General features: G+C 35.7%; 214 protein-coding genes, 7 tRNA genes, 9 rRNA genes and 1 pseudogene (2 of these 231 running past the window's edge). 77 read left to right on the top strand and 154 right to left on the bottom strand.

Going from position 1 to position 230686, the window contains the following annotated elements; translation table 11 throughout:
- The 4 genes from hemW to EG359_RS18175 all read right to left on the bottom strand — a co-directional run.
- On the bottom strand, nt 1-804 hold the 5' portion of the coding sequence (gene hemW, locus EG359_RS18190; RefSeq protein ID WP_076356145.1) for a radical SAM family heme chaperone HemW. 321 nt of this gene lie to the left of the window's left edge; 804 of the gene's 1125 nt are visible here — the first part of the coding sequence; its start codon is at nt 802-804; the stop codon falls past the left edge of the window.
- A gap of 49 nt (nt 805-853) precedes the next feature.
- Entirely contained in the window at nt 854-1804 is a 951-nt protein-coding gene (locus tag EG359_RS18185; protein ID WP_076356143.1) for a PorP/SprF family type IX secretion system membrane protein, read from the bottom strand.
- 51 nt (nt 1805-1855) lie between these two features.
- Complete coding sequence (locus EG359_RS18180; protein ID WP_174567033.1) at nt 1856-2929, bottom strand: RluA family pseudouridine synthase; 1074 nt, start codon at nt 2927-2929, stop codon at nt 1856-1858.
- Nucleotides 2930-3002: 73 nt separating this feature from the next.
- Nucleotides 3003-4097 (bottom strand): PASTA domain-containing protein, encoded by a 1095-nt coding sequence (locus EG359_RS18175; protein WP_076356141.1) that lies wholly within the window; start codon nt 4095-4097, stop codon nt 3003-3005.
- Nucleotides 4098-4253: 156 nt separating this feature from the next.
- Here EG359_RS18175 and EG359_RS18170 point away from each other — a divergent pair, with 156 nt between their 5' ends.
- The 3 genes from EG359_RS18170 (at nt 4254) to EG359_RS18160 (ending at nt 6535) form a co-directional block, all read left to right on the top strand.
- Complete coding sequence (locus tag EG359_RS18170; protein ID WP_076356139.1) at nt 4254-5243, top strand: D-alanine--D-alanine ligase; 990 nt, start codon at nt 4254-4256, stop codon at nt 5241-5243.
- Between the two features lie 98 nt (nt 5244-5341).
- Nucleotides 5342-5806, top strand: a complete 465-nt coding sequence (coaD, locus tag EG359_RS18165) for a pantetheine-phosphate adenylyltransferase (protein WP_076356137.1) — start codon at nt 5342-5344, stop codon at nt 5804-5806.
- Between the two features lie 96 nt (nt 5807-5902).
- Nucleotides 5903-6535: a trimeric intracellular cation channel family protein gene (locus EG359_RS18160; protein WP_076356135.1), complete on the top strand. Its 633-nt coding sequence runs from the start codon at nt 5903-5905 to the stop codon at nt 6533-6535.
- Between the two features lie 93 nt (nt 6536-6628).
- Here EG359_RS18160 and EG359_RS18155 read toward each other — a convergent pair whose 3' ends face one another.
- Nucleotides 6629-7195 carry a hypothetical protein gene (locus tag EG359_RS18155; RefSeq protein ID WP_076356133.1) on the bottom strand — a complete coding sequence of 189 codons (567 nt, stop codon included), beginning with the start codon at nt 7193-7195 and terminating at the stop codon, nt 6629-6631.
- 75 nt (nt 7196-7270) lie between these two features.
- Nucleotides 7271-7765, bottom strand: a complete 495-nt coding sequence (locus EG359_RS18150) for a dihydrofolate reductase (RefSeq protein ID WP_076356131.1) — start codon at nt 7763-7765, stop codon at nt 7271-7273.
- Between the two features lie 76 nt (nt 7766-7841).
- Here EG359_RS18150 and EG359_RS18145 point away from each other — a divergent pair, with 76 nt between their 5' ends.
- The 5 genes from EG359_RS18145 to EG359_RS18125 all read left to right on the top strand — a co-directional run bounded on the left by EG359_RS18145 (nt 7842) and on the right by EG359_RS18125 (nt 12284).
- Nucleotides 7842-8447, top strand: a complete 606-nt coding sequence (locus EG359_RS18145; RefSeq protein ID WP_076356129.1) for a LemA family protein — start codon at nt 7842-7844, stop codon at nt 8445-8447.
- Nucleotides 8447-8875, top strand: coding sequence for a TPM domain-containing protein (locus EG359_RS18140; protein WP_174567032.1), 429 nt, complete (start codon nt 8447-8449; stop codon nt 8873-8875). Before EG359_RS18145 ends, EG359_RS18140 begins: the two co-directional genes overlap by 1 nt.
- Complete coding sequence (locus EG359_RS18135) at nt 8856-9674, top strand: TPM domain-containing protein (protein WP_076356125.1); 819 nt, start codon at nt 8856-8858, stop codon at nt 9672-9674. Before EG359_RS18140 ends, EG359_RS18135 begins: the two co-directional genes overlap by 20 nt.
- Before the next feature lie 198 nt (nt 9675-9872).
- Nucleotides 9873-10394 carry an NAD(P)H-dependent oxidoreductase gene (locus tag EG359_RS18130; RefSeq protein ID WP_076356123.1) on the top strand — a complete coding sequence of 174 codons (522 nt, stop codon included), beginning with the start codon at nt 9873-9875 and terminating at the stop codon, nt 10392-10394.
- 3 nt (nt 10395-10397) lie between these two features.
- Nucleotides 10398-12284: a monovalent cation:proton antiporter-2 (CPA2) family protein gene (locus EG359_RS18125; protein ID WP_076356121.1), complete on the top strand. Its 1887-nt coding sequence runs from the start codon at nt 10398-10400 to the stop codon at nt 12282-12284.
- Between the two features lies 1 nt (nt 12285).
- On the opposite strand, the gene EG359_RS18120 is transcribed toward EG359_RS18125, so the two are convergent.
- On the bottom strand, nt 12286-13101 hold the full coding sequence (locus tag EG359_RS18120) for a GIN domain-containing protein (protein ID WP_076356119.1): 816 nt from the start codon (nt 13099-13101) through the stop codon (nt 12286-12288).
- Nucleotides 13102-13312: 211 nt separating this feature from the next.
- On the opposite strand from EG359_RS18120, the gene EG359_RS18115 reads away from it, so the two are divergent.
- The 3 genes from EG359_RS18115 (at nt 13313) to EG359_RS18105 (ending at nt 16638) form a co-directional block, all read left to right on the top strand.
- Nucleotides 13313-15454 (top strand): M3 family metallopeptidase, encoded by a 2142-nt coding sequence (locus EG359_RS18115; protein ID WP_076356117.1) that lies wholly within the window; start codon nt 13313-13315, stop codon nt 15452-15454.
- A gap of 208 nt (nt 15455-15662) precedes the next feature.
- Complete coding sequence (locus EG359_RS18110; protein WP_076356116.1) at nt 15663-16040, top strand: YchJ family protein; 378 nt, start codon at nt 15663-15665, stop codon at nt 16038-16040.
- 1 nt (nt 16041) lies between these two features.
- Complete coding sequence (locus EG359_RS18105) at nt 16042-16638, top strand: hypothetical protein (RefSeq protein WP_076356114.1); 597 nt, start codon at nt 16042-16044, stop codon at nt 16636-16638.
- A 134-nt stretch (nt 16639-16772) separates the two neighbouring features.
- Here EG359_RS18105 and EG359_RS18100 read toward each other — a convergent pair whose 3' ends face one another.
- The 3 genes from EG359_RS18100 to EG359_RS18090 all read right to left on the bottom strand — a co-directional run bounded on the left by EG359_RS18100 (nt 16773) and on the right by EG359_RS18090 (nt 18501).
- Nucleotides 16773-17273: an FKBP-type peptidyl-prolyl cis-trans isomerase gene (locus tag EG359_RS18100; RefSeq protein ID WP_076356112.1), complete on the bottom strand. Its 501-nt coding sequence runs from the start codon at nt 17271-17273 to the stop codon at nt 16773-16775.
- Between the two features lie 106 nt (nt 17274-17379).
- On the bottom strand, nt 17380-17631 hold the full coding sequence (locus tag EG359_RS18095; protein WP_076356110.1) for a VF530 family protein: 252 nt from the start codon (nt 17629-17631) through the stop codon (nt 17380-17382).
- Between the two features lie 9 nt (nt 17632-17640).
- Nucleotides 17641-18501: a hypothetical protein gene (locus EG359_RS18090; protein WP_076356108.1), complete on the bottom strand. Its 861-nt coding sequence runs from the start codon at nt 18499-18501 to the stop codon at nt 17641-17643.
- Nucleotides 18502-18664: 163 nt separating this feature from the next.
- Between EG359_RS18090 and EG359_RS22540 the strand changes: the two genes are divergently transcribed.
- Genes EG359_RS22540 through EG359_RS18080 form a run of 3 tightly spaced genes read left to right on the top strand, consistent with a single transcriptional unit; the run spans nt 18665 to nt 23072 of the window.
- A complete protein-coding gene (locus tag EG359_RS22540) occupies nt 18665-18814 on the top strand; it encodes a hypothetical protein (RefSeq protein ID WP_164463082.1) in 150 nt (49 codons plus the stop codon).
- 13 nt (nt 18815-18827) lie between these two features.
- The gene (locus EG359_RS18085) at nt 18828-20033 is read left to right on the top strand and encodes a metallophosphoesterase family protein (protein WP_076356106.1); all 1206 of its coding nucleotides are present in this window, start codon (nt 18828-18830) and stop codon (nt 20031-20033) included.
- Between the two features lie 3 nt (nt 20034-20036).
- Nucleotides 20037-23072 carry an AAA family ATPase gene (locus tag EG359_RS18080; protein ID WP_076356104.1) on the top strand — a complete coding sequence of 1012 codons (3036 nt, stop codon included), beginning with the start codon at nt 20037-20039 and terminating at the stop codon, nt 23070-23072.
- A gap of 86 nt (nt 23073-23158) precedes the next feature.
- Here EG359_RS18080 and EG359_RS18075 read toward each other — a convergent pair whose 3' ends face one another.
- Both EG359_RS18075 and EG359_RS18070 read right to left on the bottom strand, forming a co-directional pair.
- Nucleotides 23159-24184 carry an LLM class flavin-dependent oxidoreductase gene (locus EG359_RS18075; protein ID WP_076356102.1) on the bottom strand — a complete coding sequence of 342 codons (1026 nt, stop codon included), beginning with the start codon at nt 24182-24184 and terminating at the stop codon, nt 23159-23161.
- 332 nt (nt 24185-24516) lie between these two features.
- Complete coding sequence (locus EG359_RS18070) at nt 24517-26655, bottom strand: S9 family peptidase (protein ID WP_076356100.1); 2139 nt, start codon at nt 26653-26655, stop codon at nt 24517-24519.
- A 447-nt stretch (nt 26656-27102) separates the two neighbouring features.
- On the opposite strand from EG359_RS18070, the gene EG359_RS18065 reads away from it, so the two are divergent.
- Together EG359_RS18065 and ygiD are read left to right on the top strand one after the other, a co-directional pair.
- A complete protein-coding gene (locus tag EG359_RS18065) occupies nt 27103-27615 on the top strand; it encodes a YceI family protein (RefSeq protein WP_076356098.1) in 513 nt (170 codons plus the stop codon).
- A gap of 82 nt (nt 27616-27697) precedes the next feature.
- Complete coding sequence (gene ygiD, locus EG359_RS18060) at nt 27698-28525, top strand: 4,5-DOPA-extradiol-dioxygenase (RefSeq protein WP_076356096.1); 828 nt, start codon at nt 27698-27700, stop codon at nt 28523-28525.
- Nucleotides 28526-28610: 85 nt separating this feature from the next.
- Here ygiD and EG359_RS18055 read toward each other — a convergent pair whose 3' ends face one another.
- From EG359_RS18055 to hutH, 3 genes are all read right to left on the bottom strand, one after another.
- Nucleotides 28611-30092: a S8 family peptidase gene (locus EG359_RS18055; RefSeq protein WP_076356094.1), complete on the bottom strand. Its 1482-nt coding sequence runs from the start codon at nt 30090-30092 to the stop codon at nt 28611-28613.
- Between the two features lie 263 nt (nt 30093-30355).
- Nucleotides 30356-30805 carry a GNAT family N-acetyltransferase gene (locus EG359_RS18050; RefSeq protein ID WP_076356092.1) on the bottom strand — a complete coding sequence of 150 codons (450 nt, stop codon included), beginning with the start codon at nt 30803-30805 and terminating at the stop codon, nt 30356-30358.
- Between the two features lie 73 nt (nt 30806-30878).
- Nucleotides 30879-32366 carry a histidine ammonia-lyase gene (gene hutH / locus EG359_RS18045; RefSeq protein WP_076356090.1) on the bottom strand — a complete coding sequence of 496 codons (1488 nt, stop codon included), beginning with the start codon at nt 32364-32366 and terminating at the stop codon, nt 30879-30881.
- Between the two features lie 130 nt (nt 32367-32496).
- Between hutH and EG359_RS18040 the strand changes: the two genes are divergently transcribed.
- Together EG359_RS18040 and uvrC are read left to right on the top strand one after the other, a co-directional pair.
- Nucleotides 32497-33258 carry a hypothetical protein gene (locus EG359_RS18040; protein ID WP_076356088.1) on the top strand — a complete coding sequence of 254 codons (762 nt, stop codon included), beginning with the start codon at nt 32497-32499 and terminating at the stop codon, nt 33256-33258.
- A gap of 87 nt (nt 33259-33345) precedes the next feature.
- Nucleotides 33346-35142 (top strand): excinuclease ABC subunit UvrC, encoded by a 1797-nt coding sequence (uvrC, locus tag EG359_RS18035; RefSeq protein ID WP_076356086.1) that lies wholly within the window; start codon nt 33346-33348, stop codon nt 35140-35142.
- A 450-nt stretch (nt 35143-35592) separates the two neighbouring features.
- Here the strand turns inward: uvrC and EG359_RS18030 are convergent, their stop codons facing one another.
- From EG359_RS18030 to EG359_RS18020, 3 genes are read right to left on the bottom strand one after another with little or no spacing between them, the layout of a single operon-like run.
- The gene (locus tag EG359_RS18030) at nt 35593-36354 is read right to left on the bottom strand and encodes a hypothetical protein (RefSeq protein WP_076356717.1); all 762 of its coding nucleotides are present in this window, start codon (nt 36352-36354) and stop codon (nt 35593-35595) included.
- A 10-nt stretch (nt 36355-36364) separates the two neighbouring features.
- Entirely contained in the window at nt 36365-37447 is a 1083-nt protein-coding gene (locus tag EG359_RS18025) for a putative type IX sorting system protein PorV2 (RefSeq protein ID WP_076356084.1), read from the bottom strand.
- 15 nt (nt 37448-37462) lie between these two features.
- Nucleotides 37463-38338, bottom strand: coding sequence for a DMT family transporter (locus EG359_RS18020; RefSeq protein WP_076356082.1), 876 nt, complete (start codon nt 38336-38338; stop codon nt 37463-37465).
- 201 nt (nt 38339-38539) lie between these two features.
- Between EG359_RS18020 and EG359_RS18015 the strand changes: the two genes are divergently transcribed.
- Both EG359_RS18015 and EG359_RS18010 read left to right on the top strand, forming a co-directional pair.
- Nucleotides 38540-39061 (top strand): GNAT family N-acetyltransferase, encoded by a 522-nt coding sequence (locus tag EG359_RS18015; protein ID WP_076356715.1) that lies wholly within the window; start codon nt 38540-38542, stop codon nt 39059-39061.
- Between the two features lie 281 nt (nt 39062-39342).
- Nucleotides 39343-40971, top strand: coding sequence for an acyl-CoA carboxylase subunit beta (locus tag EG359_RS18010; RefSeq protein WP_076356080.1), 1629 nt, complete (start codon nt 39343-39345; stop codon nt 40969-40971).
- Between the two features lie 148 nt (nt 40972-41119).
- Here EG359_RS18010 and EG359_RS22825 read toward each other — a convergent pair whose 3' ends face one another.
- The 11 genes from EG359_RS22825 to EG359_RS17960 form a co-directional block, all read right to left on the bottom strand.
- Nucleotides 41120-41254, bottom strand: a complete 135-nt coding sequence (locus tag EG359_RS22825; RefSeq protein WP_262488041.1) for a hypothetical protein — start codon at nt 41252-41254, stop codon at nt 41120-41122.
- 104 nt (nt 41255-41358) lie between these two features.
- Nucleotides 41359-41466 (bottom strand): 5S ribosomal RNA (gene rrf, locus EG359_RS18005).
- A 144-nt stretch (nt 41467-41610) separates the two neighbouring features.
- Nucleotides 41611-44373: ribosomal RNA gene (locus tag EG359_RS18000) — 23S ribosomal RNA — on the bottom strand.
- 204 nt (nt 44374-44577) lie between these two features.
- Nucleotides 44578-44651 (bottom strand) — tRNA-Ala (locus tag EG359_RS17995).
- An 87-nt stretch (nt 44652-44738) separates the two neighbouring features.
- A tRNA-Ile gene (locus tag EG359_RS17990) sits at nt 44739-44812 on the bottom strand.
- Between the two features lie 197 nt (nt 44813-45009).
- A 16S ribosomal RNA gene (locus tag EG359_RS17985) occupies nt 45010-46526 on the bottom strand.
- 1557 nt (nt 46527-48083) lie between these two features.
- Nucleotides 48084-48191, bottom strand: a 5S ribosomal RNA gene (gene rrf, locus EG359_RS17980).
- Nucleotides 48192-48335: 144 nt separating this feature from the next.
- Nucleotides 48336-51097, bottom strand: a 23S ribosomal RNA gene (locus EG359_RS17975).
- Nucleotides 51098-51301: 204 nt separating this feature from the next.
- Nucleotides 51302-51375 (bottom strand) — tRNA-Ala (locus EG359_RS17970).
- Nucleotides 51376-51462: 87 nt separating this feature from the next.
- Nucleotides 51463-51536 (bottom strand) — tRNA-Ile (locus EG359_RS17965).
- Nucleotides 51537-51733: 197 nt separating this feature from the next.
- Nucleotides 51734-53250, bottom strand: a 16S ribosomal RNA gene (locus EG359_RS17960).
- Together the 16S, 23S and 5S rRNA genes with 4 tRNA genes alongside form the textbook arrangement of a ribosomal RNA operon.
- A 526-nt stretch (nt 53251-53776) precedes the next feature.
- On the opposite strand from EG359_RS17960, the gene EG359_RS22820 reads away from it, so the two are divergent.
- Nucleotides 53777-53902 carry a hypothetical protein gene (locus EG359_RS22820; protein ID WP_262488043.1) on the top strand — a complete coding sequence of 42 codons (126 nt, stop codon included), beginning with the start codon at nt 53777-53779 and terminating at the stop codon, nt 53900-53902.
- Nucleotides 53903-54214: 312 nt separating this feature from the next.
- On the opposite strand, the gene EG359_RS17955 is transcribed toward EG359_RS22820, so the two are convergent.
- The 7 genes from EG359_RS17955 to EG359_RS17925 all read right to left on the bottom strand — a co-directional run bounded on the left by EG359_RS17955 (nt 54215) and on the right by EG359_RS17925 (nt 66450).
- Nucleotides 54215-54622: a VanZ family protein gene (locus EG359_RS17955; protein ID WP_394343622.1), complete on the bottom strand. Its 408-nt coding sequence runs from the start codon at nt 54620-54622 to the stop codon at nt 54215-54217.
- Nucleotides 54567-54944, bottom strand: coding sequence for a glycine cleavage system protein GcvH (gcvH, locus tag EG359_RS17950; protein WP_045492676.1), 378 nt, complete (start codon nt 54942-54944; stop codon nt 54567-54569). Before gcvH ends, EG359_RS17955 begins: the two co-directional genes overlap by 56 nt.
- A 107-nt stretch (nt 54945-55051) precedes the next feature.
- On the bottom strand, nt 55052-62095 hold the full coding sequence (sov, locus tag EG359_RS17945) for a T9SS outer membrane translocon Sov/SprA (protein ID WP_123867520.1): 7044 nt from the start codon (nt 62093-62095) through the stop codon (nt 55052-55054).
- Between the two features lie 57 nt (nt 62096-62152).
- Nucleotides 62153-62737 carry a Holliday junction branch migration protein RuvA gene (gene ruvA / locus EG359_RS17940; protein WP_076357210.1) on the bottom strand — a complete coding sequence of 195 codons (585 nt, stop codon included), beginning with the start codon at nt 62735-62737 and terminating at the stop codon, nt 62153-62155.
- A gap of 211 nt (nt 62738-62948) precedes the next feature.
- Complete coding sequence (locus EG359_RS17935) at nt 62949-65234, bottom strand: NADP-dependent malic enzyme (RefSeq protein ID WP_076357212.1); 2286 nt, start codon at nt 65232-65234, stop codon at nt 62949-62951.
- A gap of 15 nt (nt 65235-65249) precedes the next feature.
- The gene (locus EG359_RS17930) at nt 65250-66101 is read right to left on the bottom strand and encodes an ATPase (RefSeq protein ID WP_076357214.1); all 852 of its coding nucleotides are present in this window, start codon (nt 66099-66101) and stop codon (nt 65250-65252) included.
- A gap of 85 nt (nt 66102-66186) precedes the next feature.
- On the bottom strand, nt 66187-66450 hold the full coding sequence (locus EG359_RS17925; protein WP_076357216.1) for a hypothetical protein: 264 nt from the start codon (nt 66448-66450) through the stop codon (nt 66187-66189).
- A gap of 365 nt (nt 66451-66815) precedes the next feature.
- Here EG359_RS17925 and EG359_RS17920 point away from each other — a divergent pair, with 365 nt between their 5' ends.
- From EG359_RS17920 to EG359_RS17905, 4 genes are all read left to right on the top strand, one after another.
- The gene (locus EG359_RS17920) at nt 66816-67274 is read left to right on the top strand and encodes a GtrA family protein (protein ID WP_076357218.1); all 459 of its coding nucleotides are present in this window, start codon (nt 66816-66818) and stop codon (nt 67272-67274) included.
- Between the two features lie 3 nt (nt 67275-67277).
- A complete protein-coding gene (locus tag EG359_RS17915; protein ID WP_084180548.1) occupies nt 67278-68006 on the top strand; it encodes a lysophospholipid acyltransferase family protein in 729 nt (242 codons plus the stop codon).
- A 40-nt stretch (nt 68007-68046) separates the two neighbouring features.
- The gene (locus EG359_RS17910) at nt 68047-69816 is read left to right on the top strand and encodes an MFS transporter (protein ID WP_076357220.1); all 1770 of its coding nucleotides are present in this window, start codon (nt 68047-68049) and stop codon (nt 69814-69816) included.
- A 91-nt stretch (nt 69817-69907) separates the two neighbouring features.
- Nucleotides 69908-70867, top strand: a complete 960-nt coding sequence (locus EG359_RS17905) for a DUF3810 domain-containing protein (protein WP_084180549.1) — start codon at nt 69908-69910, stop codon at nt 70865-70867.
- A gap of 570 nt (nt 70868-71437) precedes the next feature.
- Here the strand turns inward: EG359_RS17905 and EG359_RS17900 are convergent.
- Genes EG359_RS17900 through EG359_RS22535 form a run of 4 tightly spaced genes read right to left on the bottom strand, consistent with a single transcriptional unit; the run spans nt 71438 to nt 76843 of the window.
- Nucleotides 71438-72286 carry a thiopeptide-type bacteriocin biosynthesis protein gene (locus EG359_RS17900; protein WP_228435132.1) on the bottom strand — a complete coding sequence of 283 codons (849 nt, stop codon included), beginning with the start codon at nt 72284-72286 and terminating at the stop codon, nt 71438-71440.
- On the bottom strand, nt 72287-74473 hold the full coding sequence (locus EG359_RS17895) for a lantibiotic dehydratase family protein (protein WP_076357407.1): 2187 nt from the start codon (nt 74471-74473) through the stop codon (nt 72287-72289).
- Between the two features lies 1 nt (nt 74474).
- Nucleotides 74475-76655 carry a prolyl oligopeptidase family serine peptidase gene (locus tag EG359_RS17890; protein WP_076357226.1) on the bottom strand — a complete coding sequence of 727 codons (2181 nt, stop codon included), beginning with the start codon at nt 76653-76655 and terminating at the stop codon, nt 74475-74477.
- 14 nt (nt 76656-76669) lie between these two features.
- Nucleotides 76670-76843, bottom strand: a complete 174-nt coding sequence (locus EG359_RS22535; RefSeq protein WP_164463081.1) for a hypothetical protein — start codon at nt 76841-76843, stop codon at nt 76670-76672.
- Nucleotides 76844-77024: 181 nt separating this feature from the next.
- Here EG359_RS22535 and EG359_RS17885 point away from each other — a divergent pair, with 181 nt between their 5' ends.
- The 9 genes from EG359_RS17885 to EG359_RS17850 all read left to right on the top strand — a co-directional run bounded on the left by EG359_RS17885 (nt 77025) and on the right by EG359_RS17850 (nt 88495).
- Nucleotides 77025-78845 (top strand): helix-turn-helix domain-containing protein, encoded by a 1821-nt coding sequence (locus EG359_RS17885; RefSeq protein ID WP_228450475.1) that lies wholly within the window; start codon nt 77025-77027, stop codon nt 78843-78845.
- A 230-nt stretch (nt 78846-79075) separates the two neighbouring features.
- Nucleotides 79076-79276 (top strand): TIGR04139 family peptide modification target, encoded by a 201-nt coding sequence (locus tag EG359_RS17880; RefSeq protein ID WP_076357230.1) that lies wholly within the window; start codon nt 79076-79078, stop codon nt 79274-79276.
- A 119-nt stretch (nt 79277-79395) separates the two neighbouring features.
- Nucleotides 79396-80292, top strand: coding sequence for a hypothetical protein (locus EG359_RS17875; RefSeq protein WP_076357232.1), 897 nt, complete (start codon nt 79396-79398; stop codon nt 80290-80292).
- Nucleotides 80289-81191, top strand: a complete 903-nt coding sequence (gene gwsG, locus EG359_RS17870; protein ID WP_076357234.1) for a grasp-with-spasm system ATP-grasp peptide maturase — start codon at nt 80289-80291, stop codon at nt 81189-81191. The genes EG359_RS17875 and gwsG overlap by 4 nt, the downstream gene beginning before the upstream one ends.
- Nucleotides 81192-81348: 157 nt before the next feature.
- Nucleotides 81349-82449 (top strand): grasp-with-spasm system SPASM domain peptide maturase, encoded by a 1101-nt coding sequence (gwsS, locus tag EG359_RS17865; protein ID WP_228435134.1) that lies wholly within the window; start codon nt 81349-81351, stop codon nt 82447-82449.
- A gap of 646 nt (nt 82450-83095) precedes the next feature.
- Nucleotides 83096-84604: a thioredoxin domain-containing protein gene (locus EG359_RS17860; protein WP_076357238.1), complete on the top strand. Its 1509-nt coding sequence runs from the start codon at nt 83096-83098 to the stop codon at nt 84602-84604.
- Nucleotides 84605-84705: 101 nt separating this feature from the next.
- A complete protein-coding gene (locus EG359_RS22530; RefSeq protein WP_164463080.1) occupies nt 84706-84870 on the top strand; it encodes a bacteriocin-like protein in 165 nt (54 codons plus the stop codon).
- A gap of 84 nt (nt 84871-84954) precedes the next feature.
- The gene (locus EG359_RS17855; protein WP_076357240.1) at nt 84955-87147 is read left to right on the top strand and encodes a peptidase domain-containing ABC transporter; all 2193 of its coding nucleotides are present in this window, start codon (nt 84955-84957) and stop codon (nt 87145-87147) included.
- Nucleotides 87148-87196: 49 nt separating this feature from the next.
- Complete coding sequence (locus EG359_RS17850; RefSeq protein ID WP_076357242.1) at nt 87197-88495, top strand: HlyD family secretion protein; 1299 nt, start codon at nt 87197-87199, stop codon at nt 88493-88495.
- Nucleotides 88496-88529: 34 nt separating this feature from the next.
- Here EG359_RS17850 and EG359_RS17845 read toward each other — a convergent pair whose 3' ends face one another.
- Nucleotides 88530-89306, bottom strand: coding sequence for a hypothetical protein (locus tag EG359_RS17845; protein ID WP_076357244.1), 777 nt, complete (start codon nt 89304-89306; stop codon nt 88530-88532).
- 72 nt (nt 89307-89378) lie between these two features.
- On the opposite strand from EG359_RS17845, the gene EG359_RS17840 reads away from it, so the two are divergent.
- Together EG359_RS17840 and EG359_RS17835 are read left to right on the top strand one after the other, a co-directional pair.
- A complete protein-coding gene (locus EG359_RS17840) occupies nt 89379-89636 on the top strand; it encodes a hexulose-6-phosphate isomerase (protein ID WP_076357246.1) in 258 nt (85 codons plus the stop codon).
- Between the two features lie 6 nt (nt 89637-89642).
- Nucleotides 89643-90188 (top strand): type II toxin-antitoxin system HicB family antitoxin, encoded by a 546-nt coding sequence (locus EG359_RS17835; protein ID WP_076357248.1) that lies wholly within the window; start codon nt 89643-89645, stop codon nt 90186-90188.
- A gap of 337 nt (nt 90189-90525) precedes the next feature.
- Here EG359_RS17835 and EG359_RS17830 read toward each other — a convergent pair.
- The 7 genes from EG359_RS17830 to greA all read right to left on the bottom strand — a co-directional run bounded on the left by EG359_RS17830 (nt 90526) and on the right by greA (nt 96457).
- Nucleotides 90526-90599 (bottom strand) — tRNA-Met (locus EG359_RS17830).
- A gap of 47 nt (nt 90600-90646) precedes the next feature.
- Complete coding sequence (locus EG359_RS17825; RefSeq protein WP_076357250.1) at nt 90647-91939, bottom strand: TlpA family protein disulfide reductase; 1293 nt, start codon at nt 91937-91939, stop codon at nt 90647-90649.
- Between the two features lie 61 nt (nt 91940-92000).
- Nucleotides 92001-92225 (bottom strand): signal peptidase, encoded by a 225-nt coding sequence (locus tag EG359_RS17820; RefSeq protein WP_076357252.1) that lies wholly within the window; start codon nt 92223-92225, stop codon nt 92001-92003.
- An 8-nt stretch (nt 92226-92233) separates the two neighbouring features.
- Nucleotides 92234-94207, bottom strand: a complete 1974-nt coding sequence (locus EG359_RS17815; protein WP_084180551.1) for a T9SS type A sorting domain-containing protein — start codon at nt 94205-94207, stop codon at nt 92234-92236.
- A gap of 75 nt (nt 94208-94282) precedes the next feature.
- Nucleotides 94283-95470: an ATP-dependent Clp protease ATP-binding subunit ClpX gene (gene clpX, locus EG359_RS17810; protein ID WP_076357254.1), complete on the bottom strand. Its 1188-nt coding sequence runs from the start codon at nt 95468-95470 to the stop codon at nt 94283-94285.
- A gap of 70 nt (nt 95471-95540) precedes the next feature.
- Nucleotides 95541-95930: an HIT family protein gene (locus EG359_RS17805; RefSeq protein ID WP_076357256.1), complete on the bottom strand. Its 390-nt coding sequence runs from the start codon at nt 95928-95930 to the stop codon at nt 95541-95543.
- A 56-nt stretch (nt 95931-95986) separates the two neighbouring features.
- Nucleotides 95987-96457 (bottom strand): transcription elongation factor GreA, encoded by a 471-nt coding sequence (gene greA / locus EG359_RS17800; RefSeq protein WP_076357258.1) that lies wholly within the window; start codon nt 96455-96457, stop codon nt 95987-95989.
- A gap of 110 nt (nt 96458-96567) precedes the next feature.
- On the opposite strand from greA, the gene EG359_RS17795 reads away from it, so the two are divergent.
- The 4 genes from EG359_RS17795 to EG359_RS17780 all read left to right on the top strand — a co-directional run bounded on the left by EG359_RS17795 (nt 96568) and on the right by EG359_RS17780 (nt 99975).
- Entirely contained in the window at nt 96568-97023 is a 456-nt protein-coding gene (locus EG359_RS17795) for a hypothetical protein (protein ID WP_076357260.1), read from the top strand.
- Nucleotide 97024: 1 nt separating this feature from the next.
- Nucleotides 97025-97474, top strand: a complete 450-nt coding sequence (dtd, locus tag EG359_RS17790) for a D-aminoacyl-tRNA deacylase (RefSeq protein ID WP_076357262.1) — start codon at nt 97025-97027, stop codon at nt 97472-97474.
- Nucleotides 97475-97483: 9 nt separating this feature from the next.
- The gene (locus EG359_RS17785; protein ID WP_076357264.1) at nt 97484-98083 is read left to right on the top strand and encodes a hypothetical protein; all 600 of its coding nucleotides are present in this window, start codon (nt 97484-97486) and stop codon (nt 98081-98083) included.
- A gap of 239 nt (nt 98084-98322) precedes the next feature.
- Nucleotides 98323-99975: a S8 family peptidase gene (locus tag EG359_RS17780; protein ID WP_076357266.1), complete on the top strand. Its 1653-nt coding sequence runs from the start codon at nt 98323-98325 to the stop codon at nt 99973-99975.
- A 62-nt stretch (nt 99976-100037) separates the two neighbouring features.
- Here EG359_RS17780 and EG359_RS17775 read toward each other — a convergent pair whose 3' ends face one another.
- The 10 genes from EG359_RS17775 to EG359_RS17730 form a co-directional block, all read right to left on the bottom strand.
- Nucleotides 100038-100550 (bottom strand): hypothetical protein, encoded by a 513-nt coding sequence (locus EG359_RS17775; RefSeq protein ID WP_076357268.1) that lies wholly within the window; start codon nt 100548-100550, stop codon nt 100038-100040.
- 57 nt (nt 100551-100607) lie between these two features.
- On the bottom strand, nt 100608-101147 hold the full coding sequence (locus tag EG359_RS17770; RefSeq protein ID WP_076357270.1) for a hypothetical protein: 540 nt from the start codon (nt 101145-101147) through the stop codon (nt 100608-100610).
- A 97-nt stretch (nt 101148-101244) separates the two neighbouring features.
- The gene (locus EG359_RS17765) at nt 101245-101910 is read right to left on the bottom strand and encodes a DUF1361 domain-containing protein (RefSeq protein WP_076357272.1); all 666 of its coding nucleotides are present in this window, start codon (nt 101908-101910) and stop codon (nt 101245-101247) included.
- 12 nt (nt 101911-101922) lie between these two features.
- Nucleotides 101923-103293, bottom strand: coding sequence for a DUF4153 domain-containing protein (locus EG359_RS17760; protein ID WP_076357274.1), 1371 nt, complete (start codon nt 103291-103293; stop codon nt 101923-101925).
- Between the two features lie 22 nt (nt 103294-103315).
- On the bottom strand, nt 103316-103606 hold the full coding sequence (locus EG359_RS17755; RefSeq protein ID WP_076357276.1) for a hypothetical protein: 291 nt from the start codon (nt 103604-103606) through the stop codon (nt 103316-103318).
- A gap of 9 nt (nt 103607-103615) precedes the next feature.
- Nucleotides 103616-104101: a Coq4 family protein gene (locus tag EG359_RS17750; RefSeq protein WP_076357278.1), complete on the bottom strand. Its 486-nt coding sequence runs from the start codon at nt 104099-104101 to the stop codon at nt 103616-103618.
- A gap of 11 nt (nt 104102-104112) precedes the next feature.
- On the bottom strand, nt 104113-104382 hold the full coding sequence (locus tag EG359_RS17745) for a hypothetical protein (RefSeq protein ID WP_228435136.1): 270 nt from the start codon (nt 104380-104382) through the stop codon (nt 104113-104115).
- Between the two features lie 96 nt (nt 104383-104478).
- On the bottom strand, nt 104479-104769 hold the full coding sequence (locus EG359_RS17740; protein ID WP_076357282.1) for a winged helix-turn-helix domain-containing protein: 291 nt from the start codon (nt 104767-104769) through the stop codon (nt 104479-104481).
- 72 nt (nt 104770-104841) lie between these two features.
- Entirely contained in the window at nt 104842-105459 is a 618-nt protein-coding gene (locus EG359_RS17735; RefSeq protein WP_076357284.1) for a hypothetical protein, read from the bottom strand.
- A gap of 197 nt (nt 105460-105656) precedes the next feature.
- Entirely contained in the window at nt 105657-106421 is a 765-nt protein-coding gene (locus tag EG359_RS17730; RefSeq protein WP_076357286.1) for an enoyl-CoA hydratase/isomerase family protein, read from the bottom strand.
- Between the two features lie 258 nt (nt 106422-106679).
- Between EG359_RS17730 and EG359_RS17725 the strand changes: the two genes are divergently transcribed.
- Nucleotides 106680-107228, top strand: coding sequence for a phage tail protein (locus EG359_RS17725; RefSeq protein ID WP_076357288.1), 549 nt, complete (start codon nt 106680-106682; stop codon nt 107226-107228).
- A 41-nt stretch (nt 107229-107269) separates the two neighbouring features.
- Complete coding sequence (locus tag EG359_RS17720; RefSeq protein ID WP_076357290.1) at nt 107270-108091, top strand: T9SS type A sorting domain-containing protein; 822 nt, start codon at nt 107270-107272, stop codon at nt 108089-108091.
- Nucleotides 108092-108156: 65 nt separating this feature from the next.
- On the opposite strand, the gene EG359_RS17715 is transcribed toward EG359_RS17720, so the two are convergent.
- The 18 genes from EG359_RS17715 to EG359_RS17625 form a co-directional block, all read right to left on the bottom strand.
- Entirely contained in the window at nt 108157-108861 is a 705-nt protein-coding gene (locus EG359_RS17715) for an SMUG2 DNA glycosylase family protein (RefSeq protein WP_076357292.1), read from the bottom strand.
- A gap of 10 nt (nt 108862-108871) precedes the next feature.
- Nucleotides 108872-109651 carry a DUF4241 domain-containing protein gene (locus EG359_RS17710; protein ID WP_076357294.1) on the bottom strand — a complete coding sequence of 260 codons (780 nt, stop codon included), beginning with the start codon at nt 109649-109651 and terminating at the stop codon, nt 108872-108874.
- Between the two features lie 159 nt (nt 109652-109810).
- Entirely contained in the window at nt 109811-109972 is a 162-nt protein-coding gene (locus EG359_RS22655; protein ID WP_174567040.1) for a bacteriocin-like protein, read from the bottom strand.
- 179 nt (nt 109973-110151) lie between these two features.
- Nucleotides 110152-112647: a phenylacetic acid degradation bifunctional protein PaaZ gene (paaZ, locus tag EG359_RS17700; RefSeq protein ID WP_076357296.1), complete on the bottom strand. Its 2496-nt coding sequence runs from the start codon at nt 112645-112647 to the stop codon at nt 110152-110154.
- A 125-nt stretch (nt 112648-112772) separates the two neighbouring features.
- Nucleotides 112773-113600 (bottom strand): alpha/beta hydrolase, encoded by an 828-nt coding sequence (locus EG359_RS17695; RefSeq protein WP_076357298.1) that lies wholly within the window; start codon nt 113598-113600, stop codon nt 112773-112775.
- Nucleotides 113601-113617: 17 nt separating this feature from the next.
- Nucleotides 113618-114211, bottom strand: a complete 594-nt coding sequence (locus EG359_RS17690; RefSeq protein ID WP_076357300.1) for an acyltransferase — start codon at nt 114209-114211, stop codon at nt 113618-113620.
- A gap of 102 nt (nt 114212-114313) precedes the next feature.
- Nucleotides 114314-115519, bottom strand: coding sequence for a 3-oxoadipyl-CoA thiolase (pcaF, locus tag EG359_RS17685; protein ID WP_076357302.1), 1206 nt, complete (start codon nt 115517-115519; stop codon nt 114314-114316).
- A gap of 259 nt (nt 115520-115778) precedes the next feature.
- Nucleotides 115779-116192 carry a PaaI family thioesterase gene (locus EG359_RS17675; protein ID WP_076357304.1) on the bottom strand — a complete coding sequence of 138 codons (414 nt, stop codon included), beginning with the start codon at nt 116190-116192 and terminating at the stop codon, nt 115779-115781.
- A gap of 2 nt (nt 116193-116194) precedes the next feature.
- Nucleotides 116195-116503: a hypothetical protein gene (locus EG359_RS17670; protein ID WP_076357306.1), complete on the bottom strand. Its 309-nt coding sequence runs from the start codon at nt 116501-116503 to the stop codon at nt 116195-116197.
- A 105-nt stretch (nt 116504-116608) separates the two neighbouring features.
- A complete protein-coding gene (locus tag EG359_RS17665; protein ID WP_076357308.1) occupies nt 116609-117742 on the bottom strand; it encodes a 3-hydroxyacyl-CoA dehydrogenase NAD-binding domain-containing protein in 1134 nt (377 codons plus the stop codon).
- A 74-nt stretch (nt 117743-117816) separates the two neighbouring features.
- On the bottom strand, nt 117817-118617 hold the full coding sequence (locus EG359_RS17660) for an enoyl-CoA hydratase/isomerase family protein (protein WP_076357310.1): 801 nt from the start codon (nt 118615-118617) through the stop codon (nt 117817-117819).
- A gap of 141 nt (nt 118618-118758) precedes the next feature.
- On the bottom strand, nt 118759-119223 hold the full coding sequence (gene paaD, locus EG359_RS17655; protein ID WP_076357312.1) for a 1,2-phenylacetyl-CoA epoxidase subunit PaaD: 465 nt from the start codon (nt 119221-119223) through the stop codon (nt 118759-118761).
- A gap of 27 nt (nt 119224-119250) precedes the next feature.
- A complete protein-coding gene (paaC, locus tag EG359_RS17650; protein WP_076357314.1) occupies nt 119251-120000 on the bottom strand; it encodes a 1,2-phenylacetyl-CoA epoxidase subunit PaaC in 750 nt (249 codons plus the stop codon).
- A gap of 111 nt (nt 120001-120111) precedes the next feature.
- Nucleotides 120112-120393: a 1,2-phenylacetyl-CoA epoxidase subunit PaaB gene (gene paaB / locus EG359_RS17645; RefSeq protein WP_039364405.1), complete on the bottom strand. Its 282-nt coding sequence runs from the start codon at nt 120391-120393 to the stop codon at nt 120112-120114.
- Between the two features lie 113 nt (nt 120394-120506).
- Nucleotides 120507-121445 (bottom strand): 1,2-phenylacetyl-CoA epoxidase subunit PaaA, encoded by a 939-nt coding sequence (paaA, locus tag EG359_RS17640; protein WP_076357316.1) that lies wholly within the window; start codon nt 121443-121445, stop codon nt 120507-120509.
- 86 nt (nt 121446-121531) lie between these two features.
- A complete protein-coding gene (locus EG359_RS17635) occupies nt 121532-122617 on the bottom strand; it encodes a 2Fe-2S iron-sulfur cluster-binding protein (protein WP_076357318.1) in 1086 nt (361 codons plus the stop codon).
- Complete coding sequence (locus EG359_RS17630; RefSeq protein ID WP_076357320.1) at nt 122617-123933, bottom strand: phenylacetate--CoA ligase family protein; 1317 nt, start codon at nt 123931-123933, stop codon at nt 122617-122619. The genes EG359_RS17635 and EG359_RS17630 overlap by 1 nt, the downstream gene beginning before the upstream one ends.
- A 174-nt stretch (nt 123934-124107) precedes the next feature.
- The gene (locus EG359_RS17625) at nt 124108-124686 is read right to left on the bottom strand and encodes a TetR/AcrR family transcriptional regulator (RefSeq protein WP_076357322.1); all 579 of its coding nucleotides are present in this window, start codon (nt 124684-124686) and stop codon (nt 124108-124110) included.
- Nucleotides 124687-125057: 371 nt separating this feature from the next.
- Between EG359_RS17625 and clpB the strand changes: the two genes are divergently transcribed.
- From clpB to EG359_RS17590, 8 genes are all read left to right on the top strand, one after another.
- Entirely contained in the window at nt 125058-127652 is a 2595-nt protein-coding gene (gene clpB, locus EG359_RS17620; protein WP_076357324.1) for an ATP-dependent chaperone ClpB, read from the top strand.
- Nucleotides 127653-127804: 152 nt separating this feature from the next.
- Nucleotides 127805-127957 (top strand): hypothetical protein, encoded by a 153-nt coding sequence (locus EG359_RS22525; protein ID WP_164463079.1) that lies wholly within the window; start codon nt 127805-127807, stop codon nt 127955-127957.
- 195 nt (nt 127958-128152) lie between these two features.
- Entirely contained in the window at nt 128153-128677 is a 525-nt protein-coding gene (locus tag EG359_RS17615) for a hypothetical protein (protein WP_076357326.1), read from the top strand.
- Between the two features lie 35 nt (nt 128678-128712).
- Nucleotides 128713-129360 carry a hypothetical protein gene (locus EG359_RS17610; protein ID WP_076357328.1) on the top strand — a complete coding sequence of 216 codons (648 nt, stop codon included), beginning with the start codon at nt 128713-128715 and terminating at the stop codon, nt 129358-129360.
- The gene (locus EG359_RS17605; protein ID WP_076357329.1) at nt 129339-130124 is read left to right on the top strand and encodes a sensor histidine kinase; all 786 of its coding nucleotides are present in this window, start codon (nt 129339-129341) and stop codon (nt 130122-130124) included. Before EG359_RS17610 ends, EG359_RS17605 begins: the two co-directional genes overlap by 22 nt.
- Nucleotides 130121-130762 carry a response regulator transcription factor gene (locus EG359_RS17600; RefSeq protein WP_076357331.1) on the top strand — a complete coding sequence of 214 codons (642 nt, stop codon included), beginning with the start codon at nt 130121-130123 and terminating at the stop codon, nt 130760-130762. The genes EG359_RS17605 and EG359_RS17600 overlap by 4 nt, the downstream gene beginning before the upstream one ends.
- 248 nt (nt 130763-131010) lie before the next feature.
- Nucleotides 131011-132027, top strand: coding sequence for a zinc metalloprotease (locus EG359_RS17595; protein ID WP_076357333.1), 1017 nt, complete (start codon nt 131011-131013; stop codon nt 132025-132027).
- A 96-nt stretch (nt 132028-132123) separates the two neighbouring features.
- Entirely contained in the window at nt 132124-133509 is a 1386-nt protein-coding gene (locus EG359_RS17590) for a phosphatase PAP2 family protein (protein WP_076357335.1), read from the top strand.
- A 35-nt stretch (nt 133510-133544) separates the two neighbouring features.
- On the opposite strand, the gene EG359_RS17585 is transcribed toward EG359_RS17590, so the two are convergent.
- Both EG359_RS17585 and EG359_RS17580 read right to left on the bottom strand, forming a co-directional pair.
- The gene (locus EG359_RS17585) at nt 133545-135410 is read right to left on the bottom strand and encodes a M1 family metallopeptidase (RefSeq protein WP_076357337.1); all 1866 of its coding nucleotides are present in this window, start codon (nt 135408-135410) and stop codon (nt 133545-133547) included.
- Nucleotides 135411-135518: 108 nt separating this feature from the next.
- On the bottom strand, nt 135519-137888 hold the full coding sequence (locus EG359_RS17580) for an outer membrane beta-barrel family protein (protein WP_076357339.1): 2370 nt from the start codon (nt 137886-137888) through the stop codon (nt 135519-135521).
- A 195-nt stretch (nt 137889-138083) separates the two neighbouring features.
- Here EG359_RS17580 and EG359_RS17575 point away from each other — a divergent pair, with 195 nt between their 5' ends.
- Both EG359_RS17575 and EG359_RS17570 read left to right on the top strand, forming a co-directional pair.
- Nucleotides 138084-139427, top strand: coding sequence for a sensor histidine kinase (locus EG359_RS17575; RefSeq protein ID WP_084180553.1), 1344 nt, complete (start codon nt 138084-138086; stop codon nt 139425-139427).
- Nucleotides 139417-140103 (top strand): response regulator transcription factor, encoded by a 687-nt coding sequence (locus tag EG359_RS17570; RefSeq protein WP_076357343.1) that lies wholly within the window; start codon nt 139417-139419, stop codon nt 140101-140103. The genes EG359_RS17575 and EG359_RS17570 overlap by 11 nt, the downstream gene beginning before the upstream one ends.
- Before the next feature lie 2 nt (nt 140104-140105).
- On the opposite strand, the gene EG359_RS17565 is transcribed toward EG359_RS17570, so the two are convergent.
- The 3 genes from EG359_RS17565 to EG359_RS17555 form a co-directional block, all read right to left on the bottom strand.
- On the bottom strand, nt 140106-140933 hold the full coding sequence (locus EG359_RS17565; protein WP_076357345.1) for an endonuclease/exonuclease/phosphatase family protein: 828 nt from the start codon (nt 140931-140933) through the stop codon (nt 140106-140108).
- A 110-nt stretch (nt 140934-141043) separates the two neighbouring features.
- Nucleotides 141044-141925: an SDR family oxidoreductase gene (locus tag EG359_RS17560; protein WP_076357347.1), complete on the bottom strand. Its 882-nt coding sequence runs from the start codon at nt 141923-141925 to the stop codon at nt 141044-141046.
- A 199-nt stretch (nt 141926-142124) separates the two neighbouring features.
- Nucleotides 142125-142535 (bottom strand): DUF1573 domain-containing protein, encoded by a 411-nt coding sequence (locus EG359_RS17555; protein ID WP_076357349.1) that lies wholly within the window; start codon nt 142533-142535, stop codon nt 142125-142127.
- A 172-nt stretch (nt 142536-142707) separates the two neighbouring features.
- Here EG359_RS17555 and EG359_RS17550 point away from each other — a divergent pair, with 172 nt between their 5' ends.
- The 3 genes from EG359_RS17550 to EG359_RS17540 all read left to right on the top strand — a co-directional run bounded on the left by EG359_RS17550 (nt 142708) and on the right by EG359_RS17540 (nt 147025).
- Nucleotides 142708-143955, top strand: coding sequence for a sensor histidine kinase (locus EG359_RS17550; RefSeq protein ID WP_076357351.1), 1248 nt, complete (start codon nt 142708-142710; stop codon nt 143953-143955).
- 11 nt (nt 143956-143966) lie between these two features.
- Nucleotides 143967-144656 carry a response regulator transcription factor gene (locus EG359_RS17545; protein ID WP_076357353.1) on the top strand — a complete coding sequence of 230 codons (690 nt, stop codon included), beginning with the start codon at nt 143967-143969 and terminating at the stop codon, nt 144654-144656.
- A gap of 71 nt (nt 144657-144727) precedes the next feature.
- Entirely contained in the window at nt 144728-147025 is a 2298-nt protein-coding gene (locus EG359_RS17540; protein ID WP_076357355.1) for a GH92 family glycosyl hydrolase, read from the top strand.
- Nucleotides 147026-147213: 188 nt separating this feature from the next.
- On the opposite strand, the gene EG359_RS17535 is transcribed toward EG359_RS17540, so the two are convergent.
- Nucleotides 147214-148551, bottom strand: a complete 1338-nt coding sequence (locus tag EG359_RS17535) for a dihydroorotase (RefSeq protein WP_076357357.1) — start codon at nt 148549-148551, stop codon at nt 147214-147216.
- Nucleotides 148552-148742: 191 nt separating this feature from the next.
- On the opposite strand from EG359_RS17535, the gene EG359_RS17530 reads away from it, so the two are divergent.
- From EG359_RS17530 to ribA, 8 genes are all read left to right on the top strand, one after another.
- A complete protein-coding gene (locus EG359_RS17530) occupies nt 148743-150170 on the top strand; it encodes an oligosaccharide flippase family protein (RefSeq protein WP_076357359.1) in 1428 nt (475 codons plus the stop codon).
- 153 nt (nt 150171-150323) lie between these two features.
- The gene (locus tag EG359_RS17525; protein ID WP_076357361.1) at nt 150324-151340 is read left to right on the top strand and encodes a sugar phosphate nucleotidyltransferase; all 1017 of its coding nucleotides are present in this window, start codon (nt 150324-150326) and stop codon (nt 151338-151340) included.
- Nucleotides 151341-151451: 111 nt separating this feature from the next.
- A complete protein-coding gene (locus EG359_RS17520) occupies nt 151452-152297 on the top strand; it encodes a DUF4292 domain-containing protein (protein ID WP_076357363.1) in 846 nt (281 codons plus the stop codon).
- Nucleotides 152294-153856, top strand: coding sequence for a peptidoglycan DD-metalloendopeptidase family protein (locus EG359_RS17515; RefSeq protein WP_076357365.1), 1563 nt, complete (start codon nt 152294-152296; stop codon nt 153854-153856). Before EG359_RS17520 ends, EG359_RS17515 begins: the two co-directional genes overlap by 4 nt.
- Nucleotides 153857-153887: 31 nt before the next feature.
- On the top strand, nt 153888-154103 hold the full coding sequence (locus EG359_RS17510; RefSeq protein WP_065393432.1) for a twin-arginine translocase TatA/TatE family subunit: 216 nt from the start codon (nt 153888-153890) through the stop codon (nt 154101-154103).
- Nucleotides 154104-154118: 15 nt separating this feature from the next.
- On the top strand, nt 154119-154733 hold the full coding sequence (locus EG359_RS17505) for a DUF4254 domain-containing protein (protein WP_076357367.1): 615 nt from the start codon (nt 154119-154121) through the stop codon (nt 154731-154733).
- Nucleotides 154730-155188, top strand: a complete 459-nt coding sequence (locus EG359_RS17500; RefSeq protein ID WP_076357369.1) for a hypothetical protein — start codon at nt 154730-154732, stop codon at nt 155186-155188. The genes EG359_RS17505 and EG359_RS17500 overlap by 4 nt, the downstream gene beginning before the upstream one ends.
- Before the next feature lie 18 nt (nt 155189-155206).
- Nucleotides 155207-155803 carry a GTP cyclohydrolase II gene (ribA, locus tag EG359_RS17495; RefSeq protein WP_076357371.1) on the top strand — a complete coding sequence of 199 codons (597 nt, stop codon included), beginning with the start codon at nt 155207-155209 and terminating at the stop codon, nt 155801-155803.
- A 332-nt stretch (nt 155804-156135) separates the two neighbouring features.
- Here ribA and EG359_RS17490 read toward each other — a convergent pair whose 3' ends face one another.
- Nucleotides 156136-156687 carry a hypothetical protein gene (locus tag EG359_RS17490; RefSeq protein ID WP_076357373.1) on the bottom strand — a complete coding sequence of 184 codons (552 nt, stop codon included), beginning with the start codon at nt 156685-156687 and terminating at the stop codon, nt 156136-156138.
- A 116-nt stretch (nt 156688-156803) separates the two neighbouring features.
- Between EG359_RS17490 and EG359_RS17485 the strand changes: the two genes are divergently transcribed.
- Genes EG359_RS17485 through EG359_RS17465 form a run of 5 tightly spaced genes read left to right on the top strand, consistent with a single transcriptional unit; the run spans nt 156804 to nt 161707 of the window.
- Nucleotides 156804-158507 (top strand): glycoside hydrolase family 3 protein, encoded by a 1704-nt coding sequence (locus EG359_RS17485; protein WP_076357375.1) that lies wholly within the window; start codon nt 156804-156806, stop codon nt 158505-158507.
- A 26-nt stretch (nt 158508-158533) separates the two neighbouring features.
- A complete protein-coding gene (gene bshA / locus EG359_RS17480; RefSeq protein WP_076357377.1) occupies nt 158534-159682 on the top strand; it encodes an N-acetyl-alpha-D-glucosaminyl L-malate synthase BshA in 1149 nt (382 codons plus the stop codon).
- Nucleotides 159683-159709: 27 nt separating this feature from the next.
- Complete coding sequence (locus tag EG359_RS17475) at nt 159710-160969, top strand: DUF2851 family protein (protein WP_076357379.1); 1260 nt, start codon at nt 159710-159712, stop codon at nt 160967-160969.
- A gap of 1 nt (nt 160970) precedes the next feature.
- Nucleotides 160971-161192, top strand: coding sequence for a PspC family transcriptional regulator (locus EG359_RS17470; RefSeq protein WP_034695702.1), 222 nt, complete (start codon nt 160971-160973; stop codon nt 161190-161192).
- Nucleotides 161193-161194: 2 nt separating this feature from the next.
- On the top strand, nt 161195-161707 hold the full coding sequence (locus EG359_RS17465; RefSeq protein ID WP_076357381.1) for a GNAT family N-acetyltransferase: 513 nt from the start codon (nt 161195-161197) through the stop codon (nt 161705-161707).
- 64 nt (nt 161708-161771) lie between these two features.
- Here EG359_RS17465 and EG359_RS17460 read toward each other — a convergent pair whose 3' ends face one another.
- The 3 genes from EG359_RS17460 to EG359_RS17450 all read right to left on the bottom strand — a co-directional run bounded on the left by EG359_RS17460 (nt 161772) and on the right by EG359_RS17450 (nt 164238).
- On the bottom strand, nt 161772-162506 hold the full coding sequence (locus tag EG359_RS17460; RefSeq protein WP_076357383.1) for an SIMPL domain-containing protein: 735 nt from the start codon (nt 162504-162506) through the stop codon (nt 161772-161774).
- Nucleotides 162507-162624: 118 nt separating this feature from the next.
- A complete protein-coding gene (locus EG359_RS17455) occupies nt 162625-163437 on the bottom strand; it encodes a carboxypeptidase regulatory-like domain-containing protein (RefSeq protein ID WP_228435139.1) in 813 nt (270 codons plus the stop codon).
- Between the two features lie 54 nt (nt 163438-163491).
- Nucleotides 163492-164238: a hypothetical protein gene (locus EG359_RS17450; protein WP_076357385.1), complete on the bottom strand. Its 747-nt coding sequence runs from the start codon at nt 164236-164238 to the stop codon at nt 163492-163494.
- Between the two features lie 193 nt (nt 164239-164431).
- On the opposite strand from EG359_RS17450, the gene EG359_RS17445 reads away from it, so the two are divergent.
- A complete protein-coding gene (locus EG359_RS17445) occupies nt 164432-167572 on the top strand; it encodes a UvrD-helicase domain-containing protein (RefSeq protein WP_076357387.1) in 3141 nt (1046 codons plus the stop codon).
- An 852-nt stretch (nt 167573-168424) separates the two neighbouring features.
- Here the strand turns inward: EG359_RS17445 and EG359_RS17440 are convergent.
- From EG359_RS17440 to folE, 13 genes are all read right to left on the bottom strand, one after another.
- The gene (locus tag EG359_RS17440; protein ID WP_076357391.1) at nt 168425-168934 is read right to left on the bottom strand and encodes a ferritin; all 510 of its coding nucleotides are present in this window, start codon (nt 168932-168934) and stop codon (nt 168425-168427) included.
- 127 nt (nt 168935-169061) lie between these two features.
- Nucleotides 169062-169508, bottom strand: a complete 447-nt coding sequence (locus EG359_RS17435; RefSeq protein WP_076357393.1) for a hypothetical protein — start codon at nt 169506-169508, stop codon at nt 169062-169064.
- Between the two features lie 179 nt (nt 169509-169687).
- Nucleotides 169688-170686, bottom strand: a complete 999-nt coding sequence (locus tag EG359_RS17430; protein WP_076357395.1) for a hypothetical protein — start codon at nt 170684-170686, stop codon at nt 169688-169690.
- A gap of 139 nt (nt 170687-170825) precedes the next feature.
- A complete protein-coding gene (locus tag EG359_RS17425; protein WP_076357397.1) occupies nt 170826-173477 on the bottom strand; it encodes a 4-alpha-glucanotransferase in 2652 nt (883 codons plus the stop codon).
- A gap of 139 nt (nt 173478-173616) precedes the next feature.
- Nucleotides 173617-174783 (bottom strand): T9SS type A sorting domain-containing protein, encoded by a 1167-nt coding sequence (locus EG359_RS17420; protein ID WP_076357399.1) that lies wholly within the window; start codon nt 174781-174783, stop codon nt 173617-173619.
- Nucleotides 174784-175125: 342 nt separating this feature from the next.
- Nucleotides 175126-175233, bottom strand: a 5S ribosomal RNA gene (gene rrf, locus EG359_RS17415).
- A gap of 144 nt (nt 175234-175377) precedes the next feature.
- A 23S ribosomal RNA gene (locus EG359_RS17410) occupies nt 175378-178140 on the bottom strand.
- Between the two features lie 204 nt (nt 178141-178344).
- Nucleotides 178345-178418: transfer RNA gene (locus EG359_RS17405), tRNA-Ala, on the bottom strand.
- Nucleotides 178419-178505: 87 nt separating this feature from the next.
- Nucleotides 178506-178579: transfer RNA gene (locus EG359_RS17400), tRNA-Ile, on the bottom strand.
- Nucleotides 178580-178776: 197 nt separating this feature from the next.
- Nucleotides 178777-180293, bottom strand: a 16S ribosomal RNA gene (locus tag EG359_RS17395).
- A 1091-nt stretch (nt 180294-181384) separates the two neighbouring features.
- Complete coding sequence (cysS, locus tag EG359_RS17390) at nt 181385-182851, bottom strand: cysteine--tRNA ligase (RefSeq protein WP_076353383.1); 1467 nt, start codon at nt 182849-182851, stop codon at nt 181385-181387.
- Nucleotides 182852-182970: 119 nt separating this feature from the next.
- Nucleotides 182971-183402 carry a DinB family protein gene (locus tag EG359_RS17385; RefSeq protein ID WP_076353381.1) on the bottom strand — a complete coding sequence of 144 codons (432 nt, stop codon included), beginning with the start codon at nt 183400-183402 and terminating at the stop codon, nt 182971-182973.
- Nucleotides 183403-183404: 2 nt separating this feature from the next.
- On the bottom strand, nt 183405-184073 hold the full coding sequence (folE, locus tag EG359_RS17380; RefSeq protein ID WP_076353379.1) for a GTP cyclohydrolase I FolE: 669 nt from the start codon (nt 184071-184073) through the stop codon (nt 183405-183407).
- Nucleotides 184074-184173: 100 nt separating this feature from the next.
- Between folE and EG359_RS17375 the strand changes: the two genes are divergently transcribed.
- The 3 genes from EG359_RS17375 (at nt 184174) to EG359_RS17365 (ending at nt 188320) form a co-directional block, all read left to right on the top strand.
- Nucleotides 184174-185325, top strand: coding sequence for a hypothetical protein (locus tag EG359_RS17375; protein ID WP_076353377.1), 1152 nt, complete (start codon nt 184174-184176; stop codon nt 185323-185325).
- Nucleotides 185326-185418: 93 nt separating this feature from the next.
- A complete protein-coding gene (locus EG359_RS17370) occupies nt 185419-186126 on the top strand; it encodes a hypothetical protein (RefSeq protein WP_076353375.1) in 708 nt (235 codons plus the stop codon).
- 364 nt (nt 186127-186490) lie between these two features.
- On the top strand, nt 186491-188320 hold the full coding sequence (locus EG359_RS17365) for an acyltransferase family protein (protein WP_164463078.1): 1830 nt from the start codon (nt 186491-186493) through the stop codon (nt 188318-188320).
- A 33-nt stretch (nt 188321-188353) separates the two neighbouring features.
- On the opposite strand, the gene EG359_RS17360 is transcribed toward EG359_RS17365, so the two are convergent.
- The 26 genes from EG359_RS17360 to EG359_RS17240 all read right to left on the bottom strand — a co-directional run bounded on the left by EG359_RS17360 (nt 188354) and on the right by EG359_RS17240 (nt 211797).
- On the bottom strand, nt 188354-188980 hold the full coding sequence (locus EG359_RS17360; protein WP_076353373.1) for a glycoside hydrolase family 19 protein: 627 nt from the start codon (nt 188978-188980) through the stop codon (nt 188354-188356).
- Between the two features lie 6 nt (nt 188981-188986).
- Entirely contained in the window at nt 188987-189412 is a 426-nt protein-coding gene (locus EG359_RS17355; protein ID WP_076353372.1) for a hypothetical protein, read from the bottom strand.
- Nucleotides 189357-189776 (bottom strand): hypothetical protein, encoded by a 420-nt coding sequence (locus EG359_RS17350; RefSeq protein ID WP_076353371.1) that lies wholly within the window; start codon nt 189774-189776, stop codon nt 189357-189359. Before EG359_RS17350 ends, EG359_RS17355 begins: the two co-directional genes overlap by 56 nt.
- A complete protein-coding gene (locus EG359_RS17345; protein ID WP_076353370.1) occupies nt 189763-190131 on the bottom strand; it encodes a hypothetical protein in 369 nt (122 codons plus the stop codon). Before EG359_RS17345 ends, EG359_RS17350 begins: the two co-directional genes overlap by 14 nt.
- A gap of 49 nt (nt 190132-190180) precedes the next feature.
- Nucleotides 190181-192319: a hypothetical protein gene (locus EG359_RS17340; protein WP_076353369.1), complete on the bottom strand. Its 2139-nt coding sequence runs from the start codon at nt 192317-192319 to the stop codon at nt 190181-190183.
- 7 nt (nt 192320-192326) lie between these two features.
- Nucleotides 192327-193205 (bottom strand): hypothetical protein, encoded by an 879-nt coding sequence (locus EG359_RS17335; protein ID WP_123867436.1) that lies wholly within the window; start codon nt 193203-193205, stop codon nt 192327-192329.
- 67 nt (nt 193206-193272) lie between these two features.
- Nucleotides 193273-195732: a hypothetical protein gene (locus tag EG359_RS17330; protein ID WP_076353367.1), complete on the bottom strand. Its 2460-nt coding sequence runs from the start codon at nt 195730-195732 to the stop codon at nt 193273-193275.
- Entirely contained in the window at nt 195719-200557 is a 4839-nt protein-coding gene (locus tag EG359_RS17325) for a phage tail tape measure protein (protein ID WP_076353366.1), read from the bottom strand. Before EG359_RS17325 ends, EG359_RS17330 begins: the two co-directional genes overlap by 14 nt.
- Nucleotides 200547-201215 (bottom strand): hypothetical protein, encoded by a 669-nt coding sequence (locus tag EG359_RS17320; RefSeq protein ID WP_076353365.1) that lies wholly within the window; start codon nt 201213-201215, stop codon nt 200547-200549. Before EG359_RS17320 ends, EG359_RS17325 begins: the two co-directional genes overlap by 11 nt.
- A complete protein-coding gene (locus tag EG359_RS17315) occupies nt 201187-201447 on the bottom strand; it encodes a hypothetical protein (protein WP_076353364.1) in 261 nt (86 codons plus the stop codon). Before EG359_RS17315 ends, EG359_RS17320 begins: the two co-directional genes overlap by 29 nt.
- Nucleotides 201447-201731, bottom strand: coding sequence for a hypothetical protein (locus EG359_RS17310; protein ID WP_076353363.1), 285 nt, complete (start codon nt 201729-201731; stop codon nt 201447-201449). Before EG359_RS17310 ends, EG359_RS17315 begins: the two co-directional genes overlap by 1 nt.
- A gap of 91 nt (nt 201732-201822) precedes the next feature.
- Nucleotides 201823-202086: a hypothetical protein gene (locus EG359_RS17305; protein WP_076353362.1), complete on the bottom strand. Its 264-nt coding sequence runs from the start codon at nt 202084-202086 to the stop codon at nt 201823-201825.
- Nucleotides 202086-202982, bottom strand: a complete 897-nt coding sequence (locus EG359_RS17300; RefSeq protein WP_076353361.1) for a hypothetical protein — start codon at nt 202980-202982, stop codon at nt 202086-202088. Before EG359_RS17300 ends, EG359_RS17305 begins: the two co-directional genes overlap by 1 nt.
- Nucleotides 202983-202993: 11 nt before the next feature.
- Nucleotides 202994-203515 carry a hypothetical protein gene (locus EG359_RS17295; protein ID WP_076353360.1) on the bottom strand — a complete coding sequence of 174 codons (522 nt, stop codon included), beginning with the start codon at nt 203513-203515 and terminating at the stop codon, nt 202994-202996.
- Entirely contained in the window at nt 203512-204174 is a 663-nt protein-coding gene (locus tag EG359_RS17290) for a hypothetical protein (RefSeq protein ID WP_076353359.1), read from the bottom strand. The genes EG359_RS17295 and EG359_RS17290 overlap by 4 nt, the downstream gene beginning before the upstream one ends.
- A 2-nt stretch (nt 204175-204176) precedes the next feature.
- Nucleotides 204177-204416, bottom strand: coding sequence for a hypothetical protein (locus EG359_RS17285; protein ID WP_076353358.1), 240 nt, complete (start codon nt 204414-204416; stop codon nt 204177-204179).
- An 18-nt stretch (nt 204417-204434) separates the two neighbouring features.
- Complete coding sequence (locus EG359_RS17280) at nt 204435-205655, bottom strand: hypothetical protein (RefSeq protein WP_076353357.1); 1221 nt, start codon at nt 205653-205655, stop codon at nt 204435-204437.
- 1 nt (nt 205656) lies between these two features.
- Nucleotides 205657-206481, bottom strand: coding sequence for a hypothetical protein (locus tag EG359_RS17275; protein ID WP_076353356.1), 825 nt, complete (start codon nt 206479-206481; stop codon nt 205657-205659).
- On the bottom strand, nt 206478-206603 hold the full coding sequence (locus tag EG359_RS22815) for a hypothetical protein (RefSeq protein ID WP_262488032.1): 126 nt from the start codon (nt 206601-206603) through the stop codon (nt 206478-206480). The genes EG359_RS17275 and EG359_RS22815 overlap by 4 nt, the downstream gene beginning before the upstream one ends.
- 1 nt (nt 206604) lies before the next feature.
- Entirely contained in the window at nt 206605-207927 is a 1323-nt protein-coding gene (locus tag EG359_RS17270; RefSeq protein WP_076353355.1) for a phage portal protein, read from the bottom strand.
- Nucleotides 207928-208024: 97 nt separating this feature from the next.
- Nucleotides 208025-208312 carry a hypothetical protein gene (locus EG359_RS17265; RefSeq protein ID WP_076353354.1) on the bottom strand — a complete coding sequence of 96 codons (288 nt, stop codon included), beginning with the start codon at nt 208310-208312 and terminating at the stop codon, nt 208025-208027.
- 17 nt (nt 208313-208329) lie between these two features.
- Complete coding sequence (locus EG359_RS17260; RefSeq protein ID WP_076353353.1) at nt 208330-209829, bottom strand: phage terminase large subunit; 1500 nt, start codon at nt 209827-209829, stop codon at nt 208330-208332.
- Nucleotides 209816-210274: a terminase small subunit-like protein gene (locus tag EG359_RS17255; protein WP_076353352.1), complete on the bottom strand. Its 459-nt coding sequence runs from the start codon at nt 210272-210274 to the stop codon at nt 209816-209818. The genes EG359_RS17260 and EG359_RS17255 overlap by 14 nt, the downstream gene beginning before the upstream one ends.
- Nucleotides 210275-210280: 6 nt before the next feature.
- A complete protein-coding gene (locus EG359_RS17250; RefSeq protein ID WP_076353351.1) occupies nt 210281-210847 on the bottom strand; it encodes an NUMOD4 domain-containing protein in 567 nt (188 codons plus the stop codon).
- 11 nt (nt 210848-210858) lie between these two features.
- On the bottom strand, nt 210859-211083 hold the full coding sequence (locus tag EG359_RS17245) for a hypothetical protein (protein ID WP_123867432.1): 225 nt from the start codon (nt 211081-211083) through the stop codon (nt 210859-210861).
- Between the two features lie 474 nt (nt 211084-211557).
- A complete protein-coding gene (locus EG359_RS17240) occupies nt 211558-211797 on the bottom strand; it encodes a helix-turn-helix domain-containing protein (RefSeq protein ID WP_164463077.1) in 240 nt (79 codons plus the stop codon).
- Between the two features lie 166 nt (nt 211798-211963).
- Here EG359_RS17240 and EG359_RS17235 point away from each other — a divergent pair, with 166 nt between their 5' ends.
- From EG359_RS17235 to EG359_RS17220, 4 genes are all read left to right on the top strand, one after another.
- Complete coding sequence (locus tag EG359_RS17235) at nt 211964-212284, top strand: hypothetical protein (protein WP_076353348.1); 321 nt, start codon at nt 211964-211966, stop codon at nt 212282-212284.
- 171 nt (nt 212285-212455) lie between these two features.
- A complete protein-coding gene (locus tag EG359_RS17230; protein ID WP_076353347.1) occupies nt 212456-212767 on the top strand; it encodes a hypothetical protein in 312 nt (103 codons plus the stop codon).
- A 40-nt stretch (nt 212768-212807) separates the two neighbouring features.
- A complete protein-coding gene (locus tag EG359_RS17225) occupies nt 212808-213089 on the top strand; it encodes a hypothetical protein (protein ID WP_076353346.1) in 282 nt (93 codons plus the stop codon).
- Between the two features lie 86 nt (nt 213090-213175).
- Nucleotides 213176-213376: a hypothetical protein gene (locus tag EG359_RS17220; RefSeq protein ID WP_076353345.1), complete on the top strand. Its 201-nt coding sequence runs from the start codon at nt 213176-213178 to the stop codon at nt 213374-213376.
- A gap of 24 nt (nt 213377-213400) precedes the next feature.
- On the opposite strand, the gene EG359_RS17215 is transcribed toward EG359_RS17220, so the two are convergent.
- The 26 genes and pseudogenes from EG359_RS17215 to EG359_RS17095 form a co-directional block, all read right to left on the bottom strand.
- A complete protein-coding gene (locus EG359_RS17215) occupies nt 213401-213613 on the bottom strand; it encodes a hypothetical protein (RefSeq protein WP_076353344.1) in 213 nt (70 codons plus the stop codon).
- Nucleotides 213614-213778: 165 nt separating this feature from the next.
- Entirely contained in the window at nt 213779-214195 is a 417-nt protein-coding gene (locus EG359_RS17210) for a hypothetical protein (protein WP_076353343.1), read from the bottom strand.
- Nucleotides 214192-214488, bottom strand: a complete 297-nt coding sequence (locus EG359_RS17205; RefSeq protein WP_076353342.1) for a hypothetical protein — start codon at nt 214486-214488, stop codon at nt 214192-214194. Before EG359_RS17205 ends, EG359_RS17210 begins: the two co-directional genes overlap by 4 nt.
- 38 nt (nt 214489-214526) lie before the next feature.
- Nucleotides 214527-214811 (bottom strand): hypothetical protein, encoded by a 285-nt coding sequence (locus EG359_RS17200; RefSeq protein ID WP_076353341.1) that lies wholly within the window; start codon nt 214809-214811, stop codon nt 214527-214529.
- 20 nt (nt 214812-214831) lie between these two features.
- Nucleotides 214832-215380 (bottom strand): hypothetical protein, encoded by a 549-nt coding sequence (locus EG359_RS17195; protein ID WP_076353340.1) that lies wholly within the window; start codon nt 215378-215380, stop codon nt 214832-214834.
- Nucleotides 215377-215817 carry a hypothetical protein gene (locus EG359_RS17190; RefSeq protein ID WP_076353339.1) on the bottom strand — a complete coding sequence of 147 codons (441 nt, stop codon included), beginning with the start codon at nt 215815-215817 and terminating at the stop codon, nt 215377-215379. The genes EG359_RS17195 and EG359_RS17190 overlap by 4 nt, the downstream gene beginning before the upstream one ends.
- 2 nt (nt 215818-215819) lie before the next feature.
- Nucleotides 215820-216272, bottom strand: coding sequence for a hypothetical protein (locus tag EG359_RS17185; protein WP_076353338.1), 453 nt, complete (start codon nt 216270-216272; stop codon nt 215820-215822).
- Between the two features lie 11 nt (nt 216273-216283).
- Entirely contained in the window at nt 216284-216598 is a 315-nt protein-coding gene (locus EG359_RS17180; RefSeq protein WP_076353337.1) for an NUDIX hydrolase, read from the bottom strand.
- Nucleotides 216595-217347, bottom strand: coding sequence for a DNA-methyltransferase (locus tag EG359_RS17175; RefSeq protein ID WP_076353336.1), 753 nt, complete (start codon nt 217345-217347; stop codon nt 216595-216597). The genes EG359_RS17180 and EG359_RS17175 overlap by 4 nt, the downstream gene beginning before the upstream one ends.
- A complete protein-coding gene (locus EG359_RS17170; RefSeq protein ID WP_076353335.1) occupies nt 217344-217664 on the bottom strand; it encodes a hypothetical protein in 321 nt (106 codons plus the stop codon). The genes EG359_RS17175 and EG359_RS17170 overlap by 4 nt, the downstream gene beginning before the upstream one ends.
- Nucleotides 217661-218044 carry a YopX family protein gene (locus tag EG359_RS17165; RefSeq protein ID WP_076353334.1) on the bottom strand — a complete coding sequence of 128 codons (384 nt, stop codon included), beginning with the start codon at nt 218042-218044 and terminating at the stop codon, nt 217661-217663. Before EG359_RS17165 ends, EG359_RS17170 begins: the two co-directional genes overlap by 4 nt.
- The gene (locus EG359_RS17160) at nt 218041-218334 is read right to left on the bottom strand and encodes a hypothetical protein (RefSeq protein WP_076353333.1); all 294 of its coding nucleotides are present in this window, start codon (nt 218332-218334) and stop codon (nt 218041-218043) included. Before EG359_RS17160 ends, EG359_RS17165 begins: the two co-directional genes overlap by 4 nt.
- Nucleotides 218331-218555 carry a hypothetical protein gene (locus EG359_RS17155; protein ID WP_076353332.1) on the bottom strand — a complete coding sequence of 75 codons (225 nt, stop codon included), beginning with the start codon at nt 218553-218555 and terminating at the stop codon, nt 218331-218333. Before EG359_RS17155 ends, EG359_RS17160 begins: the two co-directional genes overlap by 4 nt.
- Nucleotides 218556-218654: 99 nt before the next feature.
- Nucleotides 218655-219680, bottom strand: a complete 1026-nt coding sequence (locus EG359_RS17150) for a hypothetical protein (protein ID WP_076353331.1) — start codon at nt 219678-219680, stop codon at nt 218655-218657.
- Entirely contained in the window at nt 219613-220437 is an 825-nt protein-coding gene (locus tag EG359_RS17145; protein WP_076353330.1) for a DUF6291 domain-containing protein, read from the bottom strand. The genes EG359_RS17150 and EG359_RS17145 overlap by 68 nt, the downstream gene beginning before the upstream one ends.
- 15 nt (nt 220438-220452) lie before the next feature.
- Nucleotides 220453-220857 (bottom strand): annotated as a pseudogene (locus EG359_RS17140) (nucleoid-associated protein); the annotation flags it as partial.
- A gap of 54 nt (nt 220858-220911) precedes the next feature.
- Nucleotides 220912-221205, bottom strand: coding sequence for a DUF3127 domain-containing protein (locus tag EG359_RS17135; protein ID WP_076353328.1), 294 nt, complete (start codon nt 221203-221205; stop codon nt 220912-220914).
- Nucleotides 221183-221437, bottom strand: a complete 255-nt coding sequence (locus tag EG359_RS17130) for a hypothetical protein (protein ID WP_076353327.1) — start codon at nt 221435-221437, stop codon at nt 221183-221185. The genes EG359_RS17135 and EG359_RS17130 overlap by 23 nt, the downstream gene beginning before the upstream one ends.
- On the bottom strand, nt 221434-221862 hold the full coding sequence (locus EG359_RS17125; RefSeq protein WP_076353326.1) for a hypothetical protein: 429 nt from the start codon (nt 221860-221862) through the stop codon (nt 221434-221436). Before EG359_RS17125 ends, EG359_RS17130 begins: the two co-directional genes overlap by 4 nt.
- Before the next feature lie 150 nt (nt 221863-222012).
- A complete protein-coding gene (locus EG359_RS17120; protein ID WP_228435007.1) occupies nt 222013-222474 on the bottom strand; it encodes a hypothetical protein in 462 nt (153 codons plus the stop codon).
- On the bottom strand, nt 222471-224600 hold the full coding sequence (locus EG359_RS17115) for a DNA translocase FtsK (RefSeq protein WP_076353325.1): 2130 nt from the start codon (nt 224598-224600) through the stop codon (nt 222471-222473). The genes EG359_RS17120 and EG359_RS17115 overlap by 4 nt, the downstream gene beginning before the upstream one ends.
- On the bottom strand, nt 224597-225163 hold the full coding sequence (locus EG359_RS17110) for a Rad52/Rad22 family DNA repair protein (RefSeq protein ID WP_076353324.1): 567 nt from the start codon (nt 225161-225163) through the stop codon (nt 224597-224599). The genes EG359_RS17115 and EG359_RS17110 overlap by 4 nt, the downstream gene beginning before the upstream one ends.
- A gap of 1 nt (nt 225164) precedes the next feature.
- On the bottom strand, nt 225165-225341 hold the full coding sequence (locus tag EG359_RS22520) for a hypothetical protein (RefSeq protein WP_164463076.1): 177 nt from the start codon (nt 225339-225341) through the stop codon (nt 225165-225167).
- A 170-nt stretch (nt 225342-225511) separates the two neighbouring features.
- Nucleotides 225512-225775, bottom strand: coding sequence for a hypothetical protein (locus EG359_RS17105; protein ID WP_076353322.1), 264 nt, complete (start codon nt 225773-225775; stop codon nt 225512-225514).
- A gap of 59 nt (nt 225776-225834) precedes the next feature.
- Nucleotides 225835-226113: a hypothetical protein gene (locus tag EG359_RS17100; protein WP_076353321.1), complete on the bottom strand. Its 279-nt coding sequence runs from the start codon at nt 226111-226113 to the stop codon at nt 225835-225837.
- Nucleotide 226114: 1 nt separating this feature from the next.
- Complete coding sequence (locus EG359_RS17095; protein ID WP_076353320.1) at nt 226115-226390, bottom strand: hypothetical protein; 276 nt, start codon at nt 226388-226390, stop codon at nt 226115-226117.
- A 293-nt stretch (nt 226391-226683) separates the two neighbouring features.
- On the opposite strand from EG359_RS17095, the gene EG359_RS17090 reads away from it, so the two are divergent.
- The gene (locus tag EG359_RS17090) at nt 226684-227259 is read left to right on the top strand and encodes a S24 family peptidase (RefSeq protein WP_164463075.1); all 576 of its coding nucleotides are present in this window, start codon (nt 226684-226686) and stop codon (nt 227257-227259) included.
- Between the two features lie 62 nt (nt 227260-227321).
- Here the strand turns inward: EG359_RS17090 and EG359_RS17085 are convergent, their stop codons facing one another.
- The 3 genes from EG359_RS17085 to EG359_RS17075 all read right to left on the bottom strand — a co-directional run.
- Complete coding sequence (locus EG359_RS17085; RefSeq protein ID WP_076353318.1) at nt 227322-228518, bottom strand: tyrosine-type recombinase/integrase; 1197 nt, start codon at nt 228516-228518, stop codon at nt 227322-227324.
- A gap of 125 nt (nt 228519-228643) precedes the next feature.
- Nucleotides 228644-229603: a methylenetetrahydrofolate reductase [NAD(P)H] gene (gene metF, locus EG359_RS17080; RefSeq protein ID WP_076353317.1), complete on the bottom strand. Its 960-nt coding sequence runs from the start codon at nt 229601-229603 to the stop codon at nt 228644-228646.
- 44 nt (nt 229604-229647) lie between these two features.
- A protein-coding gene (locus EG359_RS17075) for a hypothetical protein (protein WP_123867430.1) crosses the window boundary here: on the bottom strand, nt 229648-230686 show its 3' portion. Its footprint extends 128 nt past the window's final position; 1039 of the gene's 1167 nt are visible here — the last part of the coding sequence; its start codon lies beyond the right edge, outside the window; its stop codon occupies nt 229648-229650.

Genomic DNA, 230686 nt, shown 5'->3' with positions numbered 1-230686 from the left:
AAATCCGTTGTAGGAATGTGCTGAAGGACCTACTCCCAAGTATTCCTGATACTTCCAATATGCGGAGTTGTGCCTGGAGTAAAATCCTGGCTTTGCAAAGTTGGAAACTTCATAATGTTCAAAACCGTTATCTTTTAAAAAGTCTGACAGGTAATAAAACTCCCTGTTTTGCTCTTCTTCCCTTGGACTTTTAACTTTTCCCTTAGATATCCAGTTTTCCAAGGCTGTTTTAGGCTCAACGGTTAATGCGTAGGAAGAGATATGAGGAACTTCCAGTGCAATAGTTTTGTTTAAATTTTCTTTCCAGATTTCAAGGTTGGAGGTAGGTGAACCGTAAATTAAATCTATACTTAGATTTTCAAAACCGAAATCCTGCGCACGCTTAATAGAGCCCTCTGCCTCTGAAGCTGTATGAGCACGGTTCATCAGTTTCAGATCTTCTTCAAAAAAGCTTTGGGTTCCGATAGATAAACGGTTGACCGGAGTGCCTGACAATTGTTTTAAAAATGCCTTATCCAGATCATCGGGGTTGGCTTCCAGTGTAATTTCAATATCTTTTTCAAAACTAAAGTAACGTAAAACCTCATCAATTAAGGAATTGATCTCATCCACCGAAAGAATGGAAGGAGTTCCGCCTCCAAAATATAAGGATTTCAGACTCTTGTTCTGTAATTCATCTTTTCTAAGCTTTATTTCAGCTTTCATTGCATTGAGCATTTCGTCCTTAAAATTCAAGGAAGTGGAAAAGTGAAAATTACAATAGCTGCATTTTTGTTTACAGAACGGAATGTGAATATATATCATAAAAAAACCCTGAAAAATTCAGAGCTCAAATTTATTTAAATTAAATTGATTAATATCTATATCCTCTAACATTAATAAAGTTATCGAAGTTATAACCAAGACCAATCATGAAGCTGTTTCCTCCATATTTCTGAATATCAGACAATCCAAGGTTATAAGTAGCCCCAATCATAAATTTATTGAATCTTACTTTAACAATAGGAGCAATTTCTAATTGTTGGCTGTCAAATCTATTCTGAGCAGCTCTATAGCTTACCCCAAAAGAGAATGCATTGATCTCGTTTGAGAATGTAGCCATTAGGTTATAATCCATTACTCTTGTTGAGTTGGTATTCAGGTTGATCATTGCTGCAGGTGTCAGCATGATATTATCGGCAATGTGCCAGTTATATCCTAAGTTTAGGAAGAATTTAATTGGAGACGGCTCGTATCCATTTACAATTGGCTTATCATTACCTAGTGCAATATCATTTACAGATACCCCTCCAAAAAGGTTTTTATAAGTAGCAGCCAAACCGAAATTAGCATAAGCCATGAAGATATTACTTTCTTCACCTCTTACTAATGGGTCACCCTGCTCTTCAACATTAATTTTAGAATAATCAAAATTTCTATTATACAAACTTACACTTGTACCAAAGGAGAACTGATCTTTTCTATCTCCCTCACTACTTAGAGGAATAAAATATGAAGCACCAGCTGTAACACCTCCTGAAGACTCTGCTCCATTACTGTCTCTGAATACTGTTAGACCGGCACCTACTCTATCGAATATGTTTGCATTGATTCCCACTGATTGTACGTTTGGGGATTCGCTGAATTTTGAAAATTGCTTTTGATAAATGGCATTGAGCTGTACGTAGTCTGTTTTACCGTACTGAGCTGGGTTGAACAGGAAATCACCATCCAAAAGATACTGTTGATAATATGGTAGTGATTCTTGTGCTTTGTATGCATTTGACAAAAGAGCTAAACATACGATAGCATATAGTTTTCTCATAACAAATCTTGATTTCAATTCAACAAATATAAAAAAAATCTCAATATATTTTTAGTTTTCTAAATAATTTCTCCATTTTTTTACGGCATCCGTCATATCTTTGGGCATTGGGCTTTCAAAATATAATTCCTTTTTTGTTGTTGGGTGTATAAATCCTAGGGTATGTGCGTGCAAAGCATGTCTTGGTAAAATTTCAAAAACATTTTTTATAAACTGTTTATATTTTGGAATGTTCACTCCTCTTAGCGGAGTATGCCCCTCATATCTTTCGTCATTAAACAATGTATGCCCAATATGCTTGAAATGCGCCCTGATCTGATGCGTTCTTCCCGTTTCCAACTTACACTCTACCCATGTCATGTACTTGAACCTTTCTAGCACCTTGTAGTGGGTAACAGCATGCTTCCCTTGGCTTCCGTCTTCATAAACAGACATCTGCATTCTATTTTTGGGATGTCTTCCCACATGTCCTCTTATGGTTCCTTCATCCTCATTAAGGTTTCCCCACACAAAAGCCCAGTATAGCCTTTTCGTAGTTCTGTTGAAAAACTGTTTTGCCAAGAAACTTAATGCATATTCATTTTTAGCAATGACCAAAAGTCCGGAAGTATCCTTATCAATCCTGTGAACAAGTCCTACCCTGTCAAGATCAGACTTTGCACCATTCTTTTCAAAATGGTAAGCCAAAGCATTTACCAATGTTCCATCCCAGTTTCCGTGTCCGGGATGCACCACCATTCCTGGCTCCTTATCTACGACTACCAAATCATCATCTTCATAGACGATATTTACAGGAATATCCTGTGGAATAATAACATTTTCACGAGGAGGATGGGTAAGCAATACTGAGATTTGGTCCCCTGGTTTTACGCGATAATTCTGCTTTACTGCTGTTCCGTTGACTATAACGTTTCCAGCCCTACAGGTCTGTGAAATTTTATTCCTTGAAGAATTCTGTCTGTATATTAAAAGAAACTTATCAATTCTTAATGGGTCCTGTTTAGGGTCAACAGTGATATTAAGATGTTCATATAATCCTTTATTTTCCTCATCTATATCGATATTCTCAATACTATTGGAATCCAGCAATTCTTCATCTAAAAAATCTTCGTTATCTTCTGACATTGTTTTTATTTTTTTACACAAAAGGCCTCAACATTTTGCAGTTGAAGCCTGTATTTTTTATATTAATCTGAAATTATTCTACAACTACCTTTTTTGCTTTTGGCTTTTGTGCAGGTTGTTGACCTGTAGTTGTAGAAGCAGCAGGTTTAGCTGTACTTCCTGTAGACGAGGGAGTTGTGGAAGCTTTTGGCTTCTCTGTTCCTGAACCTGTAGCAGGTTTTGGAGTTGTCGTCTGAGGTTTAGGGGTCTCTGTTTTCGGTACCTCTGGCTTAGGAGTTTCTCTTCTTGGTGCCGCAGGTATAACCGGAGCGTCGTAGTTTGGTTCATTATGAACTTCTTCATATCGTACCGGAGGCAAAGATGTATCTACTTTCATACGATAAATAGAGTTCAGCTGTTCTATCTTGGCTCTTAATTCTGCCGGCGTCTTTTTACTTGCCCAAAGATCAATTTGCATTCCTTGGTCACGAACATCTCCCGAACTAGGATCTTGATAATAAATGATATCAGATTCATCTTTACCACCATCTTCATGTTCTACCAATCCTACTTCAAACATACTCTTCGTAATGACCGCTCTTGCTTCTTTTACAGAAAGTCCTACAACATTAGGAATTGAAATATTTCTCATTGGCCCTGACCCTACAACGACATCAATAACAGAGAATCGAGGTAAGCGAGCTCCCGGATTTACGGCATTTCCTTTATATAGAATTCTTAAAAGAGCATCTTTCTGAATACTAGGCTCATAAATGGTATCTCCAATTTTAAGACCCACCTGATCCAATCTCTGGAATGCAAGCCCTGAATACTTGTTAATTACATCCGGAACGGCAATTTGAGCCCATGTTCTAGGGTTCACCTTAAGACGCACCGTTCTTCCGTCCTTTACACGGGAACCCGGTGCAGGATAAATCTGAAGAACCTGAAATGGTCTGTATTTCGGATCATAAGTCGCACTATCTACTTCATATTCCAAACCAGTATCATCTAATATTTTAACGGCATCATGTACAGATTTATTAACAACATTAGGAACAGGGATTTCCTGACCGTGATTAGTATGGTATTCCAACCAGCGAAACGTAAGCCAAACAAGCCCAACGAAAACACCGATGGCTACTACTAAATTCAATAAAACTTTCCAACTGAAAAGTGATTTAAGCATACTTAAAAATACTTTAATTACAACGGCAAATATAGCTAATAATTTTAGAATGTGCTTTTTATTTAACACAATTCATTTTTGATCTTAAAATTTACGGATTTCCCATATTGCATTACATAAAATGTTTAAATTTGCCTTAATTGATACTATATGGTTATGAACAAAAAAAGTGTTGCCGTTGTAATGGGAGGCTATTCTGATGAATATGTTGTATCCTTAAAAAGCGGACAGTTAATCTATGATTCTTTAGACAGAAATCTGTACGACGTATATAAAGTAGTGGTCCTTAAAGACGAATGGTATTTTTTAGGAGAGAATGATAAAAAATACCCGATCAATAAAGGAGATTTTTCTGTCGCTTTAGACAATGGCGAAACATTAAACTTTGATGTTTGCTTTAATATCATCCATGGTACACCTGGTGAAAATGGTATTCTACAGGCTTACTGGGACGCAATAGGACAAAAATATACAGGATGTGACTTCTACCAGAGCGCCCTTACTTTCAATAAAAAAGATACACTTGCTGTATTATCAAAATATGGAATTCCTTCTGCAAAAAGCATTTATTTAAGAAAAGGAGAAGACATCAATGTTGATAAAATTGTAGAAGAATTAAAACTTCCTTTATTTGTAAAACCTAACCAGTCAGGCTCTTCATTGGGAATTACCAAGGTTAAGGAAAAATCTGAATTAATTGCTGCTACAGAAATTGCTTTTAAGGAAGATAATGAAATCTTGATCGAAAGTTTCCTGGATGGTATGGAGGTTTCCGTAGGTGTTATCGATTTCAAAGGAGAAACTATTGTTCTAGGAATTACTGAAATTGTTCCAACCAATGAATTTTTCGATTATGAAGCTAAATATGAAGGAGCTTCTGAAGAAATTACCCCTGCAAGAATTGATGCTGAAACAACAAAAAGAGTTGAAGAAATTGCTAAAAGAGCTTACAACTCCATTGGAATGAGCGGTTTCTCACGAAGTGAATATATCCTAATGAATGGTATTCCCTACATGCTTGAAATGAATACCAACCCGGGATTCTCTCCTGCCAGTATTCTTCCCCAGCAGGCGAAACATTATGGAATTTCCATCATGGATCTTTGCGGAAATGAAGTTGAAAAAGCCTTAAATAAAAGAAAATAGATAATAGACGTTAAAAATTAGGGACTAGATATTAGAAACTGAATAAAGTCATAATTCATAGTCTAAAATTTATAACTCAAAATTATAACTCGTACCACATGAAAATTGCTGTTTTCCCAGGATCATTTGATCCCATTACTTTAGGACACTACGATATTATAGAAAGAGCAGCCCCGCTTTTTGATAAATTAATTATTGCCATTGGACAAAATTCCCAGAAGAAATATATGTTTCCTCTTGAAAAAAGAATGGAATTTATCCAAAACTCCGTGGCAGAATTCCCCAATGTAGAAGTAGACTCATTTGAGGGTCTTACCGTGGACTATTGCTTTGAAAAAAATGCCCAATACATTATCAGAGGACTAAGAAACCCGGCAGATTTTGAATTTGAAAAAGCCATTGCCCATACCAACAGAACCCTTGCTCACAAGAAACTGGAAACAGTATTCTTATTAACGTCATCCGGAAAATCCTTTATCAGCAGCAGTATCGTAAGGGAAATCATTACCCATGGCGGAGAATACGAACTTATGGTTCCAGACTCGGTGAGAGTAGAAAAATAAGCAAAATAATAATTGATAAGCGATAATTGATAATTGATAAAATGGCCAAGAATTTGCTTAAGCAAAAAATTATTCCTCAATTATCATTTATAACATATGCACGAACAGTTCAATTTTGCCATAGAAGTACTTGGAACCATTGCGTTTTCCATGTCAGGAAGCTTTGCAGCCATGCAGAAGCGCCTTGATCCGTTTGGTGTACTTATTATTGCCTTTGTAACTTCTGTGGGAGGAGGAACTGTAAGGGATCTTCTTCTGGATATCCCTGTATTCTGGATGCATGATCTTTTGATGTGTGCCCTGATTCTGGTCACCAGTATCTTTTCAATGGTATTCAAATCTCTTGAAAAGAATTTTAAAGTAACTTTATTTATTTTCGACAGCTTCGGATTGGGCCTTTTCACCATCATTGGTGTACAAAAAGGATTGAATGTTGGTATCCATCCTTTAATATGTATTGGGCTGGGAACCATTACCGGATGTTTTGGAGGGATTATTCGGGATATATTGCTTAACAGGATTCCATTGATCTTTAGAAAGGAAATTTATGCCACTGCATGTATTGTGGGAGGTGCTGCCTTTTTATTAATGACAAAGTACACTCCACTATCATACACTTTTATACAGATTTTTACGATCTTACTTATTGTTGCTATCAGAACACTCGCGGTGAAATACCACTGGCAGATGCCTAAATTTTATGGCTATGATCAGAACTCGGAAATGTAAGTTCATTTAAGACTTCGCCACCTCCGCCACTCCCAATAAAAAAAGAAAGCCCTGAATAATTTTCAAGGCTTTTATATTGATATCGGATATTTCCTAGAATCTTCCTCTTTGTCTCATATTAGGATTGTGCATATGCTTCTGCATTGTTGGCATTTTCAGCTGATCTTTCATCATTTTGATCTGATCCGTCATCATACCTGCACTATCTAATCTTTTTGCTTCTTCCAATAGTTTCTGTCCTTCCTGTCTTCTTCCTTTAGAAATAGCTGCTGCTGCAAGATTTAAAGTAGCCATAGCCCTGTCATGCTTCATATTCAAGCCATATTCCAAAGCTTTTTTCATTAATGGCTCTACCTTTGTTGGGTGATCCTGAGCTTGTGTTAATCCTAATAAATAATGGAAATATCCATATTGAGATTGGTGAAGCTGTGTTTTATAATTGGTAATTTTTGTTAACCATTCCGCAGCTTTTTCCATATTCTGCTTTCTCAATTGCCAGAAAGCCAAAAGGATATACTCATTTTTAAAGAAAAGTAAAATTGGAAATGCAGCCAAAAGGAAAATAACAATTCCCCAACCAAGATTTCTTGTGAAAATCATCATATAAAGTCCTAAAAGGATAAGAAGTGCTGCTACTGCAATTTTTATGTATTTATTCATTATTAAATTTTAGAAGTGCAAAGATAAAAAAATTAGAGGTTAGAAGCTAGAGGTTAGAGGCTAGAATTCTCATAACTATTCGCTCTTAATTTTTTCAAACGTCTGGAAGCAGAAGTCATACTCATTTTTCTCGTCCTTTTCATGACATACTTCACTTGTTTTTTTCCAGATTTTTCCATCTATTTTAGGAAAGAATGTATCTGCTTTCAGCTCTGTCTTTACCAAAGTAACTTCAAGTTTATCCACAATTTCCATTGTTTGTTCATAGATTTTCCCCCCGCCAATAACAAAAACATCTTCATCAATCTTTTTAGCAAATTTCATAGCTTCCTTAAGGCTTCCCACAATAAGGATTCCTTCCTCAAACCAGTCTTTTCTTCTTGAAACAACAATATTCGTACGGTTAGGAAGTGGCTTCCCAATGCTCTCATACGTCTTTCTTCCCATAATAATCGGATGTCCCGAAGTAAGGTCTTTAAAATGTTTTAAATCTTTAGGAAGATGCCAAAGCAACTGGTTCTCAAAACCAATTTCGTTCTTCTCTCCCATTGCAACCACTATTGTTGTCATTCAAATATAATTTTCTACAAAATTAGCACATAATTTGTATATTTGATTAGCACAAAAAATTAAAAAAAAATAAACTATGAAAAATAAAGGATGTTTGGGCGCCGGAACAATTGGTATTGCCCTCCTTATTATTGTTGCAGTCCTATTCTTTTGGGGAAAAAGCGGATATAATAGCTTTGTAGACAAAGAACAGACTGTTAACGCAAAATGGTCCAACGTAGAGACTGTGTATCAGAAAAGAGCGAATCTTATTCCTAATTTGGAAAGAACAGTAAAGTCTTATTCAAAATTTGAGCAGGAAACTTTAACACAGGTGGTTGAAGCACGTTCCAAAGCAACTTCCATCAATGTGGATCCTACCAATATGACAGATGCTGATATTGCAAAGTTCCAAGCTGCACAGGGGGAATTATCAGGCGCATTAAGCAGATTGATGGCTGTAGTAGAGTCTTATCCTAACCTGAAAGCTGATCAACAGTACATTAACTTCCAAAGAGAGTATACTGCTATTGAAAACAGCATCAGAACAGAGACTGTATATTATAACGATGCTGCAAAGACTTACAACACCTCTATCAAGACTTTCCCAAATAACATTTTGGCGAATTTCACCAATTTTAAAGAAAAACCTTATTTCAAAGCTGAAGCAGGAGCTCAAAAGGCACCTGAAGTATTCAAATAATGGGTAATCACCTTACAAATCAACAGATCGCTTCCCTTGTGGAAGCGATTCAGTCAGCAGAAGATCACTCTACAGGAGAGATCAGGGTACATATTGACTCTAATACTGAAAGCAATCTTGCAAAAACAGCATTTGAAGTTTTCAGGGAACTCTGTATGAACAAAACTACTGATAGAAATGCTGTGCTTTTTTATATCAATTTCGAACAGAAATACCTGACTATTATTGGGGATTCCGGAATTCATGAGAAAGTAAATCAATCCTATTGGAACCATCTGCATGACTATATCACTGCTGAATTTGCCAAAGGTAACTATTATAAGGCATTACAAAGTGCCATTCTGGAAACAGGCCTTGAACTAAAGAAATATTTTCCTGTAGAAGGAGAAAACCCAAACCAACTCCCGAATGAAATTACGTTCTCTTAAAATAGTATTTTCATTTTTATTGATATGCTTTTACACTTTTGTATCAGCACAATATACCATTCCTGAAAAACCGGCTGTTCTATACCCTATTTTTGATGAAGCAGGTCTGCTTTCTCAACAGGAAAAGGATGCGCTTAACAACAAACTGATCAAATTTGCAGATTCTACCTCAACAGAGATTGAAGTTATTATCATCAAATCCACCAAAGGAGATGATATTAATTTTCTGGCAACGATGTTTGGTGAGCGATGGAAAATCGGAAAAAAAGGAGTAGATAACGGAGTGGTCTTTCTTGTAGCAACGGAAGACAGAACAATGTCTATTCAGCAAGGAAGAGCCGTGGAACAGTATCTTACAGCATCAGTAGCAGGCCAGATTCTGGATTATATTGTTACGCCTAATTTTAAGAAAGGTCTCTGGTACGATGGTATTAACCGGGGTACCTCAGCCATTATGGAGGCAGTTCAGGGAAAATTCAAGCCTGAAGCCACTACAGCTCCTTCCGGTGATGGAAGTGCTCTTAAAATTGTCATTATTGCCTTTGTTATTTTCATCATTATTGCCATTCTTTTCAGTAATCGTGGTGGTGGTGGCAGCGGTGGAAATTATGACGACGACGACGATGTAATTATTACACGCAAAGGACGCAGAAACTATCCTGGCGGCTTCTTCCCATTCCCTGGCAGTTTTGGAGGCGGAGGCTTTGGTGGTGGAAGTTCCGGTGGCGGAGGCGGTGGTTTTGGCGGCTTCGGCGGAGGCGGAAGCTTCGGCGGCGGAGGTGCTTCCGGCGGATGGTAATCTTATAAGAATTATAATCATATATAAAATAGATCAGGTCTCAATGACCTGATTTTTTATTTAAAAACTTAAAATAACATCATTTCTTTGATTTTAATTGATATTAAATCAACATTCACGTATTAAAAAATTAATAAATCCACACAAAACCTACCTTTTATTCATTATTTTTTCAGTATATTTACTGAAAACAGGATTATGAAGAAGACGCTGGTTGTATTTGCACACCCTTACCTGGAGCACTCCAATTCTAATGTAGAGCTTATCAATTTCTACGTTCGTCATCAGCATTATACTCTACGAGATCTTTATGAAGAATATCCTGATTTTCATATTGCTGCCTTCAGAGAAAGAAAACGTTTGGCCAACTATGAACGATTTGTCTTTCAATTCCCACTGATATGGTTTGGAATGCCTCCTTTATTAAGATTATGGATTGATGAAGTCTTTGACCGCGATTGGCTACAACCGGGAAAAGTAAATCCCCTGGAAAATAAGGAAGTCTACATTCTGGTAACAACCGGAGGAAAGGAAAGATCTTTTAGTAAAGACGGAACCTATCAATATTCAGTTGATGAACTCATTAGTGGTTTGATTGTCTCATTAAAGGTTTTCAAGGCAGACATCAAACACATCAAGATTGTTTACGAAGCCAATAAGTTGTCTAAAAAAGACATTATTTTACATAAAAAAGAGTTTACAGAACTACTCAATCAATAGCATATGGAGTCTAGCTTAGCGATGAACACACTACTTTTTCTTGGTGTAGCCATTATTATGGTTCCACTGGCAAGAAAATTCGGGTTGAGTTCTGTAATTGGTTATATTTTAGGGGGAATCATTATTGGTCCCTATGTACTGAGGCTTACAGGAAATAATGTAAATGACATTATGCACGCCAGTGAGTTTGGTGTTATTATGCTCTTATTTATTGTGGGACTGGAACTGGAACCTAGAAAGTTCTGGGAAATGCGAAAGAAAATAATGGGATTGGGACTCACGCAGATGCTCCTCACCATTTCATTATTGTTTGTGGTATTCATCAGTGTAGGTTGGAGGTTAGATAAAGCCATTGCTGTGGCTATGTGTTTTGCTCTATCTTCCACGGCTATTGTATTGCAGACTTTACAGGAGAAAAATAACTTTAAGACAACGGCTGGAGAAGCATCGTTCTCTACCCTGCTATTTCAGGATATTTCAGTAATTCCAATTTTGGCTATACTTCCAATCATTGCTAATTATAAAGCTAAGCATCATGACAATGAAATTCAGATCCTGATACAAAAACTTCCGGAATGGCTTCAGGCCGGAACTGTAATCTTGGGAGTTGCCTTATTGATTCTGTTAGGCAGGTATGTATTTGTACCTTTTCTACGCTATGTTTCAAAATCAGGAATGGCAGAACTACTTACAGCTTCTTCTTTATTTTTGGTTATTGGGGTATCTGAGCTGATGATCGTCATTGGTTTATCTCCTGCGCTAGGAGCTTTCCTGGCCGGGGTAATGCTTGCTAACAGTGAGTTCCGACATGAGCTTGAAGCGCAGATCAATCCTTTTAAAGGGTTATTATTGGCTGTGTTTTTCGTTAGTGTTGGCTCAACTATTAATTTTAATATTATTCAAAAAGATCCCTTATTTATTTTCAGTACTGTATTTGCTGTATTGACTGTAAAGTTTGTGGTTTTATACTCCATCGGAAAGTTTTTCAGAATAGATACCCCGCAAAGTCTGTTCTATGCATTTGCACTATCGCAGGTCGGGGAATTTGCGTTTGTACTGATTAATTATGCTTCAGACCTTTATCTTTTAGGCCCTGAGCTGAATGCACAACTTATGGCTGTTACTGCCATTACGATGTGCGTCACCCCTATTCTTCTCATCATTAATGATAGATTTATTACTCCAAAGTTCATCAAGGAAATTCCTGAAGGAGAAAACGATTATAATATTCTGGATAGTGATGTAAGCCAAAAGAAGATCATTATTGTAGGTTTTGGGCATTTTGGCAGTACTGTGGGGCGGCTTTTAAAGGCTAATAAAATTTCAGCAACTGTTTTGGACAGAGACTCGGACCGTGTAAAGTTGTTGAGAAGTTATGGTTTCAAGGTTTATTATGGTGATGCTACAAGAATTCCCATTTTAAGGGCTGCAGGAATTGAGGATGCTGAGATTTTGGTTTTATGCCTTGATGATTCCGGTGATAATATGTTCATAGCAGAGCTTGTTCGTGAGCATTATCCTGAAGTAAAGATATTTGTAAGAGCAAAAAACAGAATTGATGCCTATGAGTATCTGAACAACGGCATCAATCATATTTATAGGGAAACTTTAGGAACTGCTGTGGATATGGCCGTGGACGTACTCCATGAGACCGGCATGAGAAAATATGCTGCAAGACGCCTTGGGCAAAGGTTTATGGCCATAGATAAAGCTTCCATAAGAAAGTTGGCAAAAATAAAGGAAGACGATGATATTGCTTTATTTACTACAAAAGAAATCCTCCAGCGTGAAGAGGAATTATTGGCTTATGACAATCTTAATTTTGATAACAAAAATTGGGAAGGATCCTCATCCACCGATGAAGAAGATGAGGAAGAATCCCATGATTAATTTATTGAATATTTACACTTCCACCACTGCTTTCATCCTTGGTGATATTCTTAAGCTCTCCTTTTTTGCTGACATCTACACTCCCTCCTGAGGATGCTTCTGCTCTCACCGAAGAAACAGCACTTATCTGAATGCTTGCTCCACTGGATGCCTCAGCTTCCACATTATCTGCAATTACATCTCTGGCTGAGATACTACTGCCAGAAGAAGAATTGATATCTGCATGCTTAGCTTTTCCCGAAATATCAATACTTGACCCTGATGAAGATTCGATCCCCAGGTTTACAGCCCATACTTTTCCACTAAAGTTACTGCTGCTGCCTGCATTAATATTAAAATCGTTAGCTTCCATATCTCCAGAAATACTCCCTGCACTTGATACTTCAACCGTGGTTTTCTCTTGGGTAAATTTATCTTTTACACTAATGCTTGCCGCTGACTCTGCAATTAGTTTTGTAAAATCCTTAGTATAAATCTTAGCCGTAACCTTATGAACATTCATCACTCTGATTCCGGATTTATAATGAATATGAAGCTTTCCACCATTATTATCTACAAGAATCTCGTTGATAATATTTTGAGGTGCTGAGATCACTACTTTCTCTGTTTCGGATTTTATAATTTCTGCATCTATAGCTTGGGAAACTTGAATTTCGTCAAAATCTCCATTGAATTCTTTCTGCTGTATCGGCCCACTTTCTGTATTGATTACTTTTTCTACCCAGCCGCTTTTTTCTCTGTTCTTCTTCTCATGTCTTTCATTACATGAGGCTAATACCACGAAGGCAGATAAAATAAAAAGAGTCCTTTTTTTCATATTTATTTCTTTTATAGATTATTTTTCTTGATATATAATTAATGACAACTAAATTATGAAAAATATTACATTAGTCTGAGAAATACTATAATTCTGTACAATTTGAATTTAGAAACAAGCATTCATTACTCCATTTTCTTAAATACATCAGGCAAAATATCTTCTGTGAAGCAAGTTTTTAATATCTTTATACTTTAATAACAACTATTTTATGAAGAATATTTCATCGGTATTATTAATTTCTGCCTTGGCGTTCAATCAATCTTGTACTACAATGAAACAGACCGATACTCAACAGGAACTTCCTGCCCCTGATCCATCTTTATCTTCAAATCCTTTTATGAAGAAAAGCAAGCTTCAGTATGAAACTCCGGAGTTTGATAAAATTAAAAACGAACATTTCAAACCTGCCTTTGATTTTGGATTAAAACAGCACTCTGCTGAAATTGAAAAAATCGCCAACAATCCGGCGGCTCCTACTTTTGAAAACACAATTGTAGCGTTGGAAAAAAGCGGAGAAGTGCTAAGAAGAGCACAGATTGTCTTTTCTAATCTGACAAGTGCAAATACCAACCCTACTTTACAGGCCTTGGATGAAGAATATGCTCCTATTTTTGCCGGGCATTCTGATAAGATGTACCTGAATGAAAATCTTTATAAAAGAATCAAATCCATCAAGGAAGACGGGCTGGATTCTGAAAGTAAAAGATTAGTACAATACTATAAACAAAACTTTGAAATTGCAGGAGCTAATCTTTCTGCTGCAGATAAGGAAAAATTAAAGCAACTCAATCAGGAACTAGCTTCTCTTTCTACGCAATATGCCAATAAGTTATTGGAAGCAAGAAAGCAAGGAGGGGTATTCTTCTCTGATGCAAAAGAATTGGACGGACTTTCTGCGGACGAAATTGCAGCGGCTGCAGCTGATGCTAAAACAGCAGGACAACCAGGAAAATATCTTCTTGCTCTGCAAAATACTACACAGCAACCTCTTTTACAAAACCTGAAAAACAGAGCAACCAGAGAAAAGTTGTTCAAGGCTTCATGGACAAGAGCTGAAAAAGGAGATGCCAGCGATACCAGAGAAACCATTGAAAAACTGGCTAAGCTTAGACTTAAAAAGGCTCAGATCTTAGGTAAAAAGAATTTTGCTGAATGGAAACTTCAGGACCAAATGGCAAAAACTCCTGAAGCTGCTACTAAACTAATGAACCAGGTGGCAACTCCGGCAGTAGAAACAGCTAAACGCGAAGCAAAAGATATTCAGGATCTTATTGATCAACAAAAAGGAGGTTTCAAGGTAGAACCTTGGGACTGGAATTTCTATGCTGAACAAGTAAGAAAAGCGAAATTTGACCTGGATGAGAGTGAAATAAAGCCTTATTTTGAAATTACTACCGTTCTTGAAAAAGGAGTTTTCTTTGCTGCTGAAAAATTCTATGGACTGACATTCAAAAAAAGAACAGATCTTCCTGTTTATCATCCGGATGTAGTTACGTATGAGGTTTTCGATCATGATGGAAAATCTATCGCAATCTATTATCTGGATTTCTACACAAGAGATTCTAAAAACGGGGGTGCCTGGATGAGTAACTTCGTAGAGCAGTCTTATTTAATGGGAACAAAACCTGTAATTGTAAACTGTTATAATTATCAGAAACCTGCTCCTGGAAAACCATCTTTAATTAGTTATGATGATGTTTCAACCATTTTCCATGAATTTGGTCACTCCATCCACGGAATGTTTGCAAGCCAGAAATATCCATCACTTTCAGGAACTAACGTACCTAGGGACTTTGTTGAGTTCCCATCTCAGATTAATGAGCACTGGGCTTTAGATCCTGTTGTTATGAAGAATTATGCTGTTCATTACGAAACAAAACAACCTATTCCACAAGCTTTAGTAGATAAAATTAAAAAAGCAGCCACTTTTAACCAAGGGTATATGACTACGGAATTAGTTTCAGCTGCAGCATTGGATATGGATTGGCATTCTGTAACGAATGAGAGCCAATTTATTCCTGTTTTAGATTTCGAAAAGCAATCCTTAACTAACCACGGATTTACATTAGCAACAGTTCCGCCAAGATACCATACTCCTTATTTTGCTCACATTTGGGGAGGCGGATATTCAGCAGGATATTATGCTTACCTATGGTCTGAAACATTGGATAACGATGCATGGGAATGGATCAAAAACAATGGCGGTTTAACCAGAGAAAATGGAGACCGTTTCAGAAAATATATTCTTTCTGTAGGAAATTCAGTAGACCTTAATCAGGCATTCAGAGATTTCACAGGACACGATCCGGATATCAAACCTTTATTAAGAAGCAGAGGTTTTATAAAATAATTCAATGAGAAGCATTCTTTTAAGAGTGCTTCTTTTTTTATGTTTCTACAGTATTTTGTTGATAATAATGAATGAACAAGCCATCTGCAAAATCTGATAGATGGAGAAAAGTTTTGGTTAAAAATTTTTATTTATTTTTTCAAATAGGTTAAAGGCCTCTTCTATCGATAATCACTATTTTTGTAGATCAAAATTTTAAATAAAAAAAATGAATTGTCCCTGCTGTTCAGGAAAACCCTACGAAGAATGCTGTAAGCCGTATCACACAGGAGAAAAGCATGCTCCCACCGCAGAAGCATTGATGCGTTCCAGATTTTCGGCTTTTGCAATTCCAAATGGAGAATATTTAATGGAAACCACACTTCCCGGAAAACGAAAATATCATAATAAGCGGGATCTTCAGGAGTGGGGAGAAATTAATGAATGGACAAAACTGGAAATCATCCAGACTCCTGCCCTAAACCAGGTAGAATTTAAGGCTTATTATACTGATCAGGACGGACATCCACAGATCCACCACGAATTTTCTATCTTTCAGAAAATGCATGAACGCTGGTACTATGTTTCAGGTGAATTTTTAGATTAATATGATGAAAAAGAACATTATTTACACATTATTGCTGCTGTTCTGCAGCTTCAGTTTCGTGAGTGCACAAACTGCTGATGACAAAAAACAGATTTCTCAGGCCGTTACTGATATTTTAAAGGGTTTCCAGACTAAAAATGGTGATCTTATCAACAAATATGTAGATAAAACATATGGCTTAGGCATCCTTTACAAAAGTGGTGGTGATTTGGGCTTTGTTTTAAATGAAGATATGGACTTCAACATGTCTTTGGGATACATTCAAAAATCATGGAACATCAGAAATCAATTTCCTATTCAGTTTGATACTAATTTTGCATATGACCTGAAGAAAAAAAAGTGGGTAAAAGAAGGATTATTTGTTCAGTTCAGCTCTAATGCAGTGAATGATTATGCTGATCATTTTTTATCACAGTACTCGGTAAAGGATCAGGAAATTTTTAAGATCAATTCTAATCCTGAAAATGTGGTTGGAGTAACGCTTGCAGAGAATAGTAAGGAAAAGGCACCTATTAACGGATTCCGTTTTATTATGACCAAGATTGGAGCAAAATGGTTTCTTACGTTTATTGACGTTACGGAATATGATGCGGAATAATACATTATTCTTATAATAACCTTATAAAAAAATAAACCACAGAAGTTCTGTGGTTTATTTTTTGTCTTAAAATGTATAAGAACAATTGATATTGCAAAAAAATGTCCGAAAAAATCGGACATTTATATTATTTTTTAGTGAGCGTCTGTACCGTCAATTCCGTGAGAATGACCGTGTGATAATTCTTCTTCTGTCGCCGGACGTGTGTTTAAAACTTCTACCTGGAAATCTAAAACTTTACCTGCCATTGGGTGATTAAAGTCTGCTACCACAAATTCTGGAGTTACTTCTACCACAAATGCCTGAAAGTTATTCCCCTCATTATCAGATAAAGGTAAAATAGCTCCGATTGGAGGAATTCCTGATTCCTTGAACATATCAATCGGCAATTGCGTCATAGCATCCGGTTGTCTTTCACCATAAGCTTCTTCAGGATGAATAGTAAAATCTACTTTATCACCAGCTTTCAAACCATGGATATTTTGTTCAAACTTTGGAATCATCATTCCTACACCATACAAAAATGTGAATGGATTTTCAGCTGTTGTTTCTTCTACAAGAACTTTACTTCCATCTGCTTCGATTGTGTGAAGGATATACTTTACAGCTACAACGTGATTGTTTTCAATTGTCATATTTTCTTTTTTTTGTCGTAATTTTTTTTACGATTAACACCACAAATATACTATTTTTGATAGAATTGGTTTACGGAAATACGTTTAAAGAATAATCTTAAACAAACTACTTCCTGTTTTTTGATTCTTCTCTTTTTTTCTGTCTTAAAACATACAAATACAAACTTTCAACTTTTGCCCTTGCCCAATCTGTTTTTCGTAAAAACTTCAATGACGAATTGATACTCGGGTTGTCTGTGAAACATTTTATATTGATTTGCTCGCCCAGTTTCTCAAATCCTTCGTAGTATTCTACCAATTCTTCAAGGATGGCATCGAGTCTTTTTCCGTGTAGAGGATCTTTGGACTGTTGTTCCATTATTAATCTTTATTTATTTGAATCTTGAGTTTTTTTATTTTCTGATTTTTTATTTTTCTCTAATTGATAATTTGCTATCTTCTTAAAGTTTTCAGTTTTCATTATAAATGCCTTGTTAGATTTATTGTTCCAAATACTCGCATATTTTTTAGAAACCGTGGTATATGTTTCCCATCCAGTATGTTTTTGATATAACATAAGTGTACAAATATCAGTTGGAGTAATTTGCTGCCAGTTATCCAAAACATGAGAATGTACTCCACCTTCATCTGCTCCTATACTACCATCACCTATATTGTGTACAATTATTCCTTTATGTAATTTTTCAATACTTTCTACCTCATTTTTATTATTAAAAGTCAATAGATAGTCATTTCCAAAAATGACTACATTATTTACAGAAGCTCCGGTTAAAACATATACCTTTTTAGAGTTTTTTTTAATGATAGGTACCAAATTAAAGTTTGTATTATTATATCGATTAAAAATTGTATCATTGTTTATTCTGGTAAGGGCTTTCTGTCTGATTGTAAAATAATCCGTCTCAACAGGAGTGAAATCTCTTTCTGACAAATCTACTTTTGCATTTTTAGGATCATAATTGGTAGGAAAAGAAATTGTTGCAATCACTTTATTCTGTTTGGAGAAGAAAATACACTTAGGAACATCGTCTAAATATGAGAAATATCCTCCTATATTTTCCATGTTTTTATAATTTTCTCTTAATATATCTGTTCCGTACCAGCTAGCCATTTCACTACGATACAATGCAATACCTTCTTCTGTTACTTTCTCTGATAGTTTTTCAAGATTCTGAGCATTGATGCATACACCTAACAGTGCAAATAAAAATGTTAAAAAAAATTTCATGGATATTAATTTTCATCAAAAATACTAATAAAATAATTCTACCTGGGAAAGATTTATTCTGGTTATAAATTGAATGATTAATATATGTTCAACCTTGTGTTTTTGTTTCTTATTTTTGATGAAGCTATTTTTACTAGTGAAAAATTATTCGTCACAAACCAATATGAGCAAAAATAACGACGCAAACAGAAAGAAAAACAAGAAGCAAATTGATCAGAAAAAACGTAAAATACAAAATGCAGAAGCAGAAAGGAAAGCACGTTTAAAACAGATTCTGGAAGATTTCAAAGCAAAAGAAAGCGATAATACATAATGATCAATTTTTTATGAAAATTCTACACACTGCCGACTGGCATTTAGGAAAACGACTGGACCGATTCTCCCGACTGGAAGAACAAGTTTCAGTAATGGAGGAGATCATTATGATTGCTGATGAAGAAAATGTTGACCTTATTCTTATTGCCGGTGATCTTTTTGATAATTTCAACCCCGCAGTTGAAGCGGTTGAACTTTTCTATAAAACCCTGAAACGTTTATCACAAAATGGTAAACGTCCTGTGATTGCTATTTCCGGAAATCACGATTCTCCCAACCTCATCAATGCCCCAGATCCTTTGGCCAGGGAATGCGGAATTATTTTAATAGGACATCCTAAGGCAGAGATTGCTCCCTTTGGAACTGAATATTTTAAAATTATAAATTCAAAAGAGGGTTTTATCGAAATAGAGATCAAAAATCTAGATTTTCCGGTGAGAATACTTCATACCCCTTACGCCAATGAAATCCGTTTAAAAGAATATTTTGGAGAGAATAAGGAAGAGGAGATCAATAAGGTACTTTCTCAAACCTGGAAAAACCTTGCAGATGAATTTTGTGACGAAGCCGGAATCAATCTTCTTACGGCACATCTTTACATGAATAAGAAAGGAAGTGTAATACTGGAAGAACCTGAGGGTGAAAAACCGATTAAAATTGGAAATGCAGATCTTATTTATTCGGACAGCATTCCTGAGCAGATTCAATATACTGCTTTAGGACATTTGCATGGCTTTCAGAATATAGGAACAAAGGAAAAGCCTGTCATTTATTCTTCCTCTCCTCTATGCTACAGTTTTAGTGAAGCGGGACAGACAAAATATATTTCCATTATCAACGCAGAACCGGGAAAAGCAGTTTCCTATGAAAAGATCGCCTTGAAAAATGGAAGAACCTTGGTAAGAAAAACATTCACCTCTGTTGAAGAAACGGTTCAGTGGCTGCAGGAAAATCCAAATACATTTATTGAACTGACATTAGAGAGTGAAACGTTCTTAACGGCCGATGAAAGAAAATTAATCTATCAGTCCCATAATGGAATTGTTCACCTGATTCCAAAGGTCAAAAATCGGGAATCTGGTGAGGAAGTGAGCCAAGAAATCAATTTAAATCAGGATATAGAAACCTTGTTCAAGGATTATTTTAAATCGAAAAATAATGGTCAGGGAGCCAATGAAGAATTAATGAATTTGTTTAACGAAATTTTAAATACCTAAGCCATGATTCCTATTCAACTAACAATTGAAGGTCTGTATTCTTATCAGGAACGCCAGACTATTGATTTCAGAAATCTTACGGATGCTGGGTTATTCGGTATTTTTGGTGCGGTAGGCTCCGGAAAATCATCAGTTCTTGAAGCTATTTCTTTTGCTTTATATGGTGAAACTGAGCGCTTGAATATGCGTGATAAAAGAGCTTACAACATGATGAATTTAAAATCAAACAGTTCTTACATAGAATTTGATTTTATTAATTATGAAAATAAACTGTTTCGTGCTACGAGAGATTTTAGACGAAATTCTAAAAAATTTGAAGATGTAAAGCCTTATTCAGTTACGTTCTATGAGAACATTAATGGAAAATGGATTCCTTTGGATCACTCCAACGCGGAAACCATAATTGGTTTAAGCTATTCAAATTTTAAGCGAACCATCATTATTCCACAAGGCCAGTTCAAGGAATTTCTGGAATTGGGTGCTGCAGACAGAACGAATATGATGAAGGAAATCTTCAGTCTGCAACGTTATGATCTTCAGAATAATGTTTCAGCTTTACATGCAAGAAACAGATCGGAATTGGATCAACTTGAGGGCCAACTGAAAGGATATGAAGATATCAGTGAAGAAAAAATTCAGCTTCAGCAAGAACTTTTGGTAGAGGAACAAAAAAATCTGAATCAAGCCAACCAAAACTTTGAAAAGGTTTCCCAGACTTATCAACAATTAAAGAACTTAAAAACTGACTTTGAAAGTTTAAAACAAAATAAAGAAAACTTCAACCAACTCTTTGAACAGAAGCCTCAAATAGATTCCCTGGAAGCACAAGCTGAGTTGTATGATCGTACTTTCAGAATTTTCAATCCCTTAATTACTGAGAAAAACAGGCTTTCAAAAGGAATTATTGAAAAAAGAAGTGAAAGAGAAAGCCAAATAAAGACCTTACAGGAGACTGAAGTTACTTTTAATACTATAAAGGAGCAGCTCTCTGCTTTGGAGCCTAAGTTCAAAGCTTTGGAACAGTCCAGAATACAGGAAAACGATCTTAATCTTATCATACAGATTTTGAAATTTTCTGAGGAAATCAAGATCCTTAATGAGAGAACTCAAAAGGGTTCTGAGAAAGTAGCAGAAGTAAATGCTAATAAAGAAGCCATTCAAAAAAGGATTACTGAGCTTTCTAAAAATATTGATGTTTTAAAAGGACAAAGACTTGATGCGGCTTTGCTTTCCAATGTAGGAAGCTGGTTTATTCAACAAAAGAACTTCAAAAAATCACAACAGGATCAGGTTGAAAAGATTGAAAAGCATCAGAAACAGATACAATTAATCTCGGAAGAATTAAAGCCATTTTCACTTCAGGAAAACTTTAAGGAAGATTTCAATGCGAGAAGACAAACACTGGAAGTCAATAAAAAGGAATTTTCTCAAAAACTGGATCATTTAAAGATTCAAAAGGAACTTTCCCGCTTTGCTAGTGAACTTCATGATGGAGAAGCCTGCCCTCTTTGTGGTTCTCAGGAGCACCCGCATATTGTGGAATTTCATGATGTAAATACTGAGCTACTGGAAATTCAGGAAAAAATATTGACTGTTGAAAAAGAGATCTTAAAGCTTCAACAGCAGGAAACTGAAATTGAAAAAATTCTTGACAAGAAAAAGATTTTTGAGGAACAACTTCTCGCTGAACAAAAAAATCTACATCAGCTCCAAAAGGATATTGAGGAACATGTTCAGCATTTTATTTGGAAACAATTCAATCCGGATCAGGAAGATGATTTCGAAAAAAAACGTTCGGATTCATTTGCTTTGGAAAAAAAGATTGAAGAGATTGACAAGAATATTGCCCTAGAACGTGAAACTTTAGAAAAGGAAAACAAGGTTTTAGAAAAATATAAAAATGCCTTGGAAACTTTCAAGCTTGAGGAAGTAACGAAACAGGAACAGATTAATATCAGCCGTTCTAATCTGAAAATTCTGGAATGGAATGCCTATGAACAAAAAACAGTAGCAGAGGTTGAAGAAACCTATCAGAAGTTAGCCCAATCCAATAGTGAAACAGAACAGCAATATCAAAAGGCATCTCAACAGGAAAAGGATCTTGCTCCTAAACTGGCAGAGCAAAAAACCATTGTCAGCCAATCAGAAAAGCAGATTGCAGCACTTGAAAAAGAGGTTTCTGAGAATCAGAATGCCATTAACATAGCTTTAAGTGAACAAAACTTCGCAGATTTTAAGGAGGTTGAACTTCTTTTGCAACTCGAAATTAACATTCAGGAAGTAAGGGCTAAAATTCAACAGTTTAAAATTGATTTTGAAGCCTTAAAGAAAATGATTGAAAGTCTGGAACTGAAACTTAAAGGCCTTTCTTTTGATGATGAGCATTTTTCTTTGGTTGAAAAACAGTTTGGAGAAACTCAGAGTGAGCTGAAGAAAATCAATGATTCCGTTGTCACCATGACTGCCGAAAAAGAGCGTTTGGAAAAGGAATTCAAGAAAAAAGAAGATCTACTGAAAGATCTGGCAAAGCTTCAAAAACGTTCTGAAAATCTAAAGCTGATGATGAATCTCTTCAAGGGAGCCGGTTTTGTACAATATGTTTCTTCCATTTATCTGAGACAATTGTGTGATCATGCCAATGTTCGATTCCATAGGATGACGAGAAACCAACTGAGTCTACAACTTAATGAAAATAATGATTTTGAGATTGTTGACTACCTTAACGAAGGCAGAAGCAGAAGTGTAAAAACACTTTCGGGAGGACAGGCTTTTCAGGTATCATTAAGTCTGGCATTAGCATTGGCAGAAAGTGTTCAATCCAATGCACAGGCAGATAAGAACTTCTTTTTTATTGATGAGGGCTTCGGAACGCAGGACACTGAATCAGTTAATATCGTATTTGAAACCCTTACAAATCTGATGAAGGAAAATAGAATTGTGGGAATTATTTCTCACGTTGAAGAGCTTAAAGAAAAGATTCCTACTGCCTTGAATATTGTAAAGGATGAGGAAAGAGGAAGCTTAATTGAGATTGTATAATCGTCAATTTTAAAAGAACAAAAGTCACAAAGGTCTTTATTTTAAAAAACTTTTGTGACTTTTGTGATTAAATACATCAGGTTCTCTTACAATCCCTGTATCATTGGTTTTACTTCATTTCCAAATAACTCAATGGAATTCATCATGATATCATGAGCAGGATCTCCAATATCCATATGTCCAATAAATCTGGTGATTCCGAAAATTTCTTTCATGTAAGCAATTTTATCTGCTACTTCAGCCGGACTACCGATAAATAATGCGCCATCTTTACTTCTTCCTCCATCATACTGCATTTTGGTGTAAGGTGCCCAACCTCTGGAAGCTCCTATCCTATCCATCTGGGATTTATAGTTATTAAAGTATCCATCTACCACATTTTGATCATTACTCACAAAGGTATGGGAGTGAATGGCAATTTGCATTTTGGACACATCATGCCCCGCTTTTTGGTATTCCTGTTTATAAAATTCGATTAGATTTTTAAACTGAATAGGCATTCCACCAATGATTGCTACCACTAAGGGCATCCCTAATTGGGCCGCACTTAAAACCGATTGCGGAGTTCCTCCAACAGCTCTCCAAATAGAAATTTTCCCGTTGTTCTTTGCTCTTGGATAAACGGTTTGGTTTTCCATTGGTGCGCGAAGTTTCCCAGACCAGGTTACATTTTCTTCGGTATTGATCTTCAATAACAATTCTAGTTTCTCGTCAAAAAGTGCTTCGTAATCGTTTAATGAATACCCATATAATGGAAATGATTCAATAAAGCTTCCGCGTCCTACAAATATTTCTGCTCTTCCATTGGAAATCAGATCCAGTGTTGAGAAATCTTCATAAACTTTTACTGGTTCTGATGAACTTAATACGGTAACACCGCTTGCCAGTTTTATATTTTTTGTAATGCTTGCTGCTGCTGCCAATACCATTTCAGGCGATGAAACTGCATAATCCGGACGGTGATGCTCTCCCATGGCAAAGACATCAATTCCTACCTCATCCATTAATTTTACCTGTTCCAATATTTCATGAATCTTGGTTCCTGCATCTCTATATTTTCCGGTTGACTGGTCTAAAGCCAAGTCTCCGAACATTCCTATTCCTAATTCCATATTGTTGATTTTAGTGATACAAAATTACCACTATGAAAAATCAAAAACATTGATGTTTGTTAAGAACGGAAGTACTAGTTTATATAAATGATGCTATTTGTTGGTAAATGCAAAGGCGCAGATATTTTTTATTTTCATATTGTTTTTAAGGCGCAAGAAAATCGAAGATTTTCAGCAAAGATTAGTTCTTATAGTATTAGGATTATAAAATCTTATCTGCGATAAAATCTTTGCTCCTTACAACATAACCTATTTAATAATTTTGTGTCTTTGCGCTTTCCAAAAAGATTAGCAAAAACAAAAAATCCAGCCGTTCCGGCTGGATTTTTCTATTATTTTTTAAGATACAGATTAAAGTAATCTGTGATTTTCTGCATCAGGTGAACTCTGTCTTTTCCGATAACATTGTGGGGGTGTCCAGGATATGCAAAGTAATCTAACTGAACGCCATTATCAACTGCAGACTTGATGAATTTTATGGAATGCTGCCATACCACTACATCATCTTGTGCACCGTGAATCATCAATAATTTACCTTTCAGGTTCTGAACTTTATCCAGAAGATTAGCTGCAGCATACCCTTGTGGGTTTTCCTGTGGCGTATCCATATATCTTTCACCGTACATAATCTCGTACATGCTCCAGTCAATTACCGGTCCACCGGCAACACCTACCTTAAATACATCAGGCTTACGAAGCATAAAGCTTGTTGTCATAAATCCTCCGAAACTCCATCCATGGATTCCCATTCTTTCTGCATCTACATATGGAAGAGATTTCAGGTAGTCTACCCCTTTCATTTGGTCATTCATTTCTGTTGTTCCCAAATTTCTGAAAACGGCTTGTTCAAACTTCATCCCACGGTTGGAAGAACCTCTTCCATCCATTGTAAAGATGATATATCCGTTTTGAGCCATGTATTCGTACCAAAGGTTTCCGGAAGCCGGGAAGCTGTTCGTGATTAACTGTAAGTGCGGTCCGTTGTACAGATAAACAATGGTTGGATATTTTTTATTAGGATCAAAATTCGTTGGCAGGATCACTTTACCGTATAATGGTGTTCCATCATCAGCTTTTAATTCTACATTTTTAATTTCCGGTCTCTGATAGTTCTTTAATGGATTTTCAGAAGTAAGAATATTTGTAGATTTTAAATTTGTTGTATTGATGATATCTCCTACTCTCGGAGAATTTGCATTACTGTAAACATCATATAAATGGTTCCCATCACTGCTTAGAACTCCGGTGTGCATCCCTTCACTGCTGTCAAGTCTCTGCATTTTGAAATTCGTCCAGTTAATTCTATATAAATGTCTTTCTAAAGGAGTTTCTTTTGTTGAAGTAAAATAAATTTCCTTTTTCTTATCGTTGAATCCTAAGATATCGGTTACTAACCAGTCTCCTTTTGTAATTTGAGCGACCAATCCTTTATCCAGATTGTAATGGAACAAATGATTGTATCCTGTTCTCTGACTTTGCCAGATGAAATCGGTATTTGAATTAGGGAAGAATGTAAGCGGATGTTGTGGCTCAACATACTTGCTGTCTGTTTCTTCAAATAATGTTTTCACCAATGTTCCGGTAGCAGCATCATATTGGTTCATTTTCATGTGATTCTGGCCTCTGTTTAATACACCTACAAAGATATATTTTGAATCAGGACTCCATGTGATAGCCGTTAGATATTGATCTTTCTCACCCTCAACCTTTAGAAAAGTGGTTGCCTGAGTTTTGATATTGAAAACCCCTAATGTTACCTGATGTGAAGCCTGCCCAGCCATTGGGTACTTCATGTTATGATTAACGGCTGGCGTTACAGACCAATCAATAATCGGGTAATCTGCTACCATCGTCTGATCCATTTTGTAGAAAGCTACACTTTCAGAATTTGGAGCAGGGAAAATTCCTGTATCAATTCCGAATTCGTTTCTGTGAACGGCCTGACCACTGATTATATTTTCATTGGCTTCATTGGTTACCGCAATGGTTTTGCCGTTTTTATTCACAAATAAATTATTCTTTACTGTAAAGGCAAAAGTCTGCCCATCACCAAACATTTTCACATTGGCAGCATCCTGATCTACCACCACTGAATTCTTTACTTTCCAGTCGTTTCCTGATTTTTCTATCCAGAACATTTTCCCACCAGTGTTGAAATATCCATTGGATGTTCCCGTAAACTTGATTGGTGGAACAGTTTTCAACTTATCGTTTATAAACTGTCTGTTCAGTTGTGTTAGGGATACCAAGGTGTCTTGTTTGTTTGTTTTTAAGTCTGTTGCCAGATATCCACCTTTTACTGCCTGAATGTAAGATTTTCCGTCTGCAGACCATGAAAATTGTGAAATATTTTTCACGGCAAGGTTGGTTCTCATCCCATTTACAGCCTCCGCCATCGTAAATTTCTGTGTCTGGGCAAATGCTGAACTGCCCACAACAAGCATCAATAAAGAAAATTTATGTAATTTCATTGTATAAAATTGAATCCATCAAAAATAAGAAATAAAAATCATCCGTTAAGAAACGTTAAAATAAAACATTCATAAAATACGATTAATGAATTGATAAAAATTATTTCTTACCTTAATACTAGAATTTTGTGAAGATTATTGGATAAATATGAAGACACAAAAATTGATCTACAAGAGCGTTTTTAGGGTACGGGAATTGTAATAATGAGAAAGATCCCAGCCCCGATAGTAACGGTTACCCCGCAACATGCATTGGATTTGAAAGGGTTTAGATGTTGGAGGGATTGGCGTGAGGAGTATGAGTGGATAGCGGGAAAAAGCTTCTAAAAAGGTTAAAGTTGGATGAAATTGAAAGCTTACATGCATTTCTTATCCTATATCAATGACTTGTATATGCTCTCTGTTCTAAATTTGCATCATTAATAATAACAAAAAATACAAAATACAATGGCAACAAAATGGAACCTAGACCCAACGCATAGTGAAATTACTTTCAAAGTAAAACACATGATGATTTCTAACGTAAAAGGAAGCTTCAGAACTTTCACTGCTGAAATTGAGGCTGAAGATGAATTTTTCGCAAATGCAAAAACTACTGCAACCATCCAGACTGATTCTGTATTCACTAATAATACAGACAGAGATAACCACTTAAAGTCTGCAGAGTTCTTCAATGCTGAAGCTCACCCAACGATTACTTTTGAATCTCAGAAATTAAATGATGAGGTTGTAGGAAACCTTACCATCAATGGAATTACAAAACCAGTGACATTGGATGTTGACTTCGGAGGAATAAATGTGGACCCATGGGGAAATACAAAAGCAGGTTTTTCTTTTGAAGGGAAAATCAGCAGAAAAGACTTTGGACTTAACTGGAATGCAGCTCTTGAAGCAGGAGGTGTAATGGTGAGTGATGATGTAAAAATTGCTGGCGAATTACAGTTTGTAAAGCAAGTATAATTTGTAACATAACTTTTTGAAAGGTTCAGGGATTTTTTACTAAAACCTTGAACCTTTTATTTTTTTATTAATTAAGCAATTTATGAATCTCAACGATCTGCAAAACATAAGCGAAGGCTTTAAAAATACTCAAAGAATGCCCGTTTTATTCCTTGGACATGGCTCTCCCATGAATGCCATTGAAGAAAACCAGTTTGTACAAGGATTTCGAAATGCGGCAAGTGAAATTACAAAACCGAATGCTATTCTTTGTATTTCTGCGCATTGGTATACGCAGGGAACTTTTGTAACGGCTATGGAAATGCCTAAAACGATTCATGATTTTTATGGTTTTCCTAAGGAGCTGTTTGATGTACAATACCCTGCTCCCGGAAATCCGGAATTAGCCAGGGAAACTGCTGAACTTTTGCTTCCTATAGATGTGGAAGAAGATCATAACTGGGGGCTTGATCATGGCGCATGGTCTGTCATCAAGCATATGTACCCTGATGCAGATATCCCGGTAATCCAGTTAAGTATTGATTATACAAAGCCGTCTCAGTATCACTATGATCTGGCAAAGAAGTTGAATAAACTTCGTGAAAAAGGTATTTTAATCATCGGAAGCGGAAATATTGTCCACAATCTACGTTTAATTGATTGGAAAAACATCAATACGGTGGGCGCCGGCTGGGACTGGGCAATAGAAGCCAGAGAAAAAACCAATAACTGGCTTTTGGATGGTAATTTTCAGAGTATTATTGACTATCAGAAGCAAGGAACATCATTGCAATATGCTATTCCTACACCTGATCATTATCTGCCATTGCTCTACACTTTAGGATTAAAGGATAAATCTGAGGAACTCACGTTATTCAACGATGAACTTATTGGTGGTTCTCTTAGCATGACAAGCGTAAGAATTGGCTAAGAAACTCAAAGAAATATTTTTCTGAAAAATAAAAAAGGAAATACCTCAGTGGAGATATTTCCTTTTCTTTTGTATTGGAATATGGTTATTGTACTGCTTTTAAAACATTAATATTTCCATACCCATAGCTTGAATTAACATTCGGATAGTAAGTAGCCGCCTGTCTCATTTTATTAAGGACCTGATCTCTTGTCCATGATGGATTTTTAGCCCAAACTAAGGCTGCAATTCCTGCTGTAGCTGCTGTAGCCACTGAAGAACCACCTACATAATCTGCCTGTCCGTTATAATAGCTTAAAACCGGAACCGTACTTCCTGATGCTCTCTCCATTTGGAATGTAAAATCAATTTGGCTTCCAGAGTGGCAAACATCACACTTCTGATTGGAGGTTCCCTCTTTCACTCCTGTTATTGCCTGTGTTTCTGACATTGATGCAGGGAAAATAACACCTACAAAATTGGTAAAGCTGGTAGAAGTTCCACCTGCACAGAAAATTAATTTTCCTCTCGCATAGGCATACTTCACTCCGTCTTCAATTTTACCTACAGAAAAAATATGTCCCATTGACATGGAAATGATCTTTACATTGGTATTATTACCCAGATCCGTAAATGCAGTTTTCACTCCATTCTGCTCGCTGGAAGTCTCTAGTACAACATTCTCAGCAGCACGGTAGGCAATTAAGTTAGCATTATAAGCTACTCCTACAGGCAATCCTACGTTATTTCTTGGTGCTGTCATTACAGAAGCCATTTTTGTTCCATGCCCGCACTGATCTGCTGAACCGTCAGAATTATAGGCCCCAACTTTACTGATTGTTCTTCCTGATGAAGCTCCGTTATTAAAGCTGCCCCCCAGTAAGGTTTGTTCAGGGGAAACTCCGGTATCAATAAGACCTATCGTTACTCCTGCTCCGGTACTGTAGCTCCACGCCTCAGGAATACTATGTTTTGTAAATGCCCATGGAATTTTTGCACTTGGAGTGGTAGAAGTGTAATCTACTGCACTTAGGGTTGCAGATGAGAAACCACACCCCGAAGAACCACTGCCAGAAGATCTTCCTGTTGTATTAAACTTGGCTTCATTTTCAAAATAGTGATAATCTGCCGGCTCCACATAACGGATGGTTTTCATTTGACGAAGAGCTGCTAAAGTTTCTTCCTTGTCAATAATGACATCCATCTGATTGAGATATTTATCCGAAGTAAGGAGGAATCTTGCAGTGTCCACTCCTTCATATTTTTTGATGACAGATAAAATTTCATTTTCCATTGCCTGATTGTCCGCAGATTTACTTCTATCAAAATCATCCTTGGATGAACCAAACCCTACTGATACCATTCTGTTTCCATGAAAAACAGCACTCCAAAGGAAATGATCAGATTCATTTTTCCAATTGAAAGTTCCATCAGTTTTAATGGCTTGGTTGATTCTTTCATTAATCTGTTTTTCTGTCAATGGACCTTTCTGAGTTACTTCAGTATTAGGATTTCCATTTTGAATTTCATCTCTGGTACAAGAGTTTAGGGCAAGAAATAATGCCAAGAAGAATACACTTTTTTTCATATGTTATAATTTTGGTTGGAGCCACAATATAACACTTTAACGGGAATTACAGCTTTAAAAAAAATGAATTTAGCATTATGTGAATATTAATTAGCTGTTAGAAATCAACCCTTTGTACTTTATATATTATTTGTAAAATGGAAAAGAAAATGGTGATAGCACCACTCCGACTAATCTTCAATTTACCACTCCTCCACTGAAAATAATGCTGCAGTTAACAGTACTACTAATTCTATTAACTTTTATATTGAATCTCGAACTTTTTAACTTAACACCTTTTCAAAACATACACTGCTATCAACACCTATATATTGACCATAATTAGGGATCTTATGAAATCCGCTTTTTTCATAAACTGAAATGGCATTATTAAGATCCTGAGATGTTTCCAATACTGCTTTTTTATAACCCAGTTCTTTTGCCCAGTTTTCCAGTTCCTTTACGATAGTGGTTCCTAGTCCTCTTTTCCTGAATTTCGGATTTGTAAACATCCTTTTAATCTCAACAGCATCCTCTGAAAACTCTTTGAAAGCCCCACAAGCAGCCGGAACTTCATCAATGTAAATTACAATACAGTTTTTAATTGTATCAATTTTATTAAACTGATCAAAGAATGCATGGTCATCTCCATTATGTTCTGCAAGGCTTGCATCAAGGTGCTTTACCAGGTTTTGAAAATCAGGATGATTAGAATCTGTTCTATGTAAGTTCATATTTTTAATTAAAGTTTAATATATAATAGTAAACAAAAAAGCTTCCTTTCGGAAGCTTTCATTTTATTTTTGATTAGTTTACAACAAACTTTCTTTCATTGATAAGCTCCGCAATGGCAAGCATATCCTGTCCGATCAATCTGTCGTCTTCAAGTTTAGCAACCTTAGAACGAAGAATAGTGTAGTTTTCTTCAATCAATTTAGAGCATTTTGCTGGTCTTCTGAATTCAAGTCCTTGTGCTGCAAACATCAATTCTACAGATAGAATATTGACAAGGTTTCCAAGAACCTGATTGAACTTTCTCCCGGAGATACTTCCCATGGAAACATGATCTTCTTGTCCTAAACTGGTTGGAATAGAATCTGCAGATGCCGGGAAGCACAATGTTTTGTTTTCAGTAACCAACGCTGCAGAAGTGTACTGAGGAATCATGAATCCTGAGTTTAACCCTGAGCTTTCCGTCAATAATCTTGGAAGACCATATTTCCCTTCCAATAATAAATAGCTTCTTCTGTCTGAAATATTTCCAAGTTCTGCTGCGGCCAATGTTGCATAGTCTAAAGGCAAAGCCATTAACTGTCCGTGGAAATTTCCTCCGGAAATAGATTCTTCAGCACTTAATACAATTGGGTTGTCTGTTACAGAGTTCAATTCTGTTTCTGCCATTCCTTTCAGATGTTCAAAAGAATTTCTACTTGCCCCGTGAACCTGTGGTACACATCTCATGGAATAAGGATCCTGAACTCTCTCACAATCTTCGTGAGCCTGCATATTTTCTGATCCTTTTAGGAACTTCAGCATTCTTGCTGCTACTTTCTTACTTCCCGCAAAAGGTCTGATCTCATGAAGTTCTTTTTTGAACGGACTTGCAGAACCTCTATATGCTTCAATACTCATTGCTGCAGTTACATCTGCAAGGTCTAATAAGTATTCAAATTTTTCAAGTCCTTTTATGGCATGAGCCAGAATAAACTGTGTTCCGTTGATGAGCCCTAGTCCTTCTTTTGGTCCTAAAACCAATGCCTCAAGATTATGTTTTTCCAATACTTCCATCGTATTGGAAACTTTATCACCTTCCCAAACCTGTCCTAAGCCTAACAAAGGAAGTACAAGGTGTGCCAGAGGTGCCAAATCTCCGGAAGCCCCTACAGACCCCTGCTCAGGAACAACTGGAATGATGTCTTTTTCAAGCATCAGAATCATTCTTTCAATAACTTCCAGGGAAACTCCTGAAAATCCTTTTGACAATGCATGAACCTTAGCAATCATCATAATCTTGGAAAGTTCCTTTTCAATTGGCTTTCCTACCCCTACTGCATGAGAAATAATAAGGTTATACTGTAACTGGGCTGTTTCATCAGCCGATATTTTAGTATCGCACAATGGCCCGAATCCTGTATTGATCCCATATACACATCTGTCGGATTCTACTATTTTCTGTACGTTTCTCTGAGATTTTAAAATTTGTTCTTTTGCCGCTTTATTAAGCTTAGCTTTATTTGGCTTTTTGCATATTTCCAGAACATCATGGAAAGTAAAGACATCTACTCCGTATATCATTTCTAAAAAATTTTCTTAAAATTACGCATTTAACCATAACTAGAGAAACTAAATTTCATCGTTCTATCTTTTTATGAAAAGAAGTAAATTAATTTACTATTTTTAGCCCCGAAATTAAAAACAATAATACATGAGACTGAAAACATTACTGCTTGCTTTATGCATTACAGCTACCACAACTTTCGCACAGAAAGTAAAATATTCCAAAGAAGACATCAAAAAAATGGAGATGTATCTCTTCAATGAAGGTTTTAATACTCCATCCCCTAAAAAAACATCAACCATTACTCTAAAAGATGGAACTTCCCACAAGGGTTTCTGTAACAGCATCGAAACAAAAAAGGGGCAAATTTATGAGGTAGCCATCAAAGACAGTATTACCAAGAAGACTACAAAATTTAGTGCGGATCAGATTAGTGAAATGTATGTTTACCCAAGTAATGGAGAAAAAATTATGAAGGTTTCAAAGTACATGGGGAACATCAGAAATTACAGTACCAAGAAACTAACGAAAAGTACTAATAACGACAGAATTTATTTTGTGAACCAAACAGTGTCTTTAAAGAATAAGAAAGATGAAAAGGAATTCCTAATGCAGGTCATCAACCCTGGTTTCGATGATATTATTTCTGTATACCATGATCCAAGAGCTAAAGAAACGACCGGATTTTCTGTAATGGGATCTCCACAGCTTGGCGGCGGAGTTATCAAGTCTTATTATGTGAAGAAAGGAGACAAAATTATGTGGCTTCACAAGGATGATTTTGAGGATAACTATGATTTTCTTTTTGGTGATAATTCAGAATTTGTAAAAAAGTATCCTAAAAATTCTGTTGAATGGGATTATTTCAGCTTTCTTGTAAGTGAATACACTGCAATGACAAACGGATAAAACTACTTAAATATATAAATTAAAGCCTGTAGATCTTACTACAGGTTTTCTGCTTTTTAATAGGGAAAGTTTCCTTAATTTTGTTATATGAATCCTTCTTTAGAATTACAGCTTAAAACTTTACCATCTGAACCCGGTGTTTATCGTTATTATGACAAAAACGAACAACTCTTGTATGTCGGAAAGGCGAAAAATTTAAAGAAGAGGGTTCTTTCCTACTTCAATAAAAATTTATCTGGGTACAGAATCAAAATAATGGTTGGTAAGATCCAACGTCTGGAAACCACCATTGTGAACAGCGAGTATGATGCTCTTTTACTGGAAAACAATCTGATCAAGGAACATCAGCCGTTTTATAACGTAATGTTGAAAGATGATAAAACCTATCCTTGGATTTGCATCAAAAATGAAGATTTTCCCAGAATTTTTCTTACCAGAAATAAAATTAAAGACGGTTCCGAATATTATGGACCTTATGCAAAGGTACGTCCTGCAAAGATCTTACTGGATACCATTAAACATATTTATAAACTCAGAACCTGCAACCTGAATCTTGCTGCCAACAAAATTTCCGAGGGAAAATATAAGGTTTGTCTGGAATATCATATCAAAAACTGCGAAGGCCCCTGCGAGGATCTTGAAAGCAAGGAGGACTATGATGAGAAAATAGATGCCATCCGTGGGATCATTAAAGGAGACTTCCGAAAGGCTAAGGAGTATCTTGTCAATCAAATGATGAAACAGGCTTCTGACCTTAAGTTTGAAGAAGCCCAGATCATTAAGGAAAGGTTGGATATTCTGGAAGATTATCAGGCCAAAAATACCGTTGTAAATCCCAATATTGATGATGTAGATGTATTTGGAATGACCAGCGATGAAACTGCTGCCTACATCAACTTCTTTAAGATAAGAAATGGAAATATTATTCAGAGCTTTACCACAGAGATCAAAAAAATTCTGGAAGAAACAGATGAAGATATAATGGAAGAAGCCCTGATTGAAATTCGGCAGAAATTTTCCTCCGATTCAAAGGAAGTTCTTCTCCCTTTCCACCTCTCCGTAGAAATTCCGAATGTGAAGCTTATTGTTCCTAAGGTTGGAGACAAAAAGAGAATTGTGGAACTTTCAGAAAAGAACGCAAAGGAATATCGTCTGGAAAAACTAAAGCAGGTTCAGATCATTGATCCGGAAAGACATACCAACCGAATCATGGCTGAAATGCAGAAGCTTCTCAGAATGCCCGTGGAACCAAGACATATTGAGGGTTTTGATAACTCAAATATTCAAGGAACGAACCCTGTTTCTGCCTGTGTAGTTTTTAAAGATGGTAAACCAAGTAAGGCAGATTATAGAATTTTCCATCCTAAAACGGTGGAGGGTCCCAATGACTTTGCCACCATGGAAGAAGTGATCTACCGTCGTTACAAAAGAATGCTGGATGAGGGCGAAAATCTACCACAGCTCATTCTTATTGATGGAGGAAAAGGACAGCTATCATCGGCTGTAAAGAGCTTAAGGTTGCTTGGTCTTTATGGGAAAATCACTATTGTAGGTATTGCCAAAAGACTAGAAGAAATCTTCTTCCCGGAAGATCCTATCCCATTGTATCTTGATAAAAAATCTGAAACCTTAAAGATTCTGCAAAGAGTGCGGGATGAGGCTCACCGTTTTGGAGTAAAGCATCACAGAACCAGAAGAAAAAATTCTACCATAAAATCTGAATTGGAAGAAATTCCAGGTGTAGGAGAAAAGACCATTGAGTTATTACTATCCAAGCTAAAGTCCGTTAAACGAATTAAAGAGTCTAATTTGGAAACTTTGGAGGAGATTTTAGGAAAAAGTAAAGCTAAGGTGATCTGGGAGTTCTTCAATGCAAATAGCTAATCAGCTACATTACGCTAATGAATTATTCACAAATAATTGAACTTTTAGTATTGATTTTTCACTCAACCTCTATTTCCCCAACAAGAGATACAAACCCTTAAAAATCCTTAAAAAAACAAATAAAAAACAACAAAATGTAAATAATTTTAAAATTTACATTAAATAATAGTATTATTTATATTTTTTTCGTAAATTAGTATTATTAATCAAGAACAATAATACCGTGAAAATAATTCTCATTTTATAAATTTACCATTTATAACACCCATTGGTAATATCCTTTATTCTAAATGCAAGTTTTCTCATTACTGATGGCTTCCATAATTACATGACAACAGTTGAAGTAAACTGTACATGTCTTAAAAAAGAGAAAAAACACATCAACATATTCAAAAAGAATAAGCTCTTTTTCAAGAGCTTATTTTATTTTAATTGAGTAAAATATTATATCTATTTCCCTGCAAATACTTCCTTAGAATATCTACCATCAGCCTGCGGAATATCAATCACAATATTTCCGTTTTCAAAATACCCAATAGTAGTGTTCCCGTCAGCCATTTTTACAATAAATACATCTTTTTTGGATGTTGTCTTAAAAACAGCAAATGGTACAGAACTTCCTGATTTCGCTAAAATAAACTGATTGGCATCAATTTGTATTTTCTGCAAATCTGATTTACCATTAGAATAGTTACTTGTAGTAGTTGAAACCGAAGAAGAAGCTGTTGTTGTTTCAGAAGAAGAGGTCTGAACAGTATGGGTTACATTTGAAGATTGTGCCTGAGCCGGAAGCATAGCTTTTGGACTAGAAACACCTACTTTTACCAATGCTTGCTTTAATGCATCAGGAAAGCCTTCTTCAAATTCTTTTATGTCAGAACGTCCTTTAGATTCAAGAATAACTTTATTATTACAATCCTTAAATTGCAATATTACTTTGTTTGTAAATAAACTTTTATCATTTAAAACATCAGCATTCACCACATTACAAGAGTTATCTTTAGCTTCTGATGGCCATTGGTCTACACTTGCAGGCAAAACCACATAACTTTTGTTTTTTAAAGCTTTTGATAAATAAGCTTCCAAACCATAGCTATTGTTTTTGAATGTCTGGAATTTTACCGGAACAGATATGTATTTATAGTCTGAAACATTCTGTCCAAAAATAGCCGTTGAGCATACCGCCAACAACAATATCGATATTTTTTTCATTTTTGTCATTTTAATCATTTCTGAATGCTCCCATATCCAGTTTAAGTGAGAAGAAATTAGAATAGAAATTAGAACCACCTATTCCTGAATTGGTAATAGCATAATCCAATGTAAGTCCTCTATATCTGATCCCAATACCTGCACTAGGCTGGAATGAAACTTTCCTCTTTAAATCCTCTATATCTGTAATAGATTGAAATCTGTTGATACCCAATCTCACAAAGATCATTTTCTGATACCCAAGTTCTGCTCCCGCATAAGGACTTATACTTGCAAAATCTGTAGAAATTAATGAGGCTGTTTTTGCAAAATCAACATTAATTCCCGCTTCCGGTAATACATAGACGCTGCTGTTAATTTCAAACAGTTTACTTGCCCCTACATTAAGTTTAGGCATAGTAAGTTCCATTTTATCCTTTGGTGCCGGGTTAAATTCTTCCCCATTCACAACCGTTGATAATTCCTTTTGATTAATACTCCAAAAGTTAACTGTAGTTGTAATATCCCTTACCATTCCACCGAATTTCCATCCATTCTCTCCTTTATAGATAGCTCCTACATCAAATCCAAAGCCATATCCGTTGGCAAATTTCCCTACATTTCTGTAAACAATTTTTGCATTCACCCCTACATCCAGGTTTGGATTTCCTCCAGGTCGGAATGCATAAGAAAGTATGGCAGCATAATCAGATTGAGAGAATTTTGTGATCTTATCATAATCAATATTCCCTTCAGAATCAATCATCTGGGTAGTGTTCAAAATATTATCTACTCCAAGTCTCACTACAGAAACCCCAAATACCCCCTCTTCCAATACCTTAGCATAGGCCAGATAATCATATTTAGCAATAGATTCAAAGTATTCTGCGTGCATTGCAGCTCCTTGCCAGTCTTTTTCAATAGACATTAAACCTGCCGGGTTCCACATCGGTGAGTATACATCATCCTGATTGGAAATAACAGCTCCACCCATTGCCAGTCCTCGTGCACCGGCTCCGATATTTAAGAATTCATTGGAATATTTCCTGATAATCTGGGATTGAGACAGCCCAAAGAGCAGTGAAAATGCAAGTAAAAAATATTTTTTCATCATAAAAATTGATGCTAGTTAAAGTTTTTTTGTTTTTCTGGCTTTCATTAATCCATTTACAATGATTGCCAGGATCATAACAGCTGAAGCAATATAAAATATAGGGCTCATATGTTCTGATTCCCCAAAGATAAAAAAAGCTAGTATAATTCCGTAAACAGGTTCCAAATTAACTGTTAAAATTAGAGTAAAGGGCGATATATACTTCATTAACTTCACTGATTCCAGCATCGGAAAAGCAGTAAAAACACTGGCCAACAAGCATATTAACGCCAAATCTCTATAGTTTATTTCATTCATCTGAAAAATTTGACCTGAGAACAGATAAAATAACATTAAAATGAACCAACCACAGAAAATTTCATAAAAAATAATGTTCCCGGAACTTGTCTTACCGAACATTTTACCATTGAAAACAGAAAAAATAGTTCCAAAGACCGCGCAGAGAATTCCATATATAATCCCCTCCTTAAAATGAAATTCTGTTTTAAAGATCAATAAGATACAGGCAACAATCACTGTTCCCATTACTACTTCCGATACATCGATCTTTCTTTTAAAAATAATAGGTTCTAATATCGATGCAAAAAGAGTAGATAAAGACAGACAGCTTAATGCAATAGAAACATTTGAAACCTTAATGGAATAAAAGAAACAATACCAATGGAGCGCCATTGCAAGACCTATAGCCGCAAGCTGAAAGAATATTTTTTTAGAAACCTTTATACTTTCCTTTTTATACACCCTAATAAATACAAAAAGAAAGATAGCAGCAAAGAGCATTCTGTAAAATACCAGAATCTGAGCATTGGCATGAATCAGTTTTCCTAAAATTGCAGTGAATCCCCATAAAAATACTATTAAGTGCAATCTGAAAAGTGCTAATTTTTGCATGTCCTATCTTCTTTTAAATTTTAACATGCAAATTTACACATAGACTTTTATAAATCTTACAAAAAATATAAATTTACATTAATAAAAAAGTGATAAATAAAGTTTTTTATTTGTTTTTCTTTCTAATGGATGAGCTATTCTATTAATTTTCTGAAAAAAGAGTTCAATAGAGAAAAAAACATTACCTTTTCTTTTAAGAATATGATATTAAATCCAAATATAAAAATCAAAACTGAACGTCTCACCCTACAGCCTGTTGAAGAATCATATATAGATGATATTTTAAAATATTTCACAAGTGATGTCACTAGATATATGCCGTTTAATCCAGAAGGTAATAGACAGGATATTGTCACCTTCGTTGAAAAATCAAAAAGAACCTTATTGCAAAATACTGATCTGGTAATGGTTGCTCTGGATGCAAATGGTGATTTTATTGGATGCTGTGGGATTCATAATATAACAGCAGAATCTATTGAGCTGGGATTATGGTTAAAAAAGAACTCTCAAGGGAATGGATTAGGAACTGAAATCATAAAGGCTCTCATTGAATTTCTGGAAAATAATTTTACTTTTAAATATATTCTATATCCTGTAGATGAAGAAAATATAGCCAGCAAAAAAATTCCGGAAAAACTCGGATTTAATCCAGTTAAAAAATATACAAAGTACAAAAACCCTCATACCGATCTTACTATTTTAGAATATAGAAAATATTACTAGAAGCACTCGACAATAACAAAAAAACCCTGAAAATTGGTTAAACTTTCAGGGCCTTCAAATAATAAACTATTAAAAAAATAAACTAGGAACAGAGTATTTTGCAGAGAATATCTCCGCTCTTACTCTTATGTAAAGTTAGAAAAAATATAAATTATTTGAAAATATTTTTTTGTTAAAAATTTCACAATTTACTAATAACCAAACTATTAAACACTTGTTTTACTTCCAATTCATATTCCTCATAAAAATAGTATCTTTAAGCGTAAAAAATTGAAAATTCTATGGACATCGAATTCAACAAACGAGAAGATCAGAACAGATTAAAATTATCAGAGATAAATCGCTTGCTTGCCGAGATCAAAAAAGGAGGCGGTGAAAAGAGGCTACAAAAGCTTCGTGATGAGGGAAAAATGACTGCAAGAGAAAGAATAGACTATCTTCTTGATAAAGGTTCAGATTCCATAGAAATTGGAGCATTTGCAGGCTATGAAATGTATGAAGAGCATGGAGGGTGCCCTAGTGGAGGTGTTGTCATTGTTATTGGATATGTTTCCGGAAGACAGTGTATTGTTGTAGCCAATGATGCCTCTGTAAAAGCTGGCGCCTGGTTTCCAATTACAGGAAAGAAAAACCTGAGAGCACAAGAAATTGCTATGGAAAATAAGCTTCCAATCATTTATTTGGTAGACTCTGCAGGAGTTTATCTTCCAATGCAGGATGAAATTTTCCCGGATAAAGAACACTTTGGAAGAATCTTCAGGAATAATGCCAAGATGAGTTCCATGGGAATTATTCAAATCTCTGCCGTAATGGGTAGCTGTGTGGCTGGAGGAGCTTATCTTCCTATTATGAGTGATGAAGCCATGATTGTGGATAAAACAGGCTCTATTTTCCTTGCCGGAAGTTACCTTGTAAAGGCAGCCATTGGAGAAAGCATCGATAATGAAACTCTTGGAGGAGCTACTACACACTGCTCTATCTCAGGAGTTACCGATTACAAGGCTAAAGACGATAAAGATGCTCTTAATAGAATCAAAAATATCATGAAATCTATCGGAAGCACTGAAAAAGCAGGTTTTGATAGAATAGAAAGTTTCCCACCAAAAGAAAGTCCAGACAATATTTTCGGGATTATGCCGGTTTCAAGAGCTGAGCAATATGATACCTATGAAATTATTAAATGTATTGTAGATAACTCTGAATACGAAGAATACAAGCCAGACTATGGTAAGAGTATTATTTGTGCTACAGCAAGAGTAGATGGCTGGTCTGTAGGGATTGTAGCCAATCAGAGAAAACTGGTTAAAAGTGGTAAGGGAGAAATGCAGTTTGGAGGGGTAATCTATTCCGATTCTGCAGATAAGGCAACCCGATTCATTGCCAACTGTAATCAAAGAAAAATCCCTTTAATTTTCCTACAGGATGTTACCGGATTCATGGTAGGGTCAAAGTCAGAACACGGTGGAATCATCAAGGATGGTGCTAAAATGGTAAATGCCGTTTCCAACTCTGTTGTTCCTAAATTCACCATTATTACAGGAAACTCTTACGGTGCCGGAAACTATGCTATGTGTGGAAAAGCCTATGATCCTAGACTTATTGTTGCATGGCCTTGGGCGGACCTGGCAGTAATGGGAGGAGCTCAGGCCGCAAAAGTATTGGCACAAATTCAGGAATCAACACTGAAAAAACAAGGTAAAGAAATTTCAGAAGAAGAACACAATGAAATTCTGAACAGTATTACAAAGAAATACCAAAAACAAACTGAATCTACCTATGCAGCAGCTAGATTATGGACTGATGCCATCATAAACCCTGCAGATACTAGAAAATGGATTTCTATGGGAATAGAAGCTGCTAACCACTCTCCTATTACAGAGAAATTCAATTTAGGAGTAATTCAAGTCTGATTAATCAATTTATAAATAAAAAGACGGCTATCTCAGTTTTGAGATAGCCGTCTTTGTTATTATATGAAAACTTCCACTTTTTAAGTTCGTAAATAAAATTGACAACAAGTAGGTAAAGTATGATCAGAAGCTTTATCCCGCTATCCACTTATACTCCACGCTCCACAGCCTTTCCATTCCCTGTCCCTATCTGCCGTCCTGCTGTGGGGTAACCGTTTCTATCGGGGCTAGTGATAGGCAATGAATAAATGGTATAATGAGTAATGATTGGGATCCCAATCATATCATCCAATAGAAGTGGGCGCTAGTTCGTTTGTCCATTTTTATGGTATGGCACAAAAAAAAGTCTCATACACTACTGTATGAGACTTTTAAAAATAAAATAAAAACTGGCGGCGGCCTACTCTCCCGCGTTAGCAGTACCATCGGCGCTGGTGGGCTTAACTTCTGTGTTCGGAATGGGAACAGGTGAGCCCCACCGCTAAAACCACCCTAAAGGCTGTATATAAGGTTGCAGGTTAGAGGCAAAGGGATGCAGGCTTATCCTGCTTCCTAATAGCCAACATCTGCTACCTGGTTTATATTCGATAAAAACCTTCACAAAGAGGTAACCTTGCTGCACTTCCGTGCGCCATATTAGGCTATAAATCTACGGGTAATTAGTACTACTCGGCTATGACATTACTGTCTTTACACCTGTAGCCTATCAACGTCGTCATCTCCAACGACCCTTAAAAGATGTCTCATCTTGAGGCGAGTTTCGCACTTATATGCCTTCAGTGCTTATCTCTTCCAAACGTAGCTACTCAGCGGTGCACCTGGCGGTACAACTGATACACCAGAGGTTTGTTCAATTCGGTCCTCTCGTACTAGAATCAAGCCCTCTCAAACATCTAACGCCCGCAATAGATAGAGACCGAACTGTCTCACGACGTTCTGAACCCAGCTCGCGTGCCACTTTAATGGGCGAACAGCCCAACCCTTGGGACCTTCTCCAGCCCCAGGATGTGACGAGCCGACATCGAGGTGCCGAACCTCCCCGTCGATGTGAGCTCTTGGGGGAGACTAGCCTGTTATCCCCGGAGTACCTTTTATCCTATGAGCGATGGCCCTTCCATACGGAACCACCGGATCACTATGTCCTGCTTTCGCACCTGATCGACTTGTAGGTCTCACAGTCAAGCACCCTTATGCCATTACACTCTACGCACGGTTACCAAGCGTGCTGAGGGTACCTTTGAAAGCCTCCGTTACTCTTTTGGAGGCGACCACCCCAGTCAAACTACCCACCACGCAATGTCCTTCTAAAAGAAGTTAGGCTCCAAGTAAGTAAAGGGTGGTATTTCAACGTCGGCTCCACAGACACTAGCGTGCCCGCTTCAAAGCCTCCCACCTATCCTACACATTACTTACTCAAAGTCAATACGAAGTTATAGTAAAGGTTCACAGGGTCTTTTCGTCCCATTGCGGGTACTCGGCATCTTCACCGAGACTACAATTTCACAGAGCTCATGGTTGAGACAGTGCCCAGATCGTTACACCATTCGTGCAGGTCGGAACTTACCCGACAAGGAATTTCGCTACCTTAGGACCGTTATAGTTACGGCCGCCGTTTACTGGGGCTTCAGTCAATGCCTTCGGTTTAACCCTAAGCACCTTCCTTAACCTTCCAGCACCGGGCAGGTGTCAGACCCTATACTGCATCTTTCGATTTTGCAGAGTCCTGTGTTTTTGATAAACAGTCGCCTGGGCCTCTTTACTGCGGCCACCATTGCTGATGGCGTCTCTTCTCCCGAAGTTACGAGACTATTTTGCCTAGTTCCTTAACCATGATTCACTCTAGCACCTTAGGATTCTCTCCTCGACTACCTGTGTCGGTTTTGGTACGGGTTGCTTCACTTCGGCTTTTCTTGGAAGCACTTTCCCTGCAGCAGCTTCGCCCGAAGGCTAGGCCTTGACTATTCCGTCAGTCTCCAGCAGGTACGGCACTCCGTCCCCTTTTTAGTGTGAGCAAGTATGGGAATATTAACCCATTGTCCATCCACTACCCCTTTCGGGTTCGCGTTAGGTCCCGACTAACCCTCAGCTGATTAGCATGGCTGAGGAAACCTTAGTCTTTCGGTGAGCGGGTTTCTCGCCCGCTTTATCGTTACTTATGCCTACATTTTCTTTTCTATCCGCTCCACAATACCTCACAGTACTGCTTCGGCGCAAATAGAATGCTCTCCTACCAGATGTACTATAAAGTACAAATCCATAGCTTCGGTAATATGTTTATGCCCGATTATTATCCATGCCGGACCGCTCGACTAGTGAGCTGTTACGCACTCTTTAAATGAATGGCTGCTTCCAAGCCAACATCCTAGCTGTCAATGCAGTCCAACCGCGTTGCTTCAACTTAACATATATTTGGGGACCTTAGCTGTTGGTCTGGGTTCTTTCCCTCTCGGACATGGACCTTAGCACCCATGCCCTCACTGCCGTAGAACATTTATTAGCATTCGGAGTTTGTCAGGAATTGGTAGGTGGTGAAACCCCCGCATCCAATCAGTAGCTCTACCTCTAATAAACTTATATACGACGCTGCACCTAAATGCATTTCGGAGAGTACGAGCTATCTCCCAGTTTGATTGGCCTTTCACCCCTACCCACAGGTCATCCGAAGACTTTTCAACGTCAACCGGTTCGGTCCTCCACTCTGTGTTACCAGAGCTTCAACCTGCCCATGGGTAGATCACAAGGTTTCGCGTCTAATCCTACTAACTAAGCGCCCTATTCAGACTCGCTTTCGCTCCGGCTCCGGTACTTAATACCTTAACCTCGCTAGTAAAATTAACTCGTAGGCTCATTATGCAAAAGGCACGCCGTCACACCATATAGGTGCTCCGACCGCTTGTAGGCGTACGGTTTCAGGTTCTATTTCACCCTTCTATTCGAAGTGCTTTTCACCTTTCCTTCACAGTACTTGTTCACTATCGGTCTTTCAGGAGTATTTAGCCTTGGAGGATGGTCCCCCCATATTCAGACAGGATTTCACGTGTCCCGCCCTACTCATTTATCACTTAAATATGCCTTTCATATACGGGGCTATCACCCTCTACGGCCGTTCTTTCCAGAACGTTCTATTAAACATAAATTAGCTTTTGGGCTAATCCGCTTTCGCTCGCCACTACTTACGGAATCTCTTCGATTTCTTTTCCTCCGGGTACTTAGATGTTTCAGTTCTCCGGGTTTGCTCTCCAATAAATTGGAGTGACTGGTCTTCAACCAGACGGGTTGCCCCATTCGGACATCTGCGGATCAATTCGTGTGTGCCAATCCCCGCAGCTTTTCGCAGCTTACCACGTCCTTCTTCGCCTCTGAAAGCCTAGGCATCCGCCATACGCCCTTAACGATTTCTTTCCTAATAATTATATTAGTTCAGTATTTTTTGATAAATTCTCATTTATCGATATTTTTATAAACTCGGCACTCGAAAGTGCTCGGTTATCTCTTTGTGATGTCTTTACCGTTAATGTCAATGATCTTAATGTCTTCTTGTCCGTCTGATGAACAGATATTGTTTTTGGCTCTATCCGTAACTTTTAAATCAAACTTCCAAAACTGTGGAGAATAAGGGAGTCGAACCCTTGACCTCCTGCGTGCAAGGCAGGCGCTCTAGCCAGCTGAGCTAATTCCCCCTCTAGTAGACTTCAGATGTCAGATTACAGACTTTAGACCTAAATGTCTGACGTCTCATATCTGATGTCTTCCCGTCTTATAATTAGTAGTCTCGGGCAGGCTCGAACTGCCGACCTCTACATTATCAGTGTAGCGCTCTAACCAGCTGAGCTACGAGACTTTGTTATGGTAGTGAGTGATGTGTAAAAGGAAATTCCCAATTCATACATTCACTTCCCAATCTCTTTCCCTAATACTAATTTCTAGTGGGTTTTGTATTTTATATATATATCAACCAAATAAAAAACTAAAGCTTCTCTTTAAGCAAGTGCGTGTATCTTGCGATACTAATTTTGTTTATCGTCCAAAGACGCTCTAAAATGAGATGTTCCAGCCGCACCTTCCGGTACGGCTACCTTGTTACGACTTAGCCCTAGTTACCTGTTTTACCCTAGGCAGCTCCTGTTACGGTCACCGACTTCAGGTACCCCAGACTTCCATGGCTTGACGGGCGGTGTGTACAAGGCCCGGGAACGTATTCACCGCGCCATGGCTGATGCGCGATTACTAGCGATTCCAGCTTCATAGAGTCGAGTTGCAGACTCCAATCCGAACTGAGACCAGCTTTCGAGATTTGCATCACGTCACCGTGTAGCTGCCCTCTGTACTGGCCATTGTATTACGTGTGTGGCCCAAGGCGTAAGGGCCGTGATGATTTGACGTCATCCCCACCTTCCTCTCTACTTGCGTAGGCAGTCTCACTAGAGTCCCCAACTTAATGATGGCAACTAGTGACAGGGGTTGCGCTCGTTGCAGGACTTAACCTAACACCTCACGGCACGAGCTGACGACAACCATGCAGCACCTTGAAAAATGTCCGAAGAAAAGCCTATTTCTAAGCCTGTCATTTCCCATTTAAGCCTTGGTAAGGTTCCTCGCGTATCATCGAATTAAACCACATAATCCACCGCTTGTGCGGGCCCCCGTCAATTCCTTTGAGTTTCATTCTTGCGAACGTACTCCCCAGGTGGCTAACTTATCACTTTCGCTTAGTCTCTGAATCCGAAAACCCAAAAACGAGTTAGCATCGTTTACGGCGTGGACTACCAGGGTATCTAATCCTGTTCGCTCCCCACGCTTTCGTCCATCAGCGTCAGTTGTTGCTTAGTAACCTGCCTTCGCAATTGGTGTTCTAAGTAATATCTATGCATTTCACCGCTACACTACTTATTCCAGCTACTTCAACAACACTCAAGACCTGCAGTATCAATGGCAGTTTCACAGTTAAGCTGTGAGATTTCACCACTGACTTACAGATCCGCCTACGGACCCTTTAAACCCAATAAATCCGGATAACGCTTGCACCCTCCGTATTACCGCGGCTGCTGGCACGGAGTTAGCCGGTGCTTATTCGTATAGTACCTTCAGCTTCCCTCACGAGGAAAGGTTTATCCCTATACAAAAGAAGTTTACAACCCATAGGGCCGTCGTCCTTCACGCGGGATGGCTGGATCAGGCTCTCACCCATTGTCCAATATTCCTCACTGCTGCCTCCCGTAGGAGTCTGGTCCGTGTCTCAGTACCAGTGTGGGGGATCACCCTCTCAGGCCCCCTAAGGATCGTTGACTTGGTGAGCCGTTACCTCACCAACTATCTAATCCTGCGCGTGCCCATCTCTATCCACCGGAGTTTTCAATAAAAAACGATGCCGTTTCTTATATTATGGGGTATTAATCTTCCTTTCGAAAGGCTATCCCCCAGATAAAGGCAGGTTGCACACGTGTTCCGCACCCGTGCGCCGCTCTCAAGATCCCGAAGAATCTCTACCGCTCGGCTTGCATGTGTTAGGCCTCCCGCTAGCGTTCATCCTGAGCCAGGATCAAACTCTCCATTGTATGTTTGTCTGACTCACTCAAAGTTTTGACGCTTTAGTTTTTCCTTACTTGGTTGTTATATTGTATGTCAATGATCTTTATATCTTCCGCTTTTTAATGAAGCACTCTTCTCTGTCAGTGGCGCTCCATATTTGCGAGTGCAAAAGTAAAACTTTATTTTGTAATGACCAAATGTTTCTGAAATAAATTTAAAGTTTTTTAAGTAACCCTAAACCCTATCCTAAACCTTAGTCATCCCTACTCCTGCGCTCCCGTTTTATTGGGACTGCAAAGATACAAACTCTTTTTTATCTCGCAAGTTTTATTGACTAAAACTTGAAAGTTTTTTTTTCGCCTGTCTCTCTCGTAGTGTATAATGTTTATGCCCATCAAAGGGCTCTCTGCGCTACTGAATGTACTCTCGTTTTCAGTGGGGCAAAGATAGAAACTTATACCATACCCCGCAAGATTATTTAACATAAAGTTAAACCATGCGACTTAATTGTGGAAAATTACTATATCTAATCAAATGATAAAGAGCTATTTATAATATATCATATAGTTATCCACAATAATGGGGAGTAAATATTTACAATAATGAAGGAAGCTAGATGGTAGCCCATGGTCGTCTTCCATAGCTTCAATATTTAACTATACGTGCTATTGCGGGGTTGGGGAAAGCATAAGATGTACGGCAGGAATCAAGTGGATTTATGAATAAAATGATTGCAATCATTTTTCATAGGGACTTCTACATGAGAAGTGATGATAATAAATAATTAAGGTGTGAATATTTTATGGTAAGGAAAAAACTGACTTTCTGTAAAGGGTGGAGTAAAGACATTAACAGAAGCCGGATCCATATAATGAATAAAATAGATTGGCAATCACAATGGATAATATCATCCCTCAGATTCTGGTAGCCATTGATAAGAAATAGCCAGGATATTTAATAATACCTACGAGGTATCCTATGAAATAGTGGGGCTATCATATTAATAATAAAAGAAACAAGGGTTGGGATCTGGGAAATATAAATATTGAACCGTAGGCAAGTTTGGCGCACTCGGTGCCTGATGGTAAAGTAATCAAGGTAAAGGTATCACCAAATCTATGGTTTATACCGGTAAAATGGATTATGCCAAAAATCAGCAGGTGGATAAATAAAGTTTGCCCGTCTATGACTTAGCTCCGGAAGCAATTTGTAGTTTAAATACTGCTTTCTACAAGAGGCCTGGTATTATTTCCTATTGAGAGTCCTTAGGGATTACAGCAATGGGAAGCCATTCATCATAAGTAATGGATAATGAGTAATGGTTGGAGGCTTCTCAATAGTCAATGGAAGGGGGCTAGCCCCAAGCATATGATTCAGCATTAGTGCATAGTTACAGTATTGCAGATCAAATGAACGTTTACATGTTGCTTATGCCTGTGCTTAGTGGATTGGCTTGGGTTCCCTTTGTGTGTGTGTATGGATAAGGTATGGGTATGGGCTCTAGTTCGTTTGTCCATTTTTATGGTATGGCACAAAAAAAAGTCTCATACACTACTGTATGAGACTTTTAAAAATAAAATAAAAACTGGCGGCGGCCTACTCTCCCGCGTTAGCAGTACCATCGGCGCTGGTGGGCTTAACTTCTGTGTTCGGAATGGGAACAGGTGAGCCCCACCGCTAAAACCACCCTAAAGGCTGTATATAAGGTTGCAGGTTAGAGGCAAAGGGATGCAGGCTTATCCTGCTTCCTAATAGCCAACATCTGCTACCTGGTTTATATTCGATAAAAACCTTCACAAAGAGGTAACCTTGCTGCACTTCCGTGCGCCATATTAGGCTATAAATCTACGGGTAATTAGTACTACTCGGCTATGACATTACTGTCTTTACACCTGTAGCCTATCAACGTCGTCATCTCCAACGACCCTTAAAAGATGTCTCATCTTGAGGCGAGTTTCGCACTTATATGCCTTCAGTGCTTATCTCTTCCAAACGTAGCTACTCAGCGGTGCACCTGGCGGTACAACTGATACACCAGAGGTTTGTTCAATTCGGTCCTCTCGTACTAGAATCAAGCCCTCTCAAACATCTAACGCCCGCAATAGATAGAGACCGAACTGTCTCACGACGTTCTGAACCCAGCTCGCGTGCCACTTTAATGGGCGAACAGCCCAACCCTTGGGACCTTCTCCAGCCCCAGGATGTGACGAGCCGACATCGAGGTGCCGAACCTCCCCGTCGATGTGAGCTCTTGGGGAGACTAGCCTGTTATCCCCGGAGTACCTTTTATCCTATGAGCGATGGCCCTTCCATACGGAACCACCGGATCACTATGTCCTGCTTTCGCACCTGATCGACTTGTAGGTCTCACAGTCAAGCACCCTTATGCCATTACACTCTACGCACGGTTACCAAGCGTGCTGAGGGTACCTTTGAAAGCCTCCGTTACTCTTTTGGAGGCGACCACCCCAGTCAAACTACCCACCACGCAATGTCCTTCTAAAAGAAGTTAGGCTCCAAGTAAGTAAAGGGTGGTATTTCAACGTCGGCTCCACAGACACTAGCGTGCCCGCTTCAAAGCCTCCCACCTATCCTACACATTACTTACTCAAAGTCAATACGAAGTTATAGTAAAGGTTCACAGGGTCTTTTCGTCCCATTGCGGGTACTCGGCATCTTCACCGAGACTACAATTTCACAGAGCTCATGGTTGAGACAGTGCCCAGATCGTTACACCATTCGTGCAGGTCGGAACTTACCCGACAAGGAATTTCGCTACCTTAGGACCGTTATAGTTACGGCCGCCGTTTACTGGGGCTTCAGTCAATGCCTTCGGTTTAACCCTAAGCACCTTCCTTAACCTTCCAGCACCGGGCAGGTGTCAGACCCTATACTGCATCTTTCGATTTTGCAGAGTCCTGTGTTTTTGATAAACAGTCGCCTGGGCCTCTTTACTGCGGCCACCATTGCTGATGGCGTCTCTTCTCCCGAAGTTACGAGACTATTTTGCCTAGTTCCTTAACCATGATTCACTCTAGCACCTTAGGATTCTCTCCTCGACTACCTGTGTCGGTTTTGGTACGGGTTGCTTCACTTCGGCTTTTCTTGGAAGCACTTTCCCTGCAGCAGCTTCGCCCGAAGGCTAGGCCTTGACTATTCCGTCAGTCTCCAGCAGGTACGGCACTCCGTCCCCTTTTTAGTGTGAGCAAGTATGGGAATATTAACCCATTGTCCATCCACTACCCCTTTCGGGTTCGCGTTAGGTCCCGACTAACCCTCAGCTGATTAGCATGGCTGAGGAAACCTTAGTCTTTCGGTGAGCGGGTTTCTCGCCCGCTTTATCGTTACTTATGCCTACATTTTCTTTTCTATCCGCTCCACAATACCTCACAGTACTGCTTCGGCGCAAATAGAATGCTCTCCTACCAGATGTACTATAAAGTACAAATCCATAGCTTCGGTAATATGTTTATGCCCGATTATTATCCATGCCGGACCGCTCGACTAGTGAGCTGTTACGCACTCTTTAAATGAATGGCTGCTTCCAAGCCAACATCCTAGCTGTCAATGCAGTCCAACCGCGTTGCTTCAACTTAACATATATTTGGGGACCTTAGCTGTTGGTCTGGGTTCTTTCCCTCTCGGACATGGACCTTAGCACCCATGCCCTCACTGCCGTAGAACATTTATTAGCATTCGGAGTTTGTCAGGAATTGGTAGGTGGTGAAACCCCCGCATCCAATCAGTAGCTCTACCTCTAATAAACTTATATACGACGCTGCACCTAAATGCATTTCGGAGAGTACGAGCTATCTCCCAGTTTGATTGGCCTTTCACCCCTACCCACAGGTCATCCGAAGACTTTTCAACGTCAACCGGTTCGGTCCTCCACTCTGTGTTACCAGAGCTTCAACCTGCCCATGGGTAGATCACAAGGTTTCGCGTCTAATCCTACTAACTAAGCGCCCTATTCAGACTCGCTTTCGCTCCGGCTCCGGTACTTAATACCTTAACCTCGCTAGTAAAATTAACTCGTAGGCTCATTATGCAAAAGGCACGCCGTCACACCATATAGGTGCTCCGACCGCTTGTAGGCGTACGGTTTCAGGTTCTATTTCACCCTTCTATTCGAAGTGCTTTTCACCTTTCCTTCACAGTACTTGTTCACTATCGGTCTTTCAGGAGTATTTAGCCTTGGAGGATGGTCCCCCCATATTCAGACAGGATTTCACGTGTCCCGCCCTACTCATTTATCACTTAAATATGCCTTTCATATACGGGGCTATCACCCTCTACGGCCGTTCTTTCCAGAACGTTCTATTAAACATAAATTAGCTTTTGGGCTAATCCGCTTTCGCTCGCCACTACTTACGGAATCTCTTCGATTTCTTTTCCTCCGGGTACTTAGATGTTTCAGTTCTCCGGGTTTGCTCTCCAATAAATTGGAGTGACTGGTCTTCAACCAGACGGGTTGCCCCATTCGGACATCTGCGGATCAATTCGTGTGTGCCAATCCCCGCAGCTTTTCGCAGCTTACCACGTCCTTCTTCGCCTCTGAAAGCCTAGGCATCCGCCATACGCCCTTAACGATTTCTTTCCTAATAATTATATTAGTTCAGTATTTTTTGATAAATTCTCATTTATCGATATTTTTATAAACTCGGCACTCGAAAGTGCTCGGTTATCTCTTTGTGATGTCTTTACCGTTAATGTCAATGATCTTAATGTCTTCTTGTCCGTCTGATGAACAGATATTGTTTTTGGCTCTATCCGTAACTTTTAAATCAAACTTCCAAAACTGTGGAGAATAAGGGAGTCGAACCCTTGACCTCCTGCGTGCAAGGCAGGCGCTCTAGCCAGCTGAGCTAATTCCCCCTCTAGTAGACTTCAGATGTCAGATTACAGACTTTAGACCTAAATGTCTGACGTCTCATATCTGATGTCTTCCCGTCTTATAATTAGTAGTCTCGGGCAGGCTCGAACTGCCGACCTCTACATTATCAGTGTAGCGCTCTAACCAGCTGAGCTACGAGACTTTGTTATGGTAGTGAGTGATGTGTAAAAGGAAATTCCCAATTCATACATTCACTTCCCAATCTCTTTCCCTAATACTAATTTCTAGTGGGTTTTGTATTTTATATATATATCAACCAAATAAAAAACTAAAGCTTCTCTTTAAGCAAGTGCTTGTATCTTGCGATACTAATTTTGTTTATCGTCCAAAGACGCTCTAAAATGAGATGTTCCAGCCGCACCTTCCGGTACGGCTACCTTGTTACGACTTAGCCCTAGTTACCTGTTTTACCCTAGGCAGCTCCTGTTACGGTCACCGACTTCAGGTACCCCAGACTTCCATGGCTTGACGGGCGGTGTGTACAAGGCCCGGGAACGTATTCACCGCGCCATGGCTGATGCGCGATTACTAGCGATTCCAGCTTCATAGAGTCGAGTTGCAGACTCCAATCCGAACTGAGACCAGCTTTCGAGATTTGCATCACGTCACCGTGTAGCTGCCCTCTGTACTGGCCATTGTATTACGTGTGTGGCCCAAGGCGTAAGGGCCGTGATGATTTGACGTCATCCCCACCTTCCTCTCTACTTGCGTAGGCAGTCTCACTAGAGTCCCCAACTTAATGATGGCAACTAGTGACAGGGGTTGCGCTCGTTGCAGGACTTAACCTAACACCTCACGGCACGAGCTGACGACAACCATGCAGCACCTTGAAAAATGTCCGAAGAAAAGCCTATTTCTAAGCCTGTCATTTCCCATTTAAGCCTTGGTAAGGTTCCTCGCGTATCATCGAATTAAACCACATAATCCACCGCTTGTGCGGGCCCCCGTCAATTCCTTTGAGTTTCATTCTTGCGAACGTACTCCCCAGGTGGCTAACTTATCACTTTCGCTTAGTCTCTGAATCCGAAAACCCAAAAACGAGTTAGCATCGTTTACGGCGTGGACTACCAGGGTATCTAATCCTGTTCGCTCCCCACGCTTTCGTCCATCAGCGTCAGTTGTTGCTTAGTAACCTGCCTTCGCAATTGGTGTTCTAAGTAATATCTATGCATTTCACCGCTACACTACTTATTCCAGCTACTTCAACAACACTCAAGACCTGCAGTATCAATGGCAGTTTCACAGTTAAGCTGTGAGATTTCACCACTGACTTACAGATCCGCCTACGGACCCTTTAAACCCAATAAATCCGGATAACGCTTGCACCCTCCGTATTACCGCGGCTGCTGGCACGGAGTTAGCCGGTGCTTATTCGTATAGTACCTTCAGCTTCCCTCACGAGGAAAGGTTTATCCCTATACAAAAGAAGTTTACAACCCATAGGGCCGTCGTCCTTCACGCGGGATGGCTGGATCAGGCTCTCACCCATTGTCCAATATTCCTCACTGCTGCCTCCCGTAGGAGTCTGGTCCGTGTCTCAGTACCAGTGTGGGGGATCACCCTCTCAGGCCCCCTAAGGATCGTTGACTTGGTGAGCCGTTACCTCACCAACTATCTAATCCTGCGCGTGCCCATCTCTATCCACCGGAGTTTTCAATAAAAAACGATGCCGTTTCTTATATTATGGGGTATTAATCTTCCTTTCGAAAGGCTATCCCCCAGATAAAGGCAGGTTGCACACGTGTTCCGCACCCGTGCGCCGCTCTCAAGATCCCGAAGAATCTCTACCGCTCGGCTTGCATGTGTTAGGCCTCCCGCTAGCGTTCATCCTGAGCCAGGATCAAACTCTCCATTGTATGTTTGTCTGACTCACTCAAAGTTTTGACGCTTTAGTTTTTCCTTACTTGGTTGTTATATTGTATGTCAATGATCTTTATATCTTCCGCTTTTTAATGAAGCACTCTTCTCTGTCAGTGGCGCTCCATATTTGCGAGTGCAAAAGTAAAACTTTATTTTGTAATGACCAAATGTTTCTGAAATAAATTTAAAGTTTTTTAAGTAACCCTAAACCCTATCCTAAACCTTAGTCATCCCTACTCCTGCGCTCCCGTTTTATTGGGACTGCAAAGATACAAACTCTTTTTTATCTCGCAAGTTTTATTGACTAAAACTTGAAAGTTTTTTTTTCGCCTGTCTCTCTCGTAGTGTATAATGTTTATGCCCATCAAAGGGCTCTCTGCGCTACTGAATGTACTCTCGTTTTCAGTGGGGCAAAGATAGAAACTTATACCATACCCCGCAAGATTATTTAACATAAAGTTCATATTTGCTTCCCTTTTTTCCATAAGCCCCTGGAATGCAGGGACAAAAAATTTTAAACAAATGTTTGGAAGAGGGGGAGCAAGCGTGGGAGGGTTGGAGGGCGGGAGGGCAAGTGGGGAGAAACGGGGGCATTTGCAGTCATTATATAAGGGATGGGTAATGGGTAATGGAATATATCCTATATAGTATATAAATGGGGGTTTTTAGGAAACAGGGTGTTTTCTATAGGTTTTGGCTAAAGCCCATCACCAGTGAATAGGTGTAGGCAGGAGATGGATTTTCGTGGAGGACCTCATCCCTAGCCCTGATAGGAATGGTTACCCCACAGCACGCAGTGGAATGATGATGGATCCAAGCGGTGGGGAGCCTGGGAGCGAGGAGTAAAAATGGAGAGCAGGAAAAAGCTCCTAATAAATTTTAGGGTTTAAAGGTAAAAAAGTGTGGGTGTGGGAGAATGTGAATGCGATGATAAAAAGTTCATCTTCTTCAACGAGATAATCAGAGAAAACGTTTAACTAATATCCTATAGGTAAAGTAACCGATAAGGCAGCCAATGGTATCGGCAACGATATCCAATGTTTCCATGGATCTTCCTAGCCCCATCTCTTCCTGTAGTATTTCAGTAAGGAATGCATATATAAGGATGATCTGAAAGAAGTAAGAAAATTTTATTCGGGGGAATGCGGCAATGAAAGAAAAGCCAAGGGCTGCAAATATTCCTAAGTGCAAAACCTTATCGATACCGCTGAACATGAACCAGTACTCATGGTTCTCTTCTCCTGGCTTGAGAAGCATATAAGTAAGAAATGCCCAATAAATGGGCAATATCTTACTAAATATTTTTGAAATCTTATCCAATGATTGCTTGGTAATCTTCTGCAGAAAGCAATTCAGACTGATCTGCACCGTCAGCAAGTTCTAACTTGATGATCCATCCGTTTCCATAAGGATCTGTATTTAACAGTTCAGGCTGGTCTTCTAATTCTGAGTTGAATTCAATAACTTTTCCTGAAATAGGTAAGAATAAATCTGAAACAGTTTTTACTGCTTCTACACTTCCGAAAACGTCTCCGCCATTAAGGTCATCATCCACTGTATCTACATCTACGTATACGATGTCTCCAAGTTCTCCCTGAGCGAAGTCTGTAATACCGATTGTAGCAACATTTCCCTCGATCTTAATCCATTCGTGATCTTTCGTGTACTTTAATTCTGATGGTGTGTTCATTTTTTAATTTTTATTTTGTACAAATGTATTCAAAATTATACTAGCTTCAAATATTGGATATGAAAAAAGTCCTTCAAAACTGAAGGACTTTTAAGTTTATATCATTTCTAGAATCCGCCTCCGGAGTCACCGAATGTAAATGTTGCGGAGATACCTGCTCTAATCGTAGACAGCGGGAATGCTGTTGAGATTTTATACTTTGAGGTCATTTGTTCGTAGAAGACTCTCAGGTTCAAGTTTTCGGAGACGTTATAGTCTGCAGAAAGTTTGATGTTTAAAAGTCTCTGCCCTCCTGTTATTTGCGAATCATTCAGCAGGATATTCATAATAGAGGTTTTACTGTCTCTTAGTGAAATATCTCCTCTAATGTTAAGATCGCTTCCTTTTCCTCTGGTTCCTCTTCCTCTTATGTTAGCTGTTCCCAGTCTGAAGTTTCGGACGATGTACCCTAATCTTACTACATATTCTGAGTTGGAATCTTCTGTTAGTGTATGGTTCACCAATCCCAGTACCATCATTCTGTTTTTGTTGTACTGTAACCCGAACTGCATATTGTTTCTCATGGTAACATCTACTCCGATAAGTGGTGAGAAGGATTCTACGTATCCGACCTGCGCAAAAGTGTAAGGATTTATTTTATCTCCCTCACTCTTCGTCCCTGCATCATCTATTATCTGGTAGTAACCATTTGGGTTTCCGTGATAGTCTATATTACTTTGAATTCCTGTTGCGGTATAGGTTGCTGTATACCCATGCAGGATGTCAAACTTCGTAAACTGCCCACTGATTATTGGAATATTTTTTAATCCTGAATAAGTAATTCTCCAGTTTGGTAATGGCATTCCTGATTTTTTAGGATTACCCATTGGTGTAATGGATTTTCCTTCAAGGGCTGCTCTAAATGCTGGTATTAAAACATAGGCATTGGCTATACTGTAGTGCTTAGCAAATCCGTTGTTATCTATTTCTGCATTTGGTCCTCCCAATTGTAATGACATTGCTCTTGCATTCTCTCTGATTGCCTGATAAACTGCCTGCCCATCCTTAAATGATGAACTAAGAAGTATCGCAGAATTGGAATAGGTTACCATATCTGTAGCGAATGTAAAACCAGTATCCGGAACTCCTCCATTGGTATAATTAAACCCTGTATGCGAGAAGTTGCTGTTAAAGTTATGCAACACGTTAAAATCAATTCTGAAATCATTCATTGGCATCATCTGTAGATTGGCCCTCAATTCCTTGGTTGACATTCTTACATATGGATCCGTCATAAAATTAGAGCCACTCACCCAACCATTTTCCATTACTGTTCTTCTGATATCTGCCTGAGATCCTAACAGGAATCCGATGGTAGGTCCTCCTAATGTCTGGCCAGAGCCATACCAGTTTGGAGCGGATAATAATCCCGGAAGTACTGTACCATTGTTTTCTGTATAGCTCACATCCAACTGCTTGAATGAAGTCAGGAAGAATGCTGCACTTTGAAGTACGGTAAGCTTATTTTTGAATTTATAGCTCTTATATCTGTATCTGTTCTTTTCCCATTGCTTCGTATACACATTGTTCAGGGAATCCATTTCCTGCTTACGTTTCTGAAGCTTGGTATTAATATTTTTAAAATAGTTAAACTGTCCAAAGAACTTAGGGATATCTGCTGTTGCTGTTGCCTGAATAACATTGGTATTTTGACCTATAGACCCTAAGCTTCCTTCAGGACTTGCAAGGAGTGCTGTAGATCTAGCGTTCCAGTTATAAGTGAATCCATAGCCAATTTCTGCATCAATGAAATCCAAATACGGAAGATACTGGAACGGCAGCTTATAATTCAGCTGTGCTCTATGGTTATACAATACCGGTCTACCCGATCTGAATACATTTCCGAAAATGGATTTGCTATCCATCATATTAACATCCATGTTATCATTAAGCGTTCTGGTTGATGAATTAATTTCAAGCTTTAATGATTTTGTAAAGTTGAACCCTAACCCATACTGCCATCCAAAGTAGAAGTTTCTGTTTTTGATAGCCTCCATATCACCGCCGGCATTACCACCTAAAATAGCTTCAATATTTCTGAACTCGAGTTCATTGTAGTTTCTGTCAATTTCAGTTCTGAAAGATAGTCTTGTCGGGATAGGATTGATATTGAATTCTTTCACCCATCTTAGGTACTTCGTTGATTTCGCAGTATCACTAATCATTTTGTTGAAAGGCTTCAAAACCCATGGCTTGAAAGTGTAGTTATAATCAATATACCCTCTAAGGTACTGTCTGTAGTTTCTCTTGGTATAAATATCTCTGAAATAGTCATCGTTATACACCGCAGTTACCGAAACGTTTTCAATATCATAGAACTTAGGTTTTTTATTCTGATTTACTCTTTCTTTACGCATATTCACAACTCCAATACTTCTTTGCTGTGTATACGTTCTTGCTACTTTTTTAAGTTGCTCTCTGTTCGGTGCCTTACTAAATTCAACATCGGTATCCAAAGGATTGTACTTAGGATCTTCAATGGTTTGTGAATAGGAATAATTTAAAGGAATTTTCACTCCTGTTTTTTCCGGAAGTAACTTATCTACATTAACTGCAGTATTAATGCTAAATGCTGATTGGGTAGACTGATTTCTTTCTGCCGGTTTTGAATCAATATTTCCAAATCCAACTGAAGTATAGGATGCATTGGTATTAACGGTAGCAAAATCTCCAAGGTTGAAGTTTAAGCTTGCATTTCCGGCATACCCGCCATCATTTTCAATTTCAGAAAGACGAATTTCATTTACCCAAAGAATTCTATCTATTGGTGTACCTGATTCACCTCTAGCTACTCCATTCTTAATACCGATCATAATGGTTGTTACATTCCCTAAACTTGGACGTCCCTTAATATAGATTCTTTTAAAGTTATCTCCTTCTGCAAAAGTAGGATCAAGGAATCTTTCTGTAATTCTATTAGAATATAGTTTATCTCTTCTGATCTTGGCATCCACAAAATTCTGGATGTCAAGATTCACTTCATTTTCAAATGGCCAAATTTCCATTGGAGCTGTTGAAGTAGCTGATGTTAATTTCAAAGATGCTTCATATTCATAATAGTTATCTGTAGCATCATTTCCAAAACGAATGAAGAACTTTGTTCTTTTATCCATTTGCCCAACATTTACATCTCGGTTTGCAGGATCATGAGCATGTACAAAAAGTTTAAGCTTTTTATATCTTCTCATATCCAGGGTAGTATTTTTAAATACTCCTTTTGCCTTACCTACAGCAAGAGCATTAGCTTTCATATATAATGAAGCTTCGTTCTGTCTCTGTGCTCCTGCATTTCCACTCAACACCTGTCTGTCTATTCCCGGAGGCAATACGTATGGAGGTTGATTAAATGCATTTTCTTCTATATTTACACTTCCTACCTCTAGTTTTCCAATCTCAGTATCATCTGCTGCGCCCTCATCCGGAGATGGTTCTGATTCTGCATTTGAAAAAGTAGCAAGATTTTTAGGATATTTTCTCCAGTCTGATCTTACAAGATCCATAGTACCAAATCTCAAGGTTGAAGTATTTTCAAATCCTGCTAACATTAGCCTTGCAAATCTTACATTGTTAAGCACAGTTGGGTTATGAGAACCTTCCACTGGATCGTACTGAGAAACAGGTATTCTGAACAAGTACCATTTTACATCAGCAGACTGTCCGTTCTGGAAAGCTCCTTTTACTGTTTTTACATCAACAATATTATTAACTCCTAATGCTAAACTTGGTTGATCAAGCTTCACTTCATACTGGTTGTAGTTTTCAATTTGATCCAGATTATAATCTCTGTTGATATCTTCTGCATCAGGAGTCTGTGAAGAAACATTTAAAGAGTTTGCTTCTGAGTTCCCGTCCGGGTTTCTGAAATACTTGTATCGTTGCACAAGAGAAGCAGCCTGGCTTCCTGTAAATTTATCAGACAAATAAAATACAAAGTCATCCACCGCAGGGTCAACAATATTTGTTACCGGGTTTACGAATGTATTTCCGAATCTCATTGCTTCCTGGTCTGAACTTAACCCATCATACCCAACGTCCTGTGATTTTCTGCCCTCTCCTTCAGTAGAGAATGCATATAAAATAGGTGGTTGCTTTGGTTGTACTCCCCAGGTTGAAGTGGTGGTAGATGGTGATGATCCTGGTTCAGGAAGACCATTTTCATACAACATTTTTCCATCCTTAAGAATATCTTCAGATACATTTCCTAAGTGTAACAAAAGTCTTGCATTGGTTCCCAATTTATTACCATCTGCATAAGGGTCCATCATCCAGAATTCTACATACTCAATGTTTGAGCTTACAAAGTTCGGAACGCTGATAGGTCTCATAATACCAGCCCATCTGCTGTCTGCCTGTTCCGTTCCCGGATTCACGTTGTAAGGTCCTTTTTCACCTGGGAAATAGGATATATCGAATGTATTTGTATAGGTTTGCTCTCCTGCTACAAAATCTCTATTATTATAAATTTCAGAGTACTGAACTCTTCTTGAAGCGTGGTTGGATACTGACTGTGGAGTAATTCCTGTTGGAGCCTTACCTCCCACTCCCCAGAATCTTGGGTCAATGTTATACCATGATAACAGTCCTCTTCCATAACCGCTCGTTAGCTCATCACTAGCTGGCGGTATATTGAAAGGTGGTAATGTGTTTTTTTCTGGTCTTGAAGCTAAGCTCCATGCTGCCGGTTCTTTTAAAGAGATCTTAGAAGTTGTCTGCTCAAAGTCATCAATATAAGATTGGTTATTGGTAGCTTTATTCAATCCCGGAATAAGGTATGCCCCTTCCATCTTAAAGTTGATGTTGGATGGAGCCTCAGTTTTCACTAATGGTAGTTTATCCGTAAACCTGGTTAGGAAAGGAGCCTGATTGTTATACATCAAGTTGATCCCAGCCATGGTGTTATTAACAGCTTCCTGCCCAAAATTTACTTTCTGGGTAAGCGGAGATTCTGAATAGTTGATTACTGTTCCGCCTAAAATAAAGTTCTCATTAAATCTTCTTTCTAAATTTAATCCCAAGAATCTTTTTCTCTGGGTATTAAATGTCAATTGGTTTTCTAGTGAGATATTGATTGCCTGTCCGGACTGTTTTACATTTTCATTAATGATCGTCACCGTTCCCAGCATGTAGTCTACCGTATAGTCTACTCCTTCAGAAAGCTGTACTCCATTTGCAGAAACCTTTACAGATCCCTGTGGAACGTTTACAGCGCCTAGGGAAATCCCTTGTCCCTGAACTCCTTTATAACGGCCTTCTATGGTATACCATTGAGGAATGGTAGTTTGGTTTGCCGGTTGTTTTATTTTATCATACAAATCATGGAAAACATACTTGGGATCATTCCCTACCAAACTCTGCATATAGTCACCAAAAGGCTGTACCTTGGTAAAGATGATTCGTCCATTTTCGGGCCTGACTGTAACCCCGTTGACAAAGTCAAAGATACCGTCTCCTTTTGTTCCGTCTTTATTATTCTGAATGTCTCCATTCACATTAAGACGGTCCCAGTTCAATAGCTTCAATAAGTTTTGATCTTTAACAGCCGGCACATCCGGAAGATAATTTACCTTACCTCCGGTCTTCTGATCTCTATAATATACGTTAAGAATAAATCCGTCTGGAGAAACCTGACCGGCATCCAAAGAATAAATATTCTTCATCATTAGCTTCCACATTGGAGAAGCCGGGTCTACACTGTTATTTACTCTTAGTACTTTAGTGATCAAAACAGGGCTTTCTTCAGAGAATTCCCCTACTTTGTATACTTTACTGCTTCCATTTACTGTATATGAATAAGAAACAGCCAAAAGCTGCTGATCATTCAGTTTTTGATTTAATGAAAGATATCCTAGCTGTGGTTGAAATATATATTCGTTAGAGTTTAGTTTTCTAGCTTTGGTATTAAAGATATAGTGTTCACCATTTCTATAGGGTTCTGTACTTCCCGGAAAAGTCTTTCCCTGAAAAACAGCATCATAATTCTTACCTGCCTCTCTGGTTCCTGCGGTGGTTGAAACTTCATTATACAAATCATTTAGAGAGTTGTCTGGTAATGATCCTCCTCCTTCTCCCAAGTCTCTGATCCCGATAATACTCTTTTGGTACGCCAGGTTACTATTCCCCTGATCCAATACCCAAACTTCTAGTCTGGTAATATTAATGGTGGAATTGATCTGTGGATAATTAAGTAAGGCATTATCATACTTATCCAAAAAGTAGTGTCCTAAAAAGTAGTGCTGATTCTCTTCATAGTCATTGGCATTTACTTTAAAGTTGTTCATTACACCACCACCCTGTACTACAATATTTCTGGCTTCACCTTGTTGCTGGGAAAGAACAACAGTTCCAAAGGTTTTACCCAACTGAAATTCTGTCTTTACCCCAAACAATGATTGCGAACCACGAATCAAGCTTGTAGAAAGTGGCATGTTTACGTTACCAAATTCAACTCTTTTTATGATTTTATCTTCTCCTCCTTCGTTAGGTTTATCTACATTTCCAAGGCCTTTACTTTGAAGATCTTTCCAGCTTCCTTTTGCCTGCCAAACGAGGTTCATTCTGTTTTCAAACGCGAAACCACTTTGGGTATCATAATTGGCCTTCAACTGAAGGTTCTCTCCCACTTTACCCAATAATCCCAGCTGAATTCTCTGGTCTATATCAAAAGTAAAGCTGGTCCTGTTCTGTGGAAGGATCAGCGGGTTATCTATTTTCTGGTAAAGTCCTGCGAAGTCAATGGATGCATACCCTGAAGGAATGATCTCAATTTTGTTTCCACCGAATATGGTTTCAAACAATTTATTATTGATCATCAGAGATGGGATGAGTCCCTTCTTTCTGGCATCAGATTTGTCTTTTCTGAAAAGGAGATTATATTTTTCCGATTTTTCCTTATAGTATGCCTTGGTCTGGGTAGCGAGCATATATTCTTTATACTCTTCCGGAGACATGGCAGTAGGAGGACCGGTAATTGTATTTCCAATTTTAGGATATACATAGTACATCCCGGTCTTTATATCGTAATAGGCCTCGTACCTTGTAGGGTCTGCCACTTCATATTGTTTTCTTATGATCGCCGTGTCTTTTACCTGCTGTGCAAAGGCACTGACAGACATAAACAGGAACGATAGGAACAAAAATATGTTAAGATGCTTATTATTCGCCACCAAATGTTAAATGTTTTTTAAAATTTGTTTAACCAATTCTTCAACCGAGATACTTGGATTTTGTTTTAAAATCTTATCCGCCATCTTTTCGCTCGTACGTTTAGGAATTCCTAAAACTTCTAATGCAGATAACGATTCTTCCTTGATTTTATTATCTACCAGCAATGAAATATTCTCTGCCGGACCACTGAATTTCTGTACTTTATCTTTAAGATCTACAATAATTCTTTCTGCTGTTTTTGCCCCAATTCCCTTGGCTTTCTGAATCAGTGTACCATTACCGGAAAGAATAGCCGAAGCAATCTCATCCAAACTTAGAGTGGACAGCAAAATAAGCGCAGAAACAGCCCCTACTCCATTAACGCTTATTAACAGATTGAACATTTCTTTTTCTGAACGAGTGTTAAAACCGAACAGAAGATGAGCATCTTCACGGATAATTTGCTGAGTGAATAAAAAAGTTTGTTGATTTAAAGCCAGTGTTTGTGAGGTCATCAGACTGATACCTACATAGTAACCAACTCCTTGTACATTGATTACTGCGTAGGTAGGTGTCAATTCCTGAACGGTGCCTTGTAAAGAAAATATCATTATTAATTTTTAAAACTCCCAAATATAGTAATTTAAACTAATTAATATTTTCATTTCACGTGCGAATGGTTTTTAACTTAAATTTTAAATATAAATTCAAAGAATTAACAGAAAAGCAAAAGACTCCAAAAATCTGGAGTCTTTTGTTATATATTCATTAATGCAAGTGTATCTTACAAGCATCAATAATCTACTGATATTCAGTAATTAATTACTTTTTTTCTCTTCTCTGAGCATCAAGTACAGCAATGGTAGCAAGGTTTACGATCTCATCTACGCTTGAACGCATCTGAAGAACATGTACCGGCTGTTTTAATCCCATTAGGATCGGCCCGATAACCTGCGCTACTTTCATTCCTCTTAAGATTTTGTAGGATAAGTTTGCACTTTCCAGATTCGGGAAGATGAATGTGTTTGCCGGAGTTGTGCCTAATTTTGAGAAAGGATAATCACTTAAATGATCTGCATTCATTGCAAAATCCGGTTGAATTTCACCATCTACAATCATTTTAGGATATTTCTCGTGAAGAATACTCACTGCTTTAGCTACTTTTTTAGAAGTCTCAGAGATTGCTGCAAAGTTTTCAAAGCCAAGCATTGCAATTCTAGGTTCAATAGCAAAAGATTTTACTGTAAATTCTGCCATTTTAGCAATATTCACAAGATCTTCAGAGGTAGGGTTCTGATTGATGGATGTATCTGCGAAGAAAATAGGTTTCTTTTCAGATAAGATCATCATCATTGCTGCTACTTTGTCTACTCCTTTATCTTTTTCAATAACTTCTAAAATAGGACGTAATACCGATGTATAGTTTTTAGAGAATCCCACGATAAGACCATCAGTATCTCCATGCTTAAGCATTAAAGGTCCGAAATAGTCTCTCTGACGAACATATCTCTTTGCCTTGTACTCGTTCATTCCTTTTCTCTGACGAAGTTTCCAAAGGGTTTCTCTGTATTTTTTTCTGTTTTCTTTCTGATCATCATCACTTGGATCAATGATTGGAACATCCAGGTTAATTCCGTAGCGTTCCATTTGTTCCTTGATGTATTTTTTGTCTCCTAAAAGACTTGGGAAGGCAATTCCTTCTTCGTAAAGAATCTGAGCCGCCTTTAATACATTATATTCTTCAGCATTTCCAAGGGTAATTCTCTTCGGATTGGATTTTGCACGGCTTTGCATCATTCTCACCAATCTTTCATCTCTTCCCATTCTGTCTAGAAGCTGGTGCTCATACTCTTCAAAGTCTGCAATATTTTTTCTTGCAACACCACTTTCCATAGCTGCTTTTGCAACAGCACTTGATACTTTAGTGATCAATCTGTTATCAAATGGTTTTGGAATGAAATACTCTCTTCCGAATTGTAAGCTCTGAACATTGTATGCTAAAATTACAGCTTCCGGTACCGGTTCTTTTGCCAAATCTGCAATAGCGTGTACAGCTGCCAATTTCATTTCTTCATTAATTCCTGTAGCCTGAACATCCAATGCCCCACGGAAAATATATGGGAATCCTAATACATTATTTACCTGGTTAGGATAATCACTTCTTCCTGTTGCCATGATTACATCCTTACGGGTTGCAAGAGCTAAATCGTAAGCAATTTCAGGATCTGGGTTAGCCAAGGCAAATACGATAGGGTTCTCGTTCATGCTCTGCAGCATCTCCGGAGTCATCACGTTTCCTTTAGATAATCCCACAAAAACATCGGATCCTTTTACAGCATCTTCTAATGTTTCAATATCTGTTTGGGCAATAAAGTCTAATTTTTCAGGAGTAAGGTTTTCTCTCTTATGATTAATTACCCCCTTACTGTCGCACATCAGGACGTTTTCTTTTTTCAATCCTAATGAAATATAAAGCTTTGTACATGCAATTGCTGCTGCTCCCGCACCATTTACCACCATCTTTACCTCGTCAATTTTTTTATTGGCGATTTGTAATGAGTTGATTAATGCTGCTGCAGAAATAATTGCTGTTCCATGCTGGTCATCATGCATCAAAGGAATATTTAATTCTTCCTTTAGTTTTTGTTCTATATAAAATGCTTCAGGAGCCTTGATATCTTCAAGGTTAATTCCTCCAAATGTTGGAGCAATACCTTTCACGATTTCAATAAATTTATCCGGATCCTTTTCATCGATTTCAATATCAAAAACGTTGATATCTGCAAAAATCTTGAACAAAAGCCCCTTTCCTTCCATCACTGGCTTTGAAGCTTCTGCACCAATATCTCCTAGTCCAAGTACAGCTGTACCATTAGAAATTACAGCAACCAAGTTTCCTTTTCCTGTATAATCGTATACCGTTTCTGGCTTGTCGTGGATTTCCATACAAGGAACTGCTACTCCCGGAGAATATGCCAATGACAAGTCTCTTTGGGAGGAGTGTGGCTTGGATGGTATAACTTCTATTTTTCCTTTAGGTTCTGCTTTATGATAATCTAACGCGGCCTGACTAAAATTCTTTTCGTCGCGATTGTTGTTACTTGACATAGGTTTTATTTTTTGTTAGAGTATATATTTAATGTGGTAATCTACTAAACTTTCAATTGGTTTCTGAACTACATGTCCCACATTTAAATTAAGTTCTGCTGCTACAGAACGTAGAATATTTTCGTAATAATAAGCAATGGAGCCAATGAAATTGATCTCAGCATCCTTTGCTTCCTGGTAAGGGAGAACCTGATATTCAAAGAAACTTTTCATTTCCTCGAAAACCATGTTCTTAAAGTAAGGATGATCCTTTCTTTCGATAACAAATTTATTGAAATTCGCTAAATAAGCATTGGGTCTTGGAGAGTGATACATGTTTTTCAATGCATCTTCTATGGTAAGCTGGTAATCTGCCTCAAATTCACTATGAAGATCTGCAGGTAGTTTTTTCATAAAATATCTTCGTACCAACTGCTTTCCGATCGCACTTCCGCTACCCTCATCTCCAATCAGGAATCCAAGGGATGGTAATTCTATCTTCAGGTTCTCACCATCAAAATAACAGGAGTTTGATCCGGTACCCAGTATACATACAATAGCTGGTTTCCCGCTATATGCAGCATATGCAGCGGCCATAAGATCTTCTTTTACAATAATTTCAGCTTTTCCAAATACTTTTTTAAGTTCCTCTTCTATGGTTTCGCAGTTTTTTTTCACACCACATCCAGAACCATAGAAAAAAACTTTGGTAATTGAATTTTTGACCAATATAAGGTTGCTGTTTTTCTGTATTTCCGGAGCGATAAGTTCTCTGTTGATAAAATTCGGATTGAAGCCGATGGTTTCAGTTTTCAAAAAAACTTTCTTAAAGTCATCAAGAATTACCCAATCCGATTTAGTAGAACCACTATCTACAATAGCAACCATATTTTAGATTTTAATTTAAGAGGGCTAAATTATGAATTTATCTTCAATTAGCATTTAAAAACAACCTGAAAGCTGTCTAAAATCATTATTGCTTTATCTTGGTTTTCTCTTCATTGAATTGCAGAAGCCAGTCTTCTATTTCATCCTCCAGATAAGAGGCCTGTAGTACCATGGCATTGATGAAATCATCGGGCACAGGTTCTCCATTGGAGTTTTCAAGATTCCAAAGTTCATTGGACATATTTTCATATTCAGAATACACTCGTTTGAAGCGGGAGTTTTCTTTCTCCAAAGCCTCAATATTTTTCTGTTGAAGCTGGAATTTTCTGTATTTGTTTTGACGTTTCATACAAATATTATTATCGATTAAACCGTAAAATGTTGGAGTAGTATGCTTTCAACCACGCATTACAAGATAGAAAAAACCATTATCACAAGGATTTGAAAATGAATTTATTATCAGGTTATAGTAACATCATTCTGTTGATTAAAATTAGAAATAATTTTTATTTAAAAAAATATTTTAACAACTTTTTTCAGTGTTTAACATATAGTTATAAATTTGCATATCCATATTGTAAGGTATCCCAACGATGAATGACTGAAAAGCATTATTAATACACGGGAAATGTTCGATTAAGAATTGTTTTGCTTATGAAACATTCTAATCATCAATACAATATGTAAGATATTTTCAGGTTTTATATTAATTAAATGAAAGAAATACTTATACGCCAGAAACAGGTTTTGTTCTTCATCGTTGCAGGAGGACTAAGTGCTATCGTTGAAATTGGCAGCTTCAAGATATTCAGCACCTACCTCCCTCACTTCTTTGAAAGCGAAACCGATTTTCATGGTATTCACTATCCTTTAAGCAACATTTTCTCCACCAGCTGTGGGATCATCACCAATTACTTCCTGAGCATCTGGTTTGTTTTTGAAAGAGGAAAACATTCCAAGAGAAGAGAGTTCGCTTACTTTATGATGGTATCTTTTATTTCAACATTGCTTAGCTTAGGCTTCTTCCAGATATTTTACAGTTTCATATTTAAGGATAATATCAATTTATTTTTTTATACCTTGAGTCCGGAAATGATCAGTAAGATTGCTGCAATTCTATTGGTTTCCATTCTTAATTATTCGGTAAAGAAGAAAGTAATTTTTAACGGTTAAACTGTGACAAAAATTTTAAATTATCTGTGGCGATTTTGGCTGTTGTTGTTAGCATTTGTTTTAACAATTACCCTAGGAATCCCTGTCTATATTTTATCTTTCAGCAAAAAGCATTATAAATATGCTTACAAGTTCATCAGACTTTGGTGCTTCGGTATGTTTTACGGCATGGGTTTCAGATATGATCTCATCAAGCTATCCCAAGAGGAAAAAGATAAAAATAAAGAGTATGTTTTCATTTCTAATCACACTTCCATTATGGATATTATGCTTACCTGCATTATGTTTCCGGATCATCCTATTTGTTTTGTAGGCAAGATGGAACTGGTTAAGATTCCTATCTTCGGAACGATTTATAAAAGGATATGTGTGATGGTAGACAGATCCAGTGCCAGAAGCCGTGCTGATGTATACCGAAGATGTGCCGAGAAAATGGAAGAAGGCAACAGTATTGCTATTTTCCCCGAAGGAGGAGTACCTGACGATACATCCATTATTTTGGATGAATTTAAAGATGGTGCATTTATGCTGTCTTCAAAACACAACTCCCCTATCGCCGTTTACACTTTTATAGGACTTAAGGAAATGTTTCCTTTTGAAAACTCTAAGGGCTACCCAGGAAGAGTAAAGGTCTATTTCAATGGAATTATAGAGCCTACAGCTTCTCCAAAAGACTCAAAGGCAGAAGCTTATCAAGTAATTAAAAAAACCTTGATAGAGCATTCCATTTAAAAGAAATAGCTATATTTGTTTGCGAAATTTTCAATAAAATATGTCAAAAACCAACCAGCCGACTAATTACCCGGCATTGTACACACTTGTACTTGTATTTTTTTTCTGGGGTTTTATTGCTGCCGGCAATAGTATCTTCATCCCTTTTTGTAAAAACTATTTTTCTCTTGACCAGTTTCAGTCTCAGTTAATAGATTTTGCATTTTATACCGCTTATTTCCTGGGAGCATTATTGCTTTTCATATTCAGTACCATAAAAGGAATTGATATTATTGGTAAGTGGGGATATAAAAAGAGTATTGTCTACGGGCTACTACTCTCTGCCCTCGGTGCAGCCATCATGATTATTGCCGTTAAAAGCAATGTATATTATGGAATGCTTATAGGTTTATTTGTGGTAGCACTGGGCTTTTCTATCCAGCAAACCGCCGCAAACCCTTTTGCAGTTCTGCTAGGAGACCCTAAAACCGGTGCAAGCCGACAGAATCTTGCAGGAGGAATTAACTCGTTTGGTACATCCATCGGGCCTATTATTGTTGGGCTGGCTCTTTTTGGAACCACTGCTACAGTAGATGATGATCAAATCAAACATCTGGCACTTGATAAAGTAATCTTGCTTTATACTGCGGTAGGAGCATTGTTCTTAATAGCTGCCGGGATCTTTTATTTTTCAAAGAAACTTCCTGATGGTATCTCTACTGAACCTATGGAAAAAGCTGGTAAGGCAAGGAAAACACTTGTGGCAATGACTGCCCTTGTTATTCTTTTCTTTATTCCTGTATTTAGCAGCTATAACTCTGAAGAAGCTAAAAGTATTGAAACTTTAAGTCATCAAATAACAACATTGGAAAGCAATGTAAAAAAGGAAACCAACGCTGCAACTATTGATGCCTACCAGGCACAAATTGTTAAAACAAAGACAGAGCTGGAAACCATCAAGCATCCATTAGAGAAAAAGAGAATGCTTTATCTTGGAGGTGCTTTGCTTGCTGTAATTGCTTGTCTTGTATTTGCTAATTCAAGTGCAAAGAAAAACGCTGAAGGCTGGGGTGCCATGAAATATCCGCAGCTTGTTCTTGGGATGATTGCCATTCTTGCCTATGTAGGTGTGGAAGTGGCTATTGGAAGTAACCTGGGAGAACTTTTAAGCCTGCCGGAATTTGGCGGACACCAGTCCTCTGATCTTGCTCCTTATATTTCCATGTATTGGGGAAGTTTGATGATCGGAAGATGGACAGGTGCTATTGCTGTTTTTAACCTAAATAAGCAACAACAAACCATTGCTACTATCATTGTTCCTTTTATTGCTTTTTCAGTGATTATTGGTATCAATACGATTGCGCAAAAAGATATGTCTCACCTGTATTTCTATGCTATTTGTGTAGCCATTCAGGTTGTATTATTCTTAATCAGTAAAAACAAGCCTGCTGTAACGTTGATTATCTTCGGATTATTTGGAACTGCAGCCATGATTACAGGATTATTGACTACAGGAAATGTTGCCATCTATGCTTTCCTTTCCGGAGGTCTTGCATGCAGTATCATGTGGCCATCCATTTTTACATTAGCAATTACCGGATTAGGAAAATATACGGCTCAGGGATCTGCATTCTTAGTAATGATGATTTTGGGAGGGGGTATTATTCCGCCACTTCAGGGTAAGCTTTCTGATATTATCGGAATTCATAACTCTTACGTGATTCCTGTATTATGCTTTGTGTACATTACTTTATTTGCTTATTTGGCAAAAAAATCTTTATTTAGACAAGGTATTAACGTTGACGTTTTAGAATCCGAAGGTGCTCACTAAAAATATACTACACATATATAAGAAGAAGAGGTTTTGGGCAGGTTTATTACTTGCCCAATTTCTTTTGTTTTACTGCTTCTCAAAGTCTCGCATGATGATTGCCTTTTTTGAATGGTTCTTTGAGTTTCAGAAAGAACCTCACCAAAGGCTGTTTAGCTGGCTTCCGTTTTCCATTGGGGACATTATCTATGTATTACTGGGAATTATCCTTTTATACAGCCTTATTACCTCATTTAAGAAGAAGAACAGAAATACATCCATTATCAGGATCCTGATAATCGTGAATATCTTTTACTTTACCTATCAGATTTTCTGGGGAATGCTCTACTTTCAGACGCCCATCATCCATAAACTTTCAAGTCAGGAAAAGCCCGAAATAGGAAAAGCAAAAAGACTGGCACTGCATTATCTTGAAAAGTGCAAAACAACCCGACAATCTGTGCATGAAGATCATAATGGAATATTCGTTGTTACTGATCTGAAATCTGTACAGCAGGAAATATTAAGACAGCAAACTAAGCTTCCGTTAAATATTTCAGATAAAAAAGCACCACAGGTTCTTTCCATAAAGCATAGTTTATTTAAAAATATAATGAGCTATACTGGTATTTTAGGCTACTATAATCCTTTTACAGCAGAAGCGCAATACAATTCTGAACTGCCCTCTACTTTTATCCCTTTTACAACAGCTCATGAAAGTTCTCACCAACTTGGGTTTGCCCGGGAGCAGGAAGCTAATTTTGTGGGCTATCTGATGGGGGTAAATTCCACGAATCTGGATTTGAGATACAGTACGGAGTATTTTACCTTAAAAAGTCTTTTACGGTTTATTGTGGATGAAGATCCTGAATTTGTAAAATCTGTGATTAAGAACTACTCTCCTGCCATGAAAAGAGATCGTTCCTATGAAAGGAGCTTCATTTTTAGACATCAGGGATGGCTTGATGAGTTCTTTGGGTTCACCAATAATCTGTTCTTACAGAGTAATCAACAGGAAGGTTCTGTTACCTATTCCTACTTTATAGACCTCCTTTTGAACTACGAAAAATAAACAAAAAAAGAATCGTATCAGGCGATACGATTCTAAAAACACAAATGATGAAAAAAAATTTATTACCTTGACTTGTTCCCTCATTCAAGGCGATGTAAAAGTACGACATATTTTATAAATACAAAAACATTTTATTTCTTTTTTAAAACTTTATGAAAACTTTATGATTTTTTAAGTTTTTTTGAGTTTAAACAACAATAATATGAATTACAATCAAGCTTAGCATCAGGTAGTAAAATAATAACTAAATTGTAGTTAAGCTATTAATTTTATACAAAATCAAACAATTGTTTAAATATAAAACATTCCAGTTATCCCATATTTTATATAAGTAGAAAATTAGAGTTATTAAGATTTTAATTGAAAATATGTCTACTATTTAAACCTTAAGAATTCTCTATAAACAAAGCTATTTTTTAATTCAGGACAAGAAACATAAGATACCTTTCATGCTTATCAAAAATTGATAGAAAGACTAGGTTTTTATTCCATCGCCTTTCAAACTGACGGTTTGAGCAAATATTGCAGTGCAAAGCAAAACTGTTTTTTACCTGAAGCAAAAAATATCTTTTATAATTGTAGATTATTTTTAAAAACGAGTGATTTATAATATCGGAATAGATAATCATAAATAACCATTTCAAACAACCGCTGATTCGATATAAACATCCTGTTAATGTGCATATGGAATATACTTTGAAAAAAATCATGAACAGAACCCTGATAATACTCCATGATATACTTCAACTCTTTTTCAGACTCGCGGAGCTCTGTAATGATATTGTTTCTGAAAGTCATATAATCATCCGATTGTAAAAATTCAGAATACTTCAAAATAAATGTTCTGTATTTTTTATCCAGCTGGCTGTTCAGTTTTTTATCTGCATTGAATTCATGTTTGAATGCTAAGTTATCTTTTTTCACCCAATCTAATTTCACAAAAGACTCCAAACCAATACATTCCAACAGGGTATCAATATAAAAAAGAGATATAATTATTTTATCTTCATCATCAAAATGGAGATACTCATTCAAGATATTGCTGCTGCTTTTCCAGAATAAAAACTCAGCCTGCCCAATAGTATCTTTTCCATATCTCTCAATCTCGCGTTGATAGGTATCCAATATAATTCCTGAAATTTCTCCGGAATTAATATATTCCTTTAAGTATTCATTAATTAAGGTAAATATTTTATTGAAATGAGAAGAATCTGAGAGTTCAAAACGAACACGAAGATGGGACCTGGGATCATTGTAACGTATAAAAAACCATTTCTTTATCAATTTCTCCTGCTGAAAGTTCTGCAACAATGGCTTTACAGCTTCTTCCAGAATAATATCTGCTGTTTTGATCCCCGTATAGATTTTAATATACAGCCATTCACTTCCCGGAATAAATTCTCTTGTAACATTCATCATTTATTGGTTTTTATAAAGAGAAAATACAAACTGATACGCAAAATCATTCTTTTCGTGATGAAGAAATTCTTCAATAATTACTGATTTCTTTGTTTCTATAGTATCCATGAATAGTTTTACAGAATCATAGTTTTCCAGATTTAATAACTGTGTATTATCCAGTTTTATCAATTGTACCCATTGGGGTATCTTTCTTTTATCTCTCCAAATTTTAAATGTGGATAAAAACAATTCTCTATTTTCAGTTTTTGACAAAAGCAGACTCACATCTTCTTTTCTGATCCGCCATCTTGCTTTACTCAGAATAATATTTTTATACTCAACCCTGGGTAAAAAATGATAGATACGTGCAAGGCTCCCCCAGTCAAACCCAAGATCTGAACAATGAGTCTGAAAATAGAGGTCAGAAAGGAAATGATAAACCGGCAATGAATCTACTGAATAATTATGTGCATTCGTAAGATAGGGCCTTACTTCTTTATTATGCTTTTGAGAACGTAAAATGATCCTGTCATTTTTGAGAGAAATATACAGATCATCTATAGCAATTTGCTTTTCTTCCGATAATACAGAAGCAGCCAGATAAGGAATTTCATAATCCCTCAGTAATGGACGGCGAATGATATTCCCTATCCTTGCCTCAGGAAGATGAACTATTTCTGCTAATATAATATCTGGATTGAGTTCTTTTTCTTTCTCAGCTATACTTTTTGTAAAATGATTGATATTTGATTTCTCAGAACAAAATCTGGCTGATAGTTCTGCAGCAGTGCTTCCGCCTCCTCGGTAGAGATGTAGTTTTTCCTGTTCTTTATCTGAAAATATTTCAGCCATAAATGATAAAGTGTCCGGCAAGTCAGTCCAATTTTCTTCAAAATCTTTAAGATCGTCATCAAAAAGTTCAATACAGCACTGGTTTTCCTGTAAACAATCTTGAATTTTACTGTTTAGCATAACCTGTACAGGATTCAAAGTAATTTGCAGCTTTTTCTTCTCTTTTACCTGAGGAATAATAAGATCGTCCAAATAAGGATGTAAAGCTTTCACAGTGTGTCCCTGCCTGTAACCTATCCCAATTTCTGTATCCATAACATAGGCAAGCGGGACTTCTTTTGTATCAAATTTTTCACGAAAGGCTTTCTTGAACTTTTCAAAATCTGATTCTTTACCGGCGGTGTTGATTTTATTAAAAAAGGCTATTGCTTTCTTTACTTCTTTTTTCCAGTGTATGGGAAGCTTAAATGTATTTTTAAAGTACAAATCAGTTTGAAACAGAAATTTCTTTTCATAGTCGATATTAAAAGAACGCATCAACTCTTCAGCTTCATTATACAGTTGAGTTGAATTACCTATATTTTCATCCAGCTCTTCAAGCTTTCTTTGTATGGATTTCAGAATATTCACCTCCTTTTCTACTCCCAGCTCCGTTAAGATTCTAATCATGATATTCAAAAAATCGTCTCCGGAAACATTGGGTTCCAATTGACTTACCAAAATTTGATTTTCAATAAGTTCATTGATAAAGTCTACGGCATCGGCTTGCGTAATTTCTGCTCGGCTCAAAATCTGTATAAGTTCGTCTGATGTTTTTCCGCTTTTGGCTATATCCAAAACTTCATCCAGCTCCTGTGATCTGTAAATTGATGAAATTATATATTGTCTTTTCCCTTCAATATATTCATACTCTACATACCGAATTCTTCGTCCTACAGTATAAATACTTGTATTGGGAAAATATAGTATCTTTTTATGTATTTCCGGTATTTTTACCAAGCTTTGAGATAATGCCACCAGAAAGTGCATATCCAGTTTTGTATCTCGTACCCATTTTCGGTTAAATTCATCATGAACGCTATCATCAAAAACGCCCAATCCAACTCCTGCAAATAAACCGAATGGTGTACACCTGGTACTCATCCGATTATAATATTTCAAAATAGTCTGTCTCAGTTTCTCTTCTTTCTTTGCTGATAGAGATTCTCCTACCCTCATCCATTTTTCTATTTCTCCATGTAAATAGGGAGAAGCCAGATAAACAGCTTCAAGGAAAACAGGATCAGAACATATCTTTTTCAGGTCTTCATCTGAAAACTTCTCATTATCAGCATTTTCTATAAATTCCTTAAAAGGAAATAATGAGGAACGGAAAATATACTGATCAAAGAACTGATAGGGAAAACGAGACATTTTATTTTTTAAGATTTTCTTTAGGCTGATAATCAGGGTGTCCCAATTGCCAGAAAGCAAAAGCAAATATATCACCTAAACTGGCATATCGTTGTTCCATAGGAATATTATTTCCATGGCCACCCTCATAGTCTATTTTTAATAAAACAGGATTACTTGAAGCATTACCAGCCATTAATTTGGCAGCAAATTTAGTGGGTTGCCATACAATCACTCTATTATCATTAATTCCTCCGGTTATTAAAGTAGCAGGATATTTTGTACCTTTTTTAATATGATGATAAGCATCCATTTCCAATAGGTTTTTAAATTCTTCTGGATTTTTAGCTGTACCGAATTCTTTTATATTTCCTTCTCCATTGGGTGTATTTTCAAATCTAAGCATATTTGTCATTCCTACTTCAACAATAGCAGCTTTAAATAGATCTGGTCTTTCCGTCATTGCTCTGCCTACTGTAATTCCACCCGCACTGGTTCCCCAAATGGCTGTTTTATCTTTTGATGTGTACTTTTCTTTTATTAAATATTCTGTACAATCAATTAGATCTTTCCAGGAATTAGGTTTTGTTTCTTTATAGCCTCCCAGGTGCCACTCCTCTCCTTTTTCGCCTCCACCTCTTACATGAGCAACAGCTACAACACCTCCTTGATTTGCCCATAGTAAATAACTTTTAGCAAAAAAAGGGCTTCTTGAGATCCCATATGCTCCGTAAGCATCTATTAAAGTAGGAGCTGTACCATCTTTCTTGAGAGAGCTTTTATTATAAATTAGTGATAAGGGGATATCCTCATTATCTCTTGATTTTACTGTTAATTCTTCTACAATAATATCTTTAAATTCAGGGTATTCAATGATAGGTGTAAGGTTTTCAGGAATAAAATGATTCTCTTTTAAATTATACTTGAATCTCTGTTCCTCATTTAGCCATCCGGAGCAAGTTATCCATAGGTCTGAAAAATTTTTCCCTTTAGACTGCAAACTAATATTTCCAAAAACATAAGGTAATGTTATTGGTATTTCCTTTCCGTCTTTATATAAATAAAGCTTTGCCTCTACACCATTTTTTGTAGTCGTAAAGTAAATACCATCTTTAGTTATTGCATAATTTTTAATAACTTCATCTTTCTTTTCAGGAACTAAAATCTTTGGATTTCTAAAATCAGACTGTTTAACGGTTGTTTTACAAAGCTTAAAATTTGGAGAATTATATCCTGATAAGAAAATAACTTCTTCTCCTGCCAATCTTATATAAAATACTTTATCTTCCTTATTGTATAACGAAGTCCAGTTTTTTTTCCCATTTAATAAGTCTTCTTTTTTGATGACAAACGTCTTTCTATTATCTTCTACGTCTACCAATATTCCAATATAATAAGGATCATCAGAATTAAAAACTAATATAGCAGGAAACTTTTCGGCACTTATTTTTAAATCGGGGTTATTGATATTGGAAAAAACAACATTTCTTCTGTTTGGATCCTCTCCTATTTTATAAAGAACAGATTCTGTATTACTAGAAAACAAATCAGACGTAATATCAATAACAGGGTAATAGATATAGAAGAAACCTGTATTATCTTCTAGCCATTTTATTCCTCCGACAGAAGAGGGATTAGTTTGCGATATAATTTCAGGATAGATTTTTCTGCTGGAAACATCCATTACAATAATCTGAGAAACTTCTTTTCCTTTTTCAGCAACAGATATTGCAAGTTTATTCCCATCCCAACTGGGACTTATTAGATTTACTGAATAACCATAGATAGAACTAAGAGAATTATCCTTTAAGTTAGTTGGGTCATATAGTAGCTCTTCCTCCCCATTAAGACCATCTTTATAATATACTTTTGCTATTTTTTCATCAGCTGCTTTCTTCAGGTAGAAATATCTGTCATTGGCTGTAATTTTTAAATCAGATACAATATATCCCTGCCTTTGGTCTAGAACTAATCTCTTTTTTGCATAATAATCACGGTTTGAAAGTGTATTTAGAATAGCATCCGCTTTCTCTGTTTGCAATTTCATCCATGATGTCGTTTTCAAATCCCGAAGATCTTCAAGATTCCTATAGGGATCCACAATATTAGTCCCGAAATATTTATCTGTAACGGGAAAGGAAGGAGCATTCTGTGCCCCCAATTTTAAGAAAAAAAGGGTAATAATAGAAAGTAATTTATTCATTTTAAAAAAACTTATTATCTTCCCGTATCATGTCCTGTTCTCGGTTTGCTACCATTATCAATATCCTCACAGTCTTCTGCTGCAAAAACTGCTTTAGTCCCACCAAAAATTTTTCCTGGATTATTAATTTTAGTGATTTGTAATTTTTTTAGAGATATTTTTTTTTCAGTTTGTTTTGCTTTTTTCATAATAAAAAATTTAATAATCGTATTTGCAAATAAAACAATATTTTTCTAAAACCAATCAAATATTTCTGATAATTTACAAATCATTAGGGGTAAGTGAGATATAAATAAGCTATATCCTCAAACGTTGTACTTAACAAAATCAATCTCACTATTCTAAGAAATAAGTTTTATTTTTGTACAGGTGAATAAAGCACAAGACAAGGAAATGAAATATCTCCAACTTCTATTTTGTATCGTATTTGGCATTACCAATGCACACTCTACTCCTATAAACGATTCCCTTAAGGGATCCTCTTATTTAGACTTGGAAAATAAATTTTACGATTATAATTATCAGGGCAAATCTGCTGAAGCAGGACTAGTAGCAGAGTATTATTTGCATAAGGCCAAAAAAGAAAAAAACAATCCTCAAATTGCTGAGGCATATGCTTATAAGTGTATCAACGCCAATAAGGAAAATGCTTTTAAGTATATTGACAGCATGGCTTTGGTTGCCAAAAAGATTTCCGATAATGTATATCCCGCCCGTATTTATCTATTAAGAGCTAATATTTTTTTTAAGTATGATAATCAAAAACAGGCATTAGATAATTATATAATAGGTTTAAAGTATGCCAAGCAAAAAGGGAATAAAAGACAAATTGCACTGGCAGAAACGAATATTGCATACCTAAATAGCTATGTAGGAAAGCATGCAGAAGCCGCAAAAGTATTAAGATACTATTTAGTAAATGCCAATTATCTGAATGAAAATGAAATAGAAAAGATAAGAACCAACTTAGCCGATACTTATATTGAAATCAATAAAATGGATTCGGCTAAAATATTAATTACTGAGGGCTTACAGACTTTTAAGAATGCAGATCCCTATAAATATCATCAATATTTATCACTTTTAACTTTTTATAATTTAAAAATGGGTAAATTTCAAGCAGCAGCTGAATCTTCCCAGAATAGTAAACAGTTTTTTCTGAAAAATGGTGACACAAGAGATATAACGTATTCATTTTTCTATGTGGCACAGGCTTATGCAGGACTACAACAAAAGGAAAAAGCTGTAGAAAATTTTGTAAAAGTAGACTCTATTGCGAAAAAAAATAATTACACATTCCCTGAACAACGAGAAGTATATACCTATCTTATAGATTATTATAAAACAAAAGAAGATAAACAAAAACAGCTATATTATATTGATCGTTTTTTAGCAATAGACAAAGTCTTAGATTCCGAGTACTGGTACCTTTCAAAAGAGATTCAGAGAAAGTATGATACCCCAAAACTTTTAGCAGAGAAGCAGGCCATCATTCAAAACCTACGAGTAAAAAAATATTTATTTTATACATTAATTGGTTCCTTAAGTTTATTGCTTATTACTGCTTTAATTTTATTTTTCAAAGCCAGAAAGGCTGAAAAAAGACATAGAAAGATTGCCCAGGATCTTATACGTGCGGTAGAAGAAAATAAAACAGCTCCATACAACATTGCAAATACATCATCCGAAGAAGAAAATACAGATTTAACACCAACCTCCTTTTCCAATGAATATAAATCTACAATTGGTAAGCCATTCGAATTAATTGAAGTGACGGACACCACCGAATCAGATAATAAACAGTCCAAGTCACTTCCTCAAGAGGCGATTGAACTTATTCTGGAGGCCTTAAAAAAGTTTGAAAATAAAGAACAGTATCTTACAAAAGGAATTACCTTAGGAAAGTTGGCAAAAAACATCAACACCAATACTTCTTACCTGTCTGAAGTAATTAATGTTTACAAAGAAAAGAACTTTACTTCCTATATTAATGATCTTCGAATTGATTATACACTCAATCGTCTGGTACATGATAAAAAGTTTCGTTCTTACAAATTACCGGCAATTTCCGAAGAGATTGGATATAATAGTGTACAGGCTTTTTATATGGCATTTAAGAAAAAAACAGGGACCACGCCCTCCATCTATATAAAAGAGATCGAAAAACAAATAACAAACAAAAAACACTGATTTACAAAACCTTACAATTCATTTTATTTATAAATTTATATCCAAATTTATAAATCCTTAGACCTTTTGTTTTTTTATTTATCATAGCCTCTGTATGTTTGCTTCAGGTAAAAACACAAGATTTATTTTTTGTATGTGTACAGTACAAAAACATAAATACCAAAAGCTGATCAGCAACTCCCAAGCCAGGGAATACAAATGGCAAAATATTAATTTTAAAAATTAAAAAAATGAAAAATCTAAAAGGACTAAAGGGAAACTTTTCTTCAATGGAAAACAAAAAATTACAAAGAACTGATTTAAAAGCTATCCAGGGAGCCGGAGACTATAGCTATGTGGAAACAGATTGCGGTTCGACTTGTTATGATAAAGAAACTTGGAAAGATGGAAAACGTATAAGTACCTTAAAAATAGATACAAGCTTAGATTAATATCCAGTAATAATAGAGGGGTAATCCCTCTATTTATTCTACTTTTTATGACAGTCAAGTGAGTTACTCGTATTGATAAAGTTTCAAAACATTAATTTTAGCCACAACTAGGAAAATTTATGAGAAATAAGATTTGGAACTCTTCTTCCTATATTCTAGTGGTCATTTTTTTTATTTTTTCTGCATGTAAAAACAGAAGCTTAAACTATGTCAACTATTATAACAGGGTTAACGAAATTGACAGCATATACCGTCTACAAAAAGACACTCTTGTTACTATTAAGGAATACAAAAAACTATTCAGGAAATATCCTCCTAAGAATCAGGATCGTATTGAAGAATTTACCAATTATATCATACTTGCAGACAAAAAAGATATAAACTTTGGGGGCAAAAAAAATCTGAAAAAACTAATAACCCTGATTGCTCCTTATCATAAAAAAAACAAAGATTTTTACTGGCTCTATCAAAAATATGGAATAGACAGCCTTGAAGTTGAGCAAACAGTTGCTCAATGGAAAAAAAATCTTAATCAAAAACTGATTGATTCTTTTACTGTTGCTTTCAAACGTGATCAAGATAGCCGTAGAAGTGGCAACAGTTTGGATATTTTCAAGAATGATGAAAAAAATGCTAAGCTATTAAAATGGATGTTTGAGAATGATGGCTTTCCCAGTATACAGAAAATAGGTTTGTGGAATGGGGATTTTTTTATGCCATCAGGACCAGTGTTACTTCATATGGCTGATTACGACGAGTATCAGCCATATTTTAAAGCCAAAATACTAGAATATATAAAATCTGGTGATTGTCCTCCCCGGGATTATGCAGCAATGATAGACCGAAATAATATACACCATAAGCAACCCTATACATATGGAGTATATCAAGGTTATGAAAATATAAAAGACACTATTACTGTCAATCGTAACCGTAAAAGTATAGGATTACCTAGCATACAGCACGCCCAAGCTATCATTAAAGATTTTGCTAAAAAGAATAAAAAGGAAAAATGATACTGATTATCTCTCAAAATCACGAAATCACTACAACCGAAGTTATAAAGTGGCTGTTAAAAATGGGTAAAAGCTTTATTCGCGTTAATGAGGATGAAGTTTTTGATATTAAGACAAAGGAAAAACGGATTTATATCGAAAGTCACAGAAACTGTTTTTTTATTGACGAGATTACTAGCGTATGGTACAGAAGAGGAGGTCTGAACTTTAGGCACGTACAGTACAAAAATGAATCTATCAATATTAATATGAATGAATACCAGCATTGGCTGGAAGATTATATCAAAAAGACACTAGAATCAAAAAAACATATAAACAAGGAAAGCAATAGTGATGTTAATAAATTACTTGTTCTTGAACAAGCACAAAAAATAGGCTTGGATGTTCCCTCTTATTTTCTGGCAAGTAATACAGATGATGTAGTTCTAGATAAGACTATCATCAAAACAATTGGAGGAAACCCAAGAATGGAAAATATCATCAAGGATTCCAGTGGTATGATGTATACAACTGTTGTTAGGGAGACTGAAAATGAAGACTTTTTTATCACATTCTTTCAGGAAAAAATTGAAAAAGATTTTGAAATCAGGAGTTTCTATCTAAATAGAAAGATCTGGTCAACAGCAATATTTTCCCAAAATAATGAACAAACCAAGATTGATTTCAGAAAATACAATGATAAAAAACCTACCAGGAAAGTCCCCTATGATCTTCCAAAAGATATTGAAGAAAAAGTGTGTCTACTCATGCAATCTTTGGATCTGAATTGTGGTTCTCTGGATTTTATTAAAAGTGGAGATAAGCATTACTTTCTGGAAATTAATACTGTAGGACAATTTTTGGGACCATCTGTGACCTGTAATTACTCATTAGAAAAAGAAATAGCAGATTACCTATGAAAAAGAACTTCATGACCAAAGAAAAGCAAAAACTGCCTCTTACTTTTAAATATATTGATGTTATAAAAAATAAAAGCCGCGAGAAAAAACATCCTAATATAACGGTTTCCTGTAAAAAATACCAAACAGATTTCTATGTGAAGCTAAAACCTTATAAATGTTTGACAAGATTGATATGAGATATTTTAACCTATTCAGTAATATTACCATAACAAAGGGAGCTACCAGGATACTTATTTCTGATCTTCAGAGGAATATATCAGAACTGTATCCTTTAGAACTGTATGAGCTGATTGAAGAATTGAAAGTAAATTCTCTTGAAGATCTTGTTAAAAATTATGATGATGAATCTCAAGAAATTATAAACGAATATTTAGGTTTCTTACTGGAAGAAGAGTATGGTTTTATTACCGAAAATGGTTGGGACAAAAATTTCCCTCCACTTTCTCATAGATTTCAAGACCATAGTGACATATCTAATATTTTTATAGAAATTAATGACCTACTCACTCTTGACAAAATAAAACTTTCTATTGATAATCTGGGTGTTAAATATTTGGTGATTTACAGTACCAGAGAATTTTCAATGGAAGAGTATCAGAATATTGATAATAAATTTAAAGACTCAGTTTTAGAAAGTATTGAAATATATGCACCTTTTCATGAGGGCTTAGATAAATCTTTTTTTCAAGTTCTGAACCAAACTACTTCAAGAATTGATAGTCTTATTTTTTATAACTGCAAAAAACAACCTTTTAAGAACAATGAAATATTTAGGTTTACCATAAACTTTAACCATGAAAATATTCAAATATCCGCTTGCGGTAAGGTAAACCTTAAATATTTCAATACTAATCTCTCAAAAGTATTGGAGGCCATTAATCATAATTCCTGTCTAAACAAGAAAATCGGTATTGATATCAACGGGAATATTAAAAATTGTCCCTTAATGCCGGAAAGCTTTGAAAACATCCATACCTCAAGTCTTGAAGATGCCTTGGCAAAACCTGGTTTCAAAAAATACTGGAATCTCACAAAAGACCATATTGAAAGCTGCAAAGATTGTGAATTCCGCTATGTCTGTACAGACTGCAGGGCCTTTACAGAAAGAAATATGACGAATAAAGAAGGACTTGATATTTCAAAACCGTTAAAATGCGGATATGATCCCTATACAGGAGTATGGGAAGACTGGACAAAAAATCCATTGAAGCAAAAAGCCATTAAGCATTATCATATGGAAAGTCTCATAAAATAAAACATATTTACAATAACATTGAAATTATATTGATCCTCCACCAGATCATTAACTATACTACCATATAGTTCCTTTTACTCCCACAGATGCACTAAAATGAATGTCAACACTTTAACCATGAAAACTTTAAATATACATCTGTGGGAAAATGGAACTAATGCAAACAAGAGAATTTATACTGATCCTTCACCAGATCATCAGCTATATACTATCATATAGTTCCTTTTACTCCCGCAGATGCGCTAAAATGAATGTCAACACTTTAACCATGAAAACTTTAAATATACATCTGTGGGAAAATGGAACTCATGCAAACAAGAGAATTTATACTGATCCTTCACCAGATCATCAGCTATATACCATCATATAGTTCCTTTTACTCCCGCAGATGCGCTAAAATGAATGTAAACTTTTAACCATGAAAACTTTAAATATACATCTGTGGGAAAATGGAACTAATGCGCACACCATTTTATAATGTAAGATATATTCTATAGCCAACAAAAATATTTTTTGAGCCAGATACAGCAAAATAAAATATTGAAAGTCAAATCAAATCTATCAACTACCGTATATATCTCACTAATAAAAGAAAAATTTTTTTGTTTATTTAAAACATCTGTGTATTTTAGATAAAAATATTAATATGATTTTTGACAAACTAATTAACTACTTAAAACTTGATAAACAGGAGTTCGTCTTCCAGTTTAATTCCCATCCCAATTACCCATCTGCACTGGCATTTAGCGATACTTTGAATTTTATGGGAGTAAAAAATGATGCATATGAATTAGACAAGGAATATTGGAATGAGCTTCCTGAAGAATTCATCGCCATTGTAGAAAATTCTTTCTCTTTAGTAAAGAAATCAGGAAATAGTTACTCAGTTTACTCAGAAAAGACTAAAACACTTAACCAGGAAGAGCTTTACAACAAATCAACAAATTTTGTTCTTCTGTTTGAAAAGGCAGAAAAGGCAGACAATAAATTGGCATTTAACTTCACACCGATTCTATATGCTATTTTCGCTATAATTCTTATTTATTCACTTCTAAGCCTGCAGATATACGAAGCTATTTTTAATCTTCTTTCACTGGCAGGAGTTTATATCTCGTTGGAAATATTTAATCAAAAATTCGGAAATAGTTCTACTGTAATTGGAAGTATATGTGGTGTCCCCACCGCTACCCAAACCGTTAATGCCTGCGATAAAATTATAAAACAGGACAAAACCAGTATTTTAGGTTTAAAATTTTCTGATTTTTCGCTAATTTATTTTACAGGACTTTCTGTATTAGGACTATTCTTACCGGGAACCGCCTATATTGTAAAAGGATTTACGATCGTTTCAATATTGGCTATTGGCTACTCTCTGTATATTCAGGCTTTTGTTGAAAAAGCTTTCTGTAGAGTTTGTCTTTTAATTATCTCCATCTTAATCGGTCAATTGGCCATCACCAGTTTTTTCTTTCAAAATCTTCCATTTGAAATCGGAACACTTTTGCTCATCGTAATTTTATGGGTACTGATTTTCTCAACAGTTATTTACTTCAATTCCATATTGGAACAGAAAGAGGAGCTTCAAAAGTCCAATGCGAAAAACCTTAGATTCAAAAGAAATTATGAATTGTTTAAAGATCAGTTATTGCAAAAGGAGAAAATAGAATTTCAGGATACCCATACTTTTTCTGTAGGTAAAAAGGATGCAAGACTTCGTATTTCTATCGTTTCCAATCCCTACTGTGGGTTCTGTAAAGATGCTCATAAATTGGTGGAAAATCTTTTAGAAAAGTACCCTGATGATATTTCTCTGCAGATGAGATTCAACTATATCCCGGAAAGAGCAGACGAAAAATACACCCGATTAATCTCAGATTTAGCACACATCTACAATAATAAAACAGAAAAAGACTTCCTGAATGCTGTAGAAGAATGGTTTGAAACAAAAGATGAAGGAAAAATCAACATCTTGTCAGGAGGAGTTCCTACATCTGAAAATCTGAATGCATTAATTGGTATGTCTACAGAAAACAGCAATGCCGGTCTCAACTTCACCCCTGTTTTTGTTATCAACGGATATCAGTACCCTGAAAAGTATGATCGTGAAGATATTGTATTCTTTGTTGATGAATTAATAGAAGATGAAGACTTTTAGTAATGGATATCAGCAATTCGAAAATTTCACTATCTTAGGAAAAATAAAAGCGATCTCCGAAAAGCTAATAAAAGAGTAGGAAAAACCAAAAACTATTTATTATGAAAAATCTAAAAAGACTTTCAAGAGAGAATCTAAGAACACTGAAAGGTGGTATTACTGAGGAATGCGCAAGAATTCAGAGTGAAGCAAGCTATTGCGAATCCAAAATAAACCCACCCAAAGAAGGAGCTATCAACGCATGTAACAAATGGTGCTACTACTAGCCAGAGCCATTTCATTGAATTATAATATTGAATAAAGTAAAAATGTCGTCAGAATATGACGACATTTTATAATGATTATTAGTTTTGAAAAAATTTCCTTTTTATAAGCAACCAGACACTAAAGATTGTGGCCCTACCTGTCTTAGAATTGTAAGTAAATATTACGGTAAAAGCATCTCACTACAACAGATTCGTGCCCTTTCTGAAACAACTCGTGAGGGAAGCAGCCTCCTTGGGCTAAGTGATGCTGCAGAAAATCTAGGATTCCGCTCATTAGGAGTCCAAATTGACTTTAAAACCCTTGTGGAAGAAGTCCCTCTACCTTGTATCGTACATTGGAATAAAAACCATTTTGTTGTTGTTTATAAAACCGATAAAAATAACAAGATCTATATCTCAGATCCCAGCTATGGCCTTATTACCTACAACCAGGAAGAATTCATCAAATCCTGGATCGGAGAGAATGCCAATGAAAATACAGAGGAAGGTATTGCTCTTATTCTGGAAACTACGCCAGCATTCTTCCAGACTGAATTTGATAATGAGGAAAGTAAGGCAAGCTTTTCTTTTCTCTCAAAATATCTTCTTAAATACAAATCTCTTGTTATACAACTCGCTGTAGGACTATTGGCCGGAAGTTTACTGTCATTGGTTTTCCCGTTTCTTACCCAAAGCATTGTAGATGTTGGGATACAAAACCAGGATATTAACTTTATCTATTTAGTGCTTCTTGCTCAGATTATGCTATTTTTCGGAAGAATGGGTATTGAAGTCATCCGAAGCTGGATTCTTCTCCACCTTTCCGCCAGAATTAATATCTCAATCATTTCCGATTTCTTCATTAAGCTGATGAAACTTCCTATAAGCTTTTTTGATACAAGGATGACGGGAGATATCATGCAGAGGATTAATGACCACCACAGAATAGAACAACTTCTTACAAGTTCTTCATTGAATACCCTGTTTTCAATGGTCAACCTTATTATCTTCAGTATTGTACTTTTGCTGTATGACTATAGGCTTTTCATTGTTTATCTTGTAGGAGCAGCAATGTATATCGGATGGATTAGCTTCTTCCTGAAAAAAAGAAAGGAACTTGACTATAAAAGATTCTCTCAGGTTTCTCAGGAGCAAAGTAAAGTTATTGAGCTTATCAACGGTATGCAGGAAATCAAAATGCATAATGCAGAAAAGCAAAAACGATGGGATTGGGAATTTCTTCAGGTAAAATTATTTAAAATAAGAATAAAATCTCTCTCCCTAGAGCAATGGCAATCTGTAGGAGGAAACTTCATCAACCAGATGAAAGATATCCTCGTGAGTTTCCTTTCTGCAAAACTAGTTTTAAGTGGAAATCTAACCCTAGGGATGATGCTTTCTGTACAATATATAATTGGACAGCTAAATAGCCCACTTTTACAGTTGATCGACTTTATCAAGCAAACTCAGGATGCTAAAATTTCCCTTGAAAGACTTGGTGAAATCCATGATAAGGAGGACGAAGAAGATAAAAACGAACAATACGCTACGGAAATTCCACATAGAGATATTGAAATTAAGGATATGTCTTTCAGATATATTGGATCCGATGTTCCTGTTTTTGAAAATCTAAACCTTTCTATCCCCTACCGACAAACTACAGCGATTGTAGGAGCCAGCGGAAGTGGAAAAACAACCCTGTTAAAACTTTTGATGAAGTTTTATGATCCTGATCAGGGAGAAATTAAAATCGGGAGTACTAATCTAAAGAATATTTCCCCAAGATTCTGGAGAGATCATTGCGGCGTAGTAATGCAGGAGGGCTATGTATTCAATGATACGATAGCTAATAATATTGCCATCGGTGAGGACCATATTGATAAGTCAAAATTAAGACGTGCAGTAGAAATTGCAAACATCAGAGAATTTATAGAAACCCTCCCTTTAAGTTACAATACAAAGATCGGAAATGAAGGTGTTGGAGTAAGTGGTGGACAAAAGCAAAGACTCTTTATAGCAAGAGCAGTTTACAAGTCTCCGGAATATATTTTGTTTGACGAAGCTACATCCGCATTGGATGCTAATAACGAAAAAATCATTATGGAGAACCTTGAACAATTCTTCAAGGGTAAAACAGCAGTTGTTATTGCTCACAGACTTTCTACAGTAAAACATGCCGATAAGATCATTGTATTGGATAAAGGTAAGGTTGTAGAAGAAGGCAGCCATGCAGATCTGGTTGATCTACGAGGTGAGTATTACAGATTGGTTAAAAACCAGCTCGAACTAGGAAATTAATACCTGCTTATTAAAATTTTAATCTCCCTGGAAATTTTATTCTAAAAAAATGAAACAAGACATTTTAGACAATATTGAACTTCGCTCCGAAAGCGTACAGGATATTCTTACCCAGCCACCCCATTGGATGATACGCTGGGGAAATACAATGATTTTCATCATCATCCTACTTATTTTTGTGATGAGCTACGTCATAAAGTATCCGGAATTTGTACCGGCTCCCATTATTGTAACCTCCCAAAATCCACCTGAGAAAATAGAGGCTAGAATTGGAACCAAAATTGAAAAAATATTTATCAAGGACCATCAGCAAGTAAAAAAACATGATGTATTGATCGTAATGCAGTCAGCAGCCAATTATAAAGATATTTTAGAGCTGAAGAAGATTGTGGATTCTATTTCTCCCAATCAACTAAATTCTTTTCCTCTTGCACAGGCATCAAGATATAAACTTGGAGAGCTACAGGGCGAATACAACAGCTTTGCAAAAGCTTTTCAGGATGAAGAACTTTTCACAAGGTTACAGCCGTATGCTCCGGAAAGCTTAGCCAGCAATCAAAGTATTTCTGAGTATAAAATAAGAATGGCTACCTTAAGGCAACAGAAGAACCTGGAATCAGTAAAATATGATTTGAGCAGAAAGAACTTCAACAGATCTCAGGAACTTTTCAACCAGGGAGTAATTTCTGCGATGGAACTTGAAAATGAGAAAATCAAATATCTTCAGGCTCAACAAAATCTTGAAAACCTTAATATTTCTATCTCTCAAGCAGAAGAAGGCATTTCCAATATTAATAAAACCAAAAGTGTAACGGTTATTAACAATGAAAAAGAAAAGATTACATACTCTGCACAAACGCTACAGCTTTTTGAACAGCTTCGAAAAGCCTTAAAGCAATGGGAACAAAACTATCTTGTCATTTCATCCACAGATGGTATTGCCAGTTTTCAGCAATTTTTTGGTGAAAATCAGTTTGTAAAAGCCGGAGAGCCTATCGTATCTATCCTGCCAAGCAATAAAGAGAAATTAGTAGGCAGAATGTCTGTTCCTACAGTAAACTCAGGAAAGATTGTAGCTGGCGAAAAGGTATTGATCAAATTAGATAATTATCGTTTTCAGGAATATGGTATCATCGAAGGAAAAGTTCAGAACATTTCCCTTATTCCTGATGATAAAGGAAACTACTATGTAGATGTGGTATTGCCTAAAGGATTAAAGACAAGCTATAATAAAACGCTTACCTTTGATAAAGAACTTAGGGGTAGTGCGGAGATCGTAACTCAGGATCTAAGGTTAATTGAAAGATTCTTCTATCAGATCAGAAAGCTACTAGGATATCAGTCCTAATAAAATTAAGATTTGTTATAGCACACTTTAAATATTATTGTTTGAAGAATTTCAAGAAAAATGAGATTATCAATAAAATCAGAGTTATACAAGCGCAAAAGATCCACAGAAATGTATATAATTTTGCCTTCCATCCATATTCATCAATTGAATTTTCATAATTTTTAAATTCTATTTTATATTTTCTTTGAACAGAATCATCAAATTTTATGATATAAAGGGAATCTTTTATATAATTATCATAAGCTGTTTGGTCAATTATAAAAGATTCCATTTTTTTATCCGTTGCATTATTTCTCTTTAGTTTTTTCTTATAATATAAGCTCAAATCTTTTACAATTTCGTATTCTGATAAAAGTAAATTCAATTGTGCCGTGTATTGAGATTTTCTTTCTCTAAGATCGATATCATTATAAGCTTTTAGAATACCGATTTCAAATGGAAGATCGCGCTTAATTTCATTGACTTTGTTTAAAAAATATTTTAATGAATCTTTGGGATAATTATTATTTAAATAAGAGTTCAAAGATTTGAGTATAATTATTCCTCTTTTCTCAGAAGCCTCTCTTAAACTATCCGATTTTGTTTTGAAAGAAACCATTTTTTGCAGTAAGGAATTATTCTTTTCTAAATTAAAATCTAAGGAGTCCAAATAGTTTAATCTTTTTTGTTTTAGAGCTATTAGGCTTTCATTACTATAATTATCTGCTGTAGTATAAAAAGTAATTGATAAATTGAAAAAAAATGATATTAAGATAAATGTTACAGAAGCAGAAATGTGTGATCTATATAATGCTAATAGTCTAATCATAATTTTTTTACAAATATATTTATTTTTTTGTAACTAAAAAATAGTTACATTTGTATAAGTATTAAAAATGAGATGTCGAAAAAAGATAAACTTATCACTAGATTAAAATCAAAACCGAAAGATTTTGAATACTCAGAACTAAAGTCTTTATTAATATCTTTAGGATATGAAGAAAATAATAAAGGTGGGACATCTGGAAGTGCGGTATCATTTTTGAATAAAACTATTGAGAGTGTAATAATGTTACATAAACCACATAATCCAGATATTTTAAAACACTATCAAATAAAAGCAGTAATAGAAGAATTAGAAAACAATAACTTAATTTAAAGAACTATGCTTGAACATAAAGACATCAAGGGAACAGTAGAGTTCGATCAAGAAACTACAATGTTTTTTGGTAAACTAATAGGAGTAAATGGTCTTGTTATGTATGAAGCTGAGAACGCAGAAGAATTCGCCAAAAATTTTATCACTGCGGTTGAAGATTATATTAAAATGTGTGAAGAGAATGAAATGCCTATCAAAAAAGAATATAAAGGTATTTTCAATGTCAGAACTTCACCTGAAATTCATGAAAGGTTATTTACTACTTCGGTAGAGAGAGGCGTTAAATTAAATACAATTATAAATGAAGCATTTGATTTTTATTTAAAAAGTCAGTTACAGGATAAATTTGCAGAAAAAAAATATAGTTCTGTTAAGAGTATGTTAGGTGATTGTATAACTCAAGTCTATTGGGAGCCTAGTGAATCTGACTCTTATGGAAAATTTTTAAAAAAAAGAATCCTCAAACATGATTGTAATAATAATGTTGTAGTAGATAAAAGGAATGTATCCAAATTCCTAGAACAAAAGCATCATTTAACAGATAACAAATAAAAAACCTCAAATTGAGGTTTTTTTTATAAGTATTAATAGATATTCCTGATATAATCTAAAAGCAATTCTAGCAAATTTTAAATATTTATTTCTCGAAATTTTATTATAAATATTTCTTGATGCAATACAGTTTATTTTGGATTTAAATTGTCTTAAGGCTCGGGAATTATAGGAAGAAATATTAAACATCAAATAATTTTATAAAATTCTCTTAACTCCACAATTTTATTTACACAACTAGAAGAAAATAAAATAGCCTAAAAATATTTACTGTACATTTACCATACAAATTAAAAACCGCAACCATTGATAATCAATGCATTGCGGTTTAATACTGTAGCGAAGACGGGAATTGAACCCGTGACCTCAGGGTTATGAATCCTGCGCTCTAACCGACTGAGCTACCTCGCCTCCTTTTTGGTGGTGCAAATATAGAAAATATTTCTTTACCTCCAAAATTATTTTAACTTAAAATACTCTAAAACATCACCAACATGATCTGGTTTGCTGATTATCTTATTGTTAGCATCTAAAATAAAATACGTTGGTGTTGCATGAATATTGTAGGTATCTACATAATTACTATTCCATCCTCTCAATTCTGAATCATTGATCCAAGGAAATGCCGCAATCTTGCTGGTATAAGAGTTTTTGTCAACATCTAAAGAGAAAGCAACAACCTGTATATTTTTTGTTTTTAAATCATTGTATTTTTCCAATAGCTTTGGAAGCTCACTTTCACAATGTGAACATGTGGATGACCAGAAAATAATAACCTTTTTATCTGCTTTTATATCATGAAGTGATTTAGCAGTAGTGTTCGTAGCTGACTGAAACTTATAATTAGGAAAAACAGCTCCCATCTCCACATTAGCATTAGATTTTAAGGTAGAAGCAAGTCTGTCATTAATGGTACATTTAAGGTTCTTGGCCTGGCTTAAATATTTATTTTTAAACTCATCCATGTCATATACATCAAAGATGTCTATAAGCTCAGATAATACAGTCTGTCCTCTTGGCGTCTCTACCTTTAAACGGTCTAAAAGCTTATCAACTGAAGCTCCAACATTTGCGTTACCTCCAGAGTTTAAATAAGACACCAATACTGGTCTCAGCAATGATGAACTTTCCAGCATATCATTGGACTTATCCAAAAAGTTGATAATTTCTTCCTGATCTACCTTTTTAGCAGAATCTACAGGGGCAGAAAGAAACTTACTGTAATTGGTATTATAATAAGAAATGAATGGGTGCTTTGCTTCATCAATTGAACTAGCTTTCCCTGAAAGTCTGTCAATCTCCAATTTCAATGCTTTTCCAAATTCTGTATTGTCTTTATAATATTCTTTGATCTGGGCTAAAGCTGGCAGAATAAGTTCTTTCTTTTGTGAACCCTCTTGCTGCTTACTCATCAGATCATTGGCTTCATCCAAATAAACAATCTCCTTAACTTTATTATTCTGAGTTTCAAGCTTAAGATTTACATTCTTGTTTTCAGAAATAAAACTAATTGTATTATTTGTTCCGGGGAAATAAACTTTCATCATCCCCATATAGTGGTTTGGATATTTAAAGGTCCATGTATTGTTCTTGCTTTGTTCTTTAGTAACAATAATATCTTTTGAACCATTTAATGTATATAGAATAGCATCCTGATCTTTAAAATCTGCGGAGGCCTGAACCGTAACTGTAAACTGAGCCTGCAGAGCAAATGCAGCTAAAACTGCAGATAGTGTATAAACCTTTTTCATAGAGTAAAAATAAAAAAACTCTCTGACTAATCAGAGAGTTTGATATTATTTTAATAAAATTTTATGCTTTTACGCTTTTATACTTCTTTGTATAGTATGCAATGAATGCAAATGCTACAATAGAAAGTAAATATACGTACATATCAATTGGTGATGATGGTGCTCCTCCGGTACCGTGTCCTCCGGTACCTCCTCCACCTGGAACTGGCATATCATCTATATCTGCCTTTGCCAAAAATGTGGCAAAAAGAAAAAACGCAAATACTAGTTTATTTATAGTTTTCATATTAATTTTTATTTTAAGATTTTGGTGTTAACTATTACTCCTTTATCCGAAACCACTTTTACAATGTAAGAACTCTTCACTGAACCGTCTAGCTCAATTACGAAATCCCTAGATGCATCAACTGATTTTTTAGAGATAATAAGCTTACCACTCATATCATAAACTTCAATATCTGCTTTTCTCCAATCTGGATCAAATCTAACTATATAATTACTAATTGCAGGGTTGTAAACAACCATCGTTCTGGAAAGCGTTTCTGTTTCCTTAGTTGCAAGAGAACCTCTATCAGGTGCTCCATAATATAAATTATATGACTTTGAACTTACAGGAATAACATCTCCCTGCTTTGCTTCTTGTACTGTTCCATTAGAGGCCTTATAGAAGAATCCAATTCCTGAAGACAAGTTATGTACTCCGGCCGGGATCAGCTCAGCATTTTCTCTAATTTCAAATTTGTAAGAAACAATTTTTTTATCTGGCTTACTATAATCAAAGTTATATAGCAATATATCTTTTCCTAAGAAATTACTTTCACTGGCCTCATTAATGTATAACCAGTATTTGGCATTGTAGTTAGGATCATATCCACCATTTAAAGCTTCTTCGAATGTTCCGATTGGACTTGCTGAACTTGCAGCAGCCTGAACCGTAGTTGCAATAGAAATCTGGTGTCCTGTAGTTGCTGTAGGAGAAACTACATAATAAGTTCGTGCAATTTCGTTACCGCTTGCATCAAGACCAATAACACCAAGCTGTTTAACACTTGCGCTGTTTGATTTATTGCTAACTCTTGCAGCATTTACATTATAGTCAGTTCCATTAGCTCTTACTGAATTCTTGAAACGTCTAAGGGTGTTAAAGTTCAGAGTCTGCGCTGAGTTATCTCTAAGCTTTATAATAAATGGCTGCATAGGTTTAATAAGTAATCCAATATCTCCAACAGGCGTTCCATCTAAATTAAACGTTTGCGTTAATGCACCAGTAGTGTAGGTATACCCATTGGCTAAAGTAACCACATTCCCTGAAGTATATTCAATACCCATGATGTTACTAACATTATTACCATCTGTAACTGTTCCGTTTTCAATAAAACCAATCTTTGAAAGATCTAAATTTGTTAAAAATGGATTTCCAAATTGGTAAATATTTTTACCATACGTTGGGCTCCATGCTCCATTAGGGAGATCGAACTGATCTTGAAGGTAAGAGTTATAAGCTTCCCCATAACTATTTGCTCCATTACCGTTAGGACCGAAATATACATTTCCACCATTCTGTAAAGATACAGAAGCTAGCGGCGCATATGGTCTTCCGTTCAACGTATATACAGAAGCAGGAGTTGGTGGAACATTTAAGTTTAGGTTATTATTTCTAGAACCTAACATATAATATCCTGTACCGTTGCTTGTTGTACTTGCTAAACTTGTAACATGGTCAGATTTAGCTTGGAGGTTATTCCATTGCAAAATCAAATCATTGTTTACATTATTAGTATTTTGGATATCTCTTACTGTACCAAATGTTTTACCTAATTCTGTTGATAATGAATTGTAGGCCTTTCCAAAGAAAGGAAGGGCAATCTGTTGGAAGTAATTGCCTGTACCTTGTTTATCAGTCAAGTATTCTTTACTTACAATACCCGTGACATTGGACTGGGATAATCCATCGATATACAACTGACCATACGTGGAACTCGCATAAGTAGCAGGGGTATTTAGTCTTAAAACAATGTTTCCGCCATCGGTTTTATCACCTCCGCCAGCATCGATTGTTTTAAAAGCGTCCGTACCAGATCCTACAACCATGATATTTCCATGCACGTCCAAAAGGCCATTACCTCTTGTTTGTACACCTCCACCGCTATAAACTAGGGTGCCTTCGCTCACATACATATTAGCATTAGTGTCAACATGACATAGTATCTGCGCCTGAACAGAGTAACTAATTGCTAAAAGACCTATAGCAAATAAACTTTTTCTCATTGTATAAATTATTTGTGTGTTAATACAATCTTCACCCGCAAAGGTATTATATTTTTCTTTAAAAAAAAAACATTTTTATCTATTAATCAAAATATTATCTTCTGTTAAGACAATCTTTTTCTCCTCTCCGATTGAAAACATATAGTCTTCCAAGACTTTCTCAGTGGTCCCTCTTAGACCTCTTGCTCCTAATCCTTTTTCGATAGTTTCTTCTACAATTCTTTCAATTGCACCGTCTGTAATAACCAAATCTGTGCCATCCATTTTGAAAAGTTCCACAAATTGATTTACGATTGAGTTTTTAGGCTCTTTCATAATTCTCACTAACGTTTCTTTCGTAAGCTTATCGAGATAAGTAATGATTGGAAATCTTCCTAAAAGTTCAGGAATTAACCCGAAAGAACGAAGATCGACTGCATTAATATTTGTTAATACATATTCTTCTTCATCCGTTTTATTGATCTTTTCAGAACTGAAGCCAATCGCCTGCTTATTCATTCTTCTTTCGATGATTTCCTTAATACCATCAAAAGCACCTCCTGCAATAAACAGAATGTTTTGAGTATTTACCTGAATATACTTTTGGTCAGGATGCTTTCTTCCTCCCTGCGGCGGAACGTTTACAATACTTCCCTCCAATAATTTCAGTAATCCCTGCTGTACTCCTTCTCCGGAAACATCTCTTGTAATGCTAGGGTTATCAGATTTTCTGGCAATTTTATCAATTTCGTCAATAAAGACAATTCCTTTTTCTGCCTTTTCCACGTCATAGTCTGCTACCATCAATAGTCTTGAAAGGATACTTTCAACATCTTCTCCTACATAGCCGGCTTCTGTTAAAATAGTGGCATCCACAATACAGAAAGGAACATTAAGTTCTCTGGCAATAGTTTTTGCCAACAGGGTTTTTCCGGTCCCCGTCTCTCCTATCATGATGATATTTGACTTTTCAAGCTCTACTTCCCTGTTTTCATCCTGGGCATGAAGCAATCTTTTATAATGGTTGTATACAGCAATTGAAAGCTGTTTCTTTGCTTGGTCCTGACCAATCACGTATTGGTCCAGAAATACCTTAATTTCTTTTGGTTTTTTAAGATCTTCCATATTGTCTGCAGGTGAATATCCTGATTTGGACGCACTATCTTTAACTATAGTATGCGCCTGCTCTATACAATTTTCACAAATAAAACCGTTCTGCCCGGAAATCAACATCTGTACTTCACTTCTTTTTCTGCCGCAGAAAGAACACTGGTTTGAATTCATATGAGATAATAATATATGTATATGTTAAAGAAAATCGTAAAAAATTTCTTTTTTACGATTTTCTGTGTTTTTAAGAATTAATAATTGAGTTTTGAATCTCTGTATATTCTTCGTTCGTTAATTTTAATCTTTCATTTCTAAAGTTCATGTCCTCCACCTGGTTTAAAGGAATAAGATGAATGTGGGCATGAGGAACTTCAAGTCCTACAACCGCTACTCCAACTCTTACACATGGAATTGCAGTTTTGATCTTCTTGGCTACCTCTTGGGTAAATCCCCAAAGGTTTTTGTATTCTTCACTTTCAAGATCAAAAATCAAATCCACTTCTTTTTTAGGAACTACTAAGGTATGTCCTTTCACCAAAGGCATTGCGTCTAAAAATGCGATAAAGTTTTCATCCTCTGCAATTTTATAGGAGGGAATTTCGCCATTGATGATTTTTGTGAATATAGTGCTCATTTATCAGAAGTTAGAGGTTATATATTAGAAGTTAGAAATAAAAAACGTGTATCAGACTATAAAGAGATGTCTAATACTTCGAATGAAAGCTTATTACCGTTTGGTAAGGTAATTTCTGCAGTTTCGCCAATAGCTTTTCCTAACAAACCTTTTGCGATCGGTGTGTTTACAGAAATTTTCCCTGTTTTAAGGTCACTTTCGTTATCCGGTACCAATTTAAATACCTGCTCTTGTTTAGTCGCATTATTTTTAAGTTTCACTGTTGTTAAGATTGAAACTTTTGAAGTATCTAATTGGCTTTCGTCTATAATCTTAGAAGTTGAGATAACATCCTTCAGCTTAGAAATTCTCATTTCAAGCATCCCCTGAGCCTCTTTAGCCGCATCGTACTCTGCATTTTCAGACAAATCTCCTTTGTCTCTTGCCTCTGCGATCTGCTGAGTGATTTTTGGTCTCTCCACAGTTTCTAACTGTTCCAGCTCAGCTTTCATTTTCTCTAGGCCCTCCTTTGTTACATAGCTTGCCATAATTTTCAAAATTTAGTTTTAGTATAAAAAAATAATCCGACATTTGCCGGACAATGTTTTACGTGTTATAATCGTTTAATTTTTACAAATATATAAAAATTTAAATTGAAATGAAAAAAACTTTTTCGATACTATCTATTTTCATTTTATTGATTTTCAGTAATTTATCTGTAAATTCATGCGGAAGCAGAGAAGATACAGTAAGCTGTTTCCCCAGCAACCCTATTAACGTTACGCTTAATTTAAACCTCCCTGCATACAATGCCCTGACCTATGATAATGGCTGGGTGTATGTGAACGAACAGCAGGCCGGAACCAGAGGACTGATCGTTGTACGTGTTGGGAATGGATTCAAAGTCTATGATAGAAATGCACCTCATCTATGTCCTGACAACAATACGACCCTTGAGGTAAAAGACAATATTGCAATTTTATGCCCCAAGGACAATACAAGATGGATCTTAAGAACCGGTGAACCTCAGTCAGGTTCCAAAACATCTCTTCCTCCAAAAACATATCCTTATAATTTTGATCCTGTAACCAAGGTTTTAAATATTTATTACTAAAATGAAAATCGTTATACAAAGAGTCTCAGAAGCCAGCGTAAAAGTAGACGGAAAAATAGTTGGTGAAATTGGTAAAGGCTTAATGCTGCTGGTAGGTATTGATGAGAATGATGAAAAGACAGATGCTGACTGGCTGGTACAAAAAGTAGTAAACCTCAGGATCTTTGGTGATGAAGATGACAAACTCAATCTTTCGGTGAAAGATATCTCAGGAGAGATTCTGTGCATTAGCCAGTTTACTTTGATTGCAGATTACAAAAAAGGCAACCGCCCTTCTTTCATTAAAGCGGCCAAACCTGATAAGGCCATTCCATTATTTGATTATTTTAAAGAAGAAATAGCAAAGTCTGGTCTTAAAACTGAAAGCGGTATTTTCGGAGCGGATATGAAGGTTTCATTGATCAATGACGGGCCAGTTACCATCATTATGGATTCCATTACAAAAAGTTAATTAGACAAAATGAAAAACAGAAATATAGTGATCACTTATCTGGTGATGACTTTAATTTTCCTGAGTGAAGTTGTTTTAAATTTTAATCAATACAGTTACAGAGGATATTACACCGATAAAATCATCGGATGGCTATGGCTGGCAATGACAGTCTTTATCATCATCAAACTTTGGAAGAAAAAAGCGATTAAAGCTTATTTTGGTCTTTTGGTAGCTGGGATTATTTTGAGTATTCTGCCCATGATGATTCCTTTCTTTGCTCTTCTCAGTTATTTTTCAACTATTGACAGCTATCAAAGGATTTCGCTTAATGATGAGTACCGAATTGAGAGACATCGTCCCGGAGCATTATCTAAGCCGCAAATAGCAATCTATCAACAGAAAGGTATTTTTGAAAAAAGAATCAGTAAAACTCCTTATGTAGAAGTTTTGGAAAAGGTTATACAACGTCCTTCAATTGATATCTCAAGTGATGAACGAAACGAGTCTATTCAGGAAGCAAAGCTCGTTAGTGCTAATAAAGACAGCATTGGAATTGAATATAAAATCATGAATAAAAAGCAGATTTTTTATCATAAAAATAAAGAAGATTGGTTTGATGATTTGTAAGATTACATCTTCATTTTTTCTAAACCCAAAAATACCTTTCAATAATGTTGAAAGGTATTTTTTTGTCATAAAATCACTAAAAATTTTCTCATTTATCTTTTTTAAATTCAAATAAATCATCTGGGAAAAGCTAAAATACAGAGATTGAAAAATAAATTCACAAAAATGTGATTTGTTTTTATTTTATTATTAATTTTGAGATTATCCAAACTTATTCTCAACCATTTAACAAAAATATTATGAAAACAAAATTTAATTTTTCTACACTGTTAGTGTTTTGTTTCTTCTTCTCTTTTGGTCAGGTACCATCTGACCGTAATCATCAAAGTGATGTAATTTACGTTTGCTTTTCCAAGGATATTGAGTCTGAAAAAGCAGCATTCAGCAAAAATTCGGATCTGGAAAAATTTGCCAGAGAAAACGGAATTTCATTTACCTATGACCTTGACTTTAATGACAAAAAAATTAATGAAATGATGGAAAGCAGTAAAATGAATGGAAATTCCGGAGAGTCTGTTCAAAAACTGAAAAGAATATTTAAAGCGAATTTTCATCTGAAGAATGATGAAACATCTCAAAAGCTTATTCAAACCTTAGAAAGATTTCCTGAAATAGAATATGTATCTGTAATGAGCGGTACCCCCATTGAACCTCCAGTAGTGAATATGTTTGTAGCAACTCCCGATCTTGAAAGCCTGCAAACTTACCTGAATGACAACCCCGGAATCAATGCAAAGTATGCATGGTCACGAGGAATTACAGGACAAAACATCAGAATCCGTGATGTGGAGTATGGTTTTTATAAAACTCATGAAATGCTGTCCAATCAAAATTCTATACAATTGGAACCCGGATATACACCTAATTCAGGATTATCAAATAACAACTACAGAGATCACGGAACAGCTGTGGTAAGTATTTTAGGATCTATAAAGGATAATATCGGTCTTACGGGTGCTGTTTACAATGCTTCAGAAATAAAGGGATATATGGAATGGACAACTGTTGGCTACAACAGAGCATCAGCAGTAAGCAGATCCATCAATGCTTCTCAGGCCGGAGACATCATTTTGTATGAAATGCAGACGGGTGGAAAAGACGGTCAATATTGCCCTGCTGAGTACGACAGCGTGATTTGGGATCTTACCAAAGCGGCTACAGATTCAGGGATTATCATCGTTGCGGCAGCTGGTAATGGAAATCAGGACTTGGATGACCCTTTTTATGCAGCATATAGAGCCAGAGGGAACAGCGGGGCCATTATTGTAGGGGCCGGAACCCCTAATACTACCCATTCTAAACAAAGCTTCAGTACGTTTGGAAGCAGAGTTGATGTACAGGGATGGGGAAGCAGTGTTTTGGCAGCAGGATATGGTTCTTACCAGAAATATGACAATGATAACAACAGAACTTACAATTATTTCAGTGGAACAAGCTCTGCAACTCCTACGGTAGCTTCTGCAGCAGTATTGGTTCAGTCTTTTTATCGTCAGACTACAGGACAATACCTGAGTCCGGCTGCCATGAAAAATCTTTTGGTATCTACAGGAATCCCTCAGGGCGGTACAGATGTTAATAAAAAGATAGGACCGCTTCCGAATGTAAGAAATGCTATATTACAATTGGAAAGTAAATTTGTATCTCCGGTGAAAACACTATCTCCATTAGAGGTAAAAATCTATCCGAACCCGTCTAGCAGCTCTATTGCCATTCAAAATATTGAAAATAAAAAACTGGATATTGAAATCTTCAATATGTATGGAAGATCAGTTATAAAAAGCACTGTTTCGTCAGATGAAAAGATTAGTATTTCTCATCTGCCTGCAGGCCAGTACATCATCAATATTAATGAGGGACAAAGAAGAGTGGTTGAAAAATTCACAAAACTATAATGTAAACAAAAACACCTTTCAGCACGCTGAAAGGTGTTTTCTTTTAATAAACATTTATAAAATTACTTCGCAGGAACACTGCTGAAGTTAAGGGCTACTTTAATGTTCATGTCTGAAGTTGTTTGACTCTTCAGTTCATAAACAGTTCTTACGGTCAATCCTGAGCTTTTTACAATTTCATCCAAAAATCCTGTATCATTCAAATCCAGATTTAGGCTGGAAGAATTATTGGACATATTGGAACGTGATGCAATAAGCCTCTCTCCTGTTCCATTAGATGAAACATATATTTTTACAGACTTAAATGCACTTAAATTCCCTCCTGATGGAGAAGCTACAGAGATCTTAGCCTCAGAAATTCTTACATCCTTGATCTTTGCATTATTATTTCCTCCGAACCACGTTTGTACATTGGTAGCAGTTGCTGTAGAAGAAACCTCCTTGTCAGCAGGGACCCCTGTGGAAACTAAAACATTAGCTGTGTATGGAAACGTATTTTGAACCAGCGACTGTACGGTTCCGCAACTTACAAGTACAGCTGAGGCGGCCATTGCTGTTAGAACTATATTTTTCATAATATTAAATTTAAACTTTGAGTATAGTTTGCAGAAACTGTACCAAATTGGTTAATCCTATTCTATACTTACTGTAAAATGCCCCTTGGTGTTCCCTGAAGCCATATTACTTTTCCCGATAATCAACCAAACCTCTCCTTTTCCCGGAACTTCGTAGGTAATGTCTCTTCCGAAAGGCCCATCATAGTTTCCGTTGGGAAGTTTAATCTGATTAAACCTGATGTTAAATTCTTTTTCTTTCGTTGAAATTTTTGCTTTTATATTTGGCTGATCAAAATTGGTAAGCTTCAACACAAGTTCCTGATCATCTTTAGTAAACTCTTCACCTAATGTAAACGGAAGCTGGGAAGCATCTGCTGTTCTTACAATTTGTCCCTCTTTTTCATTTCTCATCACTCCTTTACGTAGAACTTCCTTGGTAGCAGGAGCATTGTTAATAATTGAGTCTCTTTTTCTCAATACTGCTGAATCTGTCTTATAAACTGAATCCGGCAATTCTGTTACCACTGCAGAATCCTTTTGGGGTACATCTGTTACAGCGGGATCCTTTTTACATGAAATGATAATCAATGGAATTAACAATAAGCTTTTTTTCATAATAATTAATTTTAAGAATGTGGATACAGCATTCTGTTAAGTCCTTTTTAAGTGCGAAAATTGTTCCAACTCTTTTTTAATGTCTCCTTTTTTTGATTTATACAGTCTTTTCATTATTATTTTTAACCAGTTTAAATGTGAAATACATAAAATTGAGCATTATTCCCATTAAAAGAGTTACGCCCCAAGTTTTTGTATATTCCAAAGGATAGATAAACCTTATCACAATATCATTAAAAAGCCCAAAAGGATTATTGAGAACATCCCAACTGTTCCATCTCAAAAATCTTCCCAGATAGACTCCAAAACTGCTCATAAAGAGAAATACTATTACAATTCCGTTGATAGTTCTATCCTTAGTATAGCAGGAGAGCAGTTTTTCAATATCACTAAGACTTATAAATCCACAGATCAACCCCGTCCATGCATACGAAAGTATTACAATCAGATCATACCAGATAGGAATGGCGTTTCTTGCCTTTAAATGAAAAAGATCGGTAAGGATATAAGGTGAATTGGGGAAAAATAAAATCCATACTATAATAATAAAGGCGAGGGATAGTTTACCATTAATATTAAATGCTAAAATAATGGAGCTTAGCAACAGAGGAATCCATGCCAGAAATAAATTCCAGTTAAGAAAGAAAAACACTTTTGTATCACTGATATAATATCTGAAAATGGAGAGGCTTAAGCAAAATAAGGTCATGAGGATAAGCAGAACATTTACTTTAAACCTTTGAGATTCGATTAAATTTTTCATAGTGCATTGCTGTTATTTGATGGTTTCATAATAACCAATCTTTGAAAGAAAGGTTTTCGCCTTTTCGCTTTTAATCTTATTCTGCAGATTTTTTTTAAGCTTCAAATTATTTTTTTCTTCTGCATATTTTAAAAGATTCTTTTCACTAAAGTTGACTGAACCGAAATGGTAATTAACCGCAAAGTCTTTACGCTTCATATTCTGTGAAGTAATAAAACCGCCCCAATTGAAATAACTGCAAACTAAAATTATCACATAAAAATACCAAACCATTGTATTGAAAAGAAATGCATTTCGTTTTCTTTTTTGAATTTTAATAAAGGTAAGCCCAAGCCCAATCAAGGATAGAAGCAAAAATGCAAAGACACCAAGTCTTTTATAGGTAAAGGCATAATTAACAATGTATTCATAGTTTTTTACCGCTGCGGATAATATTAGAACAGCATTAAGGAAGATCCAGATCTTGGCCAGGGTTTTCATCAGTTTTGCTTTAGGATCAAAGTTAAAACCGGATTTAAAGTAAAACATAATCACCAAAATAGCCATTACTATAGAGAGGATCACGGCATTTACCCTTTCATGGGTTTCCTCAGATAGCTGAACCGGTGTTTTGGAAGCTTCATAAAACTGTTCATAATTGTAAGTTCCGATAAAGAAAACCAATAAAATATTCAGTGAAAAGAAAGATACAATTCCACTTATTCTTTCAGCATCAAGATCAAGGAATGAGTAGGTTGCCTTTGGAGCCTGAACATCTTTTTGAAAGTCGTTATCCAGAAATTGATTGTTTTTATAGATGAGCTTTTCAACAGCGTAGTTCCAGTAATTAAAGGCAATGAAAAACCCTAAAACGGTAAGGCAGAACACCTGCCAAAGATTAAGATCAAGCTCATAATCTGTAAACAAGGCAGCAAAGAGGTCACTGCCTGCTGCATAAATTCCAAAGAAAACGGATAAAAGCAATAATGGAATCAGAACGAAAGCCATTATTTTTTGCCACACCCCTGAAACATTTCCTTTGGGAAGCCAATCGTCCAGCATAAAAATTCTACAGATTGAAGTACAGCTGTTCACAACAAAGACCGGAATGAGAAGAAGGATTTTCATTCTTCTGTTTTTCGATTTATAGGCAAGCAAAAGAAGTGAGCTTACAACGGCCAGAAAGGATGGAAAGTCTCCATACCATGCAAAGGCTATACTTGAGAGAATACTTGTAACCGTAAGGATGTAGAATGTTCTGGTTTTATTTTTTTCAACTGTTTTAAAAAAGGTCAAAACTGCATACAGAATTCCGAGGATCCCAAGATTCAGCCCTAAGTCCTGATCGTAGAACAGAATGACAAATAGGGCTGTTGTGAGAAATATATAATGATGTGTTTTCATGTTTTAAAGAATTAAGTAATTATCAAAAATTAAAAAGAATGAGAAGATATATTGAAGCAATGGGAATATTTAAAAGCAAGAGAAGCGCTGAGTTTCCGGCAGATTTTTCTCCAGAAACATCATTAAGGTAGATTCCTAGTTCATACAAAAGAATGATTGTATTTACCATTATAGCAATACCCACATAGGCAAAGCCAATCAGTAAAAGAAATTCATTACGAACGATCAGAAACGTCAGAAACAATAATGTTCCCAATACAAAGGATATAAGAAATGTATATTTCCCTGCTGAACTGAATTTAATATTTTCCATATGGATATTTTAATGGAGTATAACGGTATCTTTCTGTTGAATAAAGTCTTTCAGATGATCAAAGTTCTGCCACAATAAGCTTTCAAAATCCCACTGATGAAATTCTCTCATGTTTTGTCCTTTCTTATAGGCCTTGATATAAATTTTCACATATTCAGGCAGGATAAATGTTCCCAAAACAATAGCTGCCAATAGATGGGCGTTCAGTTTTCCGTTTCCCAGCAAGAGATATTGCATGGCAATTTCATCTTCGAAATTGGTTCCACAACCCGTAATCAAGTGATGAACATCGTGGTTTTCCATCTTGGGAATCATTGAAAATCCGTGCTTATGATAGAATTCGCCAAGCTTTCGTCCCAGTGAATCTTCCTGAAACTCCAACAGCTGTCTTTCATTAAACTGCCATTGTCTCTTTTTCTTTTTAAAGTATTTTCTGTATAATTTTTGGGTTTTATCATACACAAAAAGCAGAAACTGAACGCGTATTTTTTTCATAGTGTATTTATTTAGATGATATTCAATCCTATTATGGCGTAAAGAATGGCAACAGGGATATTGATCAAAAGAAAACCTGCAGACTGATAGCATACTTTACGCTTAGCCTTATCAATTTCACCGTAGATCAGCAGTCCTGATAAAATAAAAAGGTTGAAAATTGCCCCATAAAAAAGCAGTATAAAACCAGAATCGGCAAAATCAAAATCCTTGGTTATCATATATCCAAAAAGGCAAATATTCCCTGCCAGGAAAAACAACCCGAATATTGTTTTTCCCAAGTTTAAAATGTTTTGTTCTGTCATATTAATTTATAATAGTTAATTTTAAAACAAAGAACTTTGAATTACAAAGTTAATTTTCAAAAAAATATAGGACTAGCGTCCCAATAATTTTTCCAGTGCATCCAAATGATCGGTAAATGCCTGCCTCCCGTTTTGGGTGACTCGATAAGATGTTTTAGGCTTCTTACCTACAAATTCTTTCTTCACTTCAATATACCCCGCTTTCTCCAACGCATTGCTATGACTGGCTAAATTCCCATCTGTAATTTCCAGTAATGTTTTCATTTCAGAAAAATCAACCCAGTCGTTGACCATAAGAACGGACATAATGCCCAACCTTACACGGCTTTCAAATTCTTTATTGAGTTGACTGATCTTGATCATAATAGTAATAGGTAGCAGATATTAGGAACAGATTACTATGAATAGGAACCTAAGGAACTGCAAAGTTAATTTTTATTTATATTTTCTGTGCATGATCAATCCGTAAACGATGTGCAAAACACCAAAACCGACTGACCAAAATACAAGCCCCCAACCTAGAAAAAACAGGGAAAATAATCCTAGGGCTACTTCACAATATCCCAGATATTTTACATCTGGTAATGTATACCTTTCAGCGCTTATCAAACCTAATCCATAGAAAACCAAGGTTGTTGGTGCAACCCATACTATTAAATGATGGAAAATAAGTGCCGAACAGAAGATTCCCCCGGCTGCTAAAGGGACTGCAAAGGTAACTAAAAGTCGCTTTGTAGTGGCATCCCAGATCTTCAGCCCTTTCTTTTTGCTTTTATTGGCTGTAAAAATATACCCGCAAAAAACCGCCATTACCAAAACTACAAGCCCGGTGAATACCAGTTCCTGAACTAAGTCAGGGGTAAAAGTAAGTCCGGCTCCGTTTATATAGCTCACTTTCTTACTCTCCATCGCATAATATGCATATCCGGCTCCCAAAAGTGCAACCACTCCGGCAGCAACTCCGGATAAACCACTCAATGAAATAAATCTGGAGGACCGCTCCATCATGGAGCGGATATGGGATAAGTCTTCGTGATAATTTTTTAGATCCATAAAAAGAACTTTGAATTACAAAGTTATAATTTTTTTTGACTCAACAAATATTTTTTTCAAATATTTACACTGATCGTTTATTTGCTTCAGGGGAATCCTTTGTAAAACCAGTATTAAAGGTATATTTACTTGTTATATACTTACAAAAAAAAGCCGCTGAACGAGTCAACGGCTGAATATTTTAAAACAATCTGTTATTATTTTGCTCTCAGTCTTTCTTTGATAGCTTCAATGTTCTTCTTGGCAGAATCTTCCAGAATAAGGCTTGCACTCATGTGGATCCTTGCTGGCATCAATTCATTAAAGTGATCTGTTCCTTCCCAGGAAACTTTTTTGATTAACGCTAATGCATCACTGCTTCTAGATGCCAATGTCTGTAAGAATTTCTCCAGTTTCTCATCCATTTCCTGAATATTCTCTGAAACGGAATGATAAACATTATGCTGTTCTGCCCATTCAGCAGATCTAAAGTCTGCATCAATTGCCATTGCGGAGAATTGTGATTTCCCAATTTTTCTTTCTACATAAGGCCCAATTACAAAAGGCCCTATTCCTAGGTTGATCTCTGTAAGTGCTAATGCAGAATCTTTTGTTGCAAAGCAGTAATCTGCACCACAAGCAATACCTACTCCACCTCCTGTGGTTTTTCCCTGAACTCTTACCACAACTATTTTTCCGCAATTTCTCATGGCATTAAGAACTTTTGCAAAACCACCGAAAAACTTTGTAGAAGCTTCCAATTCTTCAATTGCCAGAAGCTCGTCAAAACTTGCTCCTGCACAGAACGCTTTTTCGCCTTCACTTTTTACTAAAATAGCCTTTACCTCATCCTTAGCTCCTTCTTCTAAAATGGTTTGAGCCAGTTTTTCTAAAATTGCTCCCGGAAGAGCATTGCTTTTTGGGGTTCCGAAAGTGATTTCGGCAATATTATTTTTAATTTCTGATGCTACAAATTCGTTCATTTTTATTTTTATTGGATTCTTACAAAAATACTAAATACAGTGCTTTTAGAGAAACTTAAGCGAGGTAAATTCAATAGAAAATGTTTAAAGACGAACATTATTGGAAATGAATATGGAAGATAGATGCAAGGAGTCTATAAATCATTATACGTAGAAATACGGAATGCTCAATTTGGTATTTTCTACTCTAGTGCTGCTTTTCTATTAGTTGTTCCTTTGGACTAAGAAATAAACAATTAAAGATTAAAACTATTTACTATGGACGAATACATTGGAATCATTAAGTTATTTGCAGGAAATTTTGCACCAAGAGGATGGATGTTCTGTGATGGGAGATTACTTAGTATTGCTAACTACTCAGCAGTTTTTTCTATTTTAGGCACCACATACGGTGGTGATGGGAGAACAACATTTGCTCTTCCCAACCTTAAAGGGAAAATGGCTTTGGGAGCAGGAGCCGTATCTTCGAACGAAAACTATCCATTGGGAGTTGTAGCAGGAACAACCCAAACTACTATTTTAGCATCAAATCTTCCGAGCATTGGGGCAGGCTTTCAATTTAAAGTTGCCAACCAAAATGCTAACAGTGTAACTCCTACTGCATCATCATCTGTGGCTATTACAGGAACACCGAACGGAAGAGTCTTTACACCTGTTCCAAGTTTTATAGATGCTGATCCTGATACCGCAATCAATAGTAAGTCCATTACTTTTATCGGGCAGAATCTTCCTATGAATAATATGCCTCCTTATCTTGGATTGAACTATATCATCTGTGTGGAAGGAATTTATCCTCCACGAGATTAATATTTTGGACAATAACCATAACCTAATTTAAATCAAAAATCATGAAAAGCACTACTTTTTTAACCATTTGTAGTCTGCTCATTTCAATTTTGTCATTTGGGCAGACTAGTACAGAGCAATTTGAAACAGAATCTTCCGGAAGCCACAGCTTTACAGACAATGGGGTTATATTTAATATTACCTCCTATGTATCTACGTTTGAAGTTGTTAATTTCCCAGGAACAGGATGGAATGGTACAACTGCTGACAACAGATACATTGATAATACTCTAGGTGTAGGTGTTGCCAACCCATCTTTCAGTATAAGAACCACTTCAAATTTGTTTAAGGCAAATAAATTTTGGGTCTATGTAGCAAACCAATACAACAATCAGAATACTACGGGTACGCTTACTGTAACTGGAAGACTGAGTGGAATTACAAAGTTTAATGCTATAAAAAGCAATAACTTTGCAACATCCTTAGGCACTACCAACGGCTATACTCTCATTGATCTTACTAATCTGAATGGAATAAATTATTCAAACATCATTATAGATGAGCTAAGATTAACCTTAGGCGGAAATTTTTATTACATTGGATTGGATGCCTTTACATGGGTAAAAGACAGCGGTGTAGTACTGGGCACATCTGAAACCAAAGTTTCTCAAAAAGCCTTTACTATTTACCCTAATCCAACCAATGGCCCACTTTCTTTAACAACAGAAAAGGGTACAGAAGCCAAAATTTATGGTCAGGATGGTAAACTGCTGAAAAGCATTCAAACCCAGAAAGGCATAAATAAAATTGATGTTTCAGAATTTCCAAAAGGAGTTTATTACATCAAAACGCCCAATGAATCTACTAAACTTATTAAAAACTAATATTAAGAAATCACACATAAGTGCTTGTTCCCCATAAAGATTCTAATTCATAAATGACAATTCCCTTAACTAATGTTTAAGGGTTTTGTTTTTAATGCTACAATGTATTTATCTATATAGAGTTGCTTTTCTTTAGACTTGTACTGCTGGATGTATCTGGGATGCTCCAAAACAGTCATTGTATCAAACAATTTTGCTTCCTTATTGAGTTTTGAAATAAATTCTGCATTCTTTTTACCCAAAATGAAAACCTCTGAAGTATCCAGATTCAGGCTGATATGTTTCTTTAAGGAATCTATCATAAAGTCCTTTACTGCTGCAAACAATTCTTTATCGTCATAATAATTGGCATTGAGCCATCCATTCTTTGTTTTTCTTACAATAGCCAGCGGGAAAGGTGAATTGATATAAATATCTTTGTAAAACAGGTCTGCACCACCATAATCTTCAATCATGTCATACATAAAAACAGAGGAAACTTCGTGGGTATGGACAGACTTCATTTTTATTCCACAAACGCTTTCCAGCCTTTTCGTATCGGTAAACGGAACACCTGTAACTCCTGCACCATGACGGCTGGGGTTAATTCCAATGATGAATTTTCTTTTGTTGGAATCATTATAGTATTTGTGATAAAACTTTTGCATAACCTCCAGCGTTTCCGGATTATTCATATAGGGGTTCAATACCTCAAAACCATCGGGAAGATCTCCTGAATAGCTCAGATTTTCATTGAAAGTGATAACCTGATTTGCAAAAGTTTTATTCATCTATGTAGATTTATTTTAGAAAAACAAAGTTATCAGGCTGATCTGAAGAATCATCGTCTTCATCTTCATCATATTCTTCCTCTTCGGATAGCTCCAATTCTATATCGATAAAGTGAATATAAAGTCCACATATGTTATCCTGCTCATCGTAAGCAAAGTAAACGGGATATATTCCATCTCCTACTCCACTTGCAAATATGGGGATCTGATATTCTGTATTGGGAACCGTCCAATTAATCCAGTCTCCAAGATCTCTTTGGTTTGCAGGGTTTTCTTTATAGTTTTTTGCAAAAAGTTCTGCAAAATAATCATCATAAATATTGTCTACATCCAGCTCTGAAATAAATTTTTCTACATATGGAACTACTTCCGGGTCTGCAACACATGCTAAACCGGCATCTACGGTAAATCCAAAAAATTCTCCCTCATTGGTTCCGTCAAGTTCTTCTATTCCGATTAATGCTTCTCTGTAGATAACTGGTTCTTCTTTTGTAAACTCTACTTTTACAGCTGCATATCGATCACCCCAGTCCTCTAGCTTTACCACGGCAATTGATACCGGAAAATTTCCTTTAGGCACATCCACAAAATAGGGCTTCTCCTTTGCATTTAAATACACAAGCGGATCTCTTACAATTACTTTTCCTGATGGCAGGGAAACATTTCCTATTTCCATCACTTCCATCTTCTGATCCATAATTTCCTCTGAAGTAAAATACGTTTCAATATCTACAGGAGATATAAGAGTATTTTTTACTTCTTCCCATTTTTGCATCCAGTTGTCGTCCATTGTTCAATATTTTTTTGAATTGATTTTAATCCTGAAAGTAATGAATAAATATAAAGCCGTGAAATATAGCGGAGGCTTTTAACAAAAGATTATTAAAACAAAGCAGCAAATCTGATGAAATGCTGCTTTATGTATTGTTACTAGTTAAAATTGGGTACACTAAGAACCTGCACATATTACACATGCTGCTGCAAGGTCTGGCCATCTTCCGGGGATACAACATACTCCCGGAGGACAAGAATGAGGAGTACAGGACCAGACTGGGCCGCCTCCTTTAAGAGATCTCAATTCATTTCTTGAAAGTTTTTTTAAGTTTTTCATAGTCATTAGTTTTGATATTCTCTCCTACTCTATATGCTTTTCGGATTTCGCCTATTAAAGTTACTATTTTTTAATTAAAAGCTTTATAATTAATTGATATGATGAAAGTTCCCATTCCATCATATAAAAAAGCAGCAAATTATTTCTAAAATGCTGCTTTCTTCTATTTTTATTTTGAATTAAATTAATCCAAACTGTTCAAAATGATGGGTAAAATGCTTTTTGTGCATCAGCTCCCACATTTCCTTGTTCAGTTTTCCAAATACAAAGTTCAGATGTTCTGCCTGCGGATTTTCTTTGTAATAAACCACAAATCTTTTCAGATTATCAATGAATGACTGTTTTGCAGCATCCAGATTCTTGTATACAGGTTCCGGAAGTGAACCATCCTGTGGTAAAAACGGAGCGATAAAATCTTTTGGCATTTTTCGGTGGTTGTAAAGAGAATCCTGATATTTTTCAATATTCTCTTCCGGAGTAAAGCATTTCTCAGCTTCAGGTTCTCCTAAACTTACCAATACCCCTTGTTCAAGGTGCTCGATCATTTGCTGTGGAGACATTTTACCCCATAATGCAGGAGTTTTTTCCGTTAATCCGTTTAGGATCTTTTGAACATTCTTCACACTCAGATCAATGAAAGGAGATTGCTTTGCCACCAATGTTAAGATAGTAGCTACACAAACTACCTCATCTCTTTGGTTTACAACCTCAACTAACCATTTTACAACTCCTGAAGGGATATTTCTTCCTTTTACTCCTCTGTTTATTTTCTCTTTTGCTGTCAGATAAACCGTAATGGTGTCACCTGCATATACCGGTTTGAAGAAACTACATTCTTCTAATCCATAATTAGCAATAACAGGTCCTTTTTTACCGGAAACAAATAATCCTGCCGCAGCTGAAAGAATAAAGTATCCGTGAGCAACTGTTTTATCAAAGATTGTTCCCGTTAAGCTTGTCGCATCGGTATGAGCATAGAAATGATCCCACGAAACATTGGAGAAGTTCACGATATCTGCATCGGTAACGGTTCTTCCTGCTGTTTCTAAAGAGTCTCCCACTTCAACTTCCTCAAAGTATTTCTGGAAAGGATGCTTGTCTGAAAACTTCTTCTCTGCCCCTTGCTGATAGATCTTGGTAATTGCTTTCAGAACATCCGGAGATCCCTGAATAGCTGTTTTTTGCAGGAAGAAATGTAGGCCGCTTAAACCACCCATTTCTTCACCGCCTCCTGCTCTACCAGGCCCTCCGTGCATTAATGTCGGAAGTGGCGAACCGTGTCCGGTACTTTCCTTGGCGTTATCTCTGTTCAACACAAAGATTCTTCCGTGTTGGGAAGCCATTTTCCATGATGTTTCTGCAATAAAGTTTTCATCATGAGAAATGATGGATCCTACCAAGCTTCCTTTTCCTCTTTTTGCCAGTGCAGCTGCTTCTTCAGCATCTTTGTAAGGCATTAATGTAGATACCGGTCCGAAAGCTTCTACATCATGAGAGATATTTTTTTCAAAAGGCTTGTCATTCAAGAATAACTTAGGACTCATAAATGCTCCGTTTTCATAGGATGCATCTACAAGTTCATGTTTTCCATCGTATACAAGCTCTGTTTCTGATTTTAAAATGTTTACTTTTCTTAAAACCTCTTCATATTGCTGTCTTCCCACCAAAGATCCCATTCTTGTTTCTCTGCTTAATGGGTTTCCTATTTTTGTTTGGTCTAAAGCTTTTGATAGAGCGCTCTGAACATCACCAATTAAATGTTCAGGAACAATAATTCTTCTGATGGCCGTACATTTCTGACCTGCTTTTGTGGTCATTTCGTTACGAACTTCTTTGATGAATAAATCAAACTCAGGAGTTCCCGGCTTTGCTTCTAATCCAAGGATTGAACAATTCAGGGAATCTGCTTCCATATTGAAACGAACTGCATTTCCTGCAACGGATGGAAGAGACTTTAGCTTTCTTCCTGTAGTGGCAGAACCTGTAAACAATACAGAATCTCCATCCTGAACATAATCCAGAATATTTCCAGGCTCTCCGCACACTAATTGTACAGCGCCCTCGGGTAATACTCCACTTTCAATCATATCCTGAAATACCACATTGGTAAGGTAAGAGCCAAAAGGTGATGGCTTTACAATGGATGGTACTCCTGCTAACAATGATGTGGATAACTTTTCTAACATTCCCCAAACAGGAAAGTTGTAGGCATTAATCTGTACAGAAACTCCTTCACTTGGTGTTAAAATGTGAGTTCCCAAATGGGTTCCGTTTGCAGAAATCTTCTGAGTATCGCCATCTACCCAAAACGGGGTATTAGGAAGCATTCTCTTCGCCAATCCTGAATAGGTAAAGAAAGTTCCGAAACCTCCTTCAATATCCACCCATGAATCAACATGTGTAGCTCCTGTTTTATAAGATAATTCGTAATATTTTTTCTTTCTTTCCAGTAGGTAAAGCGCTACTTTTTTCAACATTTCTCCACGATCATAGAAAGTCATAGAAGAAAGGTTTTTATATCCTACAGTTCTACCATAATCTAGAGCCTGTTGAAAGTTTAGTCCCTCTGTATCGGAAACTGCTACCTGTTCTCCTGTTACGGCATTGTATAAAGGAATTCCTGCTCCGGTTCCCTCTACCCATTGTCCGTAGATATAGTTTTTTAGTTTTTCCATAAAATATTTTATACTTTAATTTATCAATGCATCAATTTAACAATCTACCCATGAGATTCTTACTTCGTTCAGGGTAACATTAAATAATATAATTGTTAGATTTTTACATTGTTATATTGTTACATTTATTTCGGTTCCTGATAGGGAAACTTCTTCACCAATCCTTCATATAAACTTCTGTGAAGAATGGTTGCATGGTTGTCTGTTTCCATCATTTTATATTCAATTGTCCAGTTTTTCTTATTGGATTTTTTAAGAACATCATACCAGGCTTCGGCATCTTTTACCATTACCGGATGCTCTCCTTTTCCTACAGAAACATAAACGAACTTTTTAGTATCCGGAGATTTTGAAAGTAATTGAGGAGCTTGTTTTAATAAACTTTCATCGTCCCACCATAAACTTGGGCTAATGATGAAGTAGTTATTGAACATTTCAGGTTTTTTCAATAGAATTTCCGTTGCCAGAAGCCCGCCCAATGATTGACCAAACAAATATTTATCTGTTGTTTTGAACTGGGTTTCTATGTAGGGTTTTAATTCTTTTTCAAGAAAAGTGATGAACTTGTCTGAATGTCCTGTTGTAGGGTAATCTTTTTGTAAATCCTTTAGATCTGTATGGAATGTGAAATCTCTTTTTCTGTCTATATTCGCAATTCCCACTACAATTGTTGCAGGCATCGAATACATTTGATTAAAGAACTGCACCAATCCCGAAACATGGATAAAATCTTCGTTCATACTTCCATCCAGAAGATAAATAACAGGATAGGATTTTGTTTTATCAAATCCTTGAGGAAGATAAATATTCAATGTTCTTTCTTCATTTAAAACCTTGGATTTTAACGTCCTTACTTCACCAATGGTAAGTGGTTTTGTTGTTTCTGTCTGTGCTGACACTGTAAAGTTAACAGCAAACAGAATACTGCATAATATGAAAGCTTTCTTTATCATGTTTAATTTTATAGTTATTATTTTATATCATCCCAGATACTGTAATCTACCACTTTCGTAGGAGTTTGCTGTACATATTCTGTAAATGGCTCACAAGGTAATATTGCTTCTTTTCCTTCTCTTGCCAATTCCTGATATAACTTTGTTCCCTCAGTCTTCCAATGAATCATTTCATCGGAAACATCACGGATAACCTTTGCAGGGCTTCCTACAATCAGTTTTCTGGGTTCACATCTAAAGTTGGCGGGCACAAAAGCCAATGCACCAACAATGCTTTCGTCACCAATGTATGCCTTGTCCATCACCACAGAGTTCATTCCGATTAAGCAATTTTTTCCAATGTGACCGGAGTGAATGATCGCTCCATGACCAATATGTGCAGATTCTTCCAGAATTGTTTCTATATTGGGGAAAACATGCAGGGTACAATTTTCCTGAACGTTAGCTCCATCTTTAATGATAATTTTCCCCCAGTCACCACGGATAACTGCATTAGGGCCGATATAGACTTCCTCACCAATTTCCACATTTCCGATTATAACGGCTTGTGGATGGATATAGGCAGAAGATTTTATAATAGGACGGATACCGTGATATGAATAGATGTTCATAAAAATTCTTGTTAAAAATTTTATTTAATAATGTATCTTAATTAATGTAACAATGTATCAGTTTACCAGTCTAGCAATAAATACGTTACATTATTTAAAAAATTATACTTTTTCAATAACCATTGCATATCCTTGTCCGACACCGATACAAAGGGTACATAATGCATATTTCTTATCTTGTTTCTGAAGCTCCATGGCTGCTGAACCAATAATTCTTGCACCGGAAACCCCTAGTGGGTGACCGATAGCAATAGCTCCACCATTTGGATTTATTCTTGTATCATCATCCTGTAAACCTAAGCTTCTTGTTACTGCTAAAGCTTGTGCAGCAAAGGCTTCGTTTAACTCGATGACATCCATATCATCAAGGGAAAGGTTTAATCTTTTTAAAAGCTTTTGTGTAGCTTCTACCGGTCCAATTCCCATGATTCTAGGTTCTACACCCGCTACTGAAGATCCTAAAATCTTAGCCTTAGGTTTTAGTCCATATTTTTTTACAGCTTCTTCACTTGCAAGAATCAAGGCTGCTGCTCCGTCATTCATTCCTGAAGCATTTCCGGCAGTTACCGTTCCTTCTTTTCTGAAAGCCGGACGAAGTTTTCCTAATACTTCCATTGATGAAGTTGGCTTAATAAATTCGTCTTTTTCAAAAACGATAGGATCTCCTTTTCTTTGTGGGATTTCAACTTTTACAATTTCTTCAGCCAGTCTTCCATTTTCCTGAGCTTTTGTTGCTTTTTGCTGAGACCATAAGGCAAATTTATCCTGATCCTCTCTGTTGATCTGATGCATATCAGCAAGGTTCTCTGCAGTTTCACCCATACCATCAACACCATACATTTCTTTCATTTTCGGGTTCACAAAACGCCATCCGAAAGTTGTATCATACATCTGACTGTCTCTTCCGAAAGCTGCGCTTGGTTTTGACATCACGTAAGGAGAACGCGTCATGTGTTCTACTCCACCTGCAATATATATTTCTCCTTCTCCTGCTGCAATGGAACGGAATGCATTAGCAACGGCAGACATTCCTGAAGCACAAAGTCTATTTACCGTTTCACCTCCAATCTTATAAGGAAGCCCAGCTAATAAAAGTCCCATTCTGGCTACGTTTCTGTTATCTTCACCTGCTTGGTTTGCACATCCGAAAATAACATCCTCAATTTCCTCAACAGGAACTTCAGGGTTTCTTGCCACCACTTCTTTGATAACAATGGCGGCCAAATCATCGGCTCTTACTTCTGATAGTCCTCCTTGTAGTTTTGAAATAGGAGTTCTTACATAGTCTATGATGTATACGTTGTTCATAATGATTTTAATGTAACAATTTAGCAATCTAACAGTGTAACAATTATCGATACATTGTCATATTGGTTATTGATTTTTATTTAAACTTGTACTTAATATTTGATATATACCTTTTCAAATCTCTGCATCTTTCATTGAAAATGATAGCTTTTAGAATGCTTACAGAGATAGAGCCAATATTTTGTTTCTTCTACTTTTTTAGCCGTAATTTTATTTACCAATTATTAGATCAGTAAATGATTACATTACGACATTGAGCCTAAAGATCTATTACTTTCTTTCCGATTTTATAGACTGTTCCGACAAATTTTGCAATCAGCTCATCATTTTGATTGGTGATTTTAATGTCATAAACAGCTGTTTTTCTTGTATCATTTACCAAGATACTTTCTGCCCTGAAAGTATCACCCTCTTTTCCTGCCTTGGTAAAATTGATGATACAATTCAAGGCTACGGCGGCATTTCCCGTATTGTTGGAGGAAAATGCCAGCGCAGAGTCAGCAAAAGCAAACGTAACACCTCCGTGAACTGTTTTAAGCCCATTGATCATATCCTTTTTGATGGGCATTTCTATCAGGCAATAATTTTCTTTTACTTCAATCATTTTGATATTCATCCATTGGGAAAAATAATCCTGATTGAACATATAATCTGCAACTTGTCTTGGATTCATTTCTATAGGTTTGTTATTTCTTCATATAGCTCATCAGATAATCTGTCGTACACATTCATCGTTTTACCCAGAATAATCTGCTCGTATGAAAGATCTTCTGATTCTGATAAATTTTCCGAGAGATAAGATGCATTTAAATCAATTCCACTTTCATTGGCTAATCTTTTGATCAGCTCCTTATATTTCTCATTAAACTTTCCGAGTAGTTCAAGCCTTTCTGATTCATCAATAGATGCTGCTTCCTGAGTTAAATACTGCTTTTCAATGGAAAGCCTTACCTCCAATTCATCCCTGAATTCTTCTATATTCATTTTTTAATGTAACTATTTAGCCATCTATCAGTTTACCAATATCATACTTTGACAAGCTCAGCGTAGCTCCGTTATAATATTGGTAAACTGATACATTGGTACATTTTATAGTTTACGAAGCAAAGGGCTTTGTCTGTACCTTTCTTCCTGATATTCTTCGTAAAGATTCTGCAGCGTTTCAGAGATTTTTGAATATCCGATTTCTTTTCCCCAGCTTAATAATCCTTTTGGATAATTTACACCTTTCTGCATTGCCAATTCGATATCATCATCATTTGCAACGCCTAATCTTTTAGCTTCTACAGCTTCATTAATCAACATTGAAATGATTCTTAAAAAAATCTGCTGATAAAGAGCATCATCTTTTTGGGCTTCAGGTTTTACCGCTCCTTCATTATAGTCATAAAAACCTCTTCCTGTTTTTCTTCCGTGAAGTTTTGCCTCAGACATTCTCTGTTGCAATAGAGATGGTTTGTATTTCGGATCGTAGAAATAATCTTTGTAAACAGTAGTTGTTACAGCAAAGTTAACGTCAACTCCAATAAGGTCCATTAATTCAAAAGGTCCCATTTTGAAGTTTCCAAGGGTTTTCATTGCTTCATCTACCTGTTCCGGTGTTGCAATGTTTTCTTCAACAATCCTTAATCCTTCACCGTAATAAGGGCGGGCAATTCTGTTAACAATAAATCCTGGAATATCCTTAGCAAAAACAGGTGTTTTCCCCCAGTCTTTCATGAGGTTGTAGATTTTTTCTGCTAACGTTTTTTCTGTTAATAAAGAGGGAATTACTTCCACTAACGGCATCAAAGGAGCCGGATTGAAGAAGTGAATTCCGATGAAACGCTCCGGTTTCTTTAATTCTGCACCAAGAGAGGTGATGGAAATGGATGATGTATTGGAACCAATGATACAGTTTTCAGATACATAGGTTTCAAGTTCTGTAAAAACCTTGGTTTTGATGTCTTTATTCTCAATGATTGCTTCAATAACCAGATCAGAATCTTTTAAATCCTGCAGGGTTTCACCTTTAGCAATATTGTTTCTGATTTCTGTAGCTTTTTCCTGAGAAATCTTGCCTTTTTCGGCAAGTTTTTGAAGTGTTTTCTCTAAGCCTGAAAGTGCTTTATCTATTTGTGGAGCATTGGCGTCAAATAAAACGACCTTGCATCCTGCTGTTGCAGCCACCTGAGCAATTCCAACGCCCATGGTTCCTGCCCCAATAATTCCAATATTCTTCATTTTTGTACAATGTAAAATGTACAATGTAAAAAGCATTTAACTGTACATTTTACTTTCTACATTGTACAATTTTTTTATTTTCCTTTATAATTAGGTTTTCTTTTCTGTAAAAAGGCATTTACTCCCTCCAGGAAGTCTTCTGTTTCTGCAGCTTCCTGCTGTAGATCTCCTTCAAGTTCCAACTGCTCTTTCAAAGTGTTTGTATAAGATTGAGCAAAAGCTTTTTTCGTCAGTTTAAGGGCTGCTGTTGGCATGTTTGCCATTTTCTCAAGAATCTCCATTGATTTTGGTCCGAATTCTTCTTCGCTGAAAACCTCAGCAACAAGACCGTAAGATTTAGATTCTTCGGCAGATAATTTTTTACCTGTGAAGGCTAAATAATTCGCTAATTGTCTACCTAAAAGTTTCGGTAAGAAATAAGTTCCTCCTGTATCAGGAATCAAACCGATATTTGAAAACGCCTGTGAAAAATAGGCTTTGTTGTTTGCCAATACAAAGTCGCAGATTAATGCTAACATAGCACCTGCACCTACTGCTGGGCCGTTTACCAATGCAATAACCGGCTTTTTACAACGAGTAACTTCGGTAACCAACGGATTGTAGTAATCTACCACAATTTTTCTGATGATATCCTGATCATGGTGCTCTTTACCAGTCACGAAAGCTTCATCCAAATTCTGACCGGAGCAAAACGCTCTTCCTCTTCCGGAAATGGCAACACATCTTACAGTTTCATCATTACTGCATTCTTTCACAAAATCTCTCAAGTCTGCCAAAGCAGGCTTTGTAAGAGCATTCATTGTTTCAGGCTGATTAAGATATGCTATTTTGAGCTTCCCGTCAAAATGCGATTCAATATCGAGTTGTGTATACATAAAAACATCTATTTAAGTTCAGATAAATATAATAATTTAACAGTATAACAATGTAACAATTTACCAATTAGAGTGCGAATATTTCAATGCTATGCATTATTGGTGTGATTAGATTGTCATATTACTAGATTGCTACATTTCTTAATGGCATTTAAAATAATCAAACGGCTCCAGACAGTCTAAGCATTGATAAGAAGCCTTACACAAGGTAGACCCGAATCTGCTGATCTGTTTGGTATGCTCAGAACCGCAACGTGGACATTTTTTCGGTTTTCCGATATGATGTTCGTCTGCTCCTTTTTCAGGAGGCGTGATCCCGTAAACCCTAAGTTTTTCTCTTGCTTCATCCGTCAACCAGTCTGTTGTCCAGATAGGAAACATTTTGGTCACCACCTTTGCATCCCATCCATTCTCTTTCATCATTTTGATAATATCCTCTTCAATGGTGAACATTGCAGGACAAGCGGAATAAGTAGGCGTAATTATTACTTCACAAGTATTTTCACCTGTGATTTGTGCGTCTCTTACGATCCCTAATTCCACAATATCAATGACCGGAATTTCCGGATCTGGGATTGTTTTTAATAAGTTTAATAAATCGTTCATTATTATCTGAGATTTACCTCATTTTTTCTACCATGTACATCCCGGATACGCTCTCTGCATATACTGAAGTTCACAAAGAATAAATCCAAAATATTCTGTATGATATCCTGTTCTTGATTTTGGCTGCATAAACGGATTCGCTGGATATTCTAATCCAAAATCCTGAAAGTCTTTCTCTGTAATGGCAACGAAGTCTTTGTATAACTCATCAACATTAGGAACGATATTTAAAATAGCTAAATCATCTTCTCCGTCTACTTTTGCGAATAATCCTTTTGTATATTCCCAGATATCTTCAATTGCTTTTTCTAAACGAGTTTTGCTTTCTTCTGTTCCCTGAGCAAAAATTTTCATCCAGGATGCAGCATGGGTATAGTGATATCTTACTTCTTTCAAAGATTTCTGAGCAATTGCAGAAAGTTCTTCATTAGCAGAATTAGATAATGCTTCATACATCAGCTTTTGATAGACTGCAAAAACATACACTTTCAAAATAGTTTGTGCATAATCTTCATTGGGAAGTTCTACCCAGTGTGCATTTAGATATTCATGTTCGTATCTTAGGAAAGCCAAATCATCCTCACTTTTGCCGTTATCAATCACCCTGGAAGCATAAACGTAAAAGTTGTTAGCCTGTCCAAGTTCATCCAAAGCAATGTTCGTTAATGCAATATCTTCCTCCAGATAAGGACCTTCACCGCACCATGCAGACAAACGCTGTCCCATAATGAAACTGTCGTCTGCTAGTTTTAATAAATAATTATATAATGGGTTCATTTTTTTACTTTTTGTAAAATGACTCAATGAAAAATGTATTAATGATTTGTAAAAGAACCGTTCAAAGAAGCTGTAATTTTACTTTAATACGTTTTACATTAATACAATTTTCTACATATTTTTTACATCGTTTGGAATATCATAGAAAGTCGGGTGACGGTACAATTTGTCATCAGCCGGATCGAAGAAAGCTTCCTTGTCTACTCCTTCTGAAGTCACAATATATTTACTTGGAACTACCCAAACTGAGGTACCCTCTTTTCTTCTCGTATAAACGTCTCTTGCATTTTGCAAAGCCATTTCTGCTGTTGGTGCCTGTACTATTCCAACGTGTTTGTGAGATAATCCCGGTTTAGTTTGAATAAACACTTCCCACATATCTAAATTTGCCATAGTCAAATTAATTAAACAATGTATCAATGTACCAGTTTATCAATGAAATTCTTCGCTTTACTAAGAATGACAAATTGATTGTTACATTTTTACATTGGTATATTGTTACCTTATTATATTACTTCTTTTTGTTGTTTTTCTGCAAAAGCTGCAGCTGCTTCTTTTACCCAAGAATTTTCTCTTTGCGCTTTTCTCTTCGTTTCGATACGCTTTTTATTACAAGGTCCATTTCCTTTTAAGATTTCCATGAATTCATCCCAAGGAAGTTCTCCAAAATCGTAGTGTTGTCTTTCCTCATTCCATTTCAGATCTTTATCAGGAATTGTTAATCCTAAGAATTCTGCCTGAGAAACGGTAACGTCAATGAATCTCTGACGAAGACTGTCATTACTTTCTCTTTTTACTCTATAATTCATAGAGATTTTAGAGTTTGGTGAACTGTCATCATTAGGTCCAAACATCATTAAAGCCGGCCACCAGAAACGATTTAACGAAGCCTGTGCCATTTCTTTCTGTTGTTTTGTACCACGGCAAAGTGCCATAAGAATTTCATATCCTTGTCTTTGGTGAAAGGACTCTTCTTTACAGATTTTCACCATCGCTCTTGAATAAGGGCCATAAGAATTCCCCATCAGCATTACCTGATTCATGATAGCGGCACCGTCTACCAACCAGCCGATGGCACCAATATCTGCCCAGCTTAATGTAGGGTAATTAAATATACTTGAATACTTGGCTTTCCCTTCCAGCATATCTTCATAAGTGGCATCTCTATCTGCTCTGATCGTTCCGTTTCCTAACGTTTCTGTTGCAGAGTATAAATATAAGCCATGTCCTGCTTCATCCTGAACCTTAGCCAAAAGAGCCATTTTTCTTCTCAATGAAGGAGCTCTGGAAATCCAGTTTGCTTCCGGCAACATCCCGACAATCTCAGAATGTGCATGCTGCGAAATTTGACGAACCAATAATTTTCTGTAATCATCAGGCATTACATCTTTTGGTTCTACTTTATTTTCGTCGTGAACGTATTGAACAAATTTTTCTAAGTCCATAATTTTTTCAATTTAGCAATGTATCAGTTTACCAATGTACCAATGATTGTTACACTGGTAAATTGTTATATTGTTACATTAATTTTTTAAACATCATAATTAAGCATCACCACATTCGTTGTCGGGTGACATTGACAGGTAAGAACGAAGCCTCTGGCTACTTCATCTTCGGTAAGCGCATAGTTTTTCTCCATGAAAACTTCTCCCTCCAAAACCTCTGCCTTACACGTACAACAAACTCCTCCTTTGCAAGCAAAAGGCACAGGAAGATTGTCTTTCAATGCTTTATCTAAGATACTCTCTTTTTTGGAATTAAGGTGGAACGAATATTCATCATCATCAATGATTACCGTTACCATACTTTCAATATTGGCAATTGCTTTGAATTCATCACTCATCTCCTCTGTATTTTCTTCATCCGGAGCAGTGAAGTATTCAAATAAAACCTGAATTGCAGGCACTTTTTTATCCTTTTTCAGATAATCAGCAATCCCTTTAATCATTTCTGAAGGTCCACAAATGAAATAGGTAGCTTCTTTTACATCAATATCTGTATATCTTTCAAACAGCTGATCTAATTTTTCCGGAGAAATTCTTCCTTCAAAAACAGGATCCTCATGTTTTTCTCTACTTACGAGATATACCACTTTAAGTCTTCCGTTGAAATGTTCTACCAACTTATCAATTTCAGCCTTTCTCAAAATATGATTCATACTTCTGTTGCTGTAAAACAGATACGCATTACTGTTAGGCTCCTGATAAAGACTTTCTTTAATATTGGATAAAACCGGAGTGATACCGCTTCCTGCCGCCAGGCCAACATACGTTTTTACGTTTGTCGGGTGATAAGAAGTATTAAAACCGCCCATTGGAGGCATTACTTCCAGGATTTCATCCATATGAAGATGCTCATTGAAATATCCTGATACTTTTCCACCTTCCAGTAATTTTACCAGAACCTCCAGCGTATTACTCTTTTCGCTTGGAGCATTGCAGATAGAATAGGAACGTCTTTCTTCATTTCCGTTGATCATCATTCGGAAATTCAGATACTGCCCTTGTTTGAACCTGAACTTGTCTTTCAGTTCCTCCGGAATTTCTACCGCTACACTCACGGCTTCGGAAGTATCTTTCTGAACTTTTACAGTTTTAAGTTTATAAAATGAGTTCATTATTTTTTTAGTATTCTATTAATTTTTCCACCTTCGCACTTCGGCAAGCTGTCCTGGGTATGAATTTTCACTTTTGTGGTGATCCCTACCCGTTTTTTGATTTCGTTTTCTATATTTTTTCCGAAGCTTCCGACAAAATTAAAATAATCATCGGTATTTGCTTCTATTTTTTGAGTGCTTACAAGATCATCCGCAATTTCTACATCAATATCTAAAGCTACACACATTTGTTCTTTTTCAATCGGAGTCAAATAGTAATTAGGAACCACTCCTTTTACATGGGAGAATGCTTCTTCAATCTGGCTTGGATAAACATTCACTCCTCTTACGATCAGCATATCATCTGCTCTGCCAACAATCGGTTTCATTTTCACCATTGTTCTTTTGGCATTTTCATCGTAATAAAGGCTTGTAATGTCATTAGTCCAGTAACGTAGAAGTGGCATGGCTTTTTTCGTTAAGGTAGTAATCACCAAAACTCCTTCTTCTCCAAAAGGAACCGGTTGCTTGGTAATTGGATCTAAAATTTCAGGATAGAAATGATCTTCCCAGATGTAAGAACCTCCTTTCTCTTCAAAATCCTCCATGGAAACTCCAGGGCCAATAATTTCACTTAAACCATAGATATTGGTTGCATGCACTCCCAATCTTTCCTCAATATGCCCTCTAATGATCTCCGTCCAAGGTTCTGATCCTAACACCGCATATTTAAGACTAATTTCATCTGCCGAGATTCCTCTATTAGCAAACTCATCAGCAATGGTTAAAGCATAAGATGGTGAGCAACAAATCACTTCAGGTTTAAAATCCAGAATCAAATCCACCTGTCTCGCAGTCATTCCTCCGGAAATAGGAAGAACACTCATTCCCAGCATTTCTGCACCATAATGAAGACCTAGCCCCCCTGTGAAAATTCCATAACCATACGCGTTATGCAACTGCATTCCCGGTCTGGCTCCTGCAGCGTGTAAAGATCTTGCTACCACTTCACTAAAAAGATCTACATCTTCCTTAGTATATCCCACCACCGTTGGTTTTCCCGTTGTTCCGCTTGAGCAGTGAATTCTCTGAAGCTCACTTTTTGGAACGGTAAATAAACCAAACGGATAATTATCTCTTAAATCCTGTTTGTAAGTAATCGGAAGCTTCGTGATATCTGCAATCGACCTTATATCATTGGGAGATATTTCCAATTCATCAAGTTTTCTTTTATAAAACTCTGATTTCTCTCCTAGATAACCGATTAAATTAATCAACCGGTCAGATTGAAGCTGTCTCAACTGCCCCAGCTCCAGATATTCAACTGAAAAATCCATAAAACTAACTAACATTTGTTAGGTGTAAATTTAAAAAGATTTTGGTAGCTGGCAAAATTTTTATGATTTTCGTCATATTTTGAATGATTCTAAATAATAAAACACAAGCTAAACCACCATACTTTTGTATAAAGTACGATGAAATATGTATTAATGATTTCTTTTTGTCAAAGACTATGATTTTTGATTTCCGAGTAAGCCAAAAAGTATTTTTTCCCTTATCTCATCCGTAATTTTATCGGTAGAATCGCTGCTTCTCTTGAACCAAAAATAGGAGTTGTTAAGGGTATGAAGAATGAATCTCGTGGTAAATGATGGTGACTTTAGTTCCCAGTTTTCAGCTTTGTAAATTTCAGAAATTAATGCCTCAACTTCTTGTTGATAATTTTTTCTTAATTCTACAAATTCGGGAAGTCTTTCTTCAAGATGCCTCCATTCCACAGAATAGATATGGGTAACATCACGATTTTTAAGAACAACTGATAAATGTTTATCCAAAAATAAATCTAATTTTTCTCTTGGAACAACATCCGTATTTTTCACTTCCTGAAGCTCATCAAAAAACTCCTGCGCAATACCAAAACATACCCACTCCAGAATTTCTTCCTTTGAACGAATATGTGCATACAATGATGCTGCCTTGATATTAAGCTTCGTAGCCAAATCTCTTACTGAGCTTCCCATATAGCCTTTCTCCTTGAAAAGCTCTACTGCTACGTCTAATATTTTCCTTTGTTTTTCTTTAAGTTCCATCTGTAAAAATGCAAAAGTAGTTATTCTGTTAATAAAAAGTTGAAATTTAACATAGTGATTAAACAAATCTGATCATTTACAAATGTAGGTTCCGAGGTTGTTTTTTCAAATCTGACTATTTGTTCATGAATTTCAAAGGAAAATTTCAAGAATCGGAAATTTTGTCAAGTTAATTTTACGTTAAAAATAGTGAATTCGGAAATTTTGTCCATTTTTTTTGTAAATTTAATAATTGAACAGTTTTTGCGATACAGTCATCGAATAAATGATTAAATAATTGATGGCATTAAGAAACTGGGCCTGAAAATTTAGTTTCTTGATGTTTTTTAAAGCTAAACTTTGAACAAATCATTACCAAAAATATATAAAATATGAACTTAAACCAATATACTGTAAAATCACAAGAAGCCATCCAGGCAGCACAACAAGTTGCAATGGAATTCGGCAATCAAAGTATTGAACCTCAACATTTACTTGAAGGTATTTTTCAGGTAGATGAGAATATATCGCCTTTCCTACTAAAGAAATCTGAAGCTGATGCCAGCTTAGTAAGAGAGCGAAATCGTGAAAATTTAGAAAAGCTTCCTAAAGTACAGGGAGGAAATATTTATCTATCTCAATCGGCAAATAAAGTATTGCTGGATGCACCCAACATCGCCAAAAAAATGGGTGATGAATTTGTAACGATTGAGCACTTATGGTTAGCCCTTATTGAAACCAGTTCGGAAGTTTCTCAAATGTTGAAAGACATGGGAGTAACCAAAAAACTATTGGAAGGGGGGATTAAAGAATTAAGAAAAGGAAGTAAGGCAACCTCTGCAAGTTCAGAAGAGACTTATCAATCCTTAAATAAATATGCTAAAAACTTTAACGAGCTAGCAGCTGAAGGAAAACTGGATCCTGTAATCGGGCGTGATGAAGAAATCCGAAGAGTTCTACAGATTCTTTCCAGAAGAACAAAAAATAACCCTATCCTTATCGGAGAGCCTGGTGTAGGTAAAACAGCAATTGCTGAAGGAATTGCCCACAGAATTATCAGTGGTGATATTCCTGAGAATCTAATGGATAAAACTTTATATTCATTGGATATGGGAGCCTTAATCGCTGGTGCAAAATACAAAGGTGAGTTTGAGGAGCGTCTGAAATCTGTAGTGAATGAAGTCATCAAATCTGACGGACAGATTATTCTTTTCATTGATGAGATTCACACTCTGGTAGGTGCCGGAGGAGGCGATGGAGCAATGGATGCTGCCAATATTTTGAAACCAGCCCTAGCAAGAGGTGAATTGAGAGCCATTGGCGCAACAACCTTAAATGAATACCAAAAGTATTTTGAAAAGGACAAAGCATTGGAAAGACGTTTTCAGAAAGTAATGGTAGAAGAACCGGATACTGAATCTGCAATTTCAATTCTCCGTGGAATTAAGGATAAATATGAGGCTCACCACAAAGTAAGAATCAAGGATGAAGCAATCATTGCTGCCGTGGAAATGTCTCAAAGATATATTTCGGACAGATTTTTACCGGACAAGGCGATTGACCTTATTGATGAAGCTTCGGCTAAATTGAGAATGGAGATCAATTCAAAACCGGAAGAGCTTGATGTTCTGGACAGAAGATTAATGCAGTTGGAAATTGAATTGGCCGCTATTTCAAGAGAGGGCAACCAAACTAAAATTGACCATTTAAAGGAAGATATTTCGAAGATTTCTGAAGAGAGAAACGAGATTAATGCAAAATGGTTGAAAGAAAAGCAAAAAAGTGAAGATCTTACCCAGATCAAAAAAGATATCGAATCTCTGAAATTGGAGGCGGAAAGAGCTTCCAGAACTGGAGATTATGCTAAAGTAGCGGAAATCCAGTATGGAAAACTTCGTGAAAAAGAGGACCAGCTTGAAAAGCTTGAAATTGAAATGCAAAATCATCAGAACGAGCTTATTAAAGAGGAAGTAACTTCTGATAATATCTCTGAGGTAATTGCAAAATGGACAGGTATTCCTGTAACCAAGCTATTGCAATCAGAAAGAGACAAATTATTGAATCTGGAATCTGAACTTCACCACAGAGTTGTAGGACAGGATGAAGCTATTGGCGCTGTAGCTGATGCTATCAGAAGAAACAGAGCCGGATTGAGTGATGATAAAAAACCCATCGGATCATTCCTATTCCTTGGAACAACAGGAGTTGGTAAAACTGAGCTTGCAAAGGCATTGGCAGAGTTCTTATTTGATGATGAGAACAATATGACCAGAATTGATATGAGTGAGTATCAGGAACGCCATAGTGTTTCAAGATTGGTAGGTGCTCCTCCGGGATATGTGGGATATGATGAAGGGGGACAATTAACTGAAGCAGTAAGAAGAAGACCTTATTCTGTAGTGCTTTTAGATGAGATTGAAAAAGCCCACCCTGATGTTTTCAACACATTGCTTCAGGTTTTGGATGATGGTCGTTTAACGGATAATAAAGGTCGTGTTGTGAATTTCAAAAACTCAATCATTATTATGACTTCGAATTTAGGTTCACATCTTATTCAGGAGAATTTTGAAAATATCACTGACGAGAATCAGGATGCCATTGTGGATAAAACGAAGGATGAAGTTTTTGATCTTTTAAAACAAACCCTACGTCCGGAATTCTTAAACAGAATTGATGAAGTGGTATTGTTCCAACCTTTACGAAAAAAAGAAATTGGAAAAATCGTTCAGTATCAATTGAGAGGATTCAATGATATGTTGGCAAAACGTAACATTATCATGACTTTCACTCAGGATGCTGTAGATTATCTAATGGACAAAGGCTATGATCCTGCTTTTGGAGCAAGACCTCTAAAAAGAGTAATCCAACAGGAAGTATTAAATAAGCTGTCTAAAGAAATCCTTGCAGGAAATGTAAATGACGGTGACAGAATCACTCTGGATTACTTTGTAGAAACCGGATTGGTTTTCAGACCAACTGAACAATAAAATAAGAAAGTAGTTTTTTTCATATACATTAATTTTTGTAAGTAAGTGCTGTAGAGAAATCTTCAGCACTTATTTTTTCACAATTATCCAAATGTCGTGAAATATTATTATATTTATTATCCAAACAAATTAATAACTAAAACAAAATCAGTATGAAAAAGTTAAAAAGAAACGAATTGAAGAACATTGATGGCGGGGTGGCTTCTGCTTTAATTATGTGTGACGAGAACTGGAACTGCCCTACCGGCCTTTGCTGTACAGCAGGATTGGTTTGCAGGGATCCTAAAAAATATGGATGCATCTAAATGAAGCCGGAGATTTTCTCCGGTTTTTTTTATGAACTTATCATAGCTTCGTTTTCCTGAATATAAAATTATTCATACACAATCCGTAAAAACACGGTAAAAATAACGGTATAATTCCCTATTTAATAATCGTTTTTCTTTCAGATTTTTTACGAAATTTGCAGCAATATGGATATTCCATGATAAAACTAAGTTATGAATACAGAATCTACTAACGAAAAAGATCAACAAAGATCAGGAGCAATGTCAAATACTCTGATTAAAGCTCTTATTGACAATTATCGTCAAAACCACCTGACTGCCATTAATGATGCTTTAGGAATAGAAGATGCACATTCCATTTGGTTTGACCTTCCTAAACTGAAAAGCTTCATTGCATTGATAGAAAAAGAAGCCAGCAAAATAAATCCTGAGTGCACTGAAGAAGATTTGGGAATCAGATTTTATTATGCTGCCTATCCAAAAGTTGAGAACTGGGACATTATGGAGAACCACCCTGTTCCTCAGGAATATTCTGAAAGACATACATTGGTGATGATTCCAACACTGAAAAAAGAAAGTGAAGAGGGAGAAAAACTGGATTATGACTTCAATTCATTAACACAACAAAATTTAGCATTAAGCGCACGCGGCGTAGCGCCGAAAGATGATGACGGAGATATGGGAGAAAACCAAGGAACCCTAACCCCTCCAGGCAACCCTAAAACACAAAAGTACTAATCTTGCTGTAAAATATTTTATACTACTAATAAACAATGACTGAGTTCCAAAAGTTTTTCTTACAATTCATGTATGTTGGGGAAGGAATTGCTGCTTTAACTTCTCTTATTTATTTTAACCGCGTAAAAAAACAATATTGGAAGTATTTGGCATTATATCTTATTGCTATTTTTTTGTGTGAATCTGCTGTAAAATGGGCTGAAAAACCTCTTCATATAGATAGAGTTAAGTTTTACAATTATTTTGTTATGCCATTACAATTTATCTTTTTTTATTGGTTGTACGCCAAAAAATCACTAAAAAAAACAACTCTATTTTACATTTTTGCCGCCATCTATCTCTTGTCATTCATTCCCAATGCTTTATTCTTTTCAAATAACAAAGTAGTATATTCCTTTAATTATACTTTTGGATGCCTATTTTTAATGGTACTTGTTATTATGGAATACTATAAGCAGGTAAATTCGTCTGAAATTTTAAAGTTCAGTACAAACAAAATGTTCTATATCAATCTGGGAATAACACTCTTTTATATTGGAACCCTTCCATTTATGACATTTATGTCGCTTCTTTGGGAATATAGAAATATTTGGGACTTATACTTTGCTTATTTCCAGATTTCAGGAGCTGTAATGTATCTTTTATTTGCAAGTTCATTCATATGGGGAAAACAGAGCTTTTAATTACGATCATTCTTTTCAACACATTTTTTTTAATGTTTGTTGTTGCTGTAGCCATCTACATAAGAAACTACAGACAACGTAAAAAGGAGTATCTGAATGAAATTGAAATGAAAAACGAAATTCATCAAAGAGAACTTCTGGCTACCCAACTGGAGATCCAGCAGGCTACCATGCAACAAATCGGACGTGAGCTTCATGATAATATTGGTCAAAAGCTGACCTTGGTAAGTTTATATGTTCAACAGATGCTTTATGAAAATAAAGTTCCTGAAGCAAGCGAAAGAATTGATCAGGTATCACAAATCATCAACCAATCTCTGCAAGACCTCCGAAGCCTTTCGAAGACATTGACCGATGATAATATCAATCAAAAGGAAATTGTAACTTTAATTCAGGAAGAGGTTGATAATACCAATTCCTTAAAAAAGTGCAAGATCACTTTTGAACATAATTTTAATCAACTTGATCTAGGCTTCGTTCATAAAAATGTTCTTCTCAGAATCACACAGGAATTTATTCAGAACAGTATAAAACATTCTCAATGCAAGAATATTTTTATCAGTTTAAATACTTCTGAAGACATCCTATGGGAGCTCAACATTCATGATGACGGAATCGGATTTGATACCGCCCATACAAAATCCAATGGAATTGGTCTTACAAACATGAAAAACAGGGCACAAATTATAGGTGCCGATTTTAAACTTGAAAGCCAGGATCACAAAGGAACGCTCCTTAATATCACCTTAAAAAAACAACCATGAAAAAATCTATTGTAATTGTTGACGATCACATCCTTATTGCCAAGGCTCTTGAAGGGATTATTGATAACTTTAATGAGTTCGAAGTAATTTATGTATGTGAAAATGGAAAAGACCTGATTCAAAAATTTGAAGAGGGAAACCCAATTCCTGATATTATCCTTTTAGATATCAGTATGCCAATAATGGACGGTTTTGAAACAGCCGCGTGGCTTGCCAAGCACCATCCCAATATTAAGGTAATGGCGCTCAGCATGCAGGGAGATGATAACAGTGTGATTAAAATGATCAAAAATGGAGCAAAAGGATATCTCTTAAAAAACACTCATCCAAAGGATCTGGAAACAGCGCTTACAAGGTTGGATACTGATGGTTTCTTTTACCCGGAATGGGCTTCAAAAATTATATTTTCCAATTTCAATAAAGATCAGGAAGCAGAAATCACAGTAAAGATTTCTGACCGCGAAAAAGAATTCCTGAAATATACCGTCACAGAGCTTAGCTACAAAGAAATTGCAGACAGAATGTGCTGCAGCCCCAGAACTGTTGAAAGCTACAGGGATCAGCTTTGCGATAAGCTTGATTTAAAGACGCGTGTAGGACTGGCAGTTTTTGCCATTAAAAACGGCTTTGCCAATTAAAATTTTACATTAAAAAAATTCTACAAAAACACAAAATCACTTAATTGTATACATTTAAAAATACACTTAAATGTGAAATAAATAATTCAATCATTAAAATTAGTTAAAACTCAATATAAACCGGTTAAAACCAATTTATAATCAATAAAACCATTCATTAAATAAGAATAATTCAAATAAATTAGAAAATAATTTGCATATCAATTTTAAATAATATAATTTCACATCCTCAAACCAAAATAAAAGATATGAAAAGATTATTATTTGGAGTCCTTGCATTGGGCTTTATGTCTGCGTGTAACAACGACAGTGTAACTAATCAAAATGAAACTTCGGCAGATAAGGAAATCTCATCTACTTCTGCGCTAAAAAGGAATTGTCCATCAGAGGACATGAGACAGGAAGCCTTGGAAAAAGATCCTGCATTGAGACAAAAAGTTGCAGAAATAGATGCTAATGCTGAAAGATTTGCCAATAACTTAGCACTAGGAAAAGTACTTGCAGATGGTACAGTTGAAATTCCTGTAATAGTAAATGTAATCTACAAAACAGCAGCACAAAATGTTTCAGATGCCAGAATTGCAGAGCAAATTGCAATACTAAACGCCGACTATAGTGGAACAAACAGTGATGTTTCAAGCATCCCAACTGAGTTTCAGGCTGTAAAAGCCGGTGATGTAAAAGTGAAGTTCAGATTGGTAAATACCATAAGAAAAACCACAACCAAAACATCATGGAGTAAGTCTGACAGAACGAACAACACCATGAAGAAAGCCTCTACAGGAGGAATTGATGCTACCAACCCTACCAACTACTTTAATATTTGGGTAGTAGGCAGCATGCCGGATACTCAAGGAGAAATCTTAGGTTATGCTACTTTCCCAGAAGACGCTGGTACGTGGAAAGACGGTGTAGTTATTGCCGCTCCATTCTTTGGTAAAACCGGAACATCTGCTCCTTTCAACTTAGGAAGAACAGCAACACATGAAGTAGGACATTATTTAGGTCTTAGACATATTTGGGGAGACACCACATGTGGTGATGACTTAATTGCAGATACTCCTACTCAAACAACAGCTAATACAGGTAAACCAACATATCCGCTTTACAATACTTGCTACGGGGTAAAAAGATCTGTTATGTTTATGAATTATATGGATTACTCAGATGACAATTCATTATATATGTTTACTGCAGGGCAAAAAACAAAAATGCAATCTGTAACAGCTTCTTCTGGCGCAAGATCAGGATTAAGAGTTTACTAATAAATCACACCATTTAAATAATATTTAAAATCTATTCCGCATTTGGGATAGATTTTTTTAATATTTTTACGCAATTTAAATTTAAGGACCACAAGGATGAAAAAATTGGCCCTAGCATCGGGTATACTATTACAATTACATAGTTACAAAGCACAGGACACTGTTCAATCTAGAAATCTTAAGGAAGACATTGCTTTACTTAATTCAAATACTTCAATCCAGGAAAAAACACCATTTTTGAAGAAAGAATGGGTGAAAAAATCAGTTGCGCCTACACTACTTTTTGCAGCTGCCGCAGCAACTTGGGGAGAAAAGGAGAACATCCGTGAAGTTCGTAACCGCTACTTACCTGCCTTTAAGGTAAAATATGACGATTACCTTCAATATGCCCCAGCTGTAGCTGTTTACGGATTGAAACTAGGGGGCGTAAAGGGAAGAAATAATCTAGGAAGAGCAACCTTGTCCTATGGAGCTAGTTTAGTGATCATGGGAATCCTTGTGAACTCCATTAAATACACCGCAAAAGTCGAACGCCCAGACGGCTCTAAAAATAATTCATTCCCATCGGGGCATGCTGCTATGGCCTTCACCAACGCCAGCTTCCTACACAAAGAGTATGGTATGGTAAACCCAGCTTATAGTATTGCAGGATACGGATCAGCAACACTTACAGGGCTTGGTAGAAACCTCAACAACAGACATTGGCTCCCTGATATTCTGGCCGGAGCCGGAATCGGTATTATTTCTACGGAGCTAGGATATTTCTTTATAGATAAAATATATAAAAATAAAGGAGATAACTTAAGTATGCTGTCCAGAATACAAGGGAACGATTACCCTTCTTTCCTGGCAATAAAACTTGGTACAACCTTTGGCACCACAAACTTTTTAAAAGAATCAGAGCTTGACGACAAGAAGCAAATTGGTTTTGAAGGAGGGCTTGAAGGTGCTTATTTCTTTTCAAAAAAATGGGGTGTAGGTGGTGACTTTAGCTTCAGCAGCTTCCCTATAAAACCTATGAAAGTAAACCTTGATGATGGGGATAACTATGGAGAACACGAAATTATAACACAGTCTCTAGGCTTTCTGGGAGCAGGAATAGGTCCTTATTTCTCACATGAGTTTTCGGATAAATGGCAACTTACCTTAAAAGCAACTGCTGGATACTCTGCTACTGCCAGTGGAAAAGTATTTATCAAAAGTGACAGCATAGACAGTCCCAACCATCAACTCGAAATCGCACGATACAAACCCAAACCTGCTTTCCGTTGGAATACCGGTGCTTCTATAACTTACAAATTTAACCCAGGATTAGGACTAACTTTCTATACCGATTACAACGAGATCAAATCTACCATCCGTTATCGTTTTAGTGATGCCATACAGGAGAACGAAGAACTGAACGAGGAACTCAATCATATGATAGCCAAGGAAAAAATAAATTACGTTACCCTTGGTTTAAGATTGACCGCCTATTTTTAAAAATAAAAAGCCTTCAGATTTGAAGGCTTTTACTTTTATAAGGTTTTATTGTTATCTCCCGGTGTATAATCCATGAAAAGATCTCCATCCAAGGATACCGATTTTACTTTTTTCTTAATAGGAATCACAAGATCTGTCAGTTTTTGATCTTTTTCCCAAACCGATGGTGAAAAATGAAGTTTTTCAGTACTCCCATCTTCATAGGTTAGAATAGCATCAAATGGAATGGCAAAACCTCCTACATTCGCTACATTCACAGTAAGCAAGTCATTCATCTGTGATGCTCCGGCAACTTTTAAATCAATATAATTATTGGTATAAAACCAATTGTGAAAAAACCAGTTTAGATTTTTTTCGGAACCTGTATTCATAGAATTAAAGTAATCCCAAGGAACAGGATGTTTTCCGTTCCAGTTATCCATATAATGGTGTAATGCTTTTTTGAACAATTCATCACCAAGATAATCCTTCAATGCAAGGTAGGATAAGGATGACTTTACGTAAGAATTGTTTCCGTAGCCTGAACCACTTACCTGTGTACTCATTGTAATAATAGGCTGATCCTGTTCTGCTGATGGATCATTAATCCACTTTTTCACCCGAAAGTTTTTATAAAATTCCTTTGCAGCAGCCTCACCATTTTCATCAATTCCAATTAAATACTCCAAGGTAGTCGCCCATCCTTCATCCATAAATGCATACCTCGTTTCGTTAATCCCCATATAGAAAGGGAAATAAGTATGGGCAATTTCATGATCTGCAGTAAGTCTGGCATCCTGTAAGTTATCCGGAATACTGGAATCATTAATCATCATTGGATATTCCATATCAGCATACCCCTGAATAGCCGTCATTACATTATAAGGGTATTCTACGCCCGGCCATTTTTTGGAAAACCAATCCAGATTATAGCGCATCCAATCTACATACTGCTCAAAATCCTTTGCTCCGGCTTTATATCCTGATTGCACACTCGCTCTTTTTGTTTTCAACTGAACACTTGCAGCATCCCATACATAATGATTACTTAGGGCAAAGCAAAAATCTGTAATATGATTGGCTTTGAACTTCCATACATTCCATTTATTCTGCTGGGTAACTTTACCCGACTTCATTTCTTGTTCTGTAGCAATATGCATTACCTTATCGCTCTTTAATGAAGCTTTATATCTTTTCAAATATTCAGGCTGAAGTACAGCTTCAGGATTTAAAAAATCTCCGGTTGCCCACACCACATAGTTTTTTGGTGCTGTGATAGCAAAGCTGTAGTCATTAAAATCATTATAAAATTCCTGTCTGTCAGAATGGGGGAGCATGTCCCATCCGTTGTAGTCATCATATACAGAAATTCTTGGAAAAGAATAGGCTACATAGAATGTTTCAGGATCAATTTGCCCTTCTCTCCCACTCTGTACAGAAAGTGGGTATTCCCATTCGATCTTAACCTCAGCTTTTGACTTTGATTTTAATTCTGATTTTAGTTTTACTTTTTCAACAGTTCCCCAATCATCGCTGTTGATATCATATTTTTCACCATTGACAACAAATGATTTAATCTTAAGTCCTGAGGACAAAAAATCACTGGAAACCGACCCAGATCTTGGTGATTGTGGCTTGTGTAGATTATTAACGAATCGTATCGCCAATTCATTGAGATTATCCGGACTGTTGTTTGTATAAACAATCGTTTCTTTTCCGGAAACTACCTTTGTACCGGCATCCACTTTTACTTCAACATTGTAAATTCCTTTATTTTGCCAATAGTTCTTACCCGGCGCTCCGGAAATATCACGGGTCCCATTTTCATAGGCTTTTTTAATATTTCTCGGCATATACAGCTCCTGAGCAGACAACTGTAGCAACGAAACAACCACCAGCACTCCGGAAAAAATTCTCTTCATAATGATCTTTTTTAAAGATAGGTATCAAAAATAACGAAAATGTGACACTGGGTGGTAATTTCTTTTGTAATAATGTTTTATGATAATTGGGTTTTTATTTAAATTATCCTAAAGTCGATCCTGTTCTGATGTCTTTTTTATGGTCTTGGCATTTTTCACAGACTGGTTCCCAAAGTTGAATTTTAATGAAAGAGTAAAACCCTGGGTATCTGTATAGTCCCTAAAGTAATTATCCTGATTGGCATATTTGGTAACAATCTTTTGACCTGTTGTTCTGAAAATATCACTAACGATTAAACTTGCTTCCAGTTTTTTATTAAGGAATTTCCGGTTCATCACAAAATAAGCAGACCATGCACTGGAAATCCTGAAGGTTCCCTGTATTGATGGAGAATAATAACGATGTCCCACTTCCATTTTCCAGTCACTGTTCTTATCTAAAGTGAAGCTTGTGGAAATACTGGATTCCCAGTTCCAAACCTTGTTCTTGTACAGCATTCCATCAACCCCTTTGAAATAATTTTCATTGTGTTCCAGGTTTTCGGATAGAATGATATTCCACCAAGGCTTCACCTGAAAGTTTTTATATAAGTTTAAACCGAAAGCCTCTCCCTTTTCTATATTTGTAAAATGATAGATCACACTATTGGTCTCCGGCTCCTGATATGAGATCTCCATAGATGGGAATTGTTCCTTGCGATAGTATAAATCCAGATTCCAGTTTTTCCATGAATAGGTTAGATTTAGATTATGAGTAATGGTTGCTTTTAATTGCGGGTCACCCTGATAGTATGAAAAGAGGTTATAATAAGATTTTGCCGGATTCAACCATGAATAGGATGGCCTGCTGATGCGTTTTCCATAAGAGAACCCAAACTCCTGCTTATTTTCTGTAGTATATTGTGCATAAAAAGTAGGAAAAAAGCTCCAGTAATTATTTTTGTTTTGATCATATGGCTCTGAAACTATCCCCTCAAGATCTGTCATTTCTGCACGAAGCCCACCTTTAAAATTCCATTTTCCGATATTGTAAGAAAGTGAGGAATACAGAGCAAAATTATGCTCCTTGTAATCAAAAATACTGCTTTTCTCTGGTCTGTATTCTAATACTCCATTTTGATTATCAGAAAAATCTAGTTTGCTGTTTGTTTTCACGAAACTATATTTTGTTCCGGATTCAAATTCCAACTTCTCTCCTTTCCATTGATAATCTACCTGAGTAGAATACAATTGTACATCTGCTTTATTTTGGGTCATGAAATTATCTTCTCTTGGCGGCTCTCCCGCAAAGTTTAGGTGTGTAACTACATTCTGATATTTACTGGCATTATTTCCTGTAAAATAATTGATCCATGACAGACTGCTCTTTTTATTCAATTTCCTGTCTATCTGAAAACTGACTGAATTATTAATGGAGCGAGAGTGATGGTCGTTTAGTGTTCTATAATCAGACTCAACAACATCCTGATTATTGTAAATCAATGTAGGCACATCATACGTTCCATAAGACTTTGGAGAAAAATACCCTGAATAGTTGAGGCTTAGATTGGTCAAGCTGTCCAATTCATATTCTACATTAAAATTCAGGGTATTCTGGTTAGTGTTTTTATCCTTTCTATTCATTGTACTCATCCATCTGGTCTGGCTTTCGGGATAATTAACATAGTCTAATCCCTCTCGGTAGTAGGTTCCCATTCCTTTATAATAGCTTCCCATAATGGAAAATTTATCCTTTTTATAATATTGAGACAGCCCAAAAACAGCCTTTGCATATTGGGTCTGAACATATTTTGAAGACACAATACCACGATAGCCCTCAATCTTGTTCTTCTTCATAATAATGTTCAGGACCGAACTTCCAGAAGCTTCATATTTTGCGGGTGGGTTGGTAATTACTTCCACAGACTTCACCTCATCTCCCTGAGTATTTTCCAAAAGATTTTTGAGTTCATCACCCGTCAGCATGACTTTTTTATCATTAATGGTTACCAAAATTCCTGTACTGCCTTTCACAGCGAGTACATTATTATTGGCTGTAACACCAGGTGTATTTTTCAAAATTTCCCATGCATTCAATGATGAAATGTTACTGTTTTCCACATTAAACTCCAGTCGGTCTACTTTTCGTTTTACCAATGGTTTTCGCTTGGTCATTACAACCTCTCCAATCTCTTGGGATTCTTTTTTAAGAATGATTTGTAAAGCTTCTGGTTTTTCCAGATCCAGCTTCTTTTCAAATAAAGAATACCCTTCATTTTTTACAACAAGTTTAATATTCTGTTCAGGAATATCCTCCAAGATAAACCCACCTTTAGCATCCGTTTTCAGCTCCTGGATTAATTTATCCTGCGAATCGTACAGCTCTATTTGTGCTGCTGAAATTTTTTCATTCTCAGTGTTCACAACTGTTCCCGCAAGTTTTTGTTTCTGGGCCAATACCAACATCGGAAAACACAGAAAAAGAATAATTTTGTTCATGATTATATTTTTAAAGAATGAGGAAAAACAATAGCTATTCTTGTTTTACGGAGCAAAATTCCATATTGAACAGGAGAATTTCGGTTAACGAAAGGTTAATGATGGGTTAACGTCTTTTTCTCCTTTAAAAGGAAAAATCTGAACTCGAAAAATCAGGTTAATGAAAGGTTAATAGCAAAATACAACGCCAATAAAATGGTTAAATCTTTATCTTTGTTATCAATGATTTCCAAAAGTAAAAACCTTATTGCTCTTTTCGCTACCCTGTTCCTTCTTCTGTTAGGAATACAGGCTTATTTTATGTACAAGACATATCAGGTAAAGGAACGCGAGATCTACAGAGATGTTCATGCAAGACTTACCAACTATACCGACAGACTGGAAGATCTGGGTGGTATCAAAAGTAGAACAGATGATACCATTCAGAAAATCTTAATTCGATATCTTGATAAAAAGATCAGTAAAAAAGATTTTCTGGAGTACTTTAATAAAAACAGAAAGGAAAATGAAAAGTATCTCAGCGACTACGTAGATGCAAGTTTTAAAAAAGAAGGTTATGAAATTGCTACGAAAACAGAATACATTTCCATCATTTATACCCCTGACAGCACCCGCCTGATTGATCAGCCAATCACCCTGTATGAAACCCGAAACAAAGTTTCCAATCCTAAAATCTCCAATACAAGTAAATGGGAAACTACATCAAAATCCACGACTAATGATAACACTCCCGGCCGAAATGACTCTTTTCTTCTGAAAAGCAATACCGGTTTCGAGATTTTAAATATCAAAACCATCATATTTAAAGAGCTTGCTCTGCTCACCATATGCTGTGCCGCCATCCTCGCAAGTGTGCTCTTACTTTATATTTTCACCGTTAAAAATCTAGCCCGCCAGCAGAAACAGGTAGAAGTTCTCCACACCGTTGTGGATAATATTTCCCATGAGTTTAAGACTCCGATTGCTACATTAAAAATAGCTTCCAAGACTTTAAAAAAAGGCTGGAATTCAGAAACGCTTCCGCTTATTGACAGGCAGATTGCCCGACTTGAAAGTCTAATGATACAGCTCCATAAAGATGAAATACCCGATGAGGTAGTTGCCATAGAGCCTAAAGACTGGGATTTTTTCATTCAGGATCTGGCTTTTACATATCCTCAAATAGATTTTAAAGTTGAAAATAAAGTCTCAGAAAAACTGCCCTTTGATAAAAACCTAATGGAGACTGTCATTAAAAACCTTTGTGAAAACAGCATCAAATATGGAGCATCCTTTGTGAAAATAAATACCGATACCTCTACCCAAAATCTGAATATTGAAATTTCTGATAATGGCCAAGGCATGGAAAGCAAGGAACTAACAAACATTTTTGAAAAATTCTACAGAATACAGTCCAATAACATCCACAACAGTAAGGGGCTTGGGCTCGGACTTTATTTTGTAAAAAAAATAATTACAACCTATAGCGGTAAAATAGATGTTTCCAGTAAGCCTGGAGCCGGAAGTACTTTTAAAATAACCATTCCCTATGAAAACTAAGATCCTATTAGCAGAAGATGATCCGGATTTCGGAATGATCCTTAAGCAATATCTTGAACTAGAAGATTTTGAGGTCAGCTGGTTTCAGAACCCCGAAGATGTTGTTGAACTTCTTTCCTCAGACTTCCCTTTTCAGATCGCTATTTTAGATGTAATGATGCCTAATATCGACGGCTTTTCTCTTGCCAAAATGATCCTCAAGGAGAAAAATAATTTTCCCATTTTATTTTTAACGGCTAAAAATCAGAAGATCGATAGGTTAACCGGATTGAAAATAGGTGCGGATGATTATATTGCCAAACCATGTGATCCGGAAGAACTGGTTCTAAGGATTAAAAACATTTTGAAAAGAATTTCTCCTCCAATTACTGAAATTCAAATAAAAATCGGGCAATATTTACTGGACACTCAGAAACTTTCACTGTCTCATCCCGACGGAAATGTACGCCTCACGGTTCGGGAGCAGGAACTTCTTTTATATTTACTGAAGCACAATCATTCCATGATAACAAGAGATAACATTCTTGATAACCTTTGGGAAACCAATGATTATTTTACAGGAAGAAGTCTGGATGTATTTATCAGCAGATTGAGGAAATATTTCAGCAACGACCCGGAAGTAAAAATCCAATCGCTGAGAGGAATTGGATTTGAAGTTGATTTCCCAACAAATTAATCTTAAAAGGAAAGATCCACAATCACCGGAAAATGATCCGACGGATAAAGGAGATTCTCTCTTCTGTCATTAATGTGTCGGTGAGATTTTATCTTAAAGTCCTTTGTAAAAATATAGTCAATTCTTTCTTTTGGAACTTCATTTACATTAAAGGCCGTAAAAGTTCCTACAGGTCCATAATGTTTGGTCTCCGAATGATAAAAAGTATCTTTCATATTTTGGGAAAGAATCTTAACAGGTTCTGTATCATCTGTAAGGTTAAAGTCTCCGCTTAATGTTACCGGCAGATTTCCTGGATTAAGTTCCTTGATTTTTTTCAGAATAAGTTCAGAGGATTTCACTCTTGCTACATTTCCAATATGATCGAAGTGAATATTCATGGCAAGAAATTCTTTCTTTGACTTTTTATCCTTGAAGATGGCATAGGTGCAGATTCTATTCAAAGCAGCATCCCAGCCTTTTGATGGTTTTTCAGGAGTTTCTGATAACCAGAACGTCCCTGATTTTACAACGTCTAATCTGTTAGTATCATAAAAAACAGCAGAAAACTCTCCTTTTTCCTTGCCATCATCTCTTCCCACGCCAATATAATCGTAGTTTTTTAATCCGCTTTTGATGTCTTTCATTTGTTCAGGAAGCGCTTCCTGAACTCCAAAATAATCAGGGTGATAATAAGTCAGTAAATCGGAAACATCCTGTTTTCTTTCCGGCCATGCATTTTCCTTATCAGATGCGACATTAAGCCTGATATTAAAACTCATCACTGTAAGGTCCTGCGAAAATCCCAATGCAAAAAGCATAAGGAATACGATTGAAAATCTGAAATTCATAGTCTATTTTATCAATTTGAGACAAAAATAAGACTTCCCTGTCACAGAGAAGTCTTATTTACATCATTATATTGTTAAATTATTGCAGGTACTAAAAACCTTACTTTAATCTAGTTTGATTTCTTTGATTTAATCATGGCCTCCAATGCATCCCACATTTCACTTGGGATTGCTTCAAGCATATTAAACTCTCCTGCTCCCTGAAGCCATTCGCCACCATCAATAGTTACCACTTCCCCATTCATATACGCTGAATAATCTGAAACAAGGTAAGCGGCAAGGTTAGCCAGCTCCTGATGCTCCCCTACTCTTCTCAAAGGAACTTTTTTCTTCATATCAAATTTTTCCTGAAGATCTCCCGGAAGAAGTCTGTCCCAGGCTCCTTTTGTAGGGAAAGGTCCCGGAGCAATTGCATTGAAACGAATACCATACTTTGCCCATTCTACCGCCAAAGATCTTGTCATTGCCAAAACCCCTGCTTTTGCACAGGCAGATGGTACTACATAAGCCGACCCCGTCCATGCATATGTCGTTACAATATTAAGCACTGTTCCTGGTGTTTTAGAATCTATCCAATGTTTTCCTACAGAAAGGGTACAGTTTTTCGTTCCTTTTAAAACAATATCCAAAATAGAATCAAAGGCAGAATGCGTTAACTTTTCTGTTGGAGAAATAAAGTTTCCTGCAGCATTGTTTAATAGAATATCAATTTTACCGAACTCCTTTAAGGTAGCTTCTTTCATGGCTTCCACCTCATCCCAGTTTCTTACATCACACGCAACGCAAAGAACTTTTCCACCTGTTTCATCTTCCAGTTCTTTTGCTGCAGCCTGTAGTTTTTCCAGATTTCTGGAAGTAATTACCACATTGGCACCCAGTTCAAGGAAATATTTAGTCATTGCTTTCCCAAGACCGCTTCCGCCTCCGGTTACGATTGCTACTTTATCTTTTAGTGCACCTTCGCGCAACATTGGTTGTGTATACATGCTCATAATTTAATTATTTTAATAAATATATAATATAAATTCTACAGGCTGTAAAAGATTCCCATAGAAAATCAATGATACTTTGTATGTAAATTTAATATAATTATTCTTCCTGTCATCTTTTAAAATTATGCAGGAGATAGTAATAAGAAAAAAGCCGTTTCACAGATGATGAAACGGCTTTTAATTAATATTGAAATATGAGTTATGAAGTAACTGTTCCTTTAAAAGAAAGTGTTTTAGGAGTTTTGCTTTCGCTCGTTGTAACGTTTACCGTTTTCATAAACGGGCCTGCCGCTGCAGCATTGTAACTAGCTTCTACAAATCCTTTTTTTCCCGGCTGAATAGGAGTTTTAGTATAATCTGCGGTTGTACATCCACATGAAGGAGCAACATTTTGGATAATAATTGGTTTTGAACTTGTATTGGTAAATTCAAATCTGATGATTTTTGGTTTCCCCTGAGGAATATTTCCTACATCTATAGATTCTGATTTCCATTTGATAGCATCAGCAACCATCTTTACGATTGAAGAAGCTTCACCTGAAAATACATTGGCGTAAAATGGAGAGAAAGCTAAAACTGCTAAAAGTGCTGTAATCTTTAATTTTTTCATGAGTATAAATTTTAATAGTTAGAAATAATAAAGGGAACTGTTATTCTCTTTATGATATAACAAATGTAAAGCAGATGAGCCATACAACTTGTTAACTGCTATCAAACATTTGTTAACAAGTTGTTAATGATAAAAGATTAATAGATATTTTTGGATAATATTGTTCCGGAAAATGAAAATCAAAAAACTCAATATCATCATTACGCTGGGGTTTATAGCTATTATTGGAATTTTAATAGCTCAGCTGATGTGGACCCGCCAGGCTTATAATCTTGAAGATAAGAAATTCGATCAAAAAGTAAATATTGCCTTAATGGAGGTCGCAGAAAAGTTATCCGGAGGGAAAAATTCTTTTACTGAAAACCCTGTACAGAATATTGCCAATGATTATTATGTGGTTAATATTAATAATGAATTCCATCCTGTAGTTCTTGAGTATTATCTGAAAACAGAATTCACCCGTTTTCAAATCAATACCGATTATGTATATGCGCTGTACAACTGCCACAGTGATAAAATGATTTATGGAAAATATATGACTACCCATCAGGAAAGTCCAAGTAACAAGGTGATCAATTTTCCAAAACATAAAAACCTGATCTATTATTTTTCCATACGTTTTCCTGATAAAACCACGTATCTGATCAGCTCATTAAGATTCTGGTATTTGCTTACATTTGCCCTTATCATCATTCTTTTGGTGTATGTGTATTCCATATATACAATCATTCAGCAGAAAAAATTCTCGGAGCTGCAGCGTGATTTCATTAATAATATGACGCATGAGTTTAAAACTCCTTTATCTTCAATTCTGTTAGCATCAGAAGCGCTTAACAAACAGGAAGCAGTAAAGGAAAACACTAAACTGCAAACCTATACTTCTATCATTATCGATCAAAGCTACAAGCTTAACAGCCACATTGAAAAGATATTGAATCTTGCTAAAAATGATGCTTCGGGAATGTCATTAAAGCCTCAAAAAATCATCCTCCTTCCTTTTATTCAGGAGATTGCCGATGCTATGCTACAAAAGGACAAAGACCTCAGCATCCAAATAGAGATTGATAACAGTACTTCAATAATGGCTGATGAATTTCATTTTACGAATATCATTTATAACATTTTAGATAATTCTATTAAGTATTGTGAAACCAAGCCGGCTATTGTCATTTCATCCTATAAAGATTCAAAAGGTTTATATTTAAAGTTTAAAGATAATGGGATCGGTATTCCTGCTAAAAACATTCCTCATATTTTTGAAAAGTTTTACAGAGTAAATACAAAAAGAAGTGAGGAGGTTAATGGTTTTGGACTAGGATTATTTTACGTAAAGAAAGTTGTTCAGCAGCATAACTGGAGAATTTCCGTTGAGAACAATGCAGATACAGGAATTACCACCACTCTCTTTTTCCCGTTTTAAATTGAATATGTATGGAGAAATCTAAAATTTTATATGCGGAAGATGACGAAACCATCGCTTTCCTGATACAGGACAGCCTGGAAACTTATTATGACATCAACTGCTATTCGGATGGAAAATCTGCACTTGAAGCTTTCAACAGCCAAGGTTTTGATATCTGCCTTTTGGATATTATGATGCCCGAACTGAACGGGTTTGAAGTGGCCGAGCAAATCCGTAGTAAAAACTCTGATATTCCTATTATTTTTATTTCAGCAAAAGCTTTAAAGGAAGACCGTATCAAAGGGCTTAAAATTGGAGCCGATGACTATCTGGTAAAACCATTCAGCATAGAAGAACTGATTCTGAAAATTGAAGTTTTCCTGAAACGTTCAAAGAAAACCAACACTCATTCCTCAAACTATAAGGTCGGGAAATATGACTTTGATCCTAAAAACTATACTTTACAGGATACGACCCATACCATTAGCCTTACCCAAAGAGAATCGGAACTGCTTTTATATTTTATCCGTCATAAAAATACAGTTCTGAAAAGACAGGATATCCTGAAAGCTATTTGGGGCGATGATGACTATTTTATGGGGCGAAGTCTGGATGTATTTATTTCCAGATTACGAAAAGTTCTGGCTGATGAACAAAATATACTGATCGAAAACCTGCATGGAATAGGTTTCCGCTTTTCTGAAAAGAATAAATACTAAACAAATTTTGTCTAAAATAAATCAGTAAATGATGATTTTAATTAATTTTAATCTTTGAAAACCGATCATTAATGAAAAATCACAGAACAACTGCTTTTCTGTTTCTTTTATTTTTCAGCTTACATTATAAAGCTCAAAAATTTGAAAAATTAATACAATATGTCAATCCTCTTATTGGAACTGAAAAAATGGGACACACCTATCCAGGTGCTACAGTACCCTTTGGAGCAGTTCAGTTAAGCCCCGAAACAGATAGTATTTCCTATGAGCTTAACGGAAAATATAATGGTGAGGTTTATAAATATTGCGCAGGATACCGTTACGAAGACAAAACCATTGTAGGCTTTAGTTCTACTCACTTTAGCGGTACTGGACATTCGGATTTGGGAGATTTTCTTATCATGCCTACCGCTGGAAAGCTCCAACTTAATCCCGGAACGGCTTCCCATCCGGAAAATGGCTACAGAAGTAAATTTACCCACCAAAATGAAACGGCAGAAGCCGGATACTACAAAGTAAAACTTGATGATCATAATATTCTTGCAGAATTAACGGCAACAACAAGGGTTGGCGTTCATCGTTATACCTTTCCAAAATCTGATCAGTCCCATATTATTTTGGATATGATGGCAGGTATTTACAACTATGATGGAAAAAACGTCTGGACCTACGTTCGTGTAGAAAATGGCAATACTATCACAGGATATCGACAAACTAATGGCTGGGCAAGAACCAGAACCGTTTATTTTGCAATGAAATTTTCAAAGCCATTCAAGTCTTATGGCCAGAAAAATTATGATGAAAAGCAAGTCTATAAAGGATTTTGGAGAAAATTTGATCAAACCAAAAACTTTCCGGAAATCGCCGGTAAGAATCTGAAAATGTATTTTGATTTTGACACTCAGGAAAATGAGGCAATTGAAGTTAAACTTGCGATCTCACCAGTAAGTCAAGCCAATGCCATGGAAAACCTTGAGAAGGAAACCGAAAATTTATCTTTTGATCAGGTGAAAGCACTGGCACAGGAAAACTGGAACAAGGAATTAAATAAAATTGTCATCAAAGGTTCCGAAACAGAAAAAACCAATTTTTATACGGCCATATATCATACCTTTATCAACCCTACGGTTTATATGGATGCTAACGGAGAGTACAAAGGCTTGGATCAAAATGTCCATAAAGCAAACGGTTTTACCAATTATACTACATTCTCTTTATGGGATACATATAGAGCCCTACATCCTTTCTTTAATATCATCCAGCCCAAGAGAAATAATGACATGGTGAGATCAATGATGGCCCACTACGATCAATTTTCCATGAAAATGTTACCGATTTGGTCACATTATGCCAATGACAACTGGTGTATGAGTGGTTATCATAGTGTAAGTGTTGTCGCAGACGCCATTATCAAAGGAAATTATAACGGTGATCCTAAAGAAGCGCTGAAAGCCTGTATAGAAACGGCCAACAAAAGAGATTATGAAGGCATCGGGCAATACATTGATCTAGGTTATATTCCCGCTGAAAAAAGTGGAACTTCAGTTTCAAACACCTTAGAGTATGCTTATGACGACTGGGCTATTGCTCAATTGGCAAAATATTTGGGAGAAACAGAAATTTACAATCAGTTTATCAAGCGTTCTGAAAACTGGAAGAATAATTTTGACAAAACAATAGGGTTCATGCGTCCAAGGCTGGCGGATGGAAGCTTCAAAAAGGATTTTGATGTACTGAGCACCCACGGACAAGGTTTTATTGAAGGAAACTCATGGAACTACAGTTTCTTTGTTCCTCAAAACCCTGACGAGCTTATTCAGCTGATGGGAGGTAAAAAGAAATTTGCTTCAAAACTGGATGAACTATTTTCCATGCATTTATCCGACGAGTTTTTTGCAGATACTGAAGATATTACAAGAGAGGGAATCATTGGTGGATATGTTCACGGAAATGAACCTGCACATCATGTAGCCTATCTTTATAACTGGGCAGGACAACCCTGGAAAACCCAATCACAGATCCGTCACATTCTTGAAATGCAATACAAGGCAACTCCTGATGGATTGGGTGGAAATGATGATACCGGGCAAATGAGTGCGTGGTATATTTTGAGTTCACTTGGTTTTTATCCTGTTGCACCAGGCTCTGAAGATTATTCAATCGGAAGCCCTGCTATTGATCATGCTGTTTTAAACCTGGAAAACGGAAAAACCTTTGAAATTGAAGCCGTAAATCAAGGTCCTAAAAATGTCTATGTTCAAAAGGTTCTTCTCAATGGAAAAGAGATTAAAAATTTCACATTGAAGCATTCTGAAATTATGACTGGAGGGAAGCTCACTTTCTATATGGGAAGCAAAGCGAAGAAGTAAAATATTCTCGCAGATTTTGCGGATTTAGCAGATGATTGAGTTTTAAAATTTGCGTAATCTCCCAGATCTGCGAGAGCTAAAAATAAGTTTTGGCTAAAGCCAATGGAAGATCTATAAATAACGAGAGCGGGCTAAAGCCCGCTCCTATTGAATTTATAGTATTCAATATGTTTTTTACAATTTTACTATTAATCTCTCGCTTCAAAAAGTAATCTTTCTCCGAATTTCTCTTCTGCAATTTTCCCATTATCATATACCAAATGTCCATTTACAAAAGTATGGGTAACCTTAGAATGGAAATTCATCCCTTCCAACGGACTCCAACCACATTTGTAAAGTAAATTATCTTTGGAAACAATCCAGTCTTCATCTAAATCTACCAAAACAAGATCTGCTTTATATCCCTCTTTTACAAATCCTCTTTTCTCTACTCTGAAAAGAATAGCAGGGTTATGACACATCTTTTCAACAATTTTTTCCAGAGAAATTTTACCATTCTTATAGTTTTCCAGCATCACAACTAATGAATGTTGTACCAATGGTGCTCCTGACGGGCATTTTGTATATACATTCTGTTTTTCTTCAGCAGTATGTGGCGCATGGTCTGTAGCAATTACGTCAATTCTGTCATCAAGAAGCGCTTCCCACAGAGCATCTTTATCTTTTTGTGTTTTTACAGCAGGATTCCACTTGATTAAACCTCCTTTTGTTTCGTAGTCCTCATTGGTAAATGTTAAATGATGAACACAAACCTCAGCAGTAATCTTTTTATCTTTCAAAGGAATATCATTTCTGAAAAGTTCCATTTCCTTAGCAGTTGAAAGATGGAAAACGTGAAGTCTTGCTCCTGTTTTCTGAGCCAGTTCAATGGCCTTGGAAGAAGATTTATAGCAAGCTTCTTCACTTCTGATCAGGTGATGAAACTTAACCGGGATATCTTCACCATATTCATCCATGTATTTTTGGGTATTCGCTCTGATGGTTGCCTCATCTTCACAATGAACTGCAATCAGCATTTTGGTATTGTTGAAAATATTTTCCAATGTTTCAGGATTGTCAACCAACATATTTCCTGTAGATGAACCTAGGAATAATTTAATTCCCGGAACATTTCTAGGATTTGTTTTTAAAACCTCCTCAAGATTATCATTGGTTCCTCCCATCATAAAACCATAGTTAGCATAAGCTTTATGAGAAGCTATTTCGTACTTGTCTGCTAATAATTCCTGAGTAACAGCATTCGGAACAGTATTAGGCTGATCGATAAAGCTGGTTACCCCTCCGGCAATAGCTGATCTTGATTCAGTTTCAATATCCCCTTTATGGGTTAAGCCCGGATCACGAAAATGCACCTGGTCATCAATTACTCCCGGAAGAAGATATTTTCCGGAACCGTCAATGATTTGATCTGCACTTTCAGCAATACCTGAACCTATTTTAGAAATTAAGTCATTTTCTATTAAGATATCGCTCTCAAAGACTTTTCCTTCGTTTACGATGTTTACGTTTTGGATAAGGGTTTTCATTTTACTTTTTAGAAATTATAGATTAGATACTAGAAACTAGAGAATTTTTTAAGTTAAAAATGGAATTACTAAATTCTAACTTCTAATATCTAGCTTCTATAAATAGCAAAATTAAGGTTTATGGATGAATTTTAATATCACTCGCAATAAATCAATTTCTAAATATTTACATTTGCATAAAATTTTTCGAATTGTATAAGAAACTATTAGGGCAAACAATCATTTATGGAGTAGGGGCTATAGCACCAAGAATTATCCTATTCATCCTTAATCCACTTTTGATATACAAAATTCCCAATGAAGGTTTTGCGATTTTCACGCAACTTTACGCATGGATTTCATTTGTTAATATTATACTTTCATTCGGTTTTGAAACAGCTTATTTTCGGTTTTCTGCTGAAGATAACAATGAGAAAAAAACTTTCAACACATCGTTTTGGTTTTTGTTCTCAACTTCCACTGTATTTCTCGCGTTATGCTATTTATTCAATCAGCCTATTGCTGATTATCTAGGATATCATAACAATCCTGAATACATTAAGTGGTTTGCTTTAATTGCCTTTTTCGACAATTTGCTAGTAATCCCTTTTGCATGGCTCCGTTTTCATAATAAACCTATTAAATATTCTGCAGTAAGAGTTGTTCAAGCCATATTCCAAGCCGTTTTTACAGCAGCTTTATTCTTTTGGATCCCGGAAAATATATCCAGAAGTTTTGGTTTGGATCAAAGTGTAGATTATCCTTTCTTCAGTAATTTAGCAGGAAGTGCCTTAGGCTTTTTACTATTACTCCCTATTATATTGAAAGTAAGATTCCAATTTGTAACTTCTTTATTTAGCCGTATGATCAAGTATTCATTCCCGCTCATGCTGGCAGGTCTTGCTTTTATGGTTAATGAAAATTTTGATAAATCAATCCAGAGGAATCATATTTCAGACGTACAGGCCGGAGCCTATGGAGGCTGTTATAAACTGGCAGTACTAATGACATTATTTGTAACAGCTTACCGAATGGGTATTGAGCCTTTCTTCTTTAAGCAAATGGACAAGGGTGATGCCAAGAAAACTTATGCTAAAGTTGCAGAATACTTCGCTTTTTTCGCCTGTGCGGTTGCCTTGGGAATCATTGCGAATATCTCCTGGCTGAAAGAAGTATTTATCCCTAACAAATCTTATTGGATTGCAATAGATATCATCCCGATTATTGTTGTTGCAAATCTTTGCTTCGGAATATATTATAACTTTTCCACATGGTATAAAGTTACAGACAGAACAAGTGTCGGGACTATTATCTCATGGATTGGAGCAGGTATCAATATTGCTTTAAACTACTTGGCATTAAGCTATTATCACAGTATGATTGGTTCTGCATGGGCAACTTTCGGAGCCTATGTCATCATGATGATTATATCTTATATACTAGGTCAAAAATATTACCCTATCCCATACAGAATGAAGAAAATGTCTTTCTTCCTCATATTGCTGGGAGTTTTTAGTTTTATCATTGTAAAATATTTCAACTATAATATTCTTACCAGTAATTTATTATTTTTAATATTTGTAGGAATTTTGATTTATTCTGAAAAAAACATGATTCTATCAAGAATCAGAAAAAACTAAAATTGGTCTCTCTTTTGATAACTATTAAGCCTAAAAAATAGTAAACAGAATCATTAGATATGATAAGTATTACGTTTTTGAGAAACGTTTAATTTATTATATTTAATAAAAAAATAACCTACATTTAAACAAAAAAACATCTTTATATCATCTATGAAAATTATTGTTCCAATGGCTGGACGTGGTTCCAGATTACGTCCACATACACTTACAGTTCCCAAGCCACTTATTCCTATCGCAGGAAAACCTATCGTACAGAGATTAGTGGAGGATATTGCTAAAGTTGCAGGAGAAAAAATTGAAGAGGTAGCTTTTATCATTGGAGATTTTGGAGCTGAGATTGAAAAATCTCTTATTCAGATTGCCGAGAAACTAGGAGCAAAAGGAAGCATATATTATCAGAATGACCCTCTTGGAACAGCACACGCCATCAAATGTGCTGAACAATCTATGCAGGGAGATGTGGTGATTGCATTTGCCGACACTCTTTTCCGTGCAGATTTCCAACTGGATAAAAATTCAGACGGAGTAATCTGGGTGAAAAGCGTGGAAGATCCATCCGCATTCGGAGTAGTAAAATTAGACAACTATGGTTTCATCACAGATTTCGTTGAAAAACCACAGAATTTCGTTTCAGATCTTGCCATTATTGGTATCTATTATTTCAACAGTGCTGAAAAGCTAATGGACGAAATTAATTATATCATGGAAAATGATATTAAAAATGGAGGAGAATATCAATTAACTACAGCACTTGAAAACTTAAGAGCAAAAGGGGCCAAGTTTACTCTAGGAAAAGTAAATGACTGGATGGACTGTGGTAACAAAAATGCTACTGTAGAAACCAACAGTAAAATCCTTGAATACGAAAGAGAAGAAATGACTCATTTCCCGGCATCAGCTGTAATTGAAAACTCATTAATTATCCCACCATGCTTCATTGGAGAGAATGTAAAGATCTCTAATTCTAAGGTAGGACCTGGAGTTTCGTTAGGAAACAATACAACTGTTGTAAACTCTAATATTGAAAACTCTCTGATCCAGGAAAATACAAGAATCAATCATGGTAATCTATCCAACTCTATGATTGGTAATTCTGCACAGTATTTTGGGGTTGCCAGAGAAATTTCCCTAGGAGATTACTCGGTTTTAGATTTCCTATCTAAATAAGCAAAGTCAGAAATTATTTAACTTAAACAAGATATAATCAAACCACACAAAACGTTTTGTGTGGTTTGGCGTTAATATTGCTCCGTACTTTTAATTGAAAAAGATAAATACATGAAAAATTGGATCCCACTCCTTTTATTGCTTCTTGCCTTATCATCCTGTAAAACCCGTAATGCTATTAAAAATGATACGGGCAGCACAAAGGATAGTATTACAACCGCAGAGGACAACAAAAATCCAAAAGACGTAAACCAACCGGTGAGAGATAAACTTACCTTTTACGAACATGTATTGATCCCGCCAAAGTTTGAGCAAATAAAAATCGACAGCAAAGTCCGTGTAGAAACAGGCAGCTTCGTTCCAACACTCGATGCTACCATCTACATTGAAAATGATAAAAAGGTCTGGATGAATCTAAGGGCTCTATTTCTTAATGTAGCAAGAGGAATTGCAACACCAGATGGAATAAAGGGACAGGATAAAACCAGTAAAACCTATATAGATTCTGATTTTGACTATCTTAACAACCTACTGAATGTCAACTTTATTGACTATAAATCACTGGAAAAAATTCTATTGGGAAGAACTTTTGTAAAGATCAGCGATTCCCAATTTACCCTAACTCAGAACGCGCAGGGTTATAAAATGGTTTCCAATGTGAACCAGAAAATTGTAACCGATGAAAAAACAAGAGAGTATAAAATTGCTCTTCAGTATGACACCAACTATGATCTTTTAAGTGTCAATCTAAAGGATGTTTTATCGCCGGATGAACTGGAAATATCTTACAGTGATTGGAATGAATACAACGGAATACGCCTTCCCCAAAATGTTAAAATAATTATAAAAGGCTCAAAATCTAGTCAGATTTTACTGGAAAACACGAAATTTGACTTTTCGAGGATGGAAACACCCTATTCTGTACCATCCAGTTATAAGAAAATTGAGATTAAATGATTAAAAAATTTAGCTTTTTAATAGGTGTTCTTATGTTTGGACTGCACCAAGGACAGCAGAACAAAGAACAGCTGCAGAAGCAGAATGCCGAACTTAAAAAACAAATTGCCCAAATAAATACAGATTTAGCTAAAACCAGAAGCGAATCTAAACTTTCCATTGCCTATCTTACCAACGTTAATCAAAAGCTAGTCTTAAGAGAAAAAGTCTACAATAACACTCAAAAAGAAAAGAGATTTATTGAGGATGATATCTATTTGCGCCAGCTTGAAATCAACCGTCAGAATAAAGAATTGGCTGTGCTTAGAAAGAATTACGCCGAGGTTCTGGTAAATGCCTACAAAAACAAAGGGGTACAAAATAAAGTAACCTTCATTCTTTCGTCTAAAAATTTGGGAGAAGCTATTCGAAGAGTACAATATTTAAAGCAATATTCTGATTATCAAGATAAAAAAGCGGCAGAAATTTCTGATGCTGCCAATCAAATCAAAAAATCCATTACACAGAAACAAAATTCTGTAAAGGAGAAAGAAAACCTTTTGATAAACCAACAGAAAGACTTAGCGACAATCAATACAGAGAGAGCACAGAAAGAACAACTGGTAGCTGATTTTAAAAAGAATGAATCTAAGCTTACTGCTGAACTTAAACAAAAGCAGGTTCAGTCTAAAGCTCTTGAAGGCCAGATCAGAGCTATTATTGCTGAGGAAATCAGAATAGCAAAGGCTGAAGAAGAAGCAAGAAGAAAGGCAGAAGCGGAAAAAATACGTCTAGCTAAAATAGCAGCAGAAAGAGAAAAAGCAAGAATTGAAGCGGAAGCTAAAGCAAGAGCTGAGGCACTTGAAAGAGAAAGAAAAATAGCGGAAGCGGAAGCTAAAAAAGCTGCTGAACTTGCAGCAAGAAGAGCTGAAGAAGAAAGAAAACGTAATGAAGAAGCTGCACGAGCAGAAGCCAGTGCAAAAGACGAAGCCAGAAAACTAGCTGCTAAAAAAGCATCTGATGAAGCGGCAGTAAAAGCCAGAGAAGCAGCTGATAAACTAACGGCGGCAAGAGCAGCAGAAGCAGCCCTTACCAAGAGAAAAGAAGAAGATAAAAAAGCTGCAGAAACTAAAGCCATGACCAATTATGGCGTTTCTACATCATCTGGAAATAGCTTTGCAGAAAACAGAGGAAGATTAGGTTATCCTACAGACAGAGCCGGGCAGATCACTCACCGTTTTGGAAGACAGCCACACCCGGTTTTCAAAAATATTACCGAAGAAAATAACGGGATAAAAATTTCTGTACCATCAGGTACACGTGCAAAATCTGTGTATCCAGGATCAGTTTCTTCTGTATTAGCCAATAACGACGGCACAAAAACAGTCATCATTAAACATGGAAGCTACTTTACAATTTATTCCAATCTGGGAAGTGTGAGTGTTTCTAAAGGACAACAGGTCTCTTCCGGCACTCCAGTAGGAACCGTAGCACAAGATTTCGACGGGGCCTATACCCTTGATTTCCAAGTATGGAACGGAAGTACACCAGTTGATCCACTAGGTTGGATTGCATATTAAAAAAAGTGTAACTTTGTAAAAATTTTAAGAGATGAATACACTAACAATACTTGCCTTATCTTGGCAACATATCCTAATCGTAGCGATACTTTTAGTACTACTTTTCGGAGGAAAGAAAATTCCGGAACTAATGAGAGGAGTTGGTTCAGGAATCAAAGAATTTAAAGATGCGGTAAAAGAAGAAGACAAACCAGGTTCTGAAAATAAATCGTCTTCTACAACAAACAACAATTCTTCCAGCAACTAAAATTCCTTAGAATTCATGAAATTCACTGAAACTGCATGGACAGTCTTCAATCAATGTATTGAAGACTATCACGTGTCTGATGATGTTAACACTCTAATTAATAACCCGTTCGAAAAAGATAGTTTGGAACGAATTTTGTATGCAAAGAACTGGATTGATACCGTTCAATGGCATTTGGAAGATATAATTAGAGATGAAAATATCGATCCGGCTGAAGCTCTTCAACTGAAGAGAACAATAGACGCCTCCAATCAGAAAAGAACTGATTTGGTAGAATATATTGACAGTTGGTTCCTTACTAAGTTTGAAAATATAACTCCTAAACCTGACGCAAAGATAAATACAGAAACTCCCGCTTGGGCAGTGGATAGATTATCAATTCTTGCATTAAAGGTTTATCACATGTCATTAGAAGCCAATAGGGAATCTGCTTCTGAAGAACACAGAAATAACTGCCAGGCAAAACTGGACGTACTGCTTACTCAGAAAGAAGACCTAACAACTTCTATAAATCAGTTGCTTGCTGATATTGAAAACGGTAACGTTAAGATGAAAGTATACAAACAAATGAAAATGTATAACGATGAAAGTCTTAACCCAATCCTTTATCAAAAAGGGCAACAAAAATGAAAAGACTAGTTTTTTTTGGAGTACTAATAATATTAACATCTTCCTGCGCAACGGAAAAGCTTAACCTTTCTCCGCTGTCAAATAACTTTTATAGTGACACAAAAGGCTCTGATTCTGATAGAGGCTCAAAAAAGAGCTTTAATATCAATATCAAGGAAAATGTAAATGCTTCTGAAATTTCAAATATAATCTCAACTTTCCCTAAGTTTAAGAACAATGGATTGAATGATGAGATAACAAGCTTGAAGTACAGTCTTCAGAATTATTTATATGCTATTGATGCCAATAATTCTACAGGTAAGAGCAGGGCACTTAAAAGCTTCGAAAAATCATACAAAAAAATTCAAAAGCAAAGACAAAGTCTTGAAAAAGATGATGACGAAGTTCTCAACAGATACTTGGTTCGATTAAAAACTAATATTTCTGTTATTGAAGATGCTTTACCAGGAAGTTAAAAACTAATTGAACTATCAATGATTAAAATTCAGGCGGAAGCCAATGTTCCTACAGAGCACGGCAGTTTCCGAATGATTGCTTTCTCTGAAAATGAAAACGACTGGATGCCTCATATGGCCATCGTTGCAGAAAATACAGATTTCTCTAAACCTGTAAATGTTCGTTTTCATTCGGAATGTATTACCGGAGAAGTTTTCCATTCAAAAAAATGCGAATGCGGCCAACAATTGGATGCTGCAATGAAATATACCCACGAAAATGGAGGAATTATTGTTTATCTCCGTCAGGAAGGTAGAAATATTGGTATCATCAATAAGCTTAAGGCCTATTCACTCCAGGAAAAAGGTCTTGATACGGTACAAGCCAATCTTGAATTGGGTTTACCTGCTGATGACAGAAACTTTGGAGTAGCAATTGAGATTCTGAATCTACTGGATGTAAAAGATATCAATCTGCTTACCAACAATCCTGAAAAGGTAAAATATGTGGTAGACAGCAATATTCATCTTAACGCAAGAATACCACTACAGATACCAGCCAATGAAATAAGCAAAGGCTATCTGCAAACAAAAAAAGATTTCTTTGGCCATCTTCTTGATGACAATGATAACTAGATAAAATAAAAGCTTCAGAAATTCTGAAGCTTTTTTTATTGGAATGAACTTTTGAAATCACATAGCCATCTATAAAAGTGAATACATTTCAATTTATAATTTTTTTCATCATTAAATGGATCTTTTAAAGCTTCTTTCTTATTGGACAACTAGTAATCTTAATTTCATCAGAAAGTGCAAGGACAGCTTTATTTAGACCTTACGGAGACAGAAAAATAAATAGTTCAGATTTCCTCATCATCTATAAACTATTATTCATAAAAATCAAAAGCCCCGGAAGATTTCTCCCGGGACTTTTTTAATTATAAAAAACTGAAAAGATATTTTCTTAATTAGTGTGTGCTAATTGTTTTGATCTTAGATGCATCAAGGTTATAATAATTTACCACCGCATTGTAATCACTTAAGTCAACATTAGCAATTTTTGCTGATTTATTTTTTTGAGGATCAGCAGGAACCAAAACAATTCTAAAAGTTTGATTATTTAAGAAATCATTAGCTTGGTCCGTATTTAAAGTTGATAAAATAAAATTTTGGTTTTCAATTCTTACTTGAACTTCTTTATTACTGAAAACAAAATTATATTCAAATCTTCTTGGTGAAGGAGAAGTTGCGGGGTCTACATATACTGTTTTTGGTATTTGCTGCCATGCATTTCCTGCTCTTCTATATACTAAAACAACATCAGTAGTTTCAATATTAATATCTGCTGTTAATGCATAATTGTTTGCTGCTGTAAATGATCCAGGCGCATCCATCATGATAGGGAATGTATCGTGATCTACTGGATTAGGCACTACTACCGGATCGTTGCTACTATTATCGCAACTATAAGATAGAAAACCAACACCAGCAAGTAATATAAGTGGAAGAATTTTTTTCATTTTTATAAATGTTTAGTTATTATTTATATTGCTTATTCAAATCATATACCAAAAATTTCAAAAACTTTGTTTTCGTCAATTTTTTTAATTGTATTTTTGTTCTTATTCAAAAAGTCATGAAGAAATTATTATATACTTCACTCTTTATTGTTGCATTAATAAGTCCTAAGGCTAATGCCCAGTATCAGCCTAAAAATGCATCCAAAGAAGATCTGAAAAAAGCTCAGCAATGGGTGGATAAAACATACAAAAATCTTTCTCAGGATGAAAAATTAGGACAGCTTTTTATTGTTGCACTTTATACCAATAAAGGAGAAGACTATATTAACCAGGTTAGAAACATTGTTGTAAATGATAAAATTGGAGGTCTGATCTTAATGCAGGACGATGCAGCAAGGGAAATTAATCTGGTCAACGAATTTCAACAGAAATCTAAGGTTCCATTAATGATAGGTATGGATGCTGAATGGGGAATATTCCAGAGAATTGCAACGGCTCATAAGTTTCCTTGGGCTATGACATTGGGAGCCATTCAGGATAAAAACCTGGTTTATCAAATGTCTGCTAAAATAGCTGAGGATTGCCACAGAATGGGTATTAACTGGGACTTTGCTCCGGTAGTGGATGTAAATACAAATCCTAATAACCCTATTATCGGTAACAGGAGTTTCGGGTCTGAGGTGAGCAATGTAATAAACTCTGCCCTATCCTACTCTAATGGTCTTCAGGACAATAATATATTAGCAGCCATCAAGCATTTCCCGGGTCATGGTGACACCAGTACAGACTCGCATCTTGATCTTCCGGTGGTTTCTCATAATCTGGACCGACTTAATTCAATAGAATTGGCCCCTTTCAAAGCTTTAATGGATAAAGGAATTGGTGGCGTAATGGTTGCCCACTTATATGTTCCGAGTTTAGAATCCGGAAAAGGCATCCCTGCTTCTGTTTCTAAAAATATCATTACCGGATTATTGAAAGATAAGCTGGGTTATAAAGGCTTAATCATTACTGATGCTTTAAATATGGGAGCTGTAGCGAACAAATATAAGCCGGGAGAATTAGATGCCCTTGCATTTAAAGCCGGAAATGATATTATGCTTTTTTCACAAGGTGTTTCTGAAGGGAAAAAACTAATTCAGAAAGCAATAGATACCAAAGAAATTTCTCAATCCAGGGTAGAGGAAAGTGTAAAGAAAATTTTATTAACAAAATATTTCCTTGGACTTACTCAATACACACCAAAAAATACTGAGAACATCAATGCCGATCTGAATAATGATTCTCATAAAACATTGGTACAGAATCTTTATGCCAATGCACTAACTTTAATAAAGGATGATAAAAAACTTCTTCCTATTTCTGGAAAACAGATTTACTATGTTCCTTTGGAAGAAGCCCCATATCAAACTTTTGCCAACAGACTAGGTTCAAATGTTATGATTAAAAAAGCTAGCGAAATTAGTACTATCCCAGCAGGCTCTACAGTAATTGTAGGTTTCCACAAAGATAATTCTACAGCTTACAAGCCTTATAAAGTATCAGCCGAATCTAAGAAAGTTCTTTCTGATCTAACTAAAAATCAAAATGTAATTCTTAATGTCTTCGGAAGCGCTTATGCTCTAAAAGATATTGATATCTCCAAGGTTTCAACAGTTCTTGTTTCTTATGAAAACAATGATGATTCCATGAATGCTACAGCTGATGCCTTAAACGGAAAAACAAAAATCTGGGGGAAGCTTCCTGTATTGGTTAATGACCAGTTAAAAGCAGGAATGGGTATAGACCTAAATGCTACTTCTTCCATGAATACCAAATAATACAACATCAAAACAACAATAATCTAATGAAAATAGGCATACTTTGCTATCCTACCTATGGTGGAAGCGGAATTGTAGCAACAGAACTGGGAATGTCCCTTGCTAACAAAGGATATGAAGTACACTTCATAAGTTCTGCCCTTCCTGCAAGATTAGACATTACCAACCCCAATATTTTCTTTCACAGGGTAAATGTTCAAACTTACCCGCTTTTCCAGTATCAGCCATATGATATTGCGCTAAGTTCAATGATCTACAGGGTTGTTAATCTTTATAAACTGGATCTGCTTCACGCACATTATGCCATTCCTTATGCATATGCGGCCTTTACAGCCAAGCAAATGCTACAAGAAGACAATAATGACATTCCTTTGGTTACCACGTTACATGGTACAGATATTACGCTTGTAGGGCAACATCCAAGCTATAAACACGCAGTAGAATTTTCTATCAATCAATCTGATGCCATTACTTCCGTTTCTGAAAGTCTGAAAAAAGATACCCTTCAGTTTTTTAATATTAAAAAGGAAATCCAGGTGATTACCAACTTTATTGATAATTCTGAATTTGATGACTGTTCTGAATGTCAACGAACACAGTTTGCGAATCCGGATGAGAAAATATTAATCCATGTATCTAACCTTCGTCCTGTAAAACGTGTGGAGGAAGTATTGCAGATCTTTAAGAATGTAGAAAAAAAGGTGAAATCTAAGCTTATCATCATCGGTGAAGGCCCGGATATGGAAAAAGTAAACCAATTCCTTGAAGAAAACCCGGATCTTATCTCAAAAATCCGTCTTTTAGGTAAGGTGAATGATCTTTATAAGATCTTGCAACTTTCAGATGTATTCCTTCTTCCATCGGAACAGGAAAGCTTCGGTCTGGCAGCCTTGGAAGCCATGGCAGCTTATACACCGGTAATCAGCTCAAATGCGGGTGGAATTCCTGAGGTAAATATTCAGGGAGAAACAGGATATCTTGCAGAGATTGGAAATGTGGAAGCCATGAGTAACTACACGATCAAACTTTTGAGCAATGAAGAACTTTTAGCCAAAATGAAGCAAAATGCGAAAGATCAGGCGATAAAATTCGATTTGAAAAACATTCTTCCTATCTATGAGAAAATGTATAGAACAACCATAGAAAATTTTAAGAATGAGCTGACGAAAGTATAATATTTCTATTATATTTACGTCACACTTATGACGGAAAAACTACTTCAATATCTTTGGAACTATAAGATTTTCAAATATTTTGACTTCAAGGATATTGAAGGGAATTCCGTTGAAATTATACAATTCGGAACATGGAATAAGGATGCAGGTCCTGATTTTCTGAATGCTAAAATTAAAATTAACGGCTTGGTTCTGGTCGGAAATATAGAACTGCACGTTCGTACTTCCGACTGGATTTTCCATAATCACTCTCAAGACCCCAATTATCAAAACATCATTCTTCATGTCGTTTTTCAACATGATACAGATATTAATGTACTTATCGAGAAAAAAGTTCCTACCCTGGAACTGAAGAACTATATCGATGAGAATATTCTTGGAAAGTATGACAGCCTCATCAATGGTAAACAGTTTATTGCCTGTGAGAATATTTTCAGCAAAGAAAAAGTTCCTGTTAATTTTCATGAGGGGAATATTTTGAAAAAACTAGAAGAAAAATCGTTGGAACTCGAGGAAAGTTTAATCCTATATAAAAATAATTTTGAGGCCGTTTTATTTCATAGTCTTGCTTATTCTTTCGGATTAAAAGTAAATTCCCATATCTTTCGACAGATTGCAGAAAGTATTGACTATAGCATTATTAATAAAATCCGCCAAAATACATTACAGCTTGAAGCCTTATTATTTGGAATTTCCGGTTGGCTGGATCATCCTGAAGACGGACAAACGAAGATCTGGAAGCGGGAATTCGAGTTTATTCGGGCAAAGTTCAATATCTCAGATTTAAAATTCAGACCTAAGTTTTTAAGATTACGCCCACCTAATTTCCCTACAGTCCGTTTGTCCCAACTTGCAAATCTTTATCAACAACAGAATTTATTTTCAAAGATAATGGATGCTGAAAGTGTGGATGAACTGTATGATATTTTTAAGTCAGTAAAAGCTTCCGAGTATTGGGATTGCCATTTTAATTTTGGTGTTATTTCAAAAGTTCAGCCTAAGACTTTAAGTAAGGATTTTATTGATCTTCTTATTTTAAACTCAATTCTTCCTTTAAAGTATACCTATCACAAATATTACAGTGAAGAAATCGCCGATAAGATCATAACATTCTACAGAAATATTTCTCCTGAAAAGAATTCGATCATCCAAGGATGGAAAAATCTCGGGGTACCTATCACCAATGCCATGGAGAGCCAGAGCCTGATTTACCACCATAAAAATTCATGTGACGAAAAAAATTGCTTAACTTGCAGTATTGGATTTAAACTTTTAAAAGAATCTTGAAATGCTGAGTAATATCCGTCATAAAATGGAAAGAGAATGGTTTGGTGTTCTTACGAGAACAGGTGCTAAGCTGGGAATTCCTGTATCCAAATTAAGGATTTTCTTCATCTACTCTACTTTTGCCACAGCCGGTTTTTTCTTTCTGATTTATTTGGGTTTGGCATTCACTTTGTGGATTAAAGATATTTTTATCACAAGAAGACCAAGCGTCTTTGATTTATAATTATGGAATTTTTACCGATTACTTCTGCTGAGGATTATAGAGTTCAGGAAATCTATTCTTCTTATATCAGCACGTTTCCTGTGGACGAACAAAGAGATAAGGAACAGTTTTTAGATTTATTTTCAAATCCGAAAGTAAAATTCATGTCCGTAGTACATGAATCTGAACCTATTGGATACCTCATCTTATGGGAATTAAGCTCCTTTGTTTTTGTGGAACATTTTGAAGTGTTTGAGGCTTTCAGAAGTAAAAAACTAGGATCTCATATCATAGGACACTTACTGGAAAACTATCCTAGAATTATCCTGGAAATTGAGCCTGAGGATTTGAATGAAGATGCTAAAAGACGTTATTCTTTTTACCAGAGAAATAGCTTTAGTCTGATTGATACCACCCATGTACAGCCAAGTTATGGCGAGGGAAAACAATCCCTAAATTTATGGTTACTTGCCAATTATTCTCCTGATAATGTAGAGGAGCTTAAAAAAGAAATTTGTGATATTGTTTATCCTTAAATATAAAACGCCGGAAAGTATCCGGCGTTATTTTTTTTATCGTAAATAAAAATTTCTGCTTTCATTAGTTTACTTCATACTCAAGCTTTATCGTAATATTTGCTTCTTTTTCTTTGGAGGAAGTATTAAATGTTCCACCATACGAATAATCTTCATTTGAATTTGGTTCTGTGATCTGGATAACCCCCATCGTTGCTTTTTTAAGATTCCCAAGGCTGCTTCCTGAATTTTCTGCAATTTTCTCTGCTCTTTCTTTAGCATCCTTTGTCGCGCTTGCAATCATTTCCTGCTTTACAGTAGCCAGTTTAGTATAAAAATAAGCAGGTGAAGAAGATGTAAACTCAATTCCTCTGTTAATAATTTCTGTAATATTTCTGGATAGATTTTCAATTTTAGCTACCTCTTTACTTTCAATGGAAACCTTTTGAGTAAGATTGTAACCTGAGAATTCGCCCTGTACATAATTCCCATTGGCATCGTTATAGCTTCTGAACTGCTTTTGGATATCTACGGATGAAAATACAATTTCACTCTGCTTTATCCCTTTGGAAAGCAGATAATCATTGATTACCTTTCTGTCTAATGCCAACTCATCGTAAGCTGATTTTAAGTCGATATTATTTTTGGAAAAACTACCGGACCAAGTGATCAGGTCGGAGGTAAATTGTTTTGTACCTAAGCCCGTAACAGAAATCGTATTTTCAGATTTATTTCTGTTCTTAATAGAATTGCCCAATAGGCCCAGACCAAGCACAAAGCCTAAGGCTCCCACAGCCACGGCAATAATGTTTTTATTCATAATAATTTGTGAATTTGTTTTTGGTTATGAGAATATTACATCAATTTCCATTCCACTATTTTAAGATTTTTTAACATAAATGAGAAACTGGAAATTATTGATGTGAAAAATTTAAAGTTTATTGATGGCTGTTCTTTAGTCTTTCTATAAAAAGTGGGATTGTTTCCTCCATTCGCAGCATGACACCGGATAAATTTCTTGCTTTTACATAGGTACGAACCTGAGGTTTTACAGCAAATGAAAATTCTATAAATTCTGAAATTCTGTCTACCGGAATTCCTGCGTTGGTAAAATATTCATCCTCTACTCTTTTCCTAACCCACATAATATGTTCCTGCAAATCATCGTACCTGTATTGTCTTTTCTGCTTTCTTGCTTTACCGCTCACAAGATCATAAACCCCCTGAACATTGAGATTTCCCAAGAGTATTGGTAAAAGAACGCTTTTCACTTCTGCTGGTGTCTCCCTCATTTTACCTACAGGTTGCGGAAGCCCAACAGCATTTCTTACCTGCTCACCTTTATCCACTTTTGCTACAATTCTGGAATCCTGCTCCAGATCTCCGGAAAGTTTCTTTACAATTTTTACTTCTCCAACATCTTTGGGAATCTGAAAAAGTGTTATCAACAATTCTGAATTAATTCCGTTTTGAAGCACTCTTCGGGAAACTCTTTTGAAGTCTTCCTTTACAAACCTTAATTCATCATTGGGGTTGGCATCAATAGAGAACATTCCTAGTGAATTGGAAAGTGTTTTTTTATCCGTGGAAATGTTAACAACAATAACTCCGCTTAGGTTATCTCCATTATCATCAATAGTCCTCCCCGTTACTGTTTGCTGAGAAAACAAAACATTACTGCATAGAAAAACAATGAAAAGAAAAACTTTTTTCCAATCTTCATTTTTAATATTTATGGCTTTATGTTTCAATTAGTATGCAGATATTAACTGCTTTGTTTTATTTAAAATTATGGCTTTCACAGATTACTTTTGAGCCTCTGGTGTACGATAGGTTGAAATTCTTGTCAGTACAAAACGCTGGAATCTATATAAATCAGCATCACTACAGAATCCGTATTTCAAAATCTTTTTTCTTTCAAAACCACCAGCCAAAACATAGGAAATAAAATGATCAATGAGTGGTTTTTCTATTTTAAGGTTCGTAAAATATTCTTCACCTAAGCTTGCTTTGATATAGCTCATCAAATCAATGTCATCCCATTTATTTTTAACTTTTCCAATAGAAAATCCTTCACCTTTCGGTTGAACAAATTCTCCAGGTCTTGCTGCCAGTATTCTTGGATCTGACTTTTGTGCAATATAAGAATCTATCTCCTTGCTTAGTTTTTCAACCTTTTTAGGCTTGTTATAATTTCTTGAATCTATTTTTAAGTTTCCGGTAAGCCCTTGCTTCACTTCCACTTCAGGAATCTGAATGGTCTGCCGTACAAGACTAACCTCCATTGGAGTTTGTACATTTTCTTGGGAGATCTTTTTTATTACCCTTTCATAGCCTGCCTTTATAAAGCGAAGTTCATCACCTGTCCTACCGGAGATCATAAAATGTCCGTCTCCATTTGAAAGGACCATTTCATCTGTTCTGATGTTGATAACATTAACGTCCTGCATATCTGAACCTCCTTCAGAAATAATCTTTCCGAAGATATAGCTTTGGGCATGGGTATGAATGAAAAAGATAAAGGTTAAAAGAAAGAATAGTTTAAATTTCACGGATTGTTTTTAATAAAGCAAAGCTAAAATTATTTTTAAATATTACCATAAATTTAACCACAGTTAACGCCTTTTAATATTTTCTTTCAGGCCTTTGCTAATTTTTGCTGTCGAAACTGTTAAATAGCTCCATTGAATTGTTAAAGTTTATTTTAAATTTTAGCTAACTTGCAGTCTCAATTCTCTTTTAACAATGCAAAATTCTTATACAGTCATCAATGCTTCCGCAGGATCCGGGAAAACTTACGCCCTGGTTCAGAGACTTCTGATGATCTGTCTCCGCTATCCTAATCAACAGCAATCGATCAGGAATATTCTCGCCCTGACCTTTACCAATAAGGCAGCGAATGAGATGAAGGAAAGAATTTTGACATGGTTGGGAAACTTCTCCGCCAGTGATTATGCAGGAAATCCTGATCTTAAAAACATGCAGAAAGCTTTTGAGGAACAAGGTCTGAAGATCACAATTGATGAACTTCATCTTCGCTCTAAAAGGCTTTTGGACCATATTCTTCATAACTACTCTACATTGAATATTGGAACGATTGACCGCTTTAATTCAAGATTGGTAAGAAGCTTTTCCTATGAACTTGGATTAGCCAAAAATTTTAATCTGGAAATTGAAGCTGAACCGTTTTTGATTGAGGCTGTGGATAAAATGTTAGATCAGATCGGGGAAAATGAAACGATCTCCAATTCTTTCATGGATTATGTGGATTATAGTCTTGAGAACAATGAAAGAATCAATCTTAACAAAAACCTGTATGATTCTGCAAAGGAATTTGTAAAGGATATTCATTACGAACATCTGAAAAATAATGATAGTTTTGATGATGCCAATTATGAGGATATCAAGAATACACTTCGTAAAGAGATTGTTCTTAATAAGAAGCAAGCTGCAGAGTTGGCTGCATCCTCCATTGAATTATTCAAATCCAGAAATATCGAGATTGAAGATTTTGCCCAAGGGAAAAACGGTATCGGAGGTTTCTTTACAAAGGTCATTGATTTTTATCAACAGAAAAGAGCAAGTTTTCCTTTTCCGACAACTTTAGAAGAGTCTGTAGTCAACAATTACAGAAAGGGTGCTTCATCAAAATCAAAGCACAAGGAAACTGAAATTTTTGAGGTTCTGGATCAGCTTATTGAGAACAGGATGCAGCTTATTCTTTTATATATTGAAACCCAGAAGAAAGAAAAGGTTCTATCTGCTTTGCTTCCTTTAAAGGTTAATAAGGATATTCAGGATGAGCTTAAAAAGATTGAGGAAGAAAATGATCTTGTTCTGTTATCCAAATTTAATATCCTGATCAATGAAAATCTGAAGAATGAACCTTCAGCGTTTATTTATGAAAAGGTAGGCTCACAGTTTCAGCATTATTTCTTTGATGAATTTCAGGATACTTCTGAGCTTCAGTGGCAGAATTTTGTTCCGTTAAGGGATCACAGTGTTTCTACAGAAAATACTTCATTTACTTTGGTGGGAGACCCTAAGCAGAGTATCTACAGATTCCGAGGGGGAGAAAGCAAACTGATGCTGGATATTATCAACAAAAAGGAATTTTCTCCTAAGGAAGCTGATCTTCTTGTTTTAAAGGATAACTGGAGAAGCGCAAAAAATATTGTACAGTTTAATAATGAACTGTATCAGTATCATTCCAGAGATCTGGAAGAAGAGCATAAGAATATCTTTGGAACAGATGCTGAGCAAACACCAAAGTCAAAGATTGATGGACGGGTAAAGGTTAACCTCATTGAGAATCTTACCAACGACGAGTTTTATGATGATACTTCTGAAAGGATGCAAAAAGATATTCAGGAATGCCTGGATAATGGTTTCAAGTTCTCTGATATTACAATCCTTTGCCGTGGAAACTTTGATATTTTCAGTTACTCTCAAAAGCTAGGAAACTTAAAGGTTAACTATCATGGTGAGGAAACCAATATCAAGACAATTTCCGACAAAGGCCTTACTCTTGAACTTTCCAATACGCTGAAAGCTGTTATTGAATTTTTAAGATGGGAAATCAATCCCAAGAATAAACCCTGCCTTATCATGATGATGTATCATCTGAATACGCTGGGCAAAATTCATATGGCAGATTTTACCCTTGATATGAAAGAAATTCTGGATGTGGAGGGACATGAGGAAATTCTTCAGTTTATTCAGCAGAAATATTCGCTACAGCTTAAGCAGGATAATTTTCCTAGATTTAATTTATACAATTTTATAGAGTATTATATCAATGAATTCTCTGTAGAAAATAAGGAAACGGATTTCTTACTCAACTTTTTGGAAATGCTTTTCAACTTTACCCAAAACGCGGGGGCAAGTACAAAGGAATTTTTAAAGTATTGGGATGAAGAAGCTTCTTCCTACACTATTCAGGCTTCGGAAAACATTGATGCCATCCAGATCATGACCATCCACAAGTCAAAGGGGCTGGAATTTCCTATTGTTTTTATTCCTATGATGAACAAAAACAGGGATAGTGAGTTTACCAATTGGTTTGAGACAAGTGAAAGCTCTGCTTTAAAATCCGTAAACATTAATCAGTTCAGTAAAAATCTGGAGGTTTATGACGAACAGATTCAAAGTTTTAACAAAAAAAATTCCTATAAGAATTTAATTGACAGATTATGCTTGCAGTATGTAGCTACTACCAGACCTGTTGAACAGCTATTCTTCTATCTTCAAAAAGCTAACAAAACATCCAACAATCTTGAGTTGTTAGAATTTATTCAGACAAAAAATACAGAGAATGCTGATGAATTTGATCTGTATGAAATAAATCCTGATATGCTGAAGAAGCATTCAAAGACTAAAAGTTCATCTTTTAAGACACAGAATATTCAAAATCTGAAGAATGTAAATGAAAACAGTACTTCCATAAAGATTGCTACCCCATCCAAGAACTATCAGGTAAGGAATGAAAAAGTGAGGATCGGGCTTTTCGTTCACGAGCTTTTATCAAAGATCAATACCCAAAAGGATATCAATAAGGTTTTGGAGGGTTATGCGTTGGAGGGCTTAATTACTCTGGAGGAGAAGAACGAAATTCAAGTTACTCTGGAAGATATTGTGAAGACCTATGCTGAATTTTTCGATGAAAAATGGGAGGTTATCAATGAGAAAGATATCATGATCTCTGAAAATGGAGAAAGTCATATTTCAAGACCTGACCGTATATTAAAAAGTGAAGAGGGTTATATCATTGTTGATTTTAAAACCGGAGAACGTAAAGATAAAGACGTAGCTCAGGTACAAGGTTATAAAAACATTCTCGAAAGACTGGGTAAAAAAGTTCTTAAAACTCAAATCATTTACCTATAAATTTCAACCCATGTTATTAAAACATAGTATAAAATTAAGGTAAAAAATACTTAAAATAAAAAAGGATTGTTTATTTTTATTCTATATAACATCAGCCCAGTTATATATTGGGGCTGATAAAGAGATTTCAGGTAACCATGAAAATATATTTTATCTCTTTTGTCATAAGTGTTCTTATGATGGCATTCTCATCAGTAGCCGTTTATAATATTGCAGATTATATGGATCCGCCGATAACACCCGATGGCCATAGGTATATGCCCATTGAAAACGTAGTAAAGGCTTTATTCTTAAGTATTATAATAGGTGCTATAACTTTTATTTCTGCTATTCGAATCCAGAGAAAAAGACAGAAGAAGTAAGTTTTCTAAAGCTTAAATCCTACCAAGGCTATGAAAAATTACATTATAAAAAACTGGAGAATATTACTCAACATTCAAATAACAGGCTTCACTCTATTTATTATTTTGACCGTTATTTATTATTGGAATACCTCTGCGCACGCTTCTTTTAACCGAAATATAGAAATAACTAATCTGCAGGGAATATTCTCATTGATAATGACCTATCTTTTTGTGTTATTTTCTATAATTACTTTAGTATATCCTTTTCTTTTATTCACACAGGCATACTTTATCTGGAAAGAAAATTCACGCGGAAAAGAGTTAATCCTTTTATCTTTTTTATACTTACTATCAATCATTTCAGTTTTCGCATTGTTTACGATCAATAGTGCGCAGGCAATTAAAGGGATTGAATAAAGCTAGGTTGAAATTATTCTGAACTTCCATAGAAACAAAAAACCACCATTCTATTGAATAGTGGTTTTTATATTGTTGAAAACTTTTCAGCTTAAGCAGTTGGATCCGGAGTAAATACTCTCTGCGACAATTCCTGGTCAAAAAGATATAATGCAGATGGGTTATCACAAACCATTTTGATCTTTGTAACGTACTGAGAAGCGCTTGCCTCTTCTTCTACCTGCTCATTAATAAACCACTGCATGAAAGAAGTAGTTGCAAAATCTCCTTCTTCATTGGCATTCTTTACAATATTGAAAATACTTTTAGTTACTATCTTCTCATGTGCCAATGCTTTCTCGAAAATATCCGTTGCGCTTTCAAACTCATGTGGAGGTTTTGCAATTTCTCCGATGATAATTTCTCCACCTACATCATTCAAATAATCAAACATTTTATCTGCGTGCATTAGCTCTTCCTTGCTTTGTACTCTGAAGTAGTTGGCAATCCCATCCAGATCTTTTCCGGAAAACCATGCAGACATTGAAAGATAATATTGAGCGGCGTATTGTTCGTGGGCAATTTGTTCGTTAATTAATTTTGCAATTTTTTCGCTAACCATAAGTATTAAATTTATATTCAAAAATAGGGAATAAAAGCCCGAAATCAAAAGTTTTACGGAAAATTAATACAAAAAGGATGGAAAAATATCCATCCTTTATACATTAAAAAATCAAAATTACAGAGAGTTATTTTACTTCAGGAGTAGCTGTATTCATATGCTTTTTCATCATTCTTTTATCTTTCATAGCCATTCTCTTCTGCTCCATTTTAGCTTTTCTGTCAACCTGCCATTTATCATATTGTTCAGGGGTAAGTATTTTTTTCATGTCAGCATCCATTTGCGCTCTTTTAGCTTTCATCTCATCCATTTTAGCCTGTCTCATGTCTTTATTTTTTTCAAACTCAGCTTTCATTTCAGCTTTTCTTTTTTCGTGTAATGCCTTTACCTGAGCTACTTGAGATTGGTTAAGATTAAGGTCTTTTTGCATCTGTGCTAAATGTTCCTGCTCCTTTTGTTGCATTTTTTGCTGCATTTCAGCTCTTCTTGTTTCTCTGTCTTGTGAAGTTGTCTGTTGTGCCATTGCAAAACTTCCCATTCCGATAAATGCTATTGCTAAAACTAATTTTTTCATCTTTTAAAAATTTAATTAATTGTTATTATATCTTTTTGATTATGAAACAAAAGAGAAGTTAAATTAACACATTCATAAATAATGTTAAATTTTAACAAATAATAATCAAAAAAGTTAAATAAAAAAGGACAGATTATAAAAACCTGTCCTTCACACCACTTAAATATAATATATGAAAATTAATTCCTTACTAAACTCCCTCTGAAGCCTCCGCTATTACCACGGCTTTGCTGGCTTGGGCCCTGGCTTTTTGACTCTTGTCTAAAACCACCACTATTTCCTCTAAAGCCACCATTATTCTCTCTGGATGGAGCAGGAGCTGTTTCTCTTCTTGTTTCGGTATTTCCTCTAAAGCCTCCTCCATTGTTACCCCTAAAACCTCCACTTCTTTCTGAGTTTCCTCCTCTGAATCCACCACTATCATTGTTTCCTCTAAAACCTCCGGTATTCTCGTTTCTAAAGCCAGAATTTTCATTTCTTCCATTATTATCCTGTCTGCGGAAGCCTCCATTTCCCGAACCATTGTTTTCGAATCCATTATTTCTAAATCCGTTATTGGATCTGGAGCTGCTTCTGATGATATCAAAAGTAGGATTATCGGTTCTTCTAAACCTTGATCGATCTACTCTGTAAATATTAATGTTTACATTTCTATATCTTGGCATTACATTGTATCTCGGTACATAATATGTTCTTCTGTAATTCTGGAAGTATACAATAGGACTGCTGCCACGGTAGTAGTTATTTTGGAAAACTACAAATACTCTTGGCCCCATAATTCTTTCCAGAGCATAAAACCTATCATAATACCATCTATCTGGATTATATCGATAGAAATTATCCCAAGCTGAAAAACTGGCATATAGGTTATTCAATCTGATAATCTGATCAACCTGCCAACGATTTAATCTGCTTTGTACAAAGAAACCGTTCCAGTCAACATTAATGATACTACTTCTATAATCGTTATAATAATTCTGATAATAATCACTTGGATAATAATCCTGAGGATAGTTGTAATAATAATCATCAGGGAAGTAATTTCTGTCATCTTCATCATTGTAATAGCCATTACCATTCTGATAATAACCATCATCTCCCCAACCATTATTCGGATACTGCTGAGCAGACGTCAAAACGCCCAACCCAAAAGCTAATCCCAAAAATATTTTTTTCATCTCTATTGTCGTTAATTGGTTAGTATATAACAGAATATCTTAATTCTATCTTTTTGATACAAATAAAAAAAAGAAGTTAAATCCTTAGATTAAACTTCTTTTAAAATATTATTAACTAATTGATAATCAATTGTTAAATTTACATCCTGCCACTATCTTTTATCCAGTGAGCAATTTTCTTATTAAATAATTTTTGTTCTTTCAGATCTTCCAGCTTTAGATGCATCCTATAGCGCCAATAATGAGGAAAAACAGCAGGATTATTAATCCTTTCATTATCCATTTTCTTATTGGAAAGCTTCGAATCCGTTGCAAGAAACTCCTGAATCGGGAAAATAGCCAGCATAGATTCGTTATACAAATGCTGCTTCATAATAATCTCTGCCAGATCCGGAGTCAATTCCACGGGGGCTTTCCCATACTGGATGAGTTGCTGGTTAAAATATCTTTGAGTTAAAGCTGAATCTTCTTTCCACCATTGTCTCAAGGTTGAGCTATCATGAGAAGAGGCGGTAACTACATTCATATAATTTGCATATCTCGGATCATAGAATGGAATATTTTCGGCAGGCATACGTTGAACCTTTAAGGCAATAATAGCCAACTCATCCATCACAGCCGGTACACATGCAGGAACCATTCCCAGATCTTCTCCGCAGATGAGCATCTTGGTAGCATTCAGGATAACAGGAAGTTTTTCCATAGCCTTTTCCTGCCAAAGATGATCCTGTCTTCTGAAGAAATAATCGTGGTACAGATCATAGATACTTTTCTGTTCCTGTTCTGACAAATATTTGTAAGACTCTGTATTATAAACATTAAATCTTGGATGATAAACCGTCTCTCCATTTCTTTCCTCTGTTAAGAATAAAACATTGGCACAAAGGGAGATCAATTGGTCTTCAATATCACCATATGGTTTTTTCTTAAAGAAGTTTACCAATTTCCTTTGAGTATCAAATTCTTCTTTCAATGAATAGGTACCATCCTCATTATGATCCATAAATTCAAGGGCTTTCACGCTATCCCCTCCAAAATAATCCCATAAAATTTCATTGTTGATAAATGGCTTACAATACCTGTCAAATTTAAACGGAATCTGCCAAGCCTTAAATTCATCCAAGACAATAGGAACAGCCGGATAAAAGTACCCTAAAATCCCTTGTACGGCAGAAATTGGCATTCTCCAGATTCTGAAGAAACCTAGAATATGATCAATCCTCATAGCATCGAAATATTGCTCCAAAGCTTTGAATCTGTTTTTCCACCATCTATAGTCATCTTCTTTCATGGCTTCCCAGTTATACGTTGGGAATTCCCAGTTTTGACCAAGTTCAGTAAACTGATCAGGTGGTGCCCCGGCCTGGAAATCCATTCCAAATAATTCCGGTTCAGTCCAGGCTTCTACAGAATATCTATAAATTCCAATTGGCAGGTCTCCTTTTAAAGAAACTCCCAGTTTATGAGTATAGTCGACTGCATCTTTTAATTGTACATGAAGCTGATACTGTACCCAGGCATGAAGCATTGAGATATCATAGTCCTTACTTTTCGTGGTAAAAAACTGTGCGATCTTTCCAGCAATATATTTTTTATGTGTTTTCCACTCATTGAAATTCGGGGTGTTGTATTTGTCTCTTAACACACAGAATGCAGCATAAGGAACAAGCCAATATTCATTGTCTTTTATAAATTTCTTAAAGTTTCTATCCTTATAGATTTTATCTTTTTCAGCATAGAAAATTGCTTTTAGATACTTCCATTTACCTGCAATCACTTTTTCATAATCAATCAGGTCGAGGGTATTTAAGTTCTGTTTTTCAAGCTGATACTCATTAACTAATTCTTTCGGTAAAGAAAAATCAAGTTTTTCCAATGAAATATATTGTGGATGCAAAGCATAAACAGATACTGCTGCATAAGGATATGAATCTGTCCAGGAATAATTTGCTGTTGTATCATTAATGGGAAGAATCTGGATAATACCAAGGTTCGTTTCCTTTGTCCAATCTGCCAGTTTTTTAATATCTGTAAACTCTCCTACTCCAAAACCATCTTCGCTTCTTAAAGAAAATACAGGAACAGCCACTCCGGCATCATGATACATTTGATAGCCTTTAAATCTAAAATAATGATTGGAAACAATCTGTAGAACATCTTCAACCGGATTGGCAATGGTAAATCTATTATCACCAGTTTCCACATCAATCACCCTGTTTTCTTTTCTGTCGTAAATACAATATTTAAATTGAATCAATTCATTTTCCGGAATTTCAACAGAAGTTTCCCAGATTCCAAAGTCTGTCTGAAATAAAGGAATTACCTTTCCATAATCCCAATTTCCTAATGAAGCAGTATTTCCAAACAGGACGATTCTCCAGTCAGGATTATATATTGGAGCCTCTATTCTAAATAAATGAGTATGCTTTTTTAAAACAGTCGATTTTTCAGGAACAAAGTCATGCAGCTTGTTGTAAAGGATTTTATTGTTTAGGTAATTCTCCGGAAAGTTTTTATTATTCCATTCATCAAAAATGACAAACTCCTTATAATTGTGTGGAAAATTAAGATGATGTGAAACAAATTCTTCTCTTAAAACATTTCCTTTTTCATTCACAACTCTGTATTGATAAGAAATGGATCTTGAAAAATAATCAACCTCACATCTCCATAAACCATTCTCTGCACAAAACATAGTATGGATATGAGCTACAGTCCCTTCTTCACTTATAACAAGTTGCAGATTTTCTCCAGCCTTTACAATATATCCTACATTAAAGTATAGCTTCATCTATATTTTTTTATAAAAGTACATTATAATATCGAAAAATAAAACTTCTTGAATATCAAATAATCATTAAAAAACCTTCCCAATACTATTGAAAAGGTTCTATCATAAGTCAAGTTTTTTGATATATTTTTTTAATCAATTATTCTGCTACCAAGATTTTCTTAGTTAGTAATATTTTTCCTGATTCATCAGCAATACTTACAATATAAGCACCATTAATCAGTCCTCTGAGGTAAACTTTCTGATCCAAAGAACCATCTTTAACAGATAGGCTTTCATTCATTACATTTTTACCGGATAAATCGAAAATAGTTAGCTTTAGGTTGCCTTTAACGTTTTTGTTGCTAAGATGAACATTGATAAAATGCTCATCAACCTTAGTCGGATAAATCTCCAGATTAGTAATAATACTAGAAGAACTCTTTTTATCATTCGCAAAGTATTTACTTGCCAGGTCATAAATATGAAGATTCTGCTCACCAGGAAGTTGCTTTGCCTGTAAACTCTTCAGGTCAACTTCATATAAAGGAGCACCTTTAGCACTTGCAATTACTACTTTACCTTGGGCATTCACAGCAGAACCATTTACAGAATAGTTATCCGGAATACCTGCAATTTTACCCACAAACTTTGCGCTTAGATCTTTAACAGAAACCTTAAACACATTTCCTGAAGCTGAAAAAATATAAAAATTATTATCCACATCAGCAATCATATCTCCACCAAAACCAGTTTCTATTGCTGTAAAAGAGTTCTTTCCGTTCGAAGGATCATCTTTAATAATTCCCAAATCGTTAACAACATATTGTCCTCCTTTTTTACTCATCTGTAAAAGCTGTGTTCCAGCATTATTGACTGCATAAATATTTCCATCATAACCTGCTGTCATTCTTGTAATATGAGAATTAATATCACATGAAGACACTCTGGCTACATTATTCTCCACTAATGTAATTTCCTTAGTCTGAGGGTTTAAAACATAGATATTAGAAGAAAACATAGGCATATACACCAGATTATTATTAGAAAAATCATATGCCAGTGCGGCCATAGTTACGGCCTGTGAATTATTAAATGAGTTTTTATTTTCAGCCACAGAGCCTTTTCTAGCCTGCGAAAATATTTTGGAAGAAGATTCCGCTGTAAAAATTTTCTCACCGGAGGTAGCATTTACAGCATCCATAGCACGGAAATCGTTGAAATTAATACCGGGAGTATCTTTTCCTGTAATGGCAAAAAAATCCTGCTGTGCATGGATATTAATACCCAAAAACAATAAAAACAAAGGGAATAAATGTTTTTTCATAATACTTATTTTTATATTCGTAATCAATTTGACATAACTAAGTTACACAATTTGTAAATTAAAAAACAAATATTCTTTATAATTTAGATAAAATTCACAACAGATTAATCTAAATGTTACTATTATAATAAATATCAATCCAAATCATATCCATTCAATTAGAAGTGGGCTTTAGCCCGCTTTTTTTAAGAATGATCGGTTGTTATTTTGGCCTGGTTATCTATTGGGTATTTGTATGGATAAGGTATGGGTATGGGCTCTAGTTCGTTTGTCCATTTTTATGGTATGGCACAAAAAAAAGTCTCATACACTACTGTATGAGACTTTTAAAAATAAAATAAAAACTGGCGGCGGCCTACTCTCCCGCGTTAGCAGTACCATCGGCGCTGGTGGGCTTAACTTCTGTGTTCGGAATGGGAACAGGTGAGCCCCACCGCTAAAACCACCCTAAAGGCTGTATATAAGGTTGCAGGTTAGAGGCAAAGGGATGCAGGCTTATCCTGCTTCCTAATAGCCAACATCTGCTACCTGGTTTATATTCGATAAAAACCTTCACAAAGAGGTAACCTTGCTGCACTTCCGTGCGCCATATTAGGCTATAAATCTACGGGTAATTAGTACTACTCGGCTATGACATTACTGTCTTTACACCTGTAGCCTATCAACGTCGTCATCTCCAACGACCCTTAAAAGATGTCTCATCTTGAGGCGAGTTTCGCACTTATATGCCTTCAGTGCTTATCTCTTCCAAACGTAGCTACTCAGCGGTGCACCTGGCGGTACAACTGATACACCAGAGGTTTGTTCAATTCGGTCCTCTCGTACTAGAATCAAGCCCTCTCAAACATCTAACGCCCGCAATAGATAGAGACCGAACTGTCTCACGACGTTCTGAACCCAGCTCGCGTGCCACTTTAATGGGCGAACAGCCCAACCCTTGGGACCTTCTCCAGCCCCAGGATGTGACGAGCCGACATCGAGGTGCCGAACCTCCCCGTCGATGTGAGCTCTTGGGGGAGACTAGCCTGTTATCCCCGGAGTACCTTTTATCCTATGAGCGATGGCCCTTCCATACGGAACCACCGGATCACTATGTCCTGCTTTCGCACCTGATCGACTTGTAGGTCTCACAGTCAAGCACCCTTATGCCATTACACTCTACGCACGGTTACCAAGCGTGCTGAGGGTACCTTTGAAAGCCTCCGTTACTCTTTTGGAGGCGACCACCCCAGTCAAACTACCCACCACGCAATGTCCTTCTAAAAGAAGTTAGGCTCCAAGTAAGTAAAGGGTGGTATTTCAACGTCGGCTCCACAGACACTAGCGTGCCCGCTTCAAAGCCTCCCACCTATCCTACACATTACTTACTCAAAGTCAATACGAAGTTATAGTAAAGGTTCACAGGGTCTTTTCGTCCCATTGCGGGTACTCGGCATCTTCACCGAGACTACAATTTCACAGAGCTCATGGTTGAGACAGTGCCCAGATCGTTACACCATTCGTGCAGGTCGGAACTTACCCGACAAGGAATTTCGCTACCTTAGGACCGTTATAGTTACGGCCGCCGTTTACTGGGGCTTCAGTCAATGCCTTCGGTTTAACCCTAAGCACCTTCCTTAACCTTCCAGCACCGGGCAGGTGTCAGACCCTATACTGCATCTTTCGATTTTGCAGAGTCCTGTGTTTTTGATAAACAGTCGCCTGGGCCTCTTTACTGCGGCCACCATTGCTGATGGCGTCTCTTCTCCCGAAGTTACGAGACTATTTTGCCTAGTTCCTTAACCATGATTCACTCTAGCACCTTAGGATTCTCTCCTCGACTACCTGTGTCGGTTTTGGTACGGGTTGCTTCACTTCGGCTTTTCTTGGAAGCACTTTCCCTGCAGCAGCTTCGCCCGAAGGCTAGGCCTTGACTATTCCGTCAGTCTCCAGCAGGTACGGCACTCCGTCCCCTTTTTAGTGTGAGCAAGTATGGGAATATTAACCCATTGTCCATCCACTACCCCTTTCGGGTTCGCGTTAGGTCCCGACTAACCCTCAGCTGATTAGCATGGCTGAGGAAACCTTAGTCTTTCGGTGAGCGGGTTTCTCGCCCGCTTTATCGTTACTTATGCCTACATTTTCTTTTCTATCCGCTCCACAATACCTCACAGTACTGCTTCGGCGCAAATAGAATGCTCTCCTACCAGATGTACTATAAAGTACAAATCCATAGCTTCGGTAATATGTTTATGCCCGATTATTATCCATGCCGGACCGCTCGACTAGTGAGCTGTTACGCACTCTTTAAATGAATGGCTGCTTCCAAGCCAACATCCTAGCTGTCAATGCAGTCCAACCGCGTTGCTTCAACTTAACATATATTTGGGGACCTTAGCTGTTGGTCTGGGTTCTTTCCCTCTCGGACATGGACCTTAGCACCCATGCCCTCACTGCCGTAGAACATTTATTAGCATTCGGAGTTTGTCAGGAATTGGTAGGTGGTGAAACCCCCGCATCCAATCAGTAGCTCTACCTCTAATAAACTTATATACGACGCTGCACCTAAATGCATTTCGGAGAGTACGAGCTATCTCCCAGTTTGATTGGCCTTTCACCCCTACCCACAGGTCATCCGAAGACTTTTCAACGTCAACCGGTTCGGTCCTCCACTCTGTGTTACCAGAGCTTCAACCTGCCCATGGGTAGATCACAAGGTTTCGCGTCTAATCCTACTAACTAAGCGCCCTATTCAGACTCGCTTTCGCTCCGGCTCCGGTACTTAATACCTTAACCTCGCTAGTAAAATTAACTCGTAGGCTCATTATGCAAAAGGCACGCCGTCACACCATATAGGTGCTCCGACCGCTTGTAGGCGTACGGTTTCAGGTTCTATTTCACCCTTCTATTCGAAGTGCTTTTCACCTTTCCTTCACAGTACTTGTTCACTATCGGTCTTTCAGGAGTATTTAGCCTTGGAGGATGGTCCCCCCATATTCAGACAGGATTTCACGTGTCCCGCCCTACTCATTTATCACTTAAATATGCCTTTCATATACGGGGCTATCACCCTCTACGGCCGTTCTTTCCAGAACGTTCTATTAAACATAAATTAGCTTTTGGGCTAATCCGCTTTCGCTCGCCACTACTTACGGAATCTCTTCGATTTCTTTTCCTCCGGGTACTTAGATGTTTCAGTTCTCCGGGTTTGCTCTCCAATAAATTGGAGTGACTGGTCTTCAACCAGACGGGTTGCCCCATTCGGACATCTGCGGATCAATTCGTGTGTGCCAATCCCCGCAGCTTTTCGCAGCTTACCACGTCCTTCTTCGCCTCTGAAAGCCTAGGCATCCGCCATACGCCCTTAACGATTTCTTTCCTAATAATTATATTAGTTCAGTATTTTTTGATAAATTCTCATTTATCGATATTTTTATAAACTCGGCACTCGAAAGTGCTCGGTTATCTCTTTGTGATGTCTTTACCGTTAATGTCAATGATCTTAATGTCTTCTTGTCCGTCTGATGAACAGATATTGTTTTTGGCTCTATCCGTAACTTTTAAATCAAACTTCCAAAACTGTGGAGAATAAGGGAGTCGAACCCTTGACCTCCTGCGTGCAAGGCAGGCGCTCTAGCCAGCTGAGCTAATTCCCCCTCTAGTAGACTTCAGATGTCAGATTACAGACTTTAGACCTAAATGTCTGACGTCTCATATCTGATGTCTTCCCGTCTTATAATTAGTAGTCTCGGGCAGGCTCGAACTGCCGACCTCTACATTATCAGTGTAGCGCTCTAACCAGCTGAGCTACGAGACTTTGTTATGGTAGTGAGTGATGTGTAAAAGGAAATTCCCAATTCATACATTCACTTCCCAATCTCTTTCCCTAATACTAATTTCTAGTGGGTTTTGTATTTTATATATATATCAACCAAATAAAAAACTAAAGCTTCTCTTTAAGCAAGTGCGTGTATCTTGCGATACTAATTTTGTTTATCGTCCAAAGACGCTCTAAAATGAGATGTTCCAGCCGCACCTTCCGGTACGGCTACCTTGTTACGACTTAGCCCTAGTTACCTGTTTTACCCTAGGCAGCTCCTGTTACGGTCACCGACTTCAGGTACCCCAGACTTCCATGGCTTGACGGGCGGTGTGTACAAGGCCCGGGAACGTATTCACCGCGCCATGGCTGATGCGCGATTACTAGCGATTCCAGCTTCATAGAGTCGAGTTGCAGACTCCAATCCGAACTGAGACCAGCTTTCGAGATTTGCATCACGTCACCGTGTAGCTGCCCTCTGTACTGGCCATTGTATTACGTGTGTGGCCCAAGGCGTAAGGGCCGTGATGATTTGACGTCATCCCCACCTTCCTCTCTACTTGCGTAGGCAGTCTCACTAGAGTCCCCAACTTAATGATGGCAACTAGTGACAGGGGTTGCGCTCGTTGCAGGACTTAACCTAACACCTCACGGCACGAGCTGACGACAACCATGCAGCACCTTGAAAAATGTCCGAAGAAAAGCCTATTTCTAAGCCTGTCATTTCCCATTTAAGCCTTGGTAAGGTTCCTCGCGTATCATCGAATTAAACCACATAATCCACCGCTTGTGCGGGCCCCCGTCAATTCCTTTGAGTTTCATTCTTGCGAACGTACTCCCCAGGTGGCTAACTTATCACTTTCGCTTAGTCTCTGAATCCGAAAACCCAAAAACGAGTTAGCATCGTTTACGGCGTGGACTACCAGGGTATCTAATCCTGTTCGCTCCCCACGCTTTCGTCCATCAGCGTCAGTTGTTGCTTAGTAACCTGCCTTCGCAATTGGTGTTCTAAGTAATATCTATGCATTTCACCGCTACACTACTTATTCCAGCTACTTCAACAACACTCAAGACCTGCAGTATCAATGGCAGTTTCACAGTTAAGCTGTGAGATTTCACCACTGACTTACAGATCCGCCTACGGACCCTTTAAACCCAATAAATCCGGATAACGCTTGCACCCTCCGTATTACCGCGGCTGCTGGCACGGAGTTAGCCGGTGCTTATTCGTATAGTACCTTCAGCTTCCCTCACGAGGAAAGGTTTATCCCTATACAAAAGAAGTTTACAACCCATAGGGCCGTCGTCCTTCACGCGGGATGGCTGGATCAGGCTCTCACCCATTGTCCAATATTCCTCACTGCTGCCTCCCGTAGGAGTCTGGTCCGTGTCTCAGTACCAGTGTGGGGGATCACCCTCTCAGGCCCCCTAAGGATCGTTGACTTGGTGAGCCGTTACCTCACCAACTATCTAATCCTGCGCGTGCCCATCTCTATCCACCGGAGTTTTCAATAAAAAACGATGCCGTTTCTTATATTATGGGGTATTAATCTTCCTTTCGAAAGGCTATCCCCCAGATAAAGGCAGGTTGCACACGTGTTCCGCACCCGTGCGCCGCTCTCAAGATCCCGAAGAATCTCTACCGCTCGGCTTGCATGTGTTAGGCCTCCCGCTAGCGTTCATCCTGAGCCAGGATCAAACTCTCCATTGTATGTTTGTCTGACTCACTCAAAGTTTTGACGCTTTAGTTTTTCCTTACTTGGTTGTTATATTGTATGTCAATGATCTTTATATCTTCCGCTTTTTAATGAAGCACTCTTCTCTGTCAGTGGCGCTCCATATTTGCGAGTGCAAAAGTAAAACTTTATTTTGTAATGACCAAATGTTTCTGAAATAAATTTAAAGTTTTTTAAGTAACCCTAAACTTTATCCTAAACCTCAATCAACCTACTCCTGCGCTCCCGTTTTATCGGGACTGCAAAGATACAAACTCTTTTTTATCCCGCAAGTTTTAGTGACTAAAACTTGAAAGTTTTTTTTTCGCCTGTCTCTCTCGTAGTGTATAATGTTTATGTCCATCCAAGGGCTCTCTGCGCTACTGAATGTACTCTCGTTTTCAGTGGGGCAAAGATAGAAACTTATACCATACCCCGCAAGATTATTTAACATAAAGTTCATATTTGCATCCCTTTTTTCCATAAGCCCCTGGAATGCAGGGACAAAAATTTTAAACAAATGTTTGGAAGAGGGGGAGCAAGCGTGGGAGGGTTGGAGGGCGGGAGGGCAAGTGGGGAGAAATGGGGGGATTTGCAGTCATTATATAAGGGATGGGGAATAGGTAATGGGTAATGGGTAATGGAAGATATCCTATTATAGTATATAAGGAGGTTGGTAATAATCCCTCTCCTACTTCTCGGGATGCCGTTTTTATTTTTTAGGCGGGACTAGGGCCAAATTTGACGGGGATTTTATATTAGCATGGATTAAAGCTCATCCCCAGTGAATAGGTGTAGGCAGGAGATGGATTTTTGTGGAAGACCTCCCACTAGCCCTGATAGGAATGGTTACCCCACAGCACGCAGTGGAAAGGCGTCCGGCCTGGGCATTGGAATACAGTGAGCGAGGAGTAAAAATGGAGAGCAGGAAAAAGCTACTAATAGATATGATTACTGGACTTATCACAAACAATCGGAGCTGTTCTATTATATATAGGTTTATCTTTTGATCGTAAATAAAAAAATTCCGTAAGAATCCTAAATATGGGATCCTTACGGAATCATGATAAAACCAAAGTTTATATTTTTAGCTCAGAACATAAGATGTTCCGTCTCTTCCGTCTTTTAATTCAATACCTTCAGCTAGCAGCTTGTCTCTGATCTGGTCTGAGAGGTCGAAGTTCTTGGATTTTCTTGCCTGATTTCTAAGCTCAATCAAAACCTTCAATGTCTGGTCTAGCTTCTCATTGTTATTTTCTTCTATATTCTGTAGTCCTAGTACATCAAAGATAAAGGCATTTAAGGTAGATTTTAAATCTTCAAGATCTACTGTTGAGATGGTCTCTTTGTCATCGTTTAAAGCAAAGATGTATTTCACTGCTTCAAATAGATGAGCAATTAAGATTGGAGAATTGAAATCATCCGTTAAGGCTTCATAACATTTATTCTTCCAGTCTGCAAGGCTGAAACCTGATGGCTTCTCATCATTAGCAGTGATTGAATTCAATACTTTCACAGCTTCCATTAATCTGATAAATCCTTTCTCACTGGCAATCATGGCATCATTGGAAATATCCAAAACACTTCTATAATGTGCCTGTAGGAAACAGAAACGCACGATTGACGGATGGAAAGGTTTTTCAAAGAAATCATTATCTCCTGTAACCAATTGCATTGGAAGAATGTAATTTCCTGTAGACTTACTCATGCGTTGAGAATTCATTGTCAGCATGTTAGCATGCATCCAATAGTTTACCGGAGCTGCATCATTGCAAGCTTTCCCTTGTGCGATCTCACATTCATGGTGTGGGAATTTCAAATCCATTCCTCCTCCGTGAATATCAAAAGTTTCACCTAAATATTTAGTACTCATTGCTGTACACTCAAGATGCCATCCAGGGAAACCTTCTCCCCAAGGGGAATTCCATCTCATAATGTGGGCTGGGGATGCTTTTTTCCAAAGGGCAAAGTCCTGAGGATTTTTCTTTTCTCCCTGTCCGTCAAGGTCACGGGTATTTGCGAAAAGTTCTTCTATATTACGTTTTGAAAGTTCACCATAGTTCAATCCTCTTTTGTTGTATTCTAATACATCAAAGTATACCGAACCGTTGCTTTCATAGGCAAAGCCTCTTTCTATTAATTTTTGTGTAAGCTCTATTTGTTCTACGATATGACCTGTTGCAGTAGGCTCAATGTTTGGTGGAAGCAGATTGAACATATCTAAAACTTTATGAAAATCAACAGTATATTTTTGTACGATTTCCATTGGCTCCAACTTTTCAAGTCGGGTTTGTTTTACGAATCTGTCGTTATCAACATTTCCATCATCAGTAAGGTGTCCTGCATCGGTAATATTTCTTACATATCTTACTTTATACCCTAAATGCATTAAGGTACGGTAGATAAAATCGAATGAAAGGAAAGTTCTTACGTTTCCTAAGTGTACATTACTATACACTGTAGGTCCGCAGACGTACATTCCAACATTTCCGTCTAAAATAGGTTTGAATATTTCTTTTTCCGCTGTAAGCGAGTTATAGATTTTTAATTGCATTTTTTTTTGTTCAAAGATTCAAATAATTAAGTTTTAAAAATTAGTCAAAATAATTTGACTACAACAAATAATTGTTGCAATAAAAATTTTATCTGAAACTTTTTTAAATTGTATCATAATTAAATAGTTTCTAAGTGATGCTGCAAATGATCTACGTAATCCTTAATGATGAATTCCAGTGTAAAGACCCGAGGTTCTGTTTTGGTTGTATCACAAGTCTTCTGTAAAGCTTCATCAGGAATATTTTCTACTACATGAACAATCTGATAATTCAAAGATTTCCAAAGGGTAATCAGCTCTGAAGTTGGAACATTCTGATAGTTCTGAGCTTTTACCCAAGCATTCTGATCATATACAATATTCTCGTTCTCTTTATATTGAGTTACTACAAATCTACGGATATTTGTAAAAGCACTATCACAAAGGTGGCCTATAATTTCTTTTTTAGACCATTTCTCCGGTGTAGCCTTATATGCCCATTCTTCTTCAGAAATTGTTTGAAATCTCTGAAGCTCAGCATCTACAATATTCTTAAGGATCTGATAGTTCATTACTAATAATCTAGTTTAGCATGGCTTCCTACGTAGTGTAAGAATTCCTGCCTTGTAATTGGGTTTGTTCTGAATATACCACTCAGTTCTGCTGTAATGGTAGAACTTGCGGTATCTTTAATTCCTCTGCAATTTACACAAAGATGTTTTGCATCAATGATACAGGCAACGTCTTTTGTTCCCAACGCTTCTTTCAAGGCATCTACAATCTGCATCGTCAGTCTTTCCTGAACTTGTGGCCTTTTTGCATAATAATCCACAATTCTGTTGATCTTTGAAAGACCAATCACTTCTCCGTTTGAGATGTAAGCAACGTGTGCTCTTCCTATAATTGGCAAAAAGTGGTGTTCACAAAAAGAATATACAGTAATATCTTTTTCCACCAGCATCTGGCGGTATTTATATTTATTTGAAAATGTAGAAATTCCCGGTTTGTTTTCAGGAAGAAGTCCTCCGAAAATCTCATTCACATACATTTTGGCAACACGCTTCGGAGAGTCTTTTAGAGAGTCATCAGTCATATCTAACCCTAATGTTTCCATTATCTCTCCAAAAAGCTCAGTAATTTTTTCTATTTTTTCCTGTGGCGATTTATCAAAAGCATCTTTCCTTATAGGCGTATGTTCTTTTCCAGTGAAAATATCATCGTCGTTATCAGTAAAATCAACCATTTTTATTTAATTTGCAGCAAAAATACGGATAATATTGTTTCATCGATTTCAATTGAATGAAAAACGTTATCTTTTATAACCCACTCTGATTAGAAAACATATGATTATTGTCGAAGAAGTACAAAACCAACACCAGAAAAAGGAATTTCTAGTATTCCCGACACAACTTTATCAACACGACAAAAATTATATACGGCCTTTAGACAACCACATTGAGGAGATTTTTAACCCTGAAAAGAACAAATTCTTCAAGGGTGGGGAGTGTAAAAGATTTTTGTTTAAAAAAGATCATAAAACAGTGGGGAAAGTGGCTGTTTTTATCAACAAATGCTATGAACAGGATCAACCAACGGGAGGTTTCGGTTTTTTTGACTGCATCAATGATCAGCCCACTGCTAATTTCATTTTTGATCATTGTAAAAACTGGCTTCAGCAAAGAGGAATGGAAGCTATGGACGGGCCTATTAACTTTGGTGAACGGGATAAATTCTGGGGGCTTTTGATTGAAGGCTTTGAGGAGCCATTATTTGGAATGAATTACAATTTCCCTTACTACAAGGAACTTTTTGAGAACTATGGTTTAAAAGTTTATTTTGAACAGCTTTGCTTTACGAGACCTATTTTTACTGAAGTTTCAAGGGTTTTTACAATCGCCTATGAAAGGAACAAAAGAAATCCTGCTATTTCTGCCCAGCCGATGAAAAAGAATAACCTTGAAAAGTTTGCGAAAGACTTTACAGAAGTTTATAATAAGGCATGGGCTTCTCATGGAGAAGGAAAGCAATTAGAAGAGGCTAAGGTCCTGAAAATGTTCAATACAATGAAGCCTATTATTAATGAACATATCTCCTGGTTTGTTTATGAAAATGAAACACCTATTGCCATGTGGATCAATATTCCGGATCTGAATCAATGGTTTAAATACCTCAACGGTAAGTTTGGAATTTTTCAAAAGCTTAAACTGCTCTTTTTGAAACAGTTTAAAAAGAATGAAAAAATGGTAGGCCTTGTCTTTGGAGTGGTTCCTGAATGGCAAAGAAAAGGAATTGATGGCTATATGATCTGGGAAGGCACCCAGCACTTAAGAAAACATACTGACTTCAAGGTTACTGAGCTTCAGTGGATTGGTGATTTTAATCCAAAAATGGTCAAGATTGCAGAAACTCTTGATACAACCGTAACCAGAAAACTGGCTACTTACCGGTATTTGTTTGACAGAAATAAAACGTTTGAAAGACATCCCTATTTATAATTAAGCTGTTCTTTGTTCTGGATATCTCATTCTTTCACTCATGGAAGAATAGGATTTGTATTTTTTGAAAAAAATTAAAATAAACTATATAAAATGAAAAAAGTTATTATTAGTATTTTATTAATATCTTTTAGTATCACTTATTCACAAAACTTCACCCCAAGCGGTTATAAATCTGGTTATTCAAGTACTCTTTCGGTGAATAGCCTTGGAGGAGATCATGCTGTATTTGGAGTACAATCTGAAAACTCAGGGAGATCATTAAAATATGATGAGATTATTGGTTCCCCTTATTACAATACTGAATTTCAGCTTGCAAAAATTTCAGACAACTATGAAAAAGCAGCTGTAAGGTATAACAGTTATCTGGATGAAGTTGAGTTTCAGAAAGACGGAAAACCTCTGGTACTTCCTAAAGAGGAAAAGTTTTCCAGAATTGAAATTGCTTCACCTAAAAGTACCATTGTATTATTAGACACCAATGATGAACTAAGCGGTTACTTTTTTGAACTCGTTCATGGAAGCAACACCCTTTATAAAAAAGTAAAGACTAAATTTAACGATGTTGTTCCTGCAGCTAATTCCTACGCATCGGAGAAAGCTGCATTCTTTAGAACACTGGATCCTGTTTATTATATTAAAACAACAAAAGGATTGATTAGAAAAACTAAAAAGGAGAAAGATATTCTGTTATTCTTCCCTGAAAAAAAAGAAGCTATAGAAGCATTCTTTAAATCAAACTCTATTAAACTGAATAAAGAAGAAGATCTGGTTAAATTGGTCAACTTTTTAAATCAATAAAAAAATAAAACCCTGTGAACATTCACAGGGTTTCCTTCATTTTTGGTACTTTTATTAGAATAGCTCTCCGGCTACTTTTTTAATATTATCACTTTTCCCCATAGAGTAAAATTAACAAATATATAAATTATTAATTTACAACTATTTACATTTTTAAAAATATAATAATCTGAAATTTATCTGAAATTACATCTAATCACTAAAGATAAAAATACTGCTTACCAAATTAGATTTGAATATACAGGTAAAATTAAACTCGAATAAAAAGTATTGTGTATTGCAAAATAAATTTTAAAACCAATTTATTAAACCCCATCGAAAAATGGGGTTTAATTCTTACTTTTGTGAAAACAAAAATGATAACATGAAGTTCCGTAATGACATATCTTTTCTACGAGCAGTCTCAGTTATATCTGTTTTGCTGTATCATTTTAAATTTTCTTTTTTTAAAGGAGGATTTATAGGCGTTGATATTTTTTTTGTAATTTCTGGATATTTAATGACTAGAATTATTTTATCCGAATTTAAAACTAATACATTTACTTATTGGAATTATCTAAAAAAAAGAATTAACAGAATACTGCCTGCATTATTAGTCATGATTACATTTTTTGCACCAGTAATTTACTTTCTAATTCCTACACAGTTTCTGATTTATATGAGATCATTTTTCTCAAGTAGTCTATTTTTTTCAAATATTTATTACTACTTAAATTCAGGCTACTTTAATAATAAATCTCAATTTAATTATTTATTACATACATGGTCGCTATCTGTAGAGTGGCAGTTCTATTTGATTTATCCAATTATTCTGCTTTTTTTAAGACCAATATTTTTAAACAGAAGAAATGCATTTAATTTATTTTTCATTGTAATAATGGTATTGTCATTTTCTTCTATGCTGTATCACAATCAATCTTATTCATTCTACATGTTTTATACACGAGCTTGGGAAATGATGTTTGGAGGCCTGGCATATTTATTTGCTGGAATATCAAAAAGAATATCGGAAAGAAATAAAAATATTCTTGTTATAGCTTCACTGTTGCTAATTTTAGCGTCTATATTTTTAATTAATAGTCATGAAGTATTGTGGCCGTCTCCATTAACTATTGTACCTGTTATATCTACAGCAGCAATATTAATTTTAAATGTTGATTGGAAAATATTCGAAAATAAAATCATTTCATTTTTTGGAAATATCTCCTACTCATTATACTTATGGCACTGGCCATTTTACGTTTTAAGTGTATTTTTTTCGATAAATGATAGGTTTAGACATAAGTTACTATTCATTGGGATTTCTCTTATTTTTTCTACTATATCATATTATATAATTGAGAAAAAAAACTACAACAAAAAGACATTTACTATAATATTATCTAGTATCATATTATTCGCTATTTCATTCTCATTTTCAAAAATTAAAGAAAATAGTATATTCGACGATAAAACAGCTAAACTAGTTTGGGCAACAAGCAATTATAAATCAAGCAATGATGCCATTAATCAATATGGATTTAATGAAAATTATTTTAAAAGCACCGATAATTTTAAAAATTACAACTTAAATAAAATAAATATAGAACCTGAAAAAAAATATATAATTCTACTTGGAGATAGTCACGCAGGAATGTTCTTTGAAACATTAAAAGATATAGTTAAAGATTCCGGATATGAACTAATGCAGATTAATGCAGAAGGTACTTATCCAATGATTTATGGAGTTTCTGACTTTTCAGGTCCAAAAGAGTTTTTCAATTATTTCTATAAAATATATTTTCCAGAAAATAAAAACAACATTGATTTAGTTATAATAAGTTCTAATTATAGTGCTTATGAGCAATCTGATCTTGAAAATAAAATTGATTTTACTGAAAAATATTTTAAAAAACAAAAAACTAAAACGTTGTACCTTGGCCAAACTCCCACATATTATATCGATTACCCAACGCAATATTATATTAATCAACAATATGGGATTGTTCATCGAAATCAATTTTTTGCAGATAGAAATGTTAATTCTGCTAACTCATATCTTAAAAAAAGATTAGGATCTAGATATATAGAATTACTTAATTATAATGTTAATAAGGTATCTGAAGATGGCACTCCATTTGTTTATGATACCAATCACCTTACTCAATATGGGGCTAACCAATACAAAAATAATATTTCAAAAGCTTTAAAATAATATAAATAATCCCCACTACTCTGTGGGGAATGTTTATTTAAAAATGGTTTTATAATACTTCAGATTACTTTCTCTCTCTTTTAATCCTTTAGGAGTTCCTTTCTTTTTAAGGCTTCCAATATTTATAATTTTGGAAACAGAAAAAATATCATCTTGATCTGCAAAATTATTAAGCCCCCTGCTATTCCAATACCATATTGAAGCAATAATTGAATCTGATTCATTTAATAGAAGATCTGGATTTTCCAGATAATTAACATCCAAACCTTTACTTTTTGCATAATTTGTCAGTTGCAAGTAATTTGATCTTCCTGTAATTTGAAAAATTCCACGGCCTCGGTATTTCCAACCATCTCCAGGTGTAATATTTCCAAGATTATCGCGGCCCCATGTTCCTCCATAGACGATGTTTGCAATAGCCATTTGATCAGCAGGATGATTTACACTTCTTCCATAATCATAGGCCTGTGTATTTGTTATTCTATCCTTTCCAAAGGTAGATAAAAGACCCTCTACAGAATAATTAAGGCTTTCAGTTTTTGGCTTTAAACCGCTCTCATGGTCTGCTTGTGCAAAAAAGTGAGCTAACCTCAACGGTGTATTAATTACGTTTTTATTGAGAAGCGTTTTATATTTTTTTGATAACTCTAATGCTGTCATTTCTTTTTATCTATTATTAAACCAAATTAAACCGGCAACTCCCAAAACGGCAACTGATACTCCACCTATTTTTACTCCGTTCCAGAATCTTTTTCTTTGATTACTTTCAGCTTCTTTTTTTACTATTTCCATTTGATTCTGTAAATAAGAAATATCAATATTTAATTGTTTTTCCCTTTCTTCGGCAATAATTTTATCTTGCTTAGAGATTTCCACTATAGTTCCCAGGGCTTCATCTTTTGCGGTTAATAAACTCTTGCTAACAGCAATCGCTTTATCTTGTTCATTAATTATCTGATTAGCGCCATAAAGTGCATATTCAGTTTTCTGAAGTCTAATTTTTAGATATTCGTTTTGCTTAAGTCCCTTGTATACTTCAGGGATTTGTCCCTCCGGAATATTCCTTGTACTTGTATTTTGAGATAAAATCAAATTGCTCGTTAATAGAAGCAGAATTAATGTGATCGCTTTCATTTTGTGTGCTTTTTAGTTCATTGAAATTTTTATCGTATTCGGTTCTCATATTAAGAATACTATTATTTATATTCTTAAAATTATCACTCAATATTCCAATCCCGATATTTTGTTGTTGCAGTATATTTTTAAAAGAATCACGTTTTTGATTTGCTGCGTTTTCTCTTAATTCGGATTGGTATTTTTCAACTCTTTGGTTTTCCTGTATCTTTCGGATCTCCATTAGTTCTCTATCGCTACTCTCCTTTACGACTGTATAGGCAAAGGCCGATACGAGTAGTACTACAAGAAATGCAGATAAAAGGTCTTTATTGATCTTCATTTTCTTCGGATTTTTTAATATTAGGTTCATCATCGTCTAATTTAATTCCAGCTCTTTTGGCTGCTGTATCGAATATTTTGAAATACCTCTTGTCTAACCAGTCCGTCAAGTATTGTCCGGCAAACGCTACCATAGGAAGCGATGGAGAACGCCACTGACTCCAATTGAAAGCCTTTAGCAATTCCGACGCCACATAAGTCAAGCAAAGATTTATAAGCAGAACCGCAATAATGTATGATGCGCTTATGTTTTGCTTGTTTTTTATGTAAACAAAGGAAATGTAAGCTCCCGATCCAATCAGCACCGAAAAGATTACTGCAAGTATTTCGCTGATATTGTAGTTTATATTTTCCATTCATTTTTAATGATTTACTTAAGTATATTTAGATTTTATTTTTAAATCATTAAATACTTGTTAATGTTGATTTCTTCCACCCATTTACGTATATGTAATTTTCATCATTGAATATACCGGATAGGCCTTTAACTGGATTTGATGGCAAAGCCGACCATACTGGCAATGGCTGAAATGATCTACCCCATTCATCAGACATAATCTTCATAGATACTCCAGGATCCCATAACCCCTCAACCGCAACTCCCCCCTCATTGTGGACTATAAACTGGCCTATGTTTACCTTTGACAATCCAGATTCTTGGTAAAAATCCTTTGTATTAGCGTACCATTTAGAACTGTCATTAACCCGTTCCCCTTGGTAAACCCACGCATTTAAGTAAGCGTTTTTGTCTAACAATATTGGCTTTTTATTGCATTCCAACGTGATTGTATTTATTGTGATGGGATAAAAATGTTGGCAATATATGCCTACGACATTTCCTACCCCAACAAAAATATTAATCTGTGCATGTTCAGTAGCATACAGACCTGTCCCAAACCCCATGCATCTCGCATAATTCCCCACTATAGAAGCGTGATTGTTAGCTTTTGGAAGAAATAGACCCACTGTTGTTGAATTAGGCTCTACAGACTTAACAACTGGAACTGATGTTCTACAGCATATTTTGCCAAAGTTAAAGTTTGTGTTATTTCCAGCAAATATACCTGACATAGTATTACTAACTGGATTACCTGATTCATCATGGCTTCGGCATATTACCATAACATTATCCATCCAGCAGTTTATATTGTTAAATTCTCCAAATGTAGATCCAACTTTTCCCCTACCTAAATTCAAAACACAATTAAATCTGTTTGCTGTAGGCTGATTATATAATGATGAGTAGAAACCACACGCATTATAACTGACTGGCATTTCAATAATTCCTTGTTCTTCCCAAACAGGCTGGAAAATCCCCTCTATAGCTATATTCTTAATCTTCATTGTTGTAGAATATTGAATAGTTGGGAAATTTATCTGCGACCACAGATTTCCGTCCTGAATCATTTCTCCACCAAGTCTGTACATTCCTTTAAGAATGATTCTAGCATAACGTATATTCTCATCTGCAAAAATTGCCGATATACAATCTCTAAACGCTTGTGTACAGTCTTTACCTGCATCCGGATTATTAGGATTTAATCTTTCAGCCCCAAAATCTTCTAAATAATATGTAAACGTATCTTTAACCTCCCTTTCCTCAATAAACTGTCTTATATCAATAGTTTCTTTAGGATAGGTAAGAAGCTCTATGGTAGGAAATGGCTTGTCGTTTCTAACTTGTATAGATACTGTACTATACTCAGATACATCATATATGCGTTCTCCCTCGACAAACGGATCAGTCCACGGAAGTAAAACGGTAACGGCTCCATTTTGTTTTTTAGCCAAAACAGCAGCATACTGATTACCTGGTTGAGTATTGAATATATTTTTAACCCTTAAAGTTGTTGAATTGCCGACTGGATAATCAGTAATTACACCTAAAAACGGATATTCTACGTTAGTGAATATGCCTCCATTTGCTAATAAAAACTTCCCGCCATACACCGCATTACTTGTCGTCAGTACAATTTTATCAATAGGCTCACTAGTATTTTGGTTTAAAAAACCCTTGTTGGCCTCTAGCAATTTATCATACCTACCAGAGGTGGCTTTCATAGTCGCGGGATCATTGTCATTTGTTGGATCAAATACTTTTTTAGCTGAATCCCCTGGAAATTTAGTTTCCGTCTTTTTCCAATTCGTCCCGGAAAAATAAAACAAGGTATCATATCCTGACTTTGCCCTTAGATTTCCTGCATTAGGATACTTTTCTCCATAATCAGCGGTACTATTTGGATCCGACGGTTTATCCAAATTAGATGTAATTTGTGGCTTATACCATCCAATTGTTGTTGGAGCCGGATCACTTGGAGATATGGGCTTAGCCACATTTCCAATTATTTGATAAAAAACCGATGCCTTTATTTTTTCTAATTCTCCCCCTCCCTTATCAATAGGAAAATACCCATTAAAAGGATCAGAAGCTTCTTGAAGTTCGCTTATTGTCTTAAACTTGACAAATGCAAACATATTATTGATGGTATCTGCTTGAACTTCTGTTAAACCTAACTGAGCAGCTATTTCTTTAGTTATTACCATTTTATTATTATTTTACTTGGATAGCCGTATTCTTATTATCTACAGCATATATCACTGTTTTTGCATTATTCGATAGTACCGTTGTCATTACGTCACTGAATATATCCTCTTCATTAATTGTTATATTGAGTCCTTTTTCGTCTTTTTGATTAGAAAACTTCATTACCATTTCAGAAGAATATTCTCCAACCTCTGGCTTTTCACGCCGGGTTCTCCTTGTCCCATCTATGTACAGATCCTTATTCAGCGAATGGATGGTTATAAATGAAAGTATATTATTATCTCCATGTAAATAGAAGTTATAGCTAACCCTTTCTTCTAACCATGCTGTAGTATTTATAGAACCTCCTTTGTCTCCTGTCCTTTGTGAAGAAAAGTCCTCATCAATTTCAAATGTTCCCAGGTTATAGGCTGGCAAATTGGTTACGAGCCAATCATGTTTTTCATCTTCCCAGATAAATAGATTTTTGTTAAAATTTGCTCTTGTTGCTATTCTGATAAATTGGCGGCCATTAAAGTCTGTACTATCCATGAATTGAATACAATTAGAATAGTATAATACTACTCCGGACTCGGTTCTCAATTCAAAATGACCTTGTATTTCTTCAAAACAAATAAATGTGATAGCTTGTAATTTTCCGTTAACAACCTTTGTAACAGAGGGTACTATTTTTTTTTCATCTCCAATAATCCATAAAACTAGAGGCTCGTTGGGAACCTCATTTTTATAATTTGGAATAGGAAATCTGTGATACAGATTAAATTGTAATGGATATGGGTTTTCATGTCCGTAATATTGCGCATTTTGCGGATTACTAAGGTCTTCCAATTCCTCCATCGTTCTGTAGAATCTGACCGGACTATGATACCAAAACTCGTGATGCATAAACAAAAGTAAAATATAGCTATTGTGGTTCTTATGAGGATAGTTAAATGTTGTTGTAGTAAGCTTATTAACCCTTTATCTTGCCTTTAAAACTTAATACATTTGTTTTCCTATTATGAGATAAGGCACCATCGCCAAATGGATAGGCATTTAATAAACCCATAGGAGTATTTAAGGTAAAATAGCCTCTACTATCCATCCTATTTCCTATTCCATATCTCCAGCTTTCATACATGGTTATAAATTCATTAAAAGTCACATCTAAAAATGATATTTCAATTTTATCACCTGAAAATAATGGACTTGAATAATCTCTTAATCTTCCTATAGTTTCATTTTCACCCACAATAACAATTCCTGTAAGCTCATTAGATAAATCACTTGAATTAGTTTCCATTTGCGCCTTATCATTGTTCTTATAGTTAGTGACCTTTATGATTTCAGAATCAAGCTTTTTGTTCAATCCACTTCCAAACCACTGAAACCACCTTGCCATGTGATACTTTGGGTTATGCCTTGAATTTGTTGACGTTTCTGGATTCCTAACCCAATTTATATCAATAAAGCTATCTGCAATTACTCTATTTTTTGTAAGTGTTGGAATTAAATATCTGATTGGAGTGTCTATTGTTCCAGTCTGAATGGCTGAGTTAGTATCTAAAACTATTTCAGATCCTTTTATCTCAATGATATAGTGAGTCCCTATATTTAACCCCTCTAAAATCTCAACAGCATACCCTACAGTCATCATTGTTGTATCAAATGGAGTAGATACACATGTAAGCACTAATTTGCCATTTTTATTGGTATGAATGCAATTGTCAAAAACCCCGGTATCCCAGTAATTAGTTTTATTAATCAGGTCAATCAAAACCAAATCGTCATCATTTTCATTAGTAGAAGAGCTTTTATCTTCTATTAATTCCTGTATTTTATACTCGTCAATAATAAGGTCAGTTTGCTTGTCAAATTTATTTTTAGCACTTTTAATAGGTGTACTTAATTCTGATGATGTAATGAAGTTTTGAATATCATCCTTAACATTCTTGGAATACTTCTTTGATCCGAAAAGCATCGTATTAAAAACTACATCTTTATCGTTCTCAATTTTAAATTCCTCCTGTATATATTTTTTCTCCGATAAATCATAAACTTTATGATCCTTAAAAAAATACTTTATATCTTCTATTACTACATCGTTATTTATTATGTCATACCCTAGGACTAATAATTTCGCCAGGCCATCCGTAAAAATAGATTTTAATGAGGTTTTTATTTTTTGACCAGCCGTATAAATATCTGGTAAACCCCTTAAATAAACCCCCGTTGAAATAGAAGTATTATAGTAAGTTCCTCCGGGACCAATATAATTACTGATCACCCCCAAACCTGAAGCGGTATAGTTTTTCACCACTTGCTTTACAGCGTCAATAATTCTCACTCCCCTTGTCTTCACCATTGGATATTCAAGATTGGTAGAAATCTCAATACTTGTATTAGTAAGGACGGAAAGCGCACGAAATTTATCATCTACGTTATCGGTCATAAATGCAAATGATAGACTTTGACCAGCAGCTAAATTTGATGGATTTGAAAGTTCAAATATTTTATTTCCAATTTTGAATTCTGCACTATATCCTAACCCATCCGGAATCTGTTCTCCTTTTATAAGGTTTTGTGTTGAAACAAGGGTATTGCCGTTTTTTATAACTGCAACCAACCATACGTTTGGGAAATTCAAATCAGCTCTCTGACAAATAACATGCATATTGCTAATTTCAACCTTAATTGTTTTTAAAGTAATACTTGTGTGAATAAAAGGTCCCTGGTCGATTCTTATATCAAAAGAATACTTAAATCCTGCATACTCGTTAGTATTATCACCTAGCTGATAATCACTTGATCTTACAAATGAAAAAAAATGATCAGTTCTATATGCATTCAGTATAACGTTTTGTGAAATGTCCCAAGTATAGAAATTAGATTGCTTAATTGCCCCTTTTTTATATCCTGTTTCAAAAGTTTCCACTGGATCAATGGCGTTTTCATCCAAATCCTTTGTTCCGAAAATATCAACACTCACATCATCGCGATTGAATAATTTATTTTGTGCTTCGCTCTTGGCTAATTCAATTTCTATTTTAAGCATTGAGTTGTCAAAAGAGGTTGAATACTTATTGAGATTTACTTCAAAATTATCTTTCAAAAGATCATATTCAATACCATCTTTAACACCAATCCATTTAAATATAATTCTTCCGTCTCCTGCCTGTTCTTTGTAAACATTTGAAAGAACATTATAGGCTACCGTATCAGCATACTGATAAAATTTTAATTTGACGTTTTCTCCAATAATAAAATCCTTGACAAAGAATAACTCTTCATCAATATTCACTACTGAGTCAGTATCATCCCAGCCCTCAGGTTTACTAATAATATATTCACCCTGATAGGCTCCATTAGGAACAATAATTTTAAATATCTCCTTTACCCCGTCTTCGTATAGTATATGCTTAATAGGTATCATAGTATTTTTCTTCTAATGTTTTTAAGTTGTATTCTCCAATTTCAACCCCGTGATCCGCCCCTCTGTAACGAATTATTTTACCGTTCCTTTTTTCAATTACAGGCTTGTCATATCTTGCTAATGACTTATCAAAACGCTTCCCAATCTTATCTGCAATAGCATCTGAATTATCAACATTATTATTCACAACCGTTACTCTTGGAGCGGTTAGACTTTGTTCTGTAGCCCGTCTAAATAGATTCCTGCCTATCTTTGCATCAGGCCCCATTGCCCCCAAAATCCTTTTTGATTCAAAGGCAGTATAGATTTTATCTCCCTCATTTAACCAGGTTTTAGATGGCCCTTTATTCGATCCTAATGAAATGATATTATCATTTTTATCCGTGTGTATTTCGGCTCCCATTTCATCCTTGATAGCAAATTCTGCCTTACCACCTTGTCTACCCATCCAATACTTTGGAACTGGGTCTTTGGACATTATAGCCACTGATTGAGCAATACCAAAACCTAATGCAAGGGCTGCAGGTATGGCCCCTGCAATGAATCCCATTTGAGCAAGTGTCATAGTAGCAGCCAAAGCACCATTAATCAAAGCCTGTTGTGCAGCTGCTTTTTGTTCGGCCCTTGCCTTTTGAGTTTCAATTAACTTTTCTCTTTGTCTTTGCTGTTCCTGATATGTTCTAGCTTCATCTTCGAGTCTGTTTCTTTCAGTAATTTGTTCTGCGGTTAGATCTTCTAGGTTATTCAGGGCTTCTAATCGACTATTTATAAACCCTACTTCTTGTTCTGTTGTTTGTTGAGAGTATTTTAATTGTTCGTCTAAGGCTGCAATAGTTTTTTCTTTCTGAGCTGTATTAAGAGATGTTAATGAATCAAGAACAGCAGCAACAGCCATAACGGCATAGTCTTTCCAATCGGCCGTTTTCCCTTTCAAACGCTCCATAGTAGCATCATATGCATCTGCTATGTGTTCAAATCCAAGATTTTTTAAACCGGAACTTACAGCCTCTCTAATTCCCCTGGTTCTTTCAGAAACTAAATCTTTTCCTTGATTGTTAAGCTCTTCATTAGCGTTAACCAAACCTTTAATGTTCGCTTCAAGATCTGCAACGTTTTTGACATCTTCCGGGTTAACTATCCCCCCGACTGTAGCAATAGCTATTTTCGTTTCATACTGCTGTTTTAATACTTTAAGTTCTTCAATCTTTAAATTATTCTGCTTGATCTGATTATTGATCTCTAATAATTGAAGTCTATATTCTCTTTCTTGATTTGATAATTTTTTATTAGAAATTATTAAGCTCTTCTGCTCTTCATCACTCAGCCTTTCAAATGAATTATTGAATTCTGCTTGCTTTTCTAAATCCTTTTTAGTTGCTTCAAAAAGTGATTTTGTTCTTTCAAATCTTTGATCAACAACTTTTCCAATCTCTTCATCTCGTTTGCGTTCTAACTCAATAGTCTCTTGAGCAGCATTTTTAGCTAAGTTTAACTGTTCATCATAGTAATTATTTAACTCAGAAATTATCTGACTATCAATTTCTATTAATTTATTTAGTCGGTCGCTTTCACTTAAGTAATCAGCGTTTTCTAGTTCCTTTGATTGTCTTTCAAGTGAATTAGACTTCATTTTGAAAGATTCTTCTAGATTCTTTTTTTCATAGTCGTAAAGCTCTTTATTTGCTTTTTCTAGTTCCTCCACAGCTCTTCTTCTAACAGAAGCTTCTATCTGTTTTTCTTTTGCATTACCACCTTTTAGAAATGATGATATTTTGTCTCGGTATTTCTGGAATATTTTTATATACTCTTCCCAATATTCTTTTTGAGAAATTTCTAATCTTAATAGCTTTTCCTTTTGGCTCGCTATTTCTCCGTCTTTTTCAGATTGAGCTATATTAACAGCGTCTTTTTGTTCTCCCGTTATGCTGGCTCCGGTATATTTTTTTTCTTTCTTTTCTTTTTTAGGATCTTCTTCGTTCCTTGCAAACTTTCCTAGCAAATTCGCCTTATCCTCCCTATATTTTTCGGAAGCCTTTAGATCAATCTCTAATTGATCCAGTAATATTTTATCTTCATTATTGTATTTTTTTCTATTATTACCAAGCTGTTTAATCAAGTTATAAGCTCTAACAGTGCTGGCTTCTAATAGTTTTTTACTATCTTTTTTGATGAAAATTTCCTTACCATCACCATTGTCTATGGTTGTCGTTTCATCAATTCCAAGATCACTTTGAAGCTTCAACTTCTTCCTATTTTCAAGCTCAGATGCTAATTTTCTTCTTATTGCTTCTTCCTGAGATAACCTTTCAGATTCTCTTCCTTTTAATTTGTCTTTAATAGCTTCCGCTCTTGAAGCTGCTACAATGGCATTTTTAAGACTTATATAACTGGCTTCAGCCTTGCCATTTTTGATAATTTCTTGATCTATTTTTCCAAAGTATGACGGGAATAAATCTTTTAACTTCTGTACAGCTGCGTTTCGATCTTTTGTTGCAGCATTTACATCTGTTGCTTTTCTATAAAGATTATCCAGTTCAAAAGCTTCATCACCCGCGTTTTTCGCTCCTTTACTCATTGCGTCATTAAGATCCTTTTGATTATCAGCTGCGCTTCTTGTTTTTATTGCTACTTTTTCAGTTTTTTCAGCATACATGATTAGTAATGGGATGGCTAAGGCAAGTACTCCCAACACCATTCCTAAGGGAGATGCTTTAGTTGCAGCATTTAATCCGGTTGTTGCAACTGTCGCTTCTCTTTGCGCAATAATTTCGGCTTCCAATGCGATAATATGAGCTTCACGGGCGGCTATTTGTTGTCTTTTTGCGATCACCTCAGCTTCTGTTACTGCTATTTGAGCCTCTAATGCCGCAATAGCAGATACTTCTTGTGCAATTTGACTTTCTAGACTCACTATATTTAAGGTCCTTGCAGCGGTATTCAAATTGGTAGATACTGTGTGCGCTCTCATTGCTTCAGCTTCTCCAAGAAGACCAAGACTCGCAGCCCTGTTTCTGATTGTACCTAAAAGTGTTTGTGAGTTATTCCAAGCAGTTGCAATAGCTGCTTGAATAGCAACCCCTTTATAATAAGCCCATGCAGCAGTAACTAAGGTGATTCCGGTAATTACTAAGCCAAAAGGAATAGCTGTAACAATCTTAATTAGATTCATCAATAAATTAGATGATCCCTTTAAGAAGTTCATGAAGCCTTTTGAGTTTCCTATTAACTCAAATTCCTTTTTAATCTTGTCTACAGTTGCAGCATAGTTTTCTTGTTTTAAAGCGGCTGTTTCTGATAAATATCCGGTTTCATTGATTGCTAAACCTGCATCCTTTATTCTCTTTCTAACAAAATCAGCGTTTCCGGCAATATCCCCCAATACCCCTTTTACTCTAGCCCCTCTAACACCAACTTCTTCAAGGTCCTGAGATATTTTCTCAAAATCTCCACTTTTAAGAACTCCCTCAGCAACCATAACAACAGCTTCAAATGGATTTTCACTATAAGCCTTTCTAAGCTCTTCTACAGATACATTTGCCATTTTAGCATACTTTGGCATATCTGAAAGAACCTTTGTTAAAATTTGCATACCAGCCGTACCTGCAACCTCGCTTTTTTGTCCTAGTTGTTCAATTGCTGCAGCAAAACCTAATACTTGGGGAAGTGTAACGCCCGTAATTCCCCTAATTGCTCCAATCCTTTCTGCTACATCGATCATTTTAGAACCGGTTGCTACCCCGGAATTTTGAAGCTTAACAAGTGCTGTTCCGATTTCCGTTACCCTTTCCGCTGTAATATGCTTATCATGGTTGAAGATGGATATAAGCTTGATAATCGATGCTGTACCCTCTTCTCTATTTCCGGCTTCTTTTCCTGCAACAATAAAGTAATCATCTAAAGCCTTTGTAATCCCCTCAATTTCTTCCTTGGCAACTCCTTTTTTTGCTACAATTGCAGCTGTATTAACAAGCTCTCCAAGACTGGTCCTTGTGTCAATATTTTTAAGGGATTCAAATAATTCATCAGCTGCTTTTTTGTTTCCGTTCAAACGAATTTGTAAATCTACTAGAGTGTCTGATAGTTCATAATTATTATGCATCAGTTTTCCAGCCCCACTAATAACAGCCTGAAATCCCACATACATAGCAATCATTGACTTTATTTGTGTCTCTAACTGCTTCACTCCTGACATTGCAGCCTGTTGATAGTTACCTACATTTCTTTGCCTATCTCCAACATTGGCATCTATACGCTTAAGTTCAGCATCTAATTCTCTGGCTCTTTGTACTGTTACTGAGAAACGACCTTGTAGTATGGCTAATTCTTGACTGTACTTTTCTTGGGTGATCAGCCCCATCCTAAAGTCCCTTGTTAGTAAAAGCATTTCTGCTTCAAGGTCCTTTGCTTGTCTTTTTAATTTATTAGCTTCTTGAGAAACTCTTTGATAAGCACTTGCACTTGCTTGTGATTGCTGTTGTTGGACCCTCTCCGCTTTCACTTCAGCTATTACAGCATTAGCCGCTTCTTTTCTCGCTCTATTCTGCTCGGTGATAGTTTTTGTCTCTTGAGTCTCTATCTGGGCTAATTTCAATTTAATGTTAGCAAGCTCTTTTTCAATTACTGCATAATCTTTAGTAAGGGTATTTAATTGCTTAAGTCCAGAAGCATAATCTTTTGGCTTTCCTGATTGAAATTGCTTATTTATAGCTTCCGTTATTGACAAAAGCGAATTAAATGAAGATACAAGTTCTTTAGTCGCATTATCAATATCATTAAGTTCCTTTACGGAAGCCTCCCCCTGAATGACGGCTAATTTATCTGGCATTTTGGTTTGATTTATTTATAGTTTCTACTTTACTTACTAACATTTTAACCATTACTCCATATTCATAAAGTGAAATAAGCTTTGGATCAACATGCATTTCTAATCCAAGACAGACACCGATATATTGTTCATCAATATCATAATCTGAAGAATTATCATTCTCAGCGTTTTCAATTGCCAATTTTGATTTTTCAGCTTGGTTTTTGTACTTCTGAATTTTGTCTAAAACCTTTTGTCTTTGAATGGAAATATCATCACTTTTTTGAACCTTTACTTTTTGTAATAATTCTTTTACAATGGAGTAATCCGGCTCAATCCCTAGAGACTTCTTTTTTTCATTGGATTCGGTAATCCTATCAATTATCTCTACAATTATTTCAAGCTTTCTAATCTCATTAATTGCAATCAAATAGTTGCAATAATTAGTTATTTCCTCGTTTTTAGAATTTTGAGATAAAACATAGTCCTGGAGAATTGAATCAAACTTATTTTCCAATTCTTCTTTATCTATGATTATTTCATCTCCAAATTCATAACCTTTTACCATGTATAAAAAATCCCCTGTCTGTACTATTCTTTTATAGTTCCAAAAGGGGAGTTCTTTACTGTCTTGGTAAAACTTTACTTTATTATTTTTCTTCGTTTTTTTCGTTTTCATATAAACAGGGGTGTTCTTTTACATAATACCACTCAACTAATCCATCTGAACCTAAAAAGCCATTGATAGCTGCTATTTGGTTAGGATTTTCCCCTTTGAGAATCTGAGCCAAAGCCAAGCCTCGTTCATCATCAAAAACATGATATATGAAGTTTCTAGATTCAGGATCTTCTGCATACTTCCTTAATATCTGGCATTCTGTCTTTGTAATAGGCTTGCTACAATTACACATTATCTAATTCTTCCGTTATTAATGATATTATCTATCTGTTTTCTCACTTTGGGCTTATTGCGAATCTGAGCTTCTAACATTTGCTGTTTTGTTATACCTATGATCCTTTGTTTATTGATGATAGCGTATATGTCCCTCATGTACATAGGACTGTAGTCTGTGGTAAACTTTACTTCTTTCAAATTTACCTTTGCCTTAATACTTCTGTAAAAAAGTCCATTGTACTTTTTATTCCAAAAGTGAAGCAAATCCCATCTACCCTTATTTAAAGGATTGGATCTCATTTTATAGGCTCGATAATACAAGTTACCACGCCTGTATTTACGAGAGTATAGGGGCATTCTGCCCCCATCGCTCGTTTTACCTCGTAATAAGTTATCCTGGTTTATTAACGGAAGACTTGATTCCCTTAGAGCCTGTTGTACTATTTTTGGAGTCAACGTCTTGGCTAGCTTCACCCTTTTCAATAGAGTTTGTGGATTTATTATCGCCATCCTCTTTAATTTTGGGATATAAATATTTATCAATCGTTTCTTTGTCCAATTCTGGATATGCTCCTTGAATGTATTGTACAGCCTTATCCATTGATGAAAAAGGTTTTTCTGGCACAATTACATATTTACCAACTGTGTACTTCATTATGCAGAAACTTTTTCTTCGATTGATTTACCAGCGTAGTAGTCAGTATCAAGAATATAAACAGGATAACCTCCCTCATTAATTTCAAATGAAACTTTATCATTTGCAAGTAATGCTGCATGCGTAAACTCATACTCACCATTAATCTCGCTAATGGCAGTGATAGACTCTAATGATCCGTTTCTTTTTAACTTCCAGTTCAAAGGAGCTGTTAATCCTGTAACTGGACTATTTGCACACATATTTGAAACCCTAACTTTAGTTTTAGTTCCAGCAGCTATTAATGGTGAAACAATATCCACAGAAACACCAGCCACAGGATTTAATTCTGTGAAGTCAATTTCTTCGCTTTCTACCAGTGCAGACTTTCCTTGCCAATATTTCATAGCATCAGCCATAAGATCAACTCTTAACGTGGAACCTCCACCCTCAGCAGCCGTCTTTACTTTTTTGATTCCGGTGAACAACCTTACATTAAAGCCTTTGATTTTTCCATCATTCATGTACTGACCTAGAATTGATCCATCAGTAAATACTAGGAATATTGAATACCTTTCACTTTTATCAAGCTTTTGCAATTCATTTTGAAAACAATTACCTTTATTAAAGGTTAGGTTCCATTTTTTAATACCTAGGTTTTGTTTAGTACTCTCACCAATTGGAGAATCTGTAAATGTTGGATCAACGTCAGCATCTTCAGCCGAAAAGAATTTTAATGTTCCAATAATTGAATCTTTTTGGATAAAATCATCCAGGATTGTTTTAGTGAATGTTGACGGATCAAACCTTACTTTTCTATCTGCTAAAATAATTCCGGTAATTTGTTCTTCATCGCAAAATAGACCACCTACTCTGGCAACCATATCCGCTACACTACATTTTTTAATTTTTAACATTATTTTTATTTTTATTTAATTAATAATTCAGGGAAACAGCTATTTGAAATTGTTATATCCGTCTCAAATAATACAGCATCCCATATCTCTGTAATAGCTGTTAGTTCTGGTATTTGTTTCCCGTTTTCATCTTTTGCAATGTCATTAAGTGGAAACACCATATAAGAATCAACATCTGAAGCTGTAATTCCTTTTGATTTATCAAAGACTTTATCAATTTTAGATAAAAGAGGATACAGTACATTGTCATATGTACTTTCAAACCTTTTTTTATATCTATCAGTTCTACTTCCCAATGTGATAAGAAAGAATTTACAGCCTATCATTTTAGTCTTCTCTTCCTGCTTTCTTCTTTCTACTGTATATCCTGTTTGAAGCCAAATAATCGGGTATTTTGTGGCTGAATCATTAAGTTTTGCAACTAGTTCAAACAAATCTCCCTCTGTATAATTGGCTACAAATTCATTGTTCTGGAATTTGACTTTGATTGTACGATCTAATACCCGATATAAAAGAGTGTTATGGTTTATCATATTCCAAACTCGTTTCTAAATTCTCCAAAGCGTCTATAATTCTGATCAAACAAAGGATACTTATCCTTATTGTCAAATAGGAATTGCATAAGGGATACTTCTCCATGTTTTGGGTAAATACCGTAGTAATCCCTACACCCCTTAATTATCCAATATGGATTTCCCTCTATTGTATATCCGGCAGGAAAAGACCTTACTCCATCATGTAACTTTGTAATAAATCGGTTCCATACCTTTGTGATTTTTGGAATCATTGAAGTCCTGTCCCCCACTTTATTATCAATGGCAACTTCTCCAACTCCTACTGTTTGGGTAACATTATCATTATGGTACTCACAATAGACATAATCAGCCAAAAGACTTTCCTTTGTATCCTCTTGAATCAAGCCATTCCAATAGCATTTTTTACCATCTTTTTCATAATGCTTGCCATTGATTATGTCTTTATATTTTTGTGGGGTATTTGGGTCAATTCCATTTGTAATGTATTGTTTGAAATCATCCCACATTTCTAATCCAAAAGCAAAAGACAGTACAGACTTCTCCCCCCTCTTAATCATAAGATCAAGAACATTCTCCGTTTTTGAGTTCGGGTCTGGTTCATTGACGTTCGCAATCATATTGGAATCAACGAAGTATGTACTATCTATTAGGCTCATAATTAATCTTTAAGAATTTGAGTATTTGAAGCTGAAAACTCAATTTTAGCATCCTTGTCCTCAGTCGCTTTTTTTGAGGCGATTAATTTCTTAGCAAAAATCTTATGCTCTACAAATGTTTCTCCCTGTGGTTTCCCATCTTGACCATTTAGCTTAATAGCCATGTAATCACTTGCCGAACTAAAGGATACTTTTTCCCCTTTAACCTCCTTGCTTTCTTCTTGTTTTAATTTAGCTGACATATTCTAGTATTTTTATTATTAAGCTGATTTTAAAGCTGCCTTAACCGTTGCTAGATTTAGTTTTATAATTCCAGGATATTCAGCAGGTGCTGCATTAAGAATTGAAAATACCTCACCTACGGCCGTATATTCGTTTTCGATGAATTGTTCATTATACTGTCCTCTTCTGAAGATAAAACCTGTATGGATTTCTTTATAAATACTAAACTCTCCCACAATAGCCTGTCCTGCATCAATTTTTAAAGATGGAACTAATCTAACTCCGGCAATCCTATTACCCGAAGCATCGATATATGGCTTCAATTGAAGATTACCATTCTTATCCTGCGTATAGATAGCTGCGTCAATATCAACAGGATTCATTAATACTGTTTCTGGCGCAAATCCAAGGACTTTAATTTGCTGCATTGCTGCAATGATTGCTAGTCCATTATCAGGATTCGGAAGCGTTGCATCTAATGAAGACCCGATGTAAGATGTAGCATTTGCTTCTATAATATCAATAATACCATCCTGCCATGCTGTTAGTACATCTCTTTCAAGCATATCAATGATTGCATCCAAAAGAGCTTCAAAATCCATTTCAAATTCTTCAGTCCATTCAATACGTCCAGCGTATTTTTTTCTTTTGGTAGAAGTGTTTTGAAATTTATATTGCAATAAAGGTTTTACAGCACCCTCTTCAACTGTAGCAACAGCTCCATCACCTGGAACCTGTTGTTTTTTCATTAAATACTCTGGAACTTTTGCTCTTTGAGTATTTCTGATAACTGTAAGAATAAAGTTCTCAGGAACCCTAATCATTGCAATTTCGTTATCAATTTCAAAAGGACCTGTAGGCATATTTAATCCCGCAATATTGCTTACGGTACCGTTATTAGTCATGTGCATTGCCGGAACTTTCTCAATAAGGAATTCAGCTGATCCTTTTTCCTTGAAGTTCTTTACAATAGCTTCATGATTTTCTTTAATAACCGTATGTAGAAATCCTTTCATTTCAGAACTAACACGAGATTTCATTGCTTCCGTGATAGCATTGACTTCTTGTGTAATTGTAGTCAAGCTCTCATTGGTTTTATCTTGACTTGCCAATAAAGGCTTCAATGCTTCAGTTACAGTTTTGTCAACTTGATCTTTAGCAACCTTATCTTCATGTGTTTTCTTGTCAGCCAGATATTTTTCCTGCTCATCAGGTGACATAGCGTTAATTTCCGCTACTGTTTTGTACTTAAAATCCATTTTAAATAAATAGGTTTAGATTAGTAATTGTTTTTGTTTCACTTGGTGGAGTGGATGTAACCGGGTCCGTTTTTGTTGAAGTGTCTGTAACGGGTTCAACTGACATAGTAGGTGTCGCGAAGTTAGATCCGAAAACTACAGCACTTCCCTCTCTTATCTGCTGTTCTATTACAGCCCAGAAGTAACCATATTGATCAACATCTTCCTTGTTTGCAATTTTAGGGTAGTACTTATCCCACACCTCTTTTTCTTCTTTATTCCATTCTGCTTCTGAATTGATAGCTAAATCAATTTGAATATATCTTAAGCCTGCAGAATGTTCTTTTACATATCCCTTTGCGTATTGTTCAAACATGAAAGGGTTACGGTCTTTTCTTATTTTAGCGTAGAAAACCAAGCATTCGGTTTTCCCGTCATATTCAAAGCCTAAATCTTTCCAACTAATAGACTCAACTTTCAATTCTATTTCATCAGAAATGATTTTATCAAATTGTGCTTTATGAGCTTCCAGTAGAAGAACCCTCTTTGCGTTCTTTACAGTTCTATTCCAACTACTATCTACTGATACATCAGAATGTGAGTCAAAAATGTTACATGAGTTAACAACAATTTTAACGTTAAGAACATTGATTTCTTCAACGTTAATTTCTCCTGTTTTAATAGCCTCATTCTTTTCATTGACAGCAAAAGAATAAGCGATAGAATCTGTTTCTTTAATTTGTAACTTCTTCTGAGATTTAAGCAATTCTTTATTTGAAGAAAGGGACTTAAATAGTTCTTCCTTATCAACAAATTGCTTGTTTGGAAATTCTTTTACTACTATCATTTCTTTACAACTTTATTTTTTGAAAGTATTTCTCGCTTCTTTTCCAGATCAGCTTTTAAAACTGGATCTATATTCTTTCCCTCCAATGCTTTATTAATAGCTTTTAAACTTTTCGCTCTCATCTTAGTTCTGTTTAAAGAAATCTGTTAATTGATTTTTAATTAAAAACTGGTCGTATGATATTCCAGGAAATACTAACTTATATTTTTCAAAAGCATCTAAACACCCTGATATAGCTTCAACACGGCTTTTCAAACCATCATTCTTTTCCTTTTTAGTTGTTTCAATTACAGCTTCTACATGATCATATGATCCAATAAGCCTAGTGCCTTTCCTTTTAAAGTATTCAGGACTTTTATTGGTTAATGTATTCAGGAAATTATCTGTTATTGTTTTAGCCGGACCTAATGTAAATCTGGCTTCAGAAGTCTGTTTATTCTCATAAGTAGAATCTCCAAAGTAATCCTTAGGAATAGAAAACCGAGTTCTTATATTATCCTTTGAATTAATCTGCATTTCCACATTTTGAAGCTTCTTATTATCTCTAGTCAGATCAAGCTTCTTATATGGTAAGTTGGTAACAATTATATCTCCGATCTTACCTCTTCCGGCTCCATACTTTCCGCGTCCGCTTAATTTAGTTTCAGCATCTGCCTTTTGGTCGTCAGCCGTTGGAGCATGATCGCTTTTCTCTTTAGTCAAAACAGAATTAACAGGGCTTGTACTTAGATAAGCCATTGTTTCTTGTGCTGCTATAAGCGTGTGTAAGTTTGATATTAAAGGAAATATTCTAGAAGTAGGGTTAAAGAAATTCTTACTATTAAATCCTTTCTCTGCGAATCCATGCTTTGGAACCCTATCGTAGAAGTATGCTAATTCATATAGGCTTAAAAGTCTTTCCTCGACACCCTCCAACTTCTCTTTTACCACTAATTCCCCAATAGCTTTATTGGTTAGTAGATATGGGTTCTTTACACGAGGCAATGAAAGTCTATTGAAATCTACATTGAATAATTGTGCTCCAGATTTTAGATTGCCATTCTTGAAGAAATTACCATACTGTATTGACATTCCCGTAGTAAGCGTATTAATAACCATCTCGCTGATGAATTCGGATATGTTCTGTAGTCCGTTTGGCTCATTCAAGAATGATACATATTCAGAGCCTACAACTTCATTTCCTTTACTATCTACTTCCATAATTCTAACCCTATTACAAGTATCAACATAGATGTCTATACAATCGGCAAGAAAGAAGCATTCAAAATAATATGATTTAAGGTTTTCACATGGTGTATAGTAAGGATTTCCTATACCCAAATAACTTAAGAAGTCTTCACGTTCAAAATGATAAGCATGAGTACCGTCATTTAATCGCTCATATGAGGAAAAAATACTCTTTCCCCATGATTTAATTGCATTGTCAACAGTTCTTAATAAACCCACCAAACCTCATTTTGAAACAAAAATAAATACTGGTCATTGTGGTTCTTATGAGGATACTTTATAAACAAAAAAACCACTGCGTTAACAGTGGCTATATTTATTGTATTAGTTTATGTGAATCCAAGTGGTATGGATGTCGTCTCACTTCAAATTTAGGAATAATAATTTCATCCCCATGAGAATCTGCCATCTTCTCACGACCTAAACTATTTGGTATCAATCCCCCAATGGAATACGATGAAACTAATAAAGCTAATCCTCTTAGTGAATTTGTAGCGTTTCTTTGAATTTCAATCATTAATTGACAAGCTAACTTAAGTCGTTTTGAATAAGCTTTTTCATCAATTCTCTTTCTTTTGTTGCTGATTCTCTTTTTATTACTCATAATTTATCTGTTATTGATTATAATTGTATATCATAGTATTCTTTAATCCCCCAAACTCCGTACTCAGTAGCGTTCATATGGTGATCATCTTTCTTTAAAGGCTTTCCGGTTGGAACATTGTTTATATACTCCCATTGGTATCTTTCTAGCTCATATTCAAATTTCCCTTTTTCATCATAGCCATTTTCCTTGTCGTCTAGTCCAGCATCTTCTACGTAATAGAAAATACAATTACTCATAAAATCGAACCTCGCTTTATATGTTGGTTTATTCGTCTTGAATAGATTTAGATTATAATTCTTTCTAAGTCCATTTGTTAAAGGCATATCACTTCCGGGATCATTATCAGAACTATCAGCCCAACCAATAGATTTATTTCCAACTACAGCACCTGCAGCAATCAATTCTTCACCTAAAGGATTCCTCATTTTATTCATAGGCCTGTAAAGGCATGGAAGTATGTAGAATGTTCTATCTCCATCATACTTAATCTTAACCAATGCAGACGGTGAAGAAGATCCATAATCAAGCCCCATGAACTCCATTAAATCAAGACTATCGTAAAACTCCCTTGTGATTGGATGGAAGTTATGATGTATTCTTCTAGGGTTTTCAGCCTTTAAACCAAGCCCGTAAACTATCCATTTGTATTTATTAATAGTTTTTCGCTCTTTGTTTATCTTGTGTACCGGCGGTTGATTAGTATCAGTAACTACTTTACCTTTATACATTATCTTACCATCAATAACCTCATATGATCCGGATTCCCAAGGCTCATAACCTAATATCTTCATTTTCTGGCCAGCCGGACAAAATGGATTATTTCTAAACGTAGAGTAAATTACTTTACATCTTGGATTCTTTACGAGCTTCTCGGCCCATGATAAGCCAATTGGGTTAATGTCTATTATAACCTGGTTGGAACGCTGATCTATTTGATCAAATTCATCCTCCCCAATTTTATAAGGCTCATTTAACCATGCTATATCCTGTGTAGTTCCGTGAGCGTTTGTTTGATCTGCTCCTTTTGGCGAAATGATTGAACCGTTTTTAAATACGATAGGAGTCGTATTTCTATTCATCCGCATCTTTCTTCCAGACAACGGAATAAGCTTCCTAAAATCTTTCCAAATAGTATCAGTAAGAGCCTCTCTTGAATCCCTCCATATGTTTATGTGCAAATTAGGATTATCTTCTGCCTCTCTTAATACCCATTCTTCTAAACTCCAACTCTTAGAACTTCTGGAAGATCCCTCGTGAATTATATACTTATACCTTGGAAAAGCCCCGTAATCTTCTTTACTACAATAAGCATAAAACAAATCTGACTCGTAAGTCATTAGATTGTTTGCGAGCCATTTCTGTGCAGGAATTCTGGTAAATACGTTTGTAGGTAATGCCTCGTCACCACTATCTATAAAAACACGTCCATCCTTATCGAATAGACGTATCCTCATGGAAGCGTATAAATCATGCTTCAAAAAAACCTCCGTTATACCGTACTTAACTCTCTTCATCTGTTTTAAGCTCCTTAATCAAATCTTCATAAGAACGTCCATCTTCCAGAACCAAAGGAATAGATCCGGAAACCTTATCACCATCAGAGGTTATATCAAGCTTATCACCATATTTTTTAGGCATCATTTTACTAAGCATCCATTTACGAGCGTCTATCCTTAAAGTATCTCTCTTTATTACATTGATTCCGGTAAATGGAGTTTGATCTTTTTCACTATTTTCTGCAATGTCAATTATTTCATCAAAAATACCCTCTGCACGGACTTCAACCGCTCGCGCGTATTGTTTCGATTTAGATTCATCATCTTCTAACCAAATGAAGAATGTACTTGAAGATGGCATTCCTTTTTCTCTTAACACAGCTCTTAGAGATTTTCCCTTATCTGCTATCTCTGATATAATCTTTTTGAAGATCTTATCCTTTCTCTCTTCTGAATACGCCATGATTGTTTAGTGTGTTTTCCATGTTCTGTTTTGAACAACCCTTTGTACTATACCTACAGAAACCTTGTATTTTAACGCTATCTGAGAATAAGTGAACCCTTTATTCCTTTCTTCTCTTATACCTCTTGCAATAGCTTCATTTATCACTGCTCTTCCGTTTTCGCTGCCCGAATTAAACCTAATGTTTCGTGATCTATAATGTAAAATGGTTTTTTGCCTTGATTCTTGCCATGTGATCCACTTAAGATTACCAACGATAGTATTTAATTTATTTCCGTCTTTATGACAAATTACTTCATTCTCTAAAGGCGGTCTTAAATGAACACTGGCACAAAGGCGGTCCACACATTCAGATATAAGTCTCCCATACTTACCAATTAAAACTACTTTATGCTTACCGTCTGATAATGATTTTTTTAGTATTACTGGATTCTTTTTAATTAGGCTTTTAACCCTTGAATATTGTGATACTTGATACTTACCATTGTAACCCGGAACATCCTCCCATATTTCACCAGGTAAATCATTAATGCCTCTGTTTAGCGTATTACTTATGCCTACTCCCTCTGCCATAGAATATTAGTTTAGTATTTAGGTTTTTTCTTTCGGTTCTTAGGTTTAGTGTAGTTTGATCCTCCTCTTCTATATGGTGGAAAACTAATTTTAATGTTTCGCATCTCATCACTTAGCTCCTTTAAAGTTTGAGATGCATTCGTACTTATTACTGAATTTACATCAGCTTCTACTTTTCCGTAATATTGCCCAGTACTCTTTGCAATTCTTTCAATTATTTTTTCTTTTGTCTCCATACTCCTTAAATTAAAAAACTCGCTACCTATTACAGCAGCGGGACACCAAATCACAAAATATTAATATGAAAAAAATAGTTCCTACTGCATTAAATCAAACCTGTCGAATTCGACACCTTTGTAAAAACAAACCAAGCACCCTCCCTCATCTAACCAACTCACAACCCCGACCGCACTCATCATCTGTGCTTGGTGTAAAATAGATTAATCAACTTCATTAAAATAAAACTATATATTCATAACCATGCTTCATTTACATTTATATAGAATTATTAAATCCACATAACTTACATTTTCAATAAGTTAAACATACTTACTTAAAGTAAATTCTAACTTATATTACAAATGTACAAATGTTAAATGAATTAGACAAACAATTTGTTTTTCATATTGTTCAAAATTTGAAAAAAAAAAATAAAAGCCCCAATTAAGAAGACTTTTATCAAAAATTTATTCGTTAAAATTGTAGTATGGTCATTTTTTTCTTATACCTAACCATTCTCCGTTAATTTCCCAATGACCAAACTTTTCACCTACTGGTAGCAACTCTACAATTTCACAATCAAGCTCTTTTGCTATCTGCTCCAATCTGGATAAAGGAGGCTCTACAGTCCCACTATTATATCTACTCATGGTAGTGGCATCTAACTTAAGTATTTCAGAAAGTCTTACCATTGTATAGCCCTTTCTTTTTGCGACTTCTTTAATTCTCAATTGCATATTATAATATATAACACAAAAATAACATATAAAGCCGATATATTAAAATTAATTTACACTTTACGCTAATTTATAATCATTACAAATTAGCGCTAAATGTAATTTAATTCTAAATTATTTACATTTAATGCATATATTTGTATCAACAAAAACAAACAATATGAAATCATTTAAAAAAAGCCTATTAGATCTTTTTAATCTTAATTCAAAAGAAGAAATTGTTAATGAACTTCATGATTTAATTGATGGCCACAAATCTTCTATAGCTACTAGGTTAGAACGTGAATTCATCTTCACAGACTATGACACTAAAGAATTTGTTGCAACTGACTGCTTCATCACTCCACCAATGAAAGGAGAATATTATGTAACAAACAGAGCTATATACGAAGTATTGCAGGTAACACACGCGGCAAGTTCACTAAGAACGCCAGGTACAATACAAGTTAGAAAGCAAAGAGAATTTAAAACGGCGGGTTAATTCCCGCTTTTTTTATACTGGATAATATGGAATACTTTTTAATATTTTTTATTTATTTAGAATCAGTTTAAATTACTATAATCTCACCTAATATATTTGGTGATTCAAAATTTAATTGTATCTTTACAGTATCAAAATAACAAGAAAGTTTAACAATTAAAATCAAACATCATGAAAACAACAATCAACAAATCAGTAGTATTTAAATCAGCTTGGAAGATGATTAAAGAATACGCAATGGATTTATCTTCAGCACTTATTAAAGCTTGGAAATTCGCTAAAGAAAATGCCGCTTATATTAGCTTAAAAATTGTAAAAGAAACTGAAAAAGCTGTAGCTATTGAAGTTTACACTGCTGACGGTGTTACTTCTGCAAGCCCTAAATTTTACGGAAGAAAAAACCTACTTTGGTTTCCAAAATCAATGGTAGTTAATGGATGCGCTCCTGTTTGGATGTACAATCAAAAAATGAGATCTTTCTAAATCAAAATAATTTTATATATTAACAATAAAAATATCAATTATGAAAACCTACACAACTGAAAACAATGGTAAAAAAATTAAAATTGAAGTGCTATCAATAGATGAAGCAAAAAAGAAAAATAGACTCACAAAAGAAGAGGCTGACAGTTATCATGTATGGCACAAAAACGAAAATAACCCAGTTGATAATAAGCACATAGTGTATGCATTTAACGTACTGCCTAATAATCCTGAAACTGATTGGGTTGTGATTAAATGGTTTAGTGATGAGCCAAATCAACAAGAAGTAATTGATAGCGTTATTGCTTTTGATAATATCTAAAAAAGCCCTCTTAATTGAGGGCTTAAATCAAAATAATTTTAGCGTTTAACTTCTAAAATCAGTGCAAATATATAAAAGTAATTTAGATGACAGACCACGAAAAATCAATTTATATAATTGATATGTTTGGAATTTCTGCGGAGAAAATAGCTGAAATAGTAGGCAAAAGCCAGTCTACAGTATACGACAAATTAAGGCAAAGAAAATCAAATAAATTTATAACAGATGATTTTAATAAGTTAAAGTCTTATTGTTTATCAAGTTTAAAATCAATTTCTGAACTCTAAAATAACCCCTGTTTTGCAGGGGTTTTATCTTGGCAATGTGATTGTTATTCCGTTGAGTGGATACAGATATGCTATTTTCTTTTCTTGAATTAGCCTTTCCATTATTTCTTGAAGATTTACATTTTCTGGAGGATTCAAAGATTTATTTAAATTGTACAAACTAATTCCATTGGCACCACCGGATTTCTTGTGTTTCTCTCTAACAAGTTCCATGAATTTTTCTTCTATTTCTTCCATGGAGTAAAGATACTTATAAAATCAAATATATTGAGTACGTAGCCACGATAGCCCACATAATAATCTCTGCTATTTCCAAATCATCAAACTCTTTCATAATTCAAATTTAATTAAGTAGGATTGTTTGTTATTACGGGTTTCCGGAATTAAAGAAGCGTTTCCATATTATTCTTTTATTGTTAGCTCTTCCCCAGTTAATGAGTGAAAAAGGTTCTGAAGTTGATGTACGTATGTAACCGTTGTTCTAAAACCGTTGCCAACTTCCAATGTCAATTCTTTACATTCGTGATTTTTATCTTTAAATAAAATCTTTCCTATCACTAGTCCCCAAGGCTGTCTTGTAAACCCAAACTTAATCAGCCACTCTTCTGTTAGATCTATGGGCTTTACGGTATTTGAATCACATTGCCATCCCGATGATATAGTACTATCAGGTCTATAAATGTCAATAAGTATTAAACAACCCTCTTCTTCATCACATCTAATAGAATGTTCAAATGGTTGAAATCCTATGATCTTACATAAAATTCCATCATCATCGTAAATCCAATTTCCTATTCTTAGTTCTTGTGGTGCTATCATAACCATTCAAAATTATCATTGTTAGTCATTAATTGAGGATACATATTAGTAACAAGCACCTTTAACTCAGGGGTCAATCTTTTATTCCATCCTTTCCAATCAACTTTATAATATTGACAGATTTCTTGCAAAAAATAGTGATTAGCCCTACATTGGTGAGGTAAGTTTTCATTCTGCCCCCTTGTCATTCCATATTCTAAAAACCACCTCCATAATATTGTTAAATCGTCACGTGTCATTTTAAAATGTTCCAGAAACTCTTTTTCACATTGTATTTTATCTTTCTTTTCCATAATTTAGTTTTAAAGTGCCACCCTAAGATGGCACGGGGTTAATTCATCCACAGAAAAGCTGTGCCTTTTTTTGTGTTTAATAAATAGTCATCTTGAACGAAGTCTTCTCCATGTAGATCTTTTAATTCGTCAAGTGTTCCACAATCTTCGTAGTCTTGTTTATTGATATAAAAATCGTTGACTGTAAAAAATGGCTCATAAAGATCTCTTGCTGGAGATTCGTCACCATCCATTACTGATGCTTTTTTCTCCAATTGATCTTCCGGAATAGAATTCACAAATTCTTTTAATTCTTTCCATGTAATTGATTTTGGTTTTTCCATTGTAATAATTTATTTGTTTGTTAAAGTTGCTTTTTAAGTTTGTCAAATGCTTTGCTTAATTTTTTGTATAAAGGGGAAATTTCAGTTTCTATTAAATGCCAACACTCGCTTTGTAGAATATCTTTAATATCAGATTCAATACGCTCTCTTTCATATCTATCTTCAATTAAATAAAAATCTAAACTGCCTATAAAACCATCAAACTCATAAATAAAATGATTCTGGTTAATTATATTATCAAGAAATGAATTAAGCTTTTCTCTAAAGTCTTTCTGGAAAGCTTGATGCTCATACCATTTCATTATTTCTTCTTTCCAAACTTTTCTGATGTTTTTACCAGTATTTTTAGAAGAAAATATTTCCTGTTGCTCCCGGGACATTAACTTTCCAATGAAGTAACTATTATTAGTTCTTTTAAGAAATGATTTTAAATCCATCCCCATAGCTGACCAATAATAACTGTAATTTTCATCGTTGTCCCAACCAGTAACAAATACTTTTCCTTTATTTTCTCCATAGTCTTCTAAATAGAAAGAGTAATCATCGATCATTATTTTTTCTATATTCATGATTTTAAATTTGTTTTGTTGATAAACTGGTCTTCTGGCAAGTTGAAGACATTGAAGTGCCATTTTAAGAGTATATCTATGAACAGCTTTGGCCAATATTGAACCTCCCAACCTTTAATAAGTTTATCAATTCCTATATCAGTATCATAATCTTTAGCCCCCATCACCTCTATACAGTATTTTCTTAGTTTATGAATGGGAACAAACCTTTCCCCCTCATGCTCTATCTCTTTTGTTAAAAAATCTAAAGGATAAATAATTGGCTTAAACCTAGACATAACATAGCATCCTGATGGCTTTATGTAAATTTCATGCATATTATAATCATCTAAGTAAATACCTGTCATTTCAACTTCATGTGTTTGTGGTAGTAAATTTCCTTTCAACCCATACGGCAGATACGCAGCGTATATTCTTAATTTATCTTCGTTTGTCATTGTTAAATTATTTCAAAAATTAGAGTTTTTTCAGGGTTGAATGTGCGGGATTCGGCTTCTTTATATTTGTCAAACTTTTGATTAAAAGCTTTTTTCTGCCATTTAGCACAGTGGGTTTGATCTTTAATAGGTTTTTCAATCGGATTCTCTCCCCAATGGTAGCCTTTCGACTCTATGGCGGAAATGAATGAGTCTAAATAAGATTTATAACAATATGTATTTACAGGAATACCTTTGACATAATGCGCGAATAGTTTAGTATGAATAGATTGATGCAGAAATCCCTTTGCAATGTCCTCAGTAAGTTCTGAGCCTTTGCAGATGAATTTTACTTTTTGATTGTTTATTTTATGCGTGGCTCCACTAGTTGCAAATTCAATTGCAGTTTTCATTTCTTCTGTTTCATACTCCACTACAAGGAGTCTTTTATTTAAATCTAATTCAATTTGTTTCATTTAATATGGTTTTAGTAGTTTTTAATCAATCCATGTAAAAAAGTGATAAGTTCAGGGGATTGGTCCTTTAGGAAAGGCGAGTGTAATTCAATCGGAATAAAGTCGCCCCATACCTCCAGTTCATCATCATAAGCATAGAATCCATTATGAGTGAATGCAAATTCGACCGACTTAATTCCTAGATACTCCATAATGTCAGTAATTACAACAGGATAATCCTCACCAAACTTCATTTTAGACCCATCATTCATCATGTACTCTTGTACAGTTGTCAGCCTCGGAAGCTTCTCCCGTATATCGGCTGTTAGTTCTGTTAATTGGTTCATAAGCCTATATGTTTTTGGAGAATATTTTCAATTCTTTCTTTTGCTATTGAAAAGTATTTTTCATCTTTTTCAACACCTATGAATTTTCTATTAGTATTAATACAGGCAACACCAGTAGAACCGCTACCCATTGTAAAGTCTAAAACTGTTTCATTTTCCCTCGAATAGGTTTTTATTAGATATTCTAAAAGATGTACAGGCTTTTGATTAGGATGTAAGGCACTTTTTTGAACATCTGTAGAAAATACCTGAATACTTCTCGGATAACGCTCTGTAGAATCATAAGAAGTTAATCCGTGATCATTGTAAACATCTGTTTTAATACTATTCTCTTTACTTCTAGCACTGCTAACTTTTCTTGAATGTCCAGTTGTTTTTTGTGGGTTGTAAAAACATTGTTTTTTATAGAATACGGACACTATCTCATGGTTTCTCATCGGTTGTCTTTTTGCATTAAGAAATCCCGTTCCTTTGATTTTATCCCATATCCAATCATACTTGTACATTTTTAAGTTAGAAGATCGTAAAAGGCTACTAAAGGGTTCGGCGCCAAAAATAAGTATTGCTCCATCGGCCTTAATTATCCTATCTAACTCATTCCACATTTTTTCAAAAGGAATAATAACATCCCATTTACATTGCGTTGTGCCATATGGTGGATCTGTTAATACTAAATCAACTGAATTATCAGGTATTGATTTTAGCAATTCAAGACAGTCACCTTTAAGTAATTTTATTTCATTACTCACTTGATAAGGTTTTCTGGGTTAATAATTGATGATTTGTCGACATTATAATATGTTAATCCTGAAGCAATAAATCTTTTCTGAGATCTTCCAGCCTCAAGATTATTTAAGTCATTATAATCGTGTCTCATTAAAGCTTTATCCGCTATTCTCTTCTGCTGTTCCTCTTGGACTAAATCGCAGGCTGCGAAAATGTGTTTGATTAAGTTTGATCTCAACATCTCATGTACTCCGAATGAAGCTAAAAAACAGTCTACATTTACTCTGTTAATTGATTTGAAATATTCGTCGAATATCTCTTGTTTCTCTTGGTGGCTCATGACTTTGGATTTAGTAGTTCTGGGTTTTCGTGAATGTTACCGATGATATTCATTCTAATTCCTCTGTTCCATTCTGGATATTGATATGGACCAATATGTTTTAGTTTAAATTTGGCATTTTGAACATCATAAATAACTTGGAATAAAAATCCATCTTCATCAAGAATATCCCCCTCATATATCTCTACTCCGTTTTTGTCATTGAGGCCTGTGTACTGACCGACGGTTTCGGGTTTTACTAAAAAGAAAGTATTGCTTGTAGCATCTGAAAATGGCTTAAAGTATATTCTATAATTACCTTTTGGGTCAATTACTAAGTGTCCATACACAATTCCTTCATCGTCAATTCTATGACCTCTAAATTTTATTTCTCTGTTCATGATTGTTGTTTTAGTTTTGTTAGTAGATTTTCTCCATCGTGTACTAGATAGTCAGGCGCTTTTTCTCCTAAAGCTGTGATTGCGACAAATCTTTCAATAAGATCCCTCATTTCCTCTTCCATATCTGGGACCTCTTCTAACCAATAATTAGCATCATCATGGCTAAATTTTTGTATTTGTCCATGAAAATAGGATGATACCACATTTGTATTTTCTCTTTCAACAATTTGCCATCCCTCTTTTTCTGGTAGTCTTTCACTTACCGATACTTTTTTAAATTTTGTTTTCATGTTATTTGATTTATCGGTAGTAGTATAATTTTTGACTTCTTATCAATGTTTTTGATTTCCGGAGCCTGTACTTGCACAATCCATGAACCGGGTATATCATGATTATTTTCAACGTAATTTATATTCATTGATGCTTCTTCTCTGTTTATATTGTTTTTCTCACAAATAAGGTTCAGAAGATCGTTTTCATCAAGTAATATGAGTGCTATCTTTGGTTTCATTTTAATTTTTGTTTAAAGTTGTAGGAACTTGATTTTTTCTTTCTATTATTTTGATACACTTCTTTGAAAGAAGCCAATGACTGAGCTTTTTTAAGCTCGTTATTTTCTAAGCGTAACTCCTTGAAGTTCGATAATGTTATACGACTCAAAGAATCTATCATATAATCTGTCTCCATATCTGGCTTTAAATTCATTTAGGGTAGTTGTAACATCTTGACCATAATAATTCATAGTAAGAATTCCAGGGGATTTATTGACATACCTTTCACTTAGAATCTTCTTCATAATATCCACACTTCCATAATTTTTAGCCAAATCCTCAGACAATAAATCATCAAAAGCATTAAACCCTAACTCAAATCTTCTGTAAAAAAGGGATAAATGATAATCACGATCAGCATCTTTGCTATGCCTATTTGCAGCCTCATAAAGTCTTACTACTTCATCTACCGAGTTATATTTAAACTTTAGATTGTATCTTCTTAAAAGTTGATCATTACCATCAATATCCTTTATAATTAGAGGGTTTTCAGAACCGTATTTAAATATTTCATAAAACGTTTTTAAAATTCCTGTTTTGCCTATTCCAGGCTCTCCGATTATTGCTATTCCTTTACTTAGGCTAGGAATACTTTTTTTACTTAATAATGGGATATTGTAGAATGACTTTCTTTTTAAAAAATATGCGATTAGCGAATAAGCCAATATTTTTGACTCTCCATTATTGGCAGTTTCATCAAATTCTTTCCCATTAACAAAAGGAAAATTTATTTTGAAGAGATTATATAAACTATCTGCCTTAATAGGTTTTAAATCCGGAAGAACGATCTCTTTATTTTTAGGCAAAGAATCAATCATTTTATCAAAATCATTCTCATACTTAATCAGCAACTCCTTGTATTTTTGAGCAACTGGATGATCCGGATTATTAATCAATAAATATTCTATTGTTTTTGTCAGAACTGGCTTTTCTCTTATTTTTTCTTTTGAAAAAAGTTCATTCTCTGTTTTGTTAGCTAATAAATCCTTTACGGTTTTAACTAACTCAGGTCTTCCTTTATCTTTCAACTGATTGTCTAAGCCCATTTCCGTTTGATTTTGTTTTGAAACTGTTCGTTTGTTCATAACTTAAATTATTCAGCCATTTTGCTTCAAATCCTCCCCATTGTTTTTGAGTGACTATTCTGAACACCTCATTTTTATCCTTTCCTGTTTTTTCTATCTCCCTGATAAAATTTTTAAAAGCAACTTCTGTATTGACTAAATTTTTCTTTTTCCTGACTGCAATAAAATGATCAACCAAAGCTTCATCATCAAACCCATATTCAATCAAAGCTTTTTTAAAAAAGAAAATCTTTATACCTGGTTCTGAATTATTGACTGTTTCTTTTTTTTGCGGAGCTTTTTTTCTTTTTTCTTTTTCCGGTGGTATATCAAATAATTCCTCAGGATTTTTTTTTATTATATTTTCTTCTTTTGTTTCTTTTTTTAAAAGAATAACATTATCATTTACATTAACAGTAACATTATCATTAACAGCTTCGTTTGCTTCGTTTTTGTAACCAAATGAAGCATTTGCTTCTTTTGGTTTAGTTTGTTTTGTTTTGCTTCTTGATTCTCCACTTTTTAATCCCCCATTTCTCCCTGCTTCAGATCGTTTCTTTTTAACTTCCTCATATTTGTCAAGATCTCTTTTTAACTGAAGTCTTATAGGTTCAAACGCCATTTTTAACACTCTTTCTTCATCTGAGAATTGGGGGTTTTTATCATTAACATAAGCTAACAGGTGCCTGAATAATTTACCTGCTTCATCATCTGACAGAAGATTTAATTGATTTTCCCAGTCACAGTATGCGACGAATGATTTTTTATTTTCTGCCATTTTATTAATGTGTTTTTACTTTTCCTTGTTAAAATAGAGTTGATAAAATTTTCCCGTTTCATCTTCCCCTTGTTTTAAAAATTTTTGATCTCCGTGAATATGAATTTGAAAATTCTGATCTAATTTGATCACGCTCTTGAAGTGTCTCTTTATTTTTTTTACAGCAGAAGAATTAATTTCGAAGCTTTCGGAGATATTAACCTGCATATCTTGTTCATAATCGGTTTTATAATTTTCAAAGCTTTCAATTATGTCCTTACTGGAAAAAACTTCATTAGTGAATTCTTCAAATACAAAGTCTTCTTTTTCATTAAAGAAATTGATGGATTTGTTTAAAAAATCAACTTGGTCTATTTTTGTGACCTCATATTCCTGTGGTAATTGCTTCGTGATATAATCCTTAAAAATCATTAGAAATTCCCCGTTTATCTTGTTACCTACTTTATGTGCTGATATTTTTATTTTGGTTATTTTTTATGTTGCTGAATTGGATAAAATTTTATGTGTTACTTTCCATGCTGAAAGAGATGTAAAATATTTAACATCGCCTCCTGGGGAGGTCCATTCTTTACCTTTTATATTAATTCCGACTCTTACTATATCTGAGGGTTTAAAGTGATCTAAAAGGTCTATTCTATCAGCTGTTATTTCAATTAGTAATGTTTGAGGATATTGTTCCTCAGTGACTAAAATAAATTCTCTTTTTTGAAATCCAGATGCGAAGTTTTGAACTGGACCTATGTTTTTAATTGTTCCGATTAATTCCATTGTTATTTATTGTAAATGCTTCCACTTGTATTTTATATCCATATTTATTAACCAATTCCATCAATAAGGGATTTATGTTTTCTTCTCCTAGTGGAATTGTTATCGTTCTGCTTTTTGCAAATATTTTACAATTGACATCTTTCTTTCTTATCTGCCTATGTAGCTTGTATCTATTAGCATTATCCTGAGCAGTGAATCCCCTAACTCTTATATTCGCGGGAAATGTTTTCATGATATTTTGTATTTAAACTCTAAATAAGCCAAAGTGTTTTCTATTTCATTATCATCACCTCTGTTAATAATATTAATGAGTCTACTAACGAAATCCTCATTGGTAATATTTGGATTTTGAAGTTCAGTAGTCTCTGGAAGAATTCCTCTGTTATACATCTCTTCAAGTAAGTCCGAATCGCTAAAGTCCCCTATTTCGTTTTGATCATTAGAATCAATTAAATCATACTCTTCCTTTGCGAAGTCTTCTAGGTCGAAATCGAAATATCTCACAGCCTGTTTTTGCCAGTCTTTATGTTGACTTTCAAACCACTTTCTTGCCCATGCCTCATTTTTTTCCTGCTTCAAAAATTGGTTTATAGTCTTTTCTTCGTAACCAAAGGAGCTTCCATCCTCCATCACTATTTTAATCACTCTATTTGCCATTTTTGTTGACGTTTTTAGTTAATAATTTTGATTCTATAACAGCCTCTTTAAAATCTTTAGACATAAGCCTTTTAACTTCTTTTTGATTCCATATTATGAACCCAGAATTATCTTTCCCTAAGAAGAAGCCGTTATTTAAATCCATTAAAATTATCTTTTGATTATTTTTTGTTTTCCTGATATTTTACTTACCTGATACTTTTCAGATAATTCTGAATTGCGTTCTAATTCCAGATTGTGAAAATTACAGCAAGGCTTCCAAGTTGATTCATCCAAGTAATTTGATCCCCAACGTCCCGCGGTGTGTTCAATTGTATCTGCTCTATTATTGCAGCCATCAATAAAACATCTTTGGTTTTCTGGTTGATCTAAAAACTGAAGTCTTTTAATCGTGTATTGTCTGTTTTCTTTCTTTCTTTTAGGAGAAAACTTTGCAATTGGCTTTTTAACTACTGTTTCTTTTTTATCATTTGATTTTTTCAGCCATTCCTTACTTTTATGCAGTTTATAGTGAAATGCTTTACATCTTCTAGCTGTAATGTATTGATCCGGTGTACCTGGAGGACAATCTATACATTGCCCTTTCTTTGGTTTAATTGTACTATTGATCATGTTGTAATTTCTTTAGGTTTATAAAATGATTGGAATCTTATTAAATCTGAAGATTCTGGTGTCTTAAGAAGACCGTCTCCCATTCCTGCCAGTGTTTCAGCTCCAGCATCATCTATAACAACTCTACTATCAATTTCTTTTGGAACCCTGAAACAAATCATTAAAGAATAATTTACTTTAGCATCCCCAGTAATCACTTTCGCAGATGCTCTTTGCGTAGCATCAACCCCTCTAAATCCAACTGATCTGCCTTTTTGTTTGATAATTCGCATATTTTCTTCAAGGCTTTTCAGTTCCCCAACTTTCTGCCTTTGGAATTTTGGGGCACCAGGAATAGGAAAGCCAAGAGGCCCCTTAGTAGGTCTATAATTTCCAATTTGGACCATATCATGAATATCTAGATCCTTTCCTTTTCTAGAAGAGGCGACAGCGTCAGCAAATTCATCAAATACAATAAGTATTTTTTTCTGTTTACCATTTTTTATAAGTAAATTCATCTCTTCTACAAGGTTCTGAACCTTAGTCTCAATAGATATGATTTCATTATATACCTCCACTTTTTCTATAGATGAATAATCTAAAAATTCATATTTAGGATCTAGTATAATTATTTGATCAACCTCAGGAATTAATCTAGCATATTCAATTATACTTATTAATTCCGCTGATTTTCCTGATCCAGAAGCACCACATACTAGTAAAAAAGGTGTAGATTGCTTATCAAGATCCCAATAAAGAGTTTGTTCAAAATTATCCTTACCAATTGGTATTTTTTGGCCTATCAATTCTTTCGCATCCCATAACAGATCCCTATCACGTTTTTTTGCAGTTTCTATTTGTAAGTAAGACTTGCCATCGTGTACTTTTAAATCTTTAGGGATTCTTACATTTGCTACATTTAAAGCATTTGCAATATCAAGCTTATGGCCTTGAATTGATGCTATTTTAGTCCCCGCAGACACATCAAGCAAGAAAGTATTAGAAGAGAACCCGTTAAATGTATGTGCTACTTCTGTTTGAATTCCGAAAGTTTTCAATATATGCTCTACTTTTTCCTGTGGTTTCATATCCGTTGTGCTTAAATCGTATTTAATAAATGATGCAGCGTTTGTTTTGAACTGCTTAATAACTTTTGGTGTAATTGATTTTGTAGAAGAATCTCTAATTTTTCTAAGTCTTTTCTCAACCAAATCTTTATTGACTTCAATTTCATCAATATCAAATTCGTTGATTTCAGCTATTAAAGTTTTTGCCCAGAATTCATATAATTCTGCTCGGTCTATTAAGTTGTCAGAGTCATTTATTAAATAGACATAATCAGGATCTGAAACAGCTTCTATCATTCTTTTAAGAGGCTCATAAAGCAAAGCCTCATATAGTCTTCTAGTGTCATTATCTAGAATCACTCTGAACATGTTTAATTGTGAGCCTCCTTGTTGATTTTTTGAATACTTGTTCTCACAAAACCAAACTTCATCTACAATGACTCCAGTATATGCTTCATAAGCCTTTACATATGTCATAGCTTGTTTGCCAATTGAAAGAGACAATTCTTCTTCTGATGAAAACGCATTTCTGCTTTTATGATCAATAATTATTATTTTGCCGTCGTGATCTTCAATAACCAAATCAATAATTACAGTACATGGTATAGGAATATCAACACCATTAATTGTTAAATAATCAGTAAATCGAATCTCAACATCTAGAACTTTATGTATATGATCTTCATAAACTTCTTTTTCTTGGTAGAAATTATTTAAAAGTGCTGTGGTTGTTTTGGTACATTTCTTTTTAGCCTCCGCTATTGTTGGTGTAGTTTTCTGTATTTTCCACTTATTAGCATCTATGTTATCAATGTATTCAAATGCTATTTTTTCTAATTCAGGCAAACTAAGAGTAATTCCTTTTTGTTTTGCTTTCCAATAGTGGCTAATTTCATGATAAGCGTTTCCGGAAAGAGTTGTCGCACTTTTTTTTGTATTATATCCATAAATATGGATCATTTCAAAACCTTTTTCATTTCTTGAAAATTGGGCAACCTTAGAAAATGACCATGATTTTATTATATAATTACTACTGAGTTCTTCTAATTGTTCAGGAGAATATGTTTTATAAATGCTCATGGTAAAATAATTTTAGGTTTCTTGGAAGTTCTTCCTCTTTTAATTGGATCTTGATTTGTAGGTAAAACTGTTTTGTCAAAAATCAATTCTGATTCTTTTTCTTTGGATATTATTTTACAAGCTTCCAAAAGATCTTTGCCTTTCAAAATATTACCAGCTTGATCACAAGGGGCCGGAATTCCATTTTCTATTTTACATTTGATTATTATTTCTCCAAGTTCATAAGAATCTCTATTGATACCCCAATGAACTGCAGCACGTTTAAGACTATCGGAAGTTTCTCCTTTACTTGCATCTAAATAAGATTCTGAGCCTGAATCTGCTTTCCAAACCCATTCATCTTCGATTTTAATACCGATTCTACAGAATTGTTTGTTTTTTATTTCAAAATAATCATCTTGCCAGTTTTCGGCTCCTAAAACAGCATCAAGTCTATCCTGAACTTGTCTTGCGTCTATATATCCAATTAAAATCATTTGATTATCTGGAAGCAGGCCCTTAACACGCCATTTCAATGGGAAAGGTTCTTTTAATTTCTGTAATTGTTCTTTACTTACTCCCATCTTACTTGAATTTTTCAATTACTTTTTCCATATCATCACTTTCAATCAATCCTCCCATTTTTGCAAACCATTCTTGAAATAAGGTTGCATCATGGATTTGCCTTGTATGGGTTAGATTATCCTTTTTATTATCAATAATTATTTTTTTCCAACTTCTTTTTCTATGTATTTTTTTCATGATTTGGAGTATTTAGGTATTTAGAAAAATCTTTGTGGCAAAATCTTAGAAATCCGAAAACCACATAAATGAAAACCGGAAAAAAGAATACTGATGCATCTTGGTTTTCTGAACAGATCAACACGTAAATAGTATTTACGAATAGAATTAAGTTTAATGCTATTTTCATATCAATTTAAGTTAAAGAATTCTGCTTCTACTGGATTCAATAATGGTTTTATAACTTCAATATCATTAATCGAAAGGGATGAAATTTTCTTTCTCAATACACTTTCTAAATTTTTCCAAAATCTCCATGATCTTCTATCATCCAGTCTTTGATAGTCCGTATTCATAGCATTAATGTTTCTTGCTATCTTCTCAGCTCTTTTTTTTGATATTTCTGGTCCTTTTATTTGGACGTTTGGTAATTTTTGCTTTACATTTGTACTCATAAATTCAAAACTTTTTTTGATTATTAATTGCCATCTGCGCCAACAGGTGGTTTATTTATTTATTTATTTCTTAACCAAACCTTATATTCTTCTACTGACCACTTATGAAACTTTGTTTTATTGCCTCTACCGGATCTGCTTTTTTCCGATTTCCTAAGAGGACAATCTATATTTCTTAAGTCTTTTTTTATTTTTTCAATGCCTATTCCTAGATATTCAGCCACTTCATTAATATTAGGTTCTTGTATTTCTGACCAAAATGATTTATTAAAGTATTTTTCAGCCCAGGCTACAGGCACAAGAACATATCCATCTGGAATCAATACTGTATTATCCATTTTAAATGCAGTCTAATATCGTTTTCAAAGTTCTTTTGTTCTTCTTAGCTTCTTTCTCGTTTGCCTCAATATTTTGGTAAGCAATAACGAGCAGCTTATCAATAGCCTTTTTGTTCATTTCAGTGACTCTCGACGTTCCATTCTTAACCTTTAGAATTAATGAAGAACTAATGTTAGTCTCCGCTCCAATATTGGCAGCATCTTTCAATGTCGTGTTCTTACTTAGTAACTCAGTAAGATTATTGTCTAAATAATTACCAACTTCAATTCTTTTCATAAGTAATATGTTTTAAATATTTTCAGGGATTTCCACATTTTTATAAACATTTCTTTTGTTTATATTTGCATGCTGTTATCTGATAACAAATATAACAACTTTTTTACAACAAAAACAACTTTTATTCAATTTGTTGTAATTATGTTGTAATTTATAAACATTCTAAATAAATGGATCAATTAACTTTAGAAGAAAAAATAATAGGGTTTTATAACTTAGTCATAATAAGAAAGTTACGAAACAAGGATATCGTTGATATAACTGGAGCTGATAAAGGAAATGTAAGCAAGTACATGAATAAAAAACTACAACCTCCCGACAACTTTATTACAACTATTGAAAATAAACTAGATATCAATCTTAGCGACTTTGCCGATTATACTATCGAATCCAACCTAAAGCCTAAGACATATCCGTCACATATAGAAGTAAGATTGGTTACAAACAAAGCCAGAGCTGGCTATACAGATAGCTATTATGCAGATGATTATTTAAAAGATCTACCAGTGGTATTGGTTGAAGCAGATAAAGAATACAAGGGTAAATATATGGCCTTTGAGATTGATGGTGACAGTATGGAGCCATATTATTACTCTGGTGATATAGTAATAGGAAGAGAAATAAAACGAGATCTATGGCAGTACAAGCTACATTATAAAGATTATGATTTCATTATTGCACACGGAACAAAAGGCATAATGCTTAAAGAAATAACCAATCACAATGTGGAAACTGGAGAAATTGTATGTCATTCATTGAATACAGATGGCAAGTATAAAGATTTCACACTTAATCTTCATGAGGTATCATTCTTATATAATGTAGTAGAACACAGAACAAGCGGAAGAACAAAACGAATAAATAGATAATGCTTAAATCGCACGAAATAAACAATAAATGAAAAAAAAAGCCCCAAACGGGACCTTTTTTATTATTTTATTTCATTAATCCAATCTAAGAAAACGGCATCAATTATTTTTCTATGCACTTCATCTTTTACGTGGTCAGGATACTTACCCTCATAAATAGAATGTACATCACCGTGTGAATGCCCCGTTAATTCCATAATTATATCCCGGCTTAATAATAATTGCTTGCCAATGTTAATAAAAGTATATCGTGGTGTTTTTGTCGACACATAAGACTCAATGCCTATGCTTTTAATCCATCTTCTTATTTTGTGCATATATGAGTCTCTAAACTGAAATCTTTCTTTTTCTAATTGGTGAATTGGGACTAGGTAACCGCTATCGTCTTTGTATTTTTCTAAAATAACCCATGTATGAGGAAATATATAATTATTGATTATTTCATGGGTCCCGCCTTTAAACCTCTCAAAAACAACTCTTCCATTTTTTACATGATCATAAGTTAAGTTTTTTAGATCAATATAATCTATGCCACCAAGCAGAAAACAAAGGATGAAGAAATCGTAAAATTTATGCTTATAGTTAAATTTGATGATTGTTCTCATTTCTTCTATAGCAAGATATTTGTCTATAGTTGGCGTTGATTTTGGATAAGTCCCATCAAAAGGATCGTAAGAATCTTCCGGAACATAAAGCCGTCTTTTTTTTGCTTCTTTTATTACTGATTTCATTGTTTTTAAATACAATGTCATGGTATTATTTGAAACCCTTTTTTTACCTGATTTAGTTTTTTTTGAAAAATGGAACTCTTTATACTTTACCAAAAAATCATATGTGACTTCTTTAAAAAGAACATCGGATTTAAAAGAAGTCAAAGCCTTTAACCTATTTTCATATACTATTGCGTTGCTTTCACTTCCATTTTTTCTTATTTCATCGGCATACTTCTTCCAAAATTTAACCAAAGAATCTGGGTTATCATTCAATATAAAATTTTTTATCTCTTCGGAAGACATTAAATATCTCCTTTCAAGAATCCTATTTATTTTGATATTAGTTTTATGAATGAATTCCATTAATCCATAATACAACGGATGAGAAATCTTTGGAATATTTTTCTTCTCATTCCAATCTTCAGGCATTGAATAGTAGCCAGTAACTGGGTATTGCCTGTCACTTTTGCTCACAAAAATACTAATAATAATAGGATGCCCTTTTTTCCTTAACTTTACTTTGTCTAGTTTGATTTCTATTTCCATTTTAAAAATGTCTGAAAAATGTCTGAACAAAAGTACTGTTTTATACTTATTTTATACACATTTTAAATAGATTATTTTACAACTAATAATTGTAAAACCTCCTAAAAACAACCCGAACAGGCAATTTAAAACAATTCACAAGCAATACTCTTTATATTATCACTTTTCCCCATAGAGTAAAAGTGTAGAACAGGAACTCCAAAATCAAGAAGTTCCTTACATTGGGCAATAGACCACTCTATTCCAATTTGCTTTACGGCTTCATTGTTTTTAGCATTTTCAACTTCAGTAATCAGTTCTTCCGGAAGATCTATCTTGAATACCTGAGGAAGAATTTTCAAATGTTTTTTTGTAGCAATGGGTTTAATTCCCGGAATGATTGGAACTGTAATTCCCATTTCTCTTGCTTTCTGAACGAATTCAATATACTTTTTATTATCAAAAAACATTTGGGTCACAATATAATCTGCTCCGGCATCTACTTTTTGCTTCAGCCATTTTAAATCATAGTTCATGGATGGGGCTTCCATATGTTTCTCCGGATACCCTGCTACCCCAATGCAGAATTTATTAAGTTCATCACAAACCTGCTCTTCATTGTGGAGATATTTCCCTCTTCCAAGATCATTAATCTGGTTAACAAGATCCATTGCGCTGGCATGTCCTCCTTGTGTAGGCTCAAAATACTGGTGCCCTTTCATAGCATCCCCTCTCAGCGCCATTACATTATCAATCCCAAGGTACATACAGTCTACCAGAAGATATTCGGTTTCTTCTTTGGTAAAACCTCCGCAAAGTAAGTGTGGAACTGTATCTACATTATATTTATGTTGAATGGCAGCACAAATTCCCAGTGTTCCCGGACGCATTCTTGTGATACGGCGCTCCATCAAACCATTTCCTTTGTCTAGATAGATATATTCTTCTCTTGAAGTAGTTACATCAATGAATGGTGGTTTGAACTCCATCAACGGATCTATGTTTGTATAGAGATCTTCAATACCTATCCCTTTTTGTGGCGGAACCACTTCTAAGGAGAATAAGGTTTTTCCATTTGCATTTTTTATATGATCTGTAATTTTCATTTATTAAATTTTAAAATTTTAATTTTCTATGCTTCAATTAAATACTAAAGCCAGTCAAGAATTATTCTAATTGGGTTTGAATAGAAATACCTATAGATATTAAAACCTAAATAAGGCATTCCTCCCAACACAAAAAGGATACAAACCATCGGAAATGATAGCATTTCATAGGTTCGCATAATAAAGTGGCCACTCCCCCAAGAGAAATTCACTGACGGCACTTTTCCTTGAAGTAAGAACATAGAAAATAACAAAATAGAGTTAGACAAAAAGAACCATCTTCCAAAATCAGAAGCTACAGCACAAAGGATGACAACCGGAATGATCTGAAGTAATGCAATCCCCAGCAATACGAGAAAATTCTGACGGGAATAGAGGTAAGCCCCTGCTGTTATAAATACAAAGTTGATCCCAATAAGTAGTCCTAAACCAATCATATTATAGGATTCTTTAATTATATCTGAGATCAGTCTTGGCCTTCCGTCAAATAATCCTGAATTGAAATGTACATCCTGTAAATAGGTACTATAAGGCTTCCATGAATCATAAATAATCTGGATGTTATTTGATAAGCCGTTAAATTTCAGAAATATCAGTAAAAATATGATAATGGAAGGCGCCAAGGATATACCAAAATTTAAAAGTTTCTGTACCACGCTCCCTTTACCAATATAAAATAACTGAATGAGTAAAAGCGGGAAAAACAAGAAAATGAATATTGATTCATGCGCCAGAATCCCTAAAGACAAGGCAATATTCAATAGCCATTTAGACTTACCATTTATAAAAAGATACAGTACTATATAGGCTATTAGAAGCACCTCAACATCTTTTGAAATATGATATAATTGGAAGTAAACAAAAGGGAATAAGAACAAAAATGGAGAAAAAATATAAAATAAAGATATTTTAGATCTGTACAAAATATTAATAACAATACCCGACAGTGATACAAAAAATATAAGATAAAGTACACGTAGAATATTGATAGGAGAAAACCCCGTATATGCTGTAATGGCATAAATAAGTTGCCCATCTAACCCTCTTTTTATAAACCCGGAAGTATAGTTGATAAAATAGTCT

This window comes from Chryseobacterium joostei, assembly GCF_003815775.1.
GTDB classification, from domain to species: Bacteria; Bacteroidota; Bacteroidia; order Flavobacteriales; family Weeksellaceae; genus Chryseobacterium; species Chryseobacterium joostei.
Note: the sequence above shows the minus strand (reverse complement) of the source record. Positions and strands in the feature narration are given on the sequence as shown.

Bases quoted from the DNA above. Each gene is read 5' to 3' on its own strand.
- EG359_RS22520 (WP_164463076.1), bottom strand. From the start codon at position 225,341: ATGAAAAAAATACATAGAAAAAGAAGTTGGAAAAAAATAATTATTGAT.
- EG359_RS18135 (WP_076356125.1), top strand. From the start codon at position 8,856: ATGAAATTACGTTCTCTTAAAATAGTATTTTCATTTTTATTGATATGC.
- EG359_RS17190 (WP_076353339.1), bottom strand. From the start codon at position 215,817: ATGACAAACGAAGATAAATTAAGAATATACGCTGCGTATCTGCCGTAT.
- EG359_RS17440 (WP_076357391.1), bottom strand. From the start codon at position 168,934: ATGGTTAGCGAAAAAATTGCAAAATTAATTAACGAACAAATTGCCCAC.
- EG359_RS17905 (WP_084180549.1), top strand. From the start codon at position 69,908: ATGATGATTGCCTTTTTTGAATGGTTCTTTGAGTTTCAGAAAGAACCT.
- EG359_RS17465 (WP_076357381.1), top strand. From the start codon at position 161,195: ATGGAATTTTTACCGATTACTTCTGCTGAGGATTATAGAGTTCAGGAA.
- clpX (WP_076357254.1), bottom strand. From the start codon at position 95,470: ATGAATTCAAACCAGTGTTCTTTCTGCGGCAGAAAAAGAAGTGAAGTA.
- EG359_RS18065 (WP_076356098.1), top strand. From the start codon at position 27,103: ATGGCAACAAAATGGAACCTAGACCCAACGCATAGTGAAATTACTTTC.
- EG359_RS17090 (WP_164463075.1), top strand. From the start codon at position 226,684: ATGAATAAAAAACTACAACCTCCCGACAACTTTATTACAACTATTGAA.
- EG359_RS17360 (WP_076353373.1), bottom strand. From the start codon at position 188,980: ATGACAGCATTAGAGTTATCAAAAAAATATAAAACGCTTCTCAATAAA.
- EG359_RS18180 (WP_174567033.1), bottom strand. From the start codon at position 2,929: ATGTCAGAAGATAACGAAGATTTTTTAGATGAAGAATTGCTGGATTCC.
- EG359_RS17520 (WP_076357363.1), top strand. From the start codon at position 151,452: ATGAAAAATTGGATCCCACTCCTTTTATTGCTTCTTGCCTTATCATCC.
- paaA (WP_076357316.1), bottom strand. From the start codon at position 121,445: ATGGACTTAGAAAAATTTGTTCAATACGTTCACGACGAAAATAAAGTA.
- EG359_RS17785 (WP_076357264.1), top strand. From the start codon at position 97,484: ATGAAAAACAGAAATATAGTGATCACTTATCTGGTGATGACTTTAATT.
- EG359_RS18025 (WP_076356084.1), bottom strand. From the start codon at position 37,447: ATGATGAAAAAATATTTTTTACTTGCATTTTCACTGCTCTTTGGGCTG.
- greA (WP_076357258.1), bottom strand. From the start codon at position 96,457: ATGGCAAGCTATGTAACAAAGGAGGGCCTAGAGAAAATGAAAGCTGAG.
- EG359_RS17165 (WP_076353334.1), bottom strand. From the start codon at position 218,044: ATGAACAGAGAAATAAAATTTAGAGGTCATAGAATTGACGATGAAGGA.
- EG359_RS17245 (WP_123867432.1), bottom strand. From the start codon at position 211,083: ATGGAGACAAAAGAAAAAATAATTGAAAGAATTGCAAAGAGTACTGGG.
- EG359_RS22535 (WP_164463081.1), bottom strand. From the start codon at position 76,843: ATGAAAAAAGCAAAACAAACTGAAAAAAAAATATCTCTAAAAAAATTA.
- EG359_RS18120 (WP_076356119.1), bottom strand. From the start codon at position 13,101: ATGAAAAAAAGGACTCTTTTTATTTTATCTGCCTTCGTGGTATTAGCC.
- EG359_RS17845 (WP_076357244.1), bottom strand. From the start codon at position 89,306: ATGATTAGACTATTAGCATTATATAGATCACACATTTCTGCTTCTGTA.
- EG359_RS18040 (WP_076356088.1), top strand. From the start codon at position 32,497: ATGAGACTGAAAACATTACTGCTTGCTTTATGCATTACAGCTACCACA.
- paaB (WP_039364405.1), bottom strand. From the start codon at position 120,393: ATGGCAAATTTAGATATGTGGGAAGTGTTTATTCAAACTAAACCGGGA.
- paaZ (WP_076357296.1), bottom strand. From the start codon at position 112,647: ATGGAAAAACTAAAAAACTATATCTACGGACAATGGGTAGAGGGAACC.
- EG359_RS18075 (WP_076356102.1), bottom strand. From the start codon at position 24,184: ATGGAATTAGGAATAGGAATGTTCGGAGACTTGGCTTTAGACCAGTCA.
- EG359_RS17225 (WP_076353346.1), top strand. From the start codon at position 212,808: ATGAAAACCTACACAACTGAAAACAATGGTAAAAAAATTAAAATTGAA.
- EG359_RS17590 (WP_076357335.1), top strand. From the start codon at position 132,124: ATGAAAAAATTGGCCCTAGCATCGGGTATACTATTACAATTACATAGT.
- EG359_RS17770 (WP_076357270.1), bottom strand. From the start codon at position 101,147: ATGAAAAAAAGCTTATTGTTAATTCCATTGATTATCATTTCATGTAAA.
- EG359_RS22825 (WP_262488041.1), bottom strand. From the start codon at position 41,254: ATGATTGGGATCCCAATCATTACTCATTATACCATTTATTCATTGCCT.
- EG359_RS17935 (WP_076357212.1), bottom strand. From the start codon at position 65,234: ATGTCAAGTAACAACAATCGCGACGAAAAGAATTTTAGTCAGGCCGCG.
- EG359_RS18160 (WP_076356135.1), top strand. From the start codon at position 5,903: ATGCACGAACAGTTCAATTTTGCCATAGAAGTACTTGGAACCATTGCG.
- EG359_RS17555 (WP_076357349.1), bottom strand. From the start codon at position 142,535: ATGAAAAAATTAAAGATTACAGCACTTTTAGCAGTTTTAGCTTTCTCT.
- EG359_RS17735 (WP_076357284.1), bottom strand. From the start codon at position 105,459: ATGGATCTAAAAAATTATCACGAAGACTTATCCCATATCCGCTCCATG.
- EG359_RS17850 (WP_076357242.1), top strand. From the start codon at position 87,197: ATGAAACAAGACATTTTAGACAATATTGAACTTCGCTCCGAAAGCGTA.
- EG359_RS17420 (WP_076357399.1), bottom strand. From the start codon at position 174,783: ATGAAAAAACATTTATTCCCTTTGTTTTTATTGTTTTTGGGTATTAAT.
- EG359_RS17820 (WP_076357252.1), bottom strand. From the start codon at position 92,225: ATGAAAACTATAAATAAACTAGTATTTGCGTTTTTTCTTTTTGCCACA.
- uvrC (WP_076356086.1), top strand. From the start codon at position 33,346: ATGAATCCTTCTTTAGAATTACAGCTTAAAACTTTACCATCTGAACCC.
- bshA (WP_076357377.1), top strand. From the start codon at position 158,534: ATGAAAATAGGCATACTTTGCTATCCTACCTATGGTGGAAGCGGAATT.
- EG359_RS17560 (WP_076357347.1), bottom strand. From the start codon at position 141,925: ATGAGCATGTATACACAACCAATGTTGCGCGAAGGTGCACTAAAAGAT.
- EG359_RS17375 (WP_076353377.1), top strand. From the start codon at position 184,174: ATGATTATTGTCGAAGAAGTACAAAACCAACACCAGAAAAAGGAATTT.
- EG359_RS22540 (WP_164463082.1), top strand. From the start codon at position 18,665: ATGAGCAAAAATAACGACGCAAACAGAAAGAAAAACAAGAAGCAAATT.
- EG359_RS17920 (WP_076357218.1), top strand. From the start codon at position 66,816: ATGAAAGAAATACTTATACGCCAGAAACAGGTTTTGTTCTTCATCGTT.
- gwsS (WP_228435134.1), top strand. From the start codon at position 81,349: ATGTTTGACAAGATTGATATGAGATATTTTAACCTATTCAGTAATATT.
- EG359_RS18080 (WP_076356104.1), top strand. From the start codon at position 20,037: ATGATTCCTATTCAACTAACAATTGAAGGTCTGTATTCTTATCAGGAA.
- EG359_RS17695 (WP_076357298.1), bottom strand. From the start codon at position 113,600: ATGATAAAGAAAGCTTTCATATTATGCAGTATTCTGTTTGCTGTTAAC.
- EG359_RS22525 (WP_164463079.1), top strand. From the start codon at position 127,805: ATGAAAAAGTTAAAAAGAAACGAATTGAAGAACATTGATGGCGGGGTG.
- EG359_RS17170 (WP_076353335.1), bottom strand. From the start codon at position 217,664: ATGAGCCACCAAGAGAAACAAGAGATATTCGACGAATATTTCAAATCA.
- EG359_RS17880 (WP_076357230.1), top strand. From the start codon at position 79,076: ATGAAAAATCTAAAAGGACTAAAGGGAAACTTTTCTTCAATGGAAAAC.
- EG359_RS18055 (WP_076356094.1), bottom strand. From the start codon at position 30,092: ATGAAAAAAAGTGTATTCTTCTTGGCATTATTTCTTGCCCTAAACTCT.
- EG359_RS17675 (WP_076357304.1), bottom strand. From the start codon at position 116,192: ATGAATCCAAGACAAGTTGCAGATTATATGTTCAATCAGGATTATTTT.
- EG359_RS17095 (WP_076353320.1), bottom strand. From the start codon at position 226,390: ATGAAAAGAATTGAAGTTGGTAATTATTTAGACAATAATCTTACTGAG.
- EG359_RS17460 (WP_076357383.1), bottom strand. From the start codon at position 162,506: ATGAATAAAAACATTATTGCCGTGGCTGTGGGAGCCTTAGGCTTTGTG.
- EG359_RS17335 (WP_123867436.1), bottom strand. From the start codon at position 193,205: ATGCATCACGAGTTTTGGTATCATAGTCCGGTCAGATTCTACAGAACG.
- EG359_RS17320 (WP_076353365.1), bottom strand. From the start codon at position 201,215: ATGAAAACGAAAAAAACGAAGAAAAATAATAAAGTAAAGTTTTACCAA.
- metF (WP_076353317.1), bottom strand. From the start codon at position 229,603: ATGAAAATTACAGATCATATAAAAAATGCAAATGGAAAAACCTTATTC.
- EG359_RS17775 (WP_076357268.1), bottom strand. From the start codon at position 100,550: ATGAAAAATATAGTTCTAACAGCAATGGCCGCCTCAGCTGTACTTGTA.
- pcaF (WP_076357302.1), bottom strand. From the start codon at position 115,519: ATGAACAACGTATACATCATAGACTATGTAAGAACTCCTATTTCAAAA.
- EG359_RS22655 (WP_174567040.1), bottom strand. From the start codon at position 109,972: ATGAAAAACTTAAAAAAACTTTCAAGAAATGAATTGAGATCTCTTAAA.
- EG359_RS18185 (WP_076356143.1), bottom strand. From the start codon at position 1,804: ATGAGAAAACTATATGCTATCGTATGTTTAGCTCTTTTGTCAAATGCA.
- EG359_RS17315 (WP_076353364.1), bottom strand. From the start codon at position 201,447: ATGTGTAATTGTAGCAAGCCTATTACAAAGACAGAATGCCAGATATTA.
- EG359_RS18115 (WP_076356117.1), top strand. From the start codon at position 13,313: ATGAAGAATATTTCATCGGTATTATTAATTTCTGCCTTGGCGTTCAAT.
- EG359_RS17815 (WP_084180551.1), bottom strand. From the start codon at position 94,207: ATGAGAAAAAGTTTATTTGCTATAGGTCTTTTAGCAATTAGTTACTCT.
- EG359_RS17510 (WP_065393432.1), top strand. From the start codon at position 153,888: ATGAATACACTAACAATACTTGCCTTATCTTGGCAACATATCCTAATC.
- EG359_RS17185 (WP_076353338.1), bottom strand. From the start codon at position 216,272: ATGAAACAAATTGAATTAGATTTAAATAAAAGACTCCTTGTAGTGGAG.
- EG359_RS18175 (WP_076356141.1), bottom strand. From the start codon at position 4,097: ATGCTTAAATCACTTTTCAGTTGGAAAGTTTTATTGAATTTAGTAGTA.
- EG359_RS17910 (WP_076357220.1), top strand. From the start codon at position 68,047: ATGTCAAAAACCAACCAGCCGACTAATTACCCGGCATTGTACACACTT.
- EG359_RS17545 (WP_076357353.1), top strand. From the start codon at position 143,967: ATGGAGAAATCTAAAATTTTATATGCGGAAGATGACGAAACCATCGCT.
- EG359_RS18145 (WP_076356129.1), top strand. From the start codon at position 7,842: ATGAAAAATAAAGGATGTTTGGGCGCCGGAACAATTGGTATTGCCCTC.
- EG359_RS17925 (WP_076357216.1), bottom strand. From the start codon at position 66,450: ATGAAACGTCAAAACAAATACAGAAAATTCCAGCTTCAACAGAAAAAT.
- EG359_RS17665 (WP_076357308.1), bottom strand. From the start codon at position 117,742: ATGAAGAATATTGGAATTATTGGGGCAGGAACCATGGGCGTTGGAATT.
- EG359_RS18155 (WP_076356133.1), bottom strand. From the start codon at position 7,195: ATGAATAAATACATAAAAATTGCAGTAGCAGCACTTCTTATCCTTTTA.
- EG359_RS17435 (WP_076357393.1), bottom strand. From the start codon at position 169,508: ATGAAAAAATTAGTTTTAGCAATAGCATTTATCGGAATGGGAAGTTTT.
- EG359_RS17630 (WP_076357320.1), bottom strand. From the start codon at position 123,933: ATGGATTTTTCAGTTGAATATCTGGAGCTGGGGCAGTTGAGACAGCTT.
- EG359_RS17795 (WP_076357260.1), top strand. From the start codon at position 96,568: ATGAAAAAAACTTTTTCGATACTATCTATTTTCATTTTATTGATTTTC.
- EG359_RS17285 (WP_076353358.1), bottom strand. From the start codon at position 204,416: ATGTCAGCTAAATTAAAACAAGAAGAAAGCAAGGAGGTTAAAGGGGAA.
- EG359_RS17110 (WP_076353324.1), bottom strand. From the start codon at position 225,163: ATGGGAGTAAGTAAAGAACAATTACAGAAATTAAAAGAACCTTTCCCA.
- EG359_RS17470 (WP_034695702.1), top strand. From the start codon at position 160,971: ATGCTGAGTAATATCCGTCATAAAATGGAAAGAGAATGGTTTGGTGTT.
- sov (WP_123867520.1), bottom strand. From the start codon at position 62,095: ATGTCTGTCAGTGCCTTTGCACAGCAGGTAAAAGACACGGCGATCATA.
- EG359_RS18085 (WP_076356106.1), top strand. From the start codon at position 18,828: ATGAAAATTCTACACACTGCCGACTGGCATTTAGGAAAACGACTGGAC.
- EG359_RS22820 (WP_262488043.1), top strand. From the start codon at position 53,777: ATGTTTGGAAGAGGGGGAGCAAGCGTGGGAGGGTTGGAGGGCGGGAGG.
- EG359_RS17235 (WP_076353348.1), top strand. From the start codon at position 211,964: ATGAAATCATTTAAAAAAAGCCTATTAGATCTTTTTAATCTTAATTCA.
- EG359_RS17765 (WP_076357272.1), bottom strand. From the start codon at position 101,910: ATGAAAAATTTAATCGAATCTCAAAGGTTTAAAGTAAATGTTCTGCTT.
- EG359_RS17900 (WP_228435132.1), bottom strand. From the start codon at position 72,286: ATGATGAATGTTACAAGAGAATTTATTCCGGGAAGTGAATGGCTGTAT.
- EG359_RS17345 (WP_076353370.1), bottom strand. From the start codon at position 190,131: ATGGAAAATATAAACTACAATATCAGCGAAATACTTGCAGTAATCTTT.
- EG359_RS17890 (WP_076357226.1), bottom strand. From the start codon at position 76,655: ATGAATAAATTACTTTCTATTATTACCCTTTTTTTCTTAAAATTGGGG.
- EG359_RS17690 (WP_076357300.1), bottom strand. From the start codon at position 114,211: ATGAACATCTATTCATATCACGGTATCCGTCCTATTATAAAATCTTCT.
- EG359_RS17535 (WP_076357357.1), bottom strand. From the start codon at position 148,551: ATGAAAACCCTTATCCAAAACGTAAACATCGTAAACGAAGGAAAAGTC.
- ribA (WP_076357371.1), top strand. From the start codon at position 155,207: ATGATTAAAATTCAGGCGGAAGCCAATGTTCCTACAGAGCACGGCAGT.
- EG359_RS18105 (WP_076356114.1), top strand. From the start codon at position 16,042: ATGATGAAAAAGAACATTATTTACACATTATTGCTGCTGTTCTGCAGC.
- EG359_RS17350 (WP_076353371.1), bottom strand. From the start codon at position 189,776: ATGAAGATCAATAAAGACCTTTTATCTGCATTTCTTGTAGTACTACTC.
- EG359_RS17580 (WP_076357339.1), bottom strand. From the start codon at position 137,888: ATGAACAAAATTATTCTTTTTCTGTGTTTTCCGATGTTGGTATTGGCC.
- EG359_RS17340 (WP_076353369.1), bottom strand. From the start codon at position 192,319: ATGGTAATAACTAAAGAAATAGCTGCTCAGTTAGGTTTAACAGAAGTT.
- EG359_RS17490 (WP_076357373.1), bottom strand. From the start codon at position 156,687: ATGAAAAAAATTCTTCCACTTATATTACTTGCTGGTGTTGGTTTTCTA.
- EG359_RS17485 (WP_076357375.1), top strand. From the start codon at position 156,804: ATGAAGAAATTATTATATACTTCACTCTTTATTGTTGCATTAATAAGT.
- EG359_RS17725 (WP_076357288.1), top strand. From the start codon at position 106,680: ATGGACGAATACATTGGAATCATTAAGTTATTTGCAGGAAATTTTGCA.
- EG359_RS17425 (WP_076357397.1), bottom strand. From the start codon at position 173,477: ATGAAGCTATACTTTAATGTAGGATATATTGTAAAGGCTGGAGAAAAT.
- EG359_RS17780 (WP_076357266.1), top strand. From the start codon at position 98,323: ATGAAAACAAAATTTAATTTTTCTACACTGTTAGTGTTTTGTTTCTTC.
- EG359_RS17475 (WP_076357379.1), top strand. From the start codon at position 159,710: ATGACGGAAAAACTACTTCAATATCTTTGGAACTATAAGATTTTCAAA.
- EG359_RS17585 (WP_076357337.1), bottom strand. From the start codon at position 135,410: ATGAAGAGAATTTTTTCCGGAGTGCTGGTGGTTGTTTCGTTGCTACAG.
- EG359_RS17300 (WP_076353361.1), bottom strand. From the start codon at position 202,982: ATGTTAAAAATTAAAAAATGTAGTGTAGCGGATATGGTTGCCAGAGTA.
- EG359_RS17500 (WP_076357369.1), top strand. From the start codon at position 154,730: ATGAAAAGACTAGTTTTTTTTGGAGTACTAATAATATTAACATCTTCC.
- folE (WP_076353379.1), bottom strand. From the start codon at position 184,073: ATGGTTGATTTTACTGATAACGACGATGATATTTTCACTGGAAAAGAA.
- EG359_RS17895 (WP_076357407.1), bottom strand. From the start codon at position 74,473: ATGTCTCGTTTTCCCTATCAGTTCTTTGATCAGTATATTTTCCGTTCC.
- EG359_RS18140 (WP_174567032.1), top strand. From the start codon at position 8,447: ATGGGTAATCACCTTACAAATCAACAGATCGCTTCCCTTGTGGAAGCG.
- EG359_RS17730 (WP_076357286.1), bottom strand. From the start codon at position 106,421: ATGAACGAATTTGTAGCATCAGAAATTAAAAATAATATTGCCGAAATC.
- cysS (WP_076353383.1), bottom strand. From the start codon at position 182,851: ATGCAATTAAAAATCTATAACTCGCTTACAGCGGAAAAAGAAATATTC.
- EG359_RS17215 (WP_076353344.1), bottom strand. From the start codon at position 213,613: ATGGAAGAAATAGAAGAAAAATTCATGGAACTTGTTAGAGAGAAACAC.
- EG359_RS17540 (WP_076357355.1), top strand. From the start codon at position 144,728: ATGAAAAATCACAGAACAACTGCTTTTCTGTTTCTTTTATTTTTCAGC.
- EG359_RS18020 (WP_076356082.1), bottom strand. From the start codon at position 38,338: ATGCAAAAATTAGCACTTTTCAGATTGCACTTAATAGTATTTTTATGG.
- EG359_RS17155 (WP_076353332.1), bottom strand. From the start codon at position 218,555: ATGAAACCAAAGATAGCACTCATATTACTTGATGAAAACGATCTTCTG.
- EG359_RS17505 (WP_076357367.1), top strand. From the start codon at position 154,119: ATGAAATTCACTGAAACTGCATGGACAGTCTTCAATCAATGTATTGAA.
- EG359_RS17550 (WP_076357351.1), top strand. From the start codon at position 142,708: ATGAAAATCAAAAAACTCAATATCATCATTACGCTGGGGTTTATAGCT.
- EG359_RS17105 (WP_076353322.1), bottom strand. From the start codon at position 225,775: ATGAGTACAAATGTAAAGCAAAAATTACCAAACGTCCAAATAAAAGGA.
- EG359_RS17525 (WP_076357361.1), top strand. From the start codon at position 150,324: ATGAAAATTATTGTTCCAATGGCTGGACGTGGTTCCAGATTACGTCCA.
- EG359_RS17150 (WP_076353331.1), bottom strand. From the start codon at position 219,680: ATGAACAAACGAACAGTTTCAAAACAAAATCAAACGGAAATGGGCTTA.
- EG359_RS17365 (WP_164463078.1), top strand. From the start codon at position 186,491: ATGAAGTTCCGTAATGACATATCTTTTCTACGAGCAGTCTCAGTTATA.
- ruvA (WP_076357210.1), bottom strand. From the start codon at position 62,737: ATGATATTTTCTTTACAAGGCACCGTTCAGGAATTGACACCTACCTAC.
- EG359_RS17255 (WP_076353352.1), bottom strand. From the start codon at position 210,274: ATGGCGTATTCAGAAGAGAGAAAGGATAAGATCTTCAAAAAGATTATA.
- EG359_RS17860 (WP_076357238.1), top strand. From the start codon at position 83,096: ATGATTTTTGACAAACTAATTAACTACTTAAAACTTGATAAACAGGAG.
- EG359_RS17100 (WP_076353321.1), bottom strand. From the start codon at position 226,113: ATGGATAATACAGTATTGATTCCAGATGGATATGTTCTTGTGCCTGTA.
- EG359_RS17310 (WP_076353363.1), bottom strand. From the start codon at position 201,731: ATGAGATCCAATCCTTTAAATAAGGGTAGATGGGATTTGCTTCACTTT.
- EG359_RS18170 (WP_076356139.1), top strand. From the start codon at position 4,254: ATGAACAAAAAAAGTGTTGCCGTTGTAATGGGAGGCTATTCTGATGAA.
- EG359_RS17760 (WP_076357274.1), bottom strand. From the start codon at position 103,293: ATGAAAACACATCATTATATATTTCTCACAACAGCCCTATTTGTCATT.
- EG359_RS17370 (WP_076353375.1), top strand. From the start codon at position 185,419: ATGAAAAAAGTTATTATTAGTATTTTATTAATATCTTTTAGTATCACT.
- EG359_RS17635 (WP_076357318.1), bottom strand. From the start codon at position 122,617: ATGAACTCATTTTATAAACTTAAAACTGTAAAAGTTCAGAAAGATACT.
- EG359_RS17875 (WP_076357232.1), top strand. From the start codon at position 79,396: ATGAGAAATAAGATTTGGAACTCTTCTTCCTATATTCTAGTGGTCATT.
- EG359_RS17825 (WP_076357250.1), bottom strand. From the start codon at position 91,939: ATGAAAAAGGTTTATACACTATCTGCAGTTTTAGCTGCATTTGCTCTG.
- EG359_RS17715 (WP_076357292.1), bottom strand. From the start codon at position 108,861: ATGAATAAAACTTTTGCAAATCAGGTTATCACTTTCAATGAAAATCTG.
- EG359_RS17710 (WP_076357294.1), bottom strand. From the start codon at position 109,651: ATGGACGACAACTGGATGCAAAAATGGGAAGAAGTAAAAAATACTCTT.
- EG359_RS17600 (WP_076357331.1), top strand. From the start codon at position 130,121: ATGAAAAAATCTATTGTAATTGTTGACGATCACATCCTTATTGCCAAG.
- EG359_RS17740 (WP_076357282.1), bottom strand. From the start codon at position 104,769: ATGATCAAGATCAGTCAACTCAATAAAGAATTTGAAAGCCGTGTAAGG.
- EG359_RS17840 (WP_076357246.1), top strand. From the start codon at position 89,379: ATGTCGAAAAAAGATAAACTTATCACTAGATTAAAATCAAAACCGAAA.
- EG359_RS17325 (WP_076353366.1), bottom strand. From the start codon at position 200,557: ATGCCAGATAAATTAGCCGTCATTCAGGGGGAGGCTTCCGTAAAGGAA.
- EG359_RS18100 (WP_076356112.1), bottom strand. From the start codon at position 17,273: ATGACAATTGAAAACAATCACGTTGTAGCTGTAAAGTATATCCTTCAC.
- EG359_RS17805 (WP_076357256.1), bottom strand. From the start codon at position 95,930: ATGAGCACTATATTCACAAAAATCATCAATGGCGAAATTCCCTCCTAT.
- EG359_RS17260 (WP_076353353.1), bottom strand. From the start codon at position 209,829: ATGAAGAGAGTTAAGTACGGTATAACGGAGGTTTTTTTGAAGCATGAT.
- EG359_RS17290 (WP_076353359.1), bottom strand. From the start codon at position 204,174: ATGAGCCTAATAGATAGTACATACTTCGTTGATTCCAATATGATTGCG.
- EG359_RS17130 (WP_076353327.1), bottom strand. From the start codon at position 221,437: ATGAAAACATTTCCCGCGAATATAAGAGTTAGGGGATTCACTGCTCAG.
- EG359_RS17445 (WP_076357387.1), top strand. From the start codon at position 164,432: ATGCAAAATTCTTATACAGTCATCAATGCTTCCGCAGGATCCGGGAAA.
- EG359_RS17115 (WP_076353325.1), bottom strand. From the start codon at position 224,600: ATGAGCATTTATAAAACATATTCTCCTGAACAATTAGAAGAACTCAGT.
- coaD (WP_076356137.1), top strand. From the start codon at position 5,342: ATGAAAATTGCTGTTTTCCCAGGATCATTTGATCCCATTACTTTAGGA.
- EG359_RS17595 (WP_076357333.1), top strand. From the start codon at position 131,011: ATGAAAAGATTATTATTTGGAGTCCTTGCATTGGGCTTTATGTCTGCG.
- EG359_RS17610 (WP_076357328.1), top strand. From the start codon at position 128,713: ATGACTGAGTTCCAAAAGTTTTTCTTACAATTCATGTATGTTGGGGAA.
- EG359_RS17230 (WP_076353347.1), top strand. From the start codon at position 212,456: ATGAAAACAACAATCAACAAATCAGTAGTATTTAAATCAGCTTGGAAG.
- EG359_RS17515 (WP_076357365.1), top strand. From the start codon at position 152,294: ATGATTAAAAAATTTAGCTTTTTAATAGGTGTTCTTATGTTTGGACTG.
- EG359_RS17625 (WP_076357322.1), bottom strand. From the start codon at position 124,686: ATGGAACTTAAAGAAAAACAAAGGAAAATATTAGACGTAGCAGTAGAG.
- EG359_RS18010 (WP_076356080.1), top strand. From the start codon at position 39,343: ATGGACATCGAATTCAACAAACGAGAAGATCAGAACAGATTAAAATTA.
- EG359_RS17085 (WP_076353318.1), bottom strand. From the start codon at position 228,518: ATGGAAATAGAAATCAAACTAGACAAAGTAAAGTTAAGGAAAAAAGGG.
- EG359_RS17120 (WP_228435007.1), bottom strand. From the start codon at position 222,474: ATGATCAATAGTACAATTAAACCAAAGAAAGGGCAATGTATAGATTGT.
- EG359_RS17330 (WP_076353367.1), bottom strand. From the start codon at position 195,732: ATGATACCTATTAAGCATATACTATACGAAGACGGGGTAAAGGAGATA.
- EG359_RS17160 (WP_076353333.1), bottom strand. From the start codon at position 218,334: ATGAAAACAAAATTTAAAAAAGTATCGGTAAGTGAAAGACTACCAGAA.
- EG359_RS17720 (WP_076357290.1), top strand. From the start codon at position 107,270: ATGAAAAGCACTACTTTTTTAACCATTTGTAGTCTGCTCATTTCAATT.
- EG359_RS18090 (WP_076356108.1), bottom strand. From the start codon at position 18,501: ATGAAATTTTTTTTAACATTTTTATTTGCACTGTTAGGTGTATGCATC.
- EG359_RS18070 (WP_076356100.1), bottom strand. From the start codon at position 26,655: ATGAAATTACATAAATTTTCTTTATTGATGCTTGTTGTGGGCAGTTCA.
- EG359_RS17660 (WP_076357310.1), bottom strand. From the start codon at position 118,617: ATGTATACACAACTCGATATTGAATCGCATTTTGACGGGAAGCTCAAA.
- EG359_RS18130 (WP_076356123.1), top strand. From the start codon at position 9,873: ATGAAGAAGACGCTGGTTGTATTTGCACACCCTTACCTGGAGCACTCC.
- EG359_RS17205 (WP_076353342.1), bottom strand. From the start codon at position 214,488: ATGGAAAAGAAAGATAAAATACAATGTGAAAAAGAGTTTCTGGAACAT.
- EG359_RS17180 (WP_076353337.1), bottom strand. From the start codon at position 216,598: ATGAACCAATTAACAGAACTAACAGCCGATATACGGGAGAAGCTTCCG.
- EG359_RS18110 (WP_076356116.1), top strand. From the start codon at position 15,663: ATGAATTGTCCCTGCTGTTCAGGAAAACCCTACGAAGAATGCTGTAAG.
- EG359_RS22815 (WP_262488032.1), bottom strand. From the start codon at position 206,603: ATGAGAGCGAAAAGTTTAAAAGCTATTAATAAAGCATTGGAGGGAAAG.
- EG359_RS17565 (WP_076357345.1), bottom strand. From the start codon at position 140,933: ATGAATTTCAGATTTTCAATCGTATTCCTTATGCTTTTTGCATTGGGA.
- EG359_RS18015 (WP_076356715.1), top strand. From the start codon at position 38,540: ATGATATTAAATCCAAATATAAAAATCAAAACTGAACGTCTCACCCTA.
- EG359_RS17135 (WP_076353328.1), bottom strand. From the start codon at position 221,205: ATGGAATTAATCGGAACAATTAAAAACATAGGTCCAGTTCAAAACTTC.
- EG359_RS17145 (WP_076353330.1), bottom strand. From the start codon at position 220,437: ATGGCAGAAAATAAAAAATCATTCGTCGCATACTGTGACTGGGAAAAT.
- gcvH (WP_045492676.1), bottom strand. From the start codon at position 54,944: ATGAACACACCATCAGAATTAAAGTACACGAAAGATCACGAATGGATT.
- hutH (WP_076356090.1), bottom strand. From the start codon at position 32,366: ATGATATACGGAGTAGATGTCTTTACTTTCCATGATGTTCTGGAAATA.
- EG359_RS17570 (WP_076357343.1), top strand. From the start codon at position 139,417: ATGAAAACTAAGATCCTATTAGCAGAAGATGATCCGGATTTCGGAATG.
- EG359_RS17195 (WP_076353340.1), bottom strand. From the start codon at position 215,380: ATGAATATAGAAAAAATAATGATCGATGATTACTCTTTCTATTTAGAA.
- paaC (WP_076357314.1), bottom strand. From the start codon at position 120,000: ATGAACCCATTATATAATTATTTATTAAAACTAGCAGACGACAGTTTC.
- EG359_RS17305 (WP_076353362.1), bottom strand. From the start codon at position 202,086: ATGAAGTACACAGTTGGTAAATATGTAATTGTGCCAGAAAAACCTTTT.
- EG359_RS17250 (WP_076353351.1), bottom strand. From the start codon at position 210,847: ATGGCAGAGGGAGTAGGCATAAGTAATACGCTAAACAGAGGCATTAAT.
- EG359_RS17200 (WP_076353341.1), bottom strand. From the start codon at position 214,811: ATGGAAAAACCAAAATCAATTACATGGAAAGAATTAAAAGAATTTGTG.
- EG359_RS17750 (WP_076357278.1), bottom strand. From the start codon at position 104,101: ATGAAAAAAATACGCGTTCAGTTTCTGCTTTTTGTGTATGATAAAACC.
- EG359_RS22530 (WP_164463080.1), top strand. From the start codon at position 84,706: ATGAAAAATCTAAAAAGACTTTCAAGAGAGAATCTAAGAACACTGAAA.
- EG359_RS17385 (WP_076353381.1), bottom strand. From the start codon at position 183,402: ATGAACTATCAGATCCTTAAGAATATTGTAGATGCTGAGCTTCAGAGA.
- EG359_RS17755 (WP_076357276.1), bottom strand. From the start codon at position 103,606: ATGGAAAATATTAAATTCAGTTCAGCAGGGAAATATACATTTCTTATA.
- EG359_RS17295 (WP_076353360.1), bottom strand. From the start codon at position 203,515: ATGATAAACCATAACACTCTTTTATATCGGGTATTAGATCGTACAATC.
- EG359_RS17125 (WP_076353326.1), bottom strand. From the start codon at position 221,862: ATGGCAAATAGAGTGATTAAAATAGTGATGGAGGATGGAAGCTCCTTT.
- EG359_RS18095 (WP_076356110.1), bottom strand. From the start codon at position 17,631: ATGGAACAACAGTCCAAAGATCCTCTACACGGAAAAAGACTCGATGCC.
- EG359_RS18050 (WP_076356092.1), bottom strand. From the start codon at position 30,805: ATGAACTTACATAGAACAGATTCTAATCATCCTGATTTTCAAAACCTG.
- EG359_RS17605 (WP_076357329.1), top strand. From the start codon at position 129,339: ATGGGGAAAACAGAGCTTTTAATTACGATCATTCTTTTCAACACATTT.
- paaD (WP_076357312.1), bottom strand. From the start codon at position 119,223: ATGAACGATTTATTAAACTTATTAAAAACAATCCCAGATCCGGAAATT.
- EG359_RS17265 (WP_076353354.1), bottom strand. From the start codon at position 208,312: ATGAGTAATAAAAAGAGAATCAGCAACAAAAGAAAGAGAATTGATGAA.
- EG359_RS18150 (WP_076356131.1), bottom strand. From the start codon at position 7,765: ATGACAACAATAGTGGTTGCAATGGGAGAGAAGAACGAAATTGGTTTT.
- EG359_RS17210 (WP_076353343.1), bottom strand. From the start codon at position 214,195: ATGATAGCACCACAAGAACTAAGAATAGGAAATTGGATTTACGATGAT.
- EG359_RS17430 (WP_076357395.1), bottom strand. From the start codon at position 170,686: ATGAAAAAAATATTTTTGGGATTAGCTTTTGGGTTGGGCGTTTTGACG.
- EG359_RS18030 (WP_076356717.1), bottom strand. From the start codon at position 36,354: ATGAAAAAAATATCGATATTGTTGTTGGCGGTATGCTCAACGGCTATT.
- EG359_RS17930 (WP_076357214.1), bottom strand. From the start codon at position 66,101: ATGGTTGCTATTGTAGATAGTGGTTCTACTAAATCGGATTGGGTAATT.
- gwsG (WP_076357234.1), top strand. From the start codon at position 80,289: ATGATACTGATTATCTCTCAAAATCACGAAATCACTACAACCGAAGTT.
- EG359_RS17670 (WP_076357306.1), bottom strand. From the start codon at position 116,503: ATGAATATAGAAGAATTCAGGGATGAATTGGAGGTAAGGCTTTCCATT.
- EG359_RS17615 (WP_076357326.1), top strand. From the start codon at position 128,153: ATGAATACAGAATCTACTAACGAAAAAGATCAACAAAGATCAGGAGCA.
- EG359_RS17835 (WP_076357248.1), top strand. From the start codon at position 89,643: ATGCTTGAACATAAAGACATCAAGGGAACAGTAGAGTTCGATCAAGAA.
- EG359_RS17575 (WP_084180553.1), top strand. From the start codon at position 138,084: ATGGTTAAATCTTTATCTTTGTTATCAATGATTTCCAAAAGTAAAAAC.
- EG359_RS17280 (WP_076353357.1), bottom strand. From the start codon at position 205,655: ATGGATTTTAAGTACAAAACAGTAGCGGAAATTAACGCTATGTCACCT.
- ygiD (WP_076356096.1), top strand. From the start codon at position 27,698: ATGAATCTCAACGATCTGCAAAACATAAGCGAAGGCTTTAAAAATACT.
- EG359_RS18125 (WP_076356121.1), top strand. From the start codon at position 10,398: ATGGAGTCTAGCTTAGCGATGAACACACTACTTTTTCTTGGTGTAGCC.
- clpB (WP_076357324.1), top strand. From the start codon at position 125,058: ATGAACTTAAACCAATATACTGTAAAATCACAAGAAGCCATCCAGGCA.
- EG359_RS17275 (WP_076353356.1), bottom strand. From the start codon at position 206,481: ATGATAGTAGTAAAAGAATTTCCAAACAAGCAATTTGTTGATAAGGAA.
- dtd (WP_076357262.1), top strand. From the start codon at position 97,025: ATGAAAATCGTTATACAAAGAGTCTCAGAAGCCAGCGTAAAAGTAGAC.
- EG359_RS17220 (WP_076353345.1), top strand. From the start codon at position 213,176: ATGACAGACCACGAAAAATCAATTTATATAATTGATATGTTTGGAATT.